Here is a 221,952-nt window from a genome sequence, read left to right as displayed (position 1 = left end):
GTCAAGGTCCTAAGTCCGATCTGGCAATCGAAGACGGAAACTGCAACCAGGCTGCGCGGCCGCATCGAAAGCATCCTGGATTGGGCGACGGTCAGCAAGTTTCGATTTGGAGAAAACCCAGCGCGCTGGCGTGGTCATCTTGAGAACTTGCTCGCCGATCCAGGGAAGGTATCGAAGGTGGTACATCACCCTGCTCTGCCTTGGCAACAATTGGGGGCCTTTATGGTCAGCCTGCGCGCGCGTGATGGTGTCGCAGCGCGCGCGGTGAACTTCGCGATTCTGACGGCGACAAGATCGGGCGAAGTGCGCGGTGCGGCTTGGGACGAGATCGATCTCGAAGAAGCGGTGTGGACGATCCCTGCAGAGCGCATGAAGGCCGGACGTGAGCACCGCGTGCCGCTGTCCACGTCAGCGCTGGCTCTGATCAAGGCTATGCCACAAACGGATGCGCTGGTTTTTCCTGGGCAAAAAAAGAGCTCGGCATTGTCCGATATGAGCCTGACGGCCGTCTTGCGTCGCATGGGCCACGATGACATCACCGTCCACGGATTCCGGTCGACCTTCCGCGATTGGTGCTCCGAATCCGTCGCCAACTCGTTCCCCCGCGAGGTCTGCGAACACGCGCTGGCCCACAGCCTGCCCGATAAAACTGAGGCAGCATACCGGCGTGGCGATCTGCTGGACAAGCGCGTGATGCTCATGCAGGTTTGGGCCGATTACTGCGCGGTCGTGCCGGTGGCGTCCAAGGTGACACCAATACGCGGCGTGGCGGCGTAGGCCTCCTAGTCTTCCCGATATTCCGCCTCCGGTCGAAGGTAGTAGTGCCGGCCCATCTTCTTCGCCGGCGGCTGAATGCGGCCCTCATGGATCCATCGCAGCAACGTGTTGTAGTGCGGTGGGTGCTCGCCGAAGACCTGGTCCGCCCAAACCTTCAACGGTAGGTATCACGGCGCGGCCGGCGGCGCTTGCGGTTTCACCTGAGGCTGCGGGGCCGCGATCTCTGACTGCTGCCTCGGCTGCTTACTTTCAAGGACCCATTCGACAATGGACTGTTTTCTCGGAAGGTCGAATTCAAAGGTGTCCTCGCCGTCATGGGGAAGAAGGTCGGGGACCACCACCCCGCCGCCAGCCTTCAAACTGCGCCAGTAGTCGGCTTGAGGCACCGGGATGCTCATTTTCCTGCAAGCCTCTCGAAGCTTGGCTGAAGTGATTCCGAGCCGGCGAGATAGGACGCCGGGCGGCACATGCCAAACCTGTGTATGCAGTTCTTCACGTACCAGTACAGTCACCTTCGCTCCTAATCAATCGGTTTCAATCCCATATTAACCCAGTGAGGTAAACTCAGTGCACCATCCGCGGAAGAGGAGGTGGAATCTATATGAGCTACAGTGAACTGATTGCCGATCTATTGCGGCGCGTGGAGCGATTGGAGGCTGCCCCGAGGACATTTCTTACTCCAGACGAAATAACTGTCCTGACCGGCCGCAAGAGCAAATCGCGCCAGATTGAAGCCCTGCGCGCCATGAGCGTACCATTCTTCGTGAACGGGATCGGACATGCCGTGGTGGCGCGATCGACCGTCGAGGGTGGCAAGTCAGTCATCGAGCCACTGAAGAAAGAGTGGATCCCTCCAGGCCTGCGAAAGAGTTAGATGGGAATTGAAGAAAAATTGAAGGTGGCACAAGCCGTGCTCCGCGACATCGCCGATATGGATGAGAGAGAGTTGGCCGCGCACGGCCGTAGGCGAGCGCTGAAGGGTTTGGCTTTCAGTGATGCGCCGCTGTCTAGCGTGTATGACCGCGATCACGGGCAAGAAGCGCGCTCGATCGCACACCTGATTGAGCGGATCGAGCATACCTTGCAAGATGCGGCGGCGAAGGCCATGGACGATCGATACCCGATGACGTGGGTGAAGCTGGATCGTTACATCGATATTTCGGGGGACACCGTGGATGCGGTCCAGTCTCGCCGCAAAGCCGGCAAGTGGCTCGATGGGAATCAGTGCAAACTTGTGGATGGGCGGCTATGGATCAATCTAAAGGCCGTCGACGAATGGATAGCGCGGTGGGGGAAGTAGTCGAACTTGGGCGAGCTACAGGCACCGCTTCCAATAAGCAAATGCGATGCTAGAAACAAAAACTGACGCAGACCGACGCAGGCCTTATAGATATTGCATCTAAACAATTCATATGGGTTTGTGGAGGTCGGTTGCGGTCTGTTTTTTCGCCAAAATTTCGCCCAAGGCGCCCCTCAAGCGACACGGTTGCTTGACTTTTGCTTTCCTATGAGCATTGCCAAAAATCCAAGTACCGCGTACGATCTCGCAACAGCTGCCCGACCAAGCAAGCGAAATCCATTCGCTTGCTCAAACAATATTGCCAAATCAAAATGGAAAATTTCAAGCATTTCATAGAGTTTTTGCTCAGTAACAACATCCCGCAAATTGTAGTCACTGGTGTTGCGGCTCTTGTATTCGCCATTAAATTTCCAGATGTCATAATTCGAGCGGCAAATACCATCTTCGAAAACTTCTTCGTCAGTCTCAAGACGGTGGAAAGTAAGCGAACAAGACGCCAAATTGATGAGTTACTCGACGAAATAAGAAATCTCAAACAAACAATGGAACAGAGATTTAACGCGACTTCCCAAGAAGTAGCGATTCATTCCGAAGCAACTTTGCAATCCACTGATCCGGCGCTTGATCAAAAAATTAATATGGAATTTGATCATACCCCTATAGAAAGCCCAGCAAACTTGCAGTCGGTGTTAGATAAAAAAATAATAGATTTATTGCGTGACGATACAGCTGTATTTGATTTGAATACATTACTATCGATTCGGGCATCCTTAGGTGAACAAACTTCGCGTGATGACGCAAGATTTGAGCTTGACCAGACTACAGAACGAAATTTGCGAACGTCCCTTAGCGTTCGGACTGCGATGATCAACCTTTTTATCGTCTTCAATCTTGTGATAATTTCGAATTTCGCAGTCTTTAAAATTGAGACGACGGATGTCACAAAGCAAGTTATCCTAGGTTTGTATATTAGTTTAGCGACGTTCATTATCTACGTATATCGCTCCTCTAATTCTCGGATTTTGACGCTTATAGGCATTAAGGAAGCGCAAAAACATTATCATGATGTTTCTGATTTCCTTCACCGTCTGCCTGCGGGAAAACCAACTACGGATCGCGACGTGGAGATTATTAAAACGCTTCTAGTCAATCGTTCGGAAAGAGAAAAAGGGGCAGAGCACCCGTATGAACTTGTTTTAAAAGGCGTCACGAATTCGAATATTCTTCTCAAGGGTGGACAGGTGTCTTCTATCGAACCGAAAAAACCGAAGGAAAAATGATTTTATAAACAGCCAGAAATAACTGCCTCCAGCTTTCCCTCGTAAGTCCGACCGCGCGGCCAGTCCCGCGCCAGCGCCAGAACCTTCTCGCCGTCGGGCGCGTCCAAAGGCAGCTTATCGAACTCGAACTCCGGGCGCGCCGGCGCCGCCTTCACGCAGGGAACGTAGACTGGAACGTCGACCTGCTGCGTGATCGGCGGCGCGGCGCCGCAGCCGGCCAGCAGAGCAACAGCACCGCAACTTGCGAAATTTCGCAATTTCGAAACATTCATCGGATATCCTTCAGCAGCTGGTTGACGGCCGGCATGGCCTCGGCGCACGTGATCGCGCGAGCCCCCTCCAGCTTGGCCAGCGCGCCGTCGAAGCGGCGCCCGTTCGCCGCGGCGAGCTGCTGAGCGGCAAGGCCGCGCTTCTCGGCTTCCAGCTTTTCCTGGCCCAGCGTGATGATCGCTGCGTTCTGGGTATTGATGCCGGCACGCAGCGCGGCGCTGACACCCTGCTCCGTCTTCAAGTCGGCACGCGCCACGTCTCGATCGTGCGCCGCCAGCCACCATCCGAAGCCAAGGCCGCCACCTGTGACAAGCAGCAGGATGGCCAGCACGATGGCGCCGACCTTCCATAGGCCGCCCGTCACCGCCCCGCCGGCGGCGCCAACCACCTCACCGAGCGCGCTCATGGCCGCACTGGCACGATGCCCGGCCGCGTGCCGTGCTTATCGATCGTCAGCACTCGGTTGATGGGGTTGGCCTGCTTGCCGCGACCAACATGCACCCAGGTCAACTCGTTGATCATCTGCTCGATGCCGAATTCTGCCATCTTCGGCAGCAGCGCCTGGCAGACCTCGATGGGTGACATGCCTGCGGTCTTGAAGTCGGCAGCCTTGCCCTTGACGTGATCGCTCGTATCCGAGCTGCCCGCGGCGCGATTTACCGCCAGCGACCGGTAGCCGCTGATGTCGGACATCGGCGTGTCGCGGCCGCGCAGCGTGGATAGGTAGTCCCGGATGCGCTGCAGCATGGCGGCCGTCAGCCGCAGCTCTTCGATGATGGCCGGGGTCAGCGTGTTGTCCAGGCCGAGCAGCGCGGCTTTATCCGAATGGGTCAGCTCGGCCAATGTGAAGTTCTTAGCGAGGTTCACAGGGCACCTCGCGCATCACGGACCACAGCAGCAGCGTCCTGCACCATCTCGCCCAGGTCCTTGTCTTTGCGGCGATCAAGCCAACGGACCAGGCCGCCGATAACCCACCAGGCAGGCAGCCCGGCGGCGACTAGCAGCGGGCCGGCCACGAACAGCACGCCCAATGCCGGGTCGGCGCCATACAGCGCAGCGACGGCTTTGGCGGAATCGAACAGCGACGGCCACCAGCTGTGCACGGCGATCACCAGGAACGGGCCAGCGATGCCGGAGGTGGCGATGGTGCACATGAGGCGCATGAACGCTTCCTTCAGCGTCTTCGGCCACATGAACAGGAAGGCGAACGCGGTCGCCGCGGCGCCGGCCAGCACAGGGACGCCGAAGATTTTAATCAGCGCGGCACCGCCGGCTGTGGTGGTTTCAATTGGCATGGTAGCTTTCATGGTGGGCGAGTTGGGTAGGGTTATTCGGCCGGGTTCTTCCGGACCAGCGCGCCGTCGACCAGGTCGTAGTCCTCGGCGCGCTTGCCGGCCGGGACCTCGATGTCGAGCAGGGTGCAGGCACCGACCACGGTGAAGGGAATCTCGGCGCCATCGCACAGCACACGGTCGGCCAGCAGTTCGGCCGAGGCGAATGGGCCGAACAGGCCCGCGTTTTGGGTAACAACGATCATGCGATCCTCACTTGTTCAAGGGTTAGAACTGCGTCAGTGCCGTACGACAGGGGAATCCAGAGCGTCGATTGGTCCGGGCCTTTCGCGCCGTTGGCGGGGTCGTTTATCAGCGCCGGGCTGGTGCGCATAGTGCCCAGGTCCAGCAGGTCGCCGGAGTACAGCGCCGGCTTGCTGCCGTCGCCCAAGGTGCACAAGCTGAAGGCGCCGAACTTGCTCAGTACCGACCGATGCAGCGCATCCTTCGGATAGATGGCTAACGGCGCAATGGCGGCCGCCACGTTGGTAGGCCCCATGCGGGCGGCCCTATAGGCGAGAAACAGTACGTTGCTGACGGAGAATGAATACAACTCGATACCCTTGGAGGTCGAGATCATCCAAACAGGGAAGACCGTGGTGCTGATGCCATCCCAATTGTTGCCGACAGGGGCCACAACCTGTGCAGCAGGCGAGTTGCGGGGCACTATCGAGCTGAGCAAGACCGGCGCGCCAGTGCCACTGTCCGACAGGCCCGCAAACTCCGTGACAAAGCCGCCAGCTGCATCCGTCCCAGTGACTGCCGTCACCAAATTGAAATTGAACTGCTGCGACTGGATTGCTGAGATAGTAGTGACTAGCGACGAGACGACGGTCGACGCAGACAATGCCGGCGTGGTCGATGTAAAGCTGAGCGCGGCCCCCCTGGCACTGGTGTTGATGAATGTGATCAGATAGCGCCCCAGCGCCGTCAACCTAATCGTGATCCCTGAAATGCTCGTGACGGCGGCAGTCGTGGCGGCGCCCGCCGTGAGCGTGGCACCTGAGACCGTATAGACGGTGATCGTCATAGTGCTGGTGGTCGAGGTCAACGCCGCGAAGCCCAATGCCGCGCCGCTGCCTGTGATAGCGAAGATGGCCGGCGCGGCGGTACCGGTCACACCGGTCAGTTCTGTCCCCGGAGCGCTGACCGTGGTACCGGAAATCGTCCGCCCCTGAAGGCGCAATGAATTGCTGGCGGCGAGGTAGGCGATGACGTAAGTTGTGCCGACGATCAGGATGTCTAATAGGCGCACAGCGGCGACTCCGAACCCGGTGGTTTGCGCTGTGCCGGGCGCAATGCTTGCACCAGTCATCGTCAGCACTACGGCTTGCGCGGTGACCGTGTTTTCCGGGCACGAGACAACCAGCACGGTATCGGTGCCGATCAGCGCAGCTACCACGTTGTCGATGCTGCCGGCACCGGCCCAAGCGGTGCGAATCAGCGTCAGCGCGCCCCAGACATTAGTTGTTTGGTTGTAGACCACGGCATGCATGCTGATGCCATGTGCGATAAAAAGGAGGCGATCTGCATCGAGCGGTACCACGCGGACGAAAGCGCCGTTTGCTCCAGCGAGGCGCGAGCTGGCCGTCCCCTGAAAGCGGACCGGCTTACCAACTGGCGATGCTTCCGGGAATAGCCATTCGCCAGGCGAGGTGGTATCGAGCAGGTGAGCGGGCGTCGTCTTGCCGGGCGGCAGAAACGCCATCACCGCACCATTTTCGTCCTTGATACCCATGTCGCAGGAATAGCCTGTATCGCTGACATTGGCCAGCGTGAAGACGTTGGCGCCCGCGACCATGTTATAGGGGTCGATGAGCTGGAACGAAACACCCGAGGCGGCCGAGGCCTCTTGCATAACGGAACCGCCAGACGATACTGCGATGTCTCCAGTTGCGCCTTGGGTACGGGTCAGCCCCCCGGTCGTCCCGGATTGATACGTCGGTCCGCTGATCGTGATGGTCCATGCAGCGCTGGTGCCGCCGCCTTGGAACTGCTCAACCTGCATCGACAATGCACCGGTAGCGATGTCATACGTGATCACAAATCCATCCATGCGATTGCCAGGCGATGCGGTGATGGCTCGGCGAATCGGCATGCCTGGGCGGAACCCCTTCCCGGCCTGGATGATCATGTTTTTTACCCCAGGCCCGACGTTGGTCGACGTGGTGCTGGTCGCCACTAGGTCGACGGCCGCCACGCTGGTGACGGCCGCCGTCATCGCCTGGTTGGCCGACGTAGCTGCAGCCGCAGCCGAACTGGCGGAATCGTTAGCCAAACCAAATGCGGCCATAGCGTTGCCATAGACGTTGACGGCCAGCGCGTAGAACTGCGCAACGACAAGCGTCAGCCAGGTAACGAAAGCGTCGACGCGATCCGAGAAGGTATCCGGGTCGCCGCGCTGCGGCGGCGGCGCTGGCGCCGGATCGATTGGAGTGGGATTAGTGATAGTCATTTAAATGAGTCCTTCTGAAGTGATGGAAACTTCGCTCGTCTCCGGCGTCTTGTAGACCACCTCGCCGCTGATCAGCCCGAAGTTGTTCAGTCCGGAGTAGTCTGGATTGCTGCTGCAGGACATCAGGCAAGGGATGTCCAGCGCGCTGGCAAGAATGGCTTGCACCAAGCGAGCCTCGCCGCTGTCGATCACGGCGCTGGCGGTTACATCGGTGGCCGCTTTGCCCCTCCGGATGGTTGCCTTGCCATAGGCGTCGATGTCCACATAACTGTAGGTCTTGGGCTTGGCCTTGGCTCCCTGCTGTGTACGGCCCAAACGCTGTAGAAGACCAAAGGCCAACAACCCACACAGCACAGTGCCGCTTACGCCATTGGTCAACGTCACTGTCAGTTCCATTTGCAGGTACGCCGGAATGCCGGCAAGGACTTTGCTTTTCAGGAACGAGAAGCCGCTGAAGAAATACGGGTAGTAGTCGGCTGGCTTCGATGCTTCCAGCGTGCCATCGAAGGTAAAGATCACGTTGCCACCTGGCGTGTCACGCGCCACCACTGAGAGGTCTGCAGCCTGCATGCCGCCCAAGTAGATGGTGTTGATGGCACCCGGCATGATCACGACGGTGATGGACCCGGATCCGGTCGATTGCGAGCTCACCTCGTTATCGAACATCGCCATCCGATTCGTCGGGCCGACGTCTAGCCAGTACACGACGGTGCCGAACTGATTGACCGGATCGGTGGGAGGATGGCCGGTGTTCGCCGTCGCAAATTGACTTTCGTAAATGCGGTGTTCCGCAATGCACCGATCGCCTAAGGCGTAGGCATGCGCGTTGTCATATACGGGATAGTCCGCTTCAGGCAGCGTGCTGCTGATCAGCATGCTGTCGGTGACGGGGACTGGTACCATGATGCTCAGAATTGCTGTCATACTTGCACCGTGCGGAATGGACGGCCCTTCTGGGCGGAATCGAGGGTATCGGCGGCTGCGCCGGTGTTCGCGGCGATGGCCGCCAACGTCGCCTGCTGCGCTTCGATCAGATCGTTCTGCCGCTTGATCTGGTCCAGCAGAACGGCATTGTTTTGCCCCGGGTTGGTCGCACGTGCCATCAGCGCCATCAACTGGCGGTTATCAGCGGCAGGGATAATCCGCTCGTCTTCGTGGATATATGCCGGCATGTTGTACGGCACGCGATTGGTCCCGACCGCGAAACCGCGCAGTTTCTTGTACTCGTCCGAGTGCAGGAAGGCTTGGCGGATATCTTCAAAGCTGGTACCACTGGCCAGCGCGTCAGTCCAGAATTTCAAACCATCGTCCTCGCTGTGACGGCCAAGGATGGCACCGTACAATTCCTCTACCGTAGTAGCGCTGGCACCCAGGTTGCTACTCGTAGCCGCATCGTTGCTTTTATCGATCGCCGTTGCGTTTGCTTTTAGACCGGCAACCGCTGCGGCAAAGGCCGCCATCGAATCCTTAAGGCTGAGCACCGAATTGTTGATGCCCTTCAGCGCATCGAGCTGCGCAGTATCGTTGGCAAGCTGCTGGTCAAGACCGTCCAGCTCGGCTTGGTTATTCAGTTGCAACTGCGCGAGCTGGGCCTCGCCCGATTTCTGGATAGCCTCGATAGTGTCTTCCAGCGTTTGGACGGTTTTCTGTGCATAGTCGATCTGGCCGCCAGCCGCATCGCGTAGCGCCGCCAGCGCGTTGTTGGTGCGCGCCTGATCGCGGGCGTATTCCTCAAAGGTGCCGAAGAGCCGCGTGTTGCCTTGGCCGTTGATCGTGCCAATAGCATCGGTCAGGGCCTTGTTGTCGGTGAGATTCGACGGGTTTGCCACGTTGGCATTGATCACGCCTTGAGCGGCGCGACGTCGCGCCAACGTCGCCGCATCGGACTCGATCTGTGTGGACGACAACGCCGAGTCCAGCGCGTTGAACACGGTTTGCAGCGCCGATACCTGAGTTTGTGCCGCCTGCAGACTGGCCTGCGCACTATCCACGGAAGCCTGCGCCGCATCACGGATCGCGGCGGCCTGCGCTGCGTAGGCAGCGTTTATACGCTCCTTCTCGGCGTTGATCGAGTTCGTCAGGCCAGTCAGCGCGCTGTTAGCCACGGTCACCAGAGAGTCGTATGCCTTTTTGGCATCCTGCGCCGCGTAGACCTGGGCCTGCGTGATCCGTGCCTGGTCAGATAGTAGCGCTGCCAGCGCGTCGGTCCGCGTCGCGGCCAGCGAACCCTCGGCGTTGCCTAGCGCCTCCATTAACTGTATATCGAGCTGGCGCTGCTGCTGGAGTTGCGCGGCCTTGTCAACCTGTGGGGTGACAAGTGCAAAGGCTTCTTGCAGATCCATCAACGAATTAAATGTCTTCACTTGGCTTTCGTTAGTGAGATCCAATCCGTTGATTAAGTCTTTAAATCCATCCCTTGTAGTTGGAGCAGCAATATTTAAATCAGAAAATGCCTTTGACAATGATTGAATTACAGGAGCCTGTTGTTCGGCTTGAGTAAGATAATTATTAGAATAGCTGCTGATTTTTGAAGACAGCGCATCCAGCCCACCGGACAAGTTCACAAACTGTTCGCGCGCCGCAATCGAAGATAACCCCGCAGAACCAAAAGCCTCCGTTGCGGTTTTACCCAGAAGACTGGCTATCGTGTTGGTGGCACTGAAATCAGCGCTCACACGCTTGAGAGCTTCTCCTGCACTCTCGCCATACTTCGAAAAATCCGCCAAGTTGGGGATAAGCTTGACTGCGAGATCAGAGCTTATTTGATCAATGAATTTTGTAACGTTTCCGATATTTGTGCTTTGATCCTTCGCGATAGCTGCATCGATATCAGCTTGGCTTTTATTATCAGATCTAGCCTTACGTTCCTCTTCGCTGGTAAGTTTAATGTCGAATGGTTTTGAATAACTATCCAATACACTGGTATCGATCCCCAAGGTTTTACCAAAGCCTTGCGTAAATGTCTTGGAATCAAGGAATGCGGAAAGAAGGGAGTTCTTAAAACTATCATTCAGCTCAACGGTTTGCTCGGTATGTTTATCGCTGCGGAACCATCCGCCTTTCTCCAGAATCTGGATAAACGATTCACCGGTAACGCCGGAGGACGATATATTCCCCCTGATACCCTCCCCTTCGATTGTTGGCGATTGGCGACCGAATGCCTTCGCCCATAGAGAACTGCCGGATAGCAGCGATGCGGTGCGGCCATCCAGACCCAGCTTTTGCAGCAGCGAATCGGCGGCGCCGATACCAACCGTAGCGGTGGCGCCGATCGGCCCCAGGAAGTTGCCCTTCAGAGTGCTGGCCAGAAGCTCCTTGGTGATGTCGCCGCGCTGGCCGTCGATCTTGTAGCCCTGTTTGTAGAAGCTGTCGTTGGCCATCATGCCGGCGATGATCCAGCCGATGATCGGAACTGCCGAGGCGGCGCTGGCGCCGGCAGTCAGCCCCCCTCCTACTGCTGTTCCGGTGCCGCCATATGCTGCTGCAGCCGTCGCAGCCTGGCCGGTGGTCAGCGTCATGCCGGTGCCGAAGGCGGATACCGCGGAAGATCCGAACAGGTTCCCCAGCCCGGCGATCTGCGTGCCGAGAGAACTCGCGATACCAGCACTGAAACCGGAATAGATCGATTTTCCGACGCTGAACAGGTTCGCGGCCGTGCCGAACAGACTTGAACCACCGCCGCTAGCGCCGCCGCTTAGCGCGCTGGTGATGGCGCCGAATCCATCGCTGCTGACGTTGGCCTTGACGTTGATGATGAACTGCTTGACGGTGAGCTGGTAGAGCAGGTCCAACAGGCCGGATTTCAGGCTGTCGCTCAAGCGATCGAGCATGGACTTGCCGCCTTCCCCGATGTGGGTGAAAGCCTCCTGTGCGGCGCTATCGATCGAGGACCAGAACGTCTTGTAGGCATCTAGGTTAGCAGCCTTGCGGACGCCCTCGATCTGGGCGACGTTCAGCTCACGCATGCGCTGCGCAGTCGTACGTAGCACTTCCGCCTCTTCCTCGCGGCCCAGGATCGTATCGAGAATTTCCGCCTTGACCTCCAGGCGGTTGGCCTTTTCCTCGACCAACTGGGTGTTGAGTGTTTCGAGCTGCTTGGCATTCAGGCCGAGCGCCGCATTCTGGTCCTTCTGTGCCTGCAGTTGCTGCTCCACCGCTTCCAGTTCGTTGCGGCGGGAGTCGTATAACTGGTTGAATGATTCAATGGCCGTATGCGTGTTCTGCACGTCGAGGACGAACAGATCTTTTTGCAATTGGGCTTGGCGGTTCAGGATCTGCTGATCTTTCGCGGCGATCTCACCGCGCACGTTGGCCAGGCGCTCCTGCTGCGCGGCGCGGCCATCTTCGCTCACCACCTCCTGGGCCAGCAGGGCAAGCCGTTGCTGCGCGCGCGACTTCTCGCGCGTCAGCGCCGCCTCGTCCGCATCGGAGACCGCCTTCATGTAGGCTTCCTTGGAATCCTGCGCCTTATTTAGCCCGGCCTCATCGCGGCCCTGCAGGATGAGAAGATCTCGCTTCGCCTGTTCCTCCTGGATGACGCCCAGGCGCTGGATATCGGCGATGCGCTTCTGGATTCCCTCGTTTTCCAGCGCCGCATAGGTTTGGCGGATCTGCGCGATGCGATCCTGTACGCGCTGTTCGGTAGCGGCCGGGTCTTCGCCGCGCTGGGCGGCCTGCTGGCCAAGGGCGCGCGCCGCCGCGATATCCTTCTCCATCTTGGCGCGGCGCGACAGATATTGCTCGCCCTGCTGCTCGAACTTGATCGCGGCATCGCGGCTCTTCGCATCCTCGGCCTGATATTGCGCCGTCAGATCGCCGACCTTCTTGATGTTCAGCAGGCGGTCCAGATTGCGCTGTGCCTCGTCGCGGTCCGAGTTGCGCTCGGACTGGGTGCCGATGGATGAGAAGCGCGCCAGTTGGGCGGCCTTTAGCGCCTCCTGCGCACGCTTGATCTTGTCGTCAATCGTGTCTTCGCGGCCGACGTTGAGCATGAAATCCCATGCACCCTTGGCGGCGGCGCCGGTGGCGTTCCATGCCCGCTCCAGGATGCCGAGCGACGCGGCCACCTGTTTGTTTTTGCTATCCATCGCATCGGCATAGGCGACCTGCGCGATCTTGGCGGCTTCGGACATGCGCTGCTGGTCCTGCAACGCCTTGATCTGCTTGTAGGTGGCCAGCGTGAGATAATTGTATTGATCGTTGAGCTTGAGCGTGGCCTGAAGCGGATCTTTGCCCAGGTCGGCGAACGCCTTTACCGTGTCCTCGACCGCGATGACCAGATATTTCTGCGATTCCACCGCAGTGATCGACGCCTTCAGCAGCTGGTCGGCGGCCACTTTTCCGGTGCCGGCCAACTGCGCCAGCGCCTCGGCATTAGCTCCCTGCGTGCCGGCGACGTCCGACGCCTGCTTCGCCATGCCGGCCAGTTGGCTGGTGGTGGTCCCGGCGGCGTTGCCGGTCAGGATGATGGACTTGCGGAAGGCGTCGGCCTCCTTGCTACCCTGGTTGTATGCCAAGGCCAGCACGCCGACGGCGACGGCGGCAATGGTCAGCGGCGAAACCAGGCTGAGAACATAGCCCCCCAGAGCGCGCGCGGCGCCTCCCGCGGAACCAAACATATCGCGCAGCTGGCCACCCTGCTGAAGGAAGACGGTCAGCGGCGCCTGACCACCTTGAATAGATGTCACGATGTCGGTCAGTTGCGCTGGCACGCCACGCAGATTGGCCGCGAGCTGGGCGGCCGACTGGGATTGCGTGTTGAAGGCCTGGCCGCTGCGCAGCGCGGCGGTGGCGGCTTCCTGCTGGCGAGTGCGTACCTGTTCGAGTTGATCCAGATACGGGCGAAGCGCGTTCAGGTTCGCGCCGCGCTGATTGGCCAGAGATTCGAAGTAGGAGCGCGTATTGCGCTCGCCGGCCTCGGTGGCGGCCGTGACGCGCTGAATGCTGCCCTGAATCGAACGGGTGGCGCCATCAACGCGTATTGCAGCGGAACCCGCGCCAGTGCCGATGTTCTCCACCGCCGCGGCGCCTGTACGGCCCAAGGTGCTGAGCGAGCGGCCGGTGCGCTCGACAGTGGCCTCCATCCGGTTCAAACCAGCATCGACACCGCTTGAATCTATAGCCAAGCCGATTGAGGCGGTGCCGATTTGATCTGACATATCACTTCTCCTTTTTACTGCTCTCGCATCGTCGCCAGTGCGACCCGCTCCATGATCTGCAGGTCCTGCATGCGACGCTCGTACTCGTCCGGATCGAGGTTGGCCCGGTCAAGCTTGTGGTGGACGACCATGTAGTTCAGGCCCGTCGGGCCGTTCCCGCCAAACATCCACTGCGTCCCCACGTAGAGGAACAGGTCGAAGGCCGGGATGTTGTCGTCGAAGACTTCCACCGCCGCGAAGTCGGAAGGTAAAAGCCCCAGACCCGCCAGCTGTTGGGCCGACGGCTGGGGCGTATACATTTCCCGCGCGACGGCTTCTAGTTTTTTCGGCGGACCTCCAGCAGGGCTGCCTGGTACATGTTCTGGATGTCCATGAGCGCACCAGGGAAGTCAGATTCCAGCTCCATCAGCTTGTCGACCGTGAAGGGGTCGTCGATGTCCCAGCCGGTGGCGATTTCCAGCACGCTCTCGGCGGCTTCCTTCGAAGCCTTGGTGAAGCCCTCGGCGGCGCTTTTCTGCACCGGCGCGGCGCCGTCGGCGATGGCGGCGGCTTGCGCTGCCTCCTGCGCGTTCAGCATGTTCTCGGCGGCCACTCGCTCGTCCAGCAGCTCGGCGAATTCCAGCCGGGAGCGGTATTTGTAGGTGATCACCAGGACATCGGCGACACCGTCCATGGTGACCAGTGGGATGTCGCGGGTGAAGTTTTTCGGGTTCTTGCCGAGTTTGATGGCCATGATGTTTTCTCTATTTTTTGGGTGTAAAAAAGCAGCCGGGGAATTGCTCCTCGGCTGCGTAAAACCCGCATTGCGACGGGCAAGGCGACAGTGGTGGTTAGGATGCGTAGCGGACCGGCTTGCCTTGCAGCGCGCAGCCGGCCTTGACCTGCATGACGTTGCCCTTGGACATGCTTGGGGTCTCGTCAAAGGCGAAAATGCCGTTGTAGTAGATGAAGCCGCCCTGCGGCATCGACGCGCGCAGGCCGGTGGTCAGGCGCGACTCGGCCGCGGCCTTCACTGCCTGGTAGCCGGCCAGGGTCGGATCGTCGGCGATGTTGATGGCCAGCGATTGCGCGGATGTGGTGGTCGGGATCTGGCGATCGTAGTCGTCCTCCTGGAAGGAGTAGGTCGCGTACTGCGGGTCGCCGCCCGAACTGGTCGCATCCATGATCTGTTGGATCGAGGTCCAGGTATTGACCTTGCGGATGGTGCCGGTGCCGCTGGCCGCAGGGAATCGCACAGTGCTGGTGGTGTCGAAACCTTCCAGCACGACGGTGCCGCCGGCCGGCGACTTCACGCGGAACAGCCGCGCATTGGCGCGCGACCAGCCGGAGGTGAATTCGACGATGTCGCCGGCGGCCAGCGTGTTGGTAACGGTCAGCACGCATTCAGCCGCGTTGCTGGCGGCGGTCACCGTCAGAGCGGACGCATAGGCCACAGCCAGCGCCCAGGTGATGCCATTGGGGAGTGCTACACTCATAAGAGTTCCTTTCGATGGGCGAAAAAATAGCCGCTCGCGGCGGCTGGTTGATGGCACCCGTGAAGGGCCAGAAAGCAAAAGGCCCGCGATGGCGGGCCTGGGTGTTTTGAGTCTCTATTTATGCTGGGATGTCCGCCCAGCAGCTGAAGAACTGATACGTCCCGTGGCGCTTGGTTACCTCGTCCACGCGGGTAAATCTCTGGGTCAGCACGGTGGTGCTCAATTCCACCCTGCCGCGCAGTGCGGTCTCGGCCTGCTGCGCCAGCAGCGCGGTCTGCATGACGGTCTTGGACCAGACGTTGATCTGCAGCCGGCCATTGCCCTTGCTCGGCTGGCTGCCGTCCACGAAGTTCACCGGCTGACCGCCGCCTATGCTCCACGTGATGTAAGGCGCGTCGCCGACGCCGTCGGGCGCGACGCCCGGGTAGACACGATCGGCCACCAGGCCGCGCAGTGTGTCGAAGATCAGCGTTTCCATGGTCATGATTGCCTCTGCAGCGTCAACAGCTTCGCGCCCATCTCGATCTTTGCCGTCTGGTAGGCCTGGGGCAGCACCGACAGCGACGCGCCGAGGAATGAGTGTGCCGGCGCGTTCACGGTGCCGAATTCGACCATGTGACCATACGGCGCCTTGATATGGTTCCAGCTGATCCGGTACTCTTTGCGGTCGTCGCCGGACTTCTCGGGCGAGTAGACGCGATAGATCGACGCGCGCAGGTTGCCCGGCAGGAACGTGTAGGTCACGCCGGTGCGTTTCGAATTGCGGCCGTAGAAGATATGCGCCTCTTCCGAGACCGGCGCCAGCATGCGCGCGTGGTCGTACAGCACCTTGGCGCCGGCGGCCACACCGGACATCGCCACTTCCTCCTTGACGGCGACGCCGAAGTCGCGGATGTCCTGTCGCAGCGTGACCAGCTGCGACAGGTCGACCGTGAAGCCGCCGCTCACGAAGTCACCTTGACGGTGATCAGTTTCAGCGTACGGTCGTTCCTGCTCAGCACCGCCTTGACGTCGTACATCACCGATTTATAAGAAACCAGCAGCTTCGCCGGCAGGTCGCCGCGTGCGCGGATCAGCATTTCGGTCCGGGTGACGCTTTCCAGCTGGTCAGCGGCCACTGTCGCGTCGCCGCCGATGTCGATCACCTCGGCCCACACCTTGTCGAACTCCACCGGATCGAGCAGCGGCTGGCCGGCGGCGTCTTGGCCGGTTGGCGGCATCATCAGCGTGATGCGCTTGTTCAGGCGGGAGGACAGGCTCATCCGTAGGTCCTGCAGCGGTCGAGCAGCCCGTCAACGAATTTCGACTGCACCGTATCGCGCTCCAGACGCGTGGCAGGGTCGAATTGCTCCGCCAGCTTTGCCAGGATGTACAGCTGCACCTCTTCCGGCGTCGCTTCGGGATCGTCGCCATAGCCGCACTGCACGGCCACCACCACGGCCGCATCATCCTCCGCCGTCGCCGGCCAGCTGGCGCCGCGCGCGGGCGACAGCTTGCTGGCGTAGCGGCCACTGTTTAGCCGATATTCCTCCGGCGCCAGCGTCTGCGTGGCGCCGTCGACGTCGATGTATTGCACGGAGGTGACGTCGAGCACCGGATGCGGCAGGCTGATCTCGTTGTCCTGCAGGCGTGGCGCGGGCTGGCCGATGGCCCAGCATGGAACGCCGGGGAATGCCGGCAGGCGCACCTCCCACGTCTGCTCCATCATGCACTGGCCGACTTCGTGCTCCAACTGGGCGATGACGCCCTTGGTCCACGTGGTCACCAGTGCGTCCATGTCGGCGCCATCGATGCGCAGGGCCGACTTGGCGGCGTCCAGCGTGACGGCGAGGACGGTTGGCGCGACGGTGCGGATCTTGGTCATGCTGGACTCCAGTTAGCATTCGGCAGGTTGGTGCCAGTTTCAATGATAAAAATTTTCAGTCCATTCCCAAAAGAATGACCATCAGAAAATATGTGTTTAAATAGACCACCAAATTGGAGAGACAAGATGAAAATGCCTTCGCTTAAGATGCGCAAGCACAAATACCCTTCACTGGGGTTTTGCATTTTTTGCCTCAAGCCTCCAAGCGATGACCCGTTGTCAGCCCTCACTATTGAGCATATCGTCACAAAAACACTCGGCGGGACGCTGTTATTCCTCGGTGGAACATGTACTCGATGTGCCCGATTTGGTAATCAACGCTTTGAGCAACTAGCTATCAACACAGACTTCCTTGTCATCAGGAACCTCATCCGACTCACAAACAAAGCTCCGTCGCGCAGCTTCCCGCCGATCTATTACGGAAACCAAGTTGTTCCGGCAACGCTGGCCACTTTCCCGAAGGTGATTAGCATGTTCGTTCCGCCCGTCGCTGGAAAACTGCGGGGCATTGACGTCGGTGACGGCGTGTCGAACTTTCGGTTTATATTTATCAACATCACCCGCTACTACCCTCAGTCAGTCAGAATTTCAGAGCGGCAGGAGTACACAACATCGGGCGAACCCACTTCATTCGGATTGGCACTCGCCAAGGCCGCGTACTGCTTCGCGGTTGGTGAGTTTGGGATCGACGGGTTTGATGGAACTGAAATTCGCCAACTCCTAAACGGAGAGCGCATTGACGTCTACAACTTTGTAGGTGAGCCAGTAGCGAAAGAGCGCATGGATGGACAAGACCTCCATCAGCTATTGCCACGATACCGCGATGGTGGAGTTCTTACGATACTGGTACATCTTTTTGCCTCTTACGGCGTTCCGCCCTACGAAGTAGTGATGGGGAAATTTACGCCACCTGGAAGCTAAAAATTCGCCTTATAAGCGTCCATGCCGACAGCACCCTTTTTGTGCGAACAGGCAGCCGGGTGAACCAGGTCGATGGTGTCGGCGCCCTGCACTGCGATGCCTGCAGCCTTGGCTATCGTCCAGCCGAAGCTGACATCGACTCGCCATGTGCCGTTGCCCAGGTCGGTGACAAACTTGATGCTGCGGCCGCTGACGCTGGTGGCAATGTTCGCGCCCCAGCCGAGCGGATCCAGAATCAAACCCACGTCGGCCGGCGGCGGTGCGCTCAGGATGATGAAGCCCTGATTCGCCGGGTAGTCGACAGCGATCGTGGTGCTGAACGGATTGACCGGCCAGCGGGTCACGTCGCCGACGGCGCTGAAATATGGCCGGATGTCAATCACACCATCTACTGTGCCGTCTGCGCGGTCCAGCAGCAGCTTGTCCGCCAGCTGCTGCTGGCCGCTGCCAATCGGAAGCGATGGCGTTTGCCCCGCAACCGAGGTGAGGCCGTCAGTCGTTGCGGATGCCTTACAGATGACCAGAGACTGGTGAATCGGGATGCCCGGGAACTCGGCGCGCAGCAGTGCGATGTATGCCTTGAACTTCACCAGCAGATTTGCGTAGGTGGTGCCGCCGGAGCCCCAGCCGTTCGTACTGGCCTGGTCGACGATGAAGTCGAACGGGATGGTCGGGAACAGGTGAATCAGGTCCAACTTCTTGGCGACCGCGACACGACCGGTATCCACCCAGTAGCCGGGGCTGGAACCGGGAATGCACATATTGGCAAAATACAACTCGTCGTTCATCGCCATGCCGCGATTCAGCCAGCCAGAGACGCCATCGGTTTGGGTGTAGGCCGACTCATTCGCATCGAACCCGACGCTGTCGCCCCAGCCCATGCCCGCCTTGTTCGGATTGCCCTTGCACGTAATCATGCTCGGACCCCAGTTACTAGCGCTGCCGTTGGCGCCGGTGGCGGGCAGCGTGCCCGAAGTCAGTTTGCTGGCCTGCGAAGTCACCGCGGATCCGACCGAACCCTCCAGGGTCGAGCTTGGGCCGAAGTTGTAGACTCCTGGCACCGCGCCGCCGGAAGGGGTGGCGAAGGCCTGGCCGATCCAGATGTGTCGGCCCGCTGGAATCACATCTTTGGCAACGTTGAAGTCGGTGATGAAACCGACGGAATTGACCGTAGGGTCGATCGTAAAGGCCGCCGTACTGCCTGCGACCGAACCAAGCACCCGCGTTGCCGCGTTGACGTCCTTGGTGGCGCTGTACATGATCGACCAGCCCTCGAACGTGAGATTGTTCGGGGCATTGATTTCGAGATTCGATGCGTTGGTGTAGTGCGTCGGGTACACCGCGCGAAAGTCGTACGGCGAAAACAGGCAGAAGCCGAGGTACAGCCAGTTCATCTGCTTGATGGCGGTACCCAGCGTGGCCGACGCCACCGGGGAGCGCGTGCGATTGCCAACCACGCGATCCTTCCCCATGTTCAGGATCGATTGATAGGCGCCGCCGATCTTCAAGCAAGCCTGAGCGACGGCCGTATAGACGCCGGTCTTCTTCGTGAACAGCGCTACCGGCGCGGCGTAGGCGCCGGCCTTCTTCGTAGTGAGCCCGGCCATGGCTTAGGAGGCAGTCTGGATGTACAGAGTGCCGTCAGGGCGGCCATCGCCATTGTCTGGCGCAGCGCTCGAAATGACGACCACGCGCGCACCGTTGGCATCGGCGATGCCGGTTACGGCGCCAGCGCCATCCTTGACCACCGATGCGCGGGAATACTGGGTCGGGGGAGTCGGCGGCACATACGCTACGCCGCCGGTCAGATCGGTCGACGCGATCTTTGCGGTGACCAGGCCCGCCTCGGTGCCGGCATCGAGCGTGACGATGGCGTTCTGCGGATAGTTCGAATAGGCGCACAGCAGGCGGATGGTCATGATTATTCTTTCGCGAGGGATTCGGCGTATTCGACAGCGGCAGGATCGGTGTCGACGAGGCCCGCCAATGCTTCCGTCTGCGCGGCCGAGATCAGCACGACATCGTTGCACTTGCCCAGGTCGCAATCGACCAGCACGCGCGCCTTGATCTCGCCGTCTTTCTGTGGGTTCTTTGCCATGATTTCTCCTGTTGTCGCGCGGGGGTTAACCCCGCCGCCGAGGTGGATTGGATTAAGTTGCGGAGTGCTGGTACAGCTTCACGCCGTTGGCGTCCAGCAGGTTGCCGCCGGCGCGGGACCATGCCAGGAAGCCGACCTGGCCTTTCGTGGCGAAGGCGCTGTCCTCGAAGCGGAACATCGTGATGTCCAGCACGTCGCGGATCATGTACTTCGAGAAATCGCCGCCGCCGATGGTCTTGGCGTTGGCGGCCGGCACGGCCATGTCGTTGTTGATGGCCACGTCCCAGCCCAGCAGTTGCGCCGGGATGCCGGTCTTGATGCCGGCCTCGTAGGACTCGGCCCAGATCGGGCGGCCGGCGCCGTCCTTGATCTTGCGGACAACCTTGCGGGTCTGCTGGTGCATCATGAAACGGCAGGTGCCGGCGTCCTGGTAGGCCTGGTCGATCGACTCCTGCAGGTCGACCAGGTCGTCATACAGAACCGTGACGGTCTGGCCGGTGGCGCCGGTCTTGCCCACACTCGCGGCCGTGACAAAGCCGTTCGGTTGACCGGTGCCGGTGCCGGTGGTGAAACCGGCGTTCATCGTGCGGCCGATGCGATCGCGGATGCGCTTGTTCACCATGGCGATGATGTCGATGCTGCTGTCCATCAGCAGCTCGATCGGGATGGTGATGATCTTCGAGCTGGCCTTGAACGTGTTCAGGGCCACCGTGCCGAAGGACATGTCGGCCGACGACGCCTGGGTGTTTTCCGCGACCCACTCGCCGGTCTCGGTCGTGCCGTCGGAGGTCGGATAGCCCAGCGGGTTACCCTGCGACATCGTGATGCTGCTGGACACTGCCCGCATGCCGCCGTAGGCCTTCAGCGCGTCGATCAGCTCCTTCGCCACGTCGGTCTGCACCGTGTAACCGCCCTGCGATGGCGTGGTGGTGGACATCGTATTGCGGATGGCCACCAGTTCTTCATGGGTCATGCCGGCGGGGCCGTTGCGCAGCAGCTTTGCGAACAGCTCGCGGCCCTTGGACTCGGCCTTGGTGTCCGCTTTGCGGCGGAATTCTTCGACGTCGGTGACGTTGTTCTCGACCTCGTACTTCATCAGTTTTTCGACGGCGACGATCTCGCTTTCCAGCGCGTCAATCTTGTCGGCGCGGGCGTCGAAGGTGGCCTGGTCGCCCTTGGTCCAGGCGCGGTCGCCCTTCTGCTCCATCTGGTTGCGGGCTTCCTTGGCGAGTTGCTGACGTTCCTCGCGCAGTGCTTGAATCGATTTCATCGTATTTCCCTTTCTACGGGCGTAAAAAAAGCCGCTCGGGGCGGCTGGGTATGGATTGCGCGAGTGCGTTATCCGATTTCGTGGAGGCGCAGGCGGTTGGCGTTGCGCTGGCGGACCGTCTCCCAGTCCTTGGTGTCATCCGATGGTGGCGGCTTCGGCGCATTGCTGTAAGCGCTCAAGTCCCACTTGTTCTCGACCTTGGCGCCATCGCTGACCTTGTCGGCGAAGCCGTTGGCCACCGCCTCGTCGGCGCTGAACCAGGTTTCGGCGTTCATCCAGGCGGCGATCTCGTCGCGCGTCTTGCCGGTCTTCTTTTCGTAGTCGTCGATGATCGAATCGTCGATTTTGGTCAGCAAAGCGGCCGTTTTGACCAGGTCGTCCTTGTTCCCATAAGCCATGGTCCAGGCGTTGTGGATCATGTAGAAGCTGCCGGGCGCGATGGCGACGGAGGCGCAGGCGACGGTGACATAGGTGGCCGCGCTCGCGGCCAGGCCTTCGATAATGGCGTGCACGTCGCCGTGCTGGGCGATGGCGGCGGCCATCGCGCGACCGTCGAACACGTCGCCGCCCGGCGAGTTCACGCGCAAGGTCACCTTCTTGCCAGCCATACCGGCCAGGGCCTTGTTGAACTGGACCGCGCTGACGCCCCAATAAGGGTCGATGATGTCGTACAGGTACAGCGTGGCGTCCTCGCCTTCCGCAGTGATCTTGGCCGGCGTGGCGGTGCCGCCGTTACGCAGCAACTGGGCTATCTTCTTCATTGGTGTCCTTGTTGGCGGATGTTGGTGGTTTCGCCAGCTTTTCTGGCCGGTACAGCACGTCACCGCCCTCAATCGGCGGCAAATTCTTGATTTTCCGGATCTCGTTGATCGTCATCCAGCCGGGGCCTTGCGAACCGCCGACCGATTGGCGCATGTACTCGCCCTCGGCCTTCAAGTCGCCCGACAACAAGGACTCCATCTTGTGCTCCACGAACGGCGAGGCGCGACGGAACAACTTGCGGTTCAGCTCCTGGCGGATCCGCATGATGTGCGGCTGCAGCGAGAATTTGATGAAGCCCAGGGTGGTTTGCTCGACACCCGTTCCCCAGGAACTGGTCGTCTCCTGGGCTCCGATCAGATGCGGCGGAACGCCGAAGGCGCGGGCGATGTCGATCACCTGCCATTTGCGCGTCTCCAGAAGCTGGGCATCGTCCGCCGTCATGCTCATTTCCTTGATGTCGAGTCCTTGGGTGAGCACCATCGGCGTACCGGCGTTGTTCGCGCCGGCATATTTTTTCTTGTACTCGCCGCGCAGCTGCTCGACCTGTTCCTCATCCATGCGGCCGGCGGCCTTGATCACGTGCTTGGGCGCGGCGCCATTGGCGAAAAAACTTCCCGCGAACGTGTCGGCCGCGAGCGCGACGCCGATGGACTGGAAGGCCGCCCACTGGATCACGGACATGCTGCGGATACCGTTGAAGCCGAAGCCGGCGAAGTGCAGCATGTCGTCCTGGTGAACGGGCCGGATGCCGCCATCGTCGTCGCACACCGTATAGATCAGGTAGTCGCCCACCTTGCGCGCCGACACGCGGTCCGGATGCAGCGGTCGCAATGTCTTCACGGCAGGGCCAGCGCGGCGGATTTCCACATAGCCGTCGCCGCGCAGGCAGATGGACAGCATGATCCATTCCCACATGGACGCCGCCGTCCAGCTGGGCGCTGGCTCTTCGTTCAGCAGCCACCATAGTTCCGGGCTGATGGACTCGCGCACGCCTTCCTTCTCGCGATACAACGCCACGGGGATCGAGGCGAGTGCGCCGGCCAGCAATCGAACGGACGCATACACCGCCGAGACGCGCATGGCGCTCTCCGGCGTGACCGGGAACCCGGATGCGGAGCTGGAGCCGCCCAGCGTCGCGATGACCTGCGGGTCGTTGGACGTCACCACGGTCACGCTGTTCTCGACGGGCGTGGCGGGTCCGGCGCCGAACATGGCCGCCAGCTTTTTCAGTGGATTGATCATCAGAGGGAAACGAAGCCTTGGTCGATTGCGTTACTTTCGGGGTTCAGCGACATCAGCGACACCGCGTTGAACACCGCCATCAGCGGGTCGATCTTGGCGGTGCCGGATATCTGCTTGGTGATCAATGTCGCGTTGCCGGCCGGGACCACCTTGGCGTTGCCGACGCACCACGCCATCAGCCTGGAGCCGCTGTGAACCATTTCCTTGCCGGCGATCTTGCGCTCGGTCGTCTTGATGGCGCCGCTCAGCCGCCACCCCTGCGAGATCCCGATGATTTGCTCCATCGTGAAGCCGCGCGAGATATCCGGATCGGTCAATTCATCCACTACATCGCCGATGCCGGCCGGATCCACGCCGATCGACTTCTCGTCCGGCAGGAGCCGCGCGTCGCGCACGCGGCAGATGATGTCCGCCACCTCGATGACGTCCTGGCCTGGCTGCTCGACGATGGTCAGGTCGCCGTCGGCGGCGAAATCCCGCAACGCTGGCGCGATCTCCATCCTCCGCTCCAGAACGATCTCGTGGGCCCAGGCATGAATCCACAACAACCAACGGCGGGTCTTGCGCTCCCTGCCGATCACGGCCAAGCCCAACAAGTCATCCAGGCCGCCGCCGTCGATGCCGACCACGGCGACCTCGGACCGCCTGAGCAACTCATCCAGTGTCAGTACCTCGATGCCCTGCGCCTCCCAGAAGTCGGCGCCCGGCCAGCGGTCGGTGCGCAGGTTGAGGCCGATTTCGACGTTCAGGTGTTTCGCCAGGAAGGTTTGCAGCGAACCATCCGTCTTGTGCTGCTGCTTGCGCAGCTGGTCTTCCAGCCAGACGGCGCTCACGGAGCGGCCGATATTCGGATTCGTGATGTAGAAGTTGGCCGGGTCGAGATAGCCTTTCGACTTGACCAGCGCATCCGGGTACTCGTAGATCACGCCAAGCGATTTCCGGTCGACTATCTTGCCGTCCCGAACGTCGCGGTAGTACTGCAGCTTCTCCTTGAACACGCCAGCCGGTGGCTCCTGGCTCTGCGTCGTCAGGTAGATGACCCAGCCTTCGTCACGCGACACCTGGCCGCCGGTGGCCTCCATGAACATCGCATCGGCGTTGGCGCGCTTGCCGAACAACCAGTGCTCGTCGATCAGGATGCGCCCCGACTTCTTGCCCGATACCGTGTCGGTGTCGGCCGCCACCACCTTCAACGATGCGCGGTTGACGCGGTGCGTGATCGTGCGCACATGCTCCTGAATGTGGAACAGTGCCGACAGCTCTTCGTCGGCGCGGATCATGCCGGCGGCAGGTTTGAAGCTGTTGTCTGCGACCTCCTTCGTCGGCGCCAGGATGAGGTGCTCTTCCTCCTCGCGCCAGCACAGGATCAGCGCCGTCAGCATGATGCCTGCCGCGATCGTCGATTTCGTGTTCTTCTTGCTGATCAGCAGGAAGTACTCGCGGATCAGCTGCTGGCCGGTGTCCGACTCATAGGCGCCGAAGATGACGGCCACGAAGTCGAATACCCACTGCTCGCTGCACTCGCCGAATGTCGGCTTGCCGGGCAGGTCGACCACCCGCAGTTCCTTGAATATCGCCAGGGCCTGCTCCGCCTGGTCCGGGAAGATCGGCGGTGGAATGATCGATTCGCGCGCGACCAGCCTGGCGGCCCAATCGACGCAGGCTGTGGACCATTCCATTTCGATGCCCTACTTCACGGCTTTGAGCTGCGGCGGCGCCGCCGGCGCGAACCTGCCAGCGACTTTCTTCGCGTCCGCGTCGCGCTGCTCCTTCTTGCCGGCCTCGCCGGGCTTCTTGTGCATGAACGGCATCAGCGCCTTGGCCGCCTCGACGCGCAGCTTGGCCGGCGCCGCGGGGTCATTCATCGCCACCAGCAGGAAGTTCTTCGGGTCCGAGTGCATGATCGCGGCCTGGACATCGAACGACGGCGCGGCCGGTGGTAGCGGTGGCGCTGGCGGCGCTTCTGCACCCGGCTTCTGATACTTCGCGATGAATGCCGCGATGACCGGGTCCTTCGCCAGTCGCGAGCCGGCCGGGCCGGCGGTCGCGGCGCTATAGCCGGCCGCTATCGCCGCCTCTTTGTTGGACTTTCCGGCAAGCCGGGCGTCCGCGAAGGCCCTCCGCTTGCCTGTTAAATCCATTAACTCAATCTCCTACCGGGGAAATAATCTGCGCGTGCGGTACCATGCGGTCTAGAGGGTGTTGCTCTGCGGACATTTGCCCACCCCCTCCCCTTTTGGCCTCTCGGCCCCTTCATCCATGCCTCTGCCGCTTCGTCACAGTCCCCGTGGCGCTTCGATCCTGACCTGCATCGACCCATCAACCTCCGGCTTCCTCGCGCTGCTTGTCGCGGCTGTGGTGCGTCGAACACAGCGACTGCCAGTTGGCCGAATCCCAGAACAGCTTCATGTCACCGCGGTGCGGGATCACGTGGTCGACCACCTGGGCATACGGTAGGCCGATACCTGTCTTGGTGCACTGCAGGCCGATGGCCACGGCCGCCTGGTCGTAGCTGATGCTGGCCTCGCGCAAGCAGTACGCACAGAACGGATGCAGCACCAAGTAGCCGGCGCGGGCCTGCTGCCACTTGTAGCCGTAGCCGCGTGCGGTGCTGCTTGTTTTGTCAGTGCGCCAACTACCGGGCTGCATGGTCGCCAGCCTGGCCGGCGCGGTGCCGATGCGTGGCTTCAATGTCTGCAGGCGAGCCACCTCATGCACTCCGGCTATTTGTTAGAGCAACATAATATGGAGAGATAACCCCCACAGTAGGACGCCGCGCGATGAGCATTGGAAAACCCACCAGAGGAACCAAAGCCCATAACCAGCGACGATGTCCTTTGTGCGGAAAACCCACCACAAGAACCGACTGTGGTGCCCTCCTACACTTCAACCTTCACCACCACAGGAAGCCTATGCTTACTCAAGATCAGAAGTTCCAACTCTATCTCGCACTTATCCAAAGCGGCCCAGCGTGGGCGCGCGTCTTTCTTATGGCAGTGCAGCTGTGTGGATCATGAACACCACGGTCAGTCCTTCAGGCTCTTGACCTCGGCGACCAGGTCCTTGGCCACCTCGGTGACCGGCTTCATGGCGGCACCGGCCAAGTCGGCGACGATCTCGACAGGCGCCACAGCGACCTGCACCGCGTCGGCGGCCAGGCCAACCACGGATTTCAACAGACCGAACATGTGGACCTCGAATAAAAAAGCCGCCAGCGCATGGGTGCGGAGGCGGCGAACGACCGACGCGAGTGCGTTGGACCAGTTAAGTAACAATATTCTGCAATGCCTAATGAGTGATATGGTATCTTCAATGCAACTATAAAAATTGCCCTTAACCCATATGTCCCAAACTCCCCTCCAAGAACTGCTTCAAATTGCCCGTGACGCAGAGTTAATGACCGTTGAGGCCATATCGCCTCTTCTTAATCGACTCAAACACGTCCAGCAACCTTCCACCGTTCGCGACGCAATCATCACTTTTCATGAGCGCCACTCCAATCTAGGCACAGCGCTCGGAAGCGGAATGAAATACGCAATTATCGGCCAGAGACTTCGCGAATTTACGGAGGCAACTCAGGTCCTAGTTGCCGAGGCAAAAACTAGGACAGACCTCGATGTATCGCTTGAGGAAGCCGCAACGTTGGATATTTTGTTTCAGGTCGAGTCGAAATTACGTGAACACGAACAAAGGACGAATGGAGCGACCTTACCTGGCGGCATGCAGTCGCGCCAATCGACACCCGAGGTGTCTAAATTGCTGGCAGATATTTCGATGATGACCGAGGAGTTGACCGATTTACGAAATACAGTAGGTGCGATTGGAGCCACTCTAAGGGCAGACTTAGATCCTCTAAAAGACAAATATCGGACGGCATCTGATGCGTACGATGCCGTAAAGCCGGCATTCAATACCCGATTGACTGAACTAGACAAACTGTTAGGAACCGCCGGGAAAAAAGTTCTCGCTGGAAGCTACGATAAAGATGCCATAAAAGAACAATGGGCAGCAAATGTCCTGCGTATTTGCGCACTACTAGTGATGACAGCTGCCGTTACTCCAATCGCCCTCGCATTGTACGAAGCGACGAAAAGTACGTTAACTCTAGAACAAGCTTTGCTCCGTCTCGCGTTTTCATTGGTGCTATCGGTGCCCGCTGCCTACTTGGCGCGAGAATCTGCAAAACACAGGCACGAACAATATTCACTACGTCAGACAGCACTCGATATCGGGGCCATTGACGCGTACATTTCAACGCTGCCGAGTGACACACGTGACGAAATAAAAAAGGAAATTGCTATTAAACTTTTCGCGCCCAAATCGTTTAGTCACGTCGTGAAAGAAAGTTACCCGATCAACACGCAAGAGCTGATCAATAAACTCTTGGACGTGCTTACGGATAAGAAGAAAGCACTGGGTAAAGACAAAAAATCTGCTACGTCTGACGAAGACTAATTGCAGCGCGCGCATAGTTTGATTGCAGCCTCGAACAGCTTGTGCGCGGTGCCATTCGAATACTTCAAGAGCGATAGCAGGGAGCCCATGCTGGATCCAGTGACATCGGCGACCGCCGCCGCGAAAGCGGCTCCGTGGAGCGCGTGCGTCCATGTAGTCGCGAACGAACTGCTGAGTCGGGTGCGTCATCTGCGTCTTGGCTGTCTCGCGAAGTGGCGCCGAAATAAGAAAAGCCACCGCACGGGTGGCTTCGGGTGCTCCCGCGGTATCTGCAGGGAAGCGTGACAATTGTGACAATTGGAGCGGAATGTTTCCGTTAAACTTTACTCGTTATCAGCCCGATAACTAACAAGGAGAAATCATGGCATACGCCCAAGACACGTCAGTAGTTCAAAAACTTACCCACGCTGCGTTCAATGCAGTGCATAAACCAGGGGACAACGTACCAGAATCCGGCATCTTCCGCTGCGCACACTGCACACATGAAATTGTCTCCACTCAAGGAAACACATTTCCTCCGCAGACACATCCCGCTCATCCGGCCAACAAACCGATCGAATGGAAGCTGATCGTTGTGCCACGCCACAATCAATAGACATATCGGTTCGCAGGTTTAGACCGACAGCAATAGAAAAAGCCACCTCAAGGGTGGCTCCATGGTATGCAAAAAAATACTCTCAGTGCTTTTCAATCAGCACCATTCTCGATTGAATCTCGTGCATAACGAGCTGCGATACCGCCAATTCTAACCGTTCCAACTCGCTCTCATCGGATCCGCTATAAAGTTCGAAGTACGTACCGCCAGGAAGAAGCACATTCACAGTAGGGATTAATTGGATACCATTCCCCGAAAGTTGGAACTTCCCTTGCGCGTCGGGAAAGTACCAGTCGAATTCACCTACCAAATATTTGCTTTCCCCATCGTCGAAGATAGCGTGCCGCAACTTGAAGCGCATCTTAGTTAGATGCGCTGAAGCCTCAAAGGAAAACTGCGCTCCCCCGACGCTTGAGTATTCAATGTATTGGCCCTGGCTGCGAGGATGAGGCTTTTGTCCAAGCAATGCGCTGATGAAGCGCTCCGCAAGTGAATTGACTTCCTCCGCCGATTTCGAGAAAGCTATGATCAGACGATTGTCGTACATGATATCCCCTAGTTGTTATGAAATTTACAATTTACAGGGAATACGAATGTAGTACAAGAAATAAAAATGCCCGCAGCTGTCGTCGCGGGCATTTCGCTCAGACATATCTTGTAAGTAGCGATCCTTTGGGGTCAATTTTTCAGACTACCAAAACTGAGGCTATTTTCGCCCAAAGTGTAAAGGCAAGTCACGGACTATTATGTCTAACGAAAACTTTACACTCAGTCCGCCGCACCCGTCGGCGCCGGCGGGCCGCCGTCCATCGATTCTGCATGCACCTTTTTCAGGCTCTGTGCCAACACGAGCGCCTTGCGCGCGAACGACTTCACGCGGTTGTAGTAGGTCGGCCGACTGATGCCCAACTGGTCAGCCAGCCGCTTCACGTTGTCAGCCTGCTCGACGTAGTACAGGTTGAAGCACACCATCGCGTCGCGGTGCTCCTTCATGTCAGCGAGCGTGTGGACCGCCATATTGAAGAACTGCATGTCAGGGTCCAACCGCGCGTTCGGCGGCAACCCCGTCTTACTTGGCTGCATGCTGGCCAGCACCGACTTGCCGCCCGGGGCGATGTAGTAGCGGCGGGTGTAGCACCAGTACACCCAGTCCAGGCAGTACTGATTCAGCAGGCGATCATCCATGGCGCTTCTCCGACTGCATGTTAAATTCTTGATTCATCTACTGCTCCCGTGTTTTGGTTGGTGGTGCTGGGCGCTGTGCCGCGCGTGGTGGATGCTCAGGCCAGGGCCTTGCCGCGGTGCGATTCCCAATCGAACGTTACCCACAGGCCGCCCTCGCGCAGGCGGTCGAAACTGCGGTCTCCCAGGAACGCCTTCATGCCGGCCTTGTTCTGGTTCGTCAGCAGGAGGGTTGGCATCATGTCGCGGTAGCGCTTGTCGATGATGTCGAACAGGCTGACCTGCTCCGCCTCGGTGCCGTACTGCACGCCAACCTCGTCCAGCACCAGCAAATGCACGCTGGCCAGCATGTCGAGCACGTCGGTCTCGGTCTGTGGCGAGTCGCGGCGCCAGGTGTTGCGGATCATGCGCACCGCATCAATGGCGCTGGTGTACAACGCCGTGTGCTGCCCCATGATCGTTTGCGCGATAGCGATGGCCAGGTGGCTCTTGCCGGTGCCTGGCATGCCCGACATAACGAGCGATGTGCCCGCGCTCAGGTGCGTGCCGAAGTTCGCGGCGAACTCCATCGCCACGGCCAGTGCCTTCTCCTTTCCATCGGTGTCGGCAACGAACGACTCGAACGTCTTCGAGCGATAGCGCAACGGGATGCCGGAGCAATCCAGGCGGCGCTCCAGCGAGCGCTGCGCGCGCTCCGCATCTTCCTTTGACTGCTTCGCCTGCTCGGCCTCCTGGTGCAGCTTGGAGCATTCGGGGCAGCCTTGCCAGCGCATCGTGCGGCCGATCTGGAAGCCTTGGCTGACGTAGGCGCCGTGCTGCTCACAGTTGGCGTCCTTCTGCGATGTCGTGATGGACACCGGTGCAGGGTTACGTGATCCGTCCATTTTCAATCCCTTCCGAGTAGTCGATGTTTTCAAAGCCGCTGTGTCGTGATGGGCGCGTCGGCGGGCCGGCAGCGCCGGTCAGCGGAAGCTGCCTTTGGCTCAGCTTCGCCCAGTCGTCGCGAATCGCGTTCTGCAGCGCCTGGTCCCAGTCGACGTAGACGTAACCGTTGGCGCGCACCTTGCCGACGAACGAATCGAAGTGCGCTTGCAAGTTCTCGTGGCCCTTGGTAGCCGCCCAGGACCTTACGGCGTCGGAGATCGCGAAGTCTTCCGGCAATGGCGTCTTGGCTTTCTTGCGTGCGCTCTTCGGCGCAGCCGAAGGCCCTACCCCGCTAGGGGTAGGTAGTTCTTTTGTAGATGTAGATGTAGATGTAGGGCCGTCACCATGCCGCGTACCAATGGGGGGCTTTGGTGTGTGGTTGGGTGCTTCCTTCGGTGGCTGATTATCTTCAGAAAAACGGGTGCCTTGGCCGCGTCGTTGCCGTATGTATTCGTCGCGTACAAAGCGGCTGCAATACCAGCATGATCCGTCTCCGGCCACCACCAGCGTCACAGGGGCGCCAGTCTTGCCCGCATGGCGCGGCGTGTAGATGTAATCAGCGGCACCCTTGTCCGCGCCCTTGAGGACGTCCTTGCTTACGAGCTCGCGAACCAGCTTCAGCGGCACGCCGGCGGCGCGCGCGACTTCATCCAGCGGCCAGCGGCAGACGCCATACTCGTCGGAGTCGTGAAGGACGCACATGACGTCAACCCACGCGCCGCGCGCCGCCTCGGAGCAGCGGCGCAGCTTGGAGTTGTTCCGCCAGTCTGCGGGATAAAACTGAAATGACGGCCGCTTCACTTGCTACCTGCCTCTTCCGTCTGCTCAAAAACAATCATCATCCAACCTTCCACCAGCCGTTAAAAAAGGTCGGGGCGTGACCGGCGGGCTGGGATCGCCTAGTCGCGGCTGCGCAGCCGCTGCCCCGTTTGAAACTTGTAGTGCCGTACCTGCAGCGTAGCGAAAATCGATCTAGGCGAAATTGGTAACTTTTACAGCGCCGCCGCTACGCGGTGGCTTGGGACCGGGAACCCGGGACCAGAGACCTATGCGGGTTTGGTGCAGCGGAAGCCGACGTCGTCGACCGCGCGGGACGGATGCAGGTAGCTGAGACGGAACACGCCGGCGTCGTCGCCGTCGACCCAGAAGCCGCCACGGAGGAGCGCAACGCCAGACCAGCTCTCGCCGCCACTGGTGCGATAGCCCATGCCTTTTTTGTTCGACGGGTACGGTGCGGTCGTCAGCGAGATCGAATCGGCCTTCATACGGTCGGCAACCAGGCCGCGCGCGTCGCCCTGCACGTCGTCGTGCGCCCAGGTCCAGACGTTGCCGGCCACGCCGTAGACGCGCTCGCCGCCCGGCAGCACGTGCCAGTTACGCTCGTTCTCGGCGGCCTGGTAGTCGGCGGCCTGCGCGCTGCTGACGGTGCCGCGGTGCAGGCCCTGATAGACCGCGCCTTCGCCGACCTTGCCGCTGATCCAGTTCTCCGGCTGCTGGCAGATCAGGTGGCGCACGACCAGCTCCTGCGTCTCGCGGGACACCTGCATGCCGACCGCTTCGGCGGCTTTGCCAGCGGCGTCGAAGGCGATGTTCACCCACGGCTTGGCGCTGATGTCGTGCACCACCTTGCCGTCGGCGCCCTTGCTGGCCGGGTAGCGGGCGTACCAGAACGCTGGGACGACCAGCGAGGAGCCATCAGCGCGCTGCAGCGTGGTCTGCGGGATCAGGACGAAGTGCGGGTCGACCGTCGCACTCACCGCTTTGGCGGCCAGCGCCAGCTCGAACTCGGCCAGGCCGGCGCGGAAGGCGCGCGCCGCGGTCTTCGCAGCTTCGACCGGATCGCAGCGGTGCGCCGGCGCGAGGGTAATGGCCGTGGCCAGGATCTGGTGCAGCGCTTTATCGATTGCGGACATGAAAACCTCTTCTGTGGTTTGTCCGACGGTCGGACGGTTAAATGGGTGGGAACTTCCCTACGTGTTAAATTAGCAATTCCACTTGATAATTTGAAAGGAAGTTCCCATGGACTATTTAGAGCTGATTCTTGCAGGTCAAATTCGTGAACTAGCCATCAATATGTCGTCGTACGAACGCGCTGAATTCATAAAGAAGATCAATCCAAGTACTGCGGACCGTCAGGCGCTCATCGATCAGTGGGATCGCGAGCATCCCGAAATTGGCTTCGTGCGAAAAGCCTTTGACGAGCTGATCGGCATTCGAAATCTCGTTCGCACATTCGAAAATACAGTTACACACTGAACGTCCGGCCAGCGACGTGCATATCCCGGCGCTGACTGCGCAGTTCCGCCAGCACCAGCAACTGCACGGCCAGGTCGGCCGGCTGCTGCAACTTGCTTGACAGGCTGAACACCTCGCGCGATAACTCAGCGAGCGCCGCCGGTTCGCCGCGCGCGGCGACGCTGCGTTCCGCATCCGCGACCAGCTGCGCGGACTCGGCGGCCATCGCAGCGGTGGCCTTGTCTGCCGCCAGCGGGATGTTCCCTGCAAAGCCACGATGGCACTCGCCGCCCACCACCAGTGCGGCACCAGCGGTTCCCGGTTGCGCGGGAATGTTGGCCAGCACCGCTTCAAGGTAGTCCAGCGCCTCGCCGGCGGCCGGCTCGGACTCGAAGACGATGCGCGTCTCGGTGATGGCGTGGCGCAGCTGGGCGGCGTGGTCGGTGGTGGTCATGGCTTTTTCCTTTGGAATGGATGCGATACTTCTACAAAATCTGGCGAGGGTTTCGGTGCGCAATAATCAGTCATCGATATCCACCTTGAGAGGGCCGAATAACCTGTCTCGCTCACGGCGTTCGCGCGTGGCGCGGCGCTTGCCAGTGATGCCGCCAAGCCAGGCTCCGATCACCGCTGGCGGCAAACCATAAACCAACACTTGGAGAAAAAATTGATCGCATCTGACCTCTGGCCCCTCTTCACCGCCACCGTTGGCGTGGCTTGCTGGTGGGGCGGCAACCGGCAGGCTCTCGGCCGCGACGTGCGCAAAGAGTGGAATGCCCAAGTCGAAAAGATTCGGGTTGTTCTCGACAGGGAGCTGCGGGAACTCTCTCCCGACGCCGAGCGACCGGGCGCTGCGGACATCGACCGCTTCGAACACATGCTCAGCACCAAGCACCGCGCTGGCTTTCGAAACGCCGTGGAGCGCTACCAGAAGGCCCACGACGAGCACACGTACCTGCCGAAAAGTGAATTCATCGCAATCATGACCTACGAGTACTCGTCGACGGAGCACATCAAATCGGCTATTCACGATCTGCTGAGCTACCTGCCATACCGGAAGTGAGCGGAATCGGTTCATGAGCAATCTCCGGAGATTGCCTTGGGCGGTGGTCATGGGGTGGCCTTGGTGGGAGGCGCAGCCTCAGGCGCTGCTCCAAATAAATCCGGGCGCAAATCAAATCTGGTAACAGCACTATCAAGAACCGCTTCAATCCGCAGGCAGCGTTTAGCAGGGGCTAGCCCGCGTTTCACCCATTGTTGAACTGCCTGCGGCGTCACGCCAACTAAATTTGCCAGCGCTGTTCTGTTGCCCGCCAGGCGAGCGGCTTTTTCAATAGCATTTTCCATAGCTGAAGATTAAAGCAAATCTTTCATCAATACAAGTTATTCTTTCAATGACAGATGAAAGGAAAACTTGTAAATTACGCCCATGAAAATCAAATACGCCCTCTCCCACCTTCTTGCCGCGAAACCTGGCGCATCAATGTCTGATGTGGCAAGAGCTTGCGATGTCACGCCGCAGGCTGTTCAACAATGGTTTACTGGGGTCACTACTCCACGTGGTTTGCGGCTAAAAAAAGTCGCCAATTACTTCGGTATGACTGAGTTAGAGTTCGCTGTTTTTATGGCGAAAGGTGAGGAAATAGAGAGCCTAGACTTCACCAGACTAGCCAAAGAACAGTTGAAAACTTCCGCTGATCATCCAGTTGATGATTCTGATAATGTCGCTGCTCACGATCAGGATTTTCGGGTGGAAGCATGGGAGATCGGATCAAGTACGCCTTTCCGCGCGCTTGAGTTGCCGATAGCGGAAGCTCAGGCCTTAGTGGGGCCGCGCGAATTGGAATACATCCATTTTGGATTCGCACCCGATGATGCAATGGACCCGACCTTTGCACTTGGAGATCTGTTGTTCCTTGATAGGAGGCTTGCCAACTACCGTGACTTGCCAGAAGACGGAATTTACGTTTTTACACTTCATGCCGACGACAAAATGCGAGTGCGAAGACTGCAGAAAGTCGGCGATCAAATCGCTGTAAAATCAGACAATCCCCTGTATGAAACTTGGTACGTTAATGAAGTAGATCGCATTAAAGGATTCTACATCCGCGCCAAAGTCATCCGGGTGCTACCGATGAAGATGAAAATTCTTGGGTAGTTGCACACTTTAAATAATTTAAAGTTTTACTTGTAATTAAACAAGAATGGCTTTAAAGTTACTCCATCATTTACGAAGGAGTAACAGATGCCTGCTTCCACCGCCCCACCCGACCGCCGTGCCGACCAGCTCATCGAGCGCGCCCGCATCGCCTACGTCAAGGCCGGCGGCCGCGAGCAGCCTGGCGAATCCGTCGTCGTCGACGTCGACGGCTTCACCACCATCACGCTGCGCAACATCAACGGCGTGCTGGCGGTCTACCAGCTGCACGGCGACATGCTGCAGCGCCAAGCCGTCGTCACCGCCACGGTCGACCAGCTCTTCGACGCCGCCTTCGCCGGCCCGCGCGACCCGCGCAGCGCCGAGTACCGCGCCGGTGCCCGGACCGCGCTGGAGTTCCGCATCGAGGGCCTGCCGATCCGCCGGCCGTACCGCGCCGGCACTGCCGCAGACGATGCGTTCTACGCCGGTATCGCCGAGGGCCACGCCATCTGGCGCGCGGCCCAGGCTGAAGCGGCAGGTGCCGCATGAGCGCGCAGCATCGACCACCCGGCCAAGGAGAAGAGTGCCCGCACTGCATCGTGGTGTTCTACGGGTTCTTCATCACCGCCAACGATCCCACCCAACCGCGTAACGCTATCGTTCAAGACCATGTCGCCCGGGTCGTGGCAATTGCTGCGAGTCGCGGCTTCACGCTCGCGGATGACCTCGCGGAACTGGTCGCCAACGGCGAGCACTACAGCGCACAGGCGCTGTGGATCGCTACCCGCCTCGGCGAAGTGATTGGCGTCGACCTGATGCAGTCGATGGTCAGCGGCCTGCTCGCCGAGCTCAAATCCAAGCAGTTCAACCCACCAGGAGAAACAGCATGACCGGCACCAGCAGCGTCACCAAATTGATATCGTTGATCGCCGTCGGCCAGTTGGCTGTCGAGCTGCACTGGGCCGAGCATGCTGCCAAGATGGCGAAGAACCACTACCACGAAAAGATCGACAAGTTCGAGGCGGTGCACGGCCGTGCAGACTCGCGCATCGATCCGCTCAAGCCGGAACACGCTAAGTTGATCAAGTATACCAAGGCCGAATATGAGCAGTTCCTGCTCGCGAAACGCAAGGCCTACAACGTCCGCCGCCGACTGGAGAACGCGAGCCGCAAGGCGGCCACAAACCACGTGGCGAAACACGGTGTTCCTGAAAAAATATCTTAGGCGATTGAATTTGCAGGAGAAATCTGCCTCGATGTTTTTTTGGCGGGCCGAACTTTAGTTAATCATGCTGATTTTTGTTGCTAATCAGTCAGGCCGTAGACGGCGACAACCGCTGTTCTTCTCGGACAAGAACGACGAGAACATCTACGACAACCGGGTCAGCATGACGGGAACCAGATGGGCGGGTCAATCGATAAGCCATTGATTCGATACGAAAAGTAGAAATCGGAATATCCCAGAACCACGTGGTTTCAGGATTTTCCAGGCGAATCAGATTCGATAATGACCAGGTTTCGGTGCAACCGCGCCACCGAACGCATCGTAAGATCAGCAACAGCATCACCCGAAAAACTGTAACCACAGAGGAAAAAATGAGTGCACGTGACCTGATGCCCTTCCGCTTCGAGAAATACGATGTCCGCGTCGTGCACATCGACGGCGAACCACACTTCGCCGGCAAGGACATCTGCGACGCCCTCGGCTACGCCAACGCAACTGACGCAATCACGCGCCACTGCAAGGGGGTCGCGAAACGCTCCCCCCTTCAAACCAGTGGCGGTGTGCAGGAATTACGCGTACTTGCGGAAGCGGACGTGCTACGCCTAATCGTCAGCAGCGCCCTGCCGGGGGCCGAAGCATTCGAACGCTGGGTGTTTGAGGAGGTACTGCCGTCGATCCGAAGGACAGGAAGCTACTCGGTTCCAGTGCGTGCGCTCACGCCCGCCGAGATGTTTCTCCAGAACGCGCAGATGATGGTCGATATCGAGCAGCGGCAGCTCGCCCAAGGCGAGCAGATCGACCGCGTCGAGCAGCGCGTCGACGATATCGCAGCCGGCCAGGTGCTGCTGACGCGGCCGTCTGCGGCTGAGTCCATCGTCCACATCCGGATCCGCATCGGCAAGCTCTACGGCCTGCCCGCGCGCATTGTCGACGAGGTGATCCGGCAGTCTCCGTACGCTTTGAAGCCGGTGATGGTGAAGAACGCGCACGAGGACGCCATGGGCGGCAGCTACGCCTGCTTCTGGATCAAAGACGTCAGCGCCGTGTTCGCACGCTTCGTTGGCGAATGCCAGCGCGCCACAGCCACCCAGGCCACGCACCCTTATATCGACGGCCGATTCAAGCTAACACAGCTCCCCAGTCGCCCAGCGGGCGCCGCCGAACCACCAGGCCCGCAAGCAGGTCTGAGCTTCTAGTAGTAACCCAGCAGCAGAAATAAAAAAGCCCACTCGGTGTTCGAGCACCGAGCGGACCTGTACGCCCTAAATTTTTGGAGAAAAAGCCATGGCGAATTCTAATGATACCAGCAATGTAGCAATAAAGGCAACCATCGAAACTTTGACTCAGCTCAAAACACTCCGCCAGCATCTCGGCGATGTCGAATCGCAGGCCATCGCAGCGAAGTCGCTGGGCGAGCTGTGCTTCGAACAGCTCGATCGCGTCGTCGGCGTCCTCAACGACCAGACCGGACTGAGTGCGGTGCTCTGCCTCGATGCGCTGCTGAAAGCCATCTGCCGCAACGTCGAGCTGATCCAGGAAGCTGTTGATCTGGCCGGCGGCGCGCTGCTGGACGTCGCGGTCATCGGCGCCGACGGCTGCGGCTGGCTCAAGGCGATGTTGGGCGCCACTCCCGATAGCGACCGCGATGTCCTCGTCTGGCACGGTGCCGACCAGATGCCGCTGCCCGCCTTTTATGCCGTTGCCGAGAGCTGCTGGTTCTCGAAGTATGACGGCAGCCAGCTCGACGACGGCGCCGTCACGCACTGGCGTGAAATTCAAGCTCCTCAAGGAGCCGCAGCATGAACGCCCGCGCCGACGCAAAATTGTTGATCCCCACGGTGGACACCGGTGTCAAGCCGGCCACCGCCGGCGACATCGAGAAAACGCTGGAGATCTCGTTCATCAAGGTGGAAGCGATGGCGGCGCTGTTGCGCAGCATCGCGCTCACGACAGACAACCGCGACATCAAGACATTGTGCAAGCACGGCGCCGGCCAGGCCGAGGAAGTCGCCAACGATCTGGACCTGCTGCGCGACCAGGTCGAAACGGCCGGCGTGGCTGGAGTTGCGCAATGAGCCGCCGCGTCGACACCGCCGCCGGCGACCAGCGCGCACTCGTCAGCGTGCTACCGGCCGCGCACACGGCGCGCATCGGAGGCGTGGATCTGAGCGCCGTCGAACGCCAGCTGATCGAGGACTTCCGCGGCATGGGAAACGCCGGCCGCACCCTCATGCCCCGCTTATTCGCGAAGCAGGCCAGCCGCGACCGCGAGAAGCGCATCGCCCAGAACAAGCCGAAGTTCCAGTTGGTACAGGAAGGTGTCCAATGACCGTGCCGAAGAAACCAGGCCGCGCCCCTGCTACACCAACGCCGGCGGCGGCGCTCACCGCCGACCAGTTGCGGGTGGCCCATCTGTTTGGGTCTATGGACGACGGAACTCAGGCGGCCATGCTGAATATGATGAGGGATATCGCGGAGGCGCGCCCCCGCCACAAGCGGCCGGCGCTGCGCCTTGTCGGCGGCGGTGCAGCGTGACCTCGTCAGCTCGCATGCATCCGCTGGGCGCCACGCCGGCGGTGCGCGCGGCGCAGCTGGTGATCGCGCTGGCCGCCGCACCACACCTTGGCCTGCTGGATGCCGACGAGACGGCGCGCGCCGGCGCCGTGCTGGCCAGCCTGTCGATGGCAGCAATGGGCGGCGGCTTCGGCGACGGCGACCTGATCATTGCGCTGGCCGTGCGCCGGCGCTACACCGGCCTGATCGAGGAGCTGGCCGCCGAGATGGTCGACCGCATTGGCGGCCCTGATGAATTTTTCGCGTTGCTGGACCTGTCCACGACGCTCAACGACTGGATTGGATGCACTGAATGACTCACAAAATTATTCTGGCTTTCTTGCGCCTGCGCCGCGAAATCCGCAGTCGCCAGCAGCTCAACACGCAGATTTACTGGACGGTGCGGCGCGCGCGGCGCGATGTCGGCCTCCTCAAAAAAGGCACCGTCTTCGAGCAGGCCCGGGCGACAACGATCGCCGCGCGCGCCGACGCGCTCGATCAAGTCTGGCACGCGGACAACCTCTATATCCGCCAGCTAGGCCGCAAGCTGCTGGCCATGGCGCCGGCGTTCGATGTCGTGACCACCTTCGAGCAGCGGCTGGACCTGCTGAACGTGAACGTCGCCGACCGCGCTGCGATTGAACACGGCGCCGGCCTGGTCATGATCATCGCCGGCCACTGCCTGGAGGACTCGGCGGCGCGCCGCGGCGAGCACCACCACAGCGGAACGCTGTTCGACGCGGTGCAGCTGGAGATCATCATCCAGATGTCTAGCACCGCCGAGGGCCGTGCGGCCGCCGACAAGGTCATGGTCGACGTCTTCGGCGCCCGGGCCTACAGCCTGTTCGGCCAGAAGCCGGACCTGCAGCTGATCACCAGTGCGCCGCTTGGAGCAAAGCCATGAGCGAACAATTCACCATGCCGCGCAAGCTGGCGCACGAACTGCTGGGCGCGCTGCTCAACGGGCCAAGCTTGAACCCGGCCGGCTACGAGGCGCTGAAGCAGGACTTAGCGGCGCGGATCCGCGCGGCGCCGCCGGATCCTGACGGCGAACGCGACACGACGCTGCTGGACTTCCTGGACCGGAATTTACGCCTCAACATGGGTTGGCGTGTCGGCGTGGCGCCGGCCGGCAATCTGTCCGTGCAGTCGGTCATCGGCAGCAAGACAACCATTCGCGAGGCGATTGTCGCAGCTGCGCGGCAGCGCGCCACAACCACATCCACCACCACCGAAAGGAACTAAAAATGAATATGGCCGAAATGAAGGTCTTCGTCCGTTTGCCAGCGGTAATGGCGGCTACCGGCCTATCGCGCACCACTATATACGAAAGGATCAAGGCGGGCATCTTTCCGGCACCGATCTCGATCGGGCCGCGCGCCGTAGCGTGGGATGCCGGTGCGATCGCGGCTTGGCAGGTCAACTGCATCAAGGAAGGCCGTGCCGGAAGTCGCAAGTAGTCGTGTGGGTACAGATGGGGGTAGCTTTTCAATGGACGAAAAAAAACCCTTGAAATCAAGGGCTTTTTCAAAATACTGGCGGAGACGGTGGGATTCGAACCCACGATACAGGTATAAGCCGTATGCATCCTTAGCAGGGATGTGCCTTCGGCCACTCGGCCACGTCTCCTAGTCGATCGCTCAACTATGTCTTTTCTACCAAACTGCGCTAGAGCAGACGACCGTCATAGTATAGACCGCAACCCTATTGGTCAAGGCTAGGTGACGATTTTTTTCGAAAAATTTATGCCTTCTCCAGCTCGAACGCTTTGTGCAGCGCGCGGACGGCCAGTTCCATGTATTTTTCGTCGATCAGTACCGAAATCTTGATCTCGGAGGTCGAGATCATCATGATGTTGATGCCCTCTTCCGACAAGGTGCGGAACATCTGCGATGCGACGCCGACGTGCGAACGCATGCCTACGCCGACCACCGAGATCTTCGAGACCTTGGCGTCGCCGGTGACGCTCGCGGCGCCCAGTTCGGCCTTGGTGCCGTTCAGCACGTCGATGGCGCGCTGGTAGTCGTTGCGCGATACCGTGAACGTGAAGTCGGTTTTACCGTCGACCGACTGATTCTGTATGATCATGTCGACTTCGATGTTGGCGTCGGCCACCGGGCCGAGGATGTGATAGGCCACGCCCGGACGGTCCGGCACGCCCAGCACGGTGATTTTGGCCTCATCGCGGTTGAACGCGATACCGGAGATGACTGCTTGTTCCATGTGTGTGTCTTCCTCAAACGAAATCAGGGTGCCCGAGTTGGCTTCTACTTCCAGGTCCAGCATAGGGTCGGTCAGCGACGACAGGACGCGGGTCGGTACGCGATAGTTGCCGGCGAATTCCACCGAGCGCGTCTGCAGCACTTTCGAGCCCAGCGACGCCAGTTCCAGCATTTCCTCGAACGTGATCGCCTTGAGCCGGCGCGCTTCCGACACCACGCGCGGATCGGTCGTGTACACGCCGTCTACGTCGGTGAAGATCAGGCATTCGTCCGCCTTCATCGCGGCGGCGATCGCCACGGCGGAGGTGTCCGAGCCGCCGCGGCCCAGGGTCGAGATGTTGCCGCCGTCGTCCACGCCCTGGAAGCCGGTGATGATGACGATCTTGCCGTCGTCCAGGTCGCGGTTGACCTTTTCATTGTCGATCGACTGGATGCGGGCCTTGGTGAAAGCGGAATCGGTTTTAATCGCGACTTGCCAGCCGGCGTAGGACACGGCTTTCTTGCCAATCGCCAGCAGTGCCATCGACAGCAGGCCGACCGACACTTGTTCGCCGGTCGAGGCGATCATGTCCAGTTCGCGCGGGTCAGGCTGGGCCTGGATTTCCTTGGCCAGCGAAATCAGACGGTTGGTCTCGCCCGACATTGCCGACGGCACGACGACGATGCGGTGCCCGGCGTCATGCCACTTGGCGACACGCCGCGCGACGTTCTTGATACGGTCCGTCGAACCCATCGACGTACCGCCATATTTGTGCACGATTAAAGCCATAACAGAGAGTTTTCCGCTCAAATAAAGGTAAATGGAACCCTAAACTCTACATGCCGCACTGCAAAATAACAAGTCAAAAAGCTCATAAAGTCATACCGTATAGGCATATCTACATACAAAATTCGGCAAATACGGGGTATTGTCTATACAGCCTGCCAACGCAGCCGTAGACGTGTTGCGCCCTCGGCAACCACGCTGGTGCAGTCCATGCCGATGCCGGCGGCGAACAGCAACTGCTGCGGCGTGCTGACCACCGGCAGGCGCGAGCGCTCCCAGGCCGGGATGTCCAGCGCCTGGTAGTGATATTTGAGGCCGCGCGTCGGACGGTTGTGCGCGGGCTTGAGGCGCTCGCCCCCCTTGCGGAATTCGATCATCAGTTGCTGCGCGCGCAGCCAGTCGCCGTCCAGGCCGCCCTCGCCTTCGCCGGCCGCGTCGAAGTGCAGCACGCCGCCGTAGGCCGGGAACGCCATTTCAGCCTCGCCGCTCCAGGTGAAGGACGTGCCCGGCTCCTTGTCGAACTCGTCCTCGCGCGTGCCTTCCAGGTCGGCCAGCTTGGGCGTGATGTGCAGGCGGTCGCGGTGGCGTCTTACGTGGCAATCGGGGTGCGTTACCAGAGGTTGCGCGCCGTCATGGGCTTCCAGCAGCTGGGCCAGCATCTCGGACAGCCAGGCCGCGCTCGGCATGCGCAGCTTGCGGACGTGGAACCAGTGGCGCAGCATGTTGTAGCTGCGGTCGGTGCTGAGCGTGCGCAGCTTGCTGATGTCGATGCAGTCGCCGTCCAGGCACAGGGCCAGGTCCTGCTCGGCCAGTTCGGTCAGCAGGCGCTGGGCCGACTGGGCGTGCTGGGCGCTGCGCGCGAAGCGCTCCTGGAAGCCGGGGAAGGCCTCCGCCAGCGCCGGCATGACCTTGTGGCGCAGCGCGTTGCGGGCGAAACGCGGGTCGTCGTTGGATTCGTCGTTGACGTAGCCAATGGCGTGCTCGGCCACGTAGGCCGCCAGCTGCTTGCGCGAGACCGGCAGCAGCGGACGCGCCATCACCAGGTCGGGATTGGCCAGCAGTTCCGGCGCGGCGTTGGCGGCGTCCATGCCGGACAGGCCGGCGGTGCCGGAGCCGCGCAGCAGTTGCAGCAGCACGGTTTCGGCCTGGTCGTCCTGGTGGTGGGCGGTCAGCAGCAGCTTGACGCCGTGCTCGCGGCACAGCGCCCCCAGCGCGGCGTAGCGCGATTTGCGGGCGGCTTCCTCGGTGCCGGTCTTTTCCTTGCGCACCAAGGTCACGCGGCGCGCTTCGAAGGTCACGCCGAGGGCGGCGCAGGCGTGTTCGCAGTGCGCCAGCCAGTCGTCGGCGTTGGGGCTGATGCCGTGGTGGATGTGGAAGGCGTACAGGGCCACGCCATGCGCTTGCGCGTAGACATGCGCCAGGTGCAGCAGCGCCGACGAGTCGAGGCCGCCGCTGAGGGCGACGGCCATCCGGCCGTCCTCGCCCGCGCGCTGCAATGCGGCGCCGGCGGCCTGCTCAAAGGTTGAGGATAAGGTCGGGATTTGCTGCTTTTTCAATTACGGCTCCAAATGCGAACCGGGGGCAGCGCGTGCGCGTGCCCCCGGCTATTGTGTATAGGTTCCCGCTTTCGCGGGAATCCATACTGAGTATCTTACTCCTGCGGCGTGGTTTCTTTGAACTTACCGTAGCTCATCAGTTTTTCGTGACGGGCTTCCAGCAGGTCCTTGGTCTTCATGCCGTGGAACTGGCGCAGCGAATCAGCCAGCGCACGCTTCAGCAGCGTGGCCATCTGTTTCGGATCGCGGTGCGCGCCACCCAGCGGCTCGGTGACGATCTTGTCGATCAGTCCCATGGCCTTCAGGCGGTGCGCGGTCAGGCCCAGCGCTTCGGCGGCGTCGGCCGCGCGCTCGGAGGTCTTCCACAGGATCGATGCGCAGCCTTCCGGCGAGATCACCGAGTAGGTCGAGTATTGCAGCATCAGCACGGCGTCGCCGACCGCGATCGCCAGCGCGCCGCCGGAGCCGCCTTCGCCGATGATGGTGGCGATCAGCGGCACTTTCAGTTCCGCCATCACGTACAGGTTGTGGCCGATCGCTTCCGACTGGCCGCGCTCTTCCGCGTCGATGCCCGGGAAGGCGCCCGGCGTATCGACGAACGTAAAGACTGGAATACCGAACTTCTCGGCCAGCTTCATCAGGCGCATGGCCTTGCGGTAGCCCTCGGGCTTCGGCATGCCGAAGTTGCGCAGCGCGCGTTCTTTGGTGTCGCGGCCCTTCTGGTGGCCGATGACCATGCAGGACTGGCCGTTGAAACGCGCCAGGCCGCCCACCACCGACAGGTCGTCCGCATAGGTGCGGTCGCCGTGCAGTTCGTGGAAGTCGGTGAAGATTTCATTCACATAGTCCATGGTGTATGGACGCTGCGGGTGGCGCGCGATCTGCGCGACCTGCCAGGGGGTCAGCTTGGCGTAGATGTCTTTGGTCAGTTGCTGGCTTTTTTTAGCCAGGCGATCGATCTCCTCAGAGATGTCGACAGCCGAATCGTCCTGGACGAAACGCAGTTCTTCGATCTTGCCGTCGAGTTCAGCAATGGGTTGCTCAAAATTGAGGAAAGTCGTTTTGGTCATTGTACCTCCGTGTTTATTCTCAGCCGAACGGGCACAAAAAGGCCTCGCACAGCGATTAGAGTGTCTATTCTACAGCAACCGGGTCCAGACTACGCCATAAGTACCATGTCGCGACCGTGCGCCAGGGTTCCCAATTGGCGGAAACCTCGCGCGCATCGCTGCGGGAGACCGGTTCGCCGGAGAAATAATTCTGGCTGATGCCCTGGATCAGGCCCGGGTCGTCCAGCGGTAAAACGTTGGGACGCAGCAGATTAAATATCAAAAACATCTCGGCTGTCCAGCGGCCGATGCCGCGGATCTGCACCAGCTCGGCGATGACGGCTTCGTCATCCATCTGGTCCCACTGGCTGGTGTGGACGCGCTTGTTCTTGAAGTGGTCGGCCAGGTCGAGGATGTATTCGGTCTTGCGCTTGGACAGGCCGCAGGCCGCCAGCTGCTCGGCGCCGGCCTTGATGATCTGCGCCGGCGTGCATTTCGGGCTGACCAGCAGCAGCTTTTTCCACGCGGTGTCGGCCGCCTTGGTGGTCACTTGCTGGCCGACGATGGAGCGCGCCAAGGTGGTAAACGGGTCGTCATGGCCGACCAGGTGCAGGTCGCCAAATTGCGGGATCAGCTTTTTCATGATGCGGTCACGCTTCATGAGCTCGATCTTGGCTTCTTCCCAGTACGGCGGAACGGCCGATACCGGGCTGCCTGCGCCCTCGTTATCCTTGGCGGTGACCATTATGCGCGGCGCCAGTTGGTGGTGCCGTCAGGCTTGTCTTCGAGGATGATGCCGGCCGCCAGCAGATCGGCACGGATCTTGTCCGATTCGGCGAAGTTGCGCGCCTTCTTGGCTTCGATGCGCTTGGCGATCGAGGCCACGATGGCGGCGTCGCCCGAGGTGTCGGCGCCGCCCACGGCCGCCTGCAGGAATTGCTGCGAGCTGCGGCCCAGCAGGCCGATGACGTCGGCCAAACCCTTCAGCTGGCGCGCCAGCGCCGGCGATTTCGACTTGTTCAGCTCGCTGACCAGGTCGAACAGCACGGCGATCGCCACCGGCGTGTTGAAGTCGTCGTCCATCGCCTCGGCGAAACGGACCGCGTACGCTTCTTTCCAGTCGAGGGCCGCGCCGTCGCCTGCCACGCCGTCCAGCGCGGTGTACAGGCGCGTCAGCGCCACGCGGGCGTCGTCCAGGTGCACGTCCGAGTAGTTCAGCGGGCTGCGGTAGTGGGCGCGCATGATGAAGAAGCGGATCACTTCGGCATCGAATTTCTTCAGCACGTCGCGGATGGTGAAGAAGTTGCCCAGCGATTTGGACATCTTTTCATTGTCGACGCGCACGAAGCCGTTGTGCACCCAGTAGTTGACCATCGTGTGGCCGAACGCGCCTTCCGACTGGGCGATCTCGTTTTCGTGGTGCGGGAACTGCAGGTCCGCGCCGCCGCCGTGGATGTCGAAATGTTCGCCCAGCAGCGCCGAGCACATGGCGGAGCACTCGATGTGCCAGCCCGGACGGCCCTTGCCCCATTTGGAGTCCCACTTGACCTCGTCCGGCTCGGCGTCCTTGGACGCCTTCCACAGCACGAAGTCCAGCGGATCGCGCTTGCCGGTGTTGACATCGACGCGCTCGCCGGCGCGCAGGTCGTCCAGCGACTTGCCCGACAGGCGGCCATAGTTGGGGAAGTTGCGCACGGCGTAGTTGACGTCGCCGTCCTCGCCCTGGTAGGCCAGGTCCTTGGATTCCAGCGTCTCGATCAGCGCCAGCATTTGCGGCACGTATTCGGTGGCGCGCGGCACCAGCGTGGCCGGCAGGATGCCCAGCGCGCCGGTGTCTTCGTCCATGTAGCGGGTGAAACGGGTGGTCAGCTGCGAGATGGTCTCGCCGTTCTCGACCGCGCGCTTGATGATCTTGTCGTCGATGTCCGTGATGTTGCGGGCGTAGGTGACGTCGTAGCCGGAGGCCAGCAGCCAGCGGTACATGACGTCGAACGCCATCATCATGCGGGCATGGCCGATATGGCAGTAATCGTAGATGGTCATGCCGCAGACGTACATGCGGACTTTGCCAGCCTCGATAGGAACGAATGTCTGCTTGTCACGCGCCAGCGTGTTGTAAATCTTTAAATTGCTCATCGGACTCTTGCGTATTCTTTCTTATAAGCGCTGTCAAAAAGTGCAGAGCCTCGGGCAATACGATAACCCGGCGCGGCACATGAGTTGGGTGCGCACCATTGATTTCATCGCTTGCCGTGGAGACTGACAGACCCTCGGTAATGTTCTTCTTTCCACCTTCTAAGGGGTAGAATGGAACAAGTATAGCATTGATAAAAACAGCATAGTCCCAATATGCAAGAGGATTTTATCAGCCCAACACCTAACCAGAGGAAGCAACAATGCACCAAACTCAGCCATCGCTGTTCGGAAAACTGATGACCGTGTTCGCCGGCCTGACCCTGTCGGGCGCCGTGCTGTCGGCCCCGGCCGCCGCGCCGTCGGCCACGCCGCAGGTCGAAATCAAGACCTCCATGGGCGATATCGTGCTTGAACTGGACCGCGAAAAAGCCCCCAAGTCGGTCGACAACTTCCTCGCCTACGTCAAAACCGGCTTCTACAAGGGCACCATCTTCCACCGCGTGATCGACGGCTTCATGATCCAGACCGGCGGCTTCGATGAAAAGCTGAAGCAGAAAAAAACCAACAAGGCGATCCCGATCGAATCGCAGAACGGCTTGCTCAACAACAAATACACGGTGGCGATGGCGCGCACCGGCGATCCCAACTCGGCCACCTCGCAATTCTTCATCAACGTGGAAAACAACGACGCCCTGAACTATCCGGGCCGCGACGGCTTCGGCTACACGGTGTTCGGCAAGGTCGTCAAGGGCGAGGAAGTGGTCGACAAGATCAAGGGCGTGCTGGTGGACGACAAAGGCATGTTCCAGAACATCCCCGTGATCCCGATCGTGATCAAGTCCGCGACGATTTTGAAGACACCGATCCAGCCGAAACAGTAAAATAGCGGCCTTGCCGTAAAAAACATTGATCTAACTACTCAGGATAAAAACATGACCAACGTAATCATCACCACCAACCTCGGCGCCATGACCGTCGAACTGAACGACGAAAAAGCGCCTAAATCGGTCGCCAACTTCCTGGCCTACATGGAAGCCGGCCACTACAACGGCACCATCTTCCACCGCGTCATCGACGGTTTCATGGTCCAGGGCGGCGGTTTCGAGCCAGGCATGAAGCAAAAGCCAGCCGACGCCACCGTGGAAAACGAAGGCAAGAACGGCCTGAAAAACGACACCTACACGCTGGCCATGGCCCGCACCTCGGCGCCGCACTCGGCATCGGCCCAGTTCTTCATCAACGTGAAGAACAACTCCTTCCTGGACTACCCAGGCCAGGACGGCTGGGGCTACGCCGTGTTCGGCAAAGTCATCGAAGGCACCGAAGTGGTTGACGCCATCAAGAAGGTCAAGACCACCCGCAGCGGCATGTTCGCCGACGTGCCGGCGGAAGACGTTGTCATCGAGAAGATCGAACTGGCCGCTTAATGGACCAAAACAACATGCGCGCGGCCCCGGTTTGCGCGCTGTTTATCTCCGATCTGCACCTGCAGCCCGCGCATCCCGCCACCAGTGCGGCGTTCTTCGACTTCCTGGAACGGCATGCGCGGCGCGCGCAGCAGTTGTACCTGCTGGGCGACCTGTTTGAATACTGGGCCGGCGACGACGACATCAGCGATCCCTACCACCAGCAAATCATTGCCGCGCTGCGCAGCGTGAGCGATGCGGGCGTGACCGTCCATTGGATCGCCGGCAACCGCGATTTCCTGGTCGGCGCCAGGTTTGCCGAAGCCGCCAACCTGATCCTGCTGCCGGAAACCTGGGTGGCCGAGATCGCGGGCCTGCGCGTGGTGGTGCTGCACGGCGACGCCCAGTGCACCGAAGACACCAAGTACATGGAATTCCGTACCATGGTGCGGCAGCCCGCGTGGCAGCAGCAATTCACCGCGATGCCGCTGGCGCAGCGCAAGGCCATCATCGCCGGCCTGCGCGAAGACAGCCGCAAGGAACAAGGCACGAAATCCTACGAGATCATGGACGTGACGCCGCAGGCGATCGCCGAGGTGTTCGCGCAAACCGGCACCGACATCATGATCCACGGCCACACCCACCGCCCCGCCCTGCACCAGGCGGACGGCAAGCGCCGCTACGTGCTGCCGGACTGGGAAGCGGACGCCACCCCGCCGCGCGGCGGCTGGATCGCCATCGATGAACAAGGCCACATCACCCGCCACGACCTGAGCGGCACCGTCATCACTTCGTGACAGCCGAGGCCGGCCTGCCTATAATTGGTCGCATGACTATTCGTCCGCAGTTACGCCACTGGAGCATGTTTGCCGCCACCGCACTGCTGTGCGGCACAGGCTGGTCCGCGCCGCAGCAGCTGACCGTGGCCTGGCGCGACAAGCCGCCCTATCACTATGTCGCGGCGGACGCCAGCCGGGGCTTCCTGCTTGAAAGGGCGCAGCAGATCTTCAAGAGCGCCGGCGTCCCGGCCCGTTTCGTCAGCGAACCGCAAAAGCGCATTTGGGCCAACTTCCAGCATGGCGCCACCAACTACTGCTCGATCAGCTGGTACAAGCTGCCGGAACGCGAAGCCATCGCGCAGTACACCCAGCCCATCCATGAAGACCTGCCGCACACGATACTGATTTCGCCCAGCGCGGTCGCGCGCGTCAGGTCGCATGCCACGCTGGACTCGCTGCTGGCCGATCCCGACCTGACCCTGGGCGTGGTGGACGGCGTGTCCTACGGACCGGCGCTGGACCTGATGATCAAGAACAGCAAGAACCACGTCATGAGCCGCACCGTGGAAACCACGCTGATGATGCGCATGCTGACTGCGGGCCGCGCATCGTATATGTTCGTCGACCGCGAGGATTGGGACTTTTTCCGCCAGAAGGAAAAGGTCATGCAGGCGGCGGTGCAGTACGATTTGCCCGGCATGCCGGCCGGCATGCGGCGGCATATCGTGTGCAGCAAGGATGTGCCGCAAGAGACGATGGACAAGCTGAACAAGGCAATCGCCGCGACCGGGGGCATCGTCAATCCCGGCCACAGCGTCAAGCAAAAGTGATCAGCGGATGATCAGCGCCCCAGGGCCGACATCGCCGCATTCAGGCGGCGTATCAGCGGCTGGTTGAGGTCGCGCGTGTGGCGCGTCCAGCGCTCCATGGTGCGCTGCAGTTCGGCGTGCAGCGCATTGGCCTTGACCGCATCGCCCACGCCGGCCGCCCAGATCGCAAACTCCGCCTGCGCGGTAAAGCTGTTGTAGCGGCCCAGCGCAAACTCGAACTCCGCCCTCGCCTCGTCCTGCCGGCCCGCCGCCGCCAAGGCTTGCGCCAGCAGCAGCGAGATTTGTTCGGCGCGGAAATTGGCGTCGCTGCTGCGGATGGTTTGCAGATGCGTCACCGCCGCCGCCGCCCGGCCGCAAGCCAGCGTGGCGCGCGCCGCGCCGTAGCGGATTTCCAGGTCGCCCGAGAACGGACCTTGCAGGCAGGCCTCGTAAGTTGTCGCAGCCTCGTCGGCGTTGCCCGCTTCCAGCAGCGCGCTGGCCAGGCGCATATGGTTCTGCGCGGTCGGCGTGTATTCGTAGGCGTCGCGCGCCTCCCGCAGTTCGCGGCCCGGATCGAGCGACTTGGCCGCCGCCGTCACGGCCTTGCGGGCGCCGTGCCGCAGTTTGGAATTCGGCAGGTAGACCGCGACGAAATACACGACGCTGCCCAGGCCCGGGAACATAAACAAAATCATCAGCCAGTACATCTGCTGCCCGCTGCGTATCACGTGGACGGCGAAAAATAGCGCCACCAGTACGTGAATTCCAATTCCAAAAATTGCCATGAATCGCCCCAACAATTAAACAGTGAGGCGAATTGTAATGGATTACGCGGTGACGGCGCTTGGCTGGCGCAGCCAGGCACCGGCATAGCGTGCCAGGCGGCCGATGAACACGCCGTTGAACAGGCCGTACAAGGTGGTCACGCCCAGCGCGAACGGCAGGCTGTGCGGCAGTTCGGGATGCATCACCGACAACACCGCCACCGTGTATTTGGTGAGGAAGATGGCCACCATCAGCGCCAACGGCAGCCAGCTGCCGCGCTGCAAGACGGTGCCGGCGGCGCGGTTGACGGCGATATCGCCGCTGGTGACCTGCCAGGTCAGCGCGGCGCCGGCCAGCATGCCCACCGCCCACACGCCCCACACGCCGGCGCCCAGCGCGCCGTGGGCGTTCATGCCGGACAACGCCAGCACCAGCATCACGCCGGGGATCAGGGCGACCTTCAGCAGCGACGATTCGCGGTCGCGGCTGGCCAGGTAGCCGCGGTACAGCAGAAAGGCCAGCAAGGCCCAGACGTAGACAGGGGTGTGGGAAATGATTTGCTGAATCATGGCGTGCTCCGCAGGTGTGGTTAAGATGTCACCACTATGCGCTGTCCGCCGCAGGCGCGGAACGCCATGCGACGAAATGCGGCGGAACGGCGCGAAACGCCCGATTACTTCGCCGGTTGCAAATTGGCGACCAGTCCGCCGGGCCGCGTATCGATGCCGGTCAGCACGAACTGCACGCCCGCATAGCGCAACTCCTCCGGCCGGAAGGTATGGACCGGCACATCCCGGATGATGTTATCGCTGAGCAGGTTGGCCACGCTGGCCAGCTGGTTCTGCTTGCCTTCATCGAGGTTATCCATGACAAAGCGGTCCACGCGCGCATCGGCGATATAGATGGCGTTGTGCAGGCTATCGACCTTCAGGCGGCCGGAAATGGCCATGCTGCCGTGCCAGACCTGGCGCGCCAGCAGCGGCGCCACGTTCAGGTCGACGTTCAGCGCCACACGGTCATTGTCGGCCAGGATGGCCAGCTGCGGATGGCTCAGCTCGACGTCGAACACGCCCAGCACGCGATGGTGCATGGGGAATTTTCGGTCTAGGTCGCGCTGCATGCGCTCCTGCGGCAACTCGACCTGGCGCGGGCCGATCAGGCTGGCGCAGGCCGCCAGCAGGCACGCCAGCATCAGCGGCGCGGCGAGTTTTGCATAACGGTTAAGATAAATCATGTGCTCTTTCCAGAAGGCTTGACGCGACATTATGAACCACACCCGCATCGGTTGCGCAGGCTGGAGTATAGACAGGGAATCGGCGGCGCGCTTTCCCGTTGACGGCAGCCACCTCGAACGCTACGCGCGGGTGCTGAACGCGGTGGAAATCAATTCCTCGTTTTACCGCCCGCACCAGCCGCAGACTTATGCGCGCTGGGCCGCCGGCGTGCCGGCCGATTTCCGCTTCGCGGTCAAGCTGCCGCGCAGCATCACGCACGACAGCCGGTTGGCCGGCGTGAACGAACTGCTGGCGCGCTTTGCCGCCGAGGCCGGCGCCCTCGGCGACAGGCTGGGCTGCGTGCTGGTCCAGTTGCCACCCAGCCTGGCGCTGGAACCGGCCGTCGCCGACGTGTTTTTCCCCGCCCTCGCCGCCCGGTTCGGCTGCATGATCGCCTGCGAGGCGCGCCACGGCAGCTGGTTCGGCGCCGACGCCACCGCGCTGCTGCAAAGCCACGGCGTCACCCGCGTGATCGCCGATCCGCCGGCGCGCGAGCCCGGCCCCTACGTGCCGACCAGCGGCAGCATCTACGCGCGGCTGCACGGCAGTCCCCGCATGTACCACTCCTCCTATGACGACGACTATCTGGACAGTGTCGCCGCCTACCTGTCCGGCAAGGACGCCTGGTGCATCTTCGACAACACCGCCAGCGGCGCCGCCCTGCCCAACGCCCTCACGCTACTTAAAAAACAACAAGATGCATGAATTGCTTGTTTTTTTGATTTCTAGTGTTATAGTTCACTACAACACCACTTCATTAACACAGATCAAGGGGTACACATGTATGTCCACAATAGGCTGGAATGACAATGCGCCGATTTATCGGCAGCTCAAGGACCGGGTCGTCGGCATGATGCTTGACGGCTTGCTCAAGCCGGGCGATGCCCTGCCCTCCGTGCGGCAAATCGCCGCCGATTATCAACTCAACCCAATCACGGTTTCGCGCGCCTACCAGGAGCTGGTGGACGAAACCCTGGTAGAAAAAAGAAGGGGACTTGGTATGTACGTTACTGATGGCGCCCGCGACAAACTGCTGGCCACCGAACGCGAGCGCTTCCTGCGCGAAGAATGGCCGGCCATGCTCGAGCGCATCCGCCGCCTCGGCCTGGAACTGGAATCCCTGCTCAAGCCGGCCGCCCCCGGAGGTGCGGCATGAGCGCCATCATCACCGCGTCCAACCTCAGCAAGCGATACGGCAAGCAAGCCGCGCTGAACGGCGCCAGCTTCACGGTCGAGGCAGGCCGCATCATCGGCCTCATCGGCCCCAACGGTTCCGGCAAGACCACCACGCTCAAAGCCATCCTGGGCCTGACCCAGTTCGAAGGCGAGCTGTCGGTGCTCGGCATGGACCCGCGCACCCAGCGCGAGCAGTTGATGAACGAAGTCTGCTTCATCGCCGACGTCGCCATCCTGCCGCGCTGGCTCAAGGTCAAGGATGCGATCGCCTTTGTGGAAGGCGTGCATCCCCGTTTCGACCGCAGCAAGGCGGAAAAGTACATCGCCAACACCAAGCTCAGCCCGAACATGAAGGTCAAGGCCATGTCCAAGGGCATGGTGGTGCAGCTGCACCTGGCGCTGGTGATGGCGATCGACGCCAAGCTGCTGGTGCTGGACGAGCCCACGCTCGGCCTGGACATCCTGTACCGCAAGCAGTTCTACCAGAACCTGCTGGAAGACTACTTCGACGAAAACAAGACCATCCTGATCACCACGCACCAGATCGAGGAAGTCGAGCACATCCTGACCGACCTGATGTTCATCCAGGACGGCAAGATCTCGCTGGCCGCGTCGATGGATGAAGTGGGCGAGCGCTTCACGGAAGTGATGGTCGAGCCGCAATTCGTCGCCGCCGCCAACGCGCTGCAGCCGCTCAGCCAGCGCACCGTGTTCGGCAAGGCCATCATGCTGTTCGACGGCGTTCACCGCGCGCAGCTGTCCAACTTCGGCGAACTGCGCACGCCCAGCGTTGCCGACCTGTTCGTCGCGACCATGAAAGGAACCTACGCATGAAAACCATGAAATGGCTGATCAAGCGCGAGATGTGGGAAAACAAGGGTTCGCTGTTCTGGGCCCCGGTCGTGATCGCCTCGCTGCTGTGCTTGCTGGCGCTGGCCGCCATCTTCTTCGGCCGCCACGTCCAATTCAACGACGCCGGCCAGGCGATGTCGGTCGGCACCATCACCATCGAAGGCGCCATGCGTTCGCGCATCGCCGAGACCATGTCGCAGGCCTATGTGGCCTCGGCGATGCCAGTGTTCATGATACTAAGCTTGCTGGTGTTCTTCTACTGCCTGGGCGCGCTGCATGACGAACGCGCCGACCGCAGCCTGCTGTTCTGGAAATCGCTGCCGGTATCGGACCTGACGACGGTGTTGTCCAAGGTGTTGACGGCGCTGGTGGTCGCACCGCTGATCACGATGGCTGTCGGCATCTTACTGTCGCTGGTGATATTGATCGCAGCCTGCGCCTTGCTGCTGGCGCACGGCACCAACCTGTTCGGCGCGATCCTCAGTTCGCCCGACTTCTACCTGACGCCGCTGCGCCTGGTGGGGCTGCTGCCGGTGTACATCCTGTGGGCGCTGCCGACGGTGGGCTGGCTGCTGATGGTATCGAGCATGGCGCGGTCCAAGGTCTTCCTGTGGGCGGTCGGCACGCCGGTGGTCACGTCGCTGCTGCTGCTGTGGGCTGAAAAAGCGCTGAGCTTCGGCTTCGACGCCAGCTGGTTCGCCGCCAACGTCGTCAACCGCATCCTGCTGGGCGTGGTGCCGGGATCGTGGCTGGGCTTCGCCAAGGACACCATCTCGCTGCCGCACGAAGATCACAAGCTGGCCCTGCCGGACGCCATCTTCAACGCATCCTGGTCGACGCTGGGCGGCGTCAGCGTATGGGTAGGCGTCGTGGCAGGCGTCGGCATGATCGCCGTCGCCGTCTGGATGCGCCGCCGCCGCGAAGAAGGCTAAAACCCAATCCGGGGTCAGGTCTGAAATGCAGACACGGGCTCTACAGTAGCAACGCGACTGTAGAGCCCGTGTCCGCATTTCAGACCTGACCCCGGAGTTTATTCGAACTGCTTGCGGAATTCGGCGAACTGGGCGGTCAGGTCTTCGACCTGCTGGCGCAGTTGCTGCACTTCCTGCTCCAGCGCGCCGATGCGCGTGCCCTGCCCGCCCGCGCTGACCGAGCCGCCCAGGCCGGCGGCGGTTTCTTCGCGGGCCAAGGCTTCTTCCCCACCCAGCAACTGGCCGTAGCGCGGTTCCTTGGTGCCGGGCGCCAGGGCCAGGCGCGAGACCAGCGGCGGATATTTGTCGATCAGGAATTGCAGCGCCTGCTCGACGTCGGCCACCGATTTGAAGTCGTGCACGCGCCCGCTGCGGGTGCGGATTTCGCCGGCGGTTTGCAAACCGCGCAGCATCAGGATCGTCAGCACCGCCAGCTTGTCCTGCTCCAGCGACCATTTGATGCGCATGCGGTGCTCGTACTTGGTGACCCGCGCGCCGGCCTGCGTGATGCCGTTGACGTATTTGCCCTGCATCAGCCGCTGCAGCACGTCGGCCACCGTTTCTTCCGATACCGACATCACCGGGTCGCGGCTCGACAGCTGGTTGCAGCCGTTGACGATCGCGTTCAGCGACAGCGGATAATTATCCGGCGTCAGCGCTTCCTTTTCGGCCAGCACGGCCAGCACGCGGATTTCAAACGGATCCAGTATTTCTACGCCATCGGGTGACAATTCCATGTCCATTATCCTTATTCGACTAGCTTGTTCAATTGGTCGGAATTCAATTTATCACATTCGGGCACGCTCTGACATTGCAGCCCCGCCGCCTTCAGCGTGGCGACGATGCGCTCGATCTGCTCTTCCTGCTTGACGGCGTGGTCGATCAAGCCGTGCAGGGCCTTGGACAGCGGATCGTCGCCGTTCGGCGTGACGCCGTAGGCCGCGAACAGATTGGCCGTGGCGCTGACCGCCGCCACTTCCTTTTGCACGATGTGCGCCGGATTGCCGACCGCCGTCGCGCCCGGCGGCACCGGTTTCAGCAGCACCGCGTTCGAGCCGACCTTGGCGTATTCGCCGACCGTGAAGCCGCCCAGCACCTTGGCGCCGGCGCCGACGATGACGCCGCGCGCCAGCGTCGGATGGCGCTTGGCGCCGACGTGCAGCGAGGTGCCGCCCAGGGTCACGCCCTGGTAGATGGTGCAGTCGTCCCCCACCTCCGCCGTCTCGCCGATCACCACCCCGAAGCCGTGGTCGATGAAGACGCGGCGGCCGATGGTCGCGCCCGGGTGGATTTCAATCCCGGTGATGATGCGCGCCAGGTAGGAGATGAAGCGCCCCAGCCATTTCATCCTGTGCCACCAGCACCAGCTGGCCCATCGGTGCATGACGATCGCCTGCAAACCCGGATAACAGGTCAGCACCTCCCAGGCGTTGCGGGCGGCGGGATCGCGTTCGATGATGCTGTTAATGTCTTGGCGCAGATGGTGGAACATGGCTGGAAATAATGACAACCGAAACACTCATGGTAGCGTATCCGATTGGGAGTTGCTGGAAAGCGGCTTGCTTTGGAGGGAGGCGGGAATGAATTCCGGCAGCCCTGTAAGTGAGCCGCCGGGAGTACGTCGCGATTAAGCGGAAGGCTTACAAGCCGTCCTTCGCGATACGCTGGCGGCGCGCTTCGTACAGGCAGACGCCGGATGCGACGGAGACGTTCAGGCTCTCGACCGAACCGAACATCGGGATCGAGACCAGCATGTCGCAGGTCTCGCGGGTCAGGCGGCGCATGCCCTCGCCTTCCGAACCCATGACCAGCGCGGTCGGGCCGGTGAAGTCGGCTTCGTACAGGCCCTTGTCGCCGTCGTCGGAGGTGCCGATCAGCCAGATGTCGCGGTCCTTCAGGTCGCGCAGCGTGCGCGCCAGGTTGGTGACGGTGATGTAAGGCACGGTCTCGGCCGCGCCGCTGGCGACCTTGGCGGCCGTGGCGTTGAGGCCGACAGCGCGGTCTTTCGGCACGATGACCGCATGTGCGCCGACGCCGTCTGCCACGCGCAGGCAGGCGCCCAGGTTGTGCGGATCGGTGATGCCGTCCAGCACCAGCAACAGCGGCGGGCCGTCGATGGCGTCGAGCAGTTCATCCAGGTTGCGCGCCAGCGACAGCTGCGACGCGAACGCGATCACGCCCTGGTGCCGGCGGGTGCCGACGATCTTGTCCAGCCGCGCCGAATCGACCGGCATGACGCGCACGCCGGCCGCCTTGGCGTTGGCGACCAGGTCCTTCATGCGGCGGTCGTCGCGGCCGATATCGACAAAAATCTCTTCCACGGACGAGGCCTCATGACGCAAACGCGAGGTCACCGCGTGGAACCCAAAAATCATTTTATTCTTACTCATTTATCGCTTCTTTTTACTTTTTGAGACAGGCTTCGCTGCTCGGGGTGCTACCGCGGCACTCGCTGCGGCATTAGTCTTGCGGCCGCCCGTGGCCTTCTTGGCGGCCGGCTTCGCAGCTGGCTTGGCGGCTTTGGCCGGCTGCGCTTTTGGCACGGCCGGACCAGGCTTGATATTGGTCTTGCGGTCCTTGGACGGCGCATCGGATTTGTCGGCGCGCGGCGGCGGCGCATCGGCGCCGGCCAAACGCAGGTCGATCTTGCGCGACTCCAGGTCCACGCGCACCACTTGCACGTTGACGCGGTCGGTCAGCTGGAACTTCTTGCCGGTACGCTCGCCGCGCAGTTCGTGGCGCGCATCGTCGTACTGGAAGTAGTCGGCGCCGAGGTCGGTGACATGCACCAGGCCTTCGACAAACAGCTGGTCCAGCTGCACGAAGATGCCGAAGGTGGTCACGCCGGTGATGATGCCGGTGTATTCCTCGCCCAGCTTGTCCTGCATGAAGTAACACTTCAGCCAGGCTTCGACATCGCGCGACGCTTCGTCGGCGCGGCGTTCGTTGGCCGAGCAGTGCACGCCCAGCGCATCCCACACGGTCAGGTCGACGGCTTTTTTCTCTTTGCCTTCGGCCTTGTCCTTGGCTTGCTGCTTGCGGGTGGCGTTGGAGACGTTGGTGTTCAACACGCTGGTCGCCGCCACTTTCGGTTCGTACTTCTTGCCCAGCAAAATGGCTTTGATGGCGCGGTGCGTCAGCAAGTCCGGATAGCGGCGGATCGGGCTGGTGAAGTGGGCATACGCCTCATACGCCAGGCCGAAGTGGCCGATATTGTCGGGGCTGTACACGGCCTGCTGCATCGAGCGCAGCAGCATGGTTTGCAGCAGCGACGCGTCCGGACGCTGCTTGACCTGCTTCATCAGCTCGGCGTAGTCGCCCGCCGTCGGCTTGTCGCCGCCGTTCAGGTTCAGGCCGACCTGCTTGAGGAAGGTGCGTACCTGCTTGAGCTTTTCAGCGGTCGGGCTGGCGTGGATGCGGTAGGTGCCTGGATGCTTGTGGCGGATCAGCAGATCGGCCGCGCACACGTTGGCGGTCAGCATGCACTCTTCGATCAAGCGGTGCGCATCGTTGCGGGTACGCGGGATGATCTTCTCGATCTTGCCCGACGGATTGCAGACGATGTAGGTCTCGGTGGTCTCGAAGTCGATCGCGCCGCGTTCGGTACGCGCCTTCAGCAGCGCGTGGTAGACCTCGTACAGGTTCAGCAGATGCGGCACGATGCCGGGACGGCGCGCGGCCTCGGGACCCTTGGTGTTGCCGAGGATGTCGGCCACTTCCGTGTAGGTCAGGCGCGCGGCCGAGTGGATCACGGCCGGATAGAACTGGTAAGCCTTGATCTCGCCCTTGGCGGTGACCACGGCGTCGCACACCAAGGTCAGGCGGTCGACCGCCGGATTCAGCGAGCACAGGCCGTTGGACAGTTTTTCCGGCAGCATCGGAATCACGCGGCGCGGGAAATAGACCGAGGTGCTGCGTTCCAGCGCGTCGGTGTCGAGCGCGTCGTTCGGCTTGACGTAATGGCTGACGTCGGCGATCGCGACGATCAGGCGGTAGGCGTTGGCGCGGCCGATCTTGACCGGTTCGCAGTAGACCGCATCGTCGAAGTCGCGCGCGTCTTCGCCGTCGATGGTCACCAGCGGTACGTCGCGCAGGTCGACGCGGTCGGCCAGGTCGATGTCGCGCACAAAGTCCGGCAGCTTGTTGGCTTGCTTGAGCGCGGCGTCCGAGAACACGTGCGGCACGCCGAATTTGCGCACGGCGATTTCGATTTCCATGCCCGGGTCGTCCAGCGAGCCCAGTACTTCGGAGATCTTGCCGACCGGCTGCTTGAAGCGCATCGGTTGCTCGGTCAGCTCGACGCTGACGATCTGGCCCGACTTGGCCTTGCCCAGCGAGCCTTCGATGATGATGTCCTGCGCGATCCGCTTGTCTTCCGGCGCGACGATCCAGGCGCCGTTCTCGTTCAGCAGGCGGCCGATGATGTGGCTGTTGGCGCGGCTGACCACCTCGACGATGGTGCCTTCCGGGCGGCCACGGCGGTCGACGCCGACCACTTTGGCCAGCACGCGGTCGCCATGCAGCACTTTCTGCATTTCTTTTTCGGGCAGGAACAGGTCTTCACCTGGCTCATCCGGGATCACGAAGCCGAAGCCGTCGCGGTGGCTGCTGACGCGGCCGGCGACAAAGCCGGTTTCCACAGCCAGCGAGAACAAGCCGCTGTCGTCGGAGACCAGTTGGCCGTCGCGCTGCATGGCGTTCAGACGGCGCGACAGGACGGCTTGGGCCTCGGTCGCCACCTTCAGCGATTTCGACAGGGCGCGCAGGTCAAGCGGCGCTTTGGCGCTGCGGAAGATGCCGAGAATTTCCTCCCGGCTAGGAATGGTGTGGGTAGATTGGTTCAAAAGTATTTCTATAGTTATTTATTGACAGTATTCAGAGAAAATCCGGCCTGGCAAATTCGTCAGGTGCATATATATGTCATGACGACAGGCGTAGTGTACTTGGAAACGCTGTGATTGACCAATTTGCCGCCCCTTGCGCGAATTTCTTCGCAATTTATTGCAAAGGGCATTTGACATCGCTCAGGATTCCTCTATAATCTTGGTCTCTCGCAGCGACAACGTTGAAAAACGAAAGCAAAACGAGAATTGCTAGACAGGGTAGATGTGCAGTAAGGAATGTCAAAGTTCATCTGGCGCGAAACTCTCCCCGTCGTTATAATAGCAGAGTTGTTAAGAAGCATCAGTGCCCACGTGGCGGAATTGGTAGACGCGCATGGTTCAGGTCCATGTGCCGCAAGGTGTGGGGGTTCGAGTCCCTCCGTGGGCACCACAAAATTCCGCAAAAAAGCCTCCATCAGCGCCCGGCGTCGATGGGGGCTTTTTTCATTTTTAATGTTTTATAATCGACCGCATTCCATTCGATACCAGGCGTCCGCATGACTCAGCGCATCAAGACAGATCACTTCTATCTGGAGATCCGGACCGAGGGAACGACGCTCTCGCGCCAGCCTTCTGCGGAACAGCCGGTGATTGCGGAGAAATCCGACGTTCCGGAGCCCCTGGAAAAGAAACAATACATCTACCGCCCCAACGACCCGTTTCAATCCGCCATCGATCGCATAGAGGCGGCCGGCAGCATTTCAGTTACCCACAAGCCCTGGATCAAGACGGCCTGGCTGTATCTGTTTGTGATTGGCCCAATCGCCTGCATGGAGCTTTTTGCCCTGGCGTTGAAATTCAAAGCCTCGGGTGGCTGGCTGGGATTCGCGATACTCAATCTGATGACGGTCTCTTATGGCCTACTGTCGTATTCGATCTGGCTGAACAAAACCAAAGGCCCCGCCACAGGCTCATGACGCCTCCTGGCACCACTCCAGTTGCAGATGGGCGCCGATTTCCCGCAACAAATCATGCTCGTTGACCGGCTTGGGCAGGAAGGCGTTGGCGCCGACCTCCAGCGAGCGCTCCGCCTCCTCCGGCGTCGAACTGGCTGAAATCATCAGTATCGGCGTCTTGGCCGTTCGGGCATCGGCGCGCAGGCGGCGCGTGGTTTCGATGCCGTCCATGTCCGGCATCACCATATCCAGCAGCACCATGTCCGGCGCGGCGACCTGCATCTGCCGCAGCGCGGCATGGCCGCTGTCCGCCTCCAGCATGCGGAAGCCCAGCGCTCCCAGCAAGTCGCGCAGCAAGGCGCGGTTGGTGGCGACGTCGTCCACCACCAGGATGGTTTTGCGCGGCCCCTGATAACCGGTCGCGATCTGCTTGCCGGCGACCGTCGCGCCCGGCTCATCCACCACCTTCATCGGCACATCGAACCAGAAACGGCTGCCCTTGCCCGGCGTGCTGTCCACGCTGAGCTCGCCACCCATCAGCTGCACCAGCTGGCGACTGATCGCCAGCCCCAGGCCGGTGCCGCCGGCGCGGCGCGAGATATCGCCGACCTGCTCGAACGGACGGAAGATTGCCTCGGCATGATCGGCGGCGATGCCGATGCCGGTATCCATTACCTCAAAGCGCAGCCGCACGACGTCGGCCGCAGCGCCCTCGCCGGCCGGCAGCGGCGTCACGCGCAGCCGCACCGAGCCGCGATCGGTGAACTTGAGCGCGTTGCCCAGCAAGTTCAGCAGCACCTGCCGCAAGCGCGTTTCGTCGACACTGATCGCCATCGGCAAACCGCCCACCAGCTCCAGCTCGAAATGCAGGTGTTTTTGTTCGGCGCGCACGCGCATGATGTCGGCCACCACCATCAGCAGCTCGCCCAGCCGCACCGCCTTGGGATGGAATTCCATCTTGCCCGCCTCCACGCGCGACAGGTCGAGCACGTCGTTGATCAGCGCCAGCAGATGGTGGCCGCCCTGCTGTATCGTGCTGATGCCGGTCTGCTGCGGCGCGGTCAGGCCCTTGTCGCGCTTGAGGATCTGCGTGTAGCCGAGGATGGCGTTGAGCGGCGTGCGCAGCTCGTGGCTCATCGAGGCCAGGAAGGCGCTCTTGGCGCGGTTGGCCACTTCGGCGCGCTCCATCGCGGCGCGCAGGTCGTCGTTGGCCTTCTGCAGCTCGGCGTTGACGGCGGCCAGTTGCGCCGGGCTGGGGATGCGCAGCGCAATCGGTATCAGCCGCACCAGCACGACGGCCGTCACCACCGAGGCCACGGCGGTGATCGCCTTCAGGCCGACCGACAGCACATAGTCGGGATACCAGACCACCCAGATATCGGCGACATGGGTGCTGCCGCAGGCGAGGATGAACACGCCGAAGGCGATGAACACCCAGTCGAACGGCATGTCGCGGCGCTTGCGGATGAAGTAGATCAGCGTGATGGGAATCGTCAGGTAGGCCAACGCGATCAGCGCGTCGGAAATCACGCTGGTCCAGAGGATGGAAGGGATCCACAGGAAGCAGTGGCCGTGCGGCATGAATCCCTGGCTATCGAACCAGCTGCTCAGCATCTCCATCGCCTGTCTCCGGTTTTTTATAGGACGGAAACGAGCTTACGAAAGTGTGAGCAAACAAGCAAGCAGGAAATGTTTCGTGCGCCACAGTCTGGCGTATGCGAAATTCTTTCACAAAAGAAGCATTTCACTCTTGACGGAGGTACGCCCCTCCCGTAAGATTCTGGCCTCTGATGCAGAACACGCAGCAGAGCAAAGCAGCAAAGCAGTAACAGTGCCCACGTGGCGGAATTGGTAGACGCGCATGGTTCAGGTCCATGTGCCGCAAGGTGTGGGGGTTCGAGTCCCTCCGTGGGCACCACAGAATTCCGCGAAAAGCCTCCTTCGGGAGGCTTTTCTCATTTCAGCGCCTGTAAATATTCGGCGTATTTGCCGCTCTCCCTCAACCGCTTCAACCCCTTGTTGAACAGCGCCAGATAACGGCGGCCGGCCGGATCCTTCTTGCTCAGCAGCAGATGGTATCGGGTGATGTTGTACGGCTTGGGATCCCAGCTAATCTGCGCGGCCTGCTCCGGCTCCAGATAGTCGCGCATGATATGGCGGCCGACATCGAGGTTGGCCGGGAACACATCGAAACGCCCGGCCGCCAGCTTGCGGAAATTCAGCTCGTCGGTGGCGGCCGTGCGGTCCATGACGATCCGCGGATCTTTGTCGAACACATATTCATAGCCGGCGGTGCCGCCCATGCGCACACCGGCCAGGGACTTGCCATGCCATTGAAACGTCTTCAGATGAAATAGCACCGATTGCCCTTCAAGCACCACGTCGCTGACATAAAAGTCGCGCCTGCGATCGGTATCGCGCTTGGACGCGCTCCAGACGATGGTGCCGTTAGCGCTACCATTAGCGGCCTCGACATACGCCCTGCTCCATGGACGAAACACATAGTTGACCTGCACGCCCTCCAGCGCGAAGGCTTCGGTGACGATGCGCGAAATGGGGCCGTAATGCGGCGATTTCTCCGAAATGTACGGCTGCCACTCGCCACTGGTCAGCGTCAAGACCTCGCCGGCGCGGGCGGCGATGGACAGGAGCAGCAAGCCGGCAACGGCCAGCGCCTTGCGGGGAGCAAACATGGGACGGCGCTCTCGCGTTGATCAAAACGCCATTATGATTCAACCAGTCTCGCCGAAAATGAAATAATTTCACAAAAGCACCAGATCGCTATTGACGACCGTGCGGACGTCCTTTAAGATTCGGGCCTCTGTTGCAGAACACGCAGCAGAGAAAAGAAGTAAAGCAGTAACAGTGCCCACGTGGCGGAATTGGTAGACGCGCATGGTTCAGGTCCATGTGCCGCAAGGTGTGGGGGTTCGAGTCCCTCCGTGGGCACCACAGAATTCCGCAAAAAGCCCTTCCATCTGGACTGAGCGCGATCTTGAGCGCGTTCAGCCTGATGGAAGGGCTTTTTTCATTACAGCGCGGCTTTGACGGCGGCGGCCAGAGAAATGGTCGGATGGCCGATCAGCTTGCCCAGCGTTCCGCTGTTATCGTCCAGCGCGCCCTTGGCGGCTTGCGCGTCCGAATCGGCCAGCAGTTCGGCCAGCGGCGCCGGCAAGCCCAGTCCCAGCAACATGCCCAGGTATTCCTGCTGCGGCAGGTTGTGGAACGGCAGCGGCTTGCCGGTCTGGCGCGACACTTCCGCCGCCAGTTCGGCCAGCGTGAACGCGCTGTCGCCCGCCAACTCATACACTTGCTCGACCGGCTTGGTGCTGGCCAGGACCACGGCCGCCGCTTCCGCATATTCCGAGCGCGCCGCAGCCGCGATGCGCCCCTCCCCCGCCGCACCAGCCAGGGCGCCGTGCGCTATCGCGCCACCCAGGCTGCCGGTGTAGTTTTCCACGTACCAGCCATTGCGCAGCAAGGTGTAGTTCAGGCCGGACGCGCGCACCGCGTCTTCGGTGGCGCGATGCTCGGCCGCCAGCGCCAGCGCCGAACGGTCCGCATGCAGCACGCTGGTGTAGGCCAGCAGCGCCACCTTGGCCCGCGCCGCGGCGTCGATCACGTTGCGATGCTGCGCCACGCGCTGACCAAGATCGTTCGAGGAAATCAGCAGCACCTTGGTGGCGCCCTGGAAGGCGGCGTCCAGCGACGCTGGATCGGTGTAGTCGGCGCGGCGCACCTGCACGCCTTGGGCGGCCAGGTCGGCGGCCTTGGCGACATCGCGCACGGCGGCGACGATCTGCCCGGCAGGGGTGGTCTTGAGCAGCTTGGCGATCACCAGACGGCCCAGTTGGCCGGTTGCACCTGTAACGATAATCATGGCATTTCCTTTCAGTCGAAGTTCAGCGAATTCCGCAGGGACCTTTCCGCGCGGTTGAATCCATCATATAGGCTATACTTACGAAATGTAAGTACGCACATTTTAGTAAGTACCCCAATTCAGGAATCCGTCCATGAGCCAGCAAAAAACCAGCAAATCCCTGCGCGCAGCCATCGCCGAGCGCAACGAACTCCAGCGCGCCCAAGTGATGGTGGCGGACTGCCCGTCGCGGCTGGTGCTGGGCCATATCACCAGCCGCTGGGGCGTCCTGGTGCTGGTCATGCTGCTGGAGCGCACCCATCGCTTCAGCGAGTTGCGGCGCGCGGTAGGCGGCGTCAGCGAGAAAATGCTGGCGCAGACGCTGGACGCCCTCGCCTACGACGGCCTGGTGCTGCGCGTCGCCCACCAGGTGGTGCCGCCGCATGTCGAGTACAGCCTGACGCCGCTGGGGCGCGAGGCGGCCGAGCGGCTGGAAGTGCTGGTCGACTGGATCCAGGACAACTTCCCGCTGATCAAACAGGCCCAGGAAGCATCCGCATTGAAGGCTGCATAAGGCGCAATCTTGTAATACACTGGATTCACCTCCGCATCGCGGAACCGGACCAGATCCCATGATGCCGCCGCTCTCCTCCGATCAGCCGCACACCATCCTGATTGCCGCCAGCGCGGCATATGACGTTTCCGCGCTCGGCGCCATGCTGGCCCGCCACCACTACCACATCCAGGCCGTCAGCCGCGGCGACGAAGCGCTGGCCGCGGCCGGCGCCGGCGACATCGCCCTGGCGCTGCTGGACGTGGCGCTGGCCGGCAGCGCCAGACTCGAACTATGCCAGCGGCTCAAGCTGGCCAGCAGGCGCCCGTTGCCGGTGTTCCTGCTGTCGGCCCACCCCAGCGACGAAGAGCGCGAACGCGCCACCGAAGCGGGCGCCGCAGCCTACCTGCCGTTGAATTTCGACGCCGGCGACATGGCGGAGAAAATCCTGCTGCAACTGAAGGCGATCGCGTCCGCCCCAATCGTGCCCGGCACGCCGACCATGGCCTCGCTGGAAGTGAACTACCACACCATGCTGGCCGGCTCGCCCGACGCCATCCTGCTGATGCAGCGCGGCACCAACAAGGTGCTGGACGTCAACCGCCGCGCGCGCCAACTGTTCGGCATGACCGAGACCGAGCTGGTGCAGACCGATCTGGTGTCGCTGTGCCCGCCGCTGCAGCCGGACGGGCAAGCGTCGGCGCAAGCCTTCACCACCTATGTGGAACGGGTGATGGCCGGCGACGTGCAAGTGTTTGAGCTGGCGATGCGGCACAGCTCGGGCAACCCCATCGCCTGCGAGCTGCGCATGGTGCCGCTGAACACGCCGGCCTACCGGCTGATGCATGTGCGCATCGTCGACGTCACGGCCAGCAAGCTGGCCGCCCAACTGCGCGACGGCAAGAACGCGCTGCTGGAAATGATCGCGCGCGGCGCGCCGCTGAAGGACACGCTGGAGCGGCTGGTGCTACTGATCGAGGCCCAGCTGGACGGCGGCCTGTGCACCGTCATGCTGCTCAACCCCGACGGCGTCACCGTGCAGAGCGGCGCCGGCCCCAGCATGCCGAGCGACTACATGGCGGCCCTCAACGGCCTGCCGATCGGCCCTGCGGCCGGCTCCTGCGGCACCGCCATGCACCGCAAGCAAACCGTGGTGGTCAGCGACATACTCAACGACCCGCTGTGGGCGCCCTACAGGGACGTGGCCGCGCACTACGGCCTGCGCGCCTGCTGGTCGATGCCCATCCTGCTCGACGAGGACACCGTGCTGGGCTCGTTCGCCATGTACTACAAGGAAGTGCGCAGCCCGACCGACGACGACCGCCAGCTGATCGGCGCCGCCACCCACTTGGCCGGCATCGCCATCGGCCGCACCCGCCGCGAGGAGGAATTGCAGCGCCACCGCGAACACCTGGAGGAACTGGTCTCGGCCCGCACCGCCGAACTGCGCCAGGCCAAGGAGGAGGCCGAGCACGTCAACGAGGAGCTGAGCACGGCGCTGGAGAACCTCAGCATGACGCAGGAAGAGCTGGTGCGGCGCGACAAGCTGGCGGCGCTGGGCGCGCTGGTGGCCGGCGTCGCGCACGAACTCAATACGCCGATCGGCAACAGCCTGATGATGGCCAGCAGCATGAGCGAACGCACCGCCGCCCTGCGGCGCGATGTCGAAAGCGGCTTGCGCCGCTCGGTGCTGGACGACTATCTGACCCAGGCCGCCAGCGCCGACGAGGTCGTGCTGCGCAACCTGAACCGCGCCGCCGCGCTGGTCGCCAGCTTCAAGCGCATCGCCGTCGACAGCGGCGGTTCGCAGCGCAGCCGCTTCGTGCTGGGCGACCTAGCGGCCCAGCTGCTGCAATCGCTGCAGGCCGAGGTGCGCCGGCACGGCCTGGCGCTGGTCGAAGACGTCGAGCACTGGCTGGAAATGGACAGCTACCCCGGCCCGCTGTCCCAGGCGCTGGGCAACCTGATCGAAAACAGCCTGGTGCACGGCTTCGAGGGCCGCGCCAGCGGCAGCATCACGGTCGCCGCGCACGACTGCGGCAACGGTGAAATCGCCATCACCGTCAGCGACGACGGCGCCGGCATTCCGGCCGACAACTTGAACCGCATCTACGACCCCTTCTTCACCACGCGCATGGGCTCCGGCGGCTCCGGGCTGGGACTGTATATTACGCACAACATTGTCACCGGCGTCCTGGGCGGCCGCATCGAGGCCGCCAGCACTGAAGGTAAAGGCGCCAGCTTCACGCTGCGCCTGCCCAAGGTGGCGCCACGCTGACGACTTCCTCTAAAGAATTTTCCGGCACGCAATTATTGCAGTCCTATAATGGAAAGTATCAGACCGGCAATCAGCCGGCCCATTAGCGGAGAGACGCGCCGTGCCCCTCAATCCTGCCCCGTCCAAGGCGCCCCTGGTCGCGCCCCTGCGCTGCGAATTTGTGGATGCCCAGACCGAAACGGCGTTCCTGCGCCACCACCTGGCGATGACCCAGGCGCAGTTGCGCGTCACCTTCCTGTTCTGCTCGCTGTTCTACCTGTGCTTCGCCGCCACCGACGTGGTCTGGGTCGGCTACAGCGCCAGGACCGCCCTGCTGGTCGGCGCGCGCATGGCGGTGGCGCTGACCGCGCTGGCCTGCCTGTCGCTGCTGCAACGGCGGCCGGCATCGATCCCCGTCACGCGGGTGGCCGCCAACATCGTCGAAGTGGCGGGCGCGGCCGGCTTCCTGCTGATCGCCGCGCTGCGGCCGGCGGAGTTTTCGCTGCACGCGATCTCGATGGCCATCGTCGTCATCGTCATCTACATCTACATTCCGAACCGGCTGCTGTACGCCGCGGCGATCTCGGCGGCGGCCACCGTGCTGTTCGTGGGCCTGGCCTGGCGGCTGGGCGGCCTGCGCAGCGTGGAACTGGCGACCATGGCTGCCTTGCTGGCGCTGGGTAATCTGTTCGGCTATGTCGCGGCGCGCCGCTACCAGATGCTCTGGCGCGACGAATACAGCGCGCAGATGGTGCTGAAAAACCTGTCGGTGCGCGATCCGCTGACCGGCTGCTACAACCGGCGCCACCTGCACGAGCAACTGCTGGAAACGGAGATTTCGCGCGCCCAGCGCTACCGGCTGAGCCTGACCGTCATCATGTGCGACCTGGATCACTTCAAGGCGGTCAACGACAACTATGGCCACTACGGCGGCGACGCCGTGCTGCAGCATTTCTCCGCGCTGCTGCGGTCGATGACGCGCGACAGCATCGACAGCGTGGTGCGCTACGGCGGCGAGGAGTTCCTGCTGATCCTGCCGGAGACCGACCTGGCCGGCGGCCAGCTGCTGGCCGAGCGCCTGCGCCAGAGCCTGGCCGCCACGCCGATCGAGCACGACGGCCAGCACATCGCCGTCACCGCCAGCTTCGGCGTGGCCAGCGTGGATTTCGCCGACTCCACGCACACGGCCCACCTCAACATGATCGCGGCGGCCGACGATTTGCTGTACGCTGCGAAAAACAGCGGCCGCAACCGCGTCTGCGTCCAACAACTGATTTGAAGTATGAGAAAAATCAATACGAAGATGGTGATTATCGTGACACTGGCGCTGTGCTGTGGCGGCTTGAGCGCGGCGCCGGCGCCGTGGTGGAAGTGGCGCAGCAAGATCGACGGCTACCTCGCCTGCGCGCAAACCACGCTGGGGCCCGGCTGGGAGCGGGCTTACGGACCGTACAAAGATAGCCGTTGCGAAAAGTTAGTTCTTGTTAAATAATGGGCCCACAACAACACGGTTGACCCGGAATCGCTGCAAGCTACATCCCACATCACTTGAGGAGACTGTATGTTTACGAATCCCGAACAATTTGCCAACGCCACCAAAGCACTGTTTGAATTTCAACTTGAAACGTTTAACGCGCTGACCAGCAAAGCTGTGCAAGGCGTGGAGCAAGTCGTGGCGCTGAACATGGCCACCGCGAAATCCCAGATCGAAGATGGCCTTGCCACCGGCAAGGAAATCAGCCAGGCCAAGGATCCCAAAGCCGCGCTGTCGCTGGCCGCCGCCAAGGTGCAGCCCGGTGTCGCCGGCGCCGCCGCCTACAACCAGCAGCTGGGCGAGATCATCGCCGAGATCCGTGAAGAATTCACCCGCGCCGCCGACGCCCACGTGGCCGAAGCCAAGAGCAACCTGAGCGCATTGATTTACGACGTCACCAAGAATGTCCGTCCCGGCTCGGAAAACGCCGTGCAGATCGTCAAGACCGCGATCGACAACGCCTTTGCCGGCTACGAACAGGTGACCAAAGCCACCAAGCAAGCCGTGCAGGCGGTGGAAACCCAGATCGCCAAGGCCAGCGCCATCGTCGAGCAAAACACGCCGGCCCCCGCCAAGGCCGCAAAAAAATAAGCTGTCAGCAGTTTCATCGGCCAGGCCTTGCGCCTGGCTTTTTTATTTTACTGGGCAAGCGGCGTGGAAAACGATACACTGTACATAAATACAGTTAATCGCCCGCAGCAGCCCCGCAATGATCAAAGTCCTCGAAAATCCGCTCTACTACCTGGAAAACTTCCAGCTGGTGCTCACGTGGATCGCCGAGCGTTACGACGATCTGCTGACGCCCGAAGAGCGCAGCTTCCTCCAGGCCTTCCCTACCCTGCCGCAGTCGTCGCGCGCGCTGTTCGTGCGCATGGTGATGCGCAAGGGTACGATCTTCCGCGCAAGCAAACTGGTCTATGCCGAAATCGGCAGCGCCCACGAAGCCGCGCGCCCGCTGGCGGCGCTGGGGCTGATCGAGGAAGACCCGCTGCTCGACCTGGACACCCTGTTCGACCTGTTGCAGAAACCCGAAATCGGCAAGATCTTCCATCTGACGCCGCAGGTCAGGCACCTGCGCAAGGCCGAGCAGCTCGAAGCGCTGCGCGGGCAATACGACGGCGAGCACCGTTTCTCCGGCTGGTACGAGGGCTCGGGCGACCACGCCTACCGCAACCTGACGCAAGAACTGTGCGACCGCCTGCGCCTTATCTTCTTCGGCAATTACCACCAGGACTGGACCGAGTTCGTGCTGTCCGACCTCGGCATCTACCAGTATGAAAAAGTCGCGTTCTCGCCGGCCGCGCGCGGCTTCCGCAGCCGCCGCGATATCGACGACTTCCTCGCGCTGCACCAGTGCCACGAACGCTTTGCCGCCGGCGAGGAACCGGCCGCCGTGATCGCGGACCTGCCGCCCTGCGCGCCCGATAACGAATGGCTGCGCAGCCGCCGCGACAAGCTGACCTTCAACATCGCCCAGCATCTGGAAAAGCTGGCCGACTGGCCGGCCGCGCACCAGCTCTACGCCGGCTGCAACTATCCCGGCGCGCGCGCCCGCGCCGTGAGGGTGCTGGAAAAGAACGAGCAGCCGCGCCAAGCCTTCGACCTGCTGCAACTGGCGCTGCAGGCGCCGGAGAGCGAAGCCGAACGCCAGCAGCTGCTGCGCATGGCGCCTCGCCTGGCGCGCAAGCTGGGCCACGCCAAGCCGCCGGCGGTGACGCCGGCGCAAGCGCTGCGCATCGACCTGAGCCTGCCGCCGCCGCCGGCACCGGACTACGTCGAATTCGTCGTGCGCGACCACCTGACGCGCGAGGACGCGCCGGTCTACTATGTCGAGAACTCGCTGATCAATTCGCTGTTCGGCCTGCTGTGCTGGGAGGCCGTGTTCTCGCCGATCCCGGGCGCCTTCTTCCATCCCTACCATCGCGGCCCGGCCGACCTGCACAGCGCCGACTTCCAGCGCCGCCGCGCGCAGCAATTCGCCGCCTGCCTGGCGCAGCTGGACGGCGACGATTACCGCGCCACGATACGCGCCAACTTCGCCGCCAAGGCCGGCATCCAGTCGCCCTTCCTGTACTGGGAAGCGATCGACGAAGAGCTGCTGAACCTGGCGCTGGACTGCATCCCGGCCCAGCACCTGAAGCGCGCCTTCGAGCGCATCCTGCTCGACATCAAAGCCAACCGCAGCGGCTTCCCCGACCTGATCCAGTTCTGGCCGGCCGAGCGGCGCTACAACATGATCGAAGTCAAAGGCCCCGGCGACCGCCTGCAGGACAACCAGCTGCGCTGGATCGAATACTGCGCCGAGCACCAGATGCCGATCTCGGTCTGCTACCTGCAATGGGCGGCATGAAGACCGGCGGCTACACCATCGCCGTGCGCGCGCTGTGCGAGTTCACCGCCAAGACCGGCGATCTCGATCTGCGCTTCACGCCCTCGCCCACTGCGCAGGAAGGCATCGCCGGCCATGGCGTGGTCACCTCGCGCCGGGGCGACGACTATCAAACCGAAGTCGCGCTGTCCGGCGACTTCGGCCCGTTGCATGTGCGCGGCCGCGCCGACGGCTACGACATCCGCGCCAACCGCCTGGAGGAAATCAAGACCTATCGCGGCGACCTGAAGAAGATGCCGGACAACCAGCGCGCGCTGCACTGGGCGCAGGTGAAGATCTACGGCCACCTGTTGTGCCAGGACCAGGGGCTGGCGAAGGTGCGCCTGGCGCTGGTCTACTTCGACATCGGCAGCCAGAAGGAAACCGTGCTGCATGAAGACCATACGGCGGCCGATTTGCAAGCCTACTTCGAGCGGCAGTGCGGCCTGTTCCTGCAGTGGGCGCGGCAGGAGATGGCGCACCGCGAGGAACGCGACCTGCAACTGAAGGCGATGCGCTTTCCGCACGCGGATTTCCGGCCGGGCCAGCGCCAGCTGGCCGAAGCCATGTACCGTGCCAGCAATCGCGGCGTGTGCCTGCTGGCGCAAGCGCCAACCGGCATAGGCAAGACCGTCGGCAGCCTGTTCCCGATGCTCAAGGCCAGCGCCGAACATGGCGTCGACAAGCTGTTCTTCCTGGCCGCCAAAACCTCGGGCCGGCAGATGGCGCTCGATGCGGTCGACGTGATCCGCGCGGGCGCGCCGCTGCTGCCGCTGCGCACGCTGGAGCTGGCCGCCAAGAGCACCGCCTGCGTCAATCCGGACAAGGCCTGCCACGGCGAGTCCTGCCCGCTGGCCAAGGGCTTCTACGACCGCCTGCCCGCCGCGCGCCAGTCGGCGCTGGATATCATGGCGCCATCGGCCACGCCGCTTGCGCTGGACCGCGACACGCTGCGCGACATCGCGCTGGCCCACAATGTCTGTCCCTATTACCTGAGCAGCGAAATGGCGCGCTGGTGCGACATCGTCATCGGCGACTACAACTACTACTTCGACAGCAGCGCCATGCTGCACAGCCTCACGCAGCTCAACGACTGGAAGGTCAATGTGCTGGTCGACGAGGCGCACAACATGGTGTCGCGCGCGCGCAAGATGTACTCGGCCGAGATGGAACACGCCAGCCTGCGACTGCTGCGCAAGGCCGCGCCGGAAGCATTGAAAAAGCCGCTGGACCGCGTGCACCGGCAATGGAACCAGCTGGAGAAGGACCAGAGCGCCGAGTACCAGTCCTACGCCGCGCTGCCGGAAAAATTCATGGGCGCGCTGCAGACGGCGGCCACCGCCATCTCCGATTACATGGTCGATCATCCCAGCCATGTCGATCCCGACCTGCAAGGCTTCTACTTCAACGCGCTGATGTTCGCGCGGCTGGCGGAAAGCTTCGGCGACCACGCGCTGTTCGATATCGAGAAGGCCGACGGTTCGCGCGCAAGCAACAGCAACTCGGTGCTCTGTATCCGCAACATCGTGCCCGCCCCGTACCTGAAGCCGCGCTTTGAAAGCACCCACGCCACGGCGCTGTTCTCGGCCACGCTCAGCCCGTGGAACTACTTCGGCGACATGCTCGGCATGCCCGACGGTACGGCCTGGGTCGACGTCGAGTCGCCGTTCGTGGCCGAGCAGCTGTCGGTGCAGGTGGCGTCGCACATCTCCACGCGCTACCAGCACCGCCAGCAATCGCTGCGTCCGATCGCCGATCTGATGGGCGAGCAGTACCAGCGCCAGCGCGGCAACTACCTCGCCTTCTTCAGCAGCTTCGACTACATGGAGAAGGCGGCCAATCTGTTTGAAGAACGCTATCCCGACGTGCCGGTGTGGCGCCAGTCGCGCCGCATGGACGAGGCGGAGCGGGCCCGGTTCCTGGCCCGCTTCACGCTCGACAGCGAAGGCATCGGCTTCGCGGTGCTGGGCGGCTCCTTCGGCGAAGGCGTCGACCTGCCCGGCGCGCGGCTGATCGGCGCCTTCGTCGCCACGCTGGGCCTGCCGCAGATCAACCCGGTCAATGAACAGATCCGCCAGCGCATGGAAGCCATCTTCGGCGCCGGCTACGACTACACCTACACCTATCCCGGCATGCAGAAAGTGGTGCAGGCGGCCGGCCGCGTGATCCGCACCCAGTCCGACCGCGGCACCGTGCACCTGATCGACGACCGCTTCGGGCGGCCGGAAATCCAGCAGCTGATGCCGGCCTGGTGGCGTATCGACCGTATCGATGGCAGACAGCCGATAGCAATTTGCAATGGGGAGTGACTATCAAGTCTGATATATTCACCCCATATCCCCGGCGCCCCGCCTTCGCGCCACCGCTGCCGTTCCGGCCATATCCTCACCCAGCTCCGTGAGCAGTTCTGTATTTGAGGATGTTTTACCATGCAAGCCCGTGAAAATACCCGTCTGTCGACGGCTATCCAGAATGCCATCGCCATCGACGCCAAACATGGCGCCGCCCACGCCTGGGCCTATCTATCGGCCCATAACGTACCCAAGCAAACCATCTTGCGCGTGCTGTCCGGCCAAAACCAACGGCGCGCCTCGGACCGGCTACTCACAAGTTGATAGCGAGATTTTTCATAGGAAAAATCCTACCCGGATTCAGATGTTACCGAGTTGTCATTTTTCAGTGTTAGCATTTCAACACCGAAAAACTCAACCGGGAGTCTGTGATGGGTGCGATCGAAGGCCGTCTCAAGGAAGCACGCCGCGAAGTCTTGCTGGCCGCCGCCACGCGCTGGCGCGAACGCGAAGCACCGCGCCGGCAGAACTTGTCCAGCATCGCCCGCAGCGGCGTCGGCGCGGGCGATACCCCCAAGCGCCAGCAGGAATGGTTTGCGCGTGAACGCGCCAAGGCGCAGAACAAGATGCTGTTCGTCGAACGGGTGATCGGCCCCACCGCCGACTTCAGCCCGTTCGCCCCCAGCCAGCTGGCGACCAAGGCCGCCCAGCCGGTGGCGCGCATCGTCACCCTGCCCGGCGACGGCCGCGTCCCGCAGGGCATGGCGACCGGCTTCCTGATCCCGGGCAATCTGCTGCTGACCAATTTCCATGTGTTCCAGACCCGCTCCGACGCCAACGGCTACGGCGCCAATTTCAACTATTACGAAGATGAGCGCGGCCTGAACGAAGGCAGCTATTTCGAGCTGGACCCGCGCAGCTTCTTCATCGCCGACAAGGACTTCGACTTTGCCATCGTCGCCGTCAAGCCCAAGGGGCTGCGCGGCGAATCGCTGGCCGCAATGGGACAGATCCTGCTGATCGAAGCGACCGGCAAGATCCTCACCGGCGCGGCGCTCAACATCGTCCAGCATCCCAACGGCGGGCCGCGCCAGTTCGCCTTCACCAACAACCGCCTGCTCGACATCCTGTCCACCGGCTTCCTGCACTACGAGACCGACACCGACAAGGGCTCGTCCGGCTCGCCGGTCTGCAATATCGACTGGGAGCTGGTCGGCCTGCACCACTGCGGCGTGCCGAAGGTTGAGAACGGCAATATCCTCACCATCAACAACACGGTGTGGGACGACAACCATCAGCCTGAATCGGACATCCAATGGGTGGCCAATGAATGCGCGCGCGTCAGCTCCATCGTCGGCCGCCTGCGCGCGCTGACGGCCGACACGCCGGCCGAACAGGCGATGCTGTCCACGCTGCTGACCACGACCAGCGATCCGGTCGCCACGCCGGCGGTCGCGGCGGAGAACGTCACCCTTAGTGCTATCGGAGGAAATATGAGCTCGCCCGTCTTCAGCTTCAGCGGTCCCGTCACCATCAACGTCTATCCGCCAGCGACGGCCTCGCCGCTGCCGGCCGCACTGGCGCCGGCACCGGCATTCTCAGCAGAAGAAAAATCCCTGGTGTTCGACAGTGTCTACGCCAAGCGGCCGGGCTACGATCCGCTGTTCCTCGACATCGAGATTCCGCTGCCGGCGATCGATCCATCCCGGCACGACGAACTGTACTTGGTGGCCGACTACCAGGCCTACTACAAGGACTTCCGCAACGTGCCGCGCATGGCGCTGGGCGACAGCACGCCGGACGAGCCGCTGATACTGCCCTACCATCACTACTCGCTGGCCTTCAACAAGCAGTACCGCATGTGCCACTGGACCGCCTCCAACTGCGACTACCGCGACGTCGAGCGCATGGACACGCGCAAGCGCGCCGATCTGGGCGGCGAAAACTGGCGCTACGATCCGCGCGTGCCGGAGCAGCTCCAGCTCGGCAACGCCGACGTCTACGGTCCGGCCAAGCGGCTGGACCGCGGCCACATCGTCCGCCGCGAGGACAACGCCTGGGGCGCGGCCGGCCTGCCGACCGACTACGCCAACGCCGACACCTACCACTGGACCAACTGCACGCCGCAGCACGAAGCCTTCAACCAGGAAAACCCCAAGGACAACCGGCCGGGCAGCAGCATCTACAAGGACAAGGGCGTCAAGGGCATCTGGGGCGAGTTCGAAGGCGACCTCGCCAGCGCGGTGGAAAAAGGCGGCGGCCAGGTCACCATCTTTGCCGGGCCGCTGCTGTACGAGCACTTCGCCGAAACGGATTGGGGCAAAGGCAAAGTGGCGATCCCGAAAAAATTCTGGAAGGTGTACGTGGTGCCGGAGTCGGCGGCCAAGCCGACCAGGCTGCAGGTATATGGCTACATCTTCAGCCAGGAGCCGGCCGTCAAGGCCTACGGCATGACCTACGAGGGCGTCGACCTGCCGAAGTTCGAACGCAACCGCGCAACGCTGGACCAGATCAGCGAAGTCACTGGTATCATCTTCCCCAATATCCTGAAGGAGGCGGAACTACCGTGACGACTATCCAGAACATCCTCGCCGGCGCCCTGCTGGCCGCGCTATCCGGTGCGGCCGCAAGCGCCGAACTGTCCGACACCATCGCCAGGCTCGACGCCGAAGCGTTCGGCGCCTTCAACCAGTGCGACCAACCGGGCCAGCTGGACAAGCACGCCTCGTATTTCGCACCCGACGTCGAGTTTTACCACGACACCGGCGGCGTCACCTGGACGCGCGACGCCATGATCGCCAACACCAGGAAATACGTCTGCGGGAATTTCCGCCGCGAGCTGGTCGCCGGCACCATGAAGGTCGATCCGATCAAGGACTTCGGCGCCATCGAAACCGGCTCGCACAAATTCTGCCAGTTCGCCTCGGGCAAATGCGAAGGCCTTGCCGACTTCGCCATCGTCTGGCGCTACAAGGACGGCGCCTGGGCCATCGCCCGCGTGCTGAGCTACGGCCACCGCGCCAACCAATAAGCGCTCGGATTACCGCGCTGTCCCCAGGTGCGCGCATCAGCCAGGGGCAGCTTCCGCCCCGAAGCCGCCGGTCGAAAAGCATTATCTTTTTGAGCGAACAGCCAACTCCTCCGCAATTGCCAGCAGTTCTCGGTCTCCCTCCAAGCCGTAATAGGGCTTTACCCTCAGATGATTACGAGGTTGACGAGCTATTTTTTCTGGCGAATCATCAAGGATGGTAATGTGTTCTACTGGATAACCATGACTTTGCACACGGCGAAGGTCTTTGATATATACGTAGCCGTTGGACTGTGCATCCACGCGTTGAATACAACGTTCCACCGCCCAAGAGAACTTCACATCAAAACCGGCGAAAATCTCTGCTACGACCGCATCGACATATTCTCGCGAAGACGACGACCAGACAGCAAAATCGTATAGAGGCTTAGCGGCATTAAGAAGCTCGAAAAGAAATGGCCTTTTGTAGACGAAGTACGGCGCATACTCAAAATCCACAACCCGGCCAAGTTGTTGCGTAGTCGCATGCACCAACGTTTCATCCAGGTCGAAAATTAGGAGATTACTTGTCATACATTACCTGTGAATAGGTTGAGCGGCGGTTTCTGGCAGATACGCGTCGGCCTCGGCTAATTGTTGAGGCGGTAGATATCTTCAACCTCGCTTGAGGATATCTTTCTAAGGCTGTCCTCTATCTCCTCCAATCGAGCAGATGTAGGGAAGTGTAAGGTGATTATTTCGCCGCCTTGCCGTTCGACCGTAGTACGGTAATCGTAAGGCAAGTCGCAGTCGTCACCGAGATAGTCCGCAATGAAGTCAGCCAACTCATAATCGCCCACAACGACGACGACATGCTCATCATTGTGCATCCCAATTTGAATATAGGGCAAAACCTGTTTCATGTCTTCCTTAACAAACCCGTCGATGCCGACCAGCAGCCTGGCCGGATGGAGTTATGGTCGGAAATTCAACGGGGAACGTTAGGCACATAAAACGCCCATACATTCGCCGAAACCTCTGCTGTAGCGAACATCACCTGGCCTGTATCGGTCGTCATACTGTACACATCAAAGTTATGAGTCTGGCCGGAATATGAAGGGTGCGGTAGCGTGATACGGGAACCCGAAATGCTTTGCCATTGCTGGTCCCACACGTTCGCATCTTCAATGAGAAATTCAGTTCCCTCACCGATAATTCCCACTGCTTTCCATTCTGGAATTTTCATTTTACTCTGACCGCTCATGACCGAAATTAGCCTTCTGACGATTCATAACGTGCCTCAATGCCACGCCATCTGCAAGCATCGAGTACACCTCCAGCATAAGCCATTACTTCGTTCCAGGCGCTATTCCTAAGAAGCCCATCCAGAGAGTCGGGCAACAGCGCTAGTCGCTCCTTGTAATGGGCATCAAACCGTCTCAGCAGTACCAGCTCATCGGCAGAAAACTGGCTCGCAAACTGCGCATCTGCTGGATGGTAAAAGTCATCGAACCATTGATTAACCATTTCGGTCGCTACGTTCACTGGCGCTGATTCTTGATACTCAAGCTGCTCGCTGCGTGATGCGATAAGATTCAAAAGGTTAATGATGTTGACCCGATGTGGCCCCATGAAAGCTCCAGAAATTTATGCACTCGCCGCAGGCAGCTATTGGCCGAATACGGCAAAGCCTTAAGATGGTAACGCATTTAATTTGGCCTCAATTTTCGAGATACCCATCCCCAAATCCTGTGGTACCAACGCGGCCATACGATTCGGATATCCGAAACTTCCGTCCCTGTGACCTGCTACCCAATTTAGTACGAAACCGCACTAGAGTCTGCAGTTAAAAATCGCTCTGCGAACTGCTTCGGCGTTTGATAGCCAAGTGAGCTGTGTGGCCGCTCATCGTTGTATTCCTCACGCCAGCTCTCGATCACCTGCCGGGCGTGGCGCAGCGATAAGAACCAGTGCTCGTTCAAGCATTCATCGCGGAACTTACCATTGAAGCTTTCGATATAGGCGTTCTGCTGCGGCTTGCCCGGTTCGATAAATTTCAGCTGCAACTGCTTCCCGTAAGCCCATTTATCCAGCGTTTTACCGGCAAATTCCGGCCCATTATCAACGGTCACCGAGATTGGCAAACCTCGCTTCTCGGCCACCCGTTCCAGCACCGATACGACCCGATAGCCAGGCAGTGACGTGTCGACTTCGATTGCCAAGCATTCCTTCGTAAAATCATCCACGATGTTCAGGCAGCGCAACCTGCGGCCATCAACAAATCCATCCGATACGAAATCCATCGACCAACTCTGATTCGGGGCCGTCGCCAGCACCCTGGCTGCTCGCTCGATCCCGGCGATGCGCTTGCGCTTGCGACGACGAACCATCAGGCCTGCCGCGTGGTACACGCGGTAGGTGCGTTTGCAGTTAAGTTCCCAGCCTTCTCGCCGCAATAGCACATGCAAACGTCGATAGCCGTAACGGCGCTTCTGTTCTGACAGCGCAGTCAGGCGTTCCAGCAATGGCCCGTCGTCAGGCCGTGTCGATGCGTACTGGAACAACGATCTCGAGATGCCAATCAGCCCGCAAGCCCGCGTCACACCTAACGCATGGACGGTCATTAAATGTGTCACAGCGAACCGCTTTGCTTGCGGGCTTACCACTTTCGGCCAACAACATCCTTCAGCGCCGCGTTATCCAACATCGCGTCTGCTAGTAGCCGTTTAAGCTTGGCGTTTTCTGACTCAAGTTCCTTTAACCGCTGCGCCTCTGAGACCGTCATGCCGGCAAACTTCGCCTTCCAGTTGTAGAACGTTGCTTCGGCAATCCCGTACTTCCTGCTCAGATCGCCTACCTTGGCGCCAGCTTCAGCTTCCTTGAGTACCGCAATGATCTGCTCTTCCGTAAATCGCTTTTTCATGCCTGCCTCCCAGTTGGCAGACTCTAGCTTAGCATCGTACTAAACTGGGGTAGCAGGTCAGTGTTCTGGCGCTCCCCAAGCTTGTACGGCCCAATCTGCATCGGCGAGAAACAGATCTTCAAGCAGTGGCAGTGGCACTCGCTCAGAATTCGCAATGCATTCATTGGCAACGGCCCAACGAAACGATTGGTTTGCATCGACAAATTCGTCAGCGTGCTTTCCATTCCAAGCGAACGCAATCGTCTTGTGCTCCGAAGTGTTGTAATGTTCGATGAACTCGGCGATAGTTGGCAAGAACGCTCCTAATTTAATTCAATGTCCGGTAATGGCCGACTTAGGTCGTCGATCACCGGGATAGTTTAGTTCGCTCCGACGGGTACGGCTTGCTGAGCTGGGGCATCTCTCATACGTCGATATGCACTTGCGATCTGCGCTAAGCGTGATGGTCTTCCAACGCCTCTTCCCATCGGATGGTTTGCAAGCACTCGGTGTTGATTTGCACCGAAAATTGACCCACTTTCCCCAGTAATTTGCAACTGAATCTGACCCACGTGAAGAGCACAATTCGACCTGTCTCATCGGCAGGAGAACGGAGTGATCAACGTGGCGTTACTAGGCATAATTCGACGCTGGCACATTCGTGACCAGATTCCCCTACGGGAGATTGCCAGAAGGCTGGGCATCTCACGTAACACCGTCCGGCGCTACTTGCGTTCGGAGACCACCGAGCCTAGCTATGCGGAACGCCGTATAGCGAGCGGGCTGGATAAATATTCCGTGCAGTTATCAGGATGGCTCAAGGCCGAGACGGGCAAGCCGCGTAAGCAGCGCCGTAGTTTGAAACAGATCCACGCGGACCTGAAGGAGCTGGGATATGAAGGATCCTACGATCGCGTGGCAGCGTTTGCCAGGCAGTGGAAGGCGGGTCAAACTGAGTGGGTCAATTCATCGAGCAAACGAACAATTTTGTCGCAAAGATTAGTGGCGGGCCGCTCTTGGCCGATTGCTTGCGATGCCTTGGCTGCCGCGATACGCTCAACCTGAACGGCTATTGACCGTGAGGCGGCTGCCACAGCTCGACCTTGTTTCCCTCTGGATCGACCACCCAGCCGAACTTGCCGTACTCGGAGTCGTCGGTTTTCTCCAGCACGTTGCAGCCCTCTTCCCGCAAGGCTTGGAGCAGCGAGTCCAGGTCCTCGACCCGATAATTCACCATGAAGGACGAGGTGCTCGGCGCGAAGTGGTCGCTGCCGGCCGCGCCGATCGACCAGATGGTTGTTCCCCCGGTTGGCGTTCCCGCCTCGTCAGCCCAGGTGAATGCCGCGCCGCCCCACGCTTGCACGTCGATGCCCAAGTGCTGCTTGTACCAGGCGCGCAGCGCCACAGGATCCTTCGCGTGGAAGAAGATGCCGCCGATACCAGTAACCCGCTTCATATGAATCTCCGGTTCAAAATAGTTGCGCCAACTTTAGCACACCCGAATCCGCCGCCGAGACCTATTGGATCACGGCCCGTATCTTCTGGTAGCCGCTGCGGCTGATGGGGATCTTGCTGCCGTCCTTGAGGATGGCGACGTGGCTGTCCTTGGTGGCCTGCTCGATCCGGTCCACGAACGCGATGTTGACGATGTACGAGCGATGGATGCGCAGGAACTGCTCGCCATCCAGCTGCGCTTCCAGCTCCGTCATGCGCTGGTTCTTCAGGTAGGACTTGCCCTCCGAGCGTATCTGCACATAGTCGTCCTGCGCCTCGACATGCTCGATCTTGTCGGCGTTGATGACGTGGACCTTGGCGCCGTCGCGTATCAGCACGCGGCCCAGCGGCTTGTTGCGGCCGGCCGCCTCGCGCACCATGTTCTCGACGGCGGCGTCGCCCACACCCTTGCTCATATTCGCGCGAGCATGCGCCAGCGCCTGGTCGAAGCGCTGCTGGCTGAACGGCTTGAGCAAGTAATCCAGCGCATGAAACTCGAACGCCTTGATCGCATACTGGTCGAAGGCGGTGGCGAAGATGTAGCGGGCCTTGCCGCCGGCCAGTTCGGCCACTTCAAAGCCGTCCAGCTTGGGCATCTGGAGATCCAGGAACACCAGGTCCGGCGCCAGTTCGGTGATCGCCTTGACGGCCTCGAAGCCGTTGGCGCATTCGGCCACGACCTCCACGTCCGCATGTTCGGACAGGTATTCGCGCACCACGCCGCGCGCCAGCATTTCATCGTCCACGATGATGATACGCATTGCTCTACTCCCTCTCTTCGCTTGTTTGCGCGGGCATCGCGATGTCCACGCCAAAGCTGTTGTCTTGCCGCCCCCAATGGATGCTGGCTTCGTGTTTGTAGGCGCCGGACAAACGCTGGCGCACGTTGCTCAATCCGATGCCGTGGCCATCGCTGCGGATAGACGACATATCCTCGTCCACCGGATTGTCGACGCGGATCTGCAGCATCGAGCCGCTGCGCCGCGCCGTCACGCGGATGGTGCCGCCCTCCGGCATATTGCAGATGCCGTGCTTGACCGCGTTCTCCACCAGCGGCTGGATGATCATCGGCGGCACCAGGCAGGCTGCGGCGTCGTCTTCAATCGCCTCCTCCACCTGCAGGCGGTCGCCGAAGCGCACCTGCTCGATCGCCAGGAAGTGCCGTATCAGCGCCATCTCCTCGCCCAGCGTGACCTTCTTGTGCGCCTCCATGCCCAGGCTCTGGCGGAAGAAACTGGCCAGCTCCAGCGTCATGCGGCGCGCCGCCTTCGGGTCTTGCGAGGTCAGCGCGCTGATCGAGTTCAGGCTGTTGAACAGGAAGTGCGGATCGATCTGCGTGCGCAGCATGCGCAACTCGGCCTCCTGCGCCATCAGCAGCGATTCCAGCTCGCGCTGCTCGGCGTTCTTGGCGCGGACGAATTCGATCACCAGGTAGTGCACCGCCGCCGCGAAGCCGTACAGCAGTATGCCCAGTCCGACGATCAGCGCCGACAGGTGCGGCGTGAAGACGATGCCTCCCCAGGAGACACCCAGCAAATCGCACATGCCGTTCCAGAAGCGTCCCGCCATCAGCCACAAGAAGCCCGACACCACCGCCGCCACCGTCAGCACCAGCGCGATCGAACCGGCCCTGCGGCTGCCGAGCGGATAGGCGCGGCACAGGTAATACGCCGAGTATCCCGCCGCGAAAGCGTACAGCAGGTTCATCGGAATCGCGAACAGCATGGCGTTGACCAGCGGCGCATCGGTGGCCAGCGAGATCACGCCGCCCAGCGCGCCACCGAGGAACAGCCACACCAGCAGATAGATGACGGTGCCGCGCCGCGTGGAGGAAATCTCCTGCATGCTCAGTTACGCACTTCCAGGCCGCCCATGATGACGTAGCCGCGTATGATCAGCCGCTTGCCGGAGGTCGCCGGCGGCACGGTCTTCTCCTCGAAGCCGCCCATGATCGGCGTGCCTTCCAGCTGCACCGCCCAGTCGATAGGCACCTTGATGGTGATGCCGCCGAACAGCGAGAACACATTCAGCACCGCGTCGCCGTTGATCGAGGACTGGCGCAGGTCCAGGTCGCAGCCGCCCATCACCGTCGTCACTTCGCCACCGCGGAAGTCCGGCGTGGTGATGCGGTTCTTGTAGGCGCCCATGATGGAAGTGATGTTGATGGCCGGGTCGTTGCCGTCCTTGTCGATGGTCTTGCCGAACGTGTCGAACATTGAGCGCCCGCCGGTCGACTTGAACACCACCGCCACGCCGGCGACGATCATCAGCACAGGCCACAGCGTGCGCCAGCTGATGTAAATCAGGCCGGTCTCCTTGAGCAGCACTAGGCCGCCGATCGCCACCAGCGCGCCGCCGACGATCATGCCGGAGCGGGTACGGGTCTGCACCAGCTTCAGCACGCCGAAGAACATCAGCGCGGTCGGCCACACATGCAGCCGGAAGTCCAGGTCGACCCAGCCCAGGTTATCGAGCAGGAACAACAGGCCGACCACGATCACGAACAGGCCGATGATGACTTGGGTGGCCGGATTAGTCTGGCTATTCGTGCTCATTTCTGCTCCTTGGTCGAGGCGAAGACATTGTCCAGCAAAGGCCGCAGCATCAGGCCGACGCCCCAGGCCACCAGCAGCGCCGGCCAAGTCTCGCCGAAGCCCCAGCCCCAGATGCGGTTGAACGAGACGTACCACCAGCCGGCGAAGAAGATCTCCCACAGGCCGTTGAGCAGGTAGCGCGGCGTGGTCGGCGGAATGATCTTGGTGACGCCGCTGATCACCAGCAGGCATGGCCAGTAGCGCCACAGCTGTACCCAATGGATGTCGAGTTCCAGGTAGCCGGCGCGCTCGGCCAGCACTGCGCAGCCGACGGTAATCAGCAGGATGCCCCAGACCAGTTGCTGGCGCCAGCGGTATGCGGTTTCTACATTCATGTTAGTCCCCCAATTCGGTATGGATGTAACAATACCGGGGAACGGAAGGCGGGGAAACAGCTATTCGGCGAATGGCGGAAAAGGGCCGGTGAACGGCGAAAAAAAACTCACGCCGCGTGCGGGTGAGTTTTTCCGGGGGAGGCGATCAGGAGCGGCCGCCGTTGACGGCTTTTTGCTCGAACAGCATCATGCCCCATCCCAGTTGGCGCCGGATTTCTTCCGGCGTCGGCGGCGGTTTCGCATCCTGCGAGCGGCGCTCAAGGTAGGCCCGTACCAGATACTTGGATGGATGTGTAGTGTGCGTCATGATGACCTCCCTGCGGCGGCGACATCTTGGTTGTTGGTGCCGGTACTTGAGGCTACCGGCTTACCTGCTGCTGAGCTTTTCTTATAAAGATTGCTTAAGCACGCAAGGCCAGTGTAGCGCCGCACGAAAGCGCCTTCTGTACGGCGCCGCACCAATCCGCAGATCAGAGTTTTTGCTGCAAAAACTCGAGGAAACAGCTGATGCGCTGGGCCAGCTGGGTGTTGCGGTAGTAGACCGCGTGGATCTGCTGGCGGTAGCCGGTGTAGTTCGGCTCCAGCACCTTGACCAGGCGGCCGGCCTCGATATCGCCGCGCGTCATGAAGTCCGCCAGGCAGACGATGCCCTGCCCCGTCAGCGCCAGCTGGCGCAGCGTCTCGCCGCTCGATGCCGCGATCGATGGCGTGATCGGCAGGCTGTTGCCGCTGGCATGGCGCAGCGGCCACTGGTTGCCCAGCTCATACTGCGCAAAGCCGATCAGCGAATGGTGCGCCAGGTCTTCCGGCGTCTGCGGCGTGCCGTTGATGCGCAGGTATTCGGGACTGGCCAGCACATACAGCGGGCTGGAACTGAGGGCGCGCGCATGCAGCGTCGAGTCGATCAGCGTGCCGATGCGGATGGCGATGTCGGTGCGGTGCTCAATCAGGTCGGTGATCTGGTCGTTGCTGCTCAATTCAAGGCGGATGTCCGGATACAGCGCGCGGAACTCCGCCATGTGCGGCACCACGCAATGCAGCATGAACGGCGAGGCCGCGTCCACGCACAGGCGGCCGGCCGGCTTCTGGCGGCGGATGCGGATGGTTTCCTCGGCCTCCTCCATCGCACCCAAAATGGCGCGCGCGCGTTCGAGGAACAGCTGACCTTCTTCGGTCAACTCCATGCGGCGCGTGGTGCGCGTCAGCAGCGAGGTGGCCAGCTTCTCCTCCAGCCGCGACAACGCGCGGCTGACGCCCGAGGTGGTTTGCCCCAGATGCACCGAGGCCGCGCTCAGCGTGCCGCTGTCGATCACGGTGATGAAGGTTTTTAAATCGTCCGAGTTGATTTCCACGGGTTTCCGTCCTTACGCCACATACAGCAGCACCGCGCCGAAATGGCATGCGCTGCCGCCAAGTACAAACAAATGCCAGACACCGTGACCGTAACGCCATTTATGGTCGGTGACGAAAAAAGCGATGCCCACGGTGTACACCAGGCCGCCCACGGCCAGCCACATAAAGCCGTTCCAGCCCAGCGCGTCGATCAGCGGGCTGGCGCCGATCACGCCGACCCAGCCCATGGCCACGTAGATCAGCAACGACAGGATGCGGGCGCCCTTGGCGAACCAGATCTCCTGCAGGATGCCGATCAGGGCCAGCCCCCAGACCACGCCGAACAGCGACCAGCCCCACGGTCCGCGCAGGCTGACCAGCGTGAACGGCGTGTAGCTGCCGGCGATCAGCAGGTAGATGGCGCAGTAGTCCATCTGCCGCAGCACGTCCTTGGCCCGGCCGCGCAGGCTGTGATACAGCGTCGAAGTCAGGTAAAGGCCCAGCAGGGTGGCGGCGTAGATGCTGAAGCTGACTACTTTCCAGGCGTCGCCGCTGCGGGCTGCCAGGACGATCAACAGCGTGCCGCCGATGGCCGCCAGCGCGGCGCCGACGGTGTGCGTGATGCTGTTGAAGCGCTCTCCGTAATACATAAAGTTCCAATGCAATGATGGCTGCGGCTGGGATAGCTGCGGCCAAAGGCATTGTATAGCGCATTGCACCCTACCGCCGGTTCCTGCTGCCGTTATCAATTACTCAATCGTAACATATTTGGAATTAGTTAAAAGAAATGTTACAAATTGACATATGTGGACTTGACTTGCTTGCGACAAATGTCGCACAATTATCCCATTCGTCGCATACAGGTATCAACATGACTCTACCCATTCCTTCCGTCAGCGAGCTGAGCTTGCTGAAAGTCCTGTGGAAACGGCAGCCGCTGAGCGCGCGCGAGATTCACGACGCCGCCGGCGAAGAACTGGCGTGGTCGTTTTCTTCGACCCGCAAGACGCTGGACCGCATGCTGGACAAGCAGATGGTCAGTCTGCATATCGTTCACGGTATCAACGTGTACAGTGCGCAGCTGGAAAAAGTCGGCACGCTGGCGGCGTTTGCGCATGATTTCGGCCGCCGCGTGATGGAGCTGGACGCGCCGCTGCCGGTCGCCATGTTCACCGGCAGCAAACTGGTGGATCAACAGGAACTGGCGCAACTGGAGCAGATGCTGCACGACTGGCCGGACGACGAGGCGGAACAGCCATGATGCCGCTGCTGCTCAAATGGCTGCTGTCCAGCGCCGGCAGCCTGCTGGCGGGATTGCTGGCGTGGGCGCTGCTGTCGGCCGCATCGCGCGCCTGGCCGGCACTGCTGTCTCGCCGTGCCGTCTGGCTGGCGGCATACGGCGTGGTGCTGTGCGCCGCACTCATGCCCTTCCTGCTGCCGCTGATGCCGTCCGGCGGGCAGCTCGGCATGCCAGCGCCGGTGACAGTCCGCGTCACGCAATCCGACGCCTTCCTCGAGGCTAAGGCAACTACCGCTGCGCGGCCTGCCGGCCCCGCCGGCCCCGCTGCTTCCGCTGCTTCCGCCACGCTGGCCGACTCCGCGACCACCATCAGCGCAGCCGGAAATGAGTTCGCCCTGCCATCGCCGGCATTGATGCTGCCGGCCGTGTGGCTCGCCATCTACGTCGCTGGCCTGGCGTTCGCGCTGGCGCGGCTGCTGCGCGCCCGCCATGTGTGGCGCGGCCTGCTGGCTGCGTCGCAGCCGCTGTCGCCGCAGCAACTACAGGCACACGGTGCCTTCAACGCCAGCCAGCTAGCGGAAATCGCGCAGCGCCGCCTGACCGTGATGGAGACCCGCGCAGCCGTCTCCCCAATGCTGGTCGGCCTGCGCCGCCCGCTGTTGCTGCTGCCGCAGCATCTGCGCGGCTTCAGCGCGGAACAGCAGCAGATGATCGTCGCCCACGAACTGCACCACTGGCGCCAGCGCGATCCGCTGTGCCTCGGCCTCGCTGCGGCATTGCAGACGCTCTTCTGGTTCAATCCCGCGCTGCGCTGGATGGGCCAGAAACTGCAATGGGCGCTGGAGCTGGCCTGCGACCAGCACGTCCTCGCCGGGCGCCCGCAGCAACAACGCAAGCAATATGCAGCCGCTCTCCTGACGCAATGGAAAGCGCAAGCGAAATCATTGCCGGCGGGCGGCGTCGCCTTCGGCGGCATCGACGGCGCCACGGCTGCGGCACGCATCCGGCAGATGCAGCAAACCGGCTTGCCGGCGTTGAGCCGCTCAGCGGCCTGGTTGGTCGCCGCACTGCTGGCCGGCGTTGTAGTCGCAGCAGCCATGCTGCAGCCGGCGCTGGCCTTCAATGCCGACTCCCGACCGGTGCAGCGGTTGACGCAGTCAACGCCGCCAGACGCATCCGCCGCGCCGGGAGACATTACCGCGTGGCGCTATCCGCTGGAAAAAATGCGCGTCACCGGCTTCTTCGGCGTGCACCGCGACGTGCTGCCGACACCACACAAAGGCATCGACCTGGCCGCCGCCAAAGGCACGCCGGTCCACGCAGTGGCGGACGGCGTCGTCATCGCCGCCGGTGCGCTGGCCGAAAACGGCGGCCGCTACGGCAACGCGGTCATCATCGACCATGGCGGGCGCCGCTCGCTGTATGCGCACCTGAACAGCGTCGCCGTCAAGACCGGCGACCGCGTGGTCGCGGGACAGGAGATCGGCGCGGTCGGCGAAACCGGCTTCGCCACCGGACCACATTTGCACTTCGAAGTGCGGCAGGACAGTCAACTGATCGATCCAGCCACCATGCTCACAGGCCTCGACGCCTACGCCACCAAGCGCGCGCTCAGGATCAGGCGCCAGCAACTCACAGCAAGGAACTAATATGTCGCTACACCGAACCACCGGCAGCCTGCTGCTGGTAGCCGCCGCATGGGCCAACGCGACAGACGTGCCGGAGCCGCAGCAGGTACAAGTCACCGGCACCCGAGCCGACCAGCGCCAACGCGAGACCACCACCAACATCGTCGTCAGCCACGCGGAGCTGGTGCGCCAGGGCGACCAGACGCTGACCGATGCGCTCAAGCGCCTGCCCGGCATCAGCATTTCCGGCGTTCCCGGCCAGGGTGGCGCGATCAGCATGCGCGGCCTGGGCAATGGCTACACGCAGATCATGCTGAACGGCGAGCCAGTGCCGGCGGGCTTCTCGCTCGACTCCATCGCCCCGGACATGATAGAGCGCGTCGAGATCATGCGCAGCACCACGGCGGAGTTCAGCAATCAATCGGTGGCGGGTGCGATCAACATCGTGCTGAAGAAGACGGTCAAGCGCGGCCAGCGCTCGCTCGGTGCCAGCATCGCCCGCCAGGCCGGCGCGATGACGCCGGCGCTGACGGCGCAACTCTCGGACCAGAGCGACGGCTATTCCTACAGCCTCGCCGCCACGCTGACGCGCAAGCGCAACGAAAAGCCGTACACCGACTGGGAAGAACAGCGCGATGCCGGCGGCGCCCTCACCCTGTTGCGCCGCACGCCACAAACCGAATCCGGCCACACCGATGCGTTGACGCTGGCGCCGCGCTTGAACTGGGCATTGGCCGGCGGCGATACCCTGAGCTGGCAGGGCTTTGCCAACCTCCGCCGCGTCGACAACCAGAATCGCGCCGACGAGACAACATTCATCGGCAGCGCCAGCGAGTATCCGCACAACGTCTCCGACTTCGTCGCCAACTTTGTCATGCTGCGCAGTGACCTGCATTGGACACATCTGTTGGCCAATGGCGCCAAGCTGGAAATGAAGCTGGGCGCCAGTACCAACCGCCGCAGCGGCACCTTCGACTTCAACGGCATGAACAGCGACGGCAAGCCGGCGGGCCGCCACCACGTCGATTCGGGCCCCACCGAAAACAGCCTGACAGCCAGTGGCACCTATCGTCATCCGGTCGGCGAGCGCCATGCGATCGCGCTGGGATGGGACGCCACGCGCGCCGTGCGCCGCGAAGACCGCGACGAAAGCCTGTACTCGGCGGACGGCGCATACATCGGTGGCAGCAACGCCGACTATCGCGCCAACGTCGATCGCCTGGCCCTATTCGTGCAGGACGAGTGGCAGGTGACGAATCGATACTCGCTCTATTTAGGATTGCGGCACGAGCGGCTGGGCACCGCCAGCCGGGCCGACGCGATCAACGCACCGGAAGCGCTCGATACGCGCTCGGCGGTCTGGAGTCCCTCGCTGCAATCGCGCTACACGCTGGTCAACAAGGATGTGCTGCGGCTGGCGCTCAGCCGGACCTACAAGGCGCCGCCGTTGTCCAAGCTGGTGCCGCGCCGCTACACCAACGACAACAACAATAACCCGACCAATCCCGACGAACAGGGCAACCCGAATCTGCGGCCGGAACTGGCCTGGGGCCTGGACGCGGCGTATGAGCACTACCTCGGCGGAGGCGCGCTGCTCAGCGCCAGCACCTACCTGCGGCGCATCCGCGACGTCACGCAGACGCGCCTGTTCGAACAGGATGGCGTGTGGGTGGAGGCGCCATTCAACAGCGGCAATGCCAGCGTGCGCGGCGTCGAGCTGGAAGCCAGGCTGCCGCTGACATCCGCGCTGGACCTGCGCGCCAACCTGGCCCGCAACTGGTCGCGCGTCGACAGCGTGCCGGGCCCGGACAACCGGCTGGAGACGCAGACGCCGTTCACGGCCAACCTGGGAATGGATTATCGCTGGTCCAGCCTGACCTTCGGCGGTAGCCTGAACTATCAGGCGGCTGGTCCGGTGCGGCAATCGGCGCAGGTATTTTTCGCGGGCAGCCCGAAGCGCGAGCTGGATCTGTATGCACTATGGAAGGCGGACGCCAAGACCCAGCTACGCATCTCCGCCAGCAACCTGCTGCGTCAGCAGGCGAGCGAATCCCATTATTACGCCGATGCCGACGCGAAGCGGCGCCGCACGACAATCACGCCGACCTACGCCACCCTGCGCATGATGTTGGAATGGCAGCTTCAGTGAACGTTGCGGGCTATGTAATAGACGGCGGTAGTCAGCGCGGAACCAAGAACCAATATCAAGGTGAACAGCTTCCAAGTTTGCGCTGCCAAAGTCTTATACAAGTCGGCACGGACCATTTCCACCTCGGCCTTGGTGGCGCAATGGCTCAGGCCGACCTTAATGGCAGCAACATCGGTCTGAATGAGAACGATACTCTCTTGCTGCTTTTCCTCCGTCTTTTGCAGCGTCTCCACGCCATTGCGTACTGACGAGACTGCTACACGCAAAGCCTCATTGCTGGCCAGCAAGGCCCTCAGCGTTTCCTCGATCATGGCGTTTCGGTCGTTCATAAACTGAATGATTGTCCTCGTCCTTGATCAAGTCAAGCACAGCGCAGGAAGCATATCGATGGCATCAAACTTTCCATTTCCGGACTGAACTTACGCTGTGGTATGGTTCTGCCATGACACAATCGTATAAACCGTATAAACGCTGCATGGTGATGGGTGGAGGAGGATTCCGGTTCGGTATCTACATCGGCATGTACGCCGCCCTGCGTCAGGCGGGCAAGGCGCCCGATGTGCTGCTGGCCAGCTGCGGCGGCGCCATCGCGGCCGCCATCATCCACAACCTGCCGGATCCAGCAGCGCAGCGCGCCTGGCTGTCCTCGCCGGAAATGTACCGCTTCTGGTGCGGCTTGAAATCGACCGAAAACGCAGTATTGCTGGGCACACTGCTGCGCGCCGCCAAGCGTAAGTTGTCGAGCGCCAGCGCGCCGGTGATCCCGGATTTGTTCAACGACTATCTGTTCGAGATCCCGCCGCAACTGCCCTTCCCGCCCGCCACCGGCACGCCGCAGGTCGACGTCGCCATCATCGGCGGCAAGCTGCTGTTCGATGAAGCGGACGCCGGCCAGCCGCGCAACGGCCGCAAGCTGTACGCGGAAACCGTGTTCTGCGGCGAACGCGCCGCCGCCGCGCTGCAAGGCATGGATTCGCCGCTGGCCGACGCTCGCTGGGGCGAGCATGCCGTCGCCCGCGAGATGCTGATCGACAGCTCGGCGACGGTCGCGGAAGCCGCCCGCATCTCCATCGCCGACATGCTCTACTTCCGTTGCCAGTCATATCGCGGCGGCGAGTACATCGGCGGCGTGCTCGATCTGTTCCCGGTCGAAATCGCGCGCAAGCTCGGCGACGAAGTCATCATGGAATTCAAGGAAGCGTTCGACCAGGTGTTTTCGATTCCCGCCTGGCGCACGGTGCTGGGCGTGGACGGCAACGCGCGCCTGCGCTATGCCAACACGCACCTGGCCGACATGCGCATCGATTCGTCGGACGTGTCGGTGGTGCTGGAAAAGCAGCAGATGCAGCAAAAGCTGGACTGGCTGCGCAACCGCATCGAACTGGCCATGCCGCCGAGCTATGAGACCTTCGTGCAGCACATGACGGATCAATGGCAATACGGCCATGACCGCGCGCAGGAAGCGCTGGCCCGGCCGGCGCGCCAGCATCCGCCGATCCGCCGCGCCAACCGTCACAGCAAGCCGCTGCGCAGTATCGAACCTTAGGCGGCGGCCAGCGCGCGGATATCCGCCACTTCCAGTATCGACGACGAATGGCCTTTCAGCACCACGTTGATCATGGCCAGTCCGACTTCGCCCATGGTGCTGACCTGCGTCGGCAGCCAGCGGCGCAGCAAGGGATAGAGCGGCGACAGCACCCGGTATGCGGCGTTGACGTTGCGCTGGCCCGGCGTCGGCTTCATGATGCCGGCGCGGATGTTATACAGCCCTGGCAGCCGCAGCGCCGCCAGCGCGTTCTCGGTCTGCCACTTGACCCGCGCCCACATATGCTTCCGCTGGCGTGCTTCCGCCGCGCGGCCGGAAACGTGACAGAACACCAGTTGCGGATTCTGCGCGGCCAGCGTGGCGGCGACATGCACGGTCATGTCGCGCGTGACACGTGCATACGCCTCCTCGCTGACGCCTGCCGAGCCCATGCCGGCGCAATAAAAGCAGGCGTCGTAGCCGCTCAACCGCGCGCCGTGGCGCTCCAGGTCGAGGAAGTCCGGCACGATACATTCGCGGATTTTAGGATGCGTGACGCCGCAGGGCCGGCGCGTCAGCACCAGCACTTCTTCGACGGCGGGATGCGCCAGACACTCCAGCAACACCCCCTCGCCGACGTAGCCCGTCGCGCCTGTTAGTATGACTTTGATTTTTTTCATGCCGCCAGTGTAAGCGGCATTTTCCGTACAATGAATGCTTGTCGATCCCATTTATTTGCGCGATAGTACGGAAATGCCAGCAGATCCCTTTTCAGACATCCTGCGCTTCACCAACGCGCAAACGGTCGTCACCGGCACTTTCGGCGTCGATGGCGCGGTGGCGATCCGCTTTCCGGCGGCCGACTACATCAAGTTTTTCGCCGTGCTGAAAGGCCATTGCTGGCTCCTGCGAGAGCAGCCTTTGCGGCTGGACGCCGGCGATGTGATCCTGCTGTCTGAGCGCGGCGCCTTCGTGCTGGCTACCGACCCGGCGGCACCGCCCATCGAAGCGGTGCACTTCTTCGCCAACGGCGGCGGCCTGGGCGAGGACTGCGTGCAAATCGGCGGCAAAGTCAAACTGGACCCGGCCACCGGCGGCCTGCTGACCGACGTGCTGCCGCCCTTGATCCACGTGCGCGCCGACTCGCCGCAGGCGGCGGTGCTGCAATGGCTGCTGGCGCAATTGGCGGCTGAACGCAAGAACTACCTGCCCGGCGCCAGCGTGGCGTCGACACAATTGGCGCAACTGATGTTTGTGCAGATCCTGCGCGCGCACCTGCAGGATAAGGGAGAGGACTTCGCGCCAGGCTGGCTGCGCGCGCTGGGCGATCCGCGCATCGCCGCCACGCTGCGGCTGATGCACGGCGACCCGGCCCGCGCCTGGCAACTGGAGGAACTGGCCGCGTCGGCGGCCATGTCGCGCACCACGTTTGCCTTGCGCTTCAAGACCATGGCGGGCGTGCCGCCGCTGACGTATCTGCTGAACTGGCGCATGCGGCTGGCGCAGCGCGCGCTGCGCGAAGGCGGCGCATCGATGGCGGCCATCGCGCAAGCGGTCGGCTATACCTCGGAGAGCGCCTTCAGCAACGCCTTCAAGCGCGTGACCGGCATGGCGCCCAAGCGTTACCGAGATGCGGCCCGCGCCGGCGCCAACAACATCAGCCCAGATCCGACGCCAGCGCCTGATGCAGCGCCTGCACCGCCGCCGAGCCCTCGCCCACCGCGGCGGCCACGCGCTTGACCGAGCCGCTGCGCACATCGCCGACGGCGAAGATGCGCGGCCGGCTGGTTTCCAGGAAGTGGCGCGGCCGCTCCAGCGGCCACTGATCGCCGCCGACGTCAGGTCCGGTCAGCACGAAGTTCTTGTCGTCGAGCTCGACGCAGTCACCCAACCACGCGGTACTCGGCTCGGCGCCCAGGAACAGGAACAGGTGGCGCGCCGGCGCGGTCTTCACCTCGCCGCCTTCGGTCTGCCAGCAGATGCGTTCCAGCTTGTCCTCGCCCTGCAGTTCGACGATCTGCTTGCGCACATGCAGCGTGATGTTGGGCGCCGCCTCGATGCGCTGGATCAGGTAGCGCGACATGCTGGCCGCCAGGCCGTCGGCCCGCACCACGATGTGTACATGCTTGGCGTGTCCCGCGAGGAAGACCGCCGCCTGTCCGGCCGAATTGCCGCCGCCGACGATCACCACTTCCTCGTTGGCGCAGAAATTCGCTTCCATGAACGAGGCGCTGTAGTAGACGCCGCGCCCTTCGTAGCGCTCCAGTTCGGGCAACGCCGGCTTGCGGTAGCGCGCGCCGGTGGCGATGACGATGGACCGCGCGCCAACCCGCTCGCCGCTGTCGATGCTGATGTCGAACACCTGGCCCTCGCAATTGACCGAGCTGACGCTGACCGGCACCGCCACTTCGGCGCCGAACTTGCGCGCCTGCGACAAGCCGCGCCCCGCCAGCGCCTGGCCGGAGACGCCGGTCGGGAAGCCGAAATAGTTTTCGATCTTGGAGCTGGAGCCGGCCTGGCCGCCCGGCGCCTTGGCGTCCAGCACGGCCACGCTCAGGCCCTCCGAGGCCGCATACACGGCGGCGGCCAGTCCGGCCGGGCCGGCGCCGACCACCACCACGTCGAAGGTGCGGCCGTCGAGATTGTCGGGGCTCAGGCCGATGCCGTCGGCCAGCTGGCGCAGCGTCGGCTGGCGCAACACTTCGCCGGACGGCGTGATCACCGCCGGGATGTCGGCATGGGTGATGCCGAAGCGCTCCATCAGCGCCGCCGTCTCGGCATGCTGCTCGGTGTCGAAATAGGCGGCCGGCTGGCCGTTGCGGCTCAGGAAGTGGCGCAGCACCAGCGTCGGCCGCGAATGGCGCGCGCCGAACACTACCACGCCGCCGGTCTCGTCCTGCATGTAGGCCACGCGCCGCAGGATGTAGGCGCGCATGATGGTTTCGCTCAGCGCCGCCTCCGAGATCACCAGCGTGCGCAGCGATTCTTCGCTGATCACGATCAGTTCGCAGTCGCTGACCGTGCGCGCGGTGGCGACGGCGGCGCGGCCGGCCAGGGAGCCCATCTCGCCGCTGAACATGCCGGGGCCGTGGGTACCGAGCTTGGTCGTGCCCAACGGCCCGATGCGCTCGACTTCTATCGCGCCGGAAATGACGACGTACATGGCGATATGTCGCTCGCCCTGGCGGAACAACACTGTCCCGGCCGGAAAATGGCGGCGCTCGCCGTAGCGTAGCAGGATTTCAAACTGGTCGACGCTCAGCGTCGGGAAAATCTGGTGGCGGCGGTTGCCGATGTCGGATGATGCGAGATGGGGGCTGGCGCTGCTGCCGCCCCCCTGGTTCTGTTCCATGCCGTGTCCTCGTTCAATGTACGGCAATGATAGCGCTTATTCAGCGGCACAGTTGCTGCCACTGTTGTTCGAACTCGGCCGGCGACACATCCTGCGCCAGCAGCGTCAGGTCGCGCGCCACCGAGATATAGCGCTGGTAGCCGATGTAGGCGCCAAACGCATCCTTGGCGTTGACCTCGCCGCACGGCGCCCCGCCTTTGCCGATGAACTGGTTGCGGAACTGGGCGTTGCCCGGCTCCAGGATCTTTTCCTTCACATACTTCTCGCCCAGGCCGGTCAGCGTGGCCTGCTCCTCGCGCTGCTTCTGCTCCGCCGTCTTGCCGCAGGCGGCCAGCGCCAGCATGAGCGCCAGCGCGGTCCCGAAGAAGCCGGTGCGGCTCGTGATAGCCAAATTCATAATATTTTCTCTTTTATAATTATTCCAAACAATATCACACCTTAACGCAGCAACACCCCGCATTGTTGACAGGCAGCGGATTTGTTAATATCCCAAGCTTTACCGCCTGATCAGGAGATCGCATGTCCCACTTCCATTCCGTCCGCTGCCTCAAGGCGCTGCTGGCCTGTGCAATATTGCTCAGCTCCTATGCCGGGGCAGCTGAAAAGCTGGCCCATGTGACCATCCTGGCCACCGGCGGCACCATCGCCGGCAGCGGCGCCACCAGCACCACCACGGTCGGCTACACCGCCGCCACCGTCGGCGTCGAGCGCCTGATCGCGGCCGTGCCGGAACTGGCCAAGGTGGCCCAGGTCAAGGGCGAGCAAGTGTTCCAGATCGCCAGCGAAAACATGAGCAACGAGCACTGGCTGACCCTGGCCAAGCGCGTCAACGTGCTGCTGGCCCAGCCGGACGTGGACGGCATCGTCATCACCCACGGCACCGACACGCTGGAAGAAACCGCCTACTTCCTCGACCTGGTCGTGAAAAGCAAGAAACCGGTCGTGCTGGTCGGCGCCATGCGTCCGGGCACCGCGCTGTCGGCCGACGGCCCGATCAACCTGTACAACGCCGTGCTGCTGGCCGCCAGCCAGGACGCCATCGACAAGGGCGTGCTGGTGGCGATGAACGACCAGATCCACGGCGCGCGCGACGTCACCAAGACCAACACCTCGACCCCGGACAGCTTCAAGACCCCGGAACTGGGCATGCTGGGCTACATCCAGGGCAACAAGCCTTATTTTTACCATGTGTCGGCCCGCAAGCACACCACCGAGACCGAGTTCGATATCAGCAAGCTGGACAGCCTGCCGCAAGTGGACATCGTCTACGGCTACGCGAATGTTAATCCAATTGCACTGAACGCGCTGGTGGGCGCGGGCGCCAAGGGCATCATCCACGCCGGCGTCGGCGACGGCAGCCTGGCCGCCACGGTCAAGACCGGGCTGGTCGCGGCCCGCAAGCAAGGGGTGCTGATCGTGCGCGCCAGCCGCGTCGGCCAGGGCATCGTGGCCCGCAACGGCGAAGCCAACGACGACGAGCTGGACTTCGTGGCGGCCGATACGCTGAACCCGCAGAAAGCGCGCATCCTGCTGATGCTGGCGCTGACCAAGACCAGCGACACCAATCAGATCCAGCGCATGTTCTACAGCTATTGAACGAGTTGGGGAAGTTTGAATGCGCCGGAACCGGCGCATGATGAAATCCGGCCCCGAGCGGGCCGGCTGAAATAGCGTTCTTTGTTGGTTGTTACTCCGGGGTCGCCTGACCCCGGGGATCCCAGCGCCTCACCGTCTTCGCGTCGAGGCCGAACAGGTCCAGCACCCTTCCCAGCGTATGGTCGACCATCTCGTCGATGGTCTGCGGCCGCGCGTAGAATGCCGGCACCGGCGGATAGATGATGGCGCCCATCTCGGTCACCGCCGTCATGCTGCGCAAATGACCCAGGTGCAGCGGCGTCTCGCGCAGCATCAGCACCAGCCGCTTGCGCTCCTTGAGCATGACGTCGGCGGAGCGCGACAGCAGCGTGCTGGTCATGCCGGTGGTGATCTCCGACATCGTCTTGATCGAGCATGGCGCCACGATCATCCCCGAAACCTGGAACGAACCGCTGGCGATGCTGGCGCCGATATCGCTGTTGGAATGAACCACGTCGGCCATCGCGCGCACCTCGGTCATGCTCAGGTCGCTCTCATGGGCCAGGGTGACCTGGGCCGACTTGCTCATCACCAGATGCGTTTCCACATCCAGCTGGCGCAGCAGCTGCAACAGGCGGATGCCATAGACGACGCCGGAGGCGCCGCTGATGCCGACGATAAAACGGGGACGGGACGATGGTTGCATGATGGTCGATGTCTGGATAACTGAAGCGCTGGGGAGCCGATAGTAACAGAGCCAAACAGCCGTGGACGACGCCGCCAAATTAATTAGTTTTTCTAATGAAGTGATCGGATATTGTTGCTTCAGTTATGAGCCGTACTGCTTTAGATTGCAACTGTCGACACCTGTCGACACCGATCATGACATACGGAGACAACATTGAGTTCCCACCCCGATTTCAACGCAGCGGAGCAGGCGCGCGCCCTTCCCGACCTGGAGCGTTTCGAACTGCGCCGTTTTGCCGCCGCCCTGGGCGAGGCCGAATTTGAACGCCACGCCGGCCCGGTCGAACTGGCCGACGTCGCGCGCATCCTCGAAGGCAACCCGAAAGCGGTCATCTTCGACCGCCCCGCCGGCGCCGATGATGCCGCCCCGGTGGCGCTGTGCGGCAACCTGGCCGGCAGCCGCAGCCGCCTGGCCGCAGCCTTCGACACCACCTCCGAAAACCTGCTGCAGGAAGTACTCAAGCGCCTGCGCCAGAAAGCCAGCATCCAGCAAGTCCCGCGCGACGTGGCGCCGGTGCAGCAAGTGGTGCTGACCGGCGACGACTGCGACTTCACCAAGCTGCCGGTGCACCTGCAGCATGGCCTGGACGGCGCGCCGTACATCTCGTCGTCGATCGATTTCGTCATCGACAAGAACACCGGCTGGACCAACGTCGGCGTACGCCGCCTGATGCTGCGCGGCCGCCGCACCGCCGGCATCGACCTGATCGCGCCGTCGGACCTGCGGGCGATCTACCTCGAACACGCCAACCGCGGCGAACGGCTGCCGATCGCCTTCGCGGTGGGCACCCACCCGATCGACCACGTGGCCGCCACCATGCGCCTGCCGACCGACGAGCTGGAGCTGCTGGCGTCGCTGCGCGGCGCGCCGCTGGGCGTGGTCAAGTGCGTCACCAACGACCTGATGGTCCCGGCCGACGCCCAGTTCATCCTGGAAGGCTACCTTGACGAGAAAGGCCACGTCGAGCCGGAAGGCCCGTACGGCGAATTCCTCGGCTACTACGGCGGCGTCAAGCGCAATCCGGTGTTCCATCTGACGGCGATCACGCACCGCCGCGACCCGGTGTTCCAGACCTCGACCATCAGCGGCCGCGACATGGCCTATACCGACACCGCCCAGCTGTGCGCGCTGCGCACCGAAGTGACCGTCTGGCGCGCGCTGGAAGTGGCCGTGCGCGAAGTGAAGGCGGTGTACGCCAGCGCGGCCAACGGCGGCATGTTCAACGTCCGCGTCGCGCTGCAGCAGCGCGTACCGGGCGAAGCGCGCAACGCCATCGCGGCGGTATTCGCCTGCCTGGCCAACGTCAAGCACGTGTTCGTGGTCGATCCCGACATCGACATCTTCTCCGACGACCAGATCGACTGGGCGCTGGCCACCCGCTTCCAGGCCGACCGCGACCTGGTGCTGCAGGACCGCATGCGCGCCATGCCGCTCGATCCGTCGCTGGCCGGTTCGCACCACACGGCGAAGGCCGGCTTCGACCTGACGCTGCCGTTCGTGCGTCCGGGCGTGGGCCGTTCGATCGAGCACCGCGTGCCGGCGGCGCCGGTCTTCGACGGCGCGCGCTTCGAGTCGCTGCAGGCGGCGCTGGAACATGGACCGAAGCTGTTCGCCGAACTGATGGCCGCCGTCGGCAGCCGCGATGGCCGTGAAGTCGTCCGCTGGCTGGAAGACACCGGCGCCACCCGCGCCATCACGCGCGACGACGAAGGCCGCTACCTGTTCGCCTGAGCGACGCCATCCCCGCAAAAGCAATGAGCCGCCATCCCCGGACCGGGGATAGCGGCTCATTCTTTATGGAGAAGCGTTAGAAGCGCGTGGACAGCGCGGTGGCGGCCAGGTGGCCGGCCAGCACGCTGGCCGATGCCGGCGCCATGCCGGGCGCCAGCGACAGGAACTGCTTGACGGCGCGCAGCGTGACGGTGCCGTTGCCGAGCATGGTCTGGACCAGCGCGTCGGCCGCCGCGTCCAGTTCGGCGGCCGACACCACGCTGGCCACCAGTCCGGCCTCGCGCGCCTGCGTGGCGCTCAACGGCGCGCGGCTGTAGACCATGTGCGCCAGCGTCTTGACCGGCACGCGGTCGGCCAGCGCCGCCATCACCAGCGTCGGCGGAATGTCGCGCTCCATCTCGGGGATCTGGAACACGGCGTCGTCAGCGCACAGCACCAGGTCGGCCACGCAGGCCAGCGCGCAGCCTGCGCCCACGGCGCGGCCCCGCACCACCGTCAGCACCGGCACCGGCACCGCCTTGATCGCGTCATACAGCGCCAGCGGCGGCAGCGCCACCACCTGGCGCACCGTCTCGGCCGACGGCTTGGTGCCGAGCGTGGGGATAGGCGAATCGCGCCCGGTGCAGAAGTCGGCGCCGTCGGCGTCGATGCGCACCAGCTTGACCTCGGGGTCGAGCGCCGCCAGCGCGGCGACGATCAGTTCCCCCATGCGGGCCGTCAGCGCGTTGCCCTTGTCGGCGCGTTCAAGGCGTATCGCCAGCACGTCGCCATCACGCATGATGCTTACCTGTTCTTTATCCATGTTCCTGTTCCCTGTGTATGTAATTCCAGATCACCGCCGGTGTGGCGGGCATCTCAAGTTCCTCGGCTGCGCCCTCGCCCAGCGCGTCGGCCAGCGCGTTGTAGATGACGGCGGTGGCCGGCGTGATGCCGCTCTCGCCGCCGCCCTTCACGCGCAGCGGATTGCCGGCGGTCGGATCCTCGGAGAATTCCAGCGTCATGCGCGGCACCCGGCCGGCGCGCGGAACGCCATAGTCCATATAGGAGCCGGACAGCACCTGGCCGCTGTCGGGGTCGACGTAAAAGCCTTCCGACAACGCCTGGCCGATGCCCTGCGCCAGTCCGCCGTGCACCTGGCCTTCGACGATCATCGGATTGATCGGCTGACCGACGTCATCCACCGAGATGTAGTGCAGCAGCTCGACTTCGCCGGTATCGGGATCGACTTCCAGTTCCATCGCCGCCGATCCGGTCGGGTGCGCGGCCATGCGGCCGTTGAATTCGGCCTCGGCTTCGAGCGGCGGCAAGCCGGCCTTGGCCAGCCGGCGCGCCAGCTCGAACAGGCCGACCGCGTGCCCGCCGGCGCGGAACGAGCCGTCGGCGAAGGTCACTTCGGCGGCATCGACCTTCAGCAACCCGGCCAGCGCGACCCGGCCCTGCTCGACGATCTTGGCCGCGTTGTGCACCAGCAGCGTGCCGCCCAGGCGCATGCTGCGGTCCGAGTGAGTGCCGCCGCCGACGCTGACAAACGCCGTGTCGCCGGTGCGCAGGCGCACCGAGTCGATCGGCACGCCCAACTGCGCCACCACCACTTGCGCGAAGGTGGTCGCGTGGCCCTGGCCCTGGGTCTGGGTGCCGGACACCAGGTCGATCACACCCTGCGGCAGCACCCGCATCTCGATCCGCTCGCGCGGCGCGCCGACCGGCGCCTCGATATAGTTGACCAGGCCGATGCCGCGCAGCTTGCCGTGCGCGGCCGAGGCGGCGCGGCGCGCCGCGAAGCCATTCCAGTCGGCCAGTTCCAGCACGCGCTCCATATTGCCGGCGAAATCGCCGCTGTCGTAGTTCAAACCCATCGGGCTCAGGTAAGGCATCACGTCGCGCCGCACGATGTTGCGGCGACGGATCTCGACCCGGTCGATGCCCAGCGCATGCGCGCCGAGATCGAGCAGGCGCTCCATCATGTGGTTGGCCTCCGGCCGCCCGGCGCCGCGATAGGGCGCGGTCGGCGCCGTGTTGCTCAGCACCGCGCTGATGTGCACCGCCGCCACCGGCACGTGGTACACCGTGGTCATGACACGGGTGCCGTTCGACATCGGCACATACGACACCGTATGCGCGCCGACGTTGCCTATCCATTCGTTGTCGATGGCCAGGATGCGCCCCTCGGCGTCGAACGCGATCGCCGCGCGCAGTATCGCGTCGCGCCCCTGGTAGTCGGACAGGAAGGCCTCGCTGCGGTCGCCGGTCCACTTGACCGGACGCCCGACCTCGCGCGCCGCCCACACCACCGCCAGCTGCTCGACATAGAGCGAACTGCGCGGGCCGAAGCCGCCGCCCACGTCCGGGCACACCACGCGCACCTTGTCGGCCGGCACGCGCAGCGCGGCCACCAGCCCCATCTTCTGGCGCACCGCACCCTGGCTGCCCGAGATCAGCGTGTAGCTGCCGGCCTCCGTATCATAGACGCCGATCGCCGCGCGCGGCTCCATCTGGCAGTTGACGACGCGGCTGTTGTGGAATGCGCGCCGCAGCACATAATGGGCGCCGGCGAAGATGGCGCGCGCCTTGTCGCGGTCGCCAAGCTGCGTCTGGAAGCACAGGTTGCCGGGCGCGTCGTCGTAGAGCTGGGGCGCACCACCGGCCATGGCGGCATCGGCGAGCACCACCGCGTCCAGCACGTCATAGTCGACGTCCACCAGCTCGGCCGCGTCGCGCGCCTGCGCGGCGCTGGCGGCGATCACCATCACCACCGCCTCGCCCACGTGACGCACCTTGTCGACCGGCAGCGGCAGGTGCAAGCGGCTGTAGACCGAGCCGGTCAGCGACTCCCTGAACGCCGGCACGGTATGGTCGATGGCGTCGATCGGCATCGGCACGTGCTGGATGCCCTGGAAGCCGGCGGCCAGGTAGTCGTCGCCGGTCAGCACCGCCACCACGCCGGGCGCGGCGCGCGCGGCGCTGGTGTCGATCGCGTTGATGCGCGCATGCGCATGCGGCGAGCGCAGGAAGGCGGCATAGACCTGGCCGTCGACGCTGATGTCGTCGGTGTACTGGCCATTGCCGGTCACCAGGCGCCGGTCTTCCAGACGTGGCAGGGGCTGGCCGATCATGGCTGTGCCTCCAGTTCCGGATACAGCGCGCGGGCCGCGTGGCGTACCGAGGCGATGATGTTCACATAGCCGGTGCAACGGCAGATATTGCCTTCCAGCGCAGTGTGGATGGCCTCGTCGTCCAGCGACGCCGGCTTCTCGCGCAGGAAATAGTCGATCGCCATGATCATGCCCGGCGTGCAAAAGCCGCATTGCAGGCCATGGCACTGCACGAAGGCTTCCTGCACCGCGTGCAGCCTGCCGTCCCGCTCCATGCCCTCGACGGTGCGCACACTGCCGCCGCTGGCCTGGGCCGCCAGCACCGTGCACGACTTGACGGCCGCGCCGTCAAGGTTGACCGTGCAGGCGCCGCACTGCGTCGTGTCGCAGCCGACATGGGTGCCGGTCATGCCCAGCTCCCGCCGCAAAAACTCGACCAGCAGCGTGCGGTCCTCGACCTCGCGCTCGACCTGTTCCCCATTGACCTGCAATTTCACTTGTACCACGTGTCACCTGCCTGTTCTTGATTGTTCCATGAGCGTTGCCTTTGGCTCAGCCGCGCTGCCACCATTTTTTGGACGCGCCCTCGGCGGCCGGCGTGTCGGCGGCGGCTTCGGCCGGCGGCGCCAGCTGCTCGCTGAAGCGCTTGAAGAATTCGTCGGCCATGCGGTTGGCCACCGAGGCCACCAGCCGCGACCCCACCTGTGCCAGCTTGCCGCCCACGTCCGCCGTGGCGTCGTAGGTCAGCACGGTGGCGCCCTCCTCGGCCGCGTCGGCCAGCGTGACCACGGCCTGCATCTTGCCGAAGCCGGCCACGCCGCCCTCGCCCTTGCCGGCGATGCGGTAGCCTTCGTTGGCGCGCCGCTCGGACAGCGTCAGGCTGCCCTTGAAGCGCGCCTTGACCGGGCCGACCGCGGCCTGCACCACGGCCTCGTATTCATCCTCGCTGCGTGCGCTGAACGATTCGCATCCGGGCACGCAGGCCTGCAGCACGGCCGGATCGTTGAGTGCCGCCCACACGATGTCACGTGGGGCTGCGATGGTTTGGGTTCCGCTGAATTCCATGTTGACTCCTTGTGTTGGCCGCCTCTAGCGGGCAGCCAGTGCCGCGACTGCGCGGCGGGTGAATACTTCGACCAGGTTGGCGCGGTAGCGCGCCGGGGTGCGCTCGTCGTCGAGCAGCAGGTCGGGATCGATACGCAGGCCGTCCAGCGCTGCCACGTGGCAGCCGGCGCTCAGCGCCTGCTCGGCGTCGTCCCAGCGGAACACGGACGGCGCGGCGCCGGTGACGGCCACCCGCACGTGATCGCCGAAGTCGGCCACGAACACGCCGGCCAGCGCATAGCCGGAAGCCGGATGGCGGTATTTCTGGTAGGCGGCGCGCTGCGGCAGCGGATACTCGATCGCCACCACCAGTTCACCCGGCGCCAGCGCGGTCTCGAACATATCGACGAAAAAGTCGTCGGCCGCCAGGCGCCGCGCGCTGGTCACCACAGTCGCGCCCAAGCCCAGCACCGCCGCCGGGAAATCCGCCGCCGGATCGTTGTTGGCGACCGAACCGCCCATGGTGCCGCGATTGCGCACCTGCGGGTCGGCGATCATGCCGGCCAGGTAGGCCAGCGCCGGAATCGCTTCCCGCACCACGGCGCTGTTGGCCACTTCGGCGTGGCGGGTGGCCGCGCCGATGCGCAGCACGCCGCCCTCCAGCGCGATGCCCCTGAGTTCTTCCAGGCGGGTCAGGTCGACCAGGTGCGACGGCGCCGCCAGGCGCTGCTTGAGCGTCGGCACCAGCGTCATACCACCCGACAGCGGCTTGGCGTCGGGGTGTTCTTCCAGCAAAGCCAGCGCCTGCGCCAGCGAGTCCGGACGGACATAGTTAAGTGCGTACACGTTGTTCTCCAGTGGCCGCGCGTCGCCGCCGGCCGGCCCGTTCAGGGCTGTTGCAAATAGTTGTCGAGCGCGGCGGCCAGCGCCAGCGGCGCCTCGTGCATCGGATAGTGGCCGCAGCCTTCCAATACTTCGAGCGCGGCGTTCGGATACCAGGCCAGCCAGCTGCGTTCCATCAGCTCGCGCGTCAGGGTCGGGTCGTTGGCGCCGATGAATACCTTGACCGGCGTTAGGTTGCCCTGCACACGATCGGAAAAGTCCACCGTGCCCCAGTCGCGCAGGTAGCCTTCAAACGCCTGCGGCAGGCTTTGCGCGGCCGAGTCGCGCGCCAGCCGGCGCAGCCAGGTAAACGGCAACCGCTTGCCGGTCGAAAAATCGAGGATGAACTGGCGCTGCGCCAGGTCGGTGGCGGCCTTGCCGAACATCGCCAGGCGCTGCCCGTCCATCCGCGAACTGCAGGCCGGCACCGCCGTGATGGCCGCCATGCGCTCGATGCGTCCGGGCCGGGCGGCCAGCAGCACGCGCTGGATCGCCACGCCGCCCATCGAGTGGCCGACCAGCGCGAAGCGTCCCCACCCCAGGCTGTCGGCCAGCGCCAGCACGTCGGCGGCCGCCTCATCGAAATTGAATTCGCCGTCCAGCCCACGCGAGCGGCCGTAGCCGCGATAGTCGGCGAACACCCAGGTGGCGCGCTCGGGATCGAGCCCGGCCAGGAAGCCGGTCCAGTCATCGGCCCAGCCGAAGGCGCCGCCCAGCACCATCACCTTGTGCGGGCCGTCGCCGAATTGCATGTGGCCCAGCATCAGCGGCTCCCGCCGGACAGGTCGCGCGCCGGCTCGATGCGGCCGCGGCATTCGCCAAAGCCGATCGGCACCGCGCCTTTGCTGGCGGCGCGGGCGCGCAGCACGATCTCGTCGCCATCCTCCAGCGCGGTGCGGAATTCCTCCGGCCCGACTTTCAGCGGATCGGCGCCGGCGTTGGTCAGCTCGGTGATGCAGGCGCGCGCGGCGTCATCGGCGCCGGAAATCGTGCCGCTGCCGATCAAGTCGCCCGGACGCAGGTTGCAGCCGTTGCTGGTGTGGTGCGCCACCATCTGGCCGAAGGTCCAGTACAGGTTGCGCAAGTGGGTCCTGGTGATGCGCAGCGGACCATCGCCGGCGGCGCGCCGCGCGGGAGTCGACAACCAGGCTTCCAGGCCGATGTCGATGCCGCCTTGGGACTGGTCGCGCGGATCGGACAGGTGCGGCAGCGGGTCGGGATCGCCGGACCCGCGCGGCGGCGCCGGCAGGCGGAACGGCGCCAGCGCTTCCTGGGTGACGATCCACGGCGAGATCGAGGACACGAAGCTCTTGCCGAGGAAAGGCCCGAGCACCTGCTCCCACCACTGGATGCTTTTCGCCGACCAGTCGTTCAGCAGGCAGTAGCCGAAGATATGTCCGTTCGCCTCGCCGACCGGGATCGGCTGGCCGAGCTGGTTGCCCTGGCCGACGAACGCGGCCAGCTCCAGCTCGAAATCGAGCATCGGCGCCGGACCGTATTCCACCGCGCCGGCGGCGTTCTTGTACTGGCCGTGCGGGCGCACCACCGGCGCGCCGCTGACGCGGATCGACGAAGCACGGCCGTGATAGGCGATCGGCAGCGATTTGAAGGCCGGAGGCAGCGGATCCTTCAGGCCCTTGTAGCGGCCATGGCGTTCGGTGTGGTGCAGCGAGGTGAGGAAGTCGCTGTAGTCGCCGATCTCGCACGGCAGCGCCATCGACACCTGCGCCATCGGCACCAGGATGCGTTCGCGCAGCGCCAGCACCTGTTCGAGGCGCGGACCGTCGCTGCGCAGCAGGTCCGACAGCGCGGCGCGCAAGGCCGACGCGTGGCGCGGGCCGAGCGCCATCAGGCCATTGAGGCTGCCGCCGGCGCAGGCGCGCGCCGCTTCGGCGGCGTCGCCGTCCAGCAGATTGAATTCGAGCAGCGCGGCGAGATCGACGATCTGGTCGCCGATGGCGACGCCGGCGCGGCGCGTGACGCCGTCATCGAAGACGCCGAACGGCAGGTTCTGGATCGGGAATTCGGCGTCGGCCAGGTTGGCGCTGTCGACCCAGGCGCGGCGCGCCGGATCGTGGGTGGCGTTCAGTTGGGTCATCAGTTTGCCTCCTGTACCGGACGCGCCGCTTTTTCAGCGCTCCAGTTATCCAGCGCGCCGCGTGCCTGCTGGCGGAAGCCCTCGTGCATCTGCGGCGTGCCGATCGGCGTGGTGAACTCAAGCCGGAAACCGTTCGGATCGAAGAAGTAGATCGATTTGACGAAATGGTGGTCGACCGGGCCGATCACCTCGACGCCGGCCGCCTGCAGGCGCGCCTTCATCGTTTCGAGGTCGTCCAGGCTGTCGACGCGCAGCGCGATGTGGTTGACCCAGGCCGGCGTATTGGCCGATGGCTCGGCGCTGACGTTGTCGCCAAGGTCGAAGAAGGCGATGTTCGAGCCGTCGGTCATCTCGAAGAACAGGTGCACGTAGGGGCAGTATTCGCCGGTGCTGGGCACGCGGTCGAGGCGGATCACGTGCACCAGCGGCAAGCCAAGCAGGTCTTCGTAGAAGGCGCGGGTTTCCTCGGCATCGCGGCAGCGCCAGGCGAAGTGGTGCAGTCCGCGCACGGCGGGCGTATTGGTCATGATGATCTCCTTGTTGATTGGGCTTACAGCGGAACGGCGTCGACGTCGTACTGGAACAGCCATTCGTAGCGCTCCTTGACGCGCTCCTCGCTCCATTCCTTGGTGACATAGGCGGCGGCGCCTTCGGCATGGGCCAGCGCCGGGTTGTGGAAGCGCTCGGCGTTGGCGGCCGAGCCGCGCACGATGCGCGCGGTACGCTCGTGGCGCGCGGCCTCGTAGCGGCGCAGCGCGTCCGGCAGGTCGCCGCTGTATTGCGCCAGTGCGCGCGCCAGGATGTAGCCGTCTTCGAGCGCCATGCCGGCGCCCTGCGCCAGGAACGGCAGGGTCGGATGGCAGGCGTCGCCGAGCAGGGTGACGCTGCCCTTGGACCATTGCGGCATCGGCTCGCGCACCATCAGCGCCCACTTGTATGGCACGTCGATGGCGCGGATCATGGCTTGCACGTCCTCGTGCCAGCCGGCGAAGTCGCCCAGGCATTCTTCATGGGTGCCGCGCTCGGACCAGGATTCGACTTCCCAGCCGCCGCCTTCGACAGCGCCGACGAAGTTGACCAGTTCACCACCGCGCAACGGATACTGGATCACGTGCGCGCCGGGACCGACCCAGTTCGAGCCGTACGGTTCGCGCATGTGGGCAGGCAGGTCGGCGGCGCGGATCACGCCGCGCCAGGCCATGATGCCGGAGAAGCGCGGCGCATCCGGCCCGAACAAGGCTTCGCGGGTGCGCGAGTGGACGCCGTCGGCGCCGATCACCAGGTCGGCGGTCCAGCTGTCGCCGTTGGCGCCGTGCACGGTGACGCGGCCATCGCTGTGCTGCTCGTGGCGCTCGACCTTCACGCCGAGGCGGATGGCGTTCGGATTGCGTTGCCGCACGCCGTCGGCCAATACCGTGTGCAGGTCGGCGCGGTGCAGCGTGAAGTAGGGATAGCCAAAGCGCTCGCGCGACATGGCGCCGAGATCGAACAGGGGCCAGGCCTGGCCGGTGTTCCACAGGCGCACGCGCTTGCCGGCCGGTTCCGAAGCGATTTTTTCAAGCGCCGGGCCCAGGCCCAGGCGGTACAGGACGCCGGTGGCGTTCGAGCTCAATTGCACGCCGGCGCCGATTTCCTTCAGTTGCGCGGCCTGCTCCAGCACCGTGACGTCGAAACCCCGGTCGAGCAATGCGCTGGCTGCGGTAAGGCCGCCGAGTCCGGCCCCGATGATGATGATTTTCATATGCTGTCTCGCTGATTTTTATACTGTTTATGAAGGGGCGCACAGGCCCCGTCGCTGAACCAATATAAAGAATCCACATGGCGAGCGGAAGCAAAAAGAATTTATCGTTTAATCGAAAAGTCTAAACAATGACCGCTTTATTTATCGAAAACAATGAATGGACGACGACGCGCGCCCGGCTTCCTCGCGGGAAGCCGGGCCTTATGCGAAAAGGAAAAAAGCGGGATGCGGCGGCGTCAGGCCGCGGTCTTGCCTCGGCTGCGGCTCTTCTTGGCGACGCCGGCCTTGGCACTATAGTCCTGGGCCACTTGCTCGAACACGGTCGACAGGTGGCCCAGCGTTTCATTGCTGCCGCGCCCCGCCCGCGTGATGCAGTAGAACGGTAGTTCGATCGACGGCACGATCGGGTACAGGCGCACCCGGAAGCGTTGGCAGGCGGCGGCCGAAATCGACGGCACCACGGCCACGCCGAAGCCGGCTTCGGCCATCGCGATCGCCGTTTCCAGGTGGCCGACCTGGGTGCGCTTGCCGGTGGTGACGGCCGCCGCGCTGAGGTTTTCCTCGACCATGCGCTGGATCGGCGTCTCGTCCGAAAAACAGATCAGCGGCACGCCCTGCAGCGCGCGCCAGGTGTCCGTTTCGGCGCTGAAGTCCGGCCAGTCGGTTTCCTGCATGCCGATGGCGAGCATCAGCCGGGTCGGAAAAATCGGCATGCGCTCGACGCCGGATTCCTTGCGGAAGAACGGACCGTAGGCGGCATCCAGCGCGCCATCCTCGACCATGCGCAGCAACTCGACCGGCGTGTGGTCGATGACGTCGACCCGCACCAGCGGATACAGGCTGGCGAAGCGGCTCAGCACCGTCGGCATCAGGCTGACGGCGATGTGCGGCATGACGCCCACGCGCAGCAGGCGCTGCTCCTCGCGGCCGATCTTGCGCAGCTCCAGCGCGGCGTTCTCGATGGTGGCGACGATGTGGGTGGCGGTGGGCAGGAACATGCGCCCCGCCTCGGTCAGCGCCACCGAGCGAGTGGTACGGTCGAGCAGGCGGCAGTGCAGCTGGGTCTCCAGCTCGCGGATGATGGCCGACAGCGCCGCCTGCGACAGATGCAGGCGCTGCGCGGTCTTGGTGAAGCTGGAGGCCTGGGCCACCCCGATGAAGACCTTGAGCTGCCTGAGCGAGAGATTCATGAGTAGTCCGATGAAGCGGGCGCTGCCGCAGATTGCGAAGATCCTATTCTAGCAGCAGCGGGCGACAGCGCCGCCCCTCAATCGCCGAGGTTGACGGCCAGCCATGGGAAGCGCTCCAGCCGCGCGCGCTCGAAGCCGGCGATGCGCTCGCGCTGCTGCAGCGCCAGGCCGATTTCGTCCAGGCCGTTGAGCAGGCAGTGGCGCGTGAACGGGGCGATCTCGAAGCGGGCCGTGAAGCCGTCCGCCCCGGTGACGCGCTGATGTTCCAGGTCGATGCGCAGTCGGCATCCCGCCGCGCTGTCGGCGGCGGCGAACAGTTGCTCCATCGCGGCGGCGTCCAGCTCGACCGGCAGCACGCCGTTCTTGCCGCAGTTCTGCCGGAAGATGTCGGCAAAGCTGTGCGCGATGATCACTTCGAAGCCGTATTCCAGCAACGCCCACGGCGCGTGCTCGCGCGAGCTGCCGCAGCCGAAATTACGGCCTGCCAGCAGGATGCGCGCGCCCTGGTAGCGCGGCTGGTTCAGCACGAAATCCGGATTGAGCGGACGGCGCGCATGGTCCTGCCCCGGCTCGCCGGCGTCGAGGTAGCGCCAGCTGTCGAACAGGTTGGGGCCGAAACCGGTGCGCGCCACCGATTTCATGAACTGCTTGGGCAGGATGGCGTCGGTGTCGACGTTATCGCGCCGCATAGGCGCGGCCAGCCCTTCCACTATCGTGATCGGCTTCATTGCGCGCCCTCCCCGGCCAAGCCCAGACTGCGGACATCGGCCAGGCGGCCGGCCAGCGCGGCGGCGGCCGCCATCGCGGGGCTGAGCAAATGACTGCGCCCGCCCGCGCCCTGGCGCCCTTCGAAATTGCGGTTCGAGGTCGAGGCGCAGCGTTCGCCCGGCGCCAGGCGGTCGTCGTTCATGGCCAGGCACATCGAGCAGCCCGGTTCGCGCCACTCGAATCCGGCGTCCTTGAAGATGCGGTCCAGGCCTTCGCGCTCGGCCTGTTCGCGCACCAGGCCGGAGCCCGGCACCACCAGCGCCAGCGCGATGTTGTCGGCCACCCGCCCACCGCTGGCGGCGATGACGCTGGCGGCGGCGCGCAAGTCCTCGATGCGGCCGTTGGTGCAGGAACCGATGAAGACCTTGTCGATGCGGATGTCCCGCATCGGCGTGCCCGGCGCCAGGTCCATGTAGGCGAGCGCGTGTTCCAGCGCCTGGCGGCGCGCGGGGTCGTCCTCGCGCGCGGGATCGGGAACGGCGCCGCCGATCGGCGCCACCATCTCGGGCGAGGTGCCCCAGGTGACCTGCGGCGCGATCGCGGCGGCGTCGATGTCGAGCACGCAGTCGAAGCAAGCATCGTGATCGGACACCAGCTTGCGCCAGTGCGCGGCGGCGGCGTCCCACTGCGCCGCGCCGGGCGCGAACGGACGCCCGCGCAGGTAGTCCAGCGTGGTCTGGTCCACCGCCACCAGACCCGAACGCGCGCCCGCTTCGATCGCCAGGTTGCACAAGGTCATGCGCGCCTCCATCGACAGCGCGCGCACCGTGGCGCCGGCGAATTCGATCGTATGTCCGGCGGCGCCGCCGCTGCCGATGCGGCCGATCAGATACAGGGCCAGGTCCTTGGCGCCGCAACCGGGCGCCAGCTCACCTTCGACGCGCACCAGCATATTGCGGCCCTTGCGGGTGGCCAGCGTCTGCGTGGCCAGCACGTGCTCGACTTCGGAGGTGCCGATGCCGAACGCCAGCGCGGCCAGCGCGCCATGCGTGCTGGTATGCGAATCGCCGCAGACCACCATCATGCCGGGCAGGGTCATGCCCTGCTCGGGCGCGACCACGTGGACGATGCCCTGGCGCCGGTCCTGCATGCGGAACTGGGCGATGCCGTGGCTGCTGCAGTTGTGCTCCAGCGTTTCCACCTGCAGGCGCGAGAGCGGATCGGCGATGCCGTTGGCGCGGCCGCTGGTGGGCACGTTGTGATCGCAGACACCGAACGTGGCGCCCGCGCGCCAGACCGGACGGCCGCTCGCGGCCAGGCCGGCGAACGCCTGCGGGCTGGTCACTTCGTAGACCAGGTGGCGGTCGACGTAGAGCAGCGCGGCGCCGTCGCTATCGATGCTGACCAGGTGCTCGTCCCAGAGTTTGTCGTAGAGGGTGCGAGGGTGCGAGAAGGCCGGCATGGTCATCAAGGCGCGATTTCTTCCAGCGACTTCTGGCGGGTCTCGGTCATGCCCATGGCGGCGACGATGCCCAGCACGCAGACGCCGGCGAACATCAGGAATACCGTGGCGACGCCGTCGGCGCCCAGCACCACGCCGACCATCGCCGGACTGGCGGCCGAGGCGACGCGGAACCAGGACGTGGCCAGCGAGGTGCCGATGGCCCGCATGCGGGTCGGGTAGATTTCCGGCGTGTACAGGAACAGCATGATCGTGACGGTGCCGATGACGGCGTAGGCGGTCGAGCCCAGCAGCATGACGGTGTAGGCCGAATGGGCGCCGGTCAGGTATAGCGCGGCCAGCAGCACGGCGGCCACGCCGAACGCGCACATCGCCCAGCGGCGGCGGCCGACGCGGTCAACCAGGAAGGCGCAGACCAGCACGAAGATGACGCTGAGCACATTCGACATCGAGGCCAGCCGCAGCGACTCGGTCAGCGGCAGGTGATAGACGGTCTTGTACAGGCTGGGCAGCCAGTTGTTCAGGCCGTTGGCGACAAAGTACGCGATGCCCCACAGCGCCCACACCACCAGCGTGCGCTTGCGGTAGAACGACGAGAACAGTTCGCGCATGCCCGCCTTGCGCGGCGCCGCCGGGGCGACCGCCGGACGCGGCTTCGGCACGATGCGCTGGTCGGTGCTGGCCTCGAGGCCTTCGATGATCTTTTCCGCTTCGTCGTAGCGGCCCTTGCCGATCAGCCAGCGCGGCGATTCGGGCAGGAACCAGATGAAGCCGACGATCAGCAGGCCCGGGATGCCGCCCACCAGGAACATCGACTGCCAGCCCACATTCGGCACCATCAGCGCGCCGGCCTGCGCCGCGGCCAGCAGGCCGATCGGGAAGATCAGTTCGTACAGCATGAAGAAGCGGCCGCGGTTGTGCGCCTGCGACAGTTCGTTGATGTAGACCGCGGCGACCGGATTGCCGCCGCCGACGCCGATGCCCTGGATGAAGCGGCACACCATCAGCCCGCCGAAGTTGCCGGTCAGCGCGCAGGCCAGGCTCATCACCGACATCAGCAGGATGGTCCAGAACTCGCTCTTGACGCGGCCGACGCGCTCGGCCAGCCAGCCGAAGAACAGCGCGCCGATCAACTGGCCCACATAGCCGGTCGCGATCAGCACGCCGATATCGGCAGGCTTGAGGTGCCACATGCCTATCAGGACCGGCAACACATACGCCAGCGACAAAGCGTCAAAGGCGTCGAAAAATGTTGCGCTGCCCATCACAATCCGGGCCTTGATGTGCCAGCGTGAAACCGGCACGCTTTCCATACGGGTCAGCAAGCTTGCGCCGCGATCGGCACGCTGATCCGGCACGCCGGTGGCAGGCTGGACGTCGATAATGCTTTGAGACATGTAACACCTTTCTGGTTATTGCTGCTTCTGCTCAGAACTGCACTTGTACGCCGGTGCGCAACAGCACCTGCGAAGGTCCGCTCGACGGCGTATAGCCGAAGGCGCCGGCCACCGCCCCGTTGCCGCTGGCGCGGACATAGGCAGCGCCAGCATAGACCTGAGTGAACAAGGTGTACAGGCTCAGGTGCTGGCTGACGAACAGGTTCAACTGGTTGTACTTCATGTCCATGAAGGTCGAATGGGCGGCCGAGACGCCGAGGAAGCGCCGCTTCTGGCCGCCGCTGAGGTCGACGTTCACGCCGGCCTGCAGGTTGCGCTGCTGCTCCTCGCCACGGCTGTTTTCAAGCGACACCTGGGTAAAGGTGGCGTGCGGGATGAAGATGCCGACCTGGTACGAACCGCCGAGGACGATGGTGCTGTAGCGGTCGGCGTTGAACACGCTGCTGCTCAAGTTCTGGCCCAGTACGCTGGTGACGCCGAACACGCTCTTCAGGTCGGCCGTGCGGTTGTGGAACATCGAATACGAGCCGCCCAGGCGCAACTGGCTGCCGTTGTAGCGGAAGCCGGCCGAGTACTGGCGGCTGCGCGAGAAATTGCTCGGGTCCTCGCCAAAGCCGTTCATCACGCCGACCTGCAGGCCGTTGATGACCGGCGTCTCATAGCGCACCGAGTTGTCGATGCCGTACACATTGGCCAGGTTATCCAGGTTGCCTGGCGAGTAAGACCAGGAGATGCCGGGAATACTGTTGTTCAGCGGTCCGACGTAGTCGTAGGCGAAGTCGGGCATGCGGCCCAAGGTCAGCGTACCCAGCGTATTGCTGGACAGGCCGACCGTGGCGTAACGGTTGAACAGCTTGGTCGGATTGGCCTGCGTGCCGACGTCGGAATTGAAGCCGGTTTCGAGCTTGAAGAAGGCGCTCAGGCCGCCGCCGAGATCTTCGGTGCCGCGAAAGCCGATGCGGTCGGGCGAACGCTTGCCCGCGTTCACGCCCCACAGGTGTTCGCCACGGGCGTTGCTGACATAGTCGAGGCCTTCGTCGATGCTGCCGTACATGACGACGTTGGACTGGGTGGCGGTTTGGGCGTAGGCGCCGGCGCAAGCAAGGGCGCCAAGCGTGCATACCAGGATCTGGGATTTGATGATAGTCTCCGTTTTTGATTTATAAACAACGGCACATAATGCGCAGCATTGTCGTGGACAGTTTCTTTCTTCCGTCTTGATGCGGAGTCGCTCCAATATAGGGGAAAAGTTAAATTGGAATAAGCAAAAAGATTCTATCGATAAATCGGTTTTCCCGAACAATTGGCCTCCCCGCCGGCACCGTCCGGCGCCGCATGGCGCCAGCTCTTCATGTGTCTATCACTGTCCCCACGCACGTCCTTCAATCGCCCCCGAAGTCGCATTCATAATTTTTTTCAATCACTGTTTACGAAAAACATCGGCCATCCCGATAGTGCCGAAATCGATTGCGGCTATGGCGGATCATGCGGCATCATATCCGCCGGGAAATAATTGACGCGATTTGAGACATCAATTTTTTCTATTAATTAATAGAATTTTTCGATTAATGCCTTGCGGCGAGGAGACGGACATGAAGTGGTTTGCCAAGTTCAATATCGGGAAAAGGCTGGGGGCAGGATTCGCCCTGGTGCTGGCGCTGATGCTTTTCACCACCGTGCTCAGTATCTGGCGCATGAATGACATCGCTGCCGCGTCGGAGGCGATGTCGGCGCCGCTGGCCAAGGAGCGCCTGATCGCCGAGTGGAATACCCAGATCTTCGGCGCGGTGCGCCGCACCGGCGCCATCGTCAAGAGCAGCGATCCCGGCGTGGCGGCCTATTTCAAGGATGAGACCGATGCCGCGTCGCAGCGCTCCGCCGCCCTGTCCAAGCAGATCGAACCCTTGTTGACGACGCCGGAGGAAGCCGCACTGCTGGTGAAGATCAATGCCCAGCGCAAGCTCTACCGCGAAGCGACCAGCACGGCGATGAAAGCCAAGGCGCAAGGCGACCATGCGCTGGCCGACAGCGCGCTGGAAAAATTATTCGCCCCGGCGGCGAAAGGCTATCAAGACCTGCTCGAACAATTACTGGCCCAGCAGCACAAGCAAATGGATGCGCAAAGCCAGTCGATCCAGGATATCCGCGCCTACAGCGTCAGACTGATCGCGCTGCTGGCCATCGCCGCCTTGCTGATCGGCGCCTGCTGTTCATGGCTGCTGACCGCTGGCATCGTCGGGCCGCTGCGCGCCGCCGTCGGCCTGGCCGAGACGGTGGCTGGAGGTGACCTCAGCCGTACCATCGACACCCACGGCAACGACGAGACGGCCGCCCTGATGCGCGCCTTGCGCCACATGAACGACAGCCTGGTGGGTATCGTCAGCGAGGTGCGCGGCGGTACCGATACCATCGCCACGGCATCGAAGGAAATCAGCGCCGGCAACCTCGACCTGTCCGGGCGCACCGAGCAGCAGGCCAGCGCGCTCGAGGAAACCGCGGCGTCGATGGAAGAGCTGACCACCACCGTGCGCCAGAATGCCGACAACGCACGCCAGGCCAGCCAGCTGGCGATCACCGCCTCCGACGTGGCGGTGCGCGGCGGCGCGGTGGTGGGCGAAGTGGTGAGCACGATGGGCGCGATCAATGAATCGGCCAACAAGATCGTCGACATCATCAGCGTCATCGACGGCATCGCGTTCCAGACCAACATCCTGGCCTTGAACGCCGCCGTGGAAGCGGCGCGCGCCGGCGAACAGGGACGCGGCTTCGCGGTGGTGGCGTCCGAAGTGCGCACGCTGGCCCAGCGTTCGGCGGCGGCGGCCAAGGAAATCAAGACCCTGATCGGCGACTCGGTCGGCAAGGTCGATGCCGGCGCCAGGCTGGCCGACCAGGCCGGCGCCACCATGGAGCAAGTCGTCGCCAGCATCAAGCGGGTGACGGACATCGTGGCCCAGATCGCCAGCGCCAGCCAGGAGCAGACCGCCGGCATCGAGCAGGTGAACCAGGCGATCGGCCAGATGGACGAGGTCACGCAGCAGAACGCCGCGCTGGTCGAGCAATCGGCCGCCGCCGCCGCCGCGATGCAGGAACAGGCCCATGCGCTGGCCGCAATGGTCGGCGTGTTCAAGCTCGACCGGGCTCACGCGCCGGCGGAAACGGCCGTTCCATCCATGCGTTCCGGCCGCGGACGCGCGGTCGTGCCGGTTGCCGCCCCGCGCCGGCGGGCGCTTCAGGGGTAGTCGGGCCGGCGCATGCGGAACAGATTGTCCGGACCGATCTCGAAGTAATCGGCCGGGCCGCCGCCGCGCAGTATCGTCTGCGAGCGCGCCGTGTCATACACGCCATCGCGCAACAGTTCGTGCGCGATGTGCACTCCCACCACCTCCCCCATCACCAGCCAGCCGTTGGTCGGATCGCCGGCCGCGCTTTGCAGGCGGATGATCTGGCTGCATTTGCATTCGAACGACACCGGGCTTTCCGCCACGCGCGGCACGGCGACGACGCGCGACGGCGCCGGCGTCAGGCCGGCCAGCTCGAATTCATTCACGTCCGGCGGCGCCGGCGCACAGCTGGCGTTCATCGCCTCGGCCAGCGGCCGGGTGGCCAGGTTCCAGACGAACTCGCCGTTGTGCTCGATGTTGCGCAGCGTGTCCTTGCGGCCCTGGCTGGAAAAGCCGATCAGCGGCGGCGTGTAGTTGAAGGCGTTGAAGAAACTATAGGGCGCCAGGTTCAGGCCGCCCTGCGCGGTGCGGGTCGAAATCCAGCCGATCGGGCGCGGGCCGACGATGGCGTTGAAGGGGTCGTGCGGCAAGCCGTGCCCCTGCGCAGGCTGATAAAAATAGCGGTCGTCCATGGGGTTCCTGTGCAATACGGACGCCCCGGCGGCGTCGAGCTGGCATTTTCGCACAAGGCCGCGGGAGGCGCTGACAGCAACAATTTATACAAACGGGGGCTTGCGCGGCAATCGTGCAGCCCTTAATCTAAGTGAATCACTTAGTTGAAACACGTACATGAACACAGACCTGCAATTCCGCCCCTTGAAGGCGCCCCTGTCCACCAAGGCCTTGATGGCCTACCGCAAGGACGGCGGCCTGTCCGGCACCGTGCCGCAGCAAAAATCCCAAGACGCGCGCGGCAAGGTGCAATGGGTGAGCGTGGAAGCCAATGGCAAGCAGGTCGGCGTGGCCCGGCTGGAGTTGGCGCCGCCGGAGTTTTGCTATGTCTCAGAGCTGATTATTTCCAGCAAATTCAGGGGCCTGGGCATCGGCCACTGGTTCATGACGCGCATCGAGCAGTACTGCCTGGCGCAAGGCATACGCCGCCTGCTGCTGGAAGCGGGGGACGGCACGGAATCGTTCTACAGATCGCAATCCTTCGTGTCCGATCCCTACCTCCCGAATATGCTGAAGAAGGAAATCAATCCGTTCCAGCGGAAAGTGTTTTCCCCTCTGCACAACTGAACGGCGCCACCCGCCGCGACGGATCGCCGTCCAGCGTCGCCACCACCGGCCGCTCGGCGGCCGTCATCCAGTGCGTTTGCGGCCACCAGCGCTGCCCCGCCATCGCCAGCGACGGTTCGGTCGCCAGCCCCGGCTGAGGCGTGATGACACGCACGCCCACGCAGTGCGCCGCCGCCAGCACCCGCTCGGCGGGCTCGGTCCAGCCGTGCTGGGCTAACTTGAACAAGCCCCAGTGCACCGGCTGCATGATCTTGCCGCGCACCAGCCGGTGCGCCTCCACCGCCTGTTCCGGTCCCAGGTGCCAGTCCGGCCACGCGGCGTCGTACTGGCCCGCCTCGATCAGCGTCAGGTCGAAGGGACCGAGCCGCTCGCCGATCTCGCGCATGCCTGGGAAGAAGCCGGTATCGCCCGAATACCAGACGCTGTGCGCCGGCCCCCGCATCGCAAAGCCGGACCACAGGGTCTGGTCGCTCTGCGGCTTCAGCCGTCCCGACGCGTGGCGCGACGGCGTGGCGGTCACTTCCAACGCGCCCACCTTGGCCGATTGCCACCAGTCCAGCTCGATGATGCGGCTGGCCGGAATGCCCCAGTAGGCCAGGTGCGCGCCTATGCCCAGCGGCACGATGAAGACCGTTTTGGTGTCCTTCAGGGCGACGATGGTGGCGCGGTCGAGGTGGTCGTAATGGTCGTGCGAGATCACCACGGCATCCGCCGCCGGCAGCGCCATCGGCGGCGCGAACCAGCGGCGCGGTCCTACCCATTGCGCCGGCGAGGCGCGCTCGCTCCAGATCGGATCGGTCAGCAGGCGCACGCCGTCGATCTCCACCAGCGTGGACGAGTGGCCGAACCAGGTCACGCGCAAGCCGCTGGCGGGCGGCTGGGCGTACTGGGCGGCGTCGCCGGCGTGGACCGGCACCGGCACGGACGGCTCCGTATCTGGCACCGATTCCAGCGAGCGCTTGATCGCCGCGTAAAAGTCCTGCGACACCCGCCCGCTGTTGTTGAAGCGCTCGTCATGCCATTCGGGCGATTGCTGCATGCGTGCCAGGCGTTCGCCGTCGGCGTGCTTGCCGAAGGAGGCGCAGCCGCTGAACAACATGGCGGCGCCGAACCCCAGCGCCAGCGCGGCCGGCACACCCAATCCCCATCCGACCAGCTTACGCATGCCTGGCCCCTTGGGCCAGCTGGTAGATATCGGCGGTTTCCAGCACAGGCCGCGGGGCGCCGTGGCGGGCCGCTTCCAGCATCGCCAGGCCGACGCTTTCAGTCGTCAGTATCTGCTTGGGCAGCAAGGCGCGCAGCAGCGGCAGCAGCGGCTTGAACAGGCTGTAGAACACGCGATAGGACGCGGTCTTGGAACGGATGCCGTGCAGCGGCTGGATCATTCCGGGGCGGAACAGGTAGACCGCCTTGAAGCCCAGCGTCTGCAGCCCGTTCTCGGTGCGCCCCTTGACGCGCGCCCACATGGAGCCGCCCTTCTCGCTGCTGTCGGTGCCGGCGCCGGAGACGTAGATAAAGGTCATCTGCGGATTCAGGCGCGCCAGGACCCGCGCGGCCTGCATGGTCAGATCGTAGCTGAGGCGGGTGTATGCCGCCTCGTCCATGCCGGCGGCGGACACGCCCAGGCAAAAGAAGCAGGCGTCGAAACCTTGCAGCTGGGCGTCAACGCCCTCGTATTGCATCAAGTCCGGCAGCGGCAGATCCTGCAGCTTGGGATGCTGGACGCCGGATGGGCTGCGGCCGACCGTCACCACCTTGGCCACGTCGGCCGCCTGCAGGCTCTCGCGCAACACGCCCTGCCCCACCATGCCGGTGGCGCCGTAGATCAATATATTCATGAGCTCCTCGATTAGACGCTCAACAATATATCAAACCGGCTGACGCCGCTTGCCGGCCTGCGATCAGCGCTTCAGGCGCGCCAGCAACTGCTCTGCGACGGCCGGGGCGGAGGCCGGATTCTGTCCGGTGATCAGCTCGCGGTCGGCGACCACCTTGACCTGCCAGTTGGCGCCGCTGCTGTAGACGCCGCCCGCGCGCTCCAGCGCGGTCTGCGGCGTGAACTTCATGGCGCCGCCTTTCAGCATGGACTTGGCCGCCTCTTCCTCGGCATTGCTGATCACCGTCATCTGGTAACCGGCATAAATCCAGGCCGGGGCCTTGCCGGCCGGCGCGCCGCCGTCCAGTGCTTGCGTGAACCGCAGCGGCTGCTCCAGCGTGGACAGCAAGGCGATCGGGCCGTGGCAGACCAGCGCGGTCGGCTTGGCTTGAGCATGGAAGGCGCGCAGCAGGCGGCCCAGCGGCGCGCTGTGCAGCAAATCCTGCATCGGCGCGTGGCCGCCCGGGATGTAGACCGCGTCATAGCGGTCGTAGCCGGCCTGCTCCACGCGCGCCAGGCTGATCACCGGCGAATTCGTCACCGAGGTCAGCTGCAATTTGTCCAGCAGCGCCAGGTGATGCCGCATGCTGGCTTCGTCATTGCCGAAGTACATCTTGTCGACCGAGCCGCGGTCCACCGTCGGCGCCTTGCCCAGCGGCGTGGCGAAGGTGACGGTGTGGCCGGCATCCAGCAGCTTCTTGACCGGCTGCATCAGCTCATTAGCGTAGAAACCGGTGTCGAAGACGCGCTGGTCGCGCAGTTCCAGCTGCGCCTCGTCCGACAGGACGACCAGCACGTTGGCGGCGTTGGCGCCGATGGCGGCCAGGCTGAGCACGGCGCCGGCGGCGGTTTTGAGGATAGTCATGAGGTACTCCTTGTGGTTGGATGTCGATGGCGCTACTCTATTAGCGATTGAAACGAACATAAATAACCAGAAACTCAAATCATTTGTTCTTGAAAGGTGAGGATGGCCAGGCAATTCGATCACATGGCGGACGTGGAAGCGTTCGTCACCATCGTCGACAAGGGCACGATCAGCGCGGCGGCGGTGGTGCTGGGCACAACGCCGTCGGTGCTGAGCCGTGCCGTGGCGCGGCTGGAAACACGGCTGGGCGTGCAGCTGATGCGCCGCACCACCCGCCGCCTGAGCGTGACCGAGGCCGGCCAGCTGTACCTGGAGCAGGCACGCAGCGCCTTCGACCTGATCGCCGACGCCGAACGGGCGATCCTGGGCCGGGGCAGCGAGCTGTCCGGCACGATACGCATCAGCGCACCGACCACGTACGGCCATTACCGCCTGCCACAGGTGTTGCAGCGCTTCATCGACCGGCATCCCAAGGTGATGATCGAGCTCAGCATCAGCAACCGCAATGTGGACCTGGTCGACGAGGGTTACGACATGGCGATCCGCCAGGGCGAACTGGCCGACAGCGGCCTGGCGGCCAAGCGGCTGGGCAATGAAGAGGTGTGCCTGGTGGCCGCGCCGGATTACCTGCGCCGCGCCGGCACGCCGCTGACTCTGGACGATCTGCGGCGCCACGCCTGCCTGCCCTTCACCATGCCCAGCACCGGCCGGCCGGCGCCGTGGCTGCTGCGCATGGACGGCAGCGATATCGACTGGATGGCGCCGGCGCGCATGCGGGTGACCGACGATGTGCTGGGCGTGGTGTCGCTGGCGCAGCAAGGGCTGGGCATTTGCCAGACCTATCATTTCATCGCGGAGGAACGGCTGCGCAACGGCCAACTGGTGGAAATCCTGCCGGCCCTGCGCGGGCGCAGCAAGCCGTTTTCGTTGATTTATCCGCCGCACAGACGCATGTCGGCAGCCTGCCGGGCGCTGATCGACAGCTTCGGGCCGGGCTAGGTATCAGGCCAGGACTTATTTATCGGCTTTCTTTTCCGGCTCGGGCTTGGGCGGCAACTGCAGCGGCGTGACCGCGACATCGGTCACGCCTTCTTTTTTCATGTCCAGCTTTTCGGCCGTCCGGGGCGTCACGTCGATGATGCGGCCGTCGACATACGGACCGCGGTCCTTGACCACCACGACCGCGCTGTCGCCGGTCTCCAGGTTGGTGACCTTGGCCTTGGTGCCGATCGGCAGCACCTTGCTGGCGGCATCGTTGCTGGCGGGGTCCATCGGCTCGCCGTTGGCCATTTCCTTGCCGTTGAATTTGCGGCTGTAGTACGAAGCCTTGCCCTTGCGCGTCTTGCCGGTGCGGTCGATCTTATGCCCCTTGGCCGCCTTTTCCCCGCCGGACGGCGGGTCCACCGGCGCCGCGCCGGCATGCCCCAGGCCCAAGCCGATACCCAGCAACGCTATCGATAGCAGAGTGAACGGATTTTTCATGGCATCCTCCCATGCCGCATTCTAGGCCGGTTTCACGGCCATCCCAGTACGTTACTCAGGCACAATCAAGCGCTTGCTTGCCATTCAAATAGCAGCAATAATGACTCGCCAATAACAAGAACCATAGGGACGATATGAGCGACGCAAACACAGCAGTACTGCACCAGGCCGCCGATGGCGAGGCCGATCCCCGGCTGATCCAGGCCGCCTTCGAATCCCAGGGGCGGACCGCGCTCAACTGGCGCGGCTCGACCGCCGCCGAGCGCATCGCCCGCGTCAAGCGCCTGCGCGACGCCATGATGGCGCGGCGCGAAGCGTTTTACGACGCCTTCCGCCAGGATTTCCGCAAGTCCCCGGCCGAAGTGGAAGCGTCCGAATTCCTGCCGGTGATGGAGGAAATCCGTCACGTGCTGGGCTCGCTCAAGCGCTGGATGAAGCCGCGCCGGCACTGGCCCACCACCACCATGCTGGGCACTTCGGCCTCGGTGCGGTACCAGCCGCGCGGACGGGTGCTGATCGTCGCGCCATGGAATTATCCGTTGAGCCTGTGTTTCGGACCGCTGGTCTCCGCGCTGGCGGCGGGCAACACGGCGATCATCAAGCCGTCCGAGATGACGCCGGCGGTGTCGGCGCTGATGGCGCAGATCATCGCCGAGGTGTTCCCGGCAGACGAGGTGGCGCTGTTTGAAGGCAGCCAGCCGACTTCGTACGCCCTGCTCCAGCTGCCGTTCGATCATATTTTCTTCACCGGCTCGCCGGCGGTCGGCAAGCTGGTGATGGCCGCCGCCGCCAAGCACCTGACCAGCGTGACGCTGGAGCTGGGCGGCAAGTCGCCGACCATCGTCGACGAGACCGCCAACCTGCAGCTGGCGGCCGAGACGCTGATGTGGGGCAAATTCATCAACAACGGCCAGACCTGCGTGGCGCCGGACCATGTCTACGTGCATGCCGCCGTCAAGCCCGCATTTATCGACGCCTGCCGCAAGGTGCTGCAACTGCGCTACGGCGTCAACGCCGCCGCGCAAAAGCAGAGCCCGGACCTGGCGCGCGTGGTCAACCGGCGCCATACGCAGCGGCTGGCCGGCCTGCTGGCCGACGCCGTGCAGCGCGGCGCCGTGGTGCATACCGGCGGCGAGGTCGACGAGGCGCAGTGCTACATCGCGCCGACGCTGATCGAGAAAATCCCGGCCGGCGCGACCATCCTGTCGGAGGAGATCTTCGGGCCGCTGCTGCCCATCATCGAATACCAGGACTTGGACCGGGTGATCGCCGACATCAACGCCGCGCCCAAGCCGCTGGCGCTGTACATGTGGAGCACGCGCCAGGACAATATCGACAAGGTGCTGAAACAGACCAGCTCGGGCGGCGCCTGCGTCAACCATTGCGTCGCGCATTTCGCGCATGGCAATCTGCCGTTTGGCGGCGTGAACAACTCCGGCATGGGCAGCGCGCATGGCGAATACGGCTTCAAGAGCTTCTCGCACGAGCGCGCGGTGTTACGCTCGTCGCCGCTGATGCTGATCAAGCTGTTCTTCCCGCCCTACACCAAAGGCCGGCTGTGGCTGATCCGCACCGTGGTCAACTCCCTGCGGCTGCCAAAACTGTAAGCAAAAAAAAGCGCCCGGGGTCGTAGTCCCGGGCGCGTTTTGCGTATGACCAGTGCTGCTTAAGCTTTTTTGGCTTTCTTGCGGCGGGCCACAAAGCCCAGCAGGCCGAGGCCGGCACCCAGCAGGCCATAGGTTGCTGGCTCCGGTACGGCAGCCACGGCGATGGTCAGATCCGAACCGTAGGTGCCGCCGGCATTGCCGATGATCTGGCCATCGACTTCAACGAAATAGCTGCCCGCCGACAGGCCCATCGTGGTCAGTTCCCAATTGTCGGTAGGATGCGCGCTGAGACCGGTGGTGGTATTGGTACCCGCATAGGTGTTCAGGATGGCATTGGTGACTGGATCGTATTGCACCAGACTGAAACCGGTGATCAACAGGTCCTTGACCGTGCTCGATTTCAGATAGGTGGAGGTCAGCGAAGCCGACGAGTCGAAGCCGTTCGTCAGGGTGAACATATACTTGTCGACGAACAGGTTGTTGGTCTCGACGCTGGTGAATTCATTGCCGAAATGCGCGTTATAGCCGCCCGACAAGTCCGTTTTCAGGTCCACGGTGACAGTTTTCCCCACCGTCGCAGCGTAAGCGGACGATGCCATCAGGCTTGCGCCTGCGATCATCGACGCGAGCACGATATTTTTGATTTTCATTTTTGGTTTCCGTAGCAGTTAGCAATTAATTAATGAGTTTTCCCGGACGCACTTAACCGGTGACCCAAAGCATAGAGAGATGCATCCTCGACAACTGTGCGTTTGCTTACACAACAAGAAAACTACAAAAATTACAACGACCATGGTTGTTAACAAATTCTGTGGATAAAGCTGTTAACAAGCGCGCCCCGCCTGCACCAGACTATTGTTTTTAAAGGAAATTATTCCATTGCGTAAATTTATCGCAGCAAAAGTTATCCACTGCGCGGTTTAGCTCCTGCTTGCGCCGATTGCAACTTTGCCGCATAATTAGTTGATAATCATTCTCATTAAGCCAGCAAACTGTCCTGCGACGAAGTAGCCAGCCACAAAAACTACTTCAAGGATTTTCATGGCAATGAACAAGACCCCGCTGGCGTTGATGCTGGCGAGTATTTCCCTCTCCCCCGTATGGGCGCAAACCGGCGCGGCGCCGGAGCAAACCCTGCAGGTAGTCACCGTTACCGGCGCCAGCGATACGGGCTACCGCCCCACCTTCTCCACCAGCGCCACCAAGATTGACGCGCCGCTGCGCGACATCCCGCAAACCGTCAACGTGGTGCCGGAGCAATTGCTGCACGATCAAGGCGCGCGTTCGCTGCAGGATGCGCTGAAAAATGTGCCGGGCATCGGCATGTCGACCGGCGACGGCCAACGCGATCAGGTCACCATCCGCGGCTTCAGCGCCATCAGCGACCAATTCGTCGATGGCATGCGCGACGATGCCCTGTATTTCCGCGACCTGTCGAATATCGAGCAGGTGGAAGTCATCAAAGGGCCGGCGTCCGTGCTGTACGGACGCGGCTCATCGGGCGGCATGATCAACCGCATCACCAGGAAACCCGGCATCGACCGCAGCGAGGCCAGTCTGCAAGCGGGTAGCTGGGGCCAGAAACGGGGCGAGTTCGACCTGGCGCGCAATCTAAAGGACAGCGGCGTCGCCTTCCGCGTGACCGGAGCAGTGGAGGATGCCGATAGCTATCGCGACCAGCAATTCCTCAAGCGCGAGGCGGTGGCGCCATCGCTGCAGTTCAAACTGGGTGCGGAGACGCTGTTGCTGCTGCAGGCTGAATACTTGCACGACAAGCGCTTGACCGACTTCGGCAATCCGTCTTACCAGGGGCGCGCAGTGGATGTTCCCGCCAGCACCTATTACGGCGCGGCCAACGCCAGGAATGTCGACTACAGCGCATCCAAAGTCAAAGCCTTCGGTTTCACGCTGGATCACCGCTTTAGCCAGCAATTCTCGATCCGTAATGCCTTCCGCCACTACGATTACACGCTGGACCGCAACAATACGCTGATCGGCTCGGTCAACGAAGCGGCCAAAACCGCCTCGCTGACGCGCGGCAATGTCGCCCGCGACGAAGACGGTTATAGCAACCAGACCGAGCTGACACAGCACGCCGAACTGGCCGGCATGCAGCACACCGTGCTGTACGGCGTGGAATTCGGCAAGCAGAACAAGGATCAGCTGGTACGCTCACAAGCCAATATGGCGACCGTCTCATTGTTCAATCCTGTCGCGCCAGTCGTGCCATTTACCGCCGGTGGAGCGCCTACAGCGAACAATACGGGCATCTTCAAGGTCGCCAGCGCTTATGTGCAAGACCTCGTCAGCCTGGCTTCGCAATGGAAAGCGCTGGCTGGCGTGCGCTACGACCGATTTGAGCAGGAGACCGAAGAGCGCCGCGTCGGCGTGGCCAGCGTGGCGCGCACCGACCGCAACTGGAGCCCGCGCGTGGGCCTGGTGTTCCAGCCGAGCGCGGCGCAGTCGTACTACGCCTCATTCAGCCGCTCCTTCCAGCCGTCGGGCGAAGGCTTCGCACTGGCAGTCAATAACGCCGACATCGCACCGGAAACCACCAAAAACAAGGAAATCGGCGCCAAATATGAGTTGTTCGGAGGCCAAGCTTCGGCGGGTGTCTCGCTGTTCCAATTGACGCGTACCAACATGAAATCGTCGGATCCGATCACCAATAAGCTGATTCCTATCGGTACTCAGCGGACCAACGGCCTGGAACTGACGTTCAGCGGCAATCTGGGCGGCGGCTGGCAGGCGTGGTCCGGATATTCCTATCTGGACGCGTCGATGCTGGCGTCGATCGCCAAGGACGACGGCCAGTTCGTACTGGGCAAGCGTCCGACGCTGACGCCGAAACACAGCGCCAACCTGTGGCTGTCCAAGGCGCTGGCCGGCCATTTCGGCATCGGCGGCGGCATGAACTACGTCGGCGACCGCTTTGCCAATCCGGGCAATACGGTGGTCCTGCCAGGCTACCTGACCGTGGACGCGATGGCCTACTACCGCGACAGCGGCATCGACCTGACGCTGAACGTGATGAATTTACTGGATCGCGCGTACATCGTGGCCGGCCACGGCAGCAGCAAGAACCTGAATCTGCCCGGCGCACCGCGCTCGGCGCAATTGACGGCGCGCTACCGCTTTTGATCCGGGTTGTTAACAAATTCTGTGGATAAGCTTGTTAACAAGCCGGACCACCCGATCCTAAGTGCTTGTTTCAGATGAAAAAACCCTCGCTGCGCAAATTTGTCGCAGCGGGAACTTATCCACCGCGCCGGCGCTCGATCAGCTCGAATACGCCCATGCCGGCCAGCATCGCCAGAACGAACAGAATCGCCTTCGGAGAGACCGTTCCCAGCGCTACCAAGGCTGGTCCGGGGCAGAATCCCGCCAATCCCCAACCCGCGCCGAATAATATCGATCCCAGCACCAGGCGGCGGTCGATTTTCGTTGCGGTCGGCAATTTCAATTCTTTGCCCAGCAAAGTGGTTTTACGCCGCGCGGCATAAAGAAAAGCAAAGAATCCAATAAAAACCGCGCCGGCCATGACAAATGCCAGCGATGGATCCCAGGTTCCCGCCAAATCGAGAAAACCTAATACTTTGGCCGGATTCGCCATGCCGGAAATAATCAGCCCGACGCCAAATATCAAACCACAGATGAATGAGATCAACATCACAGATGCCTCAATAAATACACGACGATAAAACCGGCGGCCATAAATATCGCCGTGGCAGCCATTGAACGCGGCGATAAGCGTGATACACCGCAAATACCATGGCCGCTGGTACAACCCGATGCATAACGGGTACCGACGCCAACCACCAGTCCCGCAATCAATACCGTTGTCCAAGACGCATCGACCTGGACTTCAGGTAATGCGTAAAAGATGCCGTAAATAACAGCCGCCAGAATCAGGCCGGCAATGAACGCCAAGCGCCAGGCCACATCCCCCTTATTGGGGCGTAATAAGCCGCCGATGATGCCGCTCACGCCGGCAATCCGGCCATTCACCAGGATTAATATAGCGGCCGCCAGGCCGATCAGCACGCCGCCGGCAAAAGCCGGCCATGGCGTGAAATGCAGGACGTCGATGGTCATTCACACTCTCCCCGGACATGCGCCAGAAAACGGCGCGTACAAGCTAATTTTTAGCATGCTTTCACTCTCCCAACAAACGCAAAGACTCGATCCATGCGTCTTTCCAGGGACGCAGTTCGGCCTGGACGGCGAACGCCTTCTTCAAACGCGGCATCGGCACGCGGTAGACATCATTCAATCCCAACGCCAGCGTCACGGGATTCCACAGGTAGGAATTTTTACCGGCACGCGAATTCTTTCTCACCCTGGCGCCATCGTCGCCGAATATGCCGATGGCGTCGGCCAAGGATTTGGCCAGATCCATTTTCACCATCCCGCCGAATAGATGAATAATTTCCTCCTTGGCCAATCCTTTTGGAACTTCCACTGGTGATTGAATAATCTCCTTGGGATTCAAAATATCTTCAACAAGCTGCGCTATATCCCATTGAAAGAAACGCAGCGCATCCAGCGGCTGGGTAATACCCGGCGGTTTCAATTTAAAAGATATGCGATCGGAGTCGCGCGTCATGCGTATCAAGACGTCAGCACTGCCATCCAAAAGCCGTTTGATATCCTCAACGAAGAATATAGGAGCGGGATAACGCTTGACGCCCTCGGCAAAAAGGCCGCTGTATTCTTCCGAATAATCCAACCACACGTGTGGCGTCAAACCGCCCTCCAGCAAACGTGCCAGATTCCATGGAGTTCCGGTTTTTTCGGCGAGCCATAAACACGTTTCTTCTGCCGTCGCCCAGCTTGGTAATGTCGTTGCAGTCATTTATGCCACCAGCTTTTTATTGTAAGTGGCGTAGTGTATCAGGCGTGCTGTCTCCCGGCTGATCGCGATAGTTTTGATCGAGATCAATTTTTTTTCGAATAGCGCTTGCTAAGCTTCGGGCATGCACTCTTCCCCAGATTTAATCGCTCGCGGCGGCTGCCGCGAGTGTCCAGTCCGCCTTCATTGCCTGCCTGCCAAATTGGACGGTCCGGCACTCCAGCGTTTCGAGCACATCGTCAGCGGACACCTGCCGCTGGCCAAACACCGGAAATTCCTCGTGCAAGACATGCCGTTCACCCATGTCCACGTGCTTCGCAGCGGCCAGTGCAAGGCGGAACATGAAGCGCCGGACGGCGCCCGCAAGGTGGTCGGTTTTTATGGACCCGGACAGATGGTGGGCCTGGAGGGCCTCGGAATGAACGGCCACCGCTTCGACGCCATCACGCTGTGCGACAGCGAGGTGTGTGAAATTCCGTATGCCGATCTGGCGGCGCTGATGGCCGGGCAAGCGCCCTTGCTGGCGCAGTTTCACCTCTTGCTGGGATTGCAATTAAGCCAACTGCAAAGCGCCATGCTGATGAGCGGCGCCACCGCGCAGCAGCGCATCGCCGGCTTCCTGCTGGATTTGAGCCGGCAGCAAGCCGCGCAGGGCGAGTCCGGCGAGTTGTTCAACCTGCGGATGTCGCGCGAAGAGATAGGCTCATATCTGGGGCTCGCGGTGGAAAGCATCAGCCGCGTGCTGACCCGCTTCCGCACCGAGGGCTTGATCAACGTCAGCAACCGCAAGATCGTCCTGCGCGATGCCGCCGGCCTGCGCCGGATGACCGAGCTCCACTCTTAAGCCAGGATCAATCGCCAGCTGGAGCAGGATTGACATTGCCGCTATCAAGGCACCTGCGCCGACACCCATCGTCATCTATGCCCAACCGAACGCGAAGTGAATGTTGGCCTGCCCAGCAGGAATCGAACCTGCGACCCTCAGCTTAGAAGGCTGATGCTCTATCCAACTGAGCTATGGGCAGATATGTCGCGACGAGAATACGTCGCTGAAATGAAAAACGGGCTGTCCTGAGACAACCCGTTTTAAAAGTTCTTGGTCGGAGTACAAGGATTCGAACCTTGGACCCCCTGGTCCCAAACCAGGTGCGCTACCGGGCTGCGCCACACTCCGAAGACGACATTCTAACGCTTGCCACTCGCGCCGTCAATGAAAGGGCCATCTTATTATTTCATTGCTGAAATTTTAAGCAGCCAGCTTTTCCACCTTGTCGGCGATGCGGCGCGCCATCGATTCGGCATCCTTGGCATCACGTGCTTCGACCATCACGCGGATCAAAGGTTCCGTGCCGGAAGCGCGGATCAGCACGCGGCCGCTGTCGCCCAGTTCACGCTCGACCAGCTCTTTTTCCGCGACCATGGCGGCGTTCTTGGTCCAGTCGAAGCCGGGCGCGACGCGCACGTTCACCAGCGTCTGCGGGAAGATCACCAGTTCGCCGGCGCACTGCTCCAGCGAGCGGCCCGAACGCTTCAAGGCCGACAACACCTGCAGCGCCGAGATGATGCCGTCGCCGGTGGTGTGCTTGTCCAGGCACAGCAAGTGGCCAGAGCCTTCGCCGCCCAGGATCCAGCCCTTGTCCTGCATCACTTCCAGCACGTAGCGGTCGCCGACCTTGGCGCGCGCGAAGCCGACGCCCTTCTCCTTGAGCGCCACCTCGACCGCCATATTGGTCATCAAGGTGCCGACCGCGCCGGCGACCGGGCCGGTGGCCATGCGGTCCATCACCATCAGGTACAGCAGCTCGTCGCCGTTGTACAGGCGGCCGTTGGCGTCGCACATGATCAGGCGGTCGGCGTCGCCGTCCAGCGCGATGCCGAGATCGGCGCCATGCGCGCGCACGGCGACGGCCATCGCGTCCGGCGCGGTGGCGCCGTGGCCGAGGTTGATGTTGAAGCCGTCCGGCTTGTTGCCGATGGCGATCACTTCCGCGCCCAGTTCATGGAACACGTGCGGCGCGATGTTGTAGGCGGCGCCGTGGGCGCAGTCGACCACGATCTTCAGGCCGCGCAGGTCCAGCTCGTTCGGGAAGGTGCTCTTGCAGAATTCGATATAGCGGCCCTGGGCGTCGTCCAGGCGCTTGGCGCGGCCCAGTTTTTCCGACGGCACGCAGTTCATCGGCAGGTCCAGCGCCGCCTCGATGTCGAGCTCGACCGAGTCCGGCAGCTTGGTGCCCTGGTCGGAAAAGAATTTGATGCCGTTGTCCTGGAACGGGTTGTGCGAGGCCGAGATGACCACGCCGGCCGACAGGCGCAGCGCGCGCGTCAGGTAGGCGATCGCCGGGGTCGGCATCGGGCCGGCCAGCATGACGTCGACGCCGGCGGCCGAGAAGCCCGCCTCCAGCGCCGCTTCCAGCATGTAGCCGGAGATGCGCGTGTCCTTGCCGATCAACACGGTCGGACGGGCGCCGCCGACGCGCTTGTTGGCCAGCACCTTGCCGGCCGCATAGCCCAGGCGCATGACAAAGTCAGGCGTGATCGGCGATTCGCCGACCAGGCCGCGGATACCATCGGTGCCAAAATATTTACGTGCCATTGTGAGTTCTCTTTATCGTTATTGGTTTTAGTGTGCTGCCTGCCATACCTTGAGCGCGTCCACCGTTTCCGCCACGTCGTGCACGCGGACGATGACGGCGCCCTGCGCCACCGCCGCCAGCGCGCCGCCGACGCTGCCCGCCATGCGCCGCTCGACCGGCTTGTCGACCACGGCGCCGATCATCGATTTGCGCGACAGGCCCGCCAGCAGCGGCATGTCGAGTTCGGCGATCAGGCGGCCGGTGGCTTTGAGCAAGGCGTAATTATGCTCCACCGTCTTGCCAAAACCAAAGCCGGGATCGATGCACAGCCGGCGCGGATCAATGCCGGCGGCGATCATCGCATCCACGCGCTCGCGCAGGAATCCGCTCACCTCGGCGACGACGTCGGCGTACGACGGCGCCAGCTGCATGTGCTGCGGATCGCTTTGCATGTGCATGATACACAAGCCGCAGTCGCTGTCGCGCACCGCATCGATGGCGCCTGGCGCGCGGAAACCGTTGATATCGTTGATCATGTCGACGCCGGCGATGACGGCTTCGCGCATCACCTGCGGCTTGTAGGTGTCGACCGAGATGGCCGGCCCCATGTCGCGCAGCGCGTACAGCACCGGCATGACCCGCTGCAATTCCTGCTCCAGCGGCAGCGGCGGCGCGCCGGGACGGCTGGACTCGCCGCCGACATCGATGATATCGACGCCGTCCAGTATCATTTGCTCGGCATGGGACAGCGCGAATTCCAGCGACTGGTAGTTGCCGCCGTCGGAGAAGGAGTCCGGGGTGACGTTGAGGATGCCCATCACGCGGGCGCGCACGCCGTCGCCCCGCCACGGATAGTTGAATCGGCCAAACTGAAGTGTAGATCGCATGTAGTGCAGAAATAAATACAGGAATAAAAAAGGGCGAGGATCGCTCCTCACCCTTTATGTAGTGAACGCCTTGGCGCTAGTAACTTAGGCCGGTGCGGTCACGCTGGGCGATACGCCCGAGCCGCCATCGCTGGGAGGCTGCTTGCGGATCGTCACGCCCGGCTTCGGTGCGCGCGGCTCCAGGCCGGCCATGATGTCGTTGATCTGGTCGGCGTCGATGGTTTCCCATTCCAGCAGGGCCTTGGTCATCACTTCGACTTTTTCGCGGTTTTCTTCCAGCAGCTTGCGCGCCAGTTGATACTGCGTGTCGAGGATGTTGCGGATCTCGGCGTCGACCATTTGCTGGGTCGCTTCGGAAATCGTCTTCGACGCGCCGCCGAAGAAGCCGTCGTTCTGGCTGTCTTCGTAGACCATCACGCCCATGCTGTCGGACATGCCAAAGCGGGTCACCATCGAGCGGGCCAGCTTGGTGGCGCGCGAGAAGTCGTTCGAGGCGCCGGTCGACATCTGGCCGACGAAGATTTCCTCGGCGATGCGGCCGCCGAACAGGATGGAAATTTCTTCCAGCATCTTGTCCTTGTAGCCCGAAATATTGTCGTGCTCCGGCAGCTGCCAGGTCAGGCCCAGTGCCCAGCCGCGCGGCATGATGGTCACTTTGTGGACCGGATCGGCCTTCGGCAGCAGCTTGGCGACCACGGCGTGGCCGGACTCGTGGTACGCGGTGTTGCGGCGCTCTTCCTCGCGGATCACCATCGACTTGCGCTCCGGGCCCATGAAGATCTTGTCTTTCGCATCTTCGAAGTCGGCCATGTCGACCAGGCGCTTGCTGCGGCGCGCCGCGAACAGTGCCGCCTCGTTGACCAGGTTGGCCAGGTCGGCGCCCGAGAAGCCGGGGGTGCCGCGGGCCAGGATGTCGGCCTTGACGTCGGTGCCGATAGGCACTTTGCGCATGTGCACGTTCAGGATCTGCTCGCGGCCGCGGATGTCCGGCAGGCCGACCGAGACCTGGCGGTCGAAACGGCCCGGACGCAGCAGCGCCTTGTCCAGCACGTCGGCGCGGTTGGTGGCGGCCACCACGATCACGCCGGACGAGGCTTCGAAACCGTCCATCTCGACCAGCAGCTGGTTCAGCGTCTGTTCGCGTTCGTCGTTGCCGCCGCCCATGCCGGCGCCGCGATGACGGCCGACCGCGTCGATCTCGTCGATGAAGATGATGCAAGGCGAATGTTTCTTGGCGTTCTCGAACATGTCGCGCACGCGGGAGGCGCCCACGCCGACGAACATTTCAACGAAGTCCGAACCGGAGATCGAGAAGAACGGCACTTTCGCTTCGCCGGCGATGGCGCGCGCCAGCAGGGTTTTACCCGTACCCGGAGGACCGACCATCAGCACCCCGCGCGGAATGCGGCCGCCCAGTTTCTGGAACTTGCTTGGATCTTTCAGGAAATCGACGATTTCGTTGACTTCTTCCTTCGCTTCGTCGCAACCGGCGACGTCGGCGAAGGTGACGGTGTTATTGGTTTCGTCCATCATGCGCGCCTTCGACTTGCCGAAGGAGAACGCGCCGCCCTTGCCGCCGCCCTGCATCTGCCGCATGAAGAAGATCCACACGCCGATCAGCAACAGCATCGGGAACCAAGAGACGAAGACTTGCTGCAGGAACGAAGGCTCTTCCGGCGGACGCACGTCGAAGTGCACGCCATTCTCGCGCAGGTCGCCGACCAGGCCGCGGTCCAGCGAGGTCGCGGTGGTGCGGACCTTGGTGTCGTCGCTGCGGGTCGCGGTGATGCTGGCGCCTTCGATCACGACGTCCTTGATGCGCTTGGCTTTCACCTCATCCAGCAAATCGGAATAAGCGATGGTCTTAGCGCCGCCGGCAACGCCATGGCTGTCGAACTGCTTGTACAGCATGAGCAGCAGCAGTACCACGACTACCCAGATGGCTGATTTGGAAAACATGTTATTCACGAAAACTCCTTGGATGCGGGGCGCATCTTTTAACCTATAGCTAGAAACCCGATTTTACTCGCAATAAGCAGGCGGTGCCAGAAGCCCACTCGTGCGCGGGGGTGTAAACCCAGCGGAAAAACACATTATTTGACCAAAATACCGATGCAATCAAGACAAAAGTGCTTTTCCCTGCTTGGATGTGCGGCCCGTAGCGCAAAAATCAAGGGTGGAATTCGTCGGAATCGAGCGGCTGCGCCGATGCCATGCCGTCGGTCGGATTTTTCAAGCCCCGGCCCAGCAGGAAGATTTCCGAGGATTTATCCCGGCTGGCTTTCGGTTTTTTCTGGACCACGGTTTTGAATTCGCGGCGGAATTTCAGCACAATATCGTTAAAACCCATGTCTTTAAAACATTTCACCAGCAGCGAGCCACTGGGTTTCAAATGGGCTTGAGAGAATTCGATCGCCAGATCGATCAAATGTTCCATGCGCGCGGCGTCGGACGAGGCGATGCCGGACAGGTTGGGCGCCATATCCGATAACACAACGTCAACTTTCTTGCCTTTGACATGGTCTTCCAGCTGCTGCAGCACCTCGGCTTCGCGGAAATCGCCCTGGATAAAGTGGAAATCGGCGATCGGCTCCATCGGCAGCATGTCGAGGCCGATCAGCGTGCCGTTGATGCCGCCGCCCTCGGCGCCGGCCAGCTTGCGGCGCACGTACTGGCCCCAGCTGCCCGGCGTGCAGCCGAGGTCGACGATGACCTGGCCGGGCACGATCAGCTTCTCGTCCTCATCGATCTCCTTGAGCTTGAAAGCGGCGCGGGCGCGGTAGCCCTCTTTTTGCGCTAATTTCACGTAAGGGTCGTTAATGTGGTCGTGTAACCAGTTTTTGTTTAATTTCTTCTTCTTCATTCGCGTAGAATACTGCCTTTAAGGGAACTACTAAAAATTATTATGCTAAAACTTACACCCGTTGAGCGCAGCGCCCTGCGCGCCGAAGCTCATGGCCTCAAACCCGTCGTCATGATCGGCGAATCGGGCCTGACCGCGAACGTCCTCAAGGAAATCGCCCTCGGCCTCGACTCGCACGGCCTGATCAAGGTGCGCGTGTTCGGCGACGACCGCGAAGCCCGCGCCGCCATGTACGACACCATCTGCGAACAGCTCGGTGCGGCGCCGGTGCAACACATCGGCAAGCTGCTGGTGCTGTACCGTCCGAAGGTCGAAGCGGAAAAAGCCCGCTCGACGTCCGGCAAGGGCCTGCGCGAAGTGACCATCGTCAAGCCTAGCCCGAGTGGCACCAAACGTCCGTCGGTGACCAAGGTACTGCTCAAGGGGAATGAACGCGTGACCCAAGGCGGCAACATCAAACGCGCCAAGCCACTGCAGAAGTCGACCAAGAAGAGCGCACTGGGCAGCAAATAAGCCCTGCGCCGTAGTCGTTCCCGCGCAAGCGGGAATCCATGCTGACCTTGCCAGGCAAGCGCTCCATGGATTCCCGCGTACGCGAGAATGACGAAATTCTACTGTTTCACCACCAGCCACGCGGCCAGCAGGCTCTGCACCAGATAAATACTGCTGGAAATGCCGTGCAGCATGCCAAATTCATTCCTAGCAGCCCCTTCCATGACACCGCCCGGCCCCGCCGCGGCCCGCAACGCGGCCATCATCGGCTGCAGGCCGAAGTGCGAGATCAGGGTGCACAACAGCATCACCAACACCACCAGCAACAGATTGCGGCGCGCCTTGGCGGCCGTGTTGGCGGCCGAACCGGCGAAGATGCCGCCGGTCTCGGCGCCCTTGCTGATCCACAGCAGCACCAGCATCACCAGCGCGCAGGCGATCGACAGCCAGGCTTGATTCTTGAACAGGCTGGCGGCAATGGTGCCGGCCAGCACGCGGTCGCTCAGGGTGGCGAACAGCGTCGGCGCGGCCAGGTAGCCGACCGCCCACAGACTGCCGGCCCACAGGGTCGCGACCAGCAAACGGGTGCGCGCGAGTAACATCAGATGTAACGCACTTCCAGGATTTCGTATTCGCGCGGGCCGGACGGGGCCTGCACTTCCACCACGTCGCCGGCCGACTTGCCGATCAGCGCGCGGGCGATCGGCGAGGTCACCGATACCTTGCTCAGTTTCAAGTCCGCTTCGTCCAGGCCGACGATCTGGTAGGTCACTTTCGCGCCCGAGTCCAGGTCTTCCAGGTCCACGGTCGATGCGAACACCACGCGGCCGTCCGCATCCAGCGTGGTCGGGTCGATGACTTGCGCGGCGCTCAACTTGCCTTCCAGTTCGGCGATGCGGCCTTCAACGAACGCCTGGCGCTCCTTGGCGGCATCGTACTCGGCGTTTTCCGACAGGTCGCCATGCGAGCGTGCTTCGGCAATCGCGTCGATCACGATACGGCGTTCTTTGGTCTTCAACTGATGCAACTCTTCTTTCAAGAGTTCTGCGCCGAACTTGGTAAGTGGAACTGAAGTCATGTTGTTTATTTACTCTGTTTTTACAATGGAAAACCACAGAGGCCACGCCAACCTGCAGCGCGAGCTCTGTGGTTAAAAGGTCTGACAGCGAGCCGTCAGAGAACCTTAGTGTAAGGTTTTATGCAGCCCTTGTAAATCGTACACTTGCAATTCGTCGAGGTGACGCATGCCCTCCACCGCCGCTTCGGCGCCGGCGATGGTGGTGTAGGTGGTCACGCGCGAGGCCAGCGACGAGGTGCGGATGGCGCGCGAGTCCGTGATGGCGCTGCGCTTTTCCTCAACCGTGTTGATGACCAGGACAATCTCGTGGTTCTTGATCATGTCGACCACGTGCGGACGGCCCTCGGCCACCTTGTTGACCGGCGTGACCGGAATGCCGGCCGCCGCGATCACGGCGGCGGTGCCCTTGGTGGCCACCAGCGTGAAGCCGATCGCCACCAGGTCGCGCGCCACTTGTACCGCGCGCGGCTTGTCCGACGCCTTCACCGACAGGAATACCTTGCCCGACTTCGGCAGCTTGATGCCGGCGCCCAGCTGCGACTTGACGAAGGCTTCGCCGAAGGTCTTGCCGACGCCCATGACTTCACCGGTCGATTTCATCTCAGGTCCGAGGATGGTGTCGACGCCCGGGAATTTCACGAACGGGAACACGGCTTCCTTGACGCTGAAGTAAGGCGGCACGACTTCCTTGGTGATGCCTTGCGCGGCCAGGGTCTGGCCGACCATGCAGCGGGCGGCGATCTTGGCCAGCTGCAGGCCGGTCGCCTTCGACACGAACGGCACGGTGCGCGATGCGCGCGGGTTCACTTCCAGCACGTAGACCACGTCCTGGCCGTCCTGCTTCTGGATCGCGAACTGCACGTTCATCAGGCCGACCACGTTCAGGCCCTTGGCCATCAGCGCGGTCTGGCGCTTCAGTTCATCGATGGTCTCCTGCGCCAGCGAGTAAGGCGGCAGCGAGCAGGCGGAGTCGCCCGAGTGCACGCCGGCTTGCTCGATGTGTTCCATCACGCCGCCGATGAAGGTGGTTTCGCCGTCGGAGATGCAATCGACGTCGCACTCGATGGCGTCGTTCAGGAAGCGGTCCAGCAGCACCGGCGAATCGTGCGATACCTTGACCGCTTCGCGCATGTAGCGTTCCAGGTCGCGCTGCTCGTGGACGATTTCCATCGCGCGGCCGCCCAGCACGTACGAAGGACGCACCACCAGCGGGTAGCCGATTTCCTGTGCCAGCGCCAGGGCGTCGGCTTCGGTGCGCGCGGTGCGGTTAGGCGGCTGGCGCAGGTTCAGCTTGTGCAGCAATTGCTGGAAACGCTCGCGGTCTTCGGCCGCGTCGATCATGTCCGGCGAGGTGCCGACGATAGGCACGCCGTTGGCTTCCAGGTCCAGCGCCAGTTTCAACGGGGTCTGGCCGCCGTACTGCACGATCACGCCGACCGGTTTTTCCAGTTCGACGATTTCCAGCACGTCTTCCAGGGTCAGCGATTCGAAGTACAGGCGATCCGAGGTATCGTAGTCGGTCGACACGGTCTCCGGATTGCAGTTGACCATGATGGTCTCGTAGCCGTCTTCGCGCATCGCCAGCGCCGCGTGCACGCAGCAGTAGTCGAATTCGATACCCTGGCCGATACGATTAGGGCCACCGCCCAGCACCATGATCTTTTTCTTGTCGGTCGGGTTGGACTCGCACTCTTCATCGTAGGTCGAGTACATATACGCGGTGTTGGTCGAGAACTCGGCCGCGCAGGTATCGACGCGCTTGTACACCGGACGGATGTCGAGCTCATGGCGCTTGGCGCGCACGGCCTTGGCATCGGTCTGCAGCAGGAACGCCAGGCGGCGGTCCGAGAAGCCTTTTTGCTTCAGCTTGTACAGCGTGGTGCGGTCGATCTGCTCCAGCTTCTGCGTGTCCATCCACAGTTCCAGGTCGACGATCTCTTTAATCTGGATCAGGAACCATGGATCGATCTTGGTCAGCGCGTGCACTTCTTCCAGCGTGAAGCCCTGGGCGAAGGCGTCGCCCACGTACCAGATGCGCTCGGGACCAGGCTCGCCCAGTTCCTCTTCGATCTTCTCGCGGTCCTTGGTTTTTTCGTTCAGGCCGTCGACGCCGACTTCCAGGCCGCGCAGCGCTTTCTGGAACGATTCCTGGAAGGTGCGGCCGATCGCCATCACTTCGCCGACCGATTTCATTTGCGTGGTCAGGTGGTGGTCGGCGGTCGGGAATTTCTCGAACGTGAAGCGCGGGATCTTGGTGACGACGTAGTCGATCGACGGCTCGAACGAGGCCGGGGTCGCGCCGCCGGTGATCTCGTTGCGCAGCTCGTCCAGCGTGAAGCCCACCGCCAGCTTGGCCGCGACCTTGGCGATCGGGAAGCCGGTGGCTTTCGATGCCAGCGCCGACGAACGCGATACGCGCGGATTCATTTCGATGACGATCATGCGGCCGTCGGCCGGGTTGATCGAGAACTGCACGTTCGAGCCGCCGGTGTCGACGCCGATCTCGCGCAGCACCGCCAGCGAGGCGTTGCGCATGATCTGGTATTCCTTGTCGGTCAGTGTCTGCGCCGGCGCGACCGTGATCGAGTCGCCGGTGTGCACGCCCATCGGATCCAGGTTTTCGATCGAGCAGATGATGATGCAGTTGTCCGCCTTGTCGCGCACCACTTCCATCTCGTACTCTTTCCAGCCCAGCAGCGATTCCTCGATCAGCAGCTCGTTGGTCGGCGAGGCTTCCAGGCCGCGCTTGCAGATGGCTTCGAATTCTTCTTCGTTGTAGGCGATGCCGCCGCCGCTGCCGCCCATCGTGAACGACGGACGGATGATGGTCGGGAAGCCCACTTCGCGCTGCACGGCCCACGATTCCTCCAGCGAGTGCGCCACGCCGGAACGGGCGGAGCCCAGGCCGATCTTGGTCATCGCGTCCTTGAACTTGGAGCGGTCTTCGGCCTTGTCGATGGCTTCCGGGGTGGCGCCGATCAGTTCAACCTTGTACTTGTCCAGGATGCCGTGGCGATGCAGGTCCAGCGCGCAGTTCAGCGCGGTCTGGCCGCCCATGGTCGGCAGGATCGCGTCCGGCTTTTCCTTGGCGATGATCTTCTCGACGACTTGCCAGGTGATCGGCTCGACGTAGGTGACGTCGGCCATCTCCGGGTCGGTCATGATGGTCGCAGGGTTGCTGTTGACCAGGATGACGCGGTAGCCTTCTTCGCGCAGGGCCTTGCAGGCCTGTGCGCCGGAATAATCGAACTCGCAAGCCTGACCGATGATGATCGGGCCAGCGCCAATAATCAGAATACTTTTAATGTCTGTACGTTTAGGCATCTTATTTTTTCTCCGTTGCTTCCATCATGCCGATGAAGCGGTCAAACAGGTAAGCGACGTCAGTCGGGCCAGGCGATGCTTCAGGGTGACCCTGGAAGCAGAAGGCCGGCGTGTCGGTGCGGGCGAAGCCCTGCAGCGAGCCGTCGAACAGCGATTTGTGGGTGACGCGGCAGTTGGCCGGCAGCGTGTCCGGGTCGACCGCGAAGCCGTGGTTCTGGGACGTGATCAGCACTTGTTTGCTGTCCAGGTCCTGCACCGGGTGGTTGGCGCCGTGGTGGCCGAACTTCATCTTCAGGGTTGTCGCGCCCGAGGCCAGGCCCATGATCTGGTGGCCGAGGCAGATGCCGAACAGCGGCAGCTTCTTGTCCATGAAGACCTTGGCGGCTTCGATCGCGTAGTCGCACGGTTGCGGGTCGCCTGGGCCGTTCGACAGGAACACACCGTCCGGGTTTAGCGCCAGCACGTCGGCGGCGCTGGTCTGCGCCGGCACCACGGTGACCTTGCAGCCGCGCGCGGTCAGCATGCGCAGGATGTTGCGCTTGACGCCGAAGTCGTAGGCGACCACGTGGAACTGGGCGGCCGGCCAGGCGTCCGCGAGTTTGCCGTAGCCTTCGCCCAGCGTCCATTCGGTTTCGGTGAACTCGTAGGCCGCCTTGACGGTGACCACTTTGGCCAGGTCCATGCCGGACAGGCCGGGGAAGGAACGGGCCAGGTCCAGCGCCTGCGTCACCGACGGCTCGTTGCCCAGCGTGCCGGTCACGACGGCGCCGGACTGGGCGCCCTTCTCGCGCAGGATGCGGGTCAGCTTGCGGGTGTCGATGCCGGCGATGGCGACGATGCCTTCGGCCTTCAGGTAGTCGGACAGCGATTGGGTGGAGCGGAAATTCGAAGCGATCAGCGGCAGGTCACGGATGATTAGACCGGCTGCATGGACTTGGGTGGATTCGACATCTTCCGGGTTCACGCCGGTGTTGCCGATATGCGGATACGTCAGGGTGACGATCTGGCGGCTATAGGAGGGATCGGTCAGGATTTCCTGATAGCCGGTCATGGAAGTATTAAAGACCACTTCACCGGTCGTATGACCGGCGGCGCCGATCGAAAAACCTTTGAAAATGGTTCCGTCAGCGAGGGCCAGTATGGCTGGAACGGCGGGGCCAGAAAAAAATGGCGGCAAGGGCAACTCCTGATAAAGTTACCGTAGCTGCGCCACGTCAGACGACCGTCGTTGTATCCCCGCCGTCGCAGGCCGGGTGGAAGGTCAGATTGAATATGGAGTGAGTGGTAGTCGGCTACGGTAGAGGTGAGATTGGCTAAACCTTTGAATTATAACCAAAACCACCCCGCTTGGCAATGGCAGGCGGCGCATTGGGGGCGAAAAAAATGCCGCCGGACGACTGTCGGGCGGCATCCCTGCAAAACCTTGTAAATTAGTTCAGCGCGGCGATGCCGGCTTTGGCGATCTGCGCATCTTCGGCCGATTTCACGCCCGAGACGCCGACCGCGCCGATGATGTGGCCGTCGACGATGATGGGCACGCCGCCTTCGAGCATGCCGTCGGTCTGCGGCGCGGGCGCGCTCAGGAACGAGACGCGGCCGTTGTTGATCATGTCTTCGTAGATCTTCGACTCGCGGCGGCCCAGCGCCGATACGCGCGCCTTGGCGGGAGCGATGTGCGACGACAGCGGCGCGGCGCCGTCCTGGCGCTGCAGCCACAGCAGATGGCCGCCGTCGTCGACGATGGCGATCACGACAGCCCATTGATGGGCGACGGCCTCGGCTTCGGCGGCGGCGGCGATTTTCTTCACGTCGGCAAGCGACAGGTACGGTTTGGTTTGCATAAAGACTTCCTTATTATTGGAGCGGAGATTGTACCGCCTACGGTTTGCGCTTGGCTTCGAGTTTCTGTTTAATCTGTGACATCACCTGCGCCGCCGCCTGCTCGCCCGCCAGGATCGCCTGGTTGCGGCCGGCGAAGTCGTTGCCGGCCATCTTGCCCAGGCTGGGCGCGATGACGATGTCGGCATCCTTCAATTCGTACTGGTTGATGCGCTGGCCCATGATGCTGAAGGTCTGCATGATCACGTCGAGCGAACTGACGGTGGCCTGCACGTCGGCCTGCGTCGAGATATTGACGGCGATGACGAAGTCCGCACCCATGTCGCGCGCAAAGCGCACCGGCACCGGCGCCACCAGGCCGCCATCCACATAGGTGTGGCCGTTGATCGTCACCGGCTGGAACACGCCCGGCACCGCCGATGATGCGCGCACCGCCATGCCGGTATTCCCGCGCTGGAACAGGATCGGCTGGCCGTTCTTCAAGTCCGACGCCACCGCGCCGAACGGGATCTTGAGTTTTTCCATCGGCAGGTTGTTGACCGACTTGTTGACGTAGGCCTGCAGCGCCTCCCCTTTCAGCACGCCCGTGCTCTTGCCGAACAGCGGCAGGGCCCAGTCGGAGATCGACGCCTCGTCCATGTCCAGCGCCATCTTCTGCAGCTGGAAGCCGGTATTGCCGGCCGCGTACATGGCGCCGACCACGCTGCCGGCGCTGGTGCCGACCACGATATCCGGATAGATGCCCTGCGCCTCCAGCGCCTTGATCACGCCGATGTGGGCAAAGCCGCGCGCCGCGCCGCCGCCCAGCGCCAGGCCGATCTTGATTTTCTTCGGCGGCAGCGGCTCCGGCACGACCGGCGCCTGCACCACCGGCGTTTCCACCGGCGGATTGGTTTTGCAGCCGACGATGGCGGCGGCCGCGAACGCGGCTAATGCGATAAGGGTCAGGCGGCGTGCTTGCATGTATGGGGTCTTGGGCTGATTTGGCGCCCCAGATTGTAACTGAAACCGTACATTTCAATGCTGGTCAAGCACGATTTGCTTCACTAATATACTATTTACGACGAATTTCGCATGAACTCGTCACTTGATCAACCGAGGCCACCGCGCCTCTCCCCCTCGGAGTCCATTTGTGCTGATCGATGCCGTCCGCGTCGCCTTGCGACGTCCCTATACCTTCGTCGTGATGGCGTTGCTCTTGCTGATAGTCGGTCCGCTGACAGCAATGCGCACCCCTACCGACATCTTCCCCGAGATCCGCATGCCGGTGATCGCCGTGGCCTGGCAGTTCACAGGCCTGCCGCCGGACCAGATGGCGGGCCGCATCTCGACGCTGTTCCAGCGTTCGCTGACCACCACCGTCAACGACATCGAGCATATCGAGGCCAATAGCTACGCCGGCGTCAGCGTGGTCAAGATCTTCTTCCAGCCCGGCGTCAACATCGCGGTGGCCAATGCCCAGGTGACCGCGATTTCGCAGGCGCTGCTCAAGCAGATGCCGGCCGGGATCACGCCGCCGCTGATCCTGAACTACAACGCCGCCACCGTGCCCATCCTGCAGCTGGCCTTGTCCGGCAAGGGACTGTCCGAGCAAAACCTGTACGACCTTGGCTTCAACACCGTGCGCACCCCGCTGGTGACGGTGCCGGGCGCCGCCATTCCGCTGCCTTACGGCGGCAAGCAGCGCCAGGTCCAGATCGACGTCAAGCCGGACGCGCTGCAGGCGCGCGGCCTGTCGGCGCAGGACATCGCCAATGCGCTGGCGGCGCAGAACATCCTCACGCCGGTCGGCACGCAGAAGATCGGCAGCCTGGAATACACGATCAACCTGAATACCGCGCCGTCGGCGATCGAGGAGCTGGGCCGCCTGCCTATCAAGGTGGTCAACGGCAGCACGATCTACCTGCGCGACGTCGCCGACGTCCACGACGGCAATGCGCCGCAGACCAACATCGTCCACGTCGACGGCGGCCGTTCGGTGCTGATGTCGGTACTGAAGAACGGCGCCGCCTCCACGCTGGCGATCGTCGACGGCGTGCGCGCGCGGCTGGAGACCCTCAAGCCCGCCCTGCCCGATGCGCTGAAAGTGGTGCCGATCAACGACCAGTCGGTGTTCGTGCGCGCCGCCGTCAAGGGCGTCGCCATGGAGGGCGCCATCGCGGCGGCGCTGACCAGCGTGATGATCCTGCTGTTCCTCGGCAGCTGGCGCTCCACCGTCATCATCGCGGTGTCGATCCCGCTGTCCATCCTCGGCTCCATCATCGCGCTGGCCGCCTTCGGCGAAACGCTCAACCTGATGACGCTGGGCGGCCTGGCGCTGGCGGTCGGCATCCTGGTCGACGACGCCACCGTCACCATCGAGAACATCAACTGGCACCTGGAGCAAGGCAAGGACGTCGAAACCTCGATCCTCGACGGCGCGCAGCAGATCGTCACCCCGGCCTTCGTCTCGCTGCTGTGCATCTGCATCGTGTTCATCCCGATGTTCTTCCTCGACGGCGTCTCGCGCTTCCTGTTCGTGCCGATGGCCGAAGCGGTGATCTTCGCCATGGTGTGCTCGTTCATCCTGTCGCGCACCCTGGTGCCGACCATGGCCAACTACCTGCTGCGCGCACACGCGCCGCATACCGGCGACCATCACTCGGCCGCCGGCAACAACCCGCTGTCGCGCTTCCAGCGCGGCTTCGAGGCGCGCTTTGAAAAGCTGCGCGACGGCTACCACGGCGTGCTGAAAAGCGCGGTCGCGCACCGCAAGGTCTTCGTGATCGGCTTCGTCGCGGTGGTCGGGCTGTCGTTCGGGCTGGTGCCCTTCATCGGCAGCAACTTCTTCCCGGCGGTCGATTCCGGCCAGGTGCTGATGCATGTCCGCGTGCCGATCGGCACCCGCGCCGAAGAGACCGCGGAGCGCTTCGCCCGCGTCGAACAGGCGATACGCCGCGTGATCCCTTCCGAGGAAATCGTCACGATGGTGGACAACATCGGCCTGCCTGCGAGCTCGATCAACCTCACCTACAACAACACCGGCGTGATCGGCTCGCAGGACGGCGATTTCCAGATCGCCCTGGCCGAAGGCCACAAGCCGACGGCGGACTACGTGCGCAAGCTGCGCGAGGTGCTGCCGCGCGAGTTCCCGGACACCACCTTCTCCTTCCCGCCCGCCGATATCGTCGGCCAGATCCTGAACTTCGGCGCGCCGGCGCCGATCGACGTCCAGGTCCGGGGCGGCAAGATCGACGCCAGCTACGAATACGCCCAGAAGCTGCTCAAGCGCGTGAAAGCGATTCCCGGCGTGGCCGATGCCCGCATCCAGCAATCGAACAAGGCGCCGGTGTTCAACGTGGAGCTGGACCGCACGCAGGCGCAACTGGTCGGCCTGACCACGCGCGACGTCACCAACAGCATGGTAATCAACCTGGCCGGCAGCAGCCAGGTCGCGCCGACCTTCTGGCTCAATCCGGTCAACGGCGTCAGCTACCCTATCGTCATGCAAACGCCGCAGTATCAGTTGGACTCGCTGGCCAGCCTGGGCAATCTGCCGGTCGGCAACGGCAGCAACACCAACACCACGACGCTGGGCGGCCTGGCGACTTTCCAGCGCGGCACCGCCAGCGCCCTGGTCAGCCAATACGACGTGCAGCCGATGGTGCAGATCCACGCCGCCACGCAGGACCGCGACCTCGGCGCCGTCGCCGCCGACATCCGCCGCGCGATCGAGGAAACCAAGGCGGACGTGCCGAAAGGCGCCAGCGTGCAGTTGCTGGGCCAGGCCCGCACCATGGACCGCGCCTTCTCCGGCCTGCTGTTTGGACTGCTGGGCGCGGTGGTGCTGATCTACCTGCTCATCGTGGTCAACTTCCAGTCGTGGACCGATCCGGCGGTGATCGTCTCGGCGCTGCCGGCCGCGCTGGCGGGCATCGTCTGGATGCTGTTCGCCACGCAGACGACATTGTCCGTGCCCGCCCTCACCGGCGCCATCATGTGCATGGGCGTGGCCACCGCCAACAGCGTGCTGGTGATCAGCTTCGCGCGCGAGCGCCTGGCAGAACTTGGCGACGCCACCGCCGCCGCGCTGGAAGCGGGCTTCGTGCGCTTCCGCCCGGTGCTGATGACCGCGCTGGCCATGATCATCGGCATGCTGCCGATGGCGCTGGGCCTGGGCGAAGGCGGCGAGCAGAATGCGCCGCTCGGCCGCGCCGTCATCGGCGGCCTGATTTTCGCCACCATCGCCACCTTGATATTCGTGCCCGTCGTGTTCAGCATGGCGCATGGCCGCAAAAACAAATAACGGAGCCTCAATCATGAAAACCTCTACTTCCAGTTCGCGCCAGAAGCTGTTTGGCATCAGCCTGACCGTCATCGCCGCCGCACTTGTCGTTGCCGGCCTGGCGAGCCGCCACCTTCAGGCGGAACAACTCAAGGACAGCGCCTCCGACCACAGCGTGCCGACCGTGTCGCTGCTGAACGCCGCGAACATCAGCGCCGCCCCGCTGGAACTGCCGGCCCGCATCGAGCCATGGGCGCGGGCGCCGATCTATGCGCGCGTCAGCGGCTACCTGAAAAGCTGGAAGCTCGACATCGGCGCGCCGGTCAAGGCCGGCCAGCTGCTGGCGGAAATCGAAACGCCGGACCTGGACCAGCAACTGCTGCAAGCCAAGGCTGAACTGGTGACCGCGCGCAGCAACCTTGCGCTGGCCACCAGCACCGCGCAGCGCTGGAAGGCGTTGCTGGCCTCCGACGCCGTCTCCAAGCAGGAAGCCGATGAAAAAGCCGGCGACCTGGCGGCCAAGCAGTCGGTCGTCAGCGCCTTGCAGGCCAACGTCGACCGCGTCCAGGCGCTGCAACGCTACACGCGCCTGACGGCGCCGTTCGACGGCGTGGTCACCGCCCGCAATACCGACATCGGCGCGCTGATCAACGTCGGCGGCGCGCCGGGCAGCGAATTGTTCGTGGTCTCGGACGTGCGTAAGCTGCGCGTGTACGTCAACGTGCCGCAGCGCCAGGTGGCGCTGGTGCGTCCGGGCGCCACCGTCAAGCTCAATGTGCCTGAGCGGCCGGGCCAGACCTACACCGCCACCGTGCAATCGCAGGCGCAATCGATCGCGCCGGGCTCCGGCACCATGCTGGTGCAGCTCGTGGCCGACAACAAGGCGGGCGAACTGCTGCCGGGCGGTTTCGCCACGGTCAGCTTCGAGACCTCGTCCGACGCCACGCGCATGACGCTGCCGCCGGGCGCGCTCATGTTCGGCAAGAGCGGCGCGCAGGTCGCCACCGTGACGCGCGAGAACCGCGTGCTGCTCAAGAGCGTCACCATCGCGCGCGACTTCGGCAATGTGATTGAACTGGGCAGCGGCCTCGATCGCGCCGACCGCGTGATCGAAAGCCCGCCGGACGGCATCGCCAATGGTGACCTGGTGCGCGTCGCCGCCGCCCAGCCGAAAGGAAAGTCGTGATGAAGCGCTCCCCTGCGGCGCTGGCCGTACTGACCGCGCTGGCCGCATTGCTCGCCGGCTGCGCGGAGCTGCCACCTACCAAACTGCCCGATGTGCCGGTCGCGCCGGCGTTCAGGACCGCGCAGGCGCCGGCGGTGGAAAATCTGCCGGCGCAGGACTGGTGGACCGCCTTCAAGGATCCCGAGTTGAACGCGCTGGAGCAGCAACTGCTGGACAACAGCCCCGACCTGGCCAGCGCGCTGGCGCGCTACCAGCAGGCGCGCGCGGCGACCAACGTCGTGCGTGCGGCGCAATCGCCGTCGCTGTCGACCTCCGCCAACGTGCAACGCGACCGGCAATCGGAACTCAAGCCGCTGCGCGTGCTCGGACCGAACTCGCCGAACGAGTACACCAGCGCCACGCTGGGCCTCGACCTTGAGTATGAAGTCGACCTGTGGGGCCGCGTGAAGCAGCAGGTCAGCGCCGGCGAGGCCCAGGAAAAGGCCGCGCAAGCCGACCTGGCCGCAGCGCGCCTGTCCCTGCAGGCGCAACTGGCAGACAGCCTGGTCGCGCTGCGCGGGCTCGATGAGGAATCGCGCCTGCTGGCCGACACCATCGCCGCCTACAGCAAAGCCATCTCCATGGTCCAGCAGCGCCATGACGGCGGCATCGCATCCGGCCTGGACACGGCGCGCGCCGAGGCGCAGCTGGAGTCCACCCGCTCGCAGGCACGCCAGGTGCAGGCGCAGCGCGCCGTCATGGAGCACGCGATTGCCGCACTGGTCGGCGCCAGCGCCTCCAGCTTCAGCATCGAACCGAAGGCTGTGGCGGCGGTCACGCCATCGATTCCCGCCGGGATGCCGTCCACCTTGCTGCAGCGCCGCCCGGACATCGCCGCCGCACAGCTGCGCGTGGCCGCCGCCGGCGCCACTGTCGGCGCAGCCAAGACAGCCTTCTTCCCTTCGCTGACGCTGAGCGCGGCCGGCGGCTTCCAGAGCAGCGACCTGGCCCGCTTTGCCGAGATGCCGAACCTGTTCTGGGCGGTTGGTCCGACGCTGGCCTACAGCCTGTTCGACGGCGGGCGCCGCAAGGCGCAGGTGGCGGGTGCCGAGGCGTCGCTGGACGAAGCCGGTCAACGTTATCGTTCCGTGGTGCTGGGCGCCTTCCAGCAGGTGGAAGACCAGCTCTCGCTGCTGTCCGAGTACGGCGAGGCCGCCAGGTCAGACGGCCTGGCGGCAGCCGCGGCGCAGCGCGCGCTGACGCTGGCCACCACCCGTTACCAGCAAGGCGCGGTCAGCTACCTGGACGTGGTCACGGCGCAGACAGTCCATCTGCAGGCCCTGCGCAGCAGCCTTGACCTGACCACCAAGCAGCGCCGCGCGGCGGTGCAACTGGTGCGGGCGCTGGGCGGCGGCTGGTCCAACGCGCAGCTGGCGGCGCAGGCATCGTAAAACGCGCAAGCAGTTGAGCAGAAGGCGGCGGCGGATTGCCGCATAATCGGGCGATCCTCGTTTGCAAGGAATGCCATGTTTCGCTTCATCGCCGCAGCCCTTCTGCTCCTGACAACCGCCGCATCCGATGCGGCGGACACACGCGACCTGTCAGGCCAATGGCGCTTCGCCATCGACCGCAGCGACGAAGGCGTCGCCAAGCGCTGGTACGCCGGCGCCCTGCCGGACCGCATCGCCCTCCCCGGCATCCTGCAAGCGCAAGGCTACGGCGACGACATCAGCGCCAAGACACCGTGGGTGCTGTCGCTGTACGACAAAAACTGGGACCAGCGCGAGGACTACAAGCCCTACACCGTCGCCGGCAACACCAAGGTTCCGTTCCTGTCGCAGCCCCGGAAGCACTACCTGGGCGCGGCCTGGTATCAGCGCGACATCGACGTGCCGGCCGCATGGCGCAGCAAGCGGATCGCGCTGTATCTGGAGCGTCCGCGCTGGGGCTCGCAGGTCTGGATCGACGACCGCGCCGTCGGCACGAATCTGAGCCTGGTCGCCGAACATGAATACGACCTGGGCCTGCTGGCGCCGGGCAAGCACCGCGTCTCGATCCGCGTCGACAACCGCATGCTGATGGCCTACCGGCCCGACGCGCACAGCGTCTCCGATTCGCTGGGCATGAGCTGGAACGGCATCGTCGGCACGATGGAACTGCGCGCCACCTCGCCGGTATGGCTGGACGACGCGCAGGTCTACCCCGATGTGCAGAACAAGACCGCGCTGGTGCGCCTCAAGATCGGCAATGCCGGCGGCCGCGCAGGCAGCGGCACATTGACGGCGAACGGCGCCGCGCACAAAGTCAGCTGGGAGGCCGGCGGCGGCAGCGCCGAGATCAAGGTAAAGTTCCCCGCCAACGCCCAGACCTGGGACGAGTTCCACCCGACGCTGCACAAGATCCAGCTGAAGCTGCGCGGCGCGGGCGCCGACGACACGCGCACCGTCAGCTTCGGCTTCGCTCAGATCGCCGCGCGCGGCAGCGACTTCCTGTTGAACGGCCGGCCGATCTACCTGCGCGGCACGCACCACGGCGGCGACTTCCCGTTGACCGGCTATCCGCCCACCGACGTCGCCTACTGGCGCAAGATCCTCCAGATCAATAAGGACTGGGGCATCAACCATATCCGCTTCCACTCCTTCTGCCCGCCCGAAGCAGCGTTCCAGGCCGCCGATGAACTGGGCATGTACCTGCAGCCGGAACCCGGCATGTGGAACGAAGTCTCGCCCGGCACCGCGATGGACAAGATGCTGTACGAGGAGACGGAGCGCATCATCAAAGCCTACGGCAATCATCCGTCGTTCATCCTGCTCAGTCCCGGCAATGAGCCGAAAGGCAAATGGAAGGAAGCCTTCGACCTGTGGATCGCCCACTACCGCAAGGCCGATCCGCGCCGCCTGTACTCCAACGGCACCGGCCACACCGAGAAGGAAGTGCCGGGACTGGCCGAAGGCACCGACTTCCTCTCCATGCAGCGCATCGGTCCGAAACCGCTGCGCGGCGACAAAGGCTGGTTCGGCCGCGACTACGGCGCCTCGCTGGCGGACGTGCATGTGCCGGTGGTGTCGCATGAAACCGGCCAGTGGGTTGCGTACCCGGACTTCGACATCATCGGCAAATTCACCGGCTACCTACGGCCGGGGAACTACGAGATCTTCCGCGACTCGCTGGCGCGCCACGGCATGGCGGCGCGGAACAAGGACTTCGCCTGGGCGTCCGGCAAATTCCAGGTGCAGGCCTACAAGGAAGAGATCGAAGCCAACCTGCGCACGCCCGGCCTGATGGGCTACCAGCTGCTGGACCTGCACGACTATCTCGGCCAGGGCACGGCGCTGGTCGGCATACTGGACACGTTCTGGGAATCGAAAGGCTATGCGACGGCGGAGGAATTCCGCCGCTACAACGGCCAGACCGTGCCGCTGGCGCGCCTGCCCAAGCGCACCTACACCACCGGCGAAACCCTTTCGGCGGATGTGGAGATCGCCCACTTCGGCGCCGCGCCGTTGGCCGACGCGCAAGCCTACTGGCAGCTGATCGACGCCGCCGGCCGCGTGGCCGCCGGCGGCGACCTGGCGCGCCAGACCATCAATATCGGCAAGAACATCCCGCTCGGGAAAATCCAGCTGGCGCTCGCCGCGCTGCCCGCGCCGCAGGCTTACCGGCTGGTGGTCGGCCTGCGCGGCTCGCCGGTGTGGAACGACTGGAACATCTGGCTCTATCCGTCGGCCACCGCGCAGGAGCCGGCCGGCGTGCTGGTGACGCATAGCTGGACCGCCGCCCAGGCGCGGCTGGCGGAAGGCGGCAAGGTCCTGTTCCTGCCGCTGGCGGCGGACCTGGACTGGAGCGGCCCGCCGCTGGACGCGGTGCCGGTGTTCTGGAACCGTTTGATGAATCCGCAGTGGGGCCGCATGCTGGGCGTATGGGTCGACAACAAGCACCCGGCGCTGGCGCAGTTCCCAACCGACCGCTTCAACGACTGGCAATGGAACGAGCTGGTAAAAGGCACGCGCACCATCAACCTGGATCGCCTGCCACAGTCGCTGCAGCCCATCGTGCAGCCGATCGACGACTGGAACCGCAACTTCAAACTAGGCTTGCTGGTGGAGGCCAAGGTTGGCAACGGCAAGCTGATGGCCGCCAGCATGGACCTGGAAACCGACCTGGCGAAGCGCGCGGTCGCGCGCCAGCTGCGCGCATCGGTGCTGGCCTACATGGCCGGCGACGGCTTCAATCCGCAAACCGCCGTCAGCGCGGCGGAATTCGGCAACGCGCTGTTCGATACGCTGGTGATGAAGAAGCTTGGCGCCAGTTCGCGCGACGCGGCTGCGGCCGCCGCGTTGGACGGCGATCCCAATACCCTCTGGAGCGCGAGCGGTGCGGCCAAGGCGCTGACGATCGAATTCCCGCAGAGCGTCGCCTTCTCCGGCCTGCTCGTCATGCCGCGCCAGAACCATCGCGACCATGAAGGCGATGTGCGCGACTATCTGCTGGAAGCCAGCGACGACGGCGTCAGCTGGCGCGAGCTGAAACGCGGCGCGCTGGTCTCGACCTACGACCAGCAGCGCATCGAACTGGGCCGGACGGTCAACGCGCGCCAGCTGCGCTTCACCGCCCTCTCCGGCTTCGGCGCCGACAAGACCGCCGCCATCGCCGAACTGGCGCTGATATACAAAGGGCCTCCGCTGCCCGAAAACAGCGGAGGCCTCGACTACAAGCGGGTGAAGTCAACCTCCAGCGATATCGACGAAAACCTCGGCCCGGAAATCAGCAAGCGCAAATAGGCTCACGGGGCGGTGCCGTATTCGTCCGCGCCCAGGTCGATGATGCCCTCGGCGCGCGCCTGGCCGTTGATGTCCTTGGTGCCGTTGAGCGGAATCGAGCCGGAAGGGAAATAAGTGGTCCACAACGGCGAGGTCCAGGTCGTCAACGCGGTGCCGACGGCGCCGACGTTGATGGCTGGCGAGGTATCGAGCAACCTCAGATTGCCGCTGGCCGGCGCAACGTAGCGCGGGTCGGCGACAACGCGCGTACCCGGCAGGCTGGTGGTGCTGGAGCTGGTGCCCCACCACAGGTTGATGCCCCAGACGTTGCCGCTATGGCCGCTGCCGTCGGACCGGTAGTTTGCCGCGACAGTACTTTCGCCGGAGAAGATGTTATTGCTGAAGCGCGAGTCGATGACTTTGTACTGGAACAATATCTCGGTGCCCCAGCCCATGTTCTTGTAAAACGAATTGTTGTGCACGTTGATGCGGCGCGCCTGGCCTGCGCCCGACGAATAGCCGCCCACCGACAGGCCCGCTTCGCGGTTGTTGTACACAAAGTTATTCGTCATCAGGATGTCTTCGGTCGCCTTGCCGCTGTGCTCGCTGGCGAACTCAAAGCCGATGTCATTTCCGGTGGACGTGTTGCGATCAAAGATAATGTTGCGTCCACCATCCACGTAAAAGCCGCCGGCCGAACCTTCCCCGCCGTACCAGGGGTTGGTCACGCTGGAGTTATTTTTCGCGATGTTGTCACGCACCATGCCGTTGCGCACCCGGTCGTTTTCGCCGCAACCCGAGCACTCGCCTTCGTAGCCGATGAAGTCGAAGCCGATATTGTTATTGTCATGCACGTTATTGCCCAGCACTTCGAAACGGTCCACATTGCCGTTGATGACCAGTGCCTCGCTGGCCTGCAGCACGTTCTGGTACACCTCGTTGCCCTGCACCAGCAGGTCGGTGACGCCGGTGGCGTTTGTGCCGAACACGGCCAGGCCATGGGCGCCGACCGAGCACGGGTCGGTGCAGGTACTGGTGTTCTTGATGCCGTGGATCTTGTTGTTGACGATCTGCAGTTTCGAGCCGTTGCCCTCGATCAGGATACCGACCGGCGTATTGCTGCCGTTCGACGTCAAACCGGTCACATCGAACCCTTCGACCCGCACATAGTTCGAGTTCTTGATCGTGATCAGGCCTTCGCGGCCGGACGGGGTCAGCCCGCTGCCGCTGAGGATCGCGCCCGCGTCGGCCTTGAGCGTGATGAAGGCGCTGGCCGTGCCGGTCTTGCCGGAAACGAGCACCTTCTGGGTATAGGTACCGGCCAGCACGCGCACCGTGTCGCCGGCCACGGCGGTATTCACCGCGGACTGGATCGACTGGCCGGGGCTGACCGTGATGATGGCGGCATGCGCCGTGGACGCCAGCAAACCGGCAAACACGCACGCGGCTGTGGCGAAAGCTTTGACATAGTTCATAGGCAATTCTCCAAATGAAAAGATAAAGACCATCAAACCCGCCCGGCGGCGCCGGGGCTTTACACCCGTGCCGCCTCCAGCAGCAGCGCATGTTCGAAACGCAGCGTCACGCGGTTGCGTCCGCCCTCGACTTCGCCGACATCCTTGCCGTCGACGTAGTCGCGCAGGCGCCAGCGCCCTACGCCGAGACCACGGATCTCGACCGGTCCGTCCCAGCGCGGCGCGAAGAAGGCGAAATACATCCTGCCGTCCTTCTCGACCGCGTGGGCCTCCGGCTTGTCGAAGCCGATGTCGTACAGTTCGCCGCGATAGACGCCGTTGGCCAGCATCTTGTCGCGATAAATACCGATCCACTTGCGCCACTTCACTTCGCGCTCGGGCGTCAACAGGAAACTGTCCTTGGGCTTGGGATCGACCGGCCAGGTGAACTTGGTCGACAGCACCGCGCCGATGCCGATGGTGGAGGCGAAATCCTCGCCGCCGTCGCTCAGCTCGACATGGTCGCCGGCATACGGCGCCGAGCGCCCCATCAACGCCTTCAGCGTCTTGCCCTTGTGGCGCACCTGCCAGGACGACAACGGGTCCGAGGCCGGCGCCTGGTTCATGTACGGGAAGTTGTGGAAGGCGTAGGAGGTGCCGCACGGGCACAGCTCGACCACCGCATTGGGATTGACCTCGCGCGCGGTGTCGTACACCATCTTCCAGAAGTCCTGCAGCTTCTCGAACGACTCCTCGGGCCGCGCGTGCTTGTGCGCCGGGTTGTAGCACGGCGCCACGCCGTTCAGGTGCTGGCCGTCGATCTTCAGTCCCTGGTAACCCCACTCGCCGAAGATCTTGCGTATCCAGGTGCGGGTCATCTCGATGGTCGGCGCGTAGGCCGGGCACAGGTAGAAGCTGTTCCACCAGCTGATCAGCTGCGGCGCCCCATCCTTGTCCAGCAACAGCATGTCGGTGTGGTCGTGCAGCAGGTCCGAGCCGGGATCGACCGCCAGCGGCGTGATCCACAGCCGCGCCTTCAGACCCGCATCCTTGACGGCGCCCACCAGGCCGCGCATGTCGGCTTCGCCGCCGGGGAATTTTTTGGCGTCCAGCTTCCAGTCGCCTTCATTGTTCTGCCAGCCGTCGTCCAGCACCGCCCACTCAAGTCCCAGCTCCTTGGCTTTTTGCAGCGTACCTACCATCAGCGGCACCGTGAAGTCGCGTTCGTAGCCCCAGGCGCACCAGATCGGCTCGTAGGATTCGGGCGGCGCGTCCGGCGCGCGCAAGCCGCGCTCGGCCATCACCTGGCGGTACTGGTCCAGCGCGGAAAAATAGTCGCCCGTATGCAGCGCCAGGAAGGTATCCATCGTCTCCAGCGTCTCGCCCGGCTGCAGCGTCGCTTCGTGCTTGAACTCGACCGCCAGCGAGGCGCCGCCGGCGACCGCGCGCACCGGCAGCGCGACCAGGCGCGGCACGGTGTCCAGATGGCCGACCGCCAGTCCGCACTCCCGGGTCCAGACGTCGACGGCGGGCGTGCCGCCGCCGTAGTCGGAGGCGTTCATGCCCATGAAGTTGCGCTGGTCGAAACCGGCGGCCAGCGGCTGTACCCAGTCGCGCCGGTCAGCATGGGTGGCGCCGGAGAAGGTCCAAAATTCCGCCTTGCGGCCAGCTGCGGGGCGCAGCGTGTGACCGCTGTTGCTCCAGGCGGCGACCGGCAGCGGCTTGTCGCCGGTGTTGCGGTAAGCCACGCAAATCACGGCGAAGCCGGGTTGACGTTCATAGAAAGTGACGGCAACCGTTTTCTCGACGCCTTCGGCGGCAATGCCGGTCAGGCGATGGCGCACGCCCGGTCCGTGCGGGCCGTCGACTTTATCGGCAGCCTGCGACGACAGCGCGAAACGCTCGATCCAGCGGTCCTTGGGCAGGCCCAGTCGCTCGCTGGCCGCGAAAGCGGTGACCGCCGTGGGACGCGGCCCGCGCCTGGACACCACGCGGCAGCGCAACTGGCTGTCGAATTCCAGCGCCATGGCGGCATCGCCGATGCGCGCCACATCCTTGCCCTTGGGTGCAAGCCCGGCGGCGCCGGCCTCGCCCACGGTTGTCGCCACGGCCGCTCCGGCCAGCCATTGCAGCAAGGTGCGCCGGCGTTGGTCATGTTGGTTTTTCATCGGTCTCCTCGTTTTTTATCAGGCGCCAGGCGCCTTGTGCCAGGCTTGCGGATAAGCCTTTTCGGCGTTGATCCGGTACAGCTTGTCGACCACCGCGCGCGGCAGCGCCAGTCCGCGCACAGGCTTATCCAGCTCGGGCACCGCGAAGCTGTCGGCGGTGACGAAATAACGCCAGTCGCGCCGCCACACCTGGTCCAGGTCGGCCACGAAACCGGCATCGTCCTGCTCCGTCGACTGCGCCAGGTCGGACCCGTACATCAGCCGGTCCTGGTATTTGACGATGAAGGCGCGCACCCGCGCGCGGTTGCGCTGCGACTGGTATTGCAGCTGCCCGATGCGCGCGGCGACGTCGACGTTGACGCCGGGATGCGCGTCCAGGAAGCGCGCCAGCAGGTCCACGTCCCACTCCAGCGACGCCAGGTGGACGCCGGTGAAGCGCAGGTCGGGATGCTTGTCCAGCAGGCGGTCGCGGGCGGCCATCTGCTGTTCGTAGCTGGGCATCCGAGGCTGCGTGTACATGTGGTAAGCGGGATGGGCCTGGAAATATTCACGATCGTTTTTCACCGTCATCTGCGCGAGCGGCAGCCAGCAGTTATGCGGTTCGCCCTGGTGCCCCAGCACCATGACGCCGCGCTTGGCCAGGCCGTTGAACAGCCGGTCGAAACGCGCATCGTCGATCATCACCAGCTTGCCCTGGCTGTCGCGCAGGCTCATGCCGATGTTCTTCCATACTTTCACGCCGACCGCGCCGTCGGCCAGCGCGCCATCCAGGTCTTTCAGGGTCGCCTCGCTCCACTCCGGCTTTTCGAAGCCATCGGTGGAAAAGGTCGCGGCCCAGGCCACCTGCTGCGGATGCCGGTGGGTCAGCGCGCTGGCGACGCGGCGTTGCTCGTCCAGCGGCGGAAAGTCCGGATAGTCGACGTTGATAGTCAGCGCCCGGAAGTTGTCCTTGCGCGCCAGCGCCAGGAAGGCGTCCTGGCTGGCGCCGTGCAGGTGCAAATGGGCGTCGATCTTCGACACCTGGTCGAAGTCGCGCATGGTGTAGCCGTTGCCGGTGGCGGCCGTGGCAAAAGGTGCGGCCAGCAGCGCCGCAAGGATGGTAGGTAGCAGGGTCCAACGCATAACTGTCTCCTTCAATGATGGCGGCGCGTTCAGTGCGCGCCTGCCAGTCGTTCCAGCGCTGCGGCGCTCAAGGGTGTACCGGCGCTGCGCGCGGCGTACAGTGCGGCACCGAGCACCGGTGCCAGCCGTGGCGGCGCCAGTCGGTATGAGACTGCGCGCATCGCCAAGGCCCGGGCGAACGGCTCGCGCAACGGGCCGTCGGCGCCGAACAGGCCGCCGGTGTAGGAGACGGCAACCTCGACGCCGGCAGCGACACCAAGCGCGCCGCGCACCGCATCGACCAGCGCCGCCAGTTCGGCGGCCGCAGCCTCGATGATGGCTTCCGCCTGATGGTCGCCCAGCTTGGCCGCCTCCGCGACCAGGCGTGACAGCGCGGCCACTTTGCTGCGCTCCCCTTTCAACTCGCCATAGACGACCTGGCACAAATCCAGGTCCTCCTGCAGCGCCAGGCGCCCGCGCACCAGCTGATACAACGGCCCGCGCGGCGCGCGACCGTCGCTCATGCGCGAAAACAGCGCCAGGCCGGCGCGCGCGATCCAGTGCGCAGAGCCCTCGTCGCTGAACAATTCGCCCCAGCCGCCGGCGCGCGCGCGCCGACCGGCAAATTCGCCATACGCCATCGAGCCGGTGCCGGCGATGACGCTGATGCCGTCGGCGCAGGCCAGCGATCCGGCCCAGCTGCACACCATGTCATTGCCGCACAGGTAGCGCCCGTGGCCCAGCACCGCCAGCGGCAGCGCGTCCAGTTGCTGCTGGATGGCGCGGTCTTCGCCATAGGCCGGCAGGCCGAAGAAAGCGAAATCGATGTCGTTCGCCTTTACGCCGGCTGCGGCGAACAGCGCGCCGCAGCCGTTCGCCAGCATCGCGGCGGCGCCGTCCATGCCGACTTCGAGATAGTAGGCGCTGCTGGCCTCATGGCGCGCAAGCACCTGGCCCTGGCTGTCGACCAGCGCGAAGGCCGTCTTGGTGCCGCCGCCATCAACCCCGAGGAACATGGTCGTCTCCGGTCAGCGGATAGATGGTCACGCCGCGCACCACGCGGTTGACGGTGCCCGACACGCTCGGCGTGTCCGGACGCAGCCCCAATGCCAGCGACTGCAGCAGCGCGAACGATTGGCAGAACAGGATGTAAGGCAGCGCCAGCGCCAGTTCGCCAGCATCCTCCGCGCCCTGCAGCACCACGACATCGGTACCCGCTTCAGGCGCGGCCTGGCCGCTCAGTGCCAGCACCTGACCCGCGCGGCCATCGTTGCGCAGTTCGCGCAGCAGGTCGAGATCGTAGCGGCGCGCATGCGCGTCGTTGGACAGCAGCACCACCACCAGCGTGTCCGCGTCGACGATGGTCTTGGGGCCGTGACGGAAACCCAGCGGAGAATCGAACAGCGCCACAACCTGGCCGTCGGTCAGCTCCAGCAGCTTGAGCGACGCCTCGCGCGCCAGCCCGCGCAGCTCATTGCTGCCGAGGTAGACCACGCGCTTGAAGCGGCGCGCCACCAGCGACTGCAGCAGCGGCAGCGCGCTTGCCAGCAAGCCGGCGGCGGCGGTCGAAGGCGCGGCGGCGGCGCCGGGCGCCAGCACGCCGAAAGCCAGCGAGGCGGCCAGCAGCATCGAGGTGAAGCTGGTGGTCATGGCAAAGCCACGGTCATGGGTGGCGTCCGGCAGCAGGATGGCGAAGGCGTTGCCGCGCCCCTGGGCCATCCGGTACAACTCGCCGTCGGCGTTGCAGGTGATGACCAGGTGGTACACCTCCCCCACCAGCTGGTCGGCCAAGGTGACGGCGGCCAGGCTCTCCGGGCTGCTGCCGGAACGGGCGAACGACACCAGCAGGGTCGGCGCCGCAGCCTGCAGGAAGCGCTGCGGGCCGGAGACCAGGTCGGTGGTCGGCACGGCTTCGACGCGCCAGCCCTTGCCCAGCATGGCCGGCGCCAGGCATTCGCCGAGGAAGGCCGAGGTGCCGGCGCCGGTCAGCACGATGCGCAGGCCGGAACGCGCCAGCAGCGGGCCGAGGAAGGCATCGAGCGCCGCGCGCCGGCTCGCCACCAGCGTGTCGATCTCCGGCCAGACGGCGGGCTGCTGCGCGATCTCGCGCGCGGTCAGGCCGGCGCCGGCTTCATCGAGACGCGCCGCGCTGATGCCCAAAATGTCCTTGTCTACTACTAGCATGTTTCCAACTCCTTTGTTGCGGCGCCTGCAGCGCAGGCGTCCATGTACTGGCGCAGCACTTTGGCTACGCCCTCTTTGAGTAAATCGGCCGGCAGGTTGCGCAGGCGCCCTTCGCGCACCGCCTCATACTGCGCCGGCAGGTATTGGCTGAGCAGCGTCAGCGGCGGCGCCTCGCGCTCCAGGTTGGCCAGCAGGCGCGCTTGCGCCGCCTGGATGGCCGGATGCGGCCAGTAGTAGCGAATCCGGTCGCTCAGGCTGTATTGCTGGTCGAAGCGCGCGCGCTGCGGGTCGCCACCATAATACTTGCGCCAGTATTCCGGTTCGGCGCGCATCACTTCCAGCACGGTGTTCTTGAAATCCGAACCTTTTCCCGCGCCCGCCATCTGCTCCTCGATGTCAGCCAGCGCCCACAGCGTTTCGCGCAGTGCGAAGGTCAGCCCCGGTCCCACTTTCAGGATCGCGAAATGGCCGGCCACCAGCGCGGCCAGGTGCGACGGGGTCTGGTAGTCGGTCGAATGGGCTTCGTAGAGCAGCGTCGGCTCGCCCTCGATCAGGTGGCTCAACTCCACCGCGCGTTCCGGCCGGTAGTCGATCACCTTGTGGTGGTCGAATTCAACGCCCGGCTGCACCACCAGGCCGATCACGCGCGGCCACACCGCTTCCAGTCCGGCGGCGGCGAAGGCCAGCCGGTGCACCTTGATGGTCAACGCCGCCGCGCCCGGCGTGGTGACGCTCAGTTCTTCCAGGTCTTCATGGGCGCCGCCCGGCACCGGAACTTCGGTGCCGACCACGTAGACCGGCGCCTCGCCGCCGGCCGTGCTCCACGCACGTTCGGCGACCGCGCACAGGCGCGCGGCGCGCTCGGCCACCACGGCGTCCGGCAGCGGCACCGGATCGCCGGCGCAGGACATCGAGCAATCCAAATGGATCTTGCGGAAGCCCGCCGTCACATACTGGTCGATCAGCACTTCGGCCTTGGCCATGGCCGCATCGGCCGGCTGGTCTTGCCATGCGTTCGGCCCCAGGTGGTCGCCACCGAGCAGCACGCGGTCGCGCGCCAGGCCGGTGCGGTCGGCGATGCCATGCACGAAGTCGCGGAAAGCGGCCGGCGTCATGCCGGTATAGCCGCCATCCTGGTTCACCTGGTTCGAGGTCGACTCGATCAGCACTGGCAGGCCGCGCCCACGGGCCACCTCCATCGCCGCTTCGATCACCAGCGGGTGCGCCGAGCACACCGAGTGGATGCCGACCGGTTCGCCGGCCTTGTGGCGGCGCACCAGATTCAATAAGTATTCCATCGTCAGTTCCTTGAATAGATTCGGTTCAGGCGGAGCCGCCGTCGTCCGGTTGCAGCGCCAGCAGCAGCGCCGCCGCCAGCGACAGGCCGATGCCGGCCAACCGGTAGCCGGTCGGCAGCGAAGCCGCCAACGCCATCGCGATCACCGTCGTGAGCAGCGGCGCGCCGGCGTTCACCAGCGGCGACACCATCAGCGCCTTGCCGTGGCGGAAGGCGTACACCAGCGTCAGCGCGCCGATTGCGTTCAATACCTGCGTGGCGGCGGCCAGCAGCGGTCCCGACGGACCGTAGTTAATCGGTTGCGAGAAATCGGTCATCGCCAGCGCCACCGGAATGAATAGCAGCGCGCTGGCCGTCATGTAGAAGAAGATGCTCTCGGCATCCATGCTGGCGTTGGCCAGCTTGATGAAGTAGGCCTGCAGGCCCCACGCCACCAGCACGCCCAGCGCCAGCACGAACCACAGGCCGTACTGCTGCGGCGCACCGCCCGGCGTGTAATCGAACAGCGGCAGCGCGCAGACCGCCAGCACGATGCCGCCCAGTCCCAGCGCGCCGGTACGCTCGCGCAGGAACAGGTAGGACAGCGCGATCGTGATGACCGGCGACAGCGAGATCAATGGGAAGATCAGGTAGGTCGGGCCGGCCTTCACCGCGTAGAACAGCACCATCTGGCCGCCGGCGCCGAGCAGGCCGATCGTCAGGCCGTAGGCGATCGAACGGCCGTCGCGGCGCACGCGCCAGCCTGCGCGGGCCAGCACGAACAGCGCCGGCGGCACCATGGTCAGCGCCCACACCACATAGATCAGCGTCTCGGGAAAGCCGTTCTGGCTGGGCAGGCCGGCAAACGCGCCCCACACGCCCCACAGCAGCGTGGTCGCCAGCGCGTAGCCGAGCCAGCCGGGACGGCGCGCGGTGCTTTGTATCGTTGTCGTCGTGTCCATGTGCATCCGTTAGAATTTCACGCTCATGCCGGCCACGTAGGTGCGGCCCCAGGTTTCGAAACCATTCAGCGCATCGCTGCGGCCCAGGTTCGAACGCATCACGGCATCGCCCAGGTTCTTGCCTTCGACGAACAAGGTGATGTTGCGCGTGACATCCCACGATGCCGACGCCGTCACCCAGGTCAGGGCATCGACCTTGCTCGGGAAACCGGCCACCACGTTGGTGCTTTGAGTGTACTCGCCGGTGTAGTCGAACGAGATCGAGGCGTTGATGCCGCTCTTCTCGTACAGGAAGCCGATCGAGGACGCGGTTGGCGCCACGCCTTCCAGCTGGCCGACGTATACGCCGTTCTGGTAGGCCTTGGTCAGCGTCTTGGCGAATTTGGCGTTGAAGCCGAAGCCGTTGTCGAACAGATGCTGGATGCCGAGTTCCAGGCCGCGCACCCGCGCCTTGTCGCCGTTGACCGGATGGGTCACCGTGTACAGGTAGCCCGGCACGCCGATGTCCACATGCTCGTCGGTCTGGTAGGTGACGAAATTCTTGATCTGCTTGGCGAAGATGGCCGCCGTGATGGCCGATTTCGGACGGTAGTACCATTCGACCGACAGATCCTGCTGCACCGCCTCGGTGGGTTTCAGTTTCGGATCGCCGACGATGTTCAGGATATAGCTGCGGTCCAGCGTCTGGTCGGTGCGGGTCGGCGCCAGCTTGTCCAGCGACGGCCGGGCCATGACCTTGGCGGCGGCCGCGCGCACCACGAAATCGTCGCGCGCCCACCAGCTGATATTGGCCGACGGCAGCAGCTTGGTGTAGCTGCCGTCTTCCGACACCGGCACGGCCGGGCTGTAGGTGATGTTCGGGCTGCTGGTCGGAACGTTCGGCGTCGGATCGTCGATCGCGACGATCTTGTCGATCGCGCTGCGCGACGTGGTCTTGGTACGCACCAGGCGCGCGCCGACATTGCCGCTCCAGTTTTCGCCGGACAGTTCCAGCTGGCCGTACAGCGTCGCGGTCTTTTCGCTCACCGAGTACGAATCGGTCGGCACAAACACCGGCTGCGACTTGCTGACGTCGAAGGTATCGCCGGTCGGGTTGCCGTCGGCGTCGAGGACAGGCTTGCCATCGAGGCTCTTCAGGGCCGCAAAGTAAGCCGGCACATCGAACTGGATGAAGCTGCCCGGGAAGCTGCCGCCGGCGTTGCGCATGTAGTTCGGCAGCGTCATTGGATGGACCACGTTGGCGCCCAGCGAAGCGAACGTGGTCGAGTACATATCGCAGTACTGGCAGGCGCCGCCGCTCTTTTCGTTGCCGATCGAGTTGCGGTCTTTCTTGCGGTTGGTGGCGCTGGCGCCGAACTGCAGGCCATCGACATGCCAGGCGCCGCCCAGCGCCAGGCGGCCGTCGAGCGAGGCGCCGTCGATGGTGTCCTTGATGTCGGTGCCGGTCAGGCCGGCGAAGTGGACGCCGTAGTCCTTGTCGCCCAGGCGTCCCGCGGCCAGCTCGGTGGCCAGGTCGCGGCCATCTTCCAGCGTCACGCGGATGTCGGGGAAGCCGCCGTTGGTGGCGCGGTAGTAGCCCGTGTTGTGGCCGGCGATGCCCGCCACCACGAAGCTGTCCTTACCGCCGGAATTGCGCTTCGAGGTCGAACGATAGACGTCACCCGTCAGCTTCAGGTCGCTCGATGGCCGCCACTCGCCGCGCAAGCCGAACTGCGTGGTGTCGACCACGCGGTCGGCGGTCACGTTGGACATCTCCGGCACCAGGTCGTGCACCGTCATGCTGGTGATCAGGCGGTCCTTGACCACCACGTCGGACCAACGGTCGGGCGCGTGCTCGACATAGTAGGATTGCTGGTAGCCGACCTGCGGCGAATCGAGGCGCGTGGCCAGGGCATCGGCCGTCAGCTTGAAGGCCGGCGTGAGCTTCCATTCGAAAGCGCCGGACAGCGCGGCACGCTTCTTCTCCTCGAACACGGAACCGAACGAGATGCAGCACGGCGCCAGCAGGTTGCTTTCGCCGGCGCCGATGACGCCATCGCCATTGACGTCATAGCTGCCCGGCGAGTCCGGATTGTACGTCTGGTAGCCGAGCGAATCGGTGCGCACTTTGCGCTTGGAAAACACGGCGCCCACCAGCACGCCCATGGTGTTGTTGTTGAAGGTGTTGCTGACCACGCCCGACAGCTTGCCGCCATCCTTGCGCGACAGGTCGTTGTGGTCGGCCTCGAAGCGCACCGAGGCGTGATAGCCCGGGTTGTCCATCGGCCGCGCCGAGCGCAGGTTGACGGAACCGCCGATGCTGCCCTCCATCTGCGCGGCTTCGGCCGACTTCATCACGTCGGCGCCGCTGATCACTTCGGACGGCAGCACGTCGAAGGCGAAGTCGCGGCCATCGCCGTCGGTCGCCAGGATGCGTTTGTTCAGGGTGACGATGTTGTAGCCGGAGCCGAGGCCGCGCACATTGATGTACTGGCCTTCGCCGCCACGCGTGCGCGACACCGAAATGCCGGAGATGTGGGTCAGCGAGTCGGCGACGTTATCGTCGGGGAAGCGGCCCAGTTCCGTGGCCGAGATCGAGTCCTGGATCACATCGGCATTGCGCTTGAGCTCAAGCGACTTGGCCAGGGCGGCACGCGCCCCGTTCACCACCACGACCGGCGCTTCCTGCTCGGCCTGGGGCTGGTTTGAAGCCTGGGGCTGGACCTGGGCAAACGCCGTCCCGCACACCACCATCTCCACCGCTACCGCAATCAGGCTGCGCCGAAGTCCCGTCTCGATCCTACTACCCATAGCAAATCTCCCGTTTTGTGCTGCGTGTTGTGACTTATGTTATGAATAGTAATAAGCAAAGAAACAAAACACAAGAAGCTTTCGAAGTATTTCGTTTTAATGTTGTTTTTACGTTTTCTTTCGTTTTAATGTGAAATATCTTTGTTTTTCTTTCGAAATATAGATTCTCGTGTTGCAAAAGCTCAATGTCTGATGGCACGAAGGCTGCGATCTGTTAAGCTGCCATTTTTGGCAAATTAACTACACACCCCATGCGAAACACCAGTCAACGCCGCGCCGAGATCCTGCAGGCGCTCACCCAACACGGTTCGGTTCAGGTCAACGAATTGGTGGAACAGTTGGGCGTCTCCGCGGTGACGATCCGGAGCGACTTGAGCGCGCTGGAATCCCAGGGCCTGGCCACGCGCAGCCACGGCGGCGCGACGCTGACCCGCACCCCGCCGACCGAGCACACCATCCGGCAGAAGGACGCGATCAACCACGAGCAGAAGGAGCGTATCGGCGCCCTGGCCGCGCGCATGGTCGAAGCGGGCGATAACATCATCATCGATTCCGGCACCACCACCATCTCGCTGGCGCGCCACCTGCGCGACGCGCAGAAGGTGACCGTGATGACCAACGGCCTGAATATCGCCTGGGAGCTGGCCGACGCGCCCGGCGTGGACCTGATCCTGACCGGCGGCCTGCTGCGCAAGCAGTCGCTGTCGATCCAGGGCACGCAGGCCGAGGCCTGCCTGCAGGCCTACAGTTTCGACAAGTTGTTCCTCGGCGTCGACGGTTTCGACCTGCAGTTCGGCGTGACCACCCACCACGAGGCCGAGGCCAGCCTGAATCACAAGATGGTCGAGCGGGCCAAGAAGATCATCGTGCTGACCGACGCCTCCAAGTTCGGGCGCGTCAGCCTGCACCGCATCGTGCAGCTGGACCGGGTCCATACTGTCGTCACCGACGCCAGCATCAGTCCCGAATACCGGGACGGCCTGCTGGAAGCCGGCATCGAATTACTGATAGCGGAATAGAAAAGTGTCAAACGCAGTGTTAAGCGGCAGAATCCTCACTCCCAACGGCTGGATCAACGGCAGCATCGGCTTCGACCAGCGCATCAAGAACATCCAGGAAGACGCGGGCGCCGACAGCACGCTGACCATCCTGCCCGGCTTTATCGACCTGCACGTGCATGGCGCCTGCGGCGCCGACATCATGCAGGGCGGCGACGCCGGCGCCAAGGTGGCCCGCAGCCACGCGCGCCACGGCACCACGGCCATGCTGGGCACCACCATGACGGCCACCGACAATTCCATCCGCCGCGCCCTGAACGGACTGGCCGGCGTGATCGCCGAACGCCCCGCCGGCGGCGCGCGCATGCTGGGCGCGCATCTTGAAGGCCCCTTCCTCAGCATTCACCGGCTGGGCGCGCAACCGGCCGACGCGATCGCCATCGCCAGCATCGACCTGGTGCGCAGCTATCACGAACTGGCGACTATCCGCGTGCTGACGCTGGCCACCGAGGTGGACGGCCACCTGGCGCTGATTCCGCAGCTGAAGGAAATGGGCATTCGCGTGCAGATCGGCCATAGCAACGGCACCTACGAGGACGGCGTGGCGGCGCTGGAGGCCGGTGCGGCGGGCTTTACGCATCTGTTCAACGGCATGACGGCGCTGAACCACTACCAGCCCGGCATCGCCGGCGCCGCGCTGGCGCATGCGGAATACGCCGAGATCATCCCCGATCTGCAGCACGTGCATCCGGGCGCGATGCGCACCGCCCTGCGCGCCATCCCGCGCCTCTACGGCGTGACCGACGCCACCGCCGCCACCGGCATGCCGGACGGCGAATATGGGCTGGGCAGCCAGCGTGTCTACAAATGCCTGGGTTGCGTGCGGCTGGCGACCGGCTCGCTGGCCGGCAGCGTGCTGACCATGGACCAGGCGCTGCGCAATTTCGTCGACCTGGGCCTGGACCTGGCCGACGCCTCCAACCGATTATCGCTGTATCCGGCGGACTACCTGGGCGAGACCGAACGCGGCCGCCTGGCGCCGGGCGCCTGGGCCGATATCGTCGTGCTGAATGCCGACCTGCAGCCGGTGGCCGTCTTCGTTGAAGGCGAAGCCATCGACCTTTCCACCAACTAGCCGGAGTTTCGATGCAAGCCACCCAGTCAGCGTCCCCCGCCCCTACCGTCCCCGCGATGCGCTTCCTGTTGTTCATCGCCGGCATGGGCGGGCTGCTGTACGGGATCGATGTCGGCATCATCGCCGGCGCGCTGCCCTACCTGGAATCGACGGCGTCGGTGGCGTGGCGGCTGAGCGCGCAGCAGCTGAGCTTTATCGTGGCGGCGGTGCTGCTGGGGTCCGTGCTGTCGTCGCTGTTCGCCGGCGCGCTGGCCGACTGGATCGGGCGACGCTGGGCGATGGTGCTGTCCGGCGTGCTGTTCACGCTGAGCATACCGCTGATCGCGCTGGCCGACGGCTATGTGCCGCTGCTGCTGGGCCGCCTGCTGCAAGGCGTCAGCGGCGGCTTGATCGGCGTGGTGGTGCCTTTGTACCTGGCCGAGTGCCTGCATGCGCGCCAGCGCGGACGCGGCGCGGCGCTGTTCCAGTTGCTGCTGACGATAGGCCTGGTGGCGGCGGCCTTGATCGGCTTGTCCCAGGCGCAGTCGGTGGAGACCGCCACGGCGGCGGCCCAGAGCCTGTCCGAGATCGAGCGCGCCGCGACGGTGTTCGCGGCCAAGGACCACGCCTGGCGCAGCATCTTCTGGATGTGCCTGACGCCGGGCGTGGTATTCACTGTCGGCAGCCTGCTGCTGGCCGAATCACCGCGCTGGCTGGCGCGCCGGGGCGACATCGAGCAGGCCCGCACGGCGCTGCTGCGCACCCGTCCCGCGGAGGAAGCCGAGGCAGAGCTGCGCGACATCCAGCAGGCGCTGGCGCCCGCCGCAAGCCCGACGGCCGGCGCCAGCACCGGCCGCGCCGCCGACGACAAGCTGCTGAGCCGCCGCTACATGCTGCCCTTCCTGCTGGCCTGCCTGATACTCGCGCTGAACCAGGCCACCGGCATCAACTCCATCCTGGCCTACGTGGTCAACATCCTGAACCAGGCCGGCCTGCCCGGCGCCACCGCCAACATGGCCGACGTCGCGCTCAAGGTGCTGAACGCCGTGATGACGGTGGTGGCGGTGGTACTGGTCGACCGCAAAGGCCGCAAGTTCCTGCTGATGCTGGGCACCGGCGGCATCGTGGCCGCCCTGCTGGCCTCCGGCCTGCTGTTCCAAAGCGTGGAAGGCGAACAGCGCGACGTCGCCGCCGCGCTGCAGTCGCGCGTGCAGGCCGACGGCCTGGAAATGCGCCTCGACGCCGATACATTGAAAACACTGGGCGCGTCCACCAGCGGCGCACCGCGGCAGCTGACGGTGTCCTACTCCTACGGCCCGTTCACCAACGTGCAGACCCGCCGCAGCGACGACGCCGCCCTGCCGCCGCTGCGCATGACGCGCGAAGACACGGTGCAGGCGGACAGCGTGATCGGCGTCTTCTTCCGCAAACTGCATCTGAATCCCTTCGCCGATCCGGCCGAAGGCGTCAGGGCGCCGCTGCGCATCGAGCAAGCCCACCTGGCCGCCGTGCCGTCCGCCACGCACGGCTGGCAGGTCGCCCTGGCCATGTGCCTGTTCGTGGCCAGCTTCGCGGTCGGTCCCGGCGTGTGCGTCTGGCTGGCGCTGTCCGAGCTGATGCCGACCCGCATACGCTCGAACGGCATGAGCATCGCGCTGCTGATCAACCAGTTCGTCTCAACGGTGATCGCCGCCGTGTTCCTGCCGACGGTGGGCCAATACGGCTATGCGACCATGTTCTTCTACGGCGCCGGCTGCACGCTGCTGTACTTCCTCACCGCCGCCTTCCTGCTGCCCGAGACCAAGGGCAAGACGCTGGAAGAAATCGAAAGCCATTTCGCCCGTTAGCTCGGGTTCAGGCATTCCTCAAGGGTCAGCTCCAGCAAGGGGAAGTGGCCCGTCTCCACCTGATGGAAGGCGACCTGCGGGAAGATGGTGCTCCACACGGCGCTATCCTGTTCGGCGTCGATCATCGGATCGTAGGCGCCGAACAGCACGGCCACCGGGCCGATAAAGGCGCTGCGCGCCGGCGTATGGTCGGCGGCGGAGAAGTCGTCGGACGTCGCCACCGAGGTCGGGCCGTCGAAGGCGCCCGGCTGCTGTATCAGCTCGACGAAGGAACTGGCCGCCGCCGCGCCCTGCGGTCCGAAATACAAGGAAGTCACGTCCGGCAGCTGCGACAGCGCGCCGAACACGTCCCAGAAGCGCGCGCGGCCCGGATCGTCCTCGTAGGCCGCCAGCGCGCCGGCCAGCTTGCCCGCACTGGGGTGGTCGATATGCACGCGGAAGGCGCGCCGCGCCAGCCGCAAGGCGGCCTGCTCGGGATTGAAGGTCGGCGCCAGCAGCACGATGTTCGAGATAAGCTCGGGTGCGCGGCGCGCCAGATGCACCGCCAGATGCGCACCGAAGGAACTGGCCATCACCGTCAGCGGCGCGCCACGCTCCTCCGCCAGACGGCGCAATTCCGCCAGCGCCGCATCCTGCAGGTCCAGGTACGGGCGGGCCGCGCAAGGCTTGGCCAGCGGCTGGTGCCACCAGTGCACCTGCGGCGCGTCGGGATAGCGCGCGCGCTCGAATACCGGACCCAGTCCGGGGCCGCCATGCAAATACAAAACCGAAGGTGCTGACATGTTCTCTCCTTTGCCGATACGTCTCCCATTATAAATATTGTTGATTGACTTGGCTGAAAAGCCGGGGCAAGATTTGACGATGAAAAAATTCCTCTTCGCGATGTCCATGCTGCTCGCGACAGCATCCCAGGCCCAGGTTCTGCCGGTACGCGACCAGGCGGTCGTGGTCAACGAACTGCTGGCCGAGCGCTTCGACAACCTGCTGCCGGGGATGATGGAAAAGACCGGCATCGATATGTGGGTGGTGGTCTCGCGCGAATACAACGAAGATCCGGTACTGAAAACCATGCTGCCGGCGGAATGGCTCAACGCCCGCCGCCGCACGATCCTGGTGTTCTACCGCGACGCCAGGACACAGAAAGTGGAAAAACTGGCCGTGGCCCGCTACAACGTCGGCAAGAGCATCGCCGCCGCCTGGGACATGAAGAAGTTCCCGGAGCAGTGGGATGCGCTGGTCGACATCGTCAAGACACGCAATCCGAAAAAGATCGCGCTCAACACCTCGAAGCACTTCGGCCATGCGGACGGCATCGACCATACCGAATACACCGAGCTGCTGCAGGCGCTGCCGGCCGAGTTCAAGTCCCGCGTGGTATCGGCCGAGCCGCTGGCCGTGCGCTGGCTGGAAACGCGCACCGAGCGCGAAATGCAGATCTACCCGCAACTGGTCAACGCCACCCACAAGATCATCGAGGAAGGCTTCTCCGAGCGCGTCATCACGCCCGGCATCACCACCACCGACGACGTGGTGTGGTGGTTCCGCCAGAAGATCCGCGACCTGGGCTACGACACCTGGTTCCATCCATCGGTGGAAATCCAGCGCGCCGGCAAAGGCCTGGCCAATCCCGACGTGATCATCCCGGGCGACCTGCTGCACGTCGACATCGGCATCACCTACCTGCGCCTGAACACCGACATCCAGCAGCACGCCTACGTGCTCAAAGCCGGCGAGACTGCCCCGCCGGCCGCGCTAGTGCAAGCCTTCTCCCAGGCCAACCGCCTGCAGGACATCCTGCTGATGCAATACAAGGAAGGCCGCAGCGGCAACCAGATGCTGGCCGACGCGCTGAAACTGGCGCGCGCCGAGGGCATCGCGCCGACCATCTACACCCATCCGATCGGCTACCACGGCCACGCGGCAGGTCCGGCCATCGGCATGTGGGACATGCAGGGTGGCGTGCCGGGCAGCGGCGACGACACGCTGCGCTACAACACCGCCTACTCGATCGAGCTGAATGCCGCCTCCACCCTGCCGGGCTGGAAGGAGCCGGTGCGCATCATGCTGGAGGAAGACGCCTACTTCGACGCCGCCGGCGTCCGCTACATCAACGGCCGCCAGAAAGAGATCTTCGTGCTGCCGCGTCCCGCGCCATCTATTAACCCGCAATAACGAATAGTTCCGGCAAGCTCAGGTGTGCCAGATTTTTCCGGCACCTGCCAAGATAACGTTTCCGGCGTCCGGCCAAAGCGCCGCTTCCCTATCTTGGCCCAACCAAACCAGGAGCAGCTCATGACATCGTTTGTGGAAACACTATCCCCGGCAGCAAAAAACCACGCCGAAGCCCGCATCGACTATTACACCGACCTGACGCAGACGGTGCTGCACTCGCTGCGCCAGTTGTCCGAGGTGAATGTACAGTTCAGCCGCGATTGGCTGGACAGTTCCACCGCCGCGCTGCGCACCAACCTGCTGACGCCGCCATCCGAACGGACTGCGGACGCCGCGCCCGCAGCCCAGGCCACGCTGCAAAAACTGCAAGCCTATCACCAGCAGCTGGCGCAGGTGGGCAGCGAGTTTCAAGTTGCACTCAACCAGGTGGTGCAGCAGCATGCGCCCCAGGCGGCGCGGACCGCCAGCGAACTGGCCAGCGCCGGACAGCAAGCGGCCAGGCAGCATCTGACGGAGGAAGCCAGCCGCTTCGCCAACGTCGCCGCACAGAACAGCTCGATGCAGCAGCCCGCATCCATGCAAAGCGATGAAGGCGGCAACCGGAGTTAAAGAAAGCGTTCCGGGATATCGTTCACGAACGGGTACATCGGGAAGTAGGGCTTGGATTCGTCAAGCACCCGCTTGACGGACGGCCGCGCGACCAGGCGTTCAAAGTACGACTGCAAGTGGTGGTATTCCTCGGGGAACGGCAACAGCGTGGCGGCGTAGAACAGCGCGGGCGCCGCCGCGCAATCGGCCATGCTGAACGCCTCGCCGCACATCCAGGCGCGTGTCGCCATGCGCTTTTCGATCATCTTGTAGGCCGTCTTCAGCTTGGTGCGTTCCTTGCTCTGGTCGCACTGCATGCCGGTCAGGTGGGCGCTGACGATGGTCTGCATCGGCTCCTGCACATAGTTGTCGAAGAAACGATCCCACAGGCGCACGTCCAGCGCCGCGTCCCAGTCCGCCGGCAGCATCGGCTGCGCACCGGGGAAATAGCGGTCCAGGTACTCGATGATCACCGAGGTTTCCGGCACGTCGCGGCGCCGCTCCTGGTCGCGCAGCACCGGGAACTTGCATAGCGGCCAGATCGCCTCCAGCTCGGCCCGGTCCGACTCCTCGCCCAGGTTGATGATGCGCTTGTCGAAATCGACGCCGTTTTCGTACAGCGCGATCAGCACTTTATGACAGAACGAGGCCAGCGGATGGTAATACAGCGTGAGGGACATGGTCGGCTCCAGAGGGCGGCATCGCCACGCGATACCAAACAATTCGACAAATGATACTTCAGACAAGGCGATAGCGGCGGACGGCAAATGTTGCGACACTTCAGCCCGTCCAAAGCCGGGCAATGATGCGCCGGCAGACCTTGAACGGGAAAACACCATGCGCCACGTCCTCACCATCAGCCTTCTCTCCCTGTGCGCCTTCACCGGCCAAAGCCGCGCCGACGCGCTCGACATCCCCTCGTCCGCCGATCCGAAGACCGCGCCGGCCGCCGGCGACAGCCTGGTGGTCGGCGCGGGCGTGGCCTATGTGCCGGAATATGCCGGCGCCGACAAAAACCGCGTGGTGGGGCTGCCGTTCCTGGAGCGCACCTTCGACAACGGCGCCTTCATCAGCACCATGCGCGGCGTCGGCTTCCAGACCACGGTGGAAGGGGTCAACCTGAGCGCCGCCCTGACCTACGGCGGCGCCCGCAAGCAAAACCGGAGCACCTTCTCCGGCTCCGACGCGCTCAACGGCATGGGCGACATCGAGGGCGCGGTACAGGCCGTGCTGGGCGTCAGCTACAACGTGGGCAAGGTCGGCCTGAGCTTCAGCACCACGCAGAACCTCGGCCACCGCGAGAACGGCGCCACCTACACGCTGGGCGCGGCGCTGCCGCTGTACACCAGCGCCAGCGACCAGATCGGCTTCAAGGCCGGGGCGGTGTATGGCGACAACAAGCACGCCCAGACCTACTTCGGCGTGACGCCGACGCAAACCATCTATTCCGGCTACAAGACCTATACCGCCAAGGCCGGCTTTGAAAACGTCAGCGCCGGCGTCAGCTGGAACCACGTGATCGACAAGACCTGGTCGGTGCAGACGGCGGTCGGCGTCTCGCGCCTGCTGTCGGACGCCGCCGACAGCCCGCTGACCAAGCGCAAGACCACGCCGATGGTGATGACGGGGATCAGCTACAAGTTCTGACCGCCCCCTGGCCTTGGGGTATCATTGCCAAAAATTCATATTTGACGCAATGACACCCCACATCCTGACGCTGGCCGCCTTTCTCTTCCTCGCACTAGCCGTGTGCGCTGTATGGTCCAAGCCGCTGCTGGCCGGCAAGCGGGTCGCCGTTCACTTGTGGCTGCTGCTGTTCGTCATGGCGGCGGCCTGGGGACTGGTCGCCGGCGTGCTACGCCCTGCCGCGCTTGCCGGACTGCTGGTATTCGGCGCATCGGCGTGGGCGACAGCCAACGCCCGGCAACAGCCGGTGCGCCTGCTGGCCGGCGTCGTCACCGCCGTGCTGGCCCTGGCGCTGGCCATGCACAAGCTGCCCGGCTTCAACAACCCAGTGGTCATCGCCGGCGCCGTACTCTCCCCCGGCGCGGCACCTTTCACCCAATACGCCAATTTCGACAAGGGCGCGGTCGGCCTGATCCTGCTCGCGGTGCTGTGCAACCGCATGCGCGCATGGTCCGAACCCGGCGGCATGCTGAAGAAAACCTGGCCGGTGCTGATCGTCACGGTGGCTGCGGTACTGGGGTTCGCCATGGCGACCGGCTTTGTCCGCCCGGACTTCAAGTTGCCGGCGGTGACCGTCCTATTCCTGGCCGTGAACCTGTTCTTCACCGTGGTGGCGGAGGAAGCGTTCTTCCGCGGCTTCCTGCAGGCGCGCCTGGCGGCGTCGCTGTCGCGCTTCAGCTACGGCCCATGGATCGCCATGGTGGTCTCGGCGCTGCTGTTTGGCGCGGCGCACCTCGCGGGCGGCCCGCTGTATGGCATACTCGCCTTTATTGCCGGTCTCGGCTATGCGTATGCCTATCAGGTCACGCAGCGCATCGAGGCGGCGATCCTCGTTCACATCATGGTCAACGCAGTGCACTTTATCGGCTTCACCTATCCGTACAGCGCCTAGCGCGGCGGACGCACTTTCAGCAAGGAATACGGTGTCAGACTCACTCACTTCACGCACACTCCCCAGCGCCGTCGCCGGCCTGGTCGGAACGGCAACCGTGCTTGCGCTACTCTACTTCGGCCGCGACGTGCTCATCCCGATTACGCTGGCCTTCATCTTCAGCTTCCTGATCGCGCCGTTCGTGCGCGCGCTGCGCCACCTGGGCCTCGGCCCCACGGTCTCGGTCTGCACCGGCGTGCTGGTCGTCACGCTCACGCTGGGCACCATCGGCGCGGTGCTGGTGCAGCAGGTCACGCGCATGACCGCCAGCCTGCCGCTGTACCAGGACACCATCGCCAGCAAGATCGAAGTGCTGGACGAGCTGACGCGCGGCTCGCTCGGCAGCCTGGGCGGCCCGGCCGGCCAGTTGATCGAGCACTTCACGCAGGACAGCGGCAACAACGCCACCCAGCCGGTGCAGCTGGCCGACGGCAGCGTCAAGACGCCGGTGCTGGTCGAGATCCACGAGCCGGCGCTCAAGCCCTTCCAATTGCTGGGCAAGATCGCGGCGTCCGTGTGGCCGCCGCTGGAAATGGCCGGCATCGTCTTTGTCGTGCTGATCTTCGTGCTGCTGGAGCATGAATCGCTGCGCGACCGCTTCATCCGCCTGGCCGGCGGCGGCGACCTGCGCGCCACCACCATCGCCGTCAACGACGCGGGCGAGCGGCTGTCGCGCTTTTTCATCTCGCAGTTCCTGGTCAACATCGCCACCGGGCTGGCGATCTGGCTGGGCCTGAGCCTGATGGGCCTGGGCCAGGCGCTGCTGTGGGGCACGATGACGGCCGTACTGCGCTTCATACCGTATGTCGGCGTCTGGATGGCGGCGTTTTGCGCCACCCTGCTGGCCGCCGCCATCGATCCCGGCTGGTCGCTGGCCTTGATGACGCTGGGCCTGTTCCTTGCGGTCGAGATCATCGTCGCCCAAACCATCGAACCCAAGCTGTACGGCCACACCACCGGCCTGTCGCCGTTGTCGGTGGTGGTGGCGGCGATCTTCTGGAGCTGGATCTGGGGGCCGGTCGGCCTGGTGCTGTCGACGCCGCTGACCCTGTGCCTGGTGGTCGCCGGCCGCTACATCCGCGCGCTCAAGGTATTGGAAATCATGTTCGGCGAGCTGCCGGCGCTGACCATGCCGCAGAACTTCTACCAGCGCGCGCTGTCGGGCGACGCGCACGAGATCGTCGCCGGCGCCAAGCGCTTCATGCAGCACAAGTCGCTGGCCACCTATTGCGACGCCGTGCTGCTGCCGGCGCTGCACCTGGCCCACTTCGACCTGAAGGACAAGGCGATCAGCCCGGATGAGGAAGTCAAGGTCACCAGCGCCATCATCGCCGTCATCGAAGCGCTGAGCGGCAATACAAAATGGTGGAAAAAGAAGAAGACCGGTTCGGTGCTGACCGGCGTCGGCATCGGCCGCCAGTTGCGCGACCGCCGCATCCTCGACAGCGGCGAGTGGCAAGGCTCGTTCGACGTGCCGGTGGGCAGCGTGGTGCTGGCCATGAGCCTGGGCACGCAATACGATGAACTGGCCACGGAAATCCTGGTGCGCATCCTGCGCGAGCAAAAGATCGACGCCCGCAGCGTGAGCGTGGAGGATTTCGACATGGACGCGCCGCCCGAAGCGACGCCGGACCTGGTCTCCATCGTCTGCCTGGTCAGCGTCGATCCGCTCGGCGAGCGCGCGCTGATGGAGCAAGCGCTGAAGAAGATGCGCGAGAACCTGCCGCACTGCAAACAGTTCGCCGTGTTGCTGCCTAGTCCGTTTGAGAATCCGGACCTGGGGCCATGCGTGTTCCCCGCCGCCAGCAAGGTGGTCCATTCCTACGACGACGCGCTGCAAAGCTGCCAACGCGCCATGAAAGGCCGCGTAACGCTTTGATTTTTTGAGGACACCATGAAATTTTCACTGCCCCTGCTTCTCGCCATCTGGAGCACCAGCAGTTTCGCGCTCGACTGCAAGAACGCGGTTTCAACGCCCGATATCAACGAGTGCGCCGCCGTCGAGCAAAAGAAGGCCGAGGACAAGCTCAACAAGACCTATCAGGATGTGCTGAAGTCGCTCGACGAAGGCAAGGACCCCGAAACCAAGAAGGCCTTGATCGAAGCGCAGCGCGCATGGGTCAAGTTCCGCGAGGCCGACTGCAAGGCCGTGTACCAGAAGTCGATCGGCGGCACGATACGCACCGTCATGTATATCGGCTGCATGCAAAACCGCGCCGAGACGCGCATCCAGGAGCTGAAGGACTATGTGCAAACGTACTAGCTCCTGAAAGGAAAATGGGCGTTCAAGCAGTGGTTTCAGGATTATACTTCGTTTGCGCAAGCCCAAAACCAGCCTGACGCCCCACGCGGCACTCCCTTGATCGTAAGGAATCAGGACGAATTGGACCAAGCGCTAGATTCCATGCGCAGCAAAAAATGAGTCCGCTCATCATTGAGCGGATCGACTTGGAAAACCCTCGGTTCACACTATCCATCTCTCCAGCAACGACTCGCACAAAGCCAGCTTCACATTCGAAGACCGTACCGCATTCATGCGCCACTGCGGAACTCACGACGAAATCGACAAGAATCCCTGAGCCAGGATGAATACGCGGTCAGGCAGCGGCGTATCGGCGCTGCCACTCGGAGACCCGCACGCCTTTGAAGAGCAAGCACAGGCAGAAGGCGCTCTCGCCTATCAAGGCCGGCATCAGGATGGCAGGGAACAGGATGTCCTGCAGCGGCGGGGACAGGATCATGCTGAAGCTATTGACCAGGTAGCACACGCCCGCGATCTGCATCAGCGTGCCGATCGCCTTGGGGAAGTAGCCGGACTTGCGGATCAGATGGCCGACTATCAGGATCTCCACGCCGAAGAAGATCAGCGCCAGCCCGAATGAATGGCTGTGCGCGACGATCGACTGGTAAGCCATCAGGTGCAGCAGCCTGGGATCGAAAGCCCCAAGGTAGGCGACATCCTCCAGCGGCGCCAACACCGCGTGCAGATGCAGCGCGCTGACGCTTTCCACCGCCAGCGAGATCAGCGCGAAGAAGATCGCCATCAGCGTCAGGTTCTTGCTCACCGGACGCAGCAGCACATACCAGGTGAGCGTGATCGCGACGGCGCAGATCAGCAGCACATCCTGCCCCGCCACGCCCAGGCGCCACAGCCACTTCGCCGCCAGGATATTGCGCGCCGTCGCTTCGGGATCGCCGCCGACCACCAGCGTGCCCCGGATGAAGGACTCGCCCAGCAGGCCGATGACGATAATGATCAGGTAAAGCACGCCTGACGCGCGGGCATATGCTTGTACGGGTACATCGCTGGACGGTGCGCGCAGTTCTGACATCGGGATCTCTTTCCGGAATATCGAGTGTTGCCGACATGGCAAACCCTCACTTGCACGAGAATACCATCTCTGGGACATGCAAAATACGCGCATTCTCACAGGGGCAGCGCATATACTGCTACGACGACAATTAATCTGGATAGCGCTATGGCAGACACCGACTTCTCATCGCAGTATTCCGATGACGGCTTTTGGGGCAAGGTCAAGACCTACGCCAAGGCGGCGGGCAAAGGCGTGCTGGAGCAGGCACTGAAGATGTACTACTCGGCCACCGATCCCGACACGCCGTTGTGGGCCAAGACCACCATCTATGGCGCGCTGGGCTACTTCATCTCGCCCATCGACGCCATTCCGGACCTGCTGCCGGCGGTAGGCTATACGGACGATTTGGGCGTGCTCATCGCCGCCGCCGCCGCGGTGGCGGCGCACATCAAGGACGAGCACGTCGAGAAGGCCAGGGAGACGTTGAAACAGTGGTTCAAGCAATAGCAGCTAACTGCAGTAGTTTCCCGATTTCGGCGAATCCGGGTCAAATAAAGTCAAGCAGAAGCCCTCTGAACGATTGAATTCATTCAGCGCCGACTGCACCCGGGAAGACTTCATCGCTGCGCCAAACAGTTTAAAGAAGCGGTTTGGCTCCACGCCGGATTCCCATTGAATTCGCATGCGTTGGCAAATATCGACTGCATCCGCCCATTTTCCTTCTTGAATACGCATCTCCATTAGCACATTGAAGCAGACTAATCGTCCAGGCCCTTCCCGCTGAGGATTTGCGGCATGCATTTCTCCACCCGCGACTCGCGCGTCTTGGATTGCTTGGCTGAAGAGAAATGCAGGATGTAAGCTCGTTGCCGTCCTGGCGTCAACGATGCAAAGGCGGTTTTCAGCTTCGGATGTTCATCCAGCTTGCTTTGAAATTCCTCAGGGACACTGAACTCTTCGGTCTTCTTGTAGTCGATCTTCGCGCCCGATTTTTCCACTTCAATGGCGTCACGGATGTAGGACTTGAGGGTGGCCTTCAGCTTGACGATTTCTTGCAGACTCGTGAAGCGAATCTGGCGGCCGGCCTGCACGTTGGCCGTCTGCTGGATCAGGATGCCCTTGGGATCCTTCATCAAGGCGCCGTTGAAGAACAGCAGCGCGCAGTATTCCTTGAAGCCATGGATCAAGACGACGTTTCGATCCTGATACGTGTAGCAGGGAACGCCCCACTTCAGTTCCTCGGTCAGCTGGCAATCGAGAACGATGGCTCTGAGCTGGTCAAGTTCTTCATTCCATTTTTTGGCCCTGCCCAGAAAGGCATCGACCTTGGGGTTCAAATTGCTCTCTGCCATAGTCTCCTCCGTAGGTATATCGTCGAACAACGTTGACATATTAACACTCTATATCTTCGGTATCGATGAATGAACGGAGCAGCAGCAGGCAGGGTCAGGTCCAGAAAGCGGACACGAGCTCGACTGCCAAAGGCAGAGCCCGTGTCCGCTTTCTGGACCTGACCCCGGAGTTTAGTTCAGTTGCAGTTCGGGCTGGTTCTGGACGATCGCGGTCTTCGGCAGGCAGACGATGAAGGTGCTGCCCTTGCCGGCTTCGGATTTGATCTGCAGCGTGCTGCCGTGGCGCAGCAGCACGTGCTTGACGATCGCCAGGCCCAGGCCGGTGCCCTGCGTTTCGCGCGAGCGGCTCTTGTCGACGCGGTAGAAACGCTCGGTCAGGCGCGAGATGTGCTCGGGGCTGATGCCGATGCCGGTGTCTTCCACCATGAACTTGACGCCGCTTTCGTATTCCCTCCACACCAGCTGGATCTTGCCGCCCGCCGGCGTGTAGCGCACCGCGTTCGAGGCCAGGTTGCCGAAGGCGCTGTGCAATTCTTCGTAGCTGCCCATGATGTCCGGGCCGCTGACCGCCATCGTGACTTCGTGCTTGCCGGCCGACAGCGCACGGGCGTCGCGCAACACCTGTTCCATCAGCATGGCGACGTCGATCCGCTCCGGCCGCATCGGGTAGTCCACCGATTCCAGACGCGACAAGGTCAGCATGTCCTCGATCAGGTGCTGCATGCGGTGGCCCTGCTCCGTCATCAGCTTCAGGTGCGCCGAGCGGGTGGCCACGTCCAGCCCCTCCGAGGCGGCGATCTCCAGGAAGCCGACGATCACCGTCAGCGGCGTGCGCAGTTCGTGCGAGGCGTTGGCGATGAAGTCGCGCCGCATCTCTTCGATGCGCTCGGTTTCGGTGGCGTCGTGCGTGACCAGGATCTGGCGGCGGTTCTCAAACGGGATGATGTGCACGATCAGCTTGCGCTCGCGGAAGCTGATCGTCAGCGGCTGCTCGTAGCGGCCGAGGATGATGTAATCCATGAAGTCCGGGTTGCGCACCAGGTTGGTGACCCGCATGCCCTTGTCGCGCTCGTGCGTGAGGCCCAGGTGCTTTTCGGCGGCCGGGTTGCACCACTCCAGGAACAGCACGTCGTCCATGATGACCACGCCGTCCGGCAGCAGGTGCATGGCCTGGCGGAAGCGCGCCAGCCATTCGGTCAGCTCGGTCTGGTTCTTTTCGTCGTCGCGGCGCATGCGGTACAGGCGCGAGAAAATATTGGTCCACTCGCCCCAGCCATCCGGCAGCTTGGCGCTTTGCGGGTCGTCCATCCAGTTGCTGAGCTGGTAGAGATAGGATAGCTGCGTAAATACCAGCGCCATCATCGCGATCAGCGCCAGCACCAGGCCGGTCAGCCAGCCGAACATCCAGCCGGCCAGCGCGCAGCACGCCAGGATGATGGCGGTGCGCAGCGCGGCGGGCACCCAGAACACCAGTTTTGGATTCATGTTTGACTTTGAAGCTTATTTTTCAGACAGCATGTAGCCTACACTACGCACGGTTTTGATCAAGTGTTCCGCTTCCTTCAACGCCTTGCGCAGGCGCAAGACATGGACGTCGACGGTACGTTCCTCGATCACCACGTGGTCGCCCCACACCTTGTCCAGCAGCTGGCTGCGCGAGAACACGCGCTCGGGATGGGCCAGCAGGAATTTCAACAGCTTGTATTCGGCGTGGCCGATGTCGATCTTTTGCTCGTCCATCGAGACCGTGCAGCTGACCGGGTCCAGCATGATGTTGGCGGCGCGCATGGTCGCCTGCGCGTGTTCCGGGCTCTTGCGGCGCAACAGCGCCTTGGCGCGGGCCAGCAGCTCGCGCGGCGAGAACGGCTTGGTGACGTAGTCGTCGGCGCCGCTGTTGAGGCCGGCCAGCTTGTCCTCTTCCATGCTTTTCGCAGTCAGCATGATGACCGGGATTTCGTTGAACTGGCGGTCCGAACGGATACGCGCCAGCAGGCGCAGGCCGGTTTGATCCGGCAGCATCCAGTCCAGCAATATCAGTTGCGGCGTGCGGGTCTGGATGAAGTCCCAGGCCTCGCCCACGCTTTGCACCGCGCAGCAGTTCCAGCCTGCCTCGCGCAGCGAAAAGGTCACCAGTTCGACAATCGCCGGTTCATCTTCTACGATCAGTACGGTGGTTTTATCAGATGCCATTTTTTCTGCTTACTCTGCTTGCTGGGGTGCGTCGTCCAGGATCAGTGGAGTCTTGGTGTGACGGATATCCTTGCCTTCGACGACATAGATGACGTATTCGGCGATGTTCTTGGCGTGGTCGCCGATGCGCTCGATCGCCTTGGCCACCCACAGGGTGTCCAGCGCCGCCGAGATTGTACGCGGATCTTCCATCATGAAGGTGATCAGGTTGCGCATGATCGAGCGAAACTCGTGGTCGATCACGGCGTCCTGGGCGATCAGCTGCAGGGCCTGCTTGCCGTCGTTGCGGGCGAACGCGTCCAGCGCGTCGTGCAGCATGTCGCTGGTGTTGTTGGCGATGCCGCGCACCATTTCGTAGTGGTTGACGGTAACCGCGCCGCGCGAGTGCAGCGACTTGGCGGTGCGGGCGATCTTGGTCGCTTCGTCGCCGATGCGCTCCAGGTCGGTGATCACCTTGATGGTCGCCATGATGGTGCGCAGGTCGTTGGCGGCCGGCTGGCGGCGCACGATCAGGTGGCTGCAGGCGTCGTCCAGCGACACTTCCAGCTGGTTGACGGCGTCGTCCTCGCGCATCACGCGGTCGGCGCGCTCGGGATTGCCGATGCGGAAGCAGGTCATGGCGTCGAGGAACTGGGTCTCGACGATGCCGCCCATCAGCAGCACCTTGCTGCGGATGGCTTCTAATTCGTTGTCATACTGCTTGGATGAGTGTTCACCGATCATGCTGGGCTCCGTAGTCGATTTGCTATTATAGATTCGATCAGCCGAAGCGACCGGTGATGTAGTCCTGGGTTTCCTTGCGCGCAGGATTCATGAAGATCTGGTCGGTCTCGCCGAACTCCACCAGCTCGCCCAGGTACATATAGGCTGTGTAGTCCGAGCAGCGCGCCGCCTGCTGCATGTTGTGGGTGACGATGGCGATCGTGTAGTCCTGCTTCAGCTCGCTGATCAGCTCTTCCACTTTCGAGGTCGAGATCGGATCCAGCGCCGAGGTCGGCTCATCCAGCAGCAGCACGTCCGGCTTCACGGCGACGCCGCGCGCGATGCACAGGCGCTGTTGCTGGCCGCCCGACAGCGACAGGCCGCTCTTGGTCAGCTTGTCCTTGACCTCGCCCCACAGCGCGGCCTTCTTCAGCGCCCATTCGACGCGCTCGTCCATCTCGCCCTTCGACAGGTCTTCATACAGGCGCACGCCGAAGGCGATGTTGTCGTAGATCGACATCGGGAACGGGGTCGGCTTCTGGAACACCATGCCGACCTTGGCGCGCAGCATGTTGACGTCCTGGCCTTCTTCGAGGATGTTGCGGCCGCGGTACATGATCGAACCTTCGGCGCGCTGGCCGGGGTACAGGTCGTACATGCGGTTGAGCGTGCGCAGCAGGGTCGACTTGCCGCAGCCCGACGGGCCGATGAAGGCGGTCACCTGCTTCTCGTGGATGTCCAGGTTGACGTTGGTCAGGCTCTGGGTCTTACCGTAGAAGAAGTTCAGGCCGGAGATTTCGATGGTTTTGCGTTTGCCGTTCATGGCGACTACATTTTCTGGGCTCAGTTGCGTATTCATTATCGATCGCTTTTCAAGTGGTCGTATTAATTCGGGATTTTTTGGCTGAACAGGGTGCGCGAGATGATATTCAGCGCCAAGACGCTGAAGGTCACCAGCAGCGCGCCGCCCCAGGCCAGGTCGCGCCAGTTGTCATACGGGCTCATCGCGAAACCGTAGATCACCACCGGCAGGTTGGCCATCGGCGCGTTCATGTCGGCGCTGAAGAACTGGTTGTTCAGCGCGGTGAACAGCAGCGGCGCGGTTTCGCCGGAGATGCGGGCCACGGCCAGCAGCACGCCGGTGATGACGCCGGCCTTGACGGCGCGCAGGCGCACCAGCATCGCCACTTTCCAGCGCGGCGCGCCGAGCGCGAAGGCCGCTTCCAGCAGGCTGTTGGGCACCAGGCGCAGCATGTTGTCGGTGGTGCGGACCACCACCGGGATGGCGATCAGCGCCAGCGCGATCGAGCCGGCGTAGCCCGAGTAGTGCTTGGCGGTGGCCACGTACAGCGCCCAGACGAACATGCCGATCACGATCGACGGCGCCGACAGCATGATGTCGGTGACGAAGCGGGTGATCGCGGCGACCTTGTTTTCCTCGCCGTACTCGGCCAGGTAGATGCCGGCCAGAATGCCGATCGGGGTGCTGATCAGCGTCGACAGGCCGACGATCATCAGCGAGCCGACGATGGCGTTGGCCAGGCCGCCGCCTTCGCTGCCCGGGGCCGGCGTGGTTTGCGTGAACAGGTTGATGCTCAGGGCACCGAAGCCCTTGATCATCAGCGTGACCAGGATCCAGGCCAGCACGGCCAGGCCGATCGACATGGCGAACACCGACAGCGCGATGCCGATGCGGTGGGTCAGCAAACGCTTGCGGTAGACGGCGTTCACAGGTGGGTGAATGGCTGCGTTGCTCATTTGACGCCTTCCTTGCGGGACATGCCGGCCAACATCAGCTTGGCGGCGGACAGAACGATAAAGGTGATCACGAACAGGATCAGTGCCAGTGCGAACAGCGAGGACGTGTGCAGCACGGTGTCGGACTCGGCGAACTCGTTGGCCAGCGTCGAGGCGATCGAGTTACCGGCCGCGAACATCGACCACGACAGCTTGTTGGCGTTGCCGATGACGAAGGTGACCGCCATGGTTTCGCCCAGCGCGCGGCCCAGGCCCAGCATGACGCCGCCGACCACGCCGGTCTTGGTGTAGGGCAGCACGATCTTGCGCACCACTTCCCAGCGGGTGCAGCCCAGGCCGTAGGCCGATTCCTTCAGCACGGCGGGGACGATTTCAAACACGTCGCGCATCACCGAGGAAATGAACGGGATGATCATCACGGCCAGGATCAGCGCGGCGGTCAGGATGCCGATGCCCATGGTCGGGCCGCTGAAGAACGGGCCGATGAGCGGCAGCGTGCCGAGCGTGCTCTTGAGGAAAGGCTGGACGTAGTCGCCGAACAGCGGCGCGAACACGAACAAGCCCCACATGCCGTAGATGATGGACGGCACGCCGGCCAGCAGCTCGACCGCGGTGCCCAGCGGGCGGCGCAGCGAGGCCGGGCAGATCTCGGTCAGGAACAGGGCGATGCCGAAGCTGACCGGGAAGGCGATCAGCAGCGCGATGCCGGAGGTGGCCAGCGTGCCGACGATGGCGATGGCCGCGCCGTACTGGTCGTTGACCGGATCCCATTCCACGGTGGTGATGAAGGCCGGGCCGAATTCCTTGAAGGCCGGCCACGCGCCCACCATCAGCGAGATGATGATGCCGAGCAGCACCGCCAGCACGGACAGCGCGAACAGCATGGTGGTCTTGTGGAAGAAGAAGTCCTGGATGCGCTGGTTGCGCATGGTGCGGTGCATGGCCTTGACGGCGGCTTGCTCGGCGGCGGTCGCCAGTGCGGTGCTAGCCTGCATGGCCGGCTCCGATTTGGGTAGGGGCGTGGAAGTGATATCAGCGCTCATATTGTTGTCTCGTGGATGTAAGCTAGCCTGCGGCTCCCGGTCGGGAGGCGCAGGCTAACCCCCTCGCCGCCTGGACCACGGCGGCGAAGGGAAATCGGGATTAGTAGATGGCCTTGCCCGAAGCGTCTTTCAGGTTGGCTTTCCACGAATCCTGCACCAGTTTGATGACCGATGCCGGCAGTGGAACATAGTCCAGCTCGGTAGCGGAAGCGCCGCCGTTTTTGAAGGCCCAGTCGAAGAACTTGACGACTTCCTTGCCTTTGGTCGCGTCAGCCTGTGCCTTGTGCATCAGGATGAAGGAAACGCCGGTGATCGGCCACGAGTTTTTGCCGGCCTGGTCGGTCAGCACCACGCCGAAGCCTGGGGTCTTGGTCCACTCGGCCGAAGCGGCGGCGGCTTTGAAGAACTCGTCGTCAGGCTGCAGGAAGTTGCCGTCCTTGTTTTTCAGCTGGGTGTGCGACATCTTGTTTTTCTTGGCGTAAGCCCACTCGACGTAGCCGATCGAACCCTTGATACGCTGCACGTTGGCGGCGACGCCTTCGTTACCCTTGCCGCCGACGCCGACCACCCATTTCACAGCGGTGCCCGAACCGATCTTGGTCTTGAATTCGGCATTGGTTTTCGACAGGAAGTCGGTGAACAGGAACGAGGTGCCCGAACCGTCGGCGCGGTGCACCACGGTGATGTCGTCCGCCGGCAGCTTCACGCCCGGGTTCAGCGCGGCGATCGCGGCGTCGTTCCACTTGGTGACTTTGCCCAGGTAGATGTCGGCGACCACAGGGCCGGTCAGCTTCAGCTGGCCTGGAGTGACGCCGTCCAGGTTGACCACGGTGACCACGCCGCCCATGATGGCAGGGAACTGCATCAGGCCTTCAGCGTCGAGCTCTTCCGCTTTCAGCGGCATGTCCGAAGCGCCGAAATCGACGGTCTTGGCTTTGATCTGCTTGATGCCGGCACCCGAACCGACGGACTGGTAGTTCAGGCCGTTGCCGGTTGCGGCTTTGTACGATTCCGCCCATTTGGCGTAGATCGGGTATGGGAAGGTGGCGCCGGCGCCGGTCATATCGGCGGCGGTGGCGGCCGACGAGAATGCCATGACGGCAGACACGCCAACTACCAGGGAGGAGATCAGTTGTTTCAGTCGCATATCAAGTCCTTTGTTATGACAGGTTAGGATGCTGCGCAGTCTACCGGCCCAATATGACAGGTTTATGACATCGCCAAAATATGTCAAAAATAGTCTTTTGACTCGGCTTTACGCTGCGCTCCCCTCTGAGAACAGGCCATGTTGCACGGCTATGTTACGCCCGTCCTGTCATAATTGGCGCGTTCCAGCGGTCATTTATGACATGTCCTGTCACAGAGTTGTCATATTTCCTCTTTACACTGTTACATCATTCTTCTGTGAATACAGTATAGAATTAGGTAACCTGCAAAGTGATTAAAAAGACATGAAGCCTGACTTGCATGCTGAAGTAAATAAGAACTCTGCGTTTCTGGACCGGGAACTGTCGCAACTGATGTTCAACCGGCGCGTGCTGGCGCAGGCCGAAGATAAAAGCATTCCTTTATTAGAGCGCCTGCGCTACCTGTGCATCGCCAGCAGCAACCTCGACGAGTTCTTTGAAGTGCGCGTGGCCAGCCTGCTGGCCGCCGGCAGCGTCGACGGCGCGCTGTCGACCCACCCCGCCCTGGTCGCCACGCTGTCGCGCATCAGCAATGAATGCCATGCGCTGGTCACCCACCAGTATGAAATCCTGAACCAGGAAGTGTTGCCGCAACTGGCGGCCAGCGGCGTCCACCTGGTGCGCCACAACGAACGCAACGAAGCGCAGCGCGCCTGGGTCAAGGAATATTTCGATACCGAAGTGCGGCCGCTGCTGACGCCGATCGGCCTGGATCCGGCCCACCCCTTCCCTCAAGTGGTTAACAAGAGCCTCAACTTCATCGTCTCGCTGACCGGCAAGGATGCCTTCGGCCGCGGCACGGCGATCGCCATCGTCAAGGCGCCGCGCGTGCTGCCGCGCGTGATCCGCCTGCCCGACCATTTGTCGAAGAGCGGCGGTATCTCGTTCTGCCTGCTGTCGTCGGTCATTCACGCCCACATCTCCGACCTGTTTGCCGGCCGCGAAGTGATCGGCTATTCGCAGTTCCGCGTGACCCGCGACAGCGACCTGTGGGTCGACGAGGACGAGGTGAAAAACCTGCGCCAGGCGCTCAAGGGCGAGCTGCTGGGCCGCCAGTTCGGCGCCTCGGTGCGGCTGGAGGTGGCCAAGAACTGCCCGCCGGAACTGTCGCAATTCCTGCTCGACCAGTTCGGCCTGCACCAGAGCCGGCTGTACGCGGTCAACGGCCCGGTCAACCTGGTGCGCCTGACCGAGATCATGGACCACGTCGGCAATCCGGAGCTGCGCTTCCCGCCGTTCTATCCCAACAGCGCGCTCAAGCCCGGCAGCCCGGACATCTTCGCGGCACTGCGCGAGAGCGACATCCTGCTGCACCACCCTTACCAGTCATTCCAGACGGTGATCGACTTCATCCGCAGCGCGGCGCACGATCCGGCCGTGGTGGCGATCAAGCAAACCATCTACCGCACCGGCATGAACTCGGACCTGATGGAATCGCTGATCACCGCCGCCCGCCAGGGCAAGGAAGTGACCGTGATCGTCGAGCTGAAGGCGCGCTTCGACGAGGAGGCCAACATCAACTGGGCCGACAAGCTGGAACAGGCCGGCGCGCAAGTGGTCTACGGCGTGGTCGGCCTGAAGACCCACGCCAAGGTGGCGCTGGTGATACGCCGCGAAGACAAGAAGCTGCGCTACTACGCCCACCTCGGCACCGGCAACTACCACCCGACCACCACCAAGTTCTATACCGACTTCGGCCTGCTGACCTGCCATCCGGGCATCAGCCAGGAAGTCAACGAGGTGTTCATCCACCTGACCAGCCTGACCAAGCCGCACCGCCTGACGCATCTGTGGCTGGCGCCGTTCGCGCTGCAGAACGAGATCATCAAGGCGATCCGCAACGAGGCGCGGATCGCGCGGGCCGGACGCCCGGGGCGGATTATTGTTAAAATCAACGCACTGGTAGACGAGTCGGTCATCCGGGCCTTGTATGCGGCGTCGAAAGATGGCGTGAAGATAGACCTGATCGTGCGCGGCGCCTGCACCTTGAAGCCCGGCGTGCCTGGCCTGTCGGAAAACATCAAGGTCCGCTCCATCATCGGCCGCTTCCTGGAACACAGCCGCATCTATTACTTCCGCAACGATCTGGCGCACGACGTCATGCTGTCCAGCGCCGACTGGATGAGCCGCAACCTGTTCCGCCGCATCGAGGTCGCCTTCCCCATCCTGGACAAGGCGCTGAAGCGGCGGGTGCTGGCCGAAGGCTTGAACCCGTACTTAAAGGACAACACCAATGCGTGGGAGCTGGAGGCGGACGGCCACTACCAGCGCCGCAAGGCGCGCGGCAAGCAGGCCAGCTTCAGCGCACAGCAGCACCTGATGGAGACGCTGGGCATTCCCAACGGCCATCTCGGAGAATAACAAGACAAGGCGCGCCGGGAGGTGCGCCGGCAGGGATCTTTTTTCAAATGTCACTCAGGAGAAAAGCATGGATCTCATTTTATGGCGGCATGCCGAAGCCGAAGACGCCGGCCCTGGCATGTCCGATCTGGAGCGCGCGCTGACCGTCAAGGGCCAGAAGCAGGCGCGGCGCATGGGCCAGTGGCTGGACTCGCAGTTGCCGGACAGCTGCCGCATCCTGTCCAGCCCGGCCATCCGCACGCTGCAGACGGTGGAAGCGCTGGGCCGCAAATTCAAGATCCACACCGATCTCGCGCCGGGCGCCGATCCGGCCGACATCCTCAAGGCCGTCAACTGGCCGGGCAACAAGGATTCGGTGCTGGTGGTCGGCCATCAGCCGACGCTGGGCCAGGTGGCGTCCATGCTGATGACGGGCGACGATCTGGAATGGGACATCCGCAAAGCCAGCGCGTGGTGGTTTGCGCAACGCGATCCGGGCGATGCCATGAGCGTCTACCTCAAGGCCGTGATGGCGGCCGACCTCGTTGTGAAATAAACGTAGGCAGAGCTTGCAAAGCAACAATCATCTGCTAAAGTTTAATTGTATCAACTATGAGGGGGGCTATGATGGTATTCACCTTGCTCACGATGGGGATCTTCGGAGGAATGATTGCCCTGGTTGTTTACGAACTCGTACAGGAGATGCGCGGTAGTAAACACAAACTGATGGACCGCTATCACGAATAGCATCAGCTTCATTGAAGCCTACGGCGCAAGCGGCGTGCCCTACCAGGGACAACGCCTCTCGCGCCGTTCAACGTTTACGGCTTGATCAAACGCCGGTTTTAAACTTGGTGTAGATGCGGGTGATGTTGCGGCGGATATCCGCCGGCACCGCTTCCGGCGCGGCCATGCGCTTCTTGTCTTCCTCCGACAGGAACACCGTCTTGTTGCCGGCGATATCCTTGCGCACGAACTTCACGCTGGCCGCGTTCGGGTTGGCGTAGAACACCTTGTTGGTCAGGCTGGCGTGCACTTCCGGGCGCATGATGTAGTTGATCCACAGGTGCGCATTGTTCGGGTGCGGCGCGTCGGCCGGAATCGCCATCGTATCAAACACCAGCGCGGCCGAGGTCTTCGGCACCAGCACCTCGATCACGTTGCCGTTCTTGGCGTCGATGGCGCGCTGGCGCGCGATGTTGATGTCGCCCGACCAGCCCAGCGCCACGCAGACCGCGCCATTGGCCATGTCGTTGATATAGCCCGACGAGCTGAACAGCGTGACGTAGGGACGGATGGCTTGCAGCATCTTGCCCGCTTCGGCATAGTCGGCGGCGGTCTTCGAGTAGGCCGGCTTGCCCAGGTACAGCAGCGCGGCCGGCAGCACCTCGGACGGCGAATCCAGGAAGGACACGCCGCAGGACTTCAGCTTGGACGCGTATTTCGGGTTGAAGATCAACTCCCAGGCGTTGTCCGGCATCGGCATGCCGCCCAGCGCGGCCTTGACCTTGTTGACGTTGATGCCGACGGTGGTATAGCCCCACAGCCAGTCGACCAGGTAGTCGTTGCCCGGATCGATGTTGGCCAGCTTGGCCTGGATCGCCGGATCGAGGTTTTTCAGGTTGCCCAGCTTGGACTTGTCCAGCTTGCGCAGCAGCTTGCCGTCGATTTGCAGGCGCGCCCACTGGGCGGTCGGCACCACGATGTCGTAGCCGGACTTGCCGGCGACGAGCTTGGAGTTCAGGATTTCGTTGTTATCGAAAAGATCATAACGAACCTTGATGCCGGTTTCTTTTTCAAAGTTCTTAACCGTGTCTTCGGCGATGTAGTCCGACCAGTTATAGATATTGAGGATCTTTTCCTCTTGCGCCTGGGCTGCGCCGGCCATCAAACCTGCCGCCAACAGCACCGAACCAACGAACTTCCCTGCCATAGCACCTCCGAAAGTGGAATCATTCACAAGCCGTGATGATCGTGCATAGCCAGTTTCGATGCAAGGAGTTCCTTAAAAATAGCCCGCCACGATCAACCCAGCATATCGAACAGCGTGCCGGCGCTGCCGGCCGCGCCGTTCAGCGCGCTGCCGGCGCCGGTTTGCGCCTGCGCCGTGTACAGCGCCGCCAGCGCATTCGCCTGCGCCGTCAGCGCGGTGGCCAATTTGGCCCGCTTGGCGGTGATGCTGGTGATCTCGTTATTGGCCAGCGTCGCTTCCTTGCTGATGACGCTGGTGTTCGAGGTGAACGCCGCCGCCTTGGACGAGAGCAAGTCGGCAATGCCCTTGCCGTCGTTGGTGAACAGCTTGGCCACCGCCGACGAATCGGCGGTGATCGCCGCCGTCAGTTTCTTGTCGTCGACCACCAGGTTGCCGGTGGCGTCCTGGGTCACGCCGGCCGCGCTCAGGGCGGTGACTGAAACGCTGCCGCCGCCGGTCTTCAGCAGCAAGCCCATCTGGCTGACCACCTGGTTGATCGCGGTGTCGGCCTTCAGGTCGCCTTTCTGCAGCTGCTGCAGCTTGGCGTTGAGGTCGTTGTAGGCGGCGACGAAGGATTTCAGGTTGGCGCCGATCTGGCTGGGATCCTGGGTGATGGTGACGTCGGTCTTGCCGGCGGCGGACAGCGCCAGCGTGGCGCCGGCGATGCCCTGGTCCTTGATGGTGTTGCTCGCGCTGCTCACTTCGGCGCCGCCGTTCACGGTCAGGATGGCGTTTTGCGCCGCCGTGGCCTGCTTGAGCTTTTGCGTACCGTCGGGATCGAAGGCCAGCAGGCTTTTCAGCGCCGCGTCGCCGCTGACGCTGATGCGCATACTGTTGTCGGCGCCGCTCTCGCCGGCGATCGCCAGCGAAAACTTGCCGTCGTCGCCCTTGACCACCTTGACGTCCACGCCGGCCGCCTTGAACGCGGCCGCGATTCCGTCCAGCGTGTTGTTGCTGCTGTCGATGGTGATCGATTTGCTGGTGGCCGTGCCGTTGACGGTGAAGCCCTTGTCGCCGCCGGCCGTGCCGAAGTCGATCTTGACGGTGGTGGCGGCGCCGGCGCCGATCTTGGCGTCGGTGGCGGCGAATTCCTCGCTGGTCAGGAACTGGCCCTGGGCCAGTTGCTTGACGTCGATGGCATAGGTGCCGGCCTTGGCGCTGCCGGTGGAGGTGGCGGTCAGCACCGTCTTCACGGAACTGGCGGCGCTGGTGCTCAGTCCACTGCCGGTGAGCCCGGCGGCGATCGACTGGAAATTCGCCAGGGCGCTTTGCAGCTGGCCCAGCGCGGACAGCTTGGTCTGGTCCTTGGTCAGCGTGGCGTTCAGCTTGGTGGCCGCGCTGTTCTGCGCCGCCATCGTTTGCTGGACGCGGTTGTACACATCCGTCGAGATCGACGAATTGTTGGTCGTGGTGCTGGAATTGATGCCGGAGGTGGCCATAGTTCGTTTCCGCCATATTGGTCAGTTACCTAGTATGCAATATGGTCAGGACTTCCAAAACGGCGAACAAGGCCGGATTTGCCCCTCAATCCGCGCCCCAGCGTGGTGCGGCGGAGCCGAGGCTGGCCGCCGGGCGGTCCCAGCGCATGGGCGCGCCGTCGATCTCGGCCGGGGCGCGGTAGCGGCGGGCCGGGCCCCACTCGGTCTGCTCCAGCTGCGGCGCCAGGTCGGCAACGCCCCCCGGCGCCATCGGCTGCGGGCCGCCGCCCGCCGCGCTGCCGGCTGCGCTGTCGTCGATCGGCATATCGGCCAGCAGCCTGGCGACGCGGGCCAGCGACAAGCGGGCTTGCATGGCGCGGTTTTGCTGCAGGCGATACAGCAGGCCGCGCACCACGGCGGCGGCCATCAGGTAGCCGGTCGCGTGGTCCAGCGCCTGCACCGGCAGCGGCACCGGTTTGCCGGCACCCTGCGCCAGCATGCCGTGCCGGGCGATGCCGCAGCTCATCTGCACCAGGCTGTCGAAGCCGCGCCGGCCGGCCCACGGCCCGGTCCAGCCGTAGGCGTCCAGCGCGACGTCGATCAGGCCGGGGTTGAGCCGGCGGCGCATGGGCTCGCCATAACCCAGGCGCTCCAGCGCGTCGGCGCGGTAGCCGTGGACCAGGATGTCGGCCTCGGCCAGCAGGCCTTCAAAGATGGCGCGGTCGGCGGGCCGGGCCAGGTCGAGCCGGGCGCAGCGCTTGCCGAGCGTGACCTCCGGGATCACGCCCGGCTCGCTCCAACCGGGCGGATCGATGCGCAGCACGTCGGCGCCGTAGCCGGCCAGGAAGCGCGTGGCCACCGGGCCGGCCAGCACGCGCGTCAGGTCCAGCACCTTGAGGCCGGCCAGCGGGCGCGATGGCGTCGCCGCCCAGCCGCGTCTGGAACCGGCCCGGCCAGGCGCGAGGCTTGCCGGGGCAAGCGAGCCGCCGGCCGAGCCCAGGATGGCGCCGGCCGGCGCGGTTGCGATCGCGATCAGCGGTTCGGCGGCGACGGCGCGGCCTTGCGGGTGCTCGCGCCATTCGGCCGCCGAGCGCATCATCGCCGCGCAACCGCCCTGCCCGACCACCGCCGCTTCCAGCTCCTCGCCGCGCCAGGACGCGACGACGCGCGCCACCGCCTCGCGCTCGGCCGCGCAGCCAAGCACCGCCAGCGCCGCATCGCGATGATGGCGGGCATTGGTGTGCAGGCGTATCCAGCCGTCGGCGGTCGCATAGTCGCCGGCCACCGCATCCCACAACGGCGGCCGCTCCCAGCCGACCGGATGGATCGACCAGCCGAACCACAGCGACGCCAGGCGCCGGTCCACCCGCACCGCGCCCGCCGCACCGCCCTGCGCGATCATCAGCTCGCGCACCGCCAGCACCGCAGCGCCGACCGATGCCGCCGCCAGGTCGGTGGTGGCAAAATGGGAAGGCAAATCCCCGGCGCCGCCGAAGACGACGGCTTCCGGCACGCTTGCCGGCAGATCGAGCGCCGACGACGCGGCATGCAGCATGTGACGAGAAATGGCAGACATGGAAGCTCCAGAATTGTTATCCTGCGGGGTAGCATATGGTCGCAGCTTAGGACGGCCGGCGCCGGAGCGTCAATCTTGACTTGAAGTGTCAACATAGGAAGTGCCATGGTCTGGATGACCGCAGTGGAAGCCCTGAACGTGCTGAACGTGCGCCCGCAGACGCTGTACGCCAACGTCAGCCGGGGAAAGATCCGCGCCAAGCCCGACGACGAGGATCCGCGCCGCAGCCTCTATCACCGCGACGACGTGCTGCGCATGGCCAGGCGCAGCAACGGCCGGCGCAGGGTCGAGGCGGTGTCAGCGCAAGCCATGCAATATGGCGATCCGGTGCTGTCGTCATCCATCTCCACCGCCGACGATGGGCGGCTGCTGTATCGCGGGCAAGACGCGGCCGAACTGGCCGAGACCGCCACATTGGAAGACATCGCCGCCCTGCTGTGGGAATGCGAGCCGGCGCTGGTGCGCGGAGGTGTGCCGTCCGCACCGGCGCCGCGCGGCAGCGATGCGGCGCCGGGCGCGCTGGGCGCCGGCCTGATGGCCCTGGCGCTGCGCGGCGCCAGCGATCGGCCCTCGCTCGGCCGGCCGGGCGGCACCCTGCGCGCCGAAGCCGCCGACGTGCTGGCCACGCTGGTGCAAGCCATGACCGGCCGGCCCACGGGTGACGCCGCGATCGGCACCCACCTCGCGCGCGCCTGGCGCTGCGCAGCAGCGGAAGACCTGATACGCCGCACCCTGGTGCTGCTGGCCGACCACGAACTGAACGCCTCCACCTTCGCCACCCGCGTCGCCATCTCGACCGGCGCCTCGCTGTCGGCCGGCGTGCTGGCCGGCTTCACCACGTTGACCGGTCCGCTGCACGGCGGCGCCTCGGCCGAATTCGCGCAACTGGTCACGCTGGCCGGGCAGATCGGCGCCGGCGATGCGGTGCGCCAGTGGCTGCTCAGCGAACGGCCGCTGCCCGCCTTCGGCCACCCGCTGTATGCGGAAGGCGACCCAAGGGCGCGTGCCTTATTGAAATTGCTACCGGAATTGCAGCCCTACCAGGGCCTGTCCATCGCCGCCGAAGCGCAGGCCGGCGAGCTGCCGAATGTCGATTTCGCACTGTCCCTGCTGGCGGCCGCATATGGGCTGCCGAAGGATGCGCCGTTCATCTTGTTTGCAGTGGGTCGCTGCGTCGGCTGGCTTGCCCATGCCCTCGAGCAGGTGCAAGCCAACCGTTTGATACGGCCCCGGGCCCGCTACGTCGGCCCGGCCTGATCAGCGCAGGAATTTATTGAGGGTCGCCATGAACGCCATGTCCGGGTTCATGAACTGGTAGCCGATCTTGAAATGGTCGCCGCTGAAGATACAGTAGGTAACCTTGGCGCGGGTGCTCAAAATCTGCCCCTTGCCGTCGATGAACAGTTCAAACGACAACTGCCCCATATGGCCGACTTCCAGCTTGTGCTCGAAGTTGAGCGACAGGCCGGCGGCATTCACATCGATGGTGCGTCCTTGCAAGGGCGGCAAGCCATCCATCACCACGACTGCTTTGGCGCGCACGATCTTGCGCGCCCCTGACCTTTGATCGACTAACAATTTCCTATCCTTTTATTGACGCAATAGTTACGCAATCCGCAGTATTGACGATTACAACACGTAACAATACAACGTTATTGGATTTCGCGCAGCTTATTGAAGGCATCATCGATACGATCAACGACGATGATGGTCATTCCTTCGATCGGCTGCTTGGGCGCGTTGGCGCTCGGGATCATCGCCGTCGAGAAGCCCAGCTTGGCCGCCTCGCGCAAACGTTCCTGTCCGCGCGGCGCCGGCCGGATCTCGCCGGCCAGGCCGACTTCGCCGAACACCACGAAGCCGCGCGGCAGCGGCTTGCTGCGCATCGACGAATTGATCGCCAGCAGCACCGCCAGGTCGGCGGCCGGTTCGGTGATCTTCACGCCGCCCACCGCGTTGATAAACACATCCTGGTCGAACGCCGCGATGCCGGCATGCCGGTGCAGCACCGCCAGCAACATCGCCAGCCTATTTTGCTCCAGACCGACAGACAAACGGCGCGCGTTTGGCAGGTGGCTGGCGTCGACCAGCGCCTGGATTTCCACCAGTAAAGGACGCGTGCCCTCCTGCGTCACCATCACGCAGGAACCCGGCACCTGGTTGTCGTGCTGGGACAGGAACAGCGCCGACGGGTTCGACACGCCCTTCAAGCCCTTCTCGGTCATGGCAAACACGCCCAGCTCGTTGACCGCGCCGAAACGGTTCTTGATCGCCCGCACCAGGCGGAAGCTCGAATGGTTGTCGCCTTCGAAATACAGCACGGTATCGACAATGTGCTCCAGCACGCGCGGACCGGCCAGCGCGCCTTCCTTGGTCACGTGGCCGACCAGGATGATGGTGATGCCGGTCTGCTTGGCCACGCGGGTCAGCTGCGCCGCGCATTCGCGCACCTGCGCCACCGAGCCGGGCGCCGAGCTGAGCGCGTCCGAATACACGGTCTGGATCGAGTCGATCACCGCCACTTCCGGCTTCAGGTCGGCCAGCGTGCCGAGGATTTTTTCCAGCTGGATTTCCGCCTGCAGCTTCAGGTCGCGGGCGTCGATGTTCAGGCGCTTGGCGCGCAGCGCGATCTGGGCGCCGGATTCCTCGCCGCTCACATAGAGCACCTTTTTCAGGTGCGACACATTGGCCAGCGCCTGCAGCAGCAGCGTCGACTTGCCGATGCCGGGATCGCCGCCGATCAGCACCACGCCGCCGGCCACCAGGCCGCCGCCCAGCACGCGGTCGAACTCCTCGATGCCGGTGCCGAAGCGCGGCACGTCGATGGCGTCGATATCGGCCAGCGACAGCACCGGCGCGGTCTGCGCCAGCGACAAGTGCTGCGGTTGCGAGTAGCGGTTATTGCCGCCCGCCTCGATGATGGTCTCGACCATCGTATTCCACTGCTGGCACGACGAGCACTGGCCGGTCCACTTGGTGGCGGTGCCGCCGCATTCGGTGCAGGTGTAGTTGGTCTTAGCCTTGGCCATGCGCTCAGCCCTCGACCACGGGCACGCGCGGCGCCAGCGCACACATCAGCTCATAGCCGATGGTGCCGGCGGCGGTCGCCACATCGTCGACAGGCAAGCCCTTGCCCCACAGCGTGACCTTGCTGCCGATCCTGGCAGACGGCAGGCCGGTCAGGTCCACGGTCAGCATGTCCATCGACACGCGGCCGACCAGTTGCGTCTTGACGCCGTCCACCAGCACCGGCGTGCCCAGCGGCGCGTGGCGCGGATAGCCGTCGGCGTAACCGCAGGCGACCACACCGACCCGCGTCGGGCCTTCGGCCTGGAAGCGGCTGCCGTAGCCGACCGCGTCGCCGGCGGCGATATCCTGGACGCCGATGATCTCGCTGGTCAGCGTCATGGTCGGCTGCAGGCCGAAGCCCTCGGCCGTGCCGCCGCCCGGCGTGCCGCCGTACAGCATGATGCCGGGACGCACCCAGTCATTGGCCAGCGACGCATGCAGCAGCACGCCGGCCGAGTTGGACAGGCTGCGCATGCCCGGCAAGCCGGCCGCGCCCAGCTCGAAGCGGCGGATCTGCTCGGCAATCGGCAGCAATGGATGATCGACATCGTCGGCGTTGGCGAAGTGCGTCATCAGCGTGATGCTGCCGACGCAGGTGATCGCGCTCAGGCGCGCATGGGCGGCGGCGTAGGCTTCCGGCATGAAGCCGAGGCGGTTCATGCCGGTATTCATCTTGAGGTGCAGGTCGAAGCGGATGCCGCGCGCGGTCAGCGACTCCTGGGCCGCTTCCAGCCACGCCAGTTGCTCGTCGCAATGGACCGCCGACTGCAGGTTGTAGCCGGCCATGGTGTTCAAATCCGCCGGACCGAAGAAACCCTCCAATAACAGGATCGGCTTCTTCCAGCCCATTTCGCGCAGCTTGACCGCGTTGTCGAACTCGATCAGCGCCAGGCCGTCGGCATCGGCAAAACCACGCATCGCGCGCTCCAGGCCGTGGCCGTAACCGTTGGCCTTCACCACCCCCCACGCCTTGGCGCCGGGCGATTGCGCCTTGGCGCGGGCCAGATTGTGTTGCATGGAATCGAGGTGGATGGTTGCGACTATCGGCCTTGGCATAAGACTTTTCAACAAAATAAACGAAGGTCGTATTTTACCGTGTGCGGGCGCAGACGCACTGCTCAATTCTTGGGGATACGAACAAAGCATGGTATAAAGCAAGCCAGATAAGTTTTCAGGCTATCCCAGAATGAATCGTGGTTTCTATACCATCATGGCAGCGCAGTTCTTTTCGTCCTTGGCGGATAATGCGTTGCTCTTTGTTGCGATCGACCTGCTGGTTACGATGCAATCCCCAGGGTGGATCACGCCGCTCCTGAAGCTCTCATTTACCCTCTTTTACGTGCTGTTGGCGGCATTTGTCGGCGCTTTCGCCGATTCGATGCCCAAAGGCAAGGTCATGTTCATCTCCAACCTGATCAAGGTTGGCGGCTGTCTGCTGATTTTCGCCCACGTCCATCCATTATTGGCCTACGCCATCGTCGGTTTTGGCGCAGCGGTTTATTCGCCGGCCAAATACGGCATCCTGACCGAATTGCTGCCGGCCGAGAAACTGGTCGCCGCAAACGGCTGGGTCGAAGGCTTGACGGTTATTTCCATTATTTTCGGCACCGTCATGGGCGGCGCGCTGGTCGGCGGGCGGGTCTCGTCCTTCCTGCTGGGCTTCGACATGCCGGTCATCGACACCGGCATCGAGACCCCGACCCAGGCCGCGCTGTGCGTGGTGGTCGGCATCTATATGATTGCGGCGCTGTTCAATACGCGCATCCCGGACACCGGCTGCGTCTATGGCCACCAGGAACGCAACCCGGTCAAGCTGATCACCGACTTCGCCAATTGCTTCGCGCTGCTGTGGAAAGACAAGCTGGGCCAGATCTCGCTGGGTGTGACCACCCTGTTCTGGGGCGCGGCGCAGACGCTGCAATTCATCGTGCTGGAGTGGGCCAACCGCACGCTGCACCTGACCTATGAGCAGTCGACCAGCCTGGTCGGCGTGGTCGCCATCGGCGTGGCGCTGGGCGCGGTGATTTCCGCGCGCTTCATCACGCTGCGCCAGTCGCTGTCCGTGATTCCTGTCGGCATAGCGATGGGCGTGATTGTGATGGGCATGACGATGGTCCATTCGGTCATGCTGGCCTATCCGCTGCTGGTCCTGGTCGGCCTGCTGGGCGGCTTCTTCCTGGTGCCGATGAACGCGCTGCTGCAACACCGCGGCCACGTGCTGATGAGCGCCGGCCACTCGATCGCGGTGCAGAATTTCAATGAAAACCTGTCCATCCTGACGATGCTGGCGGTGTACTCGCTGATGCTGCGCGGCCACCTGAACCTGGACGTCATCATCCTGCTGTTCGGCCTGTTCCTGGCCGGCACCATGTTCTTCATCATGCGCAAGCACAAGGCCAACCAGCGCGAATTCGATTCGATCGCGCTGATCGGCGAAGCCAAGCACTGATCACATCGCGTTCAACGCCGCCAGCGTCGCAGCATCCAGTTGCAGCGCCCCGGCGGCGACATTTTCACGCAGATGGGCCACCGACGAGGTGCCTGGAATCACCAGGATATTGGGAGCGCGCTGGAGCAGCCAGGCCAGCGCCACCTGCATCGGCGTGGCCCGCAGCGTGACGGCCGCCTGCGTCAACGCATCCGACTGCAGCGGCGTGAATCCACCCAACGGAAAATACGGCACGTAAGCGATGCCTTGCGCAGCCAGCGCGTCGATCAGTGCGTCATCGCCGCGCTGCGCCAGGTTGTAGTGATTCTGAACGCACACAATGCCAGTGACCTGCCGCGCCTCGGCCACCTGCCGTGCATCGACGTTGCTCAGGCCGATGTGCCGTATCAAGCCCTCCTCCTTCAAGCGCACCATCGTGGCCATTGCCTCGCCTATCGAAGAACCGTCCGGGCCGGCGATGCCTGGCGCGCGCAGATTGACCACGTCGAGCCTCTCCAGCCCCAGGTTGCGCAGGTTGTCGTGCACCGCTTCGCGTAGCTCCTGCGCCGACGCAGCCGGCAGCCACGACTGGTCCGCCCCGCGCCGGAAGCCTATCTTGGTGACGATGGTCAGGCCATCCCGGTACGGATGCAGCGCCTCGCGGATGATCTCGTTGGTGACATGCGGCCCGTAAAAATCCGAGGTATCGATATGGTTGACGCCCAGTTCGATAGCCTCGCGCAGCACGGCCACCGCGCCGGCGCGATCCCTGGGCGCTCCCCACACATGCGGGCCGGCCAGTTGCATCGCGCCGTAGCCGATGCGGTTGAAGGGGATGTCGCAAAGGGCGGGCGTGAATTGGGTGCTCATGAAAACTCCTGTATGGGGTGAGTGACAGGCAAATCATAGCGACGATGATAGTGTGTGATAATCCCAGCAATCCCACACAGGCTGTACGAAATTCCGCACAATGACCGACATACACTCCCTGGCCGACCTGTCCACCTTCACCCTGGTCGTCCAGCACCGCGGGTTCCGCCAGGCCGCGCGTGCCAGCGGACAGTCGGCGTCGGCGCTGAGCGAGTCAGTCCGCCGATTGGAAAACCAGCTAGGCATCCGGCTGCTGCTGCGCACCACCCGCAGCGTCACGCCGACCGAGGCCGGTGCGCTGCTGCTGAGCCGCCTGCAGCCGGCCCTGAGCGAAGTCGCCAGCGCGCTCGACGTCCTGAACCAGCTGCGCGACAGCCCGCGCGGCACCCTGCGGCTCAACGTCCCGGTGAGCGCGGCGCGTTTTTTCCTGCAGCCCATCGTCGATCAGTTTCTCGGCGCATATCCCGACATCACGCTGGACATTGTGGTCGATAATAATTTTGTCGACCTGGTCGCCAGCGGCTGCGATGCCGGCATACGCTACGGCGAACGGCTGGAGCAGGACATGATCGCGGTCCCCATCGGTCCGCGCACGCAACGCTTCTCGGTGGCCGCTTCGCCCGCCTACCTGGCGCGGCGCGGCGTGCCCGAACACCCGCGCGACCTGCTGCGGCACGCCTGCCTGCGCGGCAAATTTCTCAGCGGCGCCATGCCGCCATGGGAATTCGAGCGCGACGGGCAAACACTGAGTGTCGAACCCAGCGGCCCATTGATCGTCACCCCCACCGAAGCCGACCTGGCGGTAAACGCCGCCGTGGCTGGACATGGCGTGATCTATCTGTTTGAAGAGTGGCTGGAGCCGCATATGACATCGGGCCGATTGCAACCGATACTGCAGGACTGGTGGCTGACTTTCCCGGGGCCGTTTTTGTACTACCCGGGACGCCGCCATCTGCCGGCGCCATTGCGGGCGTTTGTCGACTTCGTCTCGAAGCGGCCTTAAGCAGGCAACGTCCCGTCCCGGCGGCGCAGCGCGGCTTGCGCATGCCAGTCGTCGGGGACGATGAAGCCCCGCCGCTGTTCGACCAGCCATTCCCCTTCCAGCCGCATCGCCGCCACCATCACGGGCGCGGCGATTTGCGCCATGTGATCGGCCAGCGCGGCCAACAACTCCTGCTTGCTCATGCCCGCGTCGGACGGCGACTTCAGCGGCGCCAGCCAATGCAGGCGCGGCATGACGACGTAGTCGCCGTCCGGCAGGTTCCGCGCCTCCGACAGCGTCATCCAGAAGCCGTTGCAGTGCGGTTGCGAGATGCCTTCCATCGCTGCGGCGCCGTTGCTGTCCGGGTAGAACAGCCAGCCCTTGACCAGCGCCTGCGCGCGCGCCACCGCTTGCGGCAGCAGCGCTTGCGCGGCCGGATGCCGGGCCAGCGAGAGTTGCTTGTCGAAGATCTTGCGCATCTTGGCGCCCAGCGTGTCGGCCAGGTTGGGGCCGATCAGGCCGTTGAAGCCGGCGCCCGCCGCATCGGCGTCCAGCAGGTAGAACTTGGTGGCGAATTCGATGTGCACCAGGTCATCGCCATCGCGTAGCAGGAAGTCGAACTCGCCGACCGTGTCGTTGCGGTTGGCGCGCACCTGCAGGCCGTGCGCGACCAGCTTGCCGTGCTCGGCGAAGTAGAAGGCCATCAGCTTTTCAGCGTACAGGCCGAGGCGCGAGTAGTGGCGCGTGCCGAGTGCGGATTCGAGCGGGATCGGGTCTTGCTCCAGCGCGGCCAGCCATTCGGCGGTCTCCGGCGGCATTGCGCCCAGGCTGGCGATGCGGCCTTGCCAGTGCGGCGAGGCCGGGTCCAGCAGGTCGGGCGCGTCCAGCAGCCAGGCCAGCGCGCGCACGTGCGGGTTGGCCAGGTTCGGCCAGCGCCGCTCAAACAGGGATTGATACGTCTCCGCGCCCGGCGGCAGCGCTGCTGGCGCGCCGGGCGGCGGGCTAGTCACGGGCCGCCTTCGCCAGGCACAGGTCGCCCCAGGCCTTGGCTTTGTCTTCCGGCTTGCGCAGCAGGTCGTCGGGGTGATAGGTGGCGACGACGGGCAGTTCGGCGGCGCCGTAGCGCATCACCTTGCCGCGCGCGGCCGGGCCCATCATCAGCCCCTTGGCGGCGAACTGGCCGAAGGTCATGGCCATCGTGGCGCCGGTCAGCGCCAGCTCGCGGTCGAAGAACGGACGGCAGGCCGTCAGCTCGTCGATGCCTGGCGCGCGGTCGCTGCCGTCCGGATTGGAGGGGCGGCACTTGACCAGGTTGGTCACGTAGACGTCGGCGTCGGGCTTGAGCGAGATCGCTTTCAGCATATTGTCCAGCAGCAGGCCGGCTTCGCCGGTGACCGGCAGGTTGTCTTTTTCATCCAGGCGCGATGGGGCGGCGACGATGGCGATCCACGAGGCGTCGTCGGCGCCACGGCCGTTGACGGCATTGCGGCGCGTGTCGCACAGGGTGCAGCGGGTGCAGGTCGACACGGCATTCCTCAATGCAGGCCAGTCCATCGCGGCGATCGCCTCGTCGCTGACCGGCGCGCTGCGGGCCGGTGCGGGGGCATCGTCGAACCACGCGGTGGAATCGCCTTCAGGAGCATACGTGGCGTCGTCCGCCGGCGACGACGGCTCGGCGGACGGGGCTACGCGGGCGGCGGGCGGCTGGGCTTGCGGCTGCGCGGCTGCGGCCGGCGGGACGGCTTCCTGCTCGGCCCGGGCTGCGTGCGCGGCTGGCGCTGGCGCGGCGGCCGGTTGCGCGACAACGGCGACCGGCGGCATTTCCGCGACCGGCGCGGCCGATACGCCTGCATCCTCGTCAGCCGGCTCGCGCTCAGCTAGCGCCGCCACATGCCGCAACTTCCATTGCGCGCCGACGCCCATCTCCTCCAGGAACACCGCACTACGTCCCGACTGACTCATACTTCAAACCGCATAACGATTGCGTCCTCGCGTTGCTGGTTCGCCGCCGGGTAATATCCCTTGCGTCGGCCGATGTGTTTAAATCCATAGCGCTCGTAGATCTGCAGCGCCCGCGTATTCGATGGCCGCACTTCCAGCAGCACCGACTCCATGCCCAGCCCGCGCGCGCACGCCACGGCCTGATTCAGCAAAAACCGTCCCAGCCCCTGGCCCTGCTTCTCCGCCGACACCGCCACATTCAGCAGATGCGCCTCATCGACGATCGCCATCAGCAGGAAATAACCCAGCAGATAGCCATCCTGGTCGCGCAGCACCCAAGCCTCATAATTGCTGCTCAGCGAATCGGCAAAATTCCCCATGCTCCACGGGTGCGGATAGACGCTTTCCTCCAGCGCCAGCACATCGGCCAGGTCGGACTGCTGCATCGGCTCGTAATTCAGTCGAGCCAGGTCCCACAACTGCTTCATGCGCCACCTTCGGCCGCTTTGGCGACTGCCATGTCGCGGCGCTCGGCCTGCGTGTAAGCGATCTTGTTACGCAGATACAGCGGCTGTGCCTCGGCCGCCGTCACGGTCTTGCCGGCAGCGAAATCGATGGCCGCCAATTGCGCGACCTGCGCCGCATGCGGCATCACTGTCGCGTGGCCGCCGGCCGGGAATGCATCGGCGTAGGCCGACAAGCCGTTGCCGCAAGCGACAGGCGCGCCCTGCGGCTGCACGTCGCCCGGCGCCGACAGCACCGGCGCCAGCACTGCGGCCAGCGCGTCGCCATCGAACCGGTACTGCGCCCAATAAACCTCGCCCATGCGGGCATCCAGCACCGTCAGCACCTCATTGGCGCCGTGCTGCTGGTGGCAGGCCAGCGCCATCGCATCCAGGGTCACCACCGGCACCACCGGCAGATTACCGCCGAACCCCAGGCCCTGGGCGATGCCGCAAGCGGTGCGCACGCCGGTAAACGAACCGGGGCCGGAGCCGAAGGCAACCGCGTCGCAGTCTTTCAGTGCGATACCGGCCTCGGCCAGCAGTTCCTGGACCATCGGCAACACCGACTGGGAATGGGTACGCACGCCTTCGGAGACGCGGGTAATGACGGTTTCGCCCCGCAGCAACGCGCAGGAGGCTTGTTCGGAGGATGTTTCGATGGCAAGAATGATAGGCATCCCGTATTTTAACCCGACCGGCTTGCAGGCGCGACCCTGCGAGGGGATGTAGAATACGCGATTTGGCGCTGAGCGCACCTTTGGCCGATCACAGCATGCACAGTTTGACCCTGAATTCCGACAACCGCGAAGAAGTGGCCGCCGCCCTGGCCGGCGACCGCTGGATCGTGGCCTGCCTGTGCGCCGCCTGGTGCGGCACCTGCGAATCCTACCGCACCACGTTCGAGGACGTGGCCGGACGCCATCCGGACAAGTTCTTCGTATGGATCGACATCGAGGATCACGCCGACGTCGTGGGCGACCTGGACGTGGAAAACTTCCCCACCTTGCTGATCCAGCATCACGAGCTGGTGGCCTTCTTCGGCACCATGCTGCCGGACGCCGGCCTGGCGCACCGCCTGGTGCTGGCCCAGTCCGCGCAGACCGACGCCGAAATGCAGGAACTGATCGCCAACAACGAAGAGCGCGCCCAATGGCAGCGCGACTGCAACCTGCGCACGTTGATGCGCAACGCGCAGGCTTAAAGCGTCAGCGGCAGGCTGCGCAAGCGTTTCCCGGTCAATTTAAAGACAGCATTCGCCACCGCCGGCGCGATCGGCGGCGTGGCCGGCTCGCCCATGCCTTCCGGATGCGCGGCGCTTGGCATGATGATGGTTTCGACTTCAGGCGCCTGGTTCATGCGCAGCACCGGATAGTCGTGGAAGTTGGTCTGCTCGACCTTGCCATCCTTGATGGTCACATTGCCGAACAGCGCGGCCGACAGCCCAAACACCACCGCCGATTCCACCTGCTGCGCGACGATGTTCGGATTGACCGCGATGCCGCAATCGACCGCGCACACCACGCGGTGCACGCGGATCTCCGTGCCCTCCACCGACACTTCCGCCACCTGGGCGACGATAGTGCCGAAGGACTGGTGCAAGGCCACGCCATGCGCGCGCCCGGCCGGCGCGGCGCCGGCCTTGGCCACCGCCGCGTTCAATACCGCCAGATGGCGCGGGTGCTGCAGCAGCAGGCCGCGCCGGAACTCCACGCCGTCCTTGCCCGCCGCGTGCGCCAGTTCGTCGATGAAGCTCTCTTTGAAGAAGGCGTTGTGCGAGTGGCCCACGGAACGCCAGTAGCCCAGCGGCACCGGGCTGTCCACGATCACGTGGCTGATGCGCTGGTTGGCGAAGTGGTACTGCATATCGAATTCGCCTTCGGCGGTGGTCTTGTCCGGTCCGCCCGCAGGTAGCCCGAGATTCCGCTTGAAGAACTGGTGCGACACCGAACCGCTCGCCGACTTGTTGTCGTAGCCCAGCACCTTGCCCGCCGCGTCCAGCGTGGCACTGAAGCGCGCCAGCGCCGCCGGGCGGTACACATCGTGGGTGGTGTCTTCCTCGCGCGACCAGATCAGCTGCACCGGGTGACCGTCAGCCTGTTTGGCGATCGCCACCGCCTGGGCGATCATGTCCACGTCCAGCCGGCGGCCAAAGCCGCCGCCCAGCATCGTCACTTCCAGCACCACGTCGTCGGCAGACACGCCGGCCACCTTGGCCGCGACTTCCACCGCGAAGCCGGGCGATTGCGTCGGCGCCCACAGATGCACCTTGCCATCCTTGACCTGCGCGGTGCAGTTGATCGGCTCCATCGCCGCATGCGCCAGGTAGGGCGCCCGGTACTCGGCCTTGACGGTTTTGGCGACGCCGGCCGCCCGGCCCTCCACCGCATCCATGTCGCCGGCCTTGTAGTAGGCGTAGCCGGCTTCCTTGTCGAGTTGCGCCGCGAATTCGGCATAGATGGCGGCGCTGGACAGGCCTGCATGCGGGCCGTCGTTCCATTTGATCTCCAGCGCTGGCGCGGCCTGCCTGGCCTGCCACCAGGTTTTGGCGATGACGGCCACGCCCGCGCCGGCGCCGGTCTTCTCCGGCAGCGCGCTGGAAAAGTCGACCACCTTGACCACGCCCGGCATTTTCAGCGCCGCGCCGGCATTGACGCTGGCGACCGTGCCGCCGATCACCGGCGACATATGCAGCGCCGCATACAGCATGCCCGGCGGACGCGCGTCGATGCCGAAGATGGCCGTGCCATTCACCTTGGACGGCGTATCGCGGCGCGGCTGCGCGCGGCCTATCAGCTTGAAGTCATCCGGCGACTTCAGGCGCACCTCGCCCGGCGCGGACGTGACGGCCAGCGCCAGCAGCTCGCCGTACGCGCGGCGGCGACCGTCGGCATGGATCACGTGGCCGTTCTCGGTGCGGCAATCCGCCGGCCGCGCGCTCCAGTACGCGGCCGCGGCGGCGATCAGTTGCGCGCGCGCCGAGGCCCCGGCCTCGCGCATCGGCTCCCAGGCATCCTTCACGCTGGAAGAACCGCCGGTGATGATCAATCCCAGCTCGCGCGCCACCTTCCCCACCGTCCACGTCACGGCGGCCTTCAGGCGGCCGGTATCGTCGGGATGGAAGGGCAAACCGTCCTTGAGCATGGCGATATTGCCGAAGATTTTATCGATGGGCGCCTGTACCAGATGCACGCTGGACAGCGGCACGTCCAGCTCCTCCGCCACCAGCATCGGCAAGGCGGTATGGATGCCCTGCCCCATCTCGCTGCGCGGCATGGCCACCGTCACCGTGCCGTCGGGCGCGATGGCGACCCAGCCGTTGAGCGCCACCGCGCCGCCGGTCAGCGGCAAGGGATGCGATCCGTTCAGGCGCTGCCTGGCCGGCATCACGCCCCAGCCGACCACCAGCGCGCCTGCCGCTGCGGCACCGCTCAAGATAAAACGACGGCGCGATATTTTATGCGCTCCCTGCATGACGGTCTCCCCGTGTATTTTTTATTTTTTCCAGCGCGTCAGCATGTCGTCCGCCGCCAGCGGCCGGCTGTAGAAATAGCCCTGCGCCTGATAGCATCCGTGACGCAGCAGGAAGGCCGCCTGTTCTTCGGTCTCCACGCCTTCCGCGATCACCGACAGGTTCATGCTCTTGCCCAGCTGGATAATCGCGATGGCGATCGCCTCGTCGTTAGCGTCGGTCGAAATATCCTTGATGAAGGAACGGTCGATCTTCAGCGTCTGCACCGGCAGCTGCTTCAGGTAGGCCAGCGACGAATAGCCGGTGCCGAAATCGTCGATCGCCAAACCGACGCCGATCGAGTGCAGGTCGTTGATGAAGACCATCGCGTCGCCGGTGTTCATGATCACCGACTCGGTCACTTCCAGCTGCAGGCGCTGCGGCTCGAGGCCGGTCTCGCGCAGGATGTCGGCCACCATGTTGACAATGCTGCCGCGCTCGAACTGCTTGGCCGACAGGTTGACCGCGATTTTCGGCACATGCAAGCCGGCTTCCTGCCAACGCACCATCTGGCGGCAGGCTTCGTACAACACCCACTTGCCCAGCTGGTTGATGAAGCCCGTATCCTCGGCCAGCGGAATGAAACGGATCGGCGGAATCAGGCCCAGCTCCGGATGATTCCAGCGCACCAGCGCCTCGGCGCCGATCAGGCGGCCGGTGTCGATCTCCACCTGCGGCTGATAGTTGAGGAAGATCTCGTCCTTCTCGATCGAGCGGCGCAGGAAGGTCTCCAGGCGCAAGCGCTCGACGCCCTCGCCCGTCATCGACGGCGCATAGAAGCTGTAGCCGTTGCGGCCGCGCGCCTTGGCCTGGTACATCGCCACGTCGGCGTTACGGATCAGCATATTCAGATCGGTCGCGTCGTCCGGGAACAGGCTGATGCCCACGCTGCAGGTGACGAACAATTCGTGGCCCGCGACCATGAACGGCTGCTCGAACATCTGCACCAGTTTTTCCGCGACCAGGCTGGCGCCGTACTGGTTGTCGATATCCTCCAGCAGCACGATGAATTCGTCTCCGCCCAGCCGCGCCAGCGTATCGCCTTCGCGCAGGCGCTCCTGCAAGGCCTTGGCGACCTGCTTGAGCAGTTCGTCGCCGATGTGGTGGCCCAGCGTGTCGTTGACGTTCTTGAAGCGGTCCAGGTCGATGAACAACAGCGCCAGCTGCTCGCCGTCGCGCGAGGCGCGCTGCAAGGCGTGCTGCAGGCGGTCGTGGAACAGCAGGCGGTTCGGCAGCGCGGTCAGCGGATCGTGGTGCGCCAGGTGATCCAGCTTTTCCTGCGACTCCTTGGCCTTGGTGATGTCGCTGAAGACGCCGACATAGTGCGTGGTCTCGCCGCGGCTGTCGCGCACCGCGCTCACCGTCAGCCACTCCAGATACAGCTCGCCGTTCTTGCGCTGGTTCCAGATCTCGCCGCGCCAGAAGCCGTTCTGCAGCTGCTCGCGCCACATGGCGCTGTAAAAATCTTCGTCGTGGCGGCCGGAGCGCGTCAGCGTGCGGTCCTTGCCCAGCGCTTCCGCTTCCGCGTAGCCGGTGATCTGGGTGAAGGCCGGGTTGACGGCGACGATGGTGCCCGCCGCGTCCAGCACCACCACGCCGTCGGCGATGTGCTCGATCACGGTGGCGGACAGGCGCAGCTTCTCTTCCGCTTCCTTACGTGCGGTGATGTCGGCGTACACCCAGATGCTGCCTTCGTTGGCGCGGTTGTGGTCCAGCGCGTAGCCGCTGACCATGCACCAGAACTGGCTGCCGTCCCGGCGGCGGTAGTTGCGCTCTTCGTTGAAGTAGTCGCCCTTGGACAGCGAGGGATACTGGCGCGCGCCGGCCGATTCGAAGTCGAAGGAGTTCGGGAACAGGATCGAGGTGGAGGCGCCCGTCATCGCGCCCGGCTCGTAGCCGAACAGCTCCTCGCAGCGGCGGTTGACCGAGACGATGCTGCGGTTACGCACGAACATCACGCCGAACATCACGTTGTCCAGGATCGCGCTTTGCTCGGCCAGCAGCGCCTCGATGCGCATCTCGTTGTGCTTGCGCTGGCTGATGTCGGAGATGATGCCGTCCACCCAAGGCGCGTTGCCGTCGCCGTCGTGCTGCTGCGGCTGGCCGTTCTCGGCCACCCAGCGCTCGGTGCCGGCGGCGTCCAGGATGCGGTATTCGACTTCATACGACTGGCCGTCGCGGATCGCCTGCGACACGGCGCGGCGCTGCTTCTTGCGGTCTTCCGGCGCGATCAGGTTGGTCCAGGAATGGGTGGTGCTGCGCATGAACTGCGCGGCCGAGTAGCCGGAGATGTCCTCGATGGCGTCCGAGACGAAGTCGATCGGACCGTCGGGCCGGAAGCGGAACACCGCGCCCGGCACCTGCGTGACGATGGTGCGGAAGCGTTCCTCGCGCTGGCCGATGTCCTCGAACAGGCGCTTGATCGCCACCCGCATCTGCTCCAGTTGCGCGGCCAGGCGGCCCAGTTCGTCGCTGCCGCGCAGGTCGAGGCGGGTTTCGAAGTCGCCGTGCGACAGGCGGTCGGAGAAGCGCATCAGCTTGCGCAGCGGCTTGATCAGGCGCGAATTCAGGAACAGCACGATCAGCAGCAGCGACACGGTCAGCTGCGCCGCCAGCACGAACACGTAGGACACCTGCTTCTTGCTCAGCTCCAGCTGGCTGCGGGCGTCGTCCATCTCGACCATGATGCGGCCGATACGCTCGCCGCGCACCAGGATCTCGCGCTCGGCGCGGAACACATTGCCGGTGGCCTGGCGCGGCGAATGCACGTGCATGAACTGGGTGTCGGCCTGGCCGACCACCTGCACCTGCAGCACGGACTGGTCGCGCATCACCGATTCGACCAGCGAATGGGCCGATTCGGCATTCATATTCCACAGGGATTCCTGCATGCCCAGCGCCAGGATGTCGGCATTGCGCTGCAGCGATTCGTTCAGGGCGACGCGCGCCGACTGCTGCTCGTGCACGCCGATCAGCAGGTAGCTGCCGATGATGGCCGGGATCACCAGGCCGCCGAACACGACCAGCAGCAGCGCACCGTAGATGGACAGACCGTATAGCGCGCTCAGGCGGGCGCGCATTCTTTGATAGATGGTGCTAGTCATGCACCGGCACAGGATAGTGATAAGTTTGCATCATCAGGCTGAAGTTGGGTGGCATAGCAAACTTTTATAGTTACTAACCAGAATTATGCACGCAAAATGGCCGGAAAATCATCTTGCAAGCAAAAAACCCACAGGCGCGCTATGATCGCGGCTCATTTTTCAACACAAGGAATTCGCCATGACCACCTTCTCCATGTACTCCGCCTCTATTCCTGTGTTCAAGCAGATCCTGAACAGTCTGCACGCCATCCTGGACAAGGCCGAAGCCCACGCCGCCGAGAAAAAAATCGAACCAAACGCGCTGCTGCAGTTCCGCCTGTTCCCGGACATGCTGCCGTTCACCCGCCAGATCCAGATCGCCTGCGATTTCGCCAAGGGCGCGGCAGCCCGCCTGGGCGGCCTGGAAGTGCCGTCGTATGAAGACAGCGAAGTCAGCTTCGCCGAGCTGAAAGCGCGCATCGTCAAGACCCTGGCGTACATCGACAGCGTGCCGCAGGCGTCGATCGAAGGCAGCGAAGAGCGCGCCATCACCACCGGCAGCGGCGAGAAGACCAAGCACTTCACCGGCCAGACCTATCTGTTCCACTACGCGATCCCGCATTTCTTCTTCCACGCCACCACCGCCTACGACATCCTGCGCCACAACGGCCTGGACATCGGCAAGAAGAACTTCATCGGTACCTACTGATCCAGCCCGTCATTCCCGCGCACGCGGGAATGACGCCGCCGGGTCAGGTATTCCGGCGCGGGTAGCCCTGCGCCAGGATGCGTTGCCACACCAGTTCCTTCTGGTCGGCGCTCATGGACACCCAGTGCGCCACCTCCACCACCGTGCGGCCGCAGCCGCGGCAGACGTCGTCGAACGTGGTCGAGCACACCGCCACGCAGGGCGTATCCGGCCGGATTGGCAAATCGCTCATTATTTCACCTGCATCAGCTTGTCCCAGCCGTCATGGCCCAGGGTGCGCAGGGTCTCGATATTCTTTTCGAAGATGTCGGCCGCCTCGGGGAAGGCCTCGACCGCGCGCTCCACGCTCTCCTCGCGCAGCAGGTGCAGCGTCGGGTAGGGCGAGCGGTTGGTGTAGTTGTCGATATCGTTCTTGTGCGTATCGGCAAACTGGTAGTCGGGGTGGAAGCTGGCCACTTGCAGCTCGCCGTCCAGTTCCAGCTCTTCCAGCGCGGCGTCGGCCACGTCGAGGAACTCGTTGTATTCCTCGAAATCGGTCAGCACGTTCGGATGGATCAGCATGGTCGTGTCGACCTTCTCCGGATCGGCGTCGGCCAGGTACTGCAACTCCTCCATCAGCTTTTCCAGCAGCGCTTCCGGCGTTTCGGCGTCGCTCACCACATAGCGGATCTGCTGCTTGACGTGGACGGCTTTGGCGAACGGACACAGGTTCAGGCCGATGACGGCCTTTTCCAGCCAGGTGACGGTCTCTGCGATGACGACGTCGCGATCGATGGCGGGGCTACTCATAATGCAATTCCTCAGGTGACTACTCAAAAGCAGGATTGTACGCACTCTTTGCGCCATCTCATACTTCAGCCATTTTGTAGCGATCTGAGCCTTATCTGCTTGGAACTATTACATATAAGAATTAGTCATATGGTTGACATAGTTCTTGACTCGACCGGATGACCTTCGTACACTCCACGTTTATTCATAGTCCACCCGATGTTTCACATCGGCAACAATGGAAAACTATGCAATCACGAATTTCTCAATCTGCGGCTGTTGCAGCCCTGCTGGCGCTACTGGCGCCGGCCATCGGCCTGGCCCATGATGAGGCGCCGGGCCTGCCGGCGGCGACCGCGCCGCTGTCTCCCCTGCCAAAACCTCCCGCCCTCGACGTCACCTCCCTCAAAGTTAACAAACCGGCAAAACTTGCCGAGGATGATGCTTTCCACGAGAAAGATGTCTGGGGCCGCATCCGCAGCGGCTACGCCATTCCGGATATTAATAACGACCTGGTCGGCAAGCATGTGACCTGGTACGCCACCCGTCCCGACTACATCGCCCGCACCACGGCGCGCGCCTCGCGCTACCTGTTCCACGTCGTCACCGAACTGGAAAAGCGCGGCATGCCGACCGAGCTGGCGCTGCTGCCGTTCATCGAATCGGCGTTCAACCCGGAAGCCCTGTCGAGCGCCAACGCGGCCGGCATGTGGCAATTCGTGCCGGGCACCGGCCGCGACTTCAACCTCAAGCAGGACGCCTTCAAGGACGAGCGCCGCGGCATCCTGGCCTCGACCGACGCCGCCCTGACCTACCTGCAGCGCCTGTATGACATGTTCGGCGACTGGCAACTGGCGCTGGCCGCCTACAACTGGGGCGAAGGCTCGGTGCAGCGCGCCATCAAGAAAAACCAGTCGCTCGGCAAGCCGACCGACTTTGAAAGCCTGGCCGACCTGATGCCGGCAGAAACCCGCAACTACGTGCCCAAGCTGCAGGCGGTCAAGAACATCATCGCCAATCCGACCCAGTTCGGCCTCAACCTGCCGGTGGTCGACAACACGCCCTACTTCACCGCGGTCGACAAGACCAGCGACATCGACCTGACCATCGCCGCCCACCTGGCCGAGCTGTCGGTGGACGAGTTCAAGGCGCTGAACCCGCAATTCAAGCGTCCGGTGATCACCGGCGACGACCAGACCAAGATCCTGCTGCCCAAGGAAAACGCCGAAAAGTTCCACCTGAACCTGGCGCAATGGGGCAAGGACCTGTCGACCTGGACCACGCACAAGATCACCAGCGCGCGCGAAAGCATCGGCACGCTGGCCTCGCGCTTCCACACCACGCCGGAAGTGATACGCCAGGCCAACAACATTCCGCAGCGCTCGATGCTGAAAGCCGGCTCCACCATCCTGGTGCCGCGCATCTCGACCTCGGCCAAGGTGGACATCGCGCCGGAAGTGGCCGACAACGCCACCATGGCGTTTGAAGCCGAGCGCGCCGCCGGCAAATCGGCCAAGGGCTACAAACTGGCCAAGGGCCACGGCAAGGCAGAGAAGTCCAGCCCGGTCTCGCTGGTCAAGGCGCGCGTGCCGCGCAATGCCGCCAAAGCCAAGCCGCGCCGCAAAAACGACAATTAACGCCGGCCCGGCCCCGGCCCGCCACGGCGGAAACGGGGCGGCGGCGGCGATCAAAGGTTGCAGTCGCGGCTGACACGTCCTACAATCTTGGTCTTGCGTGTCAGGCAATAGCTTCACACACTAAAAAACAACCCCACTGACGCAGCCAGCCAGCTCGCCCCAGAGCAAGCCAGGCCGCGCAGTCGCAATCGGAGTCCCTATGGCGTTCTTGCAAGGCAAAAAAATCCTCATCACTGGTTTGCTGTCGAACCGTTCCATCGCTTACGGTATCGCCAAGGCTTGCCATCGCGAAGGCGCCGAACTGGCGTTCACCTACGTCGGCGAACGCTTCAAAGACCGCATCACGGAATTCGCCGCGGAATTCGACAGCAAGCTGGTGTTCGACTGCGACGTCGGCAGCGACGAGCAGATCGCCGCCCTGTTCGCCGACCTGGGCCAGAACTGGTCGCAGCTGGACGGCCTGGTGCACGCGATCGGCTTCGCGCCGCGCGAAGCGATCGCCGGCGAGTTCCTGGACGGCCTGACCCGCGAAAACTTCCGCATCGCCCACGACATCTCGGCCTACAGCTTCCCGGCGATGGCCAAGGCCGCGCTGCCGCTACTGAAGGAAGGCTCGTCGCTGCTGACGCTGTCGTACCTGGGTGCGGTGCGCGCCATCCCTTACTACAACACCATGGGCCTGGCCAAGGCATCGCTGGAAGCGTCGGTACGCTACCTGGCGGAAAACCTGGGCAAGCTGGGCATCCGTGCCAACGGCATCTCGGCCGGTCCGATCAAGACGCTGGCCGCGTCCGGCATCAAGGATTTCGGCAAGCTGCTGGGCTTTGCCTCGTCGCACGCGCCGCTGCGCCGCAACGTCACCATTGAAGAAGTGGGCAACACCGCCGCCTTCATGCTGTCGGACCTGGCCTCGGGCATCACCGGCGAAATCACCTACGTCGACGGCGGCTTCTCGCACGTCATGGGCCTGAACGCGGAAGACTACACCTAAGCCTTGCCCGCCTCGCCAAGCTGAAAACGCCCTGCATGCAGGGCGTTTTTTTGTCCGGTGTCAGTGCCGACATTCGGACACGACACCGGATTTCGGCGGCTCCGCATCGATGGGCGACTCGCAATAGGCGGCAATGGATGGCAGGACGCGCATGCGCTGCACCAGATCCGGCCACGGCTGCGCCCATATCTGCGGGTAGAGGCATTCCCCTTCGTTCACCACGGGAAACGCCAGGTTTTCCCGGCCAGGCGTGAACTCGCAATGGACGGTGGCCTTGTTGCCGCGCGCATCGCAGCGATACCAGCCGCTCTCCGGCAGCCACACCGCCACCAGCCCGTGCGTGCAAAACGGCGAGCCGGCGTCGCGCAACGTCAGCCGCTGGTAGCAGAATCCCGCTGGCATGCCGTTCGCGCGCAGCAGCGCCACCAGCAAGTGGCTTTTCGCGATGCACAAGCCGGTACCGAGCGCCAAGGCCTCGGAGGCGCCGCAGCTGACCTCCTCGCGCTTGAAATCGATGCTGTGCTCAATCCGGTCCCGCACCCATTCAAAACAGCGCCGCGCCGTCTCCTCGGGCGTATCGGCGGCCAACGTACTCGCCAGCGCCGCCACGTCCGGATGATGGAAGTCGACCACCTCGCTGGCCTCCACGAAGGCAGGCGAAACATCGGAAGGCACGGCATTGTTATCTTGTTGATCCTGCTGACGCCGCATAGCCTGCTCCCTTAACGAAAATAGTAAATTTAACATGATTATTGTTATTGCAGTGCAACCTGCCATGGGGGCATCGGGCCGGCAAAGCGGAATTGACCTATACAGATGGCCATGACTGCTGTATAGTGTCGCCTGTGCGCTGCAACATAGCAGTCGCCTGAAACACTTAGCAGCTACGCAAGCCTCAGCGCATCATCCTGATGTCGCTATAAAGCCCTCCCGCCTTTGGTGTCGCACCTGACACCGTCCCGGCGCAAAGCTTTTGTGCCGAAATTTCTTTCGATTTTGATTGAGTCATTTCGTTTTGGTAGGCGTTGCTATTTCGCGTTCGGATTTTGTTCCGCACGCTGATTTTTACGAAAGAAAAGAATGACATTTGAAGCACTTGGTCTCAACACGTCCATCATTAAAGCCCTGACCGACGCCGGCTACACCGCGCCGACCCCAGTTCAGCAGCAGGCCATCCCTGCCGCTATCGCAGGCAAGGACTTGTTGGTTTCCTCGCAAACCGGTTCCGGCAAGACTGCAGCCTTCATGCTGCCGTCGCTGCACCGTTTGTCCGAGATCGACCCGGCAGTTGCCGGCAAGACTCCAAATCAAGAAATGCAAGCCGCCCGCGCGCGCGGCGAGCGCCCACGTTTCAAAGCTGCACAGCCAAAAATGCTGGTGTTGACCCCAACCCGCGAACTGGCCCTGCAAGTAACCTCCAATACCGACAAGTACAGCGTCAACCTGCGTCGTCTGAAAGCAGTGTCGATCCTGGGCGGTATGCCTTACCCGAAACAGATGCAACTGCTGGCCAAGAATCCTGAGATCCTGGTCGCCACCCCTGGCCGCCTGATCGACCACATGGAATCGGGCAAGATCGATTTCTCGCAACTGGAAATCCTGGTGCTGGACGAAGCCGACCGCATGCTGGACATGGGTTTCATCGACGACATCGAAAAGATCGTCGAAGCGACCCCGTCGACCCGTCAAACCATGCTGTTCTCGGCCACGCTGGACGGCGTCGTCGGCAACATGGCGCGCCGCATCACCAAAGAGCCGCAGATCATCCAGATCATGAGCGCCGCCAACAAGCATGAAAACATCACCCAGCGCGTGCACTTCGTCGACGACCTGTCGCACAAGAACCGCCTGCTGGACCACCTGCTGCGCGACGACTCGCTGGACCAGGCGGTTGTGTTCACCGCCACCAAGCGTGACGCCGACACCATCGCCGACCGTCTGAACATCGCCGGTTTCTCGGCAGCCGCACTGCACGGCGACATGCACCAGGGCGCGCGTAACCGCACCCTGGACAGCCTGCGCCGCGGCCAGGTCAAGATCCTGATCGCCACCGACGTTGCCGCCCGCGGTATCGACGTGCCGACGATCACCCACGTGTTCAACTACGACCTGCCGAAGTTCCCGGAAGACTACGTCCACCGCATCGGCCGTACCGGCCGCGCAGGCCGCAACGGCCTGGCGATCTCGCTGGTGAACCACGCCGAAGGCATGAACGTCAAGCGCATCGAACGCTTCACCAAGCAACTGATTCCGGTGAATGTGATCGAAGGCTACGAGCCGAAGAAAACCGGTTCCGCACCACGCTCGACCTCGCGTCCAGGCGGCTGGAAACCAGGCGACAACCGTGGCGGCGCCAAGCCAGGCCAGCGCACGTTCAGCAAGCCAGGCGCACCGCGCAAGGAAGGCAGCACCGGCGGCGGCTACAAGGGCAGCAACCCGCGTAGCGCCGACGGCGCCCGTCGCACCTACGGCGACCGTTAATCGCCAGCTGACCTAAGCATCATATGAAACGGCCACCAGAGCGATCTGGTGGCCGTTTTTTTTGCGCATCGGATGCTACGGCGGCTCGCCCTGCCCTCCCGATTGATCCGACGGCGGCAATTGCAGTTGCGGCGGCGCGCCCGAGGTCAGGTTCGCCCAATCGGCCGCTTGATAGTTGGCCGGGCGGTAAATCTTGATGCGCAGCCTCTTGGGAATCTTCACCGACGAACTATGCTTTCTTTTGGTGCCGACGGACACCAATCCAGGTTCATCCACATCGTCATCGGCGGCCGGCGGCGCATTGAGTCGCAATTGGTTCGGCACTAGCCGCTGGAATATCAGTTCAGGCTGGGACAATTGCTCGGCATTGAACGTGAACCCGAAATCGGGCACATGAATTGAAAAACCATGCTGGCCCAGCAAGCGCAGCCGCGACGCCAAGCCAGGCAGCGGATTATCCAATCGCAAGTAACTGCCGAAGAAATGATCGAAACTGCCTTCGGCGCTGAGCTCGGTGGGGCTTTGGGAAATGAGCACCCCATTTTGGGCAAATCCGTCAAACAGCTGCCGCTCGTCGTTGGCGAGAACCAGCTCCCCCGAGGACTGCCGTCCGCCAAACGGCAAGGGCCGCTCCGGCTCGGCCCAGCGCGCGCGCCGGACTTCAAAGTCGCGCACGCGGCCCTCGGCCTGCTCGCGGAACTTCTTCTGTTGAATCTTGCCCGTCAGCTTGTCGATCACCACGCCATCCAGCGGGAAAAACTCAATGGTCAGCGGCGCATCTTGAGGGATGGTACCCAGCGCGGGGTGATCCAGCGCGGAGATTTCGATCTTGATGCTCTGGGCCAGGATGCGATCGCGCACCGTCGCCGTGAAGCGCGCGAAAATCTTGCCGTGGTTGCCCTGATGCCAGCGCTGAATCTGGCTTTCGAACGGGATCATCTGGCTGTTGGCGACAAAGGTACCGGCCAGCAGATTGCCCTGCTCCGTCTCGCCGCCGATCTGCGCGCCGCGGATGTGCAGCCACTCCCAGTTCTGGTCGACCGGCACGACGCCGCCGTTCGCCGAGCGGAACGCATTATGAAACGCCGCCGCGCCCAGCGCGCCCCATTTGCCCATGACCGTGTTCTGATCGCCGTCGCGCCCGCCCGCCAGGTCGCTGACCCAGCCGGAGTCGGCCGGACCGGCCAAGGCCTCGTAGGCGTTGTTCAGCCTGGTGAAAGCAAGACTGGGGTTGGCGATATTCGAGAACGTGTCGTCATAGTTGCGGCCGTTTGCGGTGTATTTGCGCGACGCCGACGCGGGGGCCCTCACCGTGGAGGCATAGACGAAGCCATCGCCGGCAAAGGTGTTGGCGCCGGCCTGTTTGTCGAGCGCCGCGCGCGCCACGGCATCGCCGAAGGAATCGACCAACACCGCGTTGACGCCATCATAGTCGGGAAACTTATCGACGGGAATATTCAGCGACGCCAGCACCAAGGCCTTGGTCGCGAAGTGCGGCCTGCTGATGTAGAGGCTGCCCTCGGCTGCCGGCAGACGCGAGCCGCCGCCCTCGTTGCGCAGGTTCGGAAAGCCCTGCGCTCCCAACTTGACCAGCCCCAGGATGATGCCGGGATAAGGGGCCAGGTTCCCAATATTAATGAGCACCCGGCCACTTTCCATGTGCACCGGCTGGACCGCGGCGAACAAGGCGGCGGGGCCGAACGCGTACAGATTACTGAGCTGATTGATAGCTGCCGCCTCATTCAGCCCTTGAGTCGCTCGCGCATCGGCCACCAGCGGAGCGATCAGCGCGTACAACGCGTCGAGATTCGCATAAGGAATGAAAACGCCGCGATTCGCCTTGCCCCCCTGCGTGGTGACAAAAGCATAGTTGGTCCCCGCCGTGTCCCGGTAAACCCCGGTCGCCGGGTTGTCCAGCCAAGGCCGGCGCTGCGCGGCGGCATCCGGCCGGGCCGGCGGATTCAACGGCCGCAACGGCTTTCCTTGAGAAACGTCATCGGCCCCGGCCTGCAGCGCCTTCTGTCCCATCAGGTCGGCTTCCGCCTCCAGGCCGGCATCGTCGTTGACCCGCACATCGCCCTTCATCTGCATGGTGGGCCGTACCCTGCCCTGCGCCTGCTGCACCACATGCCATGCTTCATGGGGCAAGTGCCGCTCCTGGCCGGGCGCCACATGGATCTCGTTCCCCTGCGCATACGCATGTGCATGCAGTTGCGCCGGCTTGTCGGAGTTATAGTGCACCCGCACATCATCCATGCTCAAACCGGACAACGATTCAATGCCGGATTTGAGCTGGCTGGGCAAGCCGGTATTGTTCATCGCCGCCTGCATGCTGCGTAGCCCCTTCGTTTGCGGGCTGCCCGCCATCATCTCCTGCCGCGCCAATTGCGCGGCGGTTTCACTTCGGCTGTCGACAAATTGAAGCGCGGCATCCTCCGGCCTGGATTGCCGTGATTCCTGCGCAGCCTCGGTTTTATTGGCGGTTGTATAAGACATAAAATTTGTGCCGATGACAACACCGAGCAATGTACCATTTTCCTCGACGCACGTCTTAATGCTCAAGGCCCCCGGCCAGGAATACCATCCGCGCGCCGGCCGGGCGGCGCGCAGTTCCTTGAAATCAGGCACACCGCATACGCGACCGCACCGGTGACGGCCAGCATCGCCGCCATATGCAGGCCGACCGCCGCCAGCGCCAGCATCAGCGAACCGGATGCGCCGATGTCGCGCGCCGGCGTGTCCGCGAGGCACAGCGGTATCAGCGCCGGCACCAGCATCAATCCGGCGCCGTGTACGGTGGACATGATGAAGGACCACATCGCCAACCCCGCACGCCGGCGGTGGCACAGCAGCAGCGCCACCAGCACCACGCCCGCCAGCGCCAGCAGCAGCTCGCGATCCATCGCCAGACCCAGCGCGATGGCGCCAGCCACCAGCGCCACCGACGCCGCATGCCCGATCGCGATCGGCGCCAATGCCCGCAGCGACTGCGTCCGGTTGCGGGCCCGTACGCCGGAAGCGGCGGCAAACATCCAGCCGGTGGCGGGGTTCAGCCCGTGCAAGGCGCCCAGCCCCGCCACCGCCAGCCACGGCCAAACGCTAGCCATGGCAGCACGAACTGGTCGCGCCAGTCGGCTGGTAGCGGTCATGGTGGCGCACCCACGCCATCGTATAGGGCAAGCCCTCCTCGTCGCGGCCCATCGGCGTGAGGTCGAGGAAGTTATAGGTGTGCATCATCACCTCCACGCCGCGCCCGTAGGTCGAATAAGTGTGATACACCTCGCCCGCATCGTCTTTGTAGAACACGCTGACGCCGGGCGCGTCCGGATGCGGGAAGGCCTGTTTCTTATAGTTGTAATAGACCTCGCCCTGGGCGATCTCTTCCGGCGTGAAGCTGACATTGAAGTCGTAATTGAAATCGCCGTCGTCCGAGGAGACCCACTTGAAATGCCAGCCCATGCGCTGGCGGAAGCGCTCAAGATCGGCCAGCGGCGCGCGCGAGACGGCCACCAGCGTCACATCGCGCTGCGCCAGGTGCGCCAGCGCGCCATCGGTATGGTCCGCCATGTACGAACAATGCGCGCAGCCCTGCTCCGCGCCCGGCGTGAACATGAAATGCTGCACCACCAGCTGGCGGCGGCCTTCAAACAACTCGGCGAGCGAGCGCCGGCCTTCCGGCGCATCGAAAGCATAGTCCTTGTCGACCCGCACCCACGGCAGCGCGCGGCGTTCGCCGGCGATCTGGTCGTGCAGGCGCATCAGTTCCTTCTCGCGCACCAGCAGGGCTTTGCGTTCTTGCACCCATTGCTCGCTGGAGACCACGGCATGAGGTTTGGCAGTCACTGTATCCATGATGTTCTCCTTTGATTAATTGGCGGGACGACGTACGGCGCGCACTTTACCGCTGCCGCCGCCACCGCAATAAAACAGGCTGGCGCCATCGGATTCGAGTCCGCTGACGAAGGTACCGGCCGGCATTTCCAGCCGCTCCAGCACGGCGCCGTTTGCAGGATCGATGCGGCGGATATCGCTGTCGTCGCCTTCCCAGGTTCCATGCCACAGCTCGCCGTCAACCCAGGTCACGCCGGTAACGAAGCGGTTGGAATCGATGGAGCGGATGATGGCGCCGGTAGACGGATCGATCTGGTGGATCTTGCGGTCGCGGTACTGGCCCACCCACAGGCTGCCCTCGGCCCAGGTCAAACCCGAGTCGTAGCCGTCGCCGGGCGCCGGGATCGTGGCCAGCACCTTGCCGCTGGCCGGGTCGATCTTGTCGATACGCCGCTCGGCGATCTGGTAGAGGTAGGTGCCGTCGAAGGCGGTGCCGGCGTCGCAGGGGCAGTCCAGTGAACGGGCGATTGCGCCGCTGCCGGGATCGAAGGCAATCAGCTTCTCGCCGGTGGCCGCCCAGACGCGCTGGCCGTCGTGGGTGACGCCGGCTATTTTTTCCGCGCCATCGAAGGGGCCGTATTCGCGCACGATCTCGGCCGTGCGCACTTTTTCCTTGCTGGTCTTGCTGGTCATCGTAGTCTCCTTATGTGGCACCTCGGATCGGCGCCGCATGACAACTTTATGCGATTGGCAGTGCGGCGGGGAGTAACAAGATTGTCGTGTATCCGGCCAAGGGCGGCGACAACCAGCGGCGCGTGCGCGCCTGGCCGATCGAGCGCACCCGCCCTGCCGTCTCCAGTTCGGCCAGCGCGCGCTGGATGGTGCGCTGGCTGTCGCCCAGCGCCATCGCCAGCGCCGAGGTCGACCAGGCGGCGCCGTCGGACAGCAGCGCCACCAGCGAGGCCTGGTCGCCATCGATGGGCGGGGCCAGCACGACGACTGCGCGCGCCTGGAGCGGCTTCAGCGCGAAGCCGCGTGCCGTGGCCTCAATCCGCGCCATGGCGGAAACCAAAGCGCGCAGGCGGCTGATCTCGACCCGCAGGCGGGCGCGGTGGGTCTCGTTGGGTTGGTGGGTGCGGAATGCCTGGGCGATCAAGGTTTCGCGATCGATGTCGCCGGGCCATGCTTCGGCCAGCGAGCGGGCCAACGCAAACAATATCGGCCGCCGCGCCAGCGGCTGCCATGCTTCGCCGACGCCCAAGCCACGGCGGCAGCCATCCAGGACCAGCGCGTCGGACTCCAGCAGCGCCGCGACATCGTCGAGGCGCAACGCCTGTTCACCGCCGGCCAGCAGGCGCCGCGCGGCTGGACGATCGAGAGCGTTCCGCGCCTCCACCACTTCGGCCAGCAATGCCGGAATGCGGGCACGCTCGGCGGATGTGTGCGCGCGCGTCAGCGCCGTCCGCGCCTGGGTAACATGCAGCGAGCGCATCGCCAGCTCCGCGGCAGCCAATTCCGCCACCGCAGCCAAGGCGGGCGGCAAGCTGCGACCATTGAGCTGCGACAGCGCAGCCTCCGCCTCATCTAGACGTCCGAGCAATAACAGCCGGCGTGCGGCGATGAGGTGCGCCTGCAGCGCATTCGCGTGATCCGCATGCGCCTCCAGAGTGGCCAAGGCCGTAGTTAGTGCACGCGGCGAGCCGCTGAAATCGCGCACCGCCAGCGCCACTTCGGCCTCGGCGACGATGCAGCGGGCGCGAGACAATTCCTCGTGAGCACCGAAGCCCCGCGCCGCGCGGCGCAGCAATTCGCGCGCACGCGGATGCTCGCCCAGCTGCGCCATCGCGATGCCGCGCAAGGCCAGCGCTGGCGGATCCTCGCGCAAGGCGACCCGCTTCAGCGCCCCGAGCGCGTCACCGGCGGCAAGTGCCCGTGCGGATGCGGCGATCAACGAATCCATGGCACACCGGGAGGTCCGTCACTTACAGTTGAATTGAGCACGAAAGCTCTCCAGCTGACCGGGCTTGAGCTTGCTCTCGGTGGGGTAGCCGATCCCACTTCCCTGCTGGGCATGAACAGCGCCCGTCATCATGGCCGCCACCAGAAATAAACTTCGCATTGTCATCAACTTTATCGGACTCAATATTCGATGCTGACATGCGAATGTTTATTTTGCAACCATGAGGTCGCCCAACGCTTAGCTTTGAGTCAAAAGGAGCTCGTCCAGGCGTTCCAGGGTCGAAGTCAATCCCTCCTTCATGCCCATATCGATGACCTGCTGAAGTGCTTCGGCCGATGTATAGGAAACCACCGTTTGCACAACGGTATGCGTCGCCAGATCGGAAAAGGTGACGTTCCATTGCGATCGGGGCAAGTCGGGGTTCAGTGCGCCGGTGTTGTCGCAAAAGCCGTCCAGCGCGGTGTAGTGATCGATGGGTTGAATGGCTTGATAGTCCATGCGCCCCCAGTATTCCTGCCCGTTGGGTTCAACCATCGCGTACAGCCAATGCCCGCCTTCACTGAAATCCATAAACTTGGTTTTCGTGGTCAGGGGCTTGGGCGCGAACCACTTATCGAGAAGTGCACTTTTCGTGTAGCAGTCCCAAACCAGCGGCCGCCCGGCCGCAAACTCCCTTTTGATCGTGAGGGTATTTTTCTCTTTGTCGACAAGGAACTCAAATTGCAGGTCAGCTTTCATTTTCTTCACCTTTCATTGTGGTTAATAAATCATCAAGATTATCGTACCGACTGGCCCAGGCCGCGCGTTGCTCATCGAACCACTTTTCGGCGGCGGTCAAGTTGTCACGCCTGAGCACACAGGTCCGCACCCTGCCCGTCTTCACCGACGCAACGAGGCCGCAGCTTTCGAGAACCTTGATGTGCTTCAAGAACGACGGCAAGCCCAAACCAAATGGCGCCGCGAGCTCTTTGATCGATGCGGAGCCCCTCCCGAGCCGGGCGATGACGGATCGCCTGGTAGGGTCGGCCAGTGCGTGGAACACGTCATTCAGTGCTAAAGAATAGTTTTCCATGTGGCGAACTATATCAAAACAGTTCGCCATTTGGCAAACTATTTTGACGTACCGCGACAATCAGCTAACATCGGCGCCCCACAAACCTATATATTTGCACCTCCCCCACAATAACCGTCGCCGCGAACCGTCTTCAATCGCATGACACCGCCATACAACACTACTAACAAAGACGATGACATCACCGCGACCGTGTTGCGTGAGCGTTCGAAGTTGGGGAACTTCATCCGCCGCCGGGTGGCCGACCAGACCGACGCCGACGATATCCTGCAGGATGTCTTCTACGAGTTCACCCAGGCCTACCGCCTGCCCGAGCCCATCGAGCAGGTCAGCGCCTGGTTGTTCCGCGTCGCCCGCAACCGCATCATCGACCGCTTCCGCAAGAAGAAGGAAGTCGCGCTCGACGATCTGGCCTGCGCCGACGAGGACAACGACGAGTACCGCCTCGACCTGATGCTGCCCTCGCTCGACGCCGGACCGGAAGCGGCCTACACCCGCTCCGTGCTGCTCGAAGAACTGCAAGCGGCCCTCGACGACCTGCCCGCCAACCAGCGCGATGTCTTCATCGCCCACGAACTCGACGGCATCAGCTTCAAGCAGATGGCCGCCGAAACGGGCATCTCGATCAACACTTTATTGGCCCGCAAGCGCTACGCAGTGCTGTACCTGCGCCAACGCCTGCAAGCCCTGTACAACGAATAAAATTGAAAGGAGTAAGAAAATGCGTAAGGAAATGAGCTTCAAGAAGATGAAACTGTTAAAAGGCCTGATGATCCTGGCCGGTGCCGCCGTGATGGGCGCGATGGTGATGGGGTTGTGGAACTGGATCATGCCCAGCCTGATCACCGGCGCGATGACTATCGATTATTGGCGGGCGCTGGGGTTGCTGGTACTCTGCCGTATCCTGTTCGGCGGCTTCCGCGGCCACGGCCACGGCCCGAGCTGGCAGGAAAAGCGCGAGCACTGGCAGCGCTGGCAGGCGATGACGGCCGAAGAACGCGAACAATTCCACAAGCAGCGCGCCAACTGGTGCCGCCCGCAAAAGACCGAGGAAAAACAAGATGACTAAAGCCCCTGCGGCTCCTTTTAGCCGCTATCAAAAAATCGTCGTGGCGATGCTGGCCTTCCTGCAATTCGCCGTGATCCTGGATTTCATGCTGATGTCGCCGCTGGGCGCCGTCATCATGCCGGCCCTGAACATCGGCCCCAGCCAGTTCGGCCTGGTGGTCTCGGCCTACGCCTTCAGCGCCGGCGCGTCCGGCCTGCTGACCGCCGGCTTCGCCGACCGCTTCGACCGCAAGAAACTGCTGCTGTTCTTCTACACCGGCTTCATCCTCGGCACCGTCTGGTGCGGCATGGCGCAGACCTTCGAGAGCCTGCTGGCCGCGCGCATCGTCACCGGCCTGTTCGGCGGCGTGATCGGCTCCATCGTGCTGGCGATTTCGACCGACCTGTTCCCGCCGCAG

The 221,952-nt window shown here is 63.3% G+C and carries 225 protein-coding genes, 6 tRNA genes and 1 pseudogene (2 of these 232 running past the window's edge); 85 read left to right on the top strand and 147 right to left on the bottom strand.

All coding sequences use genetic code 11. The features are described from left to right. Nucleotides 1-777 carry the 3' portion of a tyrosine-type recombinase/integrase gene (locus tag ACEN9F_RS30710; RefSeq protein ID WP_413426436.1) on the top strand. 459 nt of this gene lie to the left of the window's left edge, so only the last 777 of its 1,236 coding nucleotides appear in the window; its start codon lies beyond the left edge, outside the window; its stop codon occupies nucleotides 775-777. A 5-nt stretch (nucleotides 778-782) separates the two neighbouring features. On the opposite strand, the gene ACEN9F_RS30705 is transcribed toward ACEN9F_RS30710, so the two are convergent. Beyond that, nucleotides 783-935 carry an excisionase gene (locus tag ACEN9F_RS30705; protein ID WP_413426434.1) on the bottom strand — a complete coding sequence of 51 codons (153 nt, stop codon included), beginning with the start codon at nucleotides 933-935 and terminating at the stop codon, nucleotides 783-785. Between the two features lie 9 nt (nucleotides 936-944). Further along, entirely contained in the window at nucleotides 945-1,289 is a 345-nt protein-coding gene (locus tag ACEN9F_RS30700; RefSeq protein ID WP_413426432.1) for a hypothetical protein, read from the bottom strand. Nucleotides 1,290-1,378: 89 nt separating this feature from the next. Between ACEN9F_RS30700 and ACEN9F_RS30695 the strand changes: the two genes are divergently transcribed. The 3 genes from ACEN9F_RS30695 to ACEN9F_RS30685 all read left to right on the top strand — a co-directional run bounded on the left by ACEN9F_RS30695 (nucleotide 1,379) and on the right by ACEN9F_RS30685 (nucleotide 3,357). Further along, on the top strand, nucleotides 1,379-1,651 hold the full coding sequence (locus tag ACEN9F_RS30695) for a DUF4224 domain-containing protein (protein WP_413426430.1): 273 nt from the start codon (nucleotides 1,379-1,381) through the stop codon (nucleotides 1,649-1,651). Continuing rightward, a complete protein-coding gene (locus tag ACEN9F_RS30690; RefSeq protein ID WP_413426429.1) occupies nucleotides 1,652-2,077 on the top strand; it encodes a hypothetical protein in 426 nt (141 codons plus the stop codon). A gap of 311 nt (nucleotides 2,078-2,388) precedes the next feature. Next, nucleotides 2,389-3,357 carry a hypothetical protein gene (locus tag ACEN9F_RS30685; protein ID WP_413426428.1) on the top strand — a complete coding sequence of 323 codons (969 nt, stop codon included), beginning with the start codon at nucleotides 2,389-2,391 and terminating at the stop codon, nucleotides 3,355-3,357. Nucleotides 3,358-3,359: 2 nt separating this feature from the next. Here ACEN9F_RS30685 and ACEN9F_RS30680 read toward each other — a convergent pair whose 3' ends face one another. The 15 genes from ACEN9F_RS30680 to ACEN9F_RS30610 all read right to left on the bottom strand — a co-directional run bounded on the left by ACEN9F_RS30680 (nucleotide 3,360) and on the right by ACEN9F_RS30610 (nucleotide 16,910). Then, nucleotides 3,360-3,629, bottom strand: a complete 270-nt coding sequence (locus tag ACEN9F_RS30680; protein WP_413426427.1) for a hypothetical protein — start codon at nucleotides 3,627-3,629, stop codon at nucleotides 3,360-3,362. Further along, on the bottom strand, nucleotides 3,626-4,033 hold the full coding sequence (locus ACEN9F_RS30675; RefSeq protein WP_413426426.1) for a hypothetical protein: 408 nt from the start codon (nucleotides 4,031-4,033) through the stop codon (nucleotides 3,626-3,628). Before ACEN9F_RS30675 ends, ACEN9F_RS30680 begins: the two co-directional genes overlap by 4 nt. Next, entirely contained in the window at nucleotides 4,030-4,494 is a 465-nt protein-coding gene (locus ACEN9F_RS30670; protein WP_413426425.1) for a D-Ala-D-Ala carboxypeptidase family metallohydrolase, read from the bottom strand. The genes ACEN9F_RS30675 and ACEN9F_RS30670 overlap by 4 nt, the downstream gene beginning before the upstream one ends. Then, nucleotides 4,491-4,922, bottom strand: coding sequence for a hypothetical protein (locus tag ACEN9F_RS30665; protein ID WP_413426424.1), 432 nt, complete (start codon nucleotides 4,920-4,922; stop codon nucleotides 4,491-4,493). Before ACEN9F_RS30665 ends, ACEN9F_RS30670 begins: the two co-directional genes overlap by 4 nt. Nucleotides 4,923-4,954: 32 nt before the next feature. Further along, nucleotides 4,955-5,164 (bottom strand): hypothetical protein, encoded by a 210-nt coding sequence (locus tag ACEN9F_RS30660; RefSeq protein ID WP_413426423.1) that lies wholly within the window; start codon nucleotides 5,162-5,164, stop codon nucleotides 4,955-4,957. Continuing rightward, nucleotides 5,161-7,413: a hypothetical protein gene (locus ACEN9F_RS30655; RefSeq protein WP_413426421.1), complete on the bottom strand. Its 2,253-nt coding sequence runs from the start codon at nucleotides 7,411-7,413 to the stop codon at nucleotides 5,161-5,163. Before ACEN9F_RS30655 ends, ACEN9F_RS30660 begins: the two co-directional genes overlap by 4 nt. Beyond that, a complete protein-coding gene (locus ACEN9F_RS30650; protein ID WP_413426419.1) occupies nucleotides 7,414-8,337 on the bottom strand; it encodes a hypothetical protein in 924 nt (307 codons plus the stop codon). After that, nucleotides 8,334-13,571 (bottom strand): phage tail length tape measure family protein, encoded by a 5,238-nt coding sequence (locus tag ACEN9F_RS30645; protein ID WP_413426417.1) that lies wholly within the window; start codon nucleotides 13,569-13,571, stop codon nucleotides 8,334-8,336. The genes ACEN9F_RS30650 and ACEN9F_RS30645 overlap by 4 nt, the downstream gene beginning before the upstream one ends. Nucleotides 13,572-13,585: 14 nt before the next feature. Then, nucleotides 13,586-13,870: a DUF1799 domain-containing protein gene (locus ACEN9F_RS30640; protein WP_413426415.1), complete on the bottom strand. Its 285-nt coding sequence runs from the start codon at nucleotides 13,868-13,870 to the stop codon at nucleotides 13,586-13,588. Nucleotides 13,871-13,887: 17 nt separating this feature from the next. Beyond that, nucleotides 13,888-14,304: a phage tail assembly chaperone gene (locus ACEN9F_RS30635; RefSeq protein WP_413426413.1), complete on the bottom strand. Its 417-nt coding sequence runs from the start codon at nucleotides 14,302-14,304 to the stop codon at nucleotides 13,888-13,890. Nucleotides 14,305-14,401: 97 nt separating this feature from the next. Further along, nucleotides 14,402-15,046 (bottom strand): phage tail protein, encoded by a 645-nt coding sequence (locus ACEN9F_RS30630; RefSeq protein WP_413426411.1) that lies wholly within the window; start codon nucleotides 15,044-15,046, stop codon nucleotides 14,402-14,404. Between the two features lie 118 nt (nucleotides 15,047-15,164). Next, on the bottom strand, nucleotides 15,165-15,530 hold the full coding sequence (locus ACEN9F_RS30625) for a DUF3168 domain-containing protein (RefSeq protein ID WP_413426410.1): 366 nt from the start codon (nucleotides 15,528-15,530) through the stop codon (nucleotides 15,165-15,167). After that, a complete protein-coding gene (locus tag ACEN9F_RS30620) occupies nucleotides 15,527-15,994 on the bottom strand; it encodes a hypothetical protein (protein WP_413426408.1) in 468 nt (155 codons plus the stop codon). The genes ACEN9F_RS30625 and ACEN9F_RS30620 overlap by 4 nt, the downstream gene beginning before the upstream one ends. Further along, complete coding sequence (locus tag ACEN9F_RS30615) at nucleotides 15,991-16,308, bottom strand: phage head closure protein (RefSeq protein ID WP_413426406.1); 318 nt, start codon at nucleotides 16,306-16,308, stop codon at nucleotides 15,991-15,993. Before ACEN9F_RS30615 ends, ACEN9F_RS30620 begins: the two co-directional genes overlap by 4 nt. Further along, nucleotides 16,305-16,910: a hypothetical protein gene (locus ACEN9F_RS30610; RefSeq protein WP_413426404.1), complete on the bottom strand. Its 606-nt coding sequence runs from the start codon at nucleotides 16,908-16,910 to the stop codon at nucleotides 16,305-16,307. The genes ACEN9F_RS30615 and ACEN9F_RS30610 overlap by 4 nt, the downstream gene beginning before the upstream one ends. A 126-nt stretch (nucleotides 16,911-17,036) precedes the next feature. Between ACEN9F_RS30610 and ACEN9F_RS30605 the strand changes: the two genes are divergently transcribed. Next, entirely contained in the window at nucleotides 17,037-17,831 is a 795-nt protein-coding gene (locus tag ACEN9F_RS30605) for a hypothetical protein (protein WP_413426402.1), read from the top strand. On the opposite strand, the gene ACEN9F_RS30600 is transcribed toward ACEN9F_RS30605, so the two are convergent. The 10 genes from ACEN9F_RS30600 to ACEN9F_RS30555 form a co-directional block, all read right to left on the bottom strand. Continuing rightward, complete coding sequence (locus tag ACEN9F_RS30600; protein WP_413426400.1) at nucleotides 17,828-19,438, bottom strand: hypothetical protein; 1,611 nt, start codon at nucleotides 19,436-19,438, stop codon at nucleotides 17,828-17,830. The two genes, ACEN9F_RS30605 and ACEN9F_RS30600, sit on opposite strands and share 4 nt — an antisense overlap. A gap of 3 nt (nucleotides 19,439-19,441) precedes the next feature. Then, the gene (locus ACEN9F_RS30595; protein WP_413426398.1) at nucleotides 19,442-19,750 is read right to left on the bottom strand and encodes a hypothetical protein; all 309 of its coding nucleotides are present in this window, start codon (nucleotides 19,748-19,750) and stop codon (nucleotides 19,442-19,444) included. Nucleotides 19,751-19,752: 2 nt separating this feature from the next. Next, a complete protein-coding gene (locus ACEN9F_RS30590; protein WP_413426396.1) occupies nucleotides 19,753-19,929 on the bottom strand; it encodes a hypothetical protein in 177 nt (58 codons plus the stop codon). Between the two features lie 52 nt (nucleotides 19,930-19,981). Beyond that, nucleotides 19,982-21,199 (bottom strand): phage major capsid protein, encoded by a 1,218-nt coding sequence (locus ACEN9F_RS30585; protein ID WP_413426394.1) that lies wholly within the window; start codon nucleotides 21,197-21,199, stop codon nucleotides 19,982-19,984. Between the two features lie 68 nt (nucleotides 21,200-21,267). After that, nucleotides 21,268-21,960 (bottom strand): head maturation protease, ClpP-related, encoded by a 693-nt coding sequence (locus ACEN9F_RS30580; RefSeq protein WP_413426392.1) that lies wholly within the window; start codon nucleotides 21,958-21,960, stop codon nucleotides 21,268-21,270. After that, the gene (locus ACEN9F_RS30575; RefSeq protein WP_413426390.1) at nucleotides 21,932-23,203 is read right to left on the bottom strand and encodes a phage portal protein; all 1,272 of its coding nucleotides are present in this window, start codon (nucleotides 23,201-23,203) and stop codon (nucleotides 21,932-21,934) included. Before ACEN9F_RS30575 ends, ACEN9F_RS30580 begins: the two co-directional genes overlap by 29 nt. Continuing rightward, nucleotides 23,203-24,882, bottom strand: a complete 1,680-nt coding sequence (locus ACEN9F_RS30570; RefSeq protein ID WP_413426388.1) for a terminase large subunit — start codon at nucleotides 24,880-24,882, stop codon at nucleotides 23,203-23,205. The genes ACEN9F_RS30575 and ACEN9F_RS30570 overlap by 1 nt, the downstream gene beginning before the upstream one ends. A gap of 9 nt (nucleotides 24,883-24,891) precedes the next feature. Then, nucleotides 24,892-25,344, bottom strand: coding sequence for a terminase small subunit (locus ACEN9F_RS30565; protein WP_413426386.1), 453 nt, complete (start codon nucleotides 25,342-25,344; stop codon nucleotides 24,892-24,894). 178 nt (nucleotides 25,345-25,522) lie between these two features. Beyond that, nucleotides 25,523-25,852 (bottom strand): HNH endonuclease, encoded by a 330-nt coding sequence (locus tag ACEN9F_RS30560; protein ID WP_413427234.1) that lies wholly within the window; start codon nucleotides 25,850-25,852, stop codon nucleotides 25,523-25,525. 377 nt (nucleotides 25,853-26,229) lie between these two features. Next, a complete protein-coding gene (locus tag ACEN9F_RS30555) occupies nucleotides 26,230-26,391 on the bottom strand; it encodes a hypothetical protein (RefSeq protein WP_413426384.1) in 162 nt (53 codons plus the stop codon). Between the two features lie 208 nt (nucleotides 26,392-26,599). Here ACEN9F_RS30555 and ACEN9F_RS30550 point away from each other — a divergent pair, with 208 nt between their 5' ends. Together ACEN9F_RS30550 and ACEN9F_RS30545 are read left to right on the top strand one after the other, a co-directional pair. Further along, nucleotides 26,600-27,658 carry a hypothetical protein gene (locus tag ACEN9F_RS30550; RefSeq protein ID WP_413426382.1) on the top strand — a complete coding sequence of 353 codons (1,059 nt, stop codon included), beginning with the start codon at nucleotides 26,600-26,602 and terminating at the stop codon, nucleotides 27,656-27,658. A gap of 361 nt (nucleotides 27,659-28,019) precedes the next feature. Then, nucleotides 28,020-28,253, top strand: coding sequence for a hypothetical protein (locus ACEN9F_RS30545; RefSeq protein ID WP_413426381.1), 234 nt, complete (start codon nucleotides 28,020-28,022; stop codon nucleotides 28,251-28,253). A gap of 82 nt (nucleotides 28,254-28,335) precedes the next feature. On the opposite strand, the gene ACEN9F_RS30540 is transcribed toward ACEN9F_RS30545, so the two are convergent. The 5 genes from ACEN9F_RS30540 to ACEN9F_RS30520 form a co-directional block, all read right to left on the bottom strand. Continuing rightward, nucleotides 28,336-28,800 (bottom strand): hypothetical protein, encoded by a 465-nt coding sequence (locus ACEN9F_RS30540; protein ID WP_413426379.1) that lies wholly within the window; start codon nucleotides 28,798-28,800, stop codon nucleotides 28,336-28,338. A gap of 221 nt (nucleotides 28,801-29,021) precedes the next feature. After that, entirely contained in the window at nucleotides 29,022-29,438 is a 417-nt protein-coding gene (locus ACEN9F_RS30535) for a hypothetical protein (RefSeq protein ID WP_413426377.1), read from the bottom strand. A 95-nt stretch (nucleotides 29,439-29,533) separates the two neighbouring features. Then, nucleotides 29,534-30,319: an ATP-binding protein gene (locus tag ACEN9F_RS30530; RefSeq protein WP_413426375.1), complete on the bottom strand. Its 786-nt coding sequence runs from the start codon at nucleotides 30,317-30,319 to the stop codon at nucleotides 29,534-29,536. Next, entirely contained in the window at nucleotides 30,303-31,160 is an 858-nt protein-coding gene (locus ACEN9F_RS30525) for a hypothetical protein (RefSeq protein WP_413426373.1), read from the bottom strand. Before ACEN9F_RS30525 ends, ACEN9F_RS30530 begins: the two co-directional genes overlap by 17 nt. Before the next feature lie 245 nt (nucleotides 31,161-31,405). After that, nucleotides 31,406-32,272, bottom strand: coding sequence for a hypothetical protein (locus tag ACEN9F_RS30520; protein ID WP_413426371.1), 867 nt, complete (start codon nucleotides 32,270-32,272; stop codon nucleotides 31,406-31,408). A gap of 106 nt (nucleotides 32,273-32,378) precedes the next feature. Here ACEN9F_RS30520 and ACEN9F_RS30515 point away from each other — a divergent pair, with 106 nt between their 5' ends. Then, nucleotides 32,379-32,615 carry a hypothetical protein gene (locus ACEN9F_RS30515; protein WP_413426370.1) on the top strand — a complete coding sequence of 79 codons (237 nt, stop codon included), beginning with the start codon at nucleotides 32,379-32,381 and terminating at the stop codon, nucleotides 32,613-32,615. Here ACEN9F_RS30515 and ACEN9F_RS30510 read toward each other — a convergent pair. Then, complete coding sequence (locus tag ACEN9F_RS30510) at nucleotides 32,605-33,048, bottom strand: hypothetical protein (protein WP_413426368.1); 444 nt, start codon at nucleotides 33,046-33,048, stop codon at nucleotides 32,605-32,607. The two genes, ACEN9F_RS30515 and ACEN9F_RS30510, sit on opposite strands and share 11 nt — an antisense overlap. Nucleotides 33,049-33,261: 213 nt before the next feature. On the opposite strand from ACEN9F_RS30510, the gene ACEN9F_RS30505 reads away from it, so the two are divergent. Next, a complete protein-coding gene (locus tag ACEN9F_RS30505; protein ID WP_413426366.1) occupies nucleotides 33,262-33,657 on the top strand; it encodes a hypothetical protein in 396 nt (131 codons plus the stop codon). Nucleotides 33,658-33,704: 47 nt separating this feature from the next. Here ACEN9F_RS30505 and ACEN9F_RS30500 read toward each other — a convergent pair whose 3' ends face one another. Beyond that, nucleotides 33,705-33,941, bottom strand: a complete 237-nt coding sequence (locus tag ACEN9F_RS30500) for a transcriptional regulator (RefSeq protein ID WP_413426364.1) — start codon at nucleotides 33,939-33,941, stop codon at nucleotides 33,705-33,707. 82 nt (nucleotides 33,942-34,023) lie between these two features. On the opposite strand from ACEN9F_RS30500, the gene ACEN9F_RS30495 reads away from it, so the two are divergent. The 12 genes from ACEN9F_RS30495 to ACEN9F_RS30440 all read left to right on the top strand — a co-directional run bounded on the left by ACEN9F_RS30495 (nucleotide 34,024) and on the right by ACEN9F_RS30440 (nucleotide 39,972). After that, nucleotides 34,024-34,752: a LexA family transcriptional regulator gene (locus ACEN9F_RS30495; RefSeq protein WP_413426362.1), complete on the top strand. Its 729-nt coding sequence runs from the start codon at nucleotides 34,024-34,026 to the stop codon at nucleotides 34,750-34,752. An 87-nt stretch (nucleotides 34,753-34,839) separates the two neighbouring features. After that, entirely contained in the window at nucleotides 34,840-35,283 is a 444-nt protein-coding gene (locus ACEN9F_RS30490; protein ID WP_413426360.1) for a hypothetical protein, read from the top strand. After that, nucleotides 35,280-35,624 (top strand): hypothetical protein, encoded by a 345-nt coding sequence (locus ACEN9F_RS30485; protein ID WP_413426358.1) that lies wholly within the window; start codon nucleotides 35,280-35,282, stop codon nucleotides 35,622-35,624. Before ACEN9F_RS30490 ends, ACEN9F_RS30485 begins: the two co-directional genes overlap by 4 nt. Further along, nucleotides 35,621-35,959, top strand: a complete 339-nt coding sequence (locus ACEN9F_RS30480) for a hypothetical protein (RefSeq protein ID WP_413426356.1) — start codon at nucleotides 35,621-35,623, stop codon at nucleotides 35,957-35,959. The genes ACEN9F_RS30485 and ACEN9F_RS30480 overlap by 4 nt, the downstream gene beginning before the upstream one ends. Nucleotides 35,960-36,330: 371 nt before the next feature. Next, nucleotides 36,331-37,155 carry a Bro-N domain-containing protein gene (locus ACEN9F_RS30475; protein ID WP_413426354.1) on the top strand — a complete coding sequence of 275 codons (825 nt, stop codon included), beginning with the start codon at nucleotides 36,331-36,333 and terminating at the stop codon, nucleotides 37,153-37,155. 88 nt (nucleotides 37,156-37,243) lie between these two features. Continuing rightward, nucleotides 37,244-37,762 (top strand): hypothetical protein, encoded by a 519-nt coding sequence (locus ACEN9F_RS30470; RefSeq protein WP_413426352.1) that lies wholly within the window; start codon nucleotides 37,244-37,246, stop codon nucleotides 37,760-37,762. Then, nucleotides 37,759-38,034, top strand: coding sequence for a hypothetical protein (locus tag ACEN9F_RS30465; RefSeq protein WP_413426350.1), 276 nt, complete (start codon nucleotides 37,759-37,761; stop codon nucleotides 38,032-38,034). Before ACEN9F_RS30470 ends, ACEN9F_RS30465 begins: the two co-directional genes overlap by 4 nt. Next, nucleotides 38,031-38,288 (top strand): hypothetical protein, encoded by a 258-nt coding sequence (locus ACEN9F_RS30460; RefSeq protein WP_413426348.1) that lies wholly within the window; start codon nucleotides 38,031-38,033, stop codon nucleotides 38,286-38,288. Before ACEN9F_RS30465 ends, ACEN9F_RS30460 begins: the two co-directional genes overlap by 4 nt. Before the next feature lie 202 nt (nucleotides 38,289-38,490). Further along, complete coding sequence (locus ACEN9F_RS30455) at nucleotides 38,491-38,829, top strand: hypothetical protein (RefSeq protein WP_413426346.1); 339 nt, start codon at nucleotides 38,491-38,493, stop codon at nucleotides 38,827-38,829. Further along, nucleotides 38,826-39,416, top strand: a complete 591-nt coding sequence (locus tag ACEN9F_RS30450; protein ID WP_413426344.1) for a hypothetical protein — start codon at nucleotides 38,826-38,828, stop codon at nucleotides 39,414-39,416. The genes ACEN9F_RS30455 and ACEN9F_RS30450 overlap by 4 nt, the downstream gene beginning before the upstream one ends. After that, a complete protein-coding gene (locus ACEN9F_RS30445; RefSeq protein WP_413426342.1) occupies nucleotides 39,413-39,757 on the top strand; it encodes a hypothetical protein in 345 nt (114 codons plus the stop codon). Before ACEN9F_RS30450 ends, ACEN9F_RS30445 begins: the two co-directional genes overlap by 4 nt. Before the next feature lie 2 nt (nucleotides 39,758-39,759). Then, nucleotides 39,760-39,972, top strand: coding sequence for a helix-turn-helix transcriptional regulator (locus ACEN9F_RS30440; RefSeq protein WP_413426340.1), 213 nt, complete (start codon nucleotides 39,760-39,762; stop codon nucleotides 39,970-39,972). Between the two features lie 76 nt (nucleotides 39,973-40,048). Here ACEN9F_RS30440 and ACEN9F_RS30435 read toward each other — a convergent pair. From ACEN9F_RS30435 to cysS, 6 genes are all read right to left on the bottom strand, one after another. Then, nucleotides 40,049-40,141, bottom strand: a tRNA-Ser gene (locus tag ACEN9F_RS30435). Nucleotides 40,142-40,255: 114 nt separating this feature from the next. After that, on the bottom strand, nucleotides 40,256-41,503 hold the full coding sequence (locus ACEN9F_RS30430) for an aspartate kinase (protein ID WP_413426338.1): 1,248 nt from the start codon (nucleotides 41,501-41,503) through the stop codon (nucleotides 40,256-40,258). A 143-nt stretch (nucleotides 41,504-41,646) separates the two neighbouring features. After that, nucleotides 41,647-43,056, bottom strand: a complete 1,410-nt coding sequence (gene tilS, locus ACEN9F_RS30425; RefSeq protein WP_413426336.1) for a tRNA lysidine(34) synthetase TilS — start codon at nucleotides 43,054-43,056, stop codon at nucleotides 41,647-41,649. Nucleotides 43,057-43,151: 95 nt separating this feature from the next. Next, complete coding sequence (locus ACEN9F_RS30420; protein ID WP_413426334.1) at nucleotides 43,152-44,126, bottom strand: acetyl-CoA carboxylase carboxyltransferase subunit alpha; 975 nt, start codon at nucleotides 44,124-44,126, stop codon at nucleotides 43,152-43,154. Nucleotides 44,127-44,190: 64 nt separating this feature from the next. Continuing rightward, the gene (locus ACEN9F_RS30415) at nucleotides 44,191-44,850 is read right to left on the bottom strand and encodes a DNA-3-methyladenine glycosylase family protein (RefSeq protein ID WP_413426332.1); all 660 of its coding nucleotides are present in this window, start codon (nucleotides 44,848-44,850) and stop codon (nucleotides 44,191-44,193) included. Then, nucleotides 44,850-46,241: a cysteine--tRNA ligase gene (gene cysS / locus ACEN9F_RS30410; RefSeq protein WP_413426330.1), complete on the bottom strand. Its 1,392-nt coding sequence runs from the start codon at nucleotides 46,239-46,241 to the stop codon at nucleotides 44,850-44,852. Before cysS ends, ACEN9F_RS30415 begins: the two co-directional genes overlap by 1 nt. 260 nt (nucleotides 46,242-46,501) lie before the next feature. On the opposite strand from cysS, the gene ACEN9F_RS30405 reads away from it, so the two are divergent. The 4 genes from ACEN9F_RS30405 to ACEN9F_RS30390 are packed head-to-tail and all read left to right on the top strand — an operon-like array spanning nucleotide 46,502 to nucleotide 49,256. Further along, nucleotides 46,502-47,122 (top strand): peptidylprolyl isomerase, encoded by a 621-nt coding sequence (locus ACEN9F_RS30405; protein ID WP_413426328.1) that lies wholly within the window; start codon nucleotides 46,502-46,504, stop codon nucleotides 47,120-47,122. Between the two features lie 51 nt (nucleotides 47,123-47,173). Next, nucleotides 47,174-47,668, top strand: coding sequence for a peptidylprolyl isomerase (locus ACEN9F_RS30400; RefSeq protein ID WP_413426326.1), 495 nt, complete (start codon nucleotides 47,174-47,176; stop codon nucleotides 47,666-47,668). Next, entirely contained in the window at nucleotides 47,668-48,444 is a 777-nt protein-coding gene (locus ACEN9F_RS30395) for a UDP-2,3-diacylglucosamine diphosphatase (RefSeq protein ID WP_413426324.1), read from the top strand. Before ACEN9F_RS30400 ends, ACEN9F_RS30395 begins: the two co-directional genes overlap by 1 nt. Nucleotides 48,445-48,476: 32 nt before the next feature. After that, nucleotides 48,477-49,256 carry a substrate-binding periplasmic protein gene (locus ACEN9F_RS30390; protein WP_413426322.1) on the top strand — a complete coding sequence of 260 codons (780 nt, stop codon included), beginning with the start codon at nucleotides 48,477-48,479 and terminating at the stop codon, nucleotides 49,254-49,256. Between the two features lie 11 nt (nucleotides 49,257-49,267). Here ACEN9F_RS30390 and ACEN9F_RS30385 read toward each other — a convergent pair whose 3' ends face one another. The 3 genes from ACEN9F_RS30385 to ACEN9F_RS30375 form a co-directional block, all read right to left on the bottom strand. Continuing rightward, nucleotides 49,268-50,020 carry a tetratricopeptide repeat protein gene (locus ACEN9F_RS30385; RefSeq protein ID WP_413426320.1) on the bottom strand — a complete coding sequence of 251 codons (753 nt, stop codon included), beginning with the start codon at nucleotides 50,018-50,020 and terminating at the stop codon, nucleotides 49,268-49,270. Between the two features lie 42 nt (nucleotides 50,021-50,062). Further along, nucleotides 50,063-50,569, bottom strand: coding sequence for a DUF6622 family protein (locus ACEN9F_RS30380; protein ID WP_413426318.1), 507 nt, complete (start codon nucleotides 50,567-50,569; stop codon nucleotides 50,063-50,065). A 104-nt stretch (nucleotides 50,570-50,673) separates the two neighbouring features. Continuing rightward, entirely contained in the window at nucleotides 50,674-51,234 is a 561-nt protein-coding gene (locus ACEN9F_RS30375) for a DUF1439 domain-containing protein (protein ID WP_413426316.1), read from the bottom strand. A 31-nt stretch (nucleotides 51,235-51,265) separates the two neighbouring features. Between ACEN9F_RS30375 and ACEN9F_RS30370 the strand changes: the two genes are divergently transcribed. The 4 genes from ACEN9F_RS30370 (at nucleotide 51,266) to ACEN9F_RS30355 (ending at nucleotide 54,234) form a co-directional block, all read left to right on the top strand. Then, complete coding sequence (locus ACEN9F_RS30370; protein ID WP_413426314.1) at nucleotides 51,266-51,979, top strand: DUF72 domain-containing protein; 714 nt, start codon at nucleotides 51,266-51,268, stop codon at nucleotides 51,977-51,979. Between the two features lie 79 nt (nucleotides 51,980-52,058). Next, nucleotides 52,059-52,430, top strand: a complete 372-nt coding sequence (locus tag ACEN9F_RS30365; RefSeq protein ID WP_413427232.1) for a GntR family transcriptional regulator — start codon at nucleotides 52,059-52,061, stop codon at nucleotides 52,428-52,430. Next, nucleotides 52,427-53,284, top strand: a complete 858-nt coding sequence (locus ACEN9F_RS30360) for an ABC transporter ATP-binding protein (RefSeq protein ID WP_413426312.1) — start codon at nucleotides 52,427-52,429, stop codon at nucleotides 53,282-53,284. Before ACEN9F_RS30365 ends, ACEN9F_RS30360 begins: the two co-directional genes overlap by 4 nt. After that, nucleotides 53,281-54,234, top strand: a complete 954-nt coding sequence (locus ACEN9F_RS30355) for a hypothetical protein (RefSeq protein WP_413426310.1) — start codon at nucleotides 53,281-53,283, stop codon at nucleotides 54,232-54,234. Before ACEN9F_RS30360 ends, ACEN9F_RS30355 begins: the two co-directional genes overlap by 4 nt. A gap of 98 nt (nucleotides 54,235-54,332) precedes the next feature. Here ACEN9F_RS30355 and ACEN9F_RS30350 read toward each other — a convergent pair whose 3' ends face one another. The 4 genes from ACEN9F_RS30350 to rnr all read right to left on the bottom strand — a co-directional run bounded on the left by ACEN9F_RS30350 (nucleotide 54,333) and on the right by rnr (nucleotide 59,117). Further along, complete coding sequence (locus tag ACEN9F_RS30350; protein ID WP_413426308.1) at nucleotides 54,333-55,010, bottom strand: YceH family protein; 678 nt, start codon at nucleotides 55,008-55,010, stop codon at nucleotides 54,333-54,335. 11 nt (nucleotides 55,011-55,021) lie between these two features. Beyond that, the gene (gene cysE / locus ACEN9F_RS30345; RefSeq protein ID WP_413427230.1) at nucleotides 55,022-55,765 is read right to left on the bottom strand and encodes a serine O-acetyltransferase; all 744 of its coding nucleotides are present in this window, start codon (nucleotides 55,763-55,765) and stop codon (nucleotides 55,022-55,024) included. A 148-nt stretch (nucleotides 55,766-55,913) separates the two neighbouring features. Continuing rightward, nucleotides 55,914-56,648: a 23S rRNA (guanosine(2251)-2'-O)-methyltransferase RlmB gene (rlmB, locus tag ACEN9F_RS30340; protein WP_413427228.1), complete on the bottom strand. Its 735-nt coding sequence runs from the start codon at nucleotides 56,646-56,648 to the stop codon at nucleotides 55,914-55,916. A 15-nt stretch (nucleotides 56,649-56,663) separates the two neighbouring features. Next, complete coding sequence (rnr, locus tag ACEN9F_RS30335; RefSeq protein WP_413426306.1) at nucleotides 56,664-59,117, bottom strand: ribonuclease R; 2,454 nt, start codon at nucleotides 59,115-59,117, stop codon at nucleotides 56,664-56,666. Between the two features lie 345 nt (nucleotides 59,118-59,462). Between rnr and ACEN9F_RS30330 the strand changes: the two genes are divergently transcribed. Then, nucleotides 59,463-59,547, top strand: a tRNA-Leu gene (locus tag ACEN9F_RS30330). A gap of 106 nt (nucleotides 59,548-59,653) precedes the next feature. Continuing rightward, the gene (locus ACEN9F_RS30325) at nucleotides 59,654-60,073 is read left to right on the top strand and encodes a hypothetical protein (protein WP_413426304.1); all 420 of its coding nucleotides are present in this window, start codon (nucleotides 59,654-59,656) and stop codon (nucleotides 60,071-60,073) included. Here ACEN9F_RS30325 and ACEN9F_RS30320 read toward each other — a convergent pair. After that, nucleotides 60,068-61,672 carry an ATP-binding protein gene (locus ACEN9F_RS30320; RefSeq protein ID WP_413426302.1) on the bottom strand — a complete coding sequence of 535 codons (1,605 nt, stop codon included), beginning with the start codon at nucleotides 61,670-61,672 and terminating at the stop codon, nucleotides 60,068-60,070. The two genes, ACEN9F_RS30325 and ACEN9F_RS30320, sit on opposite strands and share 6 nt — an antisense overlap. A gap of 213 nt (nucleotides 61,673-61,885) precedes the next feature. Here ACEN9F_RS30320 and ACEN9F_RS30315 point away from each other — a divergent pair. Further along, nucleotides 61,886-61,970, top strand: a tRNA-Leu gene (locus ACEN9F_RS30315). A 37-nt stretch (nucleotides 61,971-62,007) separates the two neighbouring features. Here ACEN9F_RS30315 and ACEN9F_RS30310 read toward each other — a convergent pair. Continuing rightward, on the bottom strand, nucleotides 62,008-62,745 hold the full coding sequence (locus ACEN9F_RS30310; protein WP_413426300.1) for a substrate-binding periplasmic protein: 738 nt from the start codon (nucleotides 62,743-62,745) through the stop codon (nucleotides 62,008-62,010). A gap of 174 nt (nucleotides 62,746-62,919) precedes the next feature. On the opposite strand from ACEN9F_RS30310, the gene ACEN9F_RS30305 reads away from it, so the two are divergent. Continuing rightward, a tRNA-Leu gene (locus ACEN9F_RS30305) sits at nucleotides 62,920-63,004 on the top strand. 79 nt (nucleotides 63,005-63,083) lie between these two features. On the opposite strand, the gene ACEN9F_RS30300 is transcribed toward ACEN9F_RS30305, so the two are convergent. Then, nucleotides 63,084-63,932: an SDR family oxidoreductase gene (locus tag ACEN9F_RS30300; RefSeq protein ID WP_413426299.1), complete on the bottom strand. Its 849-nt coding sequence runs from the start codon at nucleotides 63,930-63,932 to the stop codon at nucleotides 63,084-63,086. A 133-nt stretch (nucleotides 63,933-64,065) separates the two neighbouring features. Here ACEN9F_RS30300 and ACEN9F_RS30295 point away from each other — a divergent pair, with 133 nt between their 5' ends. From ACEN9F_RS30295 to ACEN9F_RS30250, 10 genes are all read left to right on the top strand, one after another. Further along, nucleotides 64,066-64,485 (top strand): winged helix-turn-helix transcriptional regulator, encoded by a 420-nt coding sequence (locus ACEN9F_RS30295; RefSeq protein WP_413426297.1) that lies wholly within the window; start codon nucleotides 64,066-64,068, stop codon nucleotides 64,483-64,485. Between the two features lie 58 nt (nucleotides 64,486-64,543). Beyond that, nucleotides 64,544-66,742: an ATP-binding protein gene (locus tag ACEN9F_RS30290; protein ID WP_413426295.1), complete on the top strand. Its 2,199-nt coding sequence runs from the start codon at nucleotides 64,544-64,546 to the stop codon at nucleotides 66,740-66,742. 100 nt (nucleotides 66,743-66,842) lie between these two features. Next, nucleotides 66,843-68,000 (top strand): GGDEF domain-containing protein, encoded by a 1,158-nt coding sequence (locus tag ACEN9F_RS30285; protein WP_413426293.1) that lies wholly within the window; start codon nucleotides 66,843-66,845, stop codon nucleotides 67,998-68,000. 3 nt (nucleotides 68,001-68,003) lie between these two features. Beyond that, nucleotides 68,004-68,213 (top strand): hypothetical protein, encoded by a 210-nt coding sequence (locus ACEN9F_RS30280; RefSeq protein WP_413426292.1) that lies wholly within the window; start codon nucleotides 68,004-68,006, stop codon nucleotides 68,211-68,213. A 69-nt stretch (nucleotides 68,214-68,282) separates the two neighbouring features. Next, complete coding sequence (locus ACEN9F_RS30275) at nucleotides 68,283-68,846, top strand: phasin family protein (protein WP_413426290.1); 564 nt, start codon at nucleotides 68,283-68,285, stop codon at nucleotides 68,844-68,846. Nucleotides 68,847-68,964: 118 nt separating this feature from the next. Next, nucleotides 68,965-70,605: a VRR-NUC domain-containing protein gene (locus ACEN9F_RS30270; protein ID WP_413426288.1), complete on the top strand. Its 1,641-nt coding sequence runs from the start codon at nucleotides 68,965-68,967 to the stop codon at nucleotides 70,603-70,605. After that, on the top strand, nucleotides 70,602-72,932 hold the full coding sequence (locus ACEN9F_RS30265) for an ATP-dependent DNA helicase (RefSeq protein WP_413426286.1): 2,331 nt from the start codon (nucleotides 70,602-70,604) through the stop codon (nucleotides 72,930-72,932). Before ACEN9F_RS30270 ends, ACEN9F_RS30265 begins: the two co-directional genes overlap by 4 nt. A 120-nt stretch (nucleotides 72,933-73,052) precedes the next feature. Next, nucleotides 73,053-73,238, top strand: coding sequence for a hypothetical protein (locus ACEN9F_RS30260; RefSeq protein ID WP_413426284.1), 186 nt, complete (start codon nucleotides 73,053-73,055; stop codon nucleotides 73,236-73,238). 107 nt (nucleotides 73,239-73,345) lie between these two features. Next, nucleotides 73,346-75,484 carry a DNA/RNA non-specific endonuclease gene (locus ACEN9F_RS30255; RefSeq protein ID WP_413426282.1) on the top strand — a complete coding sequence of 713 codons (2,139 nt, stop codon included), beginning with the start codon at nucleotides 73,346-73,348 and terminating at the stop codon, nucleotides 75,482-75,484. Then, nucleotides 75,481-75,945, top strand: a complete 465-nt coding sequence (locus ACEN9F_RS30250) for a nuclear transport factor 2 family protein (protein ID WP_413426280.1) — start codon at nucleotides 75,481-75,483, stop codon at nucleotides 75,943-75,945. The genes ACEN9F_RS30255 and ACEN9F_RS30250 overlap by 4 nt, the downstream gene beginning before the upstream one ends. A gap of 81 nt (nucleotides 75,946-76,026) precedes the next feature. On the opposite strand, the gene ACEN9F_RS30245 is transcribed toward ACEN9F_RS30250, so the two are convergent. From ACEN9F_RS30245 to ACEN9F_RS30220, 6 genes are all read right to left on the bottom strand, one after another. Then, nucleotides 76,027-76,515 (bottom strand): HAD family hydrolase, encoded by a 489-nt coding sequence (locus ACEN9F_RS30245; RefSeq protein ID WP_413426278.1) that lies wholly within the window; start codon nucleotides 76,513-76,515, stop codon nucleotides 76,027-76,029. A gap of 56 nt (nucleotides 76,516-76,571) precedes the next feature. Continuing rightward, entirely contained in the window at nucleotides 76,572-76,844 is a 273-nt protein-coding gene (locus ACEN9F_RS30240; protein WP_413426276.1) for a hypothetical protein, read from the bottom strand. Between the two features lie 65 nt (nucleotides 76,845-76,909). Continuing rightward, the gene (locus ACEN9F_RS30235; RefSeq protein ID WP_413426274.1) at nucleotides 76,910-77,167 is read right to left on the bottom strand and encodes a hypothetical protein; all 258 of its coding nucleotides are present in this window, start codon (nucleotides 77,165-77,167) and stop codon (nucleotides 76,910-76,912) included. Between the two features lie 26 nt (nucleotides 77,168-77,193). Beyond that, nucleotides 77,194-77,553, bottom strand: coding sequence for a hypothetical protein (locus ACEN9F_RS30230; protein ID WP_413426272.1), 360 nt, complete (start codon nucleotides 77,551-77,553; stop codon nucleotides 77,194-77,196). Nucleotides 77,554-77,738: 185 nt separating this feature from the next. Next, a protein-coding gene (locus ACEN9F_RS30225) for an IS3 family transposase (RefSeq protein ID WP_413426270.1) occupies nucleotides 77,739-78,844 on the bottom strand; the annotation gives its coding sequence in 2 pieces (ribosomal slippage) (nucleotides 77,739-78,586 and nucleotides 78,586-78,844; 1,107 coding nt in all). A gap of 57 nt (nucleotides 78,845-78,901) precedes the next feature. Beyond that, a complete protein-coding gene (locus ACEN9F_RS30220; protein ID WP_413426268.1) occupies nucleotides 78,902-79,138 on the bottom strand; it encodes a hypothetical protein in 237 nt (78 codons plus the stop codon). Between the two features lie 300 nt (nucleotides 79,139-79,438). Between ACEN9F_RS30220 and ACEN9F_RS30215 the strand changes: the two are divergent. Next, a pseudogene (locus ACEN9F_RS30215) lies at nucleotides 79,439-79,765 on the top strand (helix-turn-helix domain-containing protein); the annotation flags it as partial. Between the two features lie 127 nt (nucleotides 79,766-79,892). On the opposite strand, the gene ACEN9F_RS30210 reads toward ACEN9F_RS30215, so the two are convergent. The 8 genes from ACEN9F_RS30210 to trhA form a co-directional block, all read right to left on the bottom strand. Beyond that, nucleotides 79,893-80,279, bottom strand: a complete 387-nt coding sequence (locus ACEN9F_RS30210) for a VOC family protein (RefSeq protein WP_413426267.1) — start codon at nucleotides 80,277-80,279, stop codon at nucleotides 79,893-79,895. A 61-nt stretch (nucleotides 80,280-80,340) separates the two neighbouring features. Then, nucleotides 80,341-81,078: a LytR/AlgR family response regulator transcription factor gene (locus ACEN9F_RS30205; RefSeq protein WP_413426265.1), complete on the bottom strand. Its 738-nt coding sequence runs from the start codon at nucleotides 81,076-81,078 to the stop codon at nucleotides 80,341-80,343. 4 nt (nucleotides 81,079-81,082) lie between these two features. Next, nucleotides 81,083-82,162 (bottom strand): sensor histidine kinase, encoded by a 1,080-nt coding sequence (locus ACEN9F_RS30200; protein WP_413426263.1) that lies wholly within the window; start codon nucleotides 82,160-82,162, stop codon nucleotides 81,083-81,085. 2 nt (nucleotides 82,163-82,164) lie between these two features. Further along, nucleotides 82,165-82,872, bottom strand: coding sequence for a LiaI-LiaF-like domain-containing protein (locus ACEN9F_RS30195; protein WP_413426261.1), 708 nt, complete (start codon nucleotides 82,870-82,872; stop codon nucleotides 82,165-82,167). Beyond that, the gene (locus ACEN9F_RS30190; RefSeq protein WP_413426259.1) at nucleotides 82,869-83,246 is read right to left on the bottom strand and encodes a LiaF transmembrane domain-containing protein; all 378 of its coding nucleotides are present in this window, start codon (nucleotides 83,244-83,246) and stop codon (nucleotides 82,869-82,871) included. Before ACEN9F_RS30190 ends, ACEN9F_RS30195 begins: the two co-directional genes overlap by 4 nt. Nucleotides 83,247-83,391: 145 nt before the next feature. Then, a complete protein-coding gene (locus tag ACEN9F_RS30185) occupies nucleotides 83,392-83,553 on the bottom strand; it encodes a hypothetical protein (RefSeq protein ID WP_413426257.1) in 162 nt (53 codons plus the stop codon). Nucleotides 83,554-83,716: 163 nt separating this feature from the next. Next, the gene (locus tag ACEN9F_RS30180) at nucleotides 83,717-84,598 is read right to left on the bottom strand and encodes a LysR substrate-binding domain-containing protein (RefSeq protein WP_413426255.1); all 882 of its coding nucleotides are present in this window, start codon (nucleotides 84,596-84,598) and stop codon (nucleotides 83,717-83,719) included. Between the two features lie 12 nt (nucleotides 84,599-84,610). Further along, the gene (gene trhA / locus ACEN9F_RS30175; protein ID WP_413426253.1) at nucleotides 84,611-85,228 is read right to left on the bottom strand and encodes a PAQR family membrane homeostasis protein TrhA; all 618 of its coding nucleotides are present in this window, start codon (nucleotides 85,226-85,228) and stop codon (nucleotides 84,611-84,613) included. 221 nt (nucleotides 85,229-85,449) lie between these two features. Here trhA and ACEN9F_RS30170 point away from each other — a divergent pair, with 221 nt between their 5' ends. Genes ACEN9F_RS30170 through ACEN9F_RS30160 form a run of 3 tightly spaced genes read left to right on the top strand, consistent with a single transcriptional unit; the run spans nucleotide 85,450 to nucleotide 89,595 of the window. Then, on the top strand, nucleotides 85,450-85,839 hold the full coding sequence (locus ACEN9F_RS30170; protein ID WP_413426252.1) for a BlaI/MecI/CopY family transcriptional regulator: 390 nt from the start codon (nucleotides 85,450-85,452) through the stop codon (nucleotides 85,837-85,839). After that, entirely contained in the window at nucleotides 85,836-87,467 is a 1,632-nt protein-coding gene (locus ACEN9F_RS30165) for a M23/M56 family metallopeptidase (RefSeq protein WP_413426250.1), read from the top strand. The genes ACEN9F_RS30170 and ACEN9F_RS30165 overlap by 4 nt, the downstream gene beginning before the upstream one ends. A 1-nt stretch (nucleotide 87,468) precedes the next feature. Continuing rightward, nucleotides 87,469-89,595 carry a TonB-dependent receptor plug domain-containing protein gene (locus ACEN9F_RS30160; protein ID WP_413426248.1) on the top strand — a complete coding sequence of 709 codons (2,127 nt, stop codon included), beginning with the start codon at nucleotides 87,469-87,471 and terminating at the stop codon, nucleotides 89,593-89,595. On the opposite strand, the gene ACEN9F_RS30155 is transcribed toward ACEN9F_RS30160, so the two are convergent. Further along, complete coding sequence (locus ACEN9F_RS30155) at nucleotides 89,589-89,924, bottom strand: hypothetical protein (RefSeq protein WP_413426246.1); 336 nt, start codon at nucleotides 89,922-89,924, stop codon at nucleotides 89,589-89,591. The genes ACEN9F_RS30160 and ACEN9F_RS30155 overlap by 7 nt on opposite strands. 113 nt (nucleotides 89,925-90,037) lie before the next feature. Between ACEN9F_RS30155 and ACEN9F_RS30150 the strand changes: the two genes are divergently transcribed. Then, nucleotides 90,038-91,141, top strand: coding sequence for a patatin-like phospholipase family protein (locus ACEN9F_RS30150; RefSeq protein ID WP_413426245.1), 1,104 nt, complete (start codon nucleotides 90,038-90,040; stop codon nucleotides 91,139-91,141). Here ACEN9F_RS30150 and ACEN9F_RS30145 read toward each other — a convergent pair. After that, nucleotides 91,138-91,800 carry an NAD-dependent epimerase/dehydratase family protein gene (locus tag ACEN9F_RS30145; RefSeq protein WP_413426244.1) on the bottom strand — a complete coding sequence of 221 codons (663 nt, stop codon included), beginning with the start codon at nucleotides 91,798-91,800 and terminating at the stop codon, nucleotides 91,138-91,140. The genes ACEN9F_RS30150 and ACEN9F_RS30145 overlap by 4 nt on opposite strands. A gap of 73 nt (nucleotides 91,801-91,873) precedes the next feature. Between ACEN9F_RS30145 and ACEN9F_RS30140 the strand changes: the two genes are divergently transcribed. Beyond that, complete coding sequence (locus ACEN9F_RS30140; RefSeq protein ID WP_413426242.1) at nucleotides 91,874-92,860, top strand: cupin domain-containing protein; 987 nt, start codon at nucleotides 91,874-91,876, stop codon at nucleotides 92,858-92,860. Here the strand turns inward: ACEN9F_RS30140 and ACEN9F_RS30135 are convergent. Both ACEN9F_RS30135 and ACEN9F_RS30130 read right to left on the bottom strand, forming a co-directional pair. Further along, nucleotides 92,778-94,472, bottom strand: coding sequence for an FAD-dependent oxidoreductase (locus ACEN9F_RS30135; protein ID WP_413426240.1), 1,695 nt, complete (start codon nucleotides 94,470-94,472; stop codon nucleotides 92,778-92,780). The genes ACEN9F_RS30140 and ACEN9F_RS30135 overlap by 83 nt on opposite strands. A 40-nt stretch (nucleotides 94,473-94,512) precedes the next feature. Beyond that, nucleotides 94,513-94,869 (bottom strand): hypothetical protein, encoded by a 357-nt coding sequence (locus tag ACEN9F_RS30130; RefSeq protein WP_413426238.1) that lies wholly within the window; start codon nucleotides 94,867-94,869, stop codon nucleotides 94,513-94,515. A gap of 122 nt (nucleotides 94,870-94,991) precedes the next feature. On the opposite strand from ACEN9F_RS30130, the gene ACEN9F_RS30125 reads away from it, so the two are divergent. Continuing rightward, nucleotides 94,992-96,068 (top strand): type II asparaginase, encoded by a 1,077-nt coding sequence (locus ACEN9F_RS30125; RefSeq protein ID WP_413426236.1) that lies wholly within the window; start codon nucleotides 94,992-94,994, stop codon nucleotides 96,066-96,068. A 91-nt stretch (nucleotides 96,069-96,159) separates the two neighbouring features. Here the strand turns inward: ACEN9F_RS30125 and ACEN9F_RS30120 are convergent, their stop codons facing one another. Further along, complete coding sequence (locus ACEN9F_RS30120; RefSeq protein ID WP_413426234.1) at nucleotides 96,160-96,753, bottom strand: UbiX family flavin prenyltransferase; 594 nt, start codon at nucleotides 96,751-96,753, stop codon at nucleotides 96,160-96,162. Nucleotides 96,754-96,948: 195 nt separating this feature from the next. On the opposite strand from ACEN9F_RS30120, the gene ACEN9F_RS30115 reads away from it, so the two are divergent. Next, nucleotides 96,949-98,526, top strand: coding sequence for a UbiD family decarboxylase (locus ACEN9F_RS30115; protein ID WP_413426232.1), 1,578 nt, complete (start codon nucleotides 96,949-96,951; stop codon nucleotides 98,524-98,526). Between the two features lie 76 nt (nucleotides 98,527-98,602). Here the strand turns inward: ACEN9F_RS30115 and ACEN9F_RS30110 are convergent, their stop codons facing one another. The 14 genes from ACEN9F_RS30110 to ACEN9F_RS30045 all read right to left on the bottom strand — a co-directional run bounded on the left by ACEN9F_RS30110 (nucleotide 98,603) and on the right by ACEN9F_RS30045 (nucleotide 113,266). Continuing rightward, nucleotides 98,603-99,328, bottom strand: coding sequence for an enoyl-CoA hydratase/isomerase family protein (locus ACEN9F_RS30110; RefSeq protein ID WP_413426230.1), 726 nt, complete (start codon nucleotides 99,326-99,328; stop codon nucleotides 98,603-98,605). Continuing rightward, nucleotides 99,321-101,639 carry a xanthine dehydrogenase family protein molybdopterin-binding subunit gene (locus tag ACEN9F_RS30105; RefSeq protein ID WP_413426228.1) on the bottom strand — a complete coding sequence of 773 codons (2,319 nt, stop codon included), beginning with the start codon at nucleotides 101,637-101,639 and terminating at the stop codon, nucleotides 99,321-99,323. Before ACEN9F_RS30105 ends, ACEN9F_RS30110 begins: the two co-directional genes overlap by 8 nt. Then, a complete protein-coding gene (locus tag ACEN9F_RS30100; protein WP_413426226.1) occupies nucleotides 101,636-102,124 on the bottom strand; it encodes a (2Fe-2S)-binding protein in 489 nt (162 codons plus the stop codon). Before ACEN9F_RS30100 ends, ACEN9F_RS30105 begins: the two co-directional genes overlap by 4 nt. Before the next feature lie 46 nt (nucleotides 102,125-102,170). Continuing rightward, complete coding sequence (locus ACEN9F_RS30095) at nucleotides 102,171-102,683, bottom strand: SRPBCC family protein (RefSeq protein ID WP_413426224.1); 513 nt, start codon at nucleotides 102,681-102,683, stop codon at nucleotides 102,171-102,173. 24 nt (nucleotides 102,684-102,707) lie between these two features. Then, nucleotides 102,708-103,508: an FAD binding domain-containing protein gene (locus ACEN9F_RS30090; protein WP_413426222.1), complete on the bottom strand. Its 801-nt coding sequence runs from the start codon at nucleotides 103,506-103,508 to the stop codon at nucleotides 102,708-102,710. Nucleotides 103,509-103,549: 41 nt separating this feature from the next. Next, nucleotides 103,550-104,308, bottom strand: coding sequence for an alpha/beta fold hydrolase (locus ACEN9F_RS30085; protein WP_413426220.1), 759 nt, complete (start codon nucleotides 104,306-104,308; stop codon nucleotides 103,550-103,552). Beyond that, on the bottom strand, nucleotides 104,308-105,642 hold the full coding sequence (fahA, locus tag ACEN9F_RS30080) for a fumarylacetoacetase (RefSeq protein WP_413426218.1): 1,335 nt from the start codon (nucleotides 105,640-105,642) through the stop codon (nucleotides 104,308-104,310). The genes ACEN9F_RS30085 and fahA overlap by 1 nt, the downstream gene beginning before the upstream one ends. Then, nucleotides 105,642-106,169 carry a VOC family protein gene (locus ACEN9F_RS30075; RefSeq protein WP_413426216.1) on the bottom strand — a complete coding sequence of 176 codons (528 nt, stop codon included), beginning with the start codon at nucleotides 106,167-106,169 and terminating at the stop codon, nucleotides 105,642-105,644. The genes fahA and ACEN9F_RS30075 overlap by 1 nt, the downstream gene beginning before the upstream one ends. 23 nt (nucleotides 106,170-106,192) lie before the next feature. Then, nucleotides 106,193-107,383: an FAD-dependent monooxygenase gene (locus tag ACEN9F_RS30070; RefSeq protein ID WP_413426214.1), complete on the bottom strand. Its 1,191-nt coding sequence runs from the start codon at nucleotides 107,381-107,383 to the stop codon at nucleotides 106,193-106,195. A gap of 236 nt (nucleotides 107,384-107,619) precedes the next feature. After that, complete coding sequence (locus ACEN9F_RS30065) at nucleotides 107,620-108,573, bottom strand: LysR family transcriptional regulator (protein ID WP_413426212.1); 954 nt, start codon at nucleotides 108,571-108,573, stop codon at nucleotides 107,620-107,622. Between the two features lie 77 nt (nucleotides 108,574-108,650). Beyond that, the gene (gene leuD / locus ACEN9F_RS30060) at nucleotides 108,651-109,301 is read right to left on the bottom strand and encodes a 3-isopropylmalate dehydratase small subunit (protein WP_413426210.1); all 651 of its coding nucleotides are present in this window, start codon (nucleotides 109,299-109,301) and stop codon (nucleotides 108,651-108,653) included. Continuing rightward, entirely contained in the window at nucleotides 109,298-110,749 is a 1,452-nt protein-coding gene (gene leuC, locus ACEN9F_RS30055) for a 3-isopropylmalate dehydratase large subunit (protein ID WP_413427226.1), read from the bottom strand. Before leuC ends, leuD begins: the two co-directional genes overlap by 4 nt. Beyond that, complete coding sequence (locus ACEN9F_RS30050; protein ID WP_413426208.1) at nucleotides 110,749-112,140, bottom strand: MFS transporter; 1,392 nt, start codon at nucleotides 112,138-112,140, stop codon at nucleotides 110,749-110,751. The genes leuC and ACEN9F_RS30050 overlap by 1 nt, the downstream gene beginning before the upstream one ends. Before the next feature lie 31 nt (nucleotides 112,141-112,171). Beyond that, nucleotides 112,172-113,266, bottom strand: coding sequence for a porin (locus ACEN9F_RS30045; RefSeq protein WP_413427224.1), 1,095 nt, complete (start codon nucleotides 113,264-113,266; stop codon nucleotides 112,172-112,174). Nucleotides 113,267-113,732: 466 nt separating this feature from the next. On the opposite strand from ACEN9F_RS30045, the gene ACEN9F_RS30040 reads away from it, so the two are divergent. Then, on the top strand, nucleotides 113,733-115,379 hold the full coding sequence (locus tag ACEN9F_RS30040) for a methyl-accepting chemotaxis protein (protein ID WP_413426206.1): 1,647 nt from the start codon (nucleotides 113,733-113,735) through the stop codon (nucleotides 115,377-115,379). On the opposite strand, the gene ACEN9F_RS30035 is transcribed toward ACEN9F_RS30040, so the two are convergent. Next, nucleotides 115,370-115,993 (bottom strand): flavin reductase family protein, encoded by a 624-nt coding sequence (locus tag ACEN9F_RS30035; protein ID WP_413426204.1) that lies wholly within the window; start codon nucleotides 115,991-115,993, stop codon nucleotides 115,370-115,372. The genes ACEN9F_RS30040 and ACEN9F_RS30035 overlap by 10 nt on opposite strands. A gap of 157 nt (nucleotides 115,994-116,150) precedes the next feature. Here ACEN9F_RS30035 and ACEN9F_RS30030 point away from each other — a divergent pair, with 157 nt between their 5' ends. Then, nucleotides 116,151-116,600 (top strand): GNAT family N-acetyltransferase, encoded by a 450-nt coding sequence (locus ACEN9F_RS30030; protein ID WP_413426202.1) that lies wholly within the window; start codon nucleotides 116,151-116,153, stop codon nucleotides 116,598-116,600. Here the strand turns inward: ACEN9F_RS30030 and ACEN9F_RS30025 are convergent. The 3 genes from ACEN9F_RS30025 to ACEN9F_RS30015 all read right to left on the bottom strand — a co-directional run bounded on the left by ACEN9F_RS30025 (nucleotide 116,557) and on the right by ACEN9F_RS30015 (nucleotide 119,341). Further along, complete coding sequence (locus tag ACEN9F_RS30025) at nucleotides 116,557-117,765, bottom strand: MBL fold metallo-hydrolase (RefSeq protein ID WP_413426200.1); 1,209 nt, start codon at nucleotides 117,763-117,765, stop codon at nucleotides 116,557-116,559. The genes ACEN9F_RS30030 and ACEN9F_RS30025 overlap by 44 nt on opposite strands. Next, the gene (locus tag ACEN9F_RS30020) at nucleotides 117,758-118,438 is read right to left on the bottom strand and encodes an epimerase (RefSeq protein WP_413426198.1); all 681 of its coding nucleotides are present in this window, start codon (nucleotides 118,436-118,438) and stop codon (nucleotides 117,758-117,760) included. The genes ACEN9F_RS30025 and ACEN9F_RS30020 overlap by 8 nt, the downstream gene beginning before the upstream one ends. A 63-nt stretch (nucleotides 118,439-118,501) precedes the next feature. After that, a complete protein-coding gene (locus ACEN9F_RS30015) occupies nucleotides 118,502-119,341 on the bottom strand; it encodes a type 1 glutamine amidotransferase domain-containing protein (RefSeq protein WP_413426196.1) in 840 nt (279 codons plus the stop codon). Between the two features lie 102 nt (nucleotides 119,342-119,443). On the opposite strand from ACEN9F_RS30015, the gene ACEN9F_RS30010 reads away from it, so the two are divergent. Further along, nucleotides 119,444-120,340: a LysR family transcriptional regulator gene (locus tag ACEN9F_RS30010; protein WP_413426194.1), complete on the top strand. Its 897-nt coding sequence runs from the start codon at nucleotides 119,444-119,446 to the stop codon at nucleotides 120,338-120,340. Nucleotides 120,341-120,355: 15 nt separating this feature from the next. On the opposite strand, the gene ACEN9F_RS30005 is transcribed toward ACEN9F_RS30010, so the two are convergent. After that, a complete protein-coding gene (locus ACEN9F_RS30005; RefSeq protein WP_413426192.1) occupies nucleotides 120,356-120,823 on the bottom strand; it encodes a septal ring lytic transglycosylase RlpA family protein in 468 nt (155 codons plus the stop codon). Between the two features lie 134 nt (nucleotides 120,824-120,957). Here ACEN9F_RS30005 and ACEN9F_RS30000 point away from each other — a divergent pair, with 134 nt between their 5' ends. Next, the gene (locus tag ACEN9F_RS30000; protein WP_413426191.1) at nucleotides 120,958-122,430 is read left to right on the top strand and encodes an aldehyde dehydrogenase family protein; all 1,473 of its coding nucleotides are present in this window, start codon (nucleotides 120,958-120,960) and stop codon (nucleotides 122,428-122,430) included. A gap of 59 nt (nucleotides 122,431-122,489) precedes the next feature. Here the strand turns inward: ACEN9F_RS30000 and ACEN9F_RS29995 are convergent, their stop codons facing one another. Next, on the bottom strand, nucleotides 122,490-123,080 hold the full coding sequence (locus ACEN9F_RS29995; RefSeq protein WP_413426189.1) for an FxDxF family PEP-CTERM protein: 591 nt from the start codon (nucleotides 123,078-123,080) through the stop codon (nucleotides 122,490-122,492). A 391-nt stretch (nucleotides 123,081-123,471) separates the two neighbouring features. Here ACEN9F_RS29995 and ACEN9F_RS29990 point away from each other — a divergent pair, with 391 nt between their 5' ends. Further along, nucleotides 123,472-125,571, top strand: a complete 2,100-nt coding sequence (locus ACEN9F_RS29990) for a TonB-dependent receptor (RefSeq protein WP_413426187.1) — start codon at nucleotides 123,472-123,474, stop codon at nucleotides 125,569-125,571. 115 nt (nucleotides 125,572-125,686) lie between these two features. On the opposite strand, the gene ACEN9F_RS29985 is transcribed toward ACEN9F_RS29990, so the two are convergent. The 3 genes from ACEN9F_RS29985 to ACEN9F_RS29975 form a co-directional block, all read right to left on the bottom strand. Continuing rightward, nucleotides 125,687-126,100: a DUF6691 family protein gene (locus ACEN9F_RS29985; RefSeq protein WP_413426185.1), complete on the bottom strand. Its 414-nt coding sequence runs from the start codon at nucleotides 126,098-126,100 to the stop codon at nucleotides 125,687-125,689. Then, a complete protein-coding gene (locus tag ACEN9F_RS29980; protein WP_413426183.1) occupies nucleotides 126,100-126,525 on the bottom strand; it encodes a YeeE/YedE family protein in 426 nt (141 codons plus the stop codon). Before ACEN9F_RS29980 ends, ACEN9F_RS29985 begins: the two co-directional genes overlap by 1 nt. Nucleotides 126,526-126,586: 61 nt before the next feature. Next, nucleotides 126,587-127,285, bottom strand: coding sequence for a hypothetical protein (locus ACEN9F_RS29975; protein ID WP_413426181.1), 699 nt, complete (start codon nucleotides 127,283-127,285; stop codon nucleotides 126,587-126,589). A 199-nt stretch (nucleotides 127,286-127,484) separates the two neighbouring features. Here ACEN9F_RS29975 and ACEN9F_RS29970 point away from each other — a divergent pair, with 199 nt between their 5' ends. Then, nucleotides 127,485-128,126 (top strand): Crp/Fnr family transcriptional regulator, encoded by a 642-nt coding sequence (locus ACEN9F_RS29970; protein ID WP_413426180.1) that lies wholly within the window; start codon nucleotides 127,485-127,487, stop codon nucleotides 128,124-128,126. A 104-nt stretch (nucleotides 128,127-128,230) separates the two neighbouring features. Here the strand turns inward: ACEN9F_RS29970 and ACEN9F_RS29965 are convergent. The 6 genes from ACEN9F_RS29965 to ACEN9F_RS29940 form a co-directional block, all read right to left on the bottom strand. Beyond that, nucleotides 128,231-128,307: transfer RNA gene (locus ACEN9F_RS29965), tRNA-Arg, on the bottom strand. 72 nt (nucleotides 128,308-128,379) lie between these two features. Then, nucleotides 128,380-128,456: transfer RNA gene (locus ACEN9F_RS29960), tRNA-Pro, on the bottom strand. 72 nt (nucleotides 128,457-128,528) lie between these two features. After that, complete coding sequence (gene glmM, locus ACEN9F_RS29955; RefSeq protein ID WP_413426178.1) at nucleotides 128,529-129,875, bottom strand: phosphoglucosamine mutase; 1,347 nt, start codon at nucleotides 129,873-129,875, stop codon at nucleotides 128,529-128,531. Between the two features lie 27 nt (nucleotides 129,876-129,902). After that, a complete protein-coding gene (gene folP / locus ACEN9F_RS29950; RefSeq protein WP_413426176.1) occupies nucleotides 129,903-130,742 on the bottom strand; it encodes a dihydropteroate synthase in 840 nt (279 codons plus the stop codon). An 84-nt stretch (nucleotides 130,743-130,826) separates the two neighbouring features. Then, on the bottom strand, nucleotides 130,827-132,710 hold the full coding sequence (gene ftsH / locus ACEN9F_RS29945; protein WP_413426174.1) for an ATP-dependent zinc metalloprotease FtsH: 1,884 nt from the start codon (nucleotides 132,708-132,710) through the stop codon (nucleotides 130,827-130,829). A 202-nt stretch (nucleotides 132,711-132,912) separates the two neighbouring features. After that, nucleotides 132,913-133,605, bottom strand: coding sequence for an RlmE family RNA methyltransferase (locus tag ACEN9F_RS29940; protein WP_413426172.1), 693 nt, complete (start codon nucleotides 133,603-133,605; stop codon nucleotides 132,913-132,915). Nucleotides 133,606-133,647: 42 nt separating this feature from the next. Between ACEN9F_RS29940 and ACEN9F_RS29935 the strand changes: the two genes are divergently transcribed. Then, a complete protein-coding gene (locus tag ACEN9F_RS29935; RefSeq protein WP_413426170.1) occupies nucleotides 133,648-134,118 on the top strand; it encodes a YhbY family RNA-binding protein in 471 nt (156 codons plus the stop codon). 98 nt (nucleotides 134,119-134,216) lie between these two features. Here ACEN9F_RS29935 and ACEN9F_RS29930 read toward each other — a convergent pair whose 3' ends face one another. From ACEN9F_RS29930 to ACEN9F_RS29905, 6 genes are all read right to left on the bottom strand, one after another. After that, entirely contained in the window at nucleotides 134,217-134,699 is a 483-nt protein-coding gene (locus ACEN9F_RS29930; RefSeq protein ID WP_413426168.1) for a DUF4149 domain-containing protein, read from the bottom strand. Continuing rightward, nucleotides 134,699-135,175, bottom strand: coding sequence for a transcription elongation factor GreA (greA, locus tag ACEN9F_RS29925; protein WP_413426166.1), 477 nt, complete (start codon nucleotides 135,173-135,175; stop codon nucleotides 134,699-134,701). The genes ACEN9F_RS29930 and greA overlap by 1 nt, the downstream gene beginning before the upstream one ends. Nucleotides 135,176-135,280: 105 nt before the next feature. Beyond that, nucleotides 135,281-138,499, bottom strand: a complete 3,219-nt coding sequence (gene carB, locus ACEN9F_RS29920) for a carbamoyl-phosphate synthase large subunit (RefSeq protein WP_413426164.1) — start codon at nucleotides 138,497-138,499, stop codon at nucleotides 135,281-135,283. 1 nt (nucleotide 138,500) lies between these two features. Then, nucleotides 138,501-139,676: a glutamine-hydrolyzing carbamoyl-phosphate synthase small subunit gene (gene carA / locus ACEN9F_RS29915; RefSeq protein ID WP_413426162.1), complete on the bottom strand. Its 1,176-nt coding sequence runs from the start codon at nucleotides 139,674-139,676 to the stop codon at nucleotides 138,501-138,503. A gap of 253 nt (nucleotides 139,677-139,929) precedes the next feature. Beyond that, nucleotides 139,930-140,340: a GlcG/HbpS family heme-binding protein gene (locus ACEN9F_RS29910; protein ID WP_413426160.1), complete on the bottom strand. Its 411-nt coding sequence runs from the start codon at nucleotides 140,338-140,340 to the stop codon at nucleotides 139,930-139,932. Nucleotides 140,341-140,377: 37 nt separating this feature from the next. Continuing rightward, on the bottom strand, nucleotides 140,378-141,301 hold the full coding sequence (locus ACEN9F_RS29905; RefSeq protein ID WP_413426158.1) for a patatin-like phospholipase family protein: 924 nt from the start codon (nucleotides 141,299-141,301) through the stop codon (nucleotides 140,378-140,380). 172 nt (nucleotides 141,302-141,473) lie between these two features. Between ACEN9F_RS29905 and ACEN9F_RS29900 the strand changes: the two genes are divergently transcribed. The 4 genes from ACEN9F_RS29900 to ACEN9F_RS29885 all read left to right on the top strand — a co-directional run bounded on the left by ACEN9F_RS29900 (nucleotide 141,474) and on the right by ACEN9F_RS29885 (nucleotide 150,548). Further along, nucleotides 141,474-144,623 (top strand): efflux RND transporter permease subunit, encoded by a 3,150-nt coding sequence (locus ACEN9F_RS29900; RefSeq protein ID WP_413427223.1) that lies wholly within the window; start codon nucleotides 141,474-141,476, stop codon nucleotides 144,621-144,623. Between the two features lie 13 nt (nucleotides 144,624-144,636). Continuing rightward, a complete protein-coding gene (locus ACEN9F_RS29895; protein WP_413426156.1) occupies nucleotides 144,637-145,788 on the top strand; it encodes an efflux RND transporter periplasmic adaptor subunit in 1,152 nt (383 codons plus the stop codon). Continuing rightward, a complete protein-coding gene (locus tag ACEN9F_RS29890) occupies nucleotides 145,788-147,218 on the top strand; it encodes an efflux transporter outer membrane subunit (RefSeq protein WP_413426154.1) in 1,431 nt (476 codons plus the stop codon). Before ACEN9F_RS29895 ends, ACEN9F_RS29890 begins: the two co-directional genes overlap by 1 nt. Nucleotides 147,219-147,293: 75 nt before the next feature. Then, nucleotides 147,294-150,548, top strand: coding sequence for a discoidin domain-containing protein (locus tag ACEN9F_RS29885; RefSeq protein ID WP_413426152.1), 3,255 nt, complete (start codon nucleotides 147,294-147,296; stop codon nucleotides 150,546-150,548). Between the two features lie 2 nt (nucleotides 150,549-150,550). On the opposite strand, the gene ACEN9F_RS29880 is transcribed toward ACEN9F_RS29885, so the two are convergent. From ACEN9F_RS29880 to ACEN9F_RS29845, 8 genes are read right to left on the bottom strand one after another with little or no spacing between them, the layout of a single operon-like run. Next, nucleotides 150,551-152,002 (bottom strand): hypothetical protein, encoded by a 1,452-nt coding sequence (locus ACEN9F_RS29880; RefSeq protein ID WP_413426150.1) that lies wholly within the window; start codon nucleotides 152,000-152,002, stop codon nucleotides 150,551-150,553. 59 nt (nucleotides 152,003-152,061) lie between these two features. Continuing rightward, nucleotides 152,062-154,149: a glycoside hydrolase family 36 protein gene (locus ACEN9F_RS29875; RefSeq protein WP_413426149.1), complete on the bottom strand. Its 2,088-nt coding sequence runs from the start codon at nucleotides 154,147-154,149 to the stop codon at nucleotides 152,062-152,064. A gap of 18 nt (nucleotides 154,150-154,167) precedes the next feature. Continuing rightward, nucleotides 154,168-155,271: an amidohydrolase family protein gene (locus ACEN9F_RS29870; protein ID WP_413426147.1), complete on the bottom strand. Its 1,104-nt coding sequence runs from the start codon at nucleotides 155,269-155,271 to the stop codon at nucleotides 154,168-154,170. Nucleotides 155,272-155,300: 29 nt separating this feature from the next. Continuing rightward, nucleotides 155,301-156,266 (bottom strand): N-acetylglucosamine kinase, encoded by a 966-nt coding sequence (locus ACEN9F_RS29865; RefSeq protein ID WP_413426145.1) that lies wholly within the window; start codon nucleotides 156,264-156,266, stop codon nucleotides 155,301-155,303. Further along, complete coding sequence (locus ACEN9F_RS29860) at nucleotides 156,250-157,434, bottom strand: SIS domain-containing protein (RefSeq protein WP_413426143.1); 1,185 nt, start codon at nucleotides 157,432-157,434, stop codon at nucleotides 156,250-156,252. The genes ACEN9F_RS29865 and ACEN9F_RS29860 overlap by 17 nt, the downstream gene beginning before the upstream one ends. Then, nucleotides 157,428-158,732 carry a D-tagatose-bisphosphate aldolase, class II, non-catalytic subunit gene (locus ACEN9F_RS29855; RefSeq protein WP_413426141.1) on the bottom strand — a complete coding sequence of 435 codons (1,305 nt, stop codon included), beginning with the start codon at nucleotides 158,730-158,732 and terminating at the stop codon, nucleotides 157,428-157,430. Before ACEN9F_RS29855 ends, ACEN9F_RS29860 begins: the two co-directional genes overlap by 7 nt. A gap of 25 nt (nucleotides 158,733-158,757) precedes the next feature. Next, nucleotides 158,758-159,672, bottom strand: a complete 915-nt coding sequence (locus ACEN9F_RS29850; RefSeq protein WP_413426139.1) for an EamA family transporter — start codon at nucleotides 159,670-159,672, stop codon at nucleotides 158,758-158,760. Nucleotides 159,673-159,681: 9 nt separating this feature from the next. Further along, nucleotides 159,682-162,462 carry a TonB-dependent receptor gene (locus tag ACEN9F_RS29845; protein WP_413426138.1) on the bottom strand — a complete coding sequence of 927 codons (2,781 nt, stop codon included), beginning with the start codon at nucleotides 162,460-162,462 and terminating at the stop codon, nucleotides 159,682-159,684. Between the two features lie 251 nt (nucleotides 162,463-162,713). On the opposite strand from ACEN9F_RS29845, the gene ACEN9F_RS29840 reads away from it, so the two are divergent. Genes ACEN9F_RS29840 through ACEN9F_RS29830 form a run of 3 tightly spaced genes read left to right on the top strand, consistent with a single transcriptional unit; the run spans nucleotide 162,714 to nucleotide 166,421 of the window. After that, nucleotides 162,714-163,481 (top strand): DeoR family transcriptional regulator, encoded by a 768-nt coding sequence (locus ACEN9F_RS29840; RefSeq protein ID WP_413426136.1) that lies wholly within the window; start codon nucleotides 162,714-162,716, stop codon nucleotides 163,479-163,481. 16 nt (nucleotides 163,482-163,497) lie between these two features. Then, the gene (gene nagA / locus ACEN9F_RS29835; protein WP_413426134.1) at nucleotides 163,498-164,595 is read left to right on the top strand and encodes an N-acetylglucosamine-6-phosphate deacetylase; all 1,098 of its coding nucleotides are present in this window, start codon (nucleotides 163,498-163,500) and stop codon (nucleotides 164,593-164,595) included. Between the two features lie 11 nt (nucleotides 164,596-164,606). Beyond that, nucleotides 164,607-166,421: an MFS transporter gene (locus tag ACEN9F_RS29830; protein ID WP_413426132.1), complete on the top strand. Its 1,815-nt coding sequence runs from the start codon at nucleotides 164,607-164,609 to the stop codon at nucleotides 166,419-166,421. Here the strand turns inward: ACEN9F_RS29830 and ACEN9F_RS29825 are convergent. Then, nucleotides 166,418-167,203: an alpha/beta fold hydrolase gene (locus tag ACEN9F_RS29825; protein WP_413426130.1), complete on the bottom strand. Its 786-nt coding sequence runs from the start codon at nucleotides 167,201-167,203 to the stop codon at nucleotides 166,418-166,420. The genes ACEN9F_RS29830 and ACEN9F_RS29825 overlap by 4 nt on opposite strands. A gap of 79 nt (nucleotides 167,204-167,282) precedes the next feature. Between ACEN9F_RS29825 and ACEN9F_RS29820 the strand changes: the two genes are divergently transcribed. Together ACEN9F_RS29820 and ACEN9F_RS29815 are read left to right on the top strand one after the other, a co-directional pair. Further along, nucleotides 167,283-168,593, top strand: a complete 1,311-nt coding sequence (locus ACEN9F_RS29820) for a M24 family metallopeptidase (protein ID WP_413426129.1) — start codon at nucleotides 167,283-167,285, stop codon at nucleotides 168,591-168,593. Between the two features lie 120 nt (nucleotides 168,594-168,713). Then, on the top strand, nucleotides 168,714-169,202 hold the full coding sequence (locus ACEN9F_RS29815; RefSeq protein ID WP_413426127.1) for a phasin family protein: 489 nt from the start codon (nucleotides 168,714-168,716) through the stop codon (nucleotides 169,200-169,202). Here ACEN9F_RS29815 and ACEN9F_RS29810 read toward each other — a convergent pair. Beyond that, the gene (locus ACEN9F_RS29810; RefSeq protein WP_413426125.1) at nucleotides 169,199-169,861 is read right to left on the bottom strand and encodes a glutathione S-transferase family protein; all 663 of its coding nucleotides are present in this window, start codon (nucleotides 169,859-169,861) and stop codon (nucleotides 169,199-169,201) included. The genes ACEN9F_RS29815 and ACEN9F_RS29810 overlap by 4 nt on opposite strands. Nucleotides 169,862-170,018: 157 nt before the next feature. Here ACEN9F_RS29810 and ACEN9F_RS29805 point away from each other — a divergent pair, with 157 nt between their 5' ends. The 4 genes from ACEN9F_RS29805 (at nucleotide 170,019) to ACEN9F_RS29790 (ending at nucleotide 174,061) form a co-directional block, all read left to right on the top strand. Next, nucleotides 170,019-170,828 carry a MipA/OmpV family protein gene (locus tag ACEN9F_RS29805; protein ID WP_413426123.1) on the top strand — a complete coding sequence of 270 codons (810 nt, stop codon included), beginning with the start codon at nucleotides 170,019-170,021 and terminating at the stop codon, nucleotides 170,826-170,828. A gap of 49 nt (nucleotides 170,829-170,877) precedes the next feature. Then, nucleotides 170,878-171,759, top strand: a complete 882-nt coding sequence (locus ACEN9F_RS29800) for a CPBP family intramembrane glutamic endopeptidase (RefSeq protein ID WP_413426121.1) — start codon at nucleotides 170,878-170,880, stop codon at nucleotides 171,757-171,759. A gap of 97 nt (nucleotides 171,760-171,856) precedes the next feature. Further along, a complete protein-coding gene (locus ACEN9F_RS29795) occupies nucleotides 171,857-173,677 on the top strand; it encodes an AI-2E family transporter (RefSeq protein WP_413426119.1) in 1,821 nt (606 codons plus the stop codon). A 15-nt stretch (nucleotides 173,678-173,692) separates the two neighbouring features. Beyond that, on the top strand, nucleotides 173,693-174,061 hold the full coding sequence (locus ACEN9F_RS29790) for a lysozyme inhibitor LprI family protein (protein ID WP_413426117.1): 369 nt from the start codon (nucleotides 173,693-173,695) through the stop codon (nucleotides 174,059-174,061). A 334-nt stretch (nucleotides 174,062-174,395) separates the two neighbouring features. Here the strand turns inward: ACEN9F_RS29790 and ACEN9F_RS29785 are convergent, their stop codons facing one another. Further along, entirely contained in the window at nucleotides 174,396-175,130 is a 735-nt protein-coding gene (locus ACEN9F_RS29785) for a DUF4386 domain-containing protein (protein WP_413426115.1), read from the bottom strand. Nucleotides 175,131-175,277: 147 nt separating this feature from the next. On the opposite strand from ACEN9F_RS29785, the gene ACEN9F_RS29780 reads away from it, so the two are divergent. Next, complete coding sequence (locus tag ACEN9F_RS29780; RefSeq protein ID WP_413426113.1) at nucleotides 175,278-175,619, top strand: YkvA family protein; 342 nt, start codon at nucleotides 175,278-175,280, stop codon at nucleotides 175,617-175,619. 3 nt (nucleotides 175,620-175,622) lie between these two features. Here the strand turns inward: ACEN9F_RS29780 and ACEN9F_RS29775 are convergent, their stop codons facing one another. From ACEN9F_RS29775 to pstS, 9 genes are all read right to left on the bottom strand, one after another. Beyond that, nucleotides 175,623-175,847, bottom strand: a complete 225-nt coding sequence (locus tag ACEN9F_RS29775; RefSeq protein WP_413426112.1) for a hypothetical protein — start codon at nucleotides 175,845-175,847, stop codon at nucleotides 175,623-175,625. A gap of 23 nt (nucleotides 175,848-175,870) precedes the next feature. Beyond that, nucleotides 175,871-176,464, bottom strand: a complete 594-nt coding sequence (locus ACEN9F_RS29770) for a YdeI/OmpD-associated family protein (protein ID WP_413426110.1) — start codon at nucleotides 176,462-176,464, stop codon at nucleotides 175,871-175,873. Between the two features lie 171 nt (nucleotides 176,465-176,635). Next, nucleotides 176,636-177,949, bottom strand: a complete 1,314-nt coding sequence (gene phoR / locus ACEN9F_RS29765) for a phosphate regulon sensor histidine kinase PhoR (RefSeq protein ID WP_413426108.1) — start codon at nucleotides 177,947-177,949, stop codon at nucleotides 176,636-176,638. Nucleotides 177,950-177,964: 15 nt separating this feature from the next. After that, nucleotides 177,965-178,654, bottom strand: a complete 690-nt coding sequence (locus ACEN9F_RS29760; RefSeq protein WP_166099965.1) for a response regulator — start codon at nucleotides 178,652-178,654, stop codon at nucleotides 177,965-177,967. 9 nt (nucleotides 178,655-178,663) lie between these two features. Further along, nucleotides 178,664-179,377 (bottom strand): phosphate signaling complex protein PhoU, encoded by a 714-nt coding sequence (gene phoU, locus ACEN9F_RS29755; RefSeq protein ID WP_413426107.1) that lies wholly within the window; start codon nucleotides 179,375-179,377, stop codon nucleotides 178,664-178,666. A gap of 37 nt (nucleotides 179,378-179,414) precedes the next feature. After that, complete coding sequence (gene pstB, locus ACEN9F_RS29750) at nucleotides 179,415-180,179, bottom strand: phosphate ABC transporter ATP-binding protein PstB (protein WP_254442146.1); 765 nt, start codon at nucleotides 180,177-180,179, stop codon at nucleotides 179,415-179,417. Nucleotides 180,180-180,241: 62 nt separating this feature from the next. Then, nucleotides 180,242-181,114 carry a phosphate ABC transporter permease PstA gene (gene pstA / locus ACEN9F_RS29745; RefSeq protein ID WP_413426105.1) on the bottom strand — a complete coding sequence of 291 codons (873 nt, stop codon included), beginning with the start codon at nucleotides 181,112-181,114 and terminating at the stop codon, nucleotides 180,242-180,244. Next, on the bottom strand, nucleotides 181,111-182,109 hold the full coding sequence (gene pstC, locus ACEN9F_RS29740) for a phosphate ABC transporter permease subunit PstC (protein WP_413426103.1): 999 nt from the start codon (nucleotides 182,107-182,109) through the stop codon (nucleotides 181,111-181,113). Before pstC ends, pstA begins: the two co-directional genes overlap by 4 nt. A 148-nt stretch (nucleotides 182,110-182,257) precedes the next feature. Then, nucleotides 182,258-183,304, bottom strand: a complete 1,047-nt coding sequence (gene pstS, locus ACEN9F_RS29735) for a phosphate ABC transporter substrate-binding protein PstS (protein ID WP_413426101.1) — start codon at nucleotides 183,302-183,304, stop codon at nucleotides 182,258-182,260. A 304-nt stretch (nucleotides 183,305-183,608) separates the two neighbouring features. Here pstS and ppk1 point away from each other — a divergent pair, with 304 nt between their 5' ends. After that, nucleotides 183,609-185,705, top strand: a complete 2,097-nt coding sequence (ppk1, locus tag ACEN9F_RS29730) for a polyphosphate kinase 1 (RefSeq protein ID WP_413426099.1) — start codon at nucleotides 183,609-183,611, stop codon at nucleotides 185,703-185,705. A gap of 67 nt (nucleotides 185,706-185,772) precedes the next feature. After that, nucleotides 185,773-186,240, top strand: coding sequence for a phosphohistidine phosphatase SixA (gene sixA, locus ACEN9F_RS29725; protein WP_413426097.1), 468 nt, complete (start codon nucleotides 185,773-185,775; stop codon nucleotides 186,238-186,240). 276 nt (nucleotides 186,241-186,516) lie between these two features. Here sixA and ACEN9F_RS29720 read toward each other — a convergent pair whose 3' ends face one another. The 3 genes from ACEN9F_RS29720 to ACEN9F_RS29710 form a co-directional block, all read right to left on the bottom strand. Next, nucleotides 186,517-187,617: a polyamine ABC transporter substrate-binding protein gene (locus ACEN9F_RS29720; protein WP_413426095.1), complete on the bottom strand. Its 1,101-nt coding sequence runs from the start codon at nucleotides 187,615-187,617 to the stop codon at nucleotides 186,517-186,519. 92 nt (nucleotides 187,618-187,709) lie between these two features. Further along, nucleotides 187,710-189,095 carry a flagellar filament capping protein FliD gene (gene fliD, locus ACEN9F_RS29715; RefSeq protein ID WP_413426093.1) on the bottom strand — a complete coding sequence of 462 codons (1,386 nt, stop codon included), beginning with the start codon at nucleotides 189,093-189,095 and terminating at the stop codon, nucleotides 187,710-187,712. Between the two features lie 85 nt (nucleotides 189,096-189,180). Next, entirely contained in the window at nucleotides 189,181-190,650 is a 1,470-nt protein-coding gene (locus ACEN9F_RS29710) for a CoA transferase (protein ID WP_413426091.1), read from the bottom strand. Between the two features lie 105 nt (nucleotides 190,651-190,755). On the opposite strand from ACEN9F_RS29710, the gene ACEN9F_RS29705 reads away from it, so the two are divergent. Further along, entirely contained in the window at nucleotides 190,756-191,907 is a 1,152-nt protein-coding gene (locus ACEN9F_RS29705; protein ID WP_413426089.1) for a citrate synthase, read from the top strand. Here ACEN9F_RS29705 and ACEN9F_RS29700 read toward each other — a convergent pair whose 3' ends face one another. From ACEN9F_RS29700 to alr, 3 genes are all read right to left on the bottom strand, one after another. Further along, nucleotides 191,908-192,228: a PilZ domain-containing protein gene (locus ACEN9F_RS29700; RefSeq protein ID WP_413426087.1), complete on the bottom strand. Its 321-nt coding sequence runs from the start codon at nucleotides 192,226-192,228 to the stop codon at nucleotides 191,908-191,910. Between the two features lie 74 nt (nucleotides 192,229-192,302). Next, nucleotides 192,303-193,679 carry a DNA repair protein RadA gene (radA, locus tag ACEN9F_RS29695; protein ID WP_413426085.1) on the bottom strand — a complete coding sequence of 459 codons (1,377 nt, stop codon included), beginning with the start codon at nucleotides 193,677-193,679 and terminating at the stop codon, nucleotides 192,303-192,305. 4 nt (nucleotides 193,680-193,683) lie between these two features. Then, nucleotides 193,684-194,775 (bottom strand): alanine racemase, encoded by a 1,092-nt coding sequence (alr, locus tag ACEN9F_RS29690; protein WP_413426083.1) that lies wholly within the window; start codon nucleotides 194,773-194,775, stop codon nucleotides 193,684-193,686. 130 nt (nucleotides 194,776-194,905) lie between these two features. Between alr and lplT the strand changes: the two genes are divergently transcribed. Next, nucleotides 194,906-196,168, top strand: coding sequence for a lysophospholipid transporter LplT (gene lplT, locus ACEN9F_RS29685; RefSeq protein ID WP_413426081.1), 1,263 nt, complete (start codon nucleotides 194,906-194,908; stop codon nucleotides 196,166-196,168). Here lplT and ACEN9F_RS29680 read toward each other — a convergent pair whose 3' ends face one another. Next, complete coding sequence (locus tag ACEN9F_RS29680; protein WP_413426079.1) at nucleotides 196,169-197,017, bottom strand: oxidoreductase; 849 nt, start codon at nucleotides 197,015-197,017, stop codon at nucleotides 196,169-196,171. Nucleotides 197,018-197,117: 100 nt separating this feature from the next. Here ACEN9F_RS29680 and ACEN9F_RS29675 point away from each other — a divergent pair, with 100 nt between their 5' ends. Then, a complete protein-coding gene (locus tag ACEN9F_RS29675; protein ID WP_413426077.1) occupies nucleotides 197,118-198,020 on the top strand; it encodes a LysR substrate-binding domain-containing protein in 903 nt (300 codons plus the stop codon). Here ACEN9F_RS29675 and ACEN9F_RS29670 read toward each other — a convergent pair. The 4 genes from ACEN9F_RS29670 to tsaB are packed head-to-tail and all read right to left on the bottom strand — an operon-like array spanning nucleotide 198,017 to nucleotide 201,123. Further along, on the bottom strand, nucleotides 198,017-199,009 hold the full coding sequence (locus ACEN9F_RS29670) for a DUF1853 family protein (RefSeq protein ID WP_413426075.1): 993 nt from the start codon (nucleotides 199,007-199,009) through the stop codon (nucleotides 198,017-198,019). The genes ACEN9F_RS29675 and ACEN9F_RS29670 overlap by 4 nt on opposite strands. After that, nucleotides 199,002-199,961, bottom strand: a complete 960-nt coding sequence (locus ACEN9F_RS29665) for a uracil-DNA glycosylase (protein ID WP_413426073.1) — start codon at nucleotides 199,959-199,961, stop codon at nucleotides 199,002-199,004. The genes ACEN9F_RS29670 and ACEN9F_RS29665 overlap by 8 nt, the downstream gene beginning before the upstream one ends. Continuing rightward, the gene (rimI, locus tag ACEN9F_RS29660) at nucleotides 199,958-200,428 is read right to left on the bottom strand and encodes a ribosomal protein S18-alanine N-acetyltransferase (protein ID WP_413426071.1); all 471 of its coding nucleotides are present in this window, start codon (nucleotides 200,426-200,428) and stop codon (nucleotides 199,958-199,960) included. Before rimI ends, ACEN9F_RS29665 begins: the two co-directional genes overlap by 4 nt. After that, nucleotides 200,425-201,123: a tRNA (adenosine(37)-N6)-threonylcarbamoyltransferase complex dimerization subunit type 1 TsaB gene (gene tsaB / locus ACEN9F_RS29655; protein ID WP_413426070.1), complete on the bottom strand. Its 699-nt coding sequence runs from the start codon at nucleotides 201,121-201,123 to the stop codon at nucleotides 200,425-200,427. The genes rimI and tsaB overlap by 4 nt, the downstream gene beginning before the upstream one ends. A gap of 95 nt (nucleotides 201,124-201,218) precedes the next feature. Here tsaB and ACEN9F_RS29650 point away from each other — a divergent pair, with 95 nt between their 5' ends. Continuing rightward, nucleotides 201,219-201,647 carry a thioredoxin family protein gene (locus ACEN9F_RS29650; protein ID WP_413426068.1) on the top strand — a complete coding sequence of 143 codons (429 nt, stop codon included), beginning with the start codon at nucleotides 201,219-201,221 and terminating at the stop codon, nucleotides 201,645-201,647. Here ACEN9F_RS29650 and ACEN9F_RS29645 read toward each other — a convergent pair. Further along, nucleotides 201,644-203,917 carry a molybdopterin cofactor-binding domain-containing protein gene (locus tag ACEN9F_RS29645; RefSeq protein ID WP_413426066.1) on the bottom strand — a complete coding sequence of 758 codons (2,274 nt, stop codon included), beginning with the start codon at nucleotides 203,915-203,917 and terminating at the stop codon, nucleotides 201,644-201,646. The two genes, ACEN9F_RS29650 and ACEN9F_RS29645, sit on opposite strands and share 4 nt — an antisense overlap. Nucleotides 203,918-203,938: 21 nt before the next feature. Beyond that, complete coding sequence (locus ACEN9F_RS29640; protein ID WP_413426064.1) at nucleotides 203,939-207,058, bottom strand: EAL domain-containing protein; 3,120 nt, start codon at nucleotides 207,056-207,058, stop codon at nucleotides 203,939-203,941. 178 nt (nucleotides 207,059-207,236) lie between these two features. Here ACEN9F_RS29640 and ACEN9F_RS29635 point away from each other — a divergent pair, with 178 nt between their 5' ends. Further along, entirely contained in the window at nucleotides 207,237-207,746 is a 510-nt protein-coding gene (locus tag ACEN9F_RS29635; RefSeq protein ID WP_413426062.1) for a DUF1993 domain-containing protein, read from the top strand. Nucleotides 207,747-207,789: 43 nt separating this feature from the next. Here ACEN9F_RS29635 and ACEN9F_RS29630 read toward each other — a convergent pair whose 3' ends face one another. After that, nucleotides 207,790-207,978 (bottom strand): DUF1289 domain-containing protein, encoded by a 189-nt coding sequence (locus ACEN9F_RS29630; protein WP_413426060.1) that lies wholly within the window; start codon nucleotides 207,976-207,978, stop codon nucleotides 207,790-207,792. Further along, nucleotides 207,978-208,535, bottom strand: coding sequence for a DUF1415 domain-containing protein (locus ACEN9F_RS29625; RefSeq protein ID WP_413426058.1), 558 nt, complete (start codon nucleotides 208,533-208,535; stop codon nucleotides 207,978-207,980). The genes ACEN9F_RS29630 and ACEN9F_RS29625 overlap by 1 nt, the downstream gene beginning before the upstream one ends. Before the next feature lie 227 nt (nucleotides 208,536-208,762). On the opposite strand from ACEN9F_RS29625, the gene ACEN9F_RS29620 reads away from it, so the two are divergent. After that, a complete protein-coding gene (locus ACEN9F_RS29620) occupies nucleotides 208,763-210,151 on the top strand; it encodes a transglycosylase SLT domain-containing protein (RefSeq protein ID WP_413426056.1) in 1,389 nt (462 codons plus the stop codon). Between the two features lie 199 nt (nucleotides 210,152-210,350). Continuing rightward, nucleotides 210,351-211,142 carry an enoyl-ACP reductase FabI gene (gene fabI, locus ACEN9F_RS29615; RefSeq protein WP_413426054.1) on the top strand — a complete coding sequence of 264 codons (792 nt, stop codon included), beginning with the start codon at nucleotides 210,351-210,353 and terminating at the stop codon, nucleotides 211,140-211,142. Nucleotides 211,143-211,202: 60 nt separating this feature from the next. On the opposite strand, the gene ACEN9F_RS29610 is transcribed toward fabI, so the two are convergent. Next, nucleotides 211,203-211,853 (bottom strand): transglutaminase-like domain-containing protein, encoded by a 651-nt coding sequence (locus ACEN9F_RS29610; protein ID WP_413426052.1) that lies wholly within the window; start codon nucleotides 211,851-211,853, stop codon nucleotides 211,203-211,205. 369 nt (nucleotides 211,854-212,222) lie between these two features. On the opposite strand from ACEN9F_RS29610, the gene ACEN9F_RS29605 reads away from it, so the two are divergent. Then, on the top strand, nucleotides 212,223-213,623 hold the full coding sequence (locus ACEN9F_RS29605; protein ID WP_413426050.1) for a DEAD/DEAH box helicase: 1,401 nt from the start codon (nucleotides 212,223-212,225) through the stop codon (nucleotides 213,621-213,623). Nucleotides 213,624-213,698: 75 nt separating this feature from the next. On the opposite strand, the gene ACEN9F_RS29600 is transcribed toward ACEN9F_RS29605, so the two are convergent. The 7 genes from ACEN9F_RS29600 to ACEN9F_RS29570 form a co-directional block, all read right to left on the bottom strand. Beyond that, entirely contained in the window at nucleotides 213,699-216,185 is a 2,487-nt protein-coding gene (locus ACEN9F_RS29600; protein ID WP_413426048.1) for a DUF4157 domain-containing protein, read from the bottom strand. Beyond that, complete coding sequence (locus tag ACEN9F_RS29595; RefSeq protein WP_413426047.1) at nucleotides 216,182-216,730, bottom strand: hypothetical protein; 549 nt, start codon at nucleotides 216,728-216,730, stop codon at nucleotides 216,182-216,184. The genes ACEN9F_RS29600 and ACEN9F_RS29595 overlap by 4 nt, the downstream gene beginning before the upstream one ends. After that, a complete protein-coding gene (locus tag ACEN9F_RS29590; protein WP_413426045.1) occupies nucleotides 216,723-217,475 on the bottom strand; it encodes a DUF899 domain-containing protein in 753 nt (250 codons plus the stop codon). Before ACEN9F_RS29590 ends, ACEN9F_RS29595 begins: the two co-directional genes overlap by 8 nt. Nucleotides 217,476-217,490: 15 nt before the next feature. Then, nucleotides 217,491-218,147 (bottom strand): glutaminyl-peptide cyclotransferase, encoded by a 657-nt coding sequence (locus ACEN9F_RS29585; RefSeq protein ID WP_413426043.1) that lies wholly within the window; start codon nucleotides 218,145-218,147, stop codon nucleotides 217,491-217,493. Nucleotides 218,148-218,193: 46 nt separating this feature from the next. Continuing rightward, a complete protein-coding gene (locus ACEN9F_RS29580; protein WP_413426041.1) occupies nucleotides 218,194-219,414 on the bottom strand; it encodes a helix-turn-helix domain-containing protein in 1,221 nt (406 codons plus the stop codon). A 237-nt stretch (nucleotides 219,415-219,651) separates the two neighbouring features. Continuing rightward, nucleotides 219,652-220,152, bottom strand: coding sequence for an SRPBCC family protein (locus ACEN9F_RS29575; protein ID WP_413426039.1), 501 nt, complete (start codon nucleotides 220,150-220,152; stop codon nucleotides 219,652-219,654). Beyond that, a complete protein-coding gene (locus ACEN9F_RS29570) occupies nucleotides 220,142-220,486 on the bottom strand; it encodes an ArsR/SmtB family transcription factor (protein ID WP_413426037.1) in 345 nt (114 codons plus the stop codon). Before ACEN9F_RS29570 ends, ACEN9F_RS29575 begins: the two co-directional genes overlap by 11 nt. A 141-nt stretch (nucleotides 220,487-220,627) precedes the next feature. On the opposite strand from ACEN9F_RS29570, the gene ACEN9F_RS29565 reads away from it, so the two are divergent. The 3 genes in view from ACEN9F_RS29565 to ACEN9F_RS29555 are tightly spaced (at most 46 nt apart) and all read left to right on the top strand, a layout consistent with a single transcriptional unit that may run on beyond the window. Beyond that, nucleotides 220,628-221,188 carry an RNA polymerase sigma factor gene (locus ACEN9F_RS29565; RefSeq protein WP_413426035.1) on the top strand — a complete coding sequence of 187 codons (561 nt, stop codon included), beginning with the start codon at nucleotides 220,628-220,630 and terminating at the stop codon, nucleotides 221,186-221,188. Nucleotides 221,189-221,234: 46 nt separating this feature from the next. Then, nucleotides 221,235-221,555, top strand: a complete 321-nt coding sequence (locus tag ACEN9F_RS29560; RefSeq protein WP_413426033.1) for a hypothetical protein — start codon at nucleotides 221,235-221,237, stop codon at nucleotides 221,553-221,555. Continuing rightward, on the top strand, nucleotides 221,548-221,952 hold the 5' end (the start) of the coding sequence (locus tag ACEN9F_RS29555) for an MFS transporter (protein ID WP_413426031.1). It continues 840 nt past the right edge of the window; the window shows 405 of its 1,245 coding nt (coding positions 1-405); its start codon is at nucleotides 221,548-221,550; its stop codon lies beyond the right edge, outside the window. The genes ACEN9F_RS29560 and ACEN9F_RS29555 overlap by 8 nt, the downstream gene beginning before the upstream one ends.

The sequence above is a fragment of the Duganella sp. CT11-25 genome (assembly GCF_047302815.1).
Classification (GTDB): Bacteria; Pseudomonadota; Gammaproteobacteria; order Burkholderiales; family Burkholderiaceae_D; genus Rugamonas.
Note: the sequence above shows the minus strand (reverse complement) of the source record. Positions and strands in the feature narration are given on the sequence as shown.

Coding starts and splice junctions, on each gene's coding strand:
- ACEN9F_RS30695 (WP_413426430.1), top strand. CDS start 1,379: ATGAGCTACAGTGAACTGATTGCCGATCTATTGCGGCGCGTGGAGCGA.
- ACEN9F_RS30690 (WP_413426429.1), top strand. CDS start 1,652: ATGGGAATTGAAGAAAAATTGAAGGTGGCACAAGCCGTGCTCCGCGAC.
- ACEN9F_RS30685 (WP_413426428.1), top strand. CDS start 2,389: ATGGAAAATTTCAAGCATTTCATAGAGTTTTTGCTCAGTAACAACATC.
- ACEN9F_RS30680 (WP_413426427.1), bottom strand. CDS start 3,629: ATGAATGTTTCGAAATTGCGAAATTTCGCAAGTTGCGGTGCTGTTGCT.
- ACEN9F_RS30675 (WP_413426426.1), bottom strand. CDS start 4,033: ATGAGCGCGCTCGGTGAGGTGGTTGGCGCCGCCGGCGGGGCGGTGACG.
- ACEN9F_RS30665 (WP_413426424.1), bottom strand. CDS start 4,922: ATGCCAATTGAAACCACCACAGCCGGCGGTGCCGCGCTGATTAAAATC.
- ACEN9F_RS30660 (WP_413426423.1), bottom strand. CDS start 5,164: ATGATCGTTGTTACCCAAAACGCGGGCCTGTTCGGCCCATTCGCCTCG.
- ACEN9F_RS30655 (WP_413426421.1), bottom strand. CDS start 7,413: ATGACTATCACTAATCCCACTCCAATCGATCCGGCGCCAGCGCCGCCG.
- ACEN9F_RS30650 (WP_413426419.1), bottom strand. CDS start 8,337: ATGACAGCAATTCTGAGCATCATGGTACCAGTCCCCGTCACCGACAGC.
- ACEN9F_RS30645 (WP_413426417.1), bottom strand. CDS start 13,571: ATGTCAGATCAAATCGGCACCGCCTCAATCGGCTTGGCTATAGATTCA.
- ACEN9F_RS30640 (WP_413426415.1), bottom strand. CDS start 13,870: ATGTATACGCCCCAGCCGTCGGCCCAACAGCTGGCGGGTCTGGGGCTT.
- ACEN9F_RS30635 (WP_413426413.1), bottom strand. CDS start 14,304: ATGGCCATCAAACTCGGCAAGAACCCGAAAAACTTCACCCGCGACATC.
- ACEN9F_RS30630 (WP_413426411.1), bottom strand. CDS start 15,046: ATGAGTGTAGCACTCCCCAATGGCATCACCTGGGCGCTGGCTGTGGCC.
- ACEN9F_RS30625 (WP_413426410.1), bottom strand. CDS start 15,530: ATGACCATGGAAACGCTGATCTTCGACACACTGCGCGGCCTGGTGGCC.
- ACEN9F_RS30615 (WP_413426406.1), bottom strand. CDS start 16,308: ATGAGCCTGTCCTCCCGCCTGAACAAGCGCATCACGCTGATGATGCCG.
- ACEN9F_RS30610 (WP_413426404.1), bottom strand. CDS start 16,910: ATGACCAAGATCCGCACCGTCGCGCCAACCGTCCTCGCCGTCACGCTG.
- ACEN9F_RS30605 (WP_413426402.1), top strand. CDS start 17,037: ATGAAAATGCCTTCGCTTAAGATGCGCAAGCACAAATACCCTTCACTG.
- ACEN9F_RS30600 (WP_413426400.1), bottom strand. CDS start 19,438: ATGGCCGGGCTCACTACGAAGAAGGCCGGCGCCTACGCCGCGCCGGTA.
- ACEN9F_RS30595 (WP_413426398.1), bottom strand. CDS start 19,750: ATGACCATCCGCCTGCTGTGCGCCTATTCGAACTATCCGCAGAACGCC.
- ACEN9F_RS30590 (WP_413426396.1), bottom strand. CDS start 19,929: ATGGCAAAGAACCCACAGAAAGACGGCGAGATCAAGGCGCGCGTGCTG.
- ACEN9F_RS30585 (WP_413426394.1), bottom strand. CDS start 21,199: ATGAAATCGATTCAAGCACTGCGCGAGGAACGTCAGCAACTCGCCAAG.
- ACEN9F_RS30580 (WP_413426392.1), bottom strand. CDS start 21,960: ATGAAGAAGATAGCCCAGTTGCTGCGTAACGGCGGCACCGCCACGCCG.
- ACEN9F_RS30575 (WP_413426390.1), bottom strand. CDS start 23,203: ATGATCAATCCACTGAAAAAGCTGGCGGCCATGTTCGGCGCCGGACCC.
- ACEN9F_RS30570 (WP_413426388.1), bottom strand. CDS start 24,882: ATGGAATGGTCCACAGCCTGCGTCGATTGGGCCGCCAGGCTGGTCGCG.
- ACEN9F_RS30565 (WP_413426386.1), bottom strand. CDS start 25,344: ATGGATTTAACAGGCAAGCGGAGGGCCTTCGCGGACGCCCGGCTTGCC.
- ACEN9F_RS30560 (WP_413427234.1), bottom strand. CDS start 25,852: ATGCAGCCCGGTAGTTGGCGCACTGACAAAACAAGCAGCACCGCACGC.
- ACEN9F_RS30555 (WP_413426384.1), bottom strand. CDS start 26,391: ATGTTCGGTCTGTTGAAATCCGTGGTTGGCCTGGCCGCCGACGCGGTG.
- ACEN9F_RS30550 (WP_413426382.1), top strand. CDS start 26,600: ATGACCGTTGAGGCCATATCGCCTCTTCTTAATCGACTCAAACACGTC.
- ACEN9F_RS30545 (WP_413426381.1), top strand. CDS start 28,020: ATGGCATACGCCCAAGACACGTCAGTAGTTCAAAAACTTACCCACGCT.
- ACEN9F_RS30540 (WP_413426379.1), bottom strand. CDS start 28,800: ATGTACGACAATCGTCTGATCATAGCTTTCTCGAAATCGGCGGAGGAA.
- ACEN9F_RS30535 (WP_413426377.1), bottom strand. CDS start 29,438: ATGGATGATCGCCTGCTGAATCAGTACTGCCTGGACTGGGTGTACTGG.
- ACEN9F_RS30530 (WP_413426375.1), bottom strand. CDS start 30,319: ATGGACGGATCACGTAACCCTGCACCGGTGTCCATCACGACATCGCAG.
- ACEN9F_RS30520 (WP_413426371.1), bottom strand. CDS start 32,272: ATGTCCGCAATCGATAAAGCGCTGCACCAGATCCTGGCCACGGCCATT.
- ACEN9F_RS30515 (WP_413426370.1), top strand. CDS start 32,379: ATGGACTATTTAGAGCTGATTCTTGCAGGTCAAATTCGTGAACTAGCC.
- ACEN9F_RS30510 (WP_413426368.1), bottom strand. CDS start 33,048: ATGACCACCACCGACCACGCCGCCCAGCTGCGCCACGCCATCACCGAG.
- ACEN9F_RS30500 (WP_413426364.1), bottom strand. CDS start 33,941: ATGGAAAATGCTATTGAAAAAGCCGCTCGCCTGGCGGGCAACAGAACA.
- ACEN9F_RS30495 (WP_413426362.1), top strand. CDS start 34,024: ATGAAAATCAAATACGCCCTCTCCCACCTTCTTGCCGCGAAACCTGGC.
- ACEN9F_RS30490 (WP_413426360.1), top strand. CDS start 34,840: ATGCCTGCTTCCACCGCCCCACCCGACCGCCGTGCCGACCAGCTCATC.
- ACEN9F_RS30485 (WP_413426358.1), top strand. CDS start 35,280: ATGAGCGCGCAGCATCGACCACCCGGCCAAGGAGAAGAGTGCCCGCAC.
- ACEN9F_RS30480 (WP_413426356.1), top strand. CDS start 35,621: ATGACCGGCACCAGCAGCGTCACCAAATTGATATCGTTGATCGCCGTC.
- ACEN9F_RS30475 (WP_413426354.1), top strand. CDS start 36,331: ATGAGTGCACGTGACCTGATGCCCTTCCGCTTCGAGAAATACGATGTC.
- ACEN9F_RS30470 (WP_413426352.1), top strand. CDS start 37,244: ATGGCGAATTCTAATGATACCAGCAATGTAGCAATAAAGGCAACCATC.
- ACEN9F_RS30465 (WP_413426350.1), top strand. CDS start 37,759: ATGAACGCCCGCGCCGACGCAAAATTGTTGATCCCCACGGTGGACACC.
- ACEN9F_RS30460 (WP_413426348.1), top strand. CDS start 38,031: ATGAGCCGCCGCGTCGACACCGCCGCCGGCGACCAGCGCGCACTCGTC.
- ACEN9F_RS30450 (WP_413426344.1), top strand. CDS start 38,826: ATGACTCACAAAATTATTCTGGCTTTCTTGCGCCTGCGCCGCGAAATC.
- ACEN9F_RS30445 (WP_413426342.1), top strand. CDS start 39,413: ATGAGCGAACAATTCACCATGCCGCGCAAGCTGGCGCACGAACTGCTG.
- ACEN9F_RS30440 (WP_413426340.1), top strand. CDS start 39,760: ATGAATATGGCCGAAATGAAGGTCTTCGTCCGTTTGCCAGCGGTAATG.
- ACEN9F_RS30430 (WP_413426338.1), bottom strand. CDS start 41,503: ATGGCTTTAATCGTGCACAAATATGGCGGTACGTCGATGGGTTCGACG.
- ACEN9F_RS30420 (WP_413426334.1), bottom strand. CDS start 44,126: ATGACCAAAACGACTTTCCTCAATTTTGAGCAACCCATTGCTGAACTC.
- ACEN9F_RS30415 (WP_413426332.1), bottom strand. CDS start 44,850: ATGGTCACCGCCAAGGATAACGAGGGCGCAGGCAGCCCGGTATCGGCC.
- cysS (WP_413426330.1), bottom strand. CDS start 46,241: ATGAGCAATTTAAAGATTTACAACACGCTGGCGCGTGACAAGCAGACA.
- ACEN9F_RS30405 (WP_413426328.1), top strand. CDS start 46,502: ATGCACCAAACTCAGCCATCGCTGTTCGGAAAACTGATGACCGTGTTC.
- ACEN9F_RS30400 (WP_413426326.1), top strand. CDS start 47,174: ATGACCAACGTAATCATCACCACCAACCTCGGCGCCATGACCGTCGAA.
- ACEN9F_RS30395 (WP_413426324.1), top strand. CDS start 47,668: ATGGACCAAAACAACATGCGCGCGGCCCCGGTTTGCGCGCTGTTTATC.
- ACEN9F_RS30390 (WP_413426322.1), top strand. CDS start 48,477: ATGACTATTCGTCCGCAGTTACGCCACTGGAGCATGTTTGCCGCCACC.
- ACEN9F_RS30385 (WP_413426320.1), bottom strand. CDS start 50,020: ATGGCAATTTTTGGAATTGGAATTCACGTACTGGTGGCGCTATTTTTC.
- ACEN9F_RS30380 (WP_413426318.1), bottom strand. CDS start 50,569: ATGATTCAGCAAATCATTTCCCACACCCCTGTCTACGTCTGGGCCTTG.
- ACEN9F_RS30375 (WP_413426316.1), bottom strand. CDS start 51,234: ATGATTTATCTTAACCGTTATGCAAAACTCGCCGCGCCGCTGATGCTG.
- ACEN9F_RS30370 (WP_413426314.1), top strand. CDS start 51,266: ATGAACCACACCCGCATCGGTTGCGCAGGCTGGAGTATAGACAGGGAA.
- ACEN9F_RS30365 (WP_413427232.1), top strand. CDS start 52,059: ATGTCCACAATAGGCTGGAATGACAATGCGCCGATTTATCGGCAGCTC.
- ACEN9F_RS30360 (WP_413426312.1), top strand. CDS start 52,427: ATGAGCGCCATCATCACCGCGTCCAACCTCAGCAAGCGATACGGCAAG.
- ACEN9F_RS30355 (WP_413426310.1), top strand. CDS start 53,281: ATGAAAACCATGAAATGGCTGATCAAGCGCGAGATGTGGGAAAACAAG.
- ACEN9F_RS30350 (WP_413426308.1), bottom strand. CDS start 55,010: ATGGAATTGTCACCCGATGGCGTAGAAATACTGGATCCGTTTGAAATC.
- cysE (WP_413427230.1), bottom strand. CDS start 55,765: ATGTTCCACCATCTGCGCCAAGACATTAACAGCATCATCGAACGCGAT.
- rlmB (WP_413427228.1), bottom strand. CDS start 56,648: ATGATTTTTGGGTTCCACGCGGTGACCTCGCGTTTGCGTCATGAGGCC.
- ACEN9F_RS30325 (WP_413426304.1), top strand. CDS start 59,654: ATGACTCAGCGCATCAAGACAGATCACTTCTATCTGGAGATCCGGACC.
- ACEN9F_RS30320 (WP_413426302.1), bottom strand. CDS start 61,672: ATGGAGATGCTGAGCAGCTGGTTCGATAGCCAGGGATTCATGCCGCAC.
- ACEN9F_RS30310 (WP_413426300.1), bottom strand. CDS start 62,745: ATGTTTGCTCCCCGCAAGGCGCTGGCCGTTGCCGGCTTGCTGCTCCTG.
- ACEN9F_RS30300 (WP_413426299.1), bottom strand. CDS start 63,932: ATGATTATCGTTACAGGTGCAACCGGCCAACTGGGCCGTCTGGTGATC.
- ACEN9F_RS30295 (WP_413426297.1), top strand. CDS start 64,066: ATGAGCCAGCAAAAAACCAGCAAATCCCTGCGCGCAGCCATCGCCGAG.
- ACEN9F_RS30290 (WP_413426295.1), top strand. CDS start 64,544: ATGATGCCGCCGCTCTCCTCCGATCAGCCGCACACCATCCTGATTGCC.
- ACEN9F_RS30280 (WP_413426292.1), top strand. CDS start 68,004: ATGAGAAAAATCAATACGAAGATGGTGATTATCGTGACACTGGCGCTG.
- ACEN9F_RS30275 (WP_413426290.1), top strand. CDS start 68,283: ATGTTTACGAATCCCGAACAATTTGCCAACGCCACCAAAGCACTGTTT.
- ACEN9F_RS30270 (WP_413426288.1), top strand. CDS start 68,965: ATGATCAAAGTCCTCGAAAATCCGCTCTACTACCTGGAAAACTTCCAG.
- ACEN9F_RS30265 (WP_413426286.1), top strand. CDS start 70,602: ATGAAGACCGGCGGCTACACCATCGCCGTGCGCGCGCTGTGCGAGTTC.
- ACEN9F_RS30260 (WP_413426284.1), top strand. CDS start 73,053: ATGCAAGCCCGTGAAAATACCCGTCTGTCGACGGCTATCCAGAATGCC.
- ACEN9F_RS30255 (WP_413426282.1), top strand. CDS start 73,346: ATGGGTGCGATCGAAGGCCGTCTCAAGGAAGCACGCCGCGAAGTCTTG.
- ACEN9F_RS30245 (WP_413426278.1), bottom strand. CDS start 76,515: ATGACAAGTAATCTCCTAATTTTCGACCTGGATGAAACGTTGGTGCAT.
- ACEN9F_RS30240 (WP_413426276.1), bottom strand. CDS start 76,844: ATGAAACAGGTTTTGCCCTATATTCAAATTGGGATGCACAATGATGAG.
- ACEN9F_RS30235 (WP_413426274.1), bottom strand. CDS start 77,167: ATGAAAATTCCAGAATGGAAAGCAGTGGGAATTATCGGTGAGGGAACT.
- ACEN9F_RS30230 (WP_413426272.1), bottom strand. CDS start 77,553: ATGGGGCCACATCGGGTCAACATCATTAACCTTTTGAATCTTATCGCA.
- ACEN9F_RS30210 (WP_413426267.1), bottom strand. CDS start 80,279: ATGAAGCGGGTTACTGGTATCGGCGGCATCTTCTTCCACGCGAAGGAT.
- ACEN9F_RS30205 (WP_413426265.1), bottom strand. CDS start 81,078: ATGCGTATCATCATCGTGGACGATGAAATGCTGGCGCGCGGCGTGGTG.
- ACEN9F_RS30200 (WP_413426263.1), bottom strand. CDS start 82,162: ATGCAGGAGATTTCCTCCACGCGGCGCGGCACCGTCATCTATCTGCTG.
- ACEN9F_RS30195 (WP_413426261.1), bottom strand. CDS start 82,872: ATGAGCACGAATAGCCAGACTAATCCGGCCACCCAAGTCATCATCGGC.
- ACEN9F_RS30190 (WP_413426259.1), bottom strand. CDS start 83,246: ATGAATGTAGAAACCGCATACCGCTGGCGCCAGCAACTGGTCTGGGGC.
- ACEN9F_RS30185 (WP_413426257.1), bottom strand. CDS start 83,553: ATGACGCACACTACACATCCATCCAAGTATCTGGTACGGGCCTACCTT.
- trhA (WP_413426253.1), bottom strand. CDS start 85,228: ATGTATTACGGAGAGCGCTTCAACAGCATCACGCACACCGTCGGCGCC.
- ACEN9F_RS30170 (WP_413426252.1), top strand. CDS start 85,450: ATGACTCTACCCATTCCTTCCGTCAGCGAGCTGAGCTTGCTGAAAGTC.
- ACEN9F_RS30165 (WP_413426250.1), top strand. CDS start 85,836: ATGATGCCGCTGCTGCTCAAATGGCTGCTGTCCAGCGCCGGCAGCCTG.
- ACEN9F_RS30160 (WP_413426248.1), top strand. CDS start 87,469: ATGTCGCTACACCGAACCACCGGCAGCCTGCTGCTGGTAGCCGCCGCA.
- ACEN9F_RS30155 (WP_413426246.1), bottom strand. CDS start 89,924: ATGAACGACCGAAACGCCATGATCGAGGAAACGCTGAGGGCCTTGCTG.
- ACEN9F_RS30150 (WP_413426245.1), top strand. CDS start 90,038: ATGACACAATCGTATAAACCGTATAAACGCTGCATGGTGATGGGTGGA.
- ACEN9F_RS30145 (WP_413426244.1), bottom strand. CDS start 91,800: ATGAAAAAAATCAAAGTCATACTAACAGGCGCGACGGGCTACGTCGGC.
- ACEN9F_RS30140 (WP_413426242.1), top strand. CDS start 91,874: ATGCCAGCAGATCCCTTTTCAGACATCCTGCGCTTCACCAACGCGCAA.
- ACEN9F_RS30135 (WP_413426240.1), bottom strand. CDS start 94,472: ATGGAACAGAACCAGGGGGGCGGCAGCAGCGCCAGCCCCCATCTCGCA.
- ACEN9F_RS30130 (WP_413426238.1), bottom strand. CDS start 94,869: ATGAATTTGGCTATCACGAGCCGCACCGGCTTCTTCGGGACCGCGCTG.
- ACEN9F_RS30125 (WP_413426236.1), top strand. CDS start 94,992: ATGTCCCACTTCCATTCCGTCCGCTGCCTCAAGGCGCTGCTGGCCTGT.
- ACEN9F_RS30120 (WP_413426234.1), bottom strand. CDS start 96,753: ATGCAACCATCGTCCCGTCCCCGTTTTATCGTCGGCATCAGCGGCGCC.
- ACEN9F_RS30110 (WP_413426230.1), bottom strand. CDS start 99,328: ATGGATAAAGAACAGGTAAGCATCATGCGTGATGGCGACGTGCTGGCG.
- ACEN9F_RS30105 (WP_413426228.1), bottom strand. CDS start 101,639: ATGATCGGCCAGCCCCTGCCACGTCTGGAAGACCGGCGCCTGGTGACC.
- ACEN9F_RS30095 (WP_413426224.1), bottom strand. CDS start 102,683: ATGGAATTCAGCGGAACCCAAACCATCGCAGCCCCACGTGACATCGTG.
- ACEN9F_RS30085 (WP_413426220.1), bottom strand. CDS start 104,308: ATGCTGGGCCACATGCAATTCGGCGACGGCCCGCACAAGGTGATGGTG.
- fahA (WP_413426218.1), bottom strand. CDS start 105,642: ATGACCCAACTGAACGCCACCCACGATCCGGCGCGCCGCGCCTGGGTC.
- ACEN9F_RS30075 (WP_413426216.1), bottom strand. CDS start 106,169: ATGACCAATACGCCCGCCGTGCGCGGACTGCACCACTTCGCCTGGCGC.
- ACEN9F_RS30070 (WP_413426214.1), bottom strand. CDS start 107,383: ATGAAAATCATCATCATCGGGGCCGGACTCGGCGGCCTTACCGCAGCC.
- ACEN9F_RS30065 (WP_413426212.1), bottom strand. CDS start 108,573: ATGAATCTCTCGCTCAGGCAGCTCAAGGTCTTCATCGGGGTGGCCCAG.
- leuD (WP_413426210.1), bottom strand. CDS start 109,301: ATGAAGCCGATCACGATAGTGGAAGGGCTGGCCGCGCCTATGCGGCGC.
- leuC (WP_413427226.1), bottom strand. CDS start 110,749: ATGACCATGCCGGCCTTCTCGCACCCTCGCACCCTCTACGACAAACTC.
- ACEN9F_RS30050 (WP_413426208.1), bottom strand. CDS start 112,140: ATGTCTCAAAGCATTATCGACGTCCAGCCTGCCACCGGCGTGCCGGAT.
- ACEN9F_RS30040 (WP_413426206.1), top strand. CDS start 113,733: ATGAAGTGGTTTGCCAAGTTCAATATCGGGAAAAGGCTGGGGGCAGGA.
- ACEN9F_RS30035 (WP_413426204.1), bottom strand. CDS start 115,993: ATGGACGACCGCTATTTTTATCAGCCTGCGCAGGGGCACGGCTTGCCG.
- ACEN9F_RS30030 (WP_413426202.1), top strand. CDS start 116,151: ATGAACACAGACCTGCAATTCCGCCCCTTGAAGGCGCCCCTGTCCACC.
- ACEN9F_RS30025 (WP_413426200.1), bottom strand. CDS start 117,765: ATGCGTAAGCTGGTCGGATGGGGATTGGGTGTGCCGGCCGCGCTGGCG.
- ACEN9F_RS30020 (WP_413426198.1), bottom strand. CDS start 118,438: ATGAATATATTGATCTACGGCGCCACCGGCATGGTGGGGCAGGGCGTG.
- ACEN9F_RS30015 (WP_413426196.1), bottom strand. CDS start 119,341: ATGACTATCCTCAAAACCGCCGCCGGCGCCGTGCTCAGCCTGGCCGCC.
- ACEN9F_RS30010 (WP_413426194.1), top strand. CDS start 119,444: ATGGCCAGGCAATTCGATCACATGGCGGACGTGGAAGCGTTCGTCACC.
- ACEN9F_RS30005 (WP_413426192.1), bottom strand. CDS start 120,823: ATGAAAAATCCGTTCACTCTGCTATCGATAGCGTTGCTGGGTATCGGC.
- ACEN9F_RS30000 (WP_413426191.1), top strand. CDS start 120,958: ATGAGCGACGCAAACACAGCAGTACTGCACCAGGCCGCCGATGGCGAG.
- ACEN9F_RS29995 (WP_413426189.1), bottom strand. CDS start 123,080: ATGAAAATCAAAAATATCGTGCTCGCGTCGATGATCGCAGGCGCAAGC.
- ACEN9F_RS29990 (WP_413426187.1), top strand. CDS start 123,472: ATGGCAATGAACAAGACCCCGCTGGCGTTGATGCTGGCGAGTATTTCC.
- ACEN9F_RS29985 (WP_413426185.1), bottom strand. CDS start 126,100: ATGTTGATCTCATTCATCTGTGGTTTGATATTTGGCGTCGGGCTGATT.
- ACEN9F_RS29980 (WP_413426183.1), bottom strand. CDS start 126,525: ATGACCATCGACGTCCTGCATTTCACGCCATGGCCGGCTTTTGCCGGC.
- ACEN9F_RS29975 (WP_413426181.1), bottom strand. CDS start 127,285: ATGACTGCAACGACATTACCAAGCTGGGCGACGGCAGAAGAAACGTGT.
- glmM (WP_413426178.1), bottom strand. CDS start 129,875: ATGGCACGTAAATATTTTGGCACCGATGGTATCCGCGGCCTGGTCGGC.
- folP (WP_413426176.1), bottom strand. CDS start 130,742: ATGCGATCTACACTTCAGTTTGGCCGATTCAACTATCCGTGGCGGGGC.
- ACEN9F_RS29940 (WP_413426172.1), bottom strand. CDS start 133,605: ATGAAGAAGAAGAAATTAAACAAAAACTGGTTACACGACCACATTAAC.
- ACEN9F_RS29935 (WP_413426170.1), top strand. CDS start 133,648: ATGCTAAAACTTACACCCGTTGAGCGCAGCGCCCTGCGCGCCGAAGCT.
- ACEN9F_RS29930 (WP_413426168.1), bottom strand. CDS start 134,699: ATGTTACTCGCGCGCACCCGTTTGCTGGTCGCGACCCTGTGGGCCGGC.
- greA (WP_413426166.1), bottom strand. CDS start 135,175: ATGACTTCAGTTCCACTTACCAAGTTCGGCGCAGAACTCTTGAAAGAA.
- carB (WP_413426164.1), bottom strand. CDS start 138,499: ATGCCTAAACGTACAGACATTAAAAGTATTCTGATTATTGGCGCTGGC.
- ACEN9F_RS29910 (WP_413426160.1), bottom strand. CDS start 140,340: ATGCAAACCAAACCGTACCTGTCGCTTGCCGACGTGAAGAAAATCGCC.
- ACEN9F_RS29905 (WP_413426158.1), bottom strand. CDS start 141,301: ATGCAAGCACGCCGCCTGACCCTTATCGCATTAGCCGCGTTCGCGGCC.
- ACEN9F_RS29895 (WP_413426156.1), top strand. CDS start 144,637: ATGAAAACCTCTACTTCCAGTTCGCGCCAGAAGCTGTTTGGCATCAGC.
- ACEN9F_RS29890 (WP_413426154.1), top strand. CDS start 145,788: ATGAAGCGCTCCCCTGCGGCGCTGGCCGTACTGACCGCGCTGGCCGCA.
- ACEN9F_RS29885 (WP_413426152.1), top strand. CDS start 147,294: ATGTTTCGCTTCATCGCCGCAGCCCTTCTGCTCCTGACAACCGCCGCA.
- ACEN9F_RS29880 (WP_413426150.1), bottom strand. CDS start 152,002: ATGAACTATGTCAAAGCTTTCGCCACAGCCGCGTGCGTGTTTGCCGGT.
- ACEN9F_RS29875 (WP_413426149.1), bottom strand. CDS start 154,149: ATGAAAAACCAACATGACCAACGCCGGCGCACCTTGCTGCAATGGCTG.
- ACEN9F_RS29870 (WP_413426147.1), bottom strand. CDS start 155,271: ATGCGTTGGACCCTGCTACCTACCATCCTTGCGGCGCTGCTGGCCGCA.
- ACEN9F_RS29865 (WP_413426145.1), bottom strand. CDS start 156,266: ATGTTCCTCGGGGTTGATGGCGGCGGCACCAAGACGGCCTTCGCGCTG.
- ACEN9F_RS29860 (WP_413426143.1), bottom strand. CDS start 157,434: ATGCTAGTAGTAGACAAGGACATTTTGGGCATCAGCGCGGCGCGTCTC.
- ACEN9F_RS29855 (WP_413426141.1), bottom strand. CDS start 158,732: ATGGAATACTTATTGAATCTGGTGCGCCGCCACAAGGCCGGCGAACCG.
- ACEN9F_RS29850 (WP_413426139.1), bottom strand. CDS start 159,672: ATGGACACGACGACAACGATACAAAGCACCGCGCGCCGTCCCGGCTGG.
- ACEN9F_RS29845 (WP_413426138.1), bottom strand. CDS start 162,462: ATGGGTAGTAGGATCGAGACGGGACTTCGGCGCAGCCTGATTGCGGTA.
- ACEN9F_RS29840 (WP_413426136.1), top strand. CDS start 162,714: ATGCGAAACACCAGTCAACGCCGCGCCGAGATCCTGCAGGCGCTCACC.
- ACEN9F_RS29830 (WP_413426132.1), top strand. CDS start 164,607: ATGCAAGCCACCCAGTCAGCGTCCCCCGCCCCTACCGTCCCCGCGATG.
- ACEN9F_RS29825 (WP_413426130.1), bottom strand. CDS start 167,203: ATGTCAGCACCTTCGGTTTTGTATTTGCATGGCGGCCCCGGACTGGGT.
- ACEN9F_RS29820 (WP_413426129.1), top strand. CDS start 167,283: ATGAAAAAATTCCTCTTCGCGATGTCCATGCTGCTCGCGACAGCATCC.
- ACEN9F_RS29815 (WP_413426127.1), top strand. CDS start 168,714: ATGACATCGTTTGTGGAAACACTATCCCCGGCAGCAAAAAACCACGCC.
- ACEN9F_RS29810 (WP_413426125.1), bottom strand. CDS start 169,861: ATGTCCCTCACGCTGTATTACCATCCGCTGGCCTCGTTCTGTCATAAA.
- ACEN9F_RS29805 (WP_413426123.1), top strand. CDS start 170,019: ATGCGCCACGTCCTCACCATCAGCCTTCTCTCCCTGTGCGCCTTCACC.
- ACEN9F_RS29800 (WP_413426121.1), top strand. CDS start 170,878: ATGACACCCCACATCCTGACGCTGGCCGCCTTTCTCTTCCTCGCACTA.
- ACEN9F_RS29790 (WP_413426117.1), top strand. CDS start 173,693: ATGAAATTTTCACTGCCCCTGCTTCTCGCCATCTGGAGCACCAGCAGT.
- ACEN9F_RS29785 (WP_413426115.1), bottom strand. CDS start 175,130: ATGTCAGAACTGCGCGCACCGTCCAGCGATGTACCCGTACAAGCATAT.
- ACEN9F_RS29780 (WP_413426113.1), top strand. CDS start 175,278: ATGGCAGACACCGACTTCTCATCGCAGTATTCCGATGACGGCTTTTGG.
- ACEN9F_RS29775 (WP_413426112.1), bottom strand. CDS start 175,847: ATGCGTATTCAAGAAGGAAAATGGGCGGATGCAGTCGATATTTGCCAA.
- ACEN9F_RS29770 (WP_413426110.1), bottom strand. CDS start 176,464: ATGGCAGAGAGCAATTTGAACCCCAAGGTCGATGCCTTTCTGGGCAGG.
- phoR (WP_413426108.1), bottom strand. CDS start 177,949: ATGAATCCAAAACTGGTGTTCTGGGTGCCCGCCGCGCTGCGCACCGCC.
- ACEN9F_RS29760 (WP_166099965.1), bottom strand. CDS start 178,654: ATGGCATCTGATAAAACCACCGTACTGATCGTAGAAGATGAACCGGCG.
- phoU (WP_413426107.1), bottom strand. CDS start 179,377: ATGATCGGTGAACACTCATCCAAGCAGTATGACAACGAATTAGAAGCC.
- pstB (WP_254442146.1), bottom strand. CDS start 180,179: ATGAACGGCAAACGCAAAACCATCGAAATCTCCGGCCTGAACTTCTTC.
- pstA (WP_413426105.1), bottom strand. CDS start 181,114: ATGAGCAACGCAGCCATTCACCCACCTGTGAACGCCGTCTACCGCAAG.
- pstC (WP_413426103.1), bottom strand. CDS start 182,109: ATGCAGGCTAGCACCGCACTGGCGACCGCCGCCGAGCAAGCCGCCGTC.
- pstS (WP_413426101.1), bottom strand. CDS start 183,304: ATGCGACTGAAACAACTGATCTCCTCCCTGGTAGTTGGCGTGTCTGCC.
- ppk1 (WP_413426099.1), top strand. CDS start 183,609: ATGAAGCCTGACTTGCATGCTGAAGTAAATAAGAACTCTGCGTTTCTG.
- sixA (WP_413426097.1), top strand. CDS start 185,773: ATGGATCTCATTTTATGGCGGCATGCCGAAGCCGAAGACGCCGGCCCT.
- ACEN9F_RS29720 (WP_413426095.1), bottom strand. CDS start 187,617: ATGGCAGGGAAGTTCGTTGGTTCGGTGCTGTTGGCGGCAGGTTTGATG.
- fliD (WP_413426093.1), bottom strand. CDS start 189,095: ATGGCCACCTCCGGCATCAATTCCAGCACCACGACCAACAATTCGTCG.
- ACEN9F_RS29710 (WP_413426091.1), bottom strand. CDS start 190,650: ATGTCTGCCATTTCTCGTCACATGCTGCATGCCGCGTCGTCGGCGCTC.
- ACEN9F_RS29705 (WP_413426089.1), top strand. CDS start 190,756: ATGGTCTGGATGACCGCAGTGGAAGCCCTGAACGTGCTGAACGTGCGC.
- radA (WP_413426085.1), bottom strand. CDS start 193,679: ATGGCCAAGGCTAAGACCAACTACACCTGCACCGAATGCGGCGGCACC.
- alr (WP_413426083.1), bottom strand. CDS start 194,775: ATGCCAAGGCCGATAGTCGCAACCATCCACCTCGATTCCATGCAACAC.
- lplT (WP_413426081.1), top strand. CDS start 194,906: ATGAATCGTGGTTTCTATACCATCATGGCAGCGCAGTTCTTTTCGTCC.
- ACEN9F_RS29680 (WP_413426079.1), bottom strand. CDS start 197,017: ATGAGCACCCAATTCACGCCCGCCCTTTGCGACATCCCCTTCAACCGC.
- ACEN9F_RS29675 (WP_413426077.1), top strand. CDS start 197,118: ATGACCGACATACACTCCCTGGCCGACCTGTCCACCTTCACCCTGGTC.
- ACEN9F_RS29665 (WP_413426073.1), bottom strand. CDS start 199,961: ATGAGTCAGTCGGGACGTAGTGCGGTGTTCCTGGAGGAGATGGGCGTC.
- rimI (WP_413426071.1), bottom strand. CDS start 200,428: ATGAAGCAGTTGTGGGACCTGGCTCGACTGAATTACGAGCCGATGCAG.
- tsaB (WP_413426070.1), bottom strand. CDS start 201,123: ATGCCTATCATTCTTGCCATCGAAACATCCTCCGAACAAGCCTCCTGC.
- ACEN9F_RS29650 (WP_413426068.1), top strand. CDS start 201,219: ATGCACAGTTTGACCCTGAATTCCGACAACCGCGAAGAAGTGGCCGCC.
- ACEN9F_RS29645 (WP_413426066.1), bottom strand. CDS start 203,917: ATGCAGGGAGCGCATAAAATATCGCGCCGTCGTTTTATCTTGAGCGGT.
- ACEN9F_RS29640 (WP_413426064.1), bottom strand. CDS start 207,058: ATGACTAGCACCATCTATCAAAGAATGCGCGCCCGCCTGAGCGCGCTA.
- ACEN9F_RS29635 (WP_413426062.1), top strand. CDS start 207,237: ATGACCACCTTCTCCATGTACTCCGCCTCTATTCCTGTGTTCAAGCAG.
- ACEN9F_RS29630 (WP_413426060.1), bottom strand. CDS start 207,978: ATGAGCGATTTGCCAATCCGGCCGGATACGCCCTGCGTGGCGGTGTGC.
- ACEN9F_RS29625 (WP_413426058.1), bottom strand. CDS start 208,535: ATGAGTAGCCCCGCCATCGATCGCGACGTCGTCATCGCAGAGACCGTC.
- ACEN9F_RS29620 (WP_413426056.1), top strand. CDS start 208,763: ATGCAATCACGAATTTCTCAATCTGCGGCTGTTGCAGCCCTGCTGGCG.
- fabI (WP_413426054.1), top strand. CDS start 210,351: ATGGCGTTCTTGCAAGGCAAAAAAATCCTCATCACTGGTTTGCTGTCG.
- ACEN9F_RS29610 (WP_413426052.1), bottom strand. CDS start 211,853: ATGCGGCGTCAGCAGGATCAACAAGATAACAATGCCGTGCCTTCCGAT.
- ACEN9F_RS29605 (WP_413426050.1), top strand. CDS start 212,223: ATGACATTTGAAGCACTTGGTCTCAACACGTCCATCATTAAAGCCCTG.
- ACEN9F_RS29595 (WP_413426047.1), bottom strand. CDS start 216,730: ATGGCTAGCGTTTGGCCGTGGCTGGCGGTGGCGGGGCTGGGCGCCTTG.
- ACEN9F_RS29590 (WP_413426045.1), bottom strand. CDS start 217,475: ATGGATACAGTGACTGCCAAACCTCATGCCGTGGTCTCCAGCGAGCAA.
- ACEN9F_RS29585 (WP_413426043.1), bottom strand. CDS start 218,147: ATGACCAGCAAGACCAGCAAGGAAAAAGTGCGCACGGCCGAGATCGTG.
- ACEN9F_RS29580 (WP_413426041.1), bottom strand. CDS start 219,414: ATGGATTCGTTGATCGCCGCATCCGCACGGGCACTTGCCGCCGGTGAC.
- ACEN9F_RS29575 (WP_413426039.1), bottom strand. CDS start 220,152: ATGAAAGCTGACCTGCAATTTGAGTTCCTTGTCGACAAAGAGAAAAAT.
- ACEN9F_RS29570 (WP_413426037.1), bottom strand. CDS start 220,486: ATGGAAAACTATTCTTTAGCACTGAATGACGTGTTCCACGCACTGGCC.
- ACEN9F_RS29565 (WP_413426035.1), top strand. CDS start 220,628: ATGACACCGCCATACAACACTACTAACAAAGACGATGACATCACCGCG.
- ACEN9F_RS29560 (WP_413426033.1), top strand. CDS start 221,235: ATGAAACTGTTAAAAGGCCTGATGATCCTGGCCGGTGCCGCCGTGATG.